The following is a 230686-nucleotide window of genomic DNA, read 5'->3' on the forward strand; positions in this document are numbered from 1 at the left end:
CACCCCGGGCACGGCCGCCGTCATGCGCAGCATCCGCTCGCTCTCGCGCTCCACGACCGCGGCGAAGAAGTCCCGCTTCGTCGGGAAGTAGTGGTACAGCAGCCCGCGGGAGACTCCGGCGATCTCGGCGACCTGCTCGATCCACACGTCGTCGTAGGGACTCTCCGAGAACAGCCGCGCCCCGACCGACAGCAGTTGCTCACGGCGCTCCTCGGTGCTGAGTCTGCGCCGGGCGCGCTCCCCCTGGTTCGCGGGCATGCCCGTCACTTTACTTGACGCCGGTTCAACAAGCGGATCACACTGAGACGCGTTATTGAACCCACGTACAACACGCGCGCGTCACAGTTCACACGGTCCGCTGGTCAAGGGAGATCGCGTCATGGCGGAGACGACGGAGGCCGGGCTGCCGAAGGGGTTCCGGGGTGCCGAGCAGGGCTGGCCCGAGCTGCACCGCATCCCCCATCCGCCGCGCCGGGTGCCGCTGCTCGGCGATGTGCTGGGCGTCGACCGGCGCCGGCCCCTGCAGGACTCCATGCGCTTCGCGCGCGACCTGGGCCCGATCTTCCGGCGCCGGGCCTTCGGGAACGAGTTCGTGTTCCTGTGGGGCTCGCGTCTGGTCGCCGATCTGGCCGACGAGTCCCGGTTCGCCAAGCACGTGGGCCTCGGGGTCGCCAATCTGCGTCCGGTGGCCGGGGACGGGCTGTTCACGGCGTACAACGACGAGCCCAACTGGCAGCTGGCGCACGACGTTCTGGCGCCGGGTTTCAGCCGGGAGGCCATGGAGGGCTACCACGGCATGATGCTGACGGTGGCCGCGCGGCTGACCGGCCACTGGGACCGGGAGCTGGCGGCCGGCCGGGCGGTGGACGTGCCCGGCGACATGACCAAGCTGACCCTGGAGACCATCGCGCGCACCGGGTTCGGACACGACTTCGGGTCCTTCGAGCGGGACCGGCCGCATCCCTTCGTGACGGCGATGGTGGGCACGCTGACCTACGCCCAGCGGCTGAACAGCGTGCCCGTGCCGTTGGCGCCGCTGCTGCTGCGCGGCGCCGCCCGGCGCAACGCGGCCGACATCGCCCATCTGAACCGCACGGTCGACGACCTCGTGGCGGCCCGGCGCCGCTGTGGCGGCGGGGACGGTGACCTGCTGGACCGCATGCTGGAGACGGCCCACCCCGAGACCGGGGAGCGGCTGTCGGCCCAGAACGTCCGCAAGCAGGTGATCACCTTCCTGGTGGCGGGCCACGAGACCACCTCGGGCGCGCTCTCCTTCGCCCTGTACTACCTGGCCCGGCACCCGGAGGTGGCCGCAAGGGCCCGCGCGGAGGTGGACCGCGTCTGGGGCGACACCCCGGAACCCGGGTACGACCAGGTCGCCAAGCTGCGCTACGTCCGCCGGGTGCTGGACGAGTCGCTGCGGTTGTGGCCGACCGCGCCCGCCTACTCCCGGGAGGCCCTCGGAGACACGGTGCTGGCCGGGGAGCATCCGATGCGGCGCGGCGCGTGGGCGCTGGTGCTGCTGCCGATGCTGCACCGGGACCCCGAGGTGTGGGGCGAGGACGCCGAGCGGTTCGACCCGGACCGGTTCGCGGCCACGGCCGTACGGGCCCGGCCCCCGCACACCTTCAAGCCGTTCGGCACCGGCGCACGGGCGTGCATCGGCCGTCAGTTCGCCCTGCACGAGGCGACGCTCGTGCTCGGCCTGCTGCTGCGCCGCTACGACCTGCGGGCCGAGCCGGACTACCGGCTCCGGGTCACCGAACGCCTGACGGTGATACCGGACGGGTTGAGGCTTCGCCTGGAGCGACGCCCCGCGCCCGCCCGGGTGACCGTGACCGTGCCGGACGACGACTCGGGCTCAGTCGCACGCTGCCCAGTGCACGGGGCGGCCGACTGACTCGGGCAGACGGGTCCCGGCGCCGCCCCGGGCCGCGTTCAGCTGCGCCTTCGTCCCGAGCGACGCCCCGCGCCCGCCCCGCTGACCGTGACCGTGCCGGACGACGACTCGGGCTCAGTCGCACGCTGCCCAGTGCACGGGGCGGCCGACCGACTCGGGCAGACGGGTCCCGGCGCCGCCCCGGGCCGCGTTCAGCTGCGGCTGCGTGAGGAAGAAGGCGCCGGTGAGGTCCGCGTCGGTCAGGTCGGCGTCGCGCAGGTCCGCGCCGATCATGTCGGCTCCGCGCAGGTCCGCGCCGGTGAGGTCGGCGGCGATGAGGTAGGCGCCGCGCAGGCTGGCACCGCGCAGGTCGGCGCCCCGCAGCCGGGCCCCCATGAGATCGGCGCCCCGGCGGTCCTTGGCCTTGCCCTTCCTGCCCTGGGTGCCGGCGACACCCGCCCGGGCCAGCTCGCTGGTCCGCAGCAGGAGCACGTTGACCTTCTGCCGGTACGCCGCGACATCCAGCGCGGCCAGCTCCTCGGGTGTCTGCCGGGTGAGCCGTTCCGTCCGCTCCAGGGCCCGGCGCAGATCCGCGTGGATGGGCCGGGCGGCCTCCAGGCCCAGCGCCTCGGTGAGGTACCACAGCAGCTCGTGCAGTTGGCGGACGACCGGGAACACGTCGAACATCCGGCGGGCGTGTTCCTTCGGCCCCGTCCGCCAGTCCCGCCCGCCGAAGGTGAACTGTGAGACCTTCTGCCCGGCGCCGAAGCAGTCGTAGACCGTGCAGCCGGTGAAGCCCTTCTCGCGCAGGTCGGCGTGGATGCCGCAGCGGTGGTCGCTGCCGAGGTTCGCGCAGGCCTTGCCCGCGGGCTTGTCGACGGCGAAGTCCGCGGAGGCGGCGAAGGTCAGGGCGACGCAGCACAGCCCGAAGCACTGGGCGCAGTCACCGTGCAGGTCGGAGCGGTCGGTGGTCTGATCCGGCATGGGATCAAGCGTACTGGCCTGCGGAAATCCGGTCCGGGGCACGTCGGCAGGATCGTGCACGTCCTCGGTGCGATCGGTCCGACGAACGCGCTGCTCACACCCGGCGCTCACGTGCGCGGGAGCCACCGTCGACGGCGTCGCCCCCTCGGTGTACCCGCCGTTGCTTGCGGGTCCCACCCGCTGCTGAACCGTCACCCCTCCAGCACCGGAAGCACACAGCCGGCATCGGTCCAGGCGGCGACGGCCGCCGAGCAGCCGTACTCCAGGTCGTCGGGGTGCGCCACCACGGCCAGGGCCCGCTGCCAGTCGTCGGGCAGGGGCTGGAGCCGGCTGATCTTCGGCTCGCTCATGGCCGCAGACTATGCCGCCGTACCCCTCCCGCAACCCATTTTGCCGACCTCGCCGAACAGGCGTTCGAGTAGGGTCGGCGCCCTGCCGGCTCACACCTCGTCGCGGGTCAGTGCGAGGAGCCGGTCGAGGACCCGGGGCGCCCCGGCGCGCAGGCCGTCGTGTTCGAACTCGTCGGTGACCCAGGTGCGCAGGCCACGGATGGCGTGAGCCATCCGCAGGGAGTGGGCGGTGTCCACGTACATGTCGTCGTGGTAGATCGCCGCGGCGACGGGGACCTCGTTGGCGGCGAGGCGGGCGGCGTCGTACAGGGGTTCCCAGTCGGTGCGGGCGGCGAGCAGTTCGGCGGTCTCGCGCAGGGGCCGCAGGGCCGGGTCGGTGTCGAACATCCAGGGGTGGACCGTCTCGCCCGTGAACAGCACCGGGGCGTCGCCCGCGACCGCCTTGGCCGCGTCGAACTGCGGGAACTCGGCGCGCACTCGCTCGGCGGCCCAGGCGGTGGGACGGGTGTCCTGGCCGTAGATCGCCTCGTGCACGAGGGCGTACAGCGGGTGTGCCGCGTACGACAGCAGGCTCCGGACCTGTTCCTGGAAGGAGTCGGACAGATCGAGGCCGCCGGAAGTGCGGACGAAGGCGTCCTCCAGGAGGTAGTGCAGGCGGTGGCTGCCGTCGCTCGCGCCCAGCATCAGGCCCAGGGACTGGAACGCCTCCACGGTGAGGCGGTGGCCGCCCGGCAGGACGACGTCGTGGGTGAGGAGGTGGTCGGCGATGCGGCGGGCCCGCTCGACGTCCTGGGGGTAACGGGCGTAGTGCGCGGCGACCTTGCGTTCAACACGCGGGTAGGCGGCCCGGTAGACGTCGTCGGCGTGGGCGTCGAGGGAGGGCAGACCGCCCGTGATGACGGCGGTGCGCAGCCCCTCGGGGGCCAGAGAGAGGTACGACACCGTGCAGAATCCGCCGAAGCTCTGGCCGAGCACGGTCCAGGGGGCGCCGCCCGTCACCTCGGGACGGATGGCCTCGCAGTCACGGACGATGGAGTCGGCGCGGAAGTGCGTGAGGTAGTCGGCCTGCTCGGCGGGGCCGCCGCGCAGCGGGAGCGTCTGCCGGGTGGCGGGCGTGGAGCGGCCGGTGCCGCGCTGGTCGAGGAGGAGGACGCGGTGGTCCCGCAGGGCGCGGTCGAGCCACGCCTGTCGTCCGATGAAACGATTCGCCCCGAAGCCGGGGCCGCCCTGCAGATACAGCAACCACGGCAGGTCCTGCCCCGCCTTGTCACTCGCGACGGCCTCACGGGCGTACAGCTCGACGGTCTCGCCGCCCGGGTCGCCGTGGTCGAGGGGCACGGTGAAGTGGCGATCGGTGAGAACGACACCGGGCTGGCGGTAGCTGAGGCTCAACGGGTCTCCCGGGACGGATGGGATGGACGCGTCCCAGTCCAGCACATGGGCGGCCGTGGGCCGAGCCACGGGATCATGGATTGTTACTGAACCTTCGGTCAGCGGGCGGCGAGGCTGGAGCGCCGCACCACCAGTTCCGGCTGGAGCACCACACGCCGGTGCTCATGGGTGCGGGACCCGGCCTCGGTCTCCCCCAGCAGCAGGCCCGCGGCGGACCGAGGTGAGGGGTACCGCCGCCGCCGCGGCGAACTCGATGTCGTCGTATCCGACGATGGCGAGGTCGTCGGGGACGGTGACGCCGGCCGCGTACATGGCCTGCAGCACGCCGAGGGCGAGCAGGTCGTTGGCGCAGAAGACGGCGGTGGGACGGTCGGCCAGGTCGAGGAGACGGGGCCCGCGTCCCAGCGCTGGCGGGAGGCGGAGGTCCGGCTTGCCACGTGGTGAGCCGCCCCCTCCCCTCGGCGGTATCCGCCCATTACCCTTCACTCGTCCGATGACCGAACCAGAGGAGCCGCGATGCGTGTCGCACTGTTCCTGACCTGCGTCAACGACACGCTCTATCCGGACACCGGCCGCGCCGTCGTGAAACTGCTGACCAGGCTGGGCGTGGAGGTCGACTTCCCGATGGCCCAGACGTGTTGCGGGCAGGCCCACTACAACACCGGCTACCGGCATGAGGCCGAGCCGCTGGCCCGGCATTTCTCCGATGTCTTCGGGGAGTACGAGGCGATCGTGACCCCGTCCGGATCGTGCGGGGCGATGGTCCGGGAGCTGTATCCCCGGATGGGCGAACGGGCGCGGGCCGAGGGCCGCGGGGACGCGCTGGCCACCGCCTTGGCGCCGGTGGTGCCCAAGACGTACGAGCTGACGGAGTTCCTGACCGACGTCCTGGGCGTGACGGACGTGGGTGCCTCCTACCCGCACACGGTCACCTACCACCCGACCTGCCACGGCCTGCGTGGCCTCGGGCTCGGCGACCGTCCCCGGCGGCTGCTGCGGGCGGTCAAGGGGCTGGAGCTGGTCGAGCTGCCGGGGGCCGAGGAGTGCTGCGGGTTCGGTGGGACCTTCGCGCTGAAGAACGCCGACGTCTCGGCGGCGATGGGCGCGGACAAGGTGCGCAACGCCGAGTCGACCGGCGCCGAGGTGCTGTGCGCGGCCGACAACTCCTGCCTGATGCACATCGGCGGGACCATGACCCGGCTCGCGGTGGGGATGCGGCCGGTGCACATCGCCGAGATCCTGGCGAGTACGGAGGAGGAAGCCGCGGTATGAGCGGGACGTTCGTCGGGATGCCGGCATTTCCGAAGGCGGCGCACGAGGCGGTCGCCGACCAGACGCTGCGCGGCAATCTCCGCCATGCCACGCACACCATCCGCGCCAAACGGGCCAAGGCGGTCGCCGAGCTGTCCGACTGGGACCGGCTGCGGGAGGCGGGCCGGCGGATCAAGGACCACACCCTGCGCCATCTGGACCGCTACCTCGTGCAGGTGGAGGAAGCGGTCACCGCCGCCGGAGGCACGGTCCACTGGGCGGCCGACGCCGACGAGGCCAACCGGATCGTCGCCGAACTGGTCAAGGCCACCGGCGAGTCGGAGGTCGTCAAGGTCAAGTCCATGACCACCCAGGAGATCGGGCTCAACGAAGCCCTCGAGGCGGAGGGCATCCGGGCGTACGAGACCGATCTCGCCGAGCTGATCGTCCAGTTGGGCAGGGACCGCCCCTCGCACATCCTCGTCCCCGCCATCCACCGCAACCGCGGCGAGATCCGGGACATCTTCCGCAGCGAGATGGGCGAGTGGGGCCGCCCGGCCCCCGAGGGCCTGACCGACACACCCGCCGAACTCGCCGAGGCCGCCCGGCTGCACCTGCGGGAGAAGTTCCTGCGCGCCAAGGTCGGCATCTCCGGCGCCAACTTCATGGTGGCCGAGACCGGCACCCTCGTCGTGGTCGAGTCCGAGGGCAACGGCCGGATGTGCCTCACGCTCCCCGAGACGCTGATCTCGGTCGTCGGCATCGAGAAGATCGTGCCGACCTGGCGGGACCTGGAGGTCTTCCTGCAGACTCTGCCCCGCTCCTCCACCGCCGAACGGATGAACCCCTACACGAGCATGTGGACGGGGACGACGGGCGAGGACGGCCCCGGCACCTTCCACCTGGTCCTGCTCGACAACGGCCGCACGGACGCCCTCGCCGACCAGGTGGGCCGCCAGGCGCTGCGGTGCATCCGCTGCTCTGCCTGCCTCAATGTCTGCCCGGTCTACGAGCGGGCGGGTGGGCACGCGTACGGCTCGGTCTACCCGGGCCCGATCGGCGCGATCCTCACCCCGCAACTGCGGGGCACGGGAAGCGAGATCGACGCCTCGCTTCCCTACGCGTCGAGTCTGTGCGGGGCCTGCTACGAGGTGTGCCCCGTCGCCATCGACATCCCCGAGGTCCTGGTGCACCTGCGCGAGCGGGTCGTGCAGGGCGGTCCGGCGGTCCGGCAGGGCAACAAGGTGGTGCTGAAGCCGGCCAAGGGACATGCGGCCGAACGGGCGGCCATGCGGGCGGCACGCTGGGCCTTCGCGCACCCGGGCGCGTTGCGCACCGGACAGCGCCTGGCCTCCCGCACCCGCCGGCTGCACCCCCGCACCCTGCCGGGTCCGGGCCGGGCATGGAGCGCGACCCGGGACCTGCCGCCGGTGCCCGCGGAACCGTTCCGCGACTGGTGGCAGCGCACGAACGGCGGAAAGGACGGCGTCAAGTGAGCAGCAGGGAGAGAATCCTGGGCCGGGTGCGGCGTGCCCTCGCCGATGTGACGCCGGACGAGCGGCCGTACGAGGAGGCGGTGCCCCGGGACTATCTCCGGGAGCACGGCGGCCGGAGTGCCGAGCAGACCGTGGACCTGCTCGCCGAGAACCTCGCGGAGTACCGGGCGCTCGTGCACCGCTGCGCCGAGGGTGAACTCCCGTACCTGATCGCCCGGTTGCTGGCGGACCGGAAGGCGGGTTCGGTGCTCGTGCCGCCGGGGCTGGAGGAGGGCTGGCTGGCGGAGGCTGCTGTCACCCGGGTCGCCGACCGGACCGACCGTACGGCGCACGATCTGGACCGGGTGGACAGCGTGGTCACGGCCTGCGCGGTGGCGATCGCGGAGACCGGCACGATCGTGCTGGACGGCGGCCCGGACCAGGGCCGCCGCCGGATCAGTCTCGTACCCGACCACCACATCTGCGTGGTACGGGTCCCGGAGCAGGTCGTCTCTTCCGTTCCCCAGGCCCTCGAACGGGTCGACCCCGTGCGCCCGTTGACCTGGATCTCGGGCCCGTCGGCCACCAGTGACATCGAGCTGGACCGGGTCGAGGGGGTGCACGGGCCGCGGACGCTGGAGGTCGTGCTGGTGGGCTGACCGTACGTCAGCCGGGTACGCGCCGTGGTCGCCCGGCAGCCGGGCCGGCCGGTCATCCCTTCGGCCGTTCGGAGGCGAGCAGGCCGGATCGCTCCCGGATAGCGTGAGGGAATGATCCGGTTCGAGCAGGTCACCAAGCGGTATCCGGACGGTACGACGGCCGTCGACGGCCTCTCCTTCGAGGTGTCCGAGGGCGAGCTCGTCACGCTCGTGGGCCCCTCCGGCTGCGGCAAGACGACGACCATGATGATGGTGAACCGGCTCATCGAGCCGACCTCCGGCCGGATCTTCGTGAACGGCGAGGACATCGCCGAGGTCGACCCCGTGCGGCTGCGCCGCCGGATCGGCTACGTCATCCAGCAGGTGGGCCTCTTCCCGCACCGCACGGTGCTGGACAACACGGCGACCGTGCCGGCGCTGCTCGGCTGGAAGCGGTCGAAGGCGCGGGCCCGGGCCGCGGAGCTGCTCGACCTGGTGGGTCTGGACCCGAAGACGTATGGGCCGCGCTATCCGGAGCAGTTGTCGGGCGGCCAGCGGCAGCGGGTGGGTGTGGCCCGGGCGCTCGCGGCCGATCCGCCGGTGCTGCTGATGGACGAACCGTTCGGGGCGGTCGACCCGGTGGTGCGCGAGCAGTTGCAGGACGAGTTCCTGCGCATGCAGACCGCGGTGCGCAAGACGGTGCTGCTGGTCACGCACGACATCGAGGAGGCCGTCCGGCTCGGCGACCGCATCGCCGTGTACGGGCAGGGCCGCATCGAGCAGTTCGACACGCCAGGAGCGGTGCTGGGGGCGCCCGCCACACCGTACGTCGCCGGGTTCGTGGGCGCCGACCGCGGGCTGAAGCGGCTGTCGGTCACCGAGATCCAGCCGGACGATCTCGAGCAGCCGCCGGTGACCCGCACGGACGAGCCCGCCACAGGTGCCGCGGAGCGGCTGCGGGCCGAGGGCGCCCGGTGGGCGGTCGTCCTCGACCGGGACGGCGATCTGCACGGCTGGGTCGGCATCGACGGGCTGGCCGCGGGGGGCGCGGTCGGCGACCTGGCGCACCGGATGACCGCCTGGGTGCCGGTGGGTGCCCCGCTGAGGCAGGCGTTCGGGGTGATGCTCCAGTACGACGCGGGGTGGGTGGCGGTGCTGGACGGGGCGCGCTTCCTGGGTGTGCTGACCCCGGCGAAGCTGCACGAGGCGCTGCGTCGCTCGGTGGACGCCGACGCGCGGGGCGTAGCGCGGGGACAGGTGCCGTTCGACTCGGTGGCGGACGCCTGAGACCGCGGGTCACCGGGGCGTCACTTCAGCAGGCCCTTGTCCTTGAGATAGGTCCGGGCGACGTCGGCGGGCAGCCGCCGCCAGCTGTCGACCTGGCGGTTCATGTCCGCCAGGTCCGCCGTGGTGAGGACGTCGTTGAGCGTGCCCAGGGCCTTCGCCACCCCCGGACTTCCCGCGCGGGAGCGGTTGACGACCGGGACGACGTAGTCGGCGTTCTGCAGGTGCTTGTCGTCGGCGAGCAGCACCAGCCCGAAGGAGTCGAGGGTGGCGTCCGTGGTTGTGGTGAGCACCATCTGGTCCCGGCCGTCCTGCACGGCACGCTTGGCCTGGGTGGTGCCCACGCCCTTCGGGTCGACCCCGGTGATGTCGATGCCGTACACCTTCCTCAGCCCCGGTGCGCAGTACGGCCGTTGCACGCACTCGTCACCGGCGGCGAGCCGTACCCGCAGTTTCGCGGCGCCGAGGTCGCTGAGGGTCCTGAGCCGGTGCTGCCGGGCGTAGGAGGCGCTCACCGCGAAGGCGTTCTGGTCCACCGCGCGGCCGGGCGGGAGGACCGTGAGCCCGCGGGGTGCGGCGAGCCGGCGCAGGGCGTTCATCGTGGCGTCGAGGTCGGGCGAGCCGACCGGGTGCGCGCCGGCGCCGTGGGTCTTGGCGTTCAGCCAGTCGGCGAAGGTGGCCGCGTACTCGGGCACGAGGTCGATCTGGCCGGACTCCAGGGCAGGTTCGTACAGCTCCCGGTTGGCGACCGTGAGGAGGGAGGTGTGGTAACCGGCCTGGTTCAGGAGTTGCGCGTACATCTGGGCGAGCAGGTCGCTCTCGGTGAAGCCGGCCGAGCCGATGGTGAGGTGGTGGCTGTCGCCGGGCGGTGCGGTGACCTCGCCCCGGTTCTCCAGGGAGGGGCCGGTGGAGCAACCGGCGAGGACGAGGAGCGCGCCCACCGTCACCGCGGCACGGCCCTTCATCGGCCGCCCCGGGCCCAGGCCGGTGCCAGGCGTTCGGCGACCTCGAAGACGCCCTCGACGATGAGGGCAAACATGGCGACGAGCAGGGCGCCGGCGACCACCTGGGGAGTGCTGGCCAGGTTGAAGCCCGCCGTGATGATCCGGCCGAGTCCGCCGCCGCCCGCGAGTGCGGCGATGGTGGCGGTGGCGACGAGCTGGACGGCGGCGATCCGCACCCCGTTGAGGACCATCGGGAGCGAAAGGGGCAGTTCCACGCGAAGCAGCATCTGTCGCCCGGTCATCCCCATGCCCCGGGCCGCCCGTACGACACTCCGGTCGACCTCGCGCATGCCGACGTAGGCGTTGGTGAGCAGGGGCGGCACGGCGAACAGCACCAGGGCGACCACCGTGGGCCCCTCGCCCCTCCTGCCGACCGGGGTGAGCAGCAGCAGGACCAGCACCGCGAAGGTGGGGACGGCCCGGCCGACGTTGGAGATGTTGACGGCGAGGGCGCCGCCCCTGCCGAGGTGGCCGAGGACCAGCGCGACCGGCAGCGCAATCAGGCAGCTGATGACGAGGCAGACCACGGTGAGCACCAGGTGCTGCAGCAGCCGGTGCCAGACGCCGTCGCCGCCCGACCAGTGGGCCGGGTCGGTGAGCCAGTCCCAGGCGGCACCGAGGGTGTTCATGCGCGGGCCGCCCTGACCCAGGGGGTGATCAGCCACTGCACGCCCAGCAGGAGCAGGTCGGCGGCGACGGCGATCACCACGCACAGCACGGAGGCGGTGAGCACCTGGGCCTTGAAGTAGGTGTTCATGCCCGCGTAGATCAGGTTTCCCAGGCCGCCGAAGCCGACGATCGCGCCGACCGTGACCAGGGAGACCGCGGAGACGGCCGCGATGCGCAGCCCGGCCAGCGCGGCGGGCAGCGCGAGGGGCAGTTCGACGGTGAGCAGCAGCCGGATCGGGCCGTAACCGAGGCCCCGTGCGGCCTGCCGGGTCTCCTCCGGGACCGCGCGCAGCCCGGCGAGGATGTTCCGCACGAGCAGGGTGAGCGAGTAGAGCACCAACCCGGCGACGACCAGGCCGGCCGAGAGGCCGTAGAGGGGCAGGAGCAGGGAGAACATCGCCAGGGACGGGATGGTGTAGAGGATCGTCGTCATGGCGAGGACGGGGCCGGCCGCCAAGGCCCAGCGGCGGGCCAGCACCGCCAGCGGCAGGGCGAGCGCGAGGCCGATGACGACGGAGGCCGCCGTCAGCTGGAGGTGCTGGACGACCGCGTCGAGCAGGATCTGGCGGCGGGTGCTCAGATAGGCGCCGCAGATCCACTCGTTGCGCGCGAGGCAGTCGTCCGGGGGCGCGGTCACGAATCCATTGCACGGGGCCGGCGAGCCGGTCGGCTCGTTGTACTGGCCCGTCCGGGGCGCTACCGCACTCCGGCCGCGTCCAGCAGTGCCGTCACCGTCGCCGTGGCGAGTCCGTCGTCCAGGCGCTCCACGCGGGCGCCGGCGCGGGCGCTGGCGCCGTCGAAGATCAGCATGAGCTGGCGGGCGAGCAGTTCGGGGTCGTGGGCGCCGCCTTGCTCGGCCTGTCTGCGGAAGTCCTCCTCCATGCGCTCCTTGACGGCGCGGGCGACCTCGCTCGCGGGGTGCTCCAGGTCCTTCAGCTCGACCAGCACGGCGAGGTAGGGGCACCCGCGATAGCCGGGGTCGGCGGAGGCCTTCGCCATCTGCTCGAAGACGTACAGGATCCGCTCGCGAGGCGTGGCGGAGTCCGGCTCGGCGGGCGACAGCTGGGCCTCGTACCAGGGGATCCGCCGCTCCAGGCTCGCGGCCAGCATCTCGCCCTTGCTGTCGAAGAGCTGGTACATCGACCGCTTGGAGACGCCGGCGGTCCGGCACAGCGCCTCGACGCCGACGGAGACGCCCTCGCGGTAGAAGAGCTGGGCGGCCGCGTCGAGCAGCCGGTCCCGGGGGGACGCCTTGTCCTTGGTGGCCATCGGCCGAGGTTACCGCGTCCGGGATGGATGGAAACCGATCGGTATGCGATCCCGGGGAGCCGGGGAAGGCCGTGACAAGGTGACTGAACAAGCGCTTAGATAGGCGATCGGAGCAGACACCGACGCACATCCCGACCCAGCCGGAGGCCCCGTTGTTCTCATCCGTCGACGACGTCTGCGCCCGCCTCGCCGAGGCCGGGTACCTCGCCTCGCCCGCGGTCGCCACGACCGTCTTCCTCGCCGCCCGGCTGGGCAAGCCGCTGCTGGTCGAGGGCCCCGCCGGGGTGGGCAAGACCGAGCTGGCCAAGGCCGTCGCCCAGGTCGCACAGGCACGGCTGGTACGACTGCAGTGCTACGAGGGCGTCGACGAGTCCCGGGCGCTGTACGAGTGGAACCACGCCAAGCAGCTGCTGCGCATCAGCGCGGGCCGCGACGAGAGCTGGGACGAGACCCGCACCGACATCTTCAGCGAGGAGTTCCTGCTCCCCCGCCCGCTGCTCACCGCGATCCGCGGCGACGAGCCGACGGTGCTCCTGATCGACGAGACCGACAAGGCCGACGTGGAGATGGAGGGGCTGCTGCTGGAGGTGCTCAGCGACTTCCAGGTCACGGTCCCCGAGCTGGGCACGATCACCGCCACCCGCCGCCCCTTCGTCGTGCTCACCTCCAACGCCGGACGCGAGCTGTCCGAGGCGCTGCGCCGCCGCTGCCTGTTCCTGCACATCGGCTTCCCCGAGGAGGAGCTGGAACGGCGGATCGTACGGCTGAAGGTGCCGGGGCTCGGCGAGGCACTGGCCGAGTCGGTGGTGCGGGTGGTCGGGGCGCTGCGCGCGATGGACCTGCGGAAGGCGCCCTCGATCGCGGAGAGCGTCGACTGGGCGCGCACCCTGCTGGCCCTGGGCGCCGGCACGCTGGACGAGACGGTCGTACGGGACACCCTGGGCGTGATCCTCAAGCACCAGGAGGACGTGCAGAAGGCCGCGGCCAAGCTCGACCTGGCCGCGCTGTGAGCGGTGTCCACGGGCGGCTCACCGGTCTGGTCGGCGCGCTGCGCGCGCACGGCGTGCGGATCGGCACCGGGGAGACCGTCGACGCGGCCCTCGCGGTGCGGGAGCTGGGGCTCGCCGACCGGGAGCTGCTGAGGGAGGGACTGGCCGCGACGCTGCTGCACGGCGCCGGCCAGCGGACGGTGTTCGACCCGGTCTTCGACCTGTACTTCCCGCGCGGCGTCGGCGCTCCGGACGGCGGGGGCGCGGACCGGGAGGAGCTGCGCGACCGGCTCGCCGACGCGCTGGCCGCCGACGACCGGGCACTGCTGGCCGGGTTGGCGGCGGAGGCCGTCGACGGCTTCGGCGGGTACGGGAGTTCACCGGGGTCGGACGGCTGGTCGGCATACCAGACCCTGGACCGGCTCCGCCCGCAGACCCTGCTGGCCCGGGTGCGGGCCGACGTCCGGGGCCGGGACGGGGGTGCGGGGTTCACGGACCGGCTGCTGGACGACGAGATCCGGCGCCGTATCGAGGTGTTCCGGCGGCTGGTCGCGGCGGAGGCGCGGCGCCGGGTCGCCGAGCGGCGCGGGCGGGACGAGATCGCCCGGCGGGCCGTCGCCCCCACCGCCGACCGGGTGGACTTCCTGTACGCCGGCCGGGACCAGCTCGCCGAGCTGCGCAGGGCCGTGTCGCCGCTCGCGCGCAAGCTGGCGACCCGGCTGGCCGCGCGCCGCCGCCGTGCCGCGCGAGGCACGATCGACCTGCGCCGCACGCTGCGCTCCTCGCTGTCGACGGGCGGGGTGCCGATGCGGCCGGTGCTGCGCAGACGCCGTCCCGCCCGGCCCGAACTGGTGCTGCTGTGCGATGTGTCGGGCTCGGTGTCCGGGTTCTCGGACTTCACGATGCTCCTGGTGCAGGCGCTGCACGACCAGTTCAGCAAGGTCCGGGTGTTCGCCTTCGTCAACCGCCTGGACGAGGTGACCGGGCTGCTCGGTCACGGCCGCGCCGACCCGGACGGGCTCGGCGCCCGGATCCGCGCCGAGGCCATACTCACCGGCTGGCACGGCAGCAGCGACTACGGTGTCTCCCTGGGCGAGTTCACCGAGCGGTACGGCGCCGCGGTCGGCCCTCGGACGACGGTGTTCGTGCTCGGGGACGCCCGGACCAACATGAGCGACCCCAATCTGCCCGCCGTCCGCGAGCTCGCCCGGCGCGCCCGGCGCGTGTACTGGCTGAACCCCGAGCCGCGCGCCCAGTGGGGCACCGGCGACTCGGCGGCGCCCGCCTACGCCGAGCTGGTGGAGATGCACGAGTGCCGCACGGCCCGGCAGCTCGGCGCCCTGGTCGGCCGGCTGCTGCCGGTGTGACGCGGGGCGGCCGGGCGTGGTCGACTGGGCGCCGACCGGCCGCCCTGGGCCCGTCATCCACCCGCACCCGAGGACGTACGACATGAGCCACCCGCCCGTGCAGCTCGCCACCTTCCCCACTCCTGTCGAACCCGCGCCCCGGCTCGCCGCCGCGGTCGGTCTCGGCCCGGAGGACCTGTGGGTCAAGCGGGACGACCTGACCGGTGTGGGCGGCGGCGGGAACAAGATCCGCAAGCTGGAGTGGACCGTGGGCGCGGCGCTGGCCGAGGGCGCGGACACCCTCGTGACCACGGGTGCCCCACAGAGCAACCACGCCCGGCTGACGGCCGCCGCGGCCGCCCGGCTGGGCCTGGCCGCCGTCCTCGTGCTGCGCGGCTCACCGGGTGCGTCGCGTTCCGGGAACCTCGCCTTGGACGGCCTGTTGGGGGCGCGGCTTCTGTGGGCGGGCGAGGTGGACCGGGCCGGACTGGACGCGGCGGCGGCCGAGGTGTGCGCGCGGCTGCGAAAGTCGGGCGCCCGGCCGGCCCTGATCCCGTTCGGCGGGTCCAGCGCTCTGGGCGCGCGCGGCTATGTGCGATGCGCGGACGAGTTGCGCGAGCAGGTGCCGGACCTGCGGACGGCGGTGGTCGCGCTCGGCTCGGGCGGCACCATGGCCGGGCTGGTCGCCGGCCTCGGCTCGGAGTCGGTGCTCGGCGTCGACGTGGGCGCGCTGGCCGATCCGGCCGCCGCGGTGGAGGAGTTCGCGGCGCCGCACACCACCGAGAAGGTCACCGCGGACCGGCTGCGGGTGCGCCGGGACCAGGTGTGCAGCGGATACGCGAAGCTGACCGGTCCGGCGGCGGAGGCCCTCCGGCTGGCCGCCCGCACCGAGGGGATCGTCCTCGACCCCGTCTACACCGGCCGGGCCCTGGCCGGTCTGATCGCCGCGGTCCGCGACGGTGACGTACGGCGGGGCGAGAAGACCGTGTTCGTGCACACCGGCGGGCTGCCCGGCCTGTTCGGCCACGCGGAGGCCGTCGCGTACGCCGAGGAGGGTTCCGTCGTCCACGACGGCTGACGGCATCGGCCGTCCCGAAGGGCCTTCTGGAAGGCCTCGGTGAAGGTGCGGCCGATGGCCATGGCCTCGCCGACCGACTTCGTTCGGCGCGCCCGGACGCGCCACCGGGCCGCACGGTGTGCGGCCCGGTGGCGCGCAGGGACGGACGGCTCGCCGCGTCACGACCCCTTGGCGTACTGGTTCGCCATGGTGCCGGCGAAGTCGTACACCACGACCTGTTCGTCTCCTACCACCCAGGCGTCGTGGCCGGGCGGGCACACGAAGACGTCACCGGGGCCGACTTCGCCCTCGCCGCCGTCGTCCATGCGCAGGTGCATCCGCCCCTGCACCACAAAGCCGTTGTGGTGGACCATGCAGCTCGCGGTGCCCGCGATCGGTGCCACGGACTCCGACCATCGCCAACCCGGTTCGAACGTGCCCACCGCGAAGTCGAGCCCGGTCAGGTGAAGGGCTTCGAGGTGGCCACTGGGGAAGTCGCGCCGTTCATCCGGTTTGTCGACCGTCTTCACTTCCAGCATGACGGTGTCCTCCCTTCCGGCCGCTCACCGCGGCCGGGGTCGGCCTCCGCCCCCCGGTGGCCTCGGACAGCACCGGCGCTGCGGCGGTGGCCGTACCCCACGCGTCCATCGTCGGCCCGGCCTCTCGGGGCCGCCATTCGAGGGAACCGATGCCGCCGAGGGCGTGCCGTGAGCGCCGACGGCCTCGCCGGATGGTATTGACATGCCCATGCTCCCCTTGCAGACTCAGCCACCCGCGCGACCCGCACCGCCGGCGGACCCGCGTCCGCACGCCAACGAACGCCACCGTGACGCCCGTTCACCCCCACGCCCCGAACACACCGCCCCGCACGCCCCACATCGTGCGGAGACAACGTTGTCGACGTGCCCTGAACGGAGGCCCCTCATGGCGACACCCCCCACTCCCGGCTCCCCGGCAGGTCCGGTGAGCACCCTGCTCACGAGACGCGCCCTGCTGCGCACGGCGGCGGGAGCGGCCGCCGCGGTCTGTGCGCTCGGCGGCGCGCCGGCGTCCGCCGCGCCCGGCCCGGCCGATCCCGCGCTCGCCGAGGACGTACGCGCGGAGTTCCTCACCGCGTGGACCGCCTACCGGCGGCTGGCCTGGGGCCGCGACGAACTGCGGCCGGTGAGCGGCACCGGCTCGGAGTTCTTCATCGGTAAAGTGCCGCTGGGACTGACGATCGTGGAGTCGCTGGACACCCTGTTCCTGATGGAGCTGGACGGCGAACTGGATGCCGCCGTCGCCTGGATCAGCCGGAACCTGGACTTCGACCGCGACGCGAGCGTCCACGTCTTCGAGACGATCATCCGGCTGGTCGGCGGGCTCCTCTCCGGCTACCACTGCACCGGCGACACCGTCCTGCTGACGAAGGCCCGCGATCTCGCCGACCGGCTGCTGCCCGCCTTCACCTCGTCGCCGACCGGGGCGCCGTACCGGTACGTCAACCTGCGCACGGGCGCGGTCAGCGGCAGCCGGGTACCGCTCGCGGAGATCGGCAGCAACATCACCGAGTTGGGGTGGCTGTCCCGGCTGACCGGTGACCAGAAATACTTCGACGCGGCGAAGAGGGCGCTGAAGGCCCCGTACGACCGACGCTCGGCGCTGAACCTCGTCGGCACGACGCTGAACGTGGAGACCGGCGCCTGGACCGACACGACCGCACGGGTGGACCCGCCCGTGGACTCGTACTTCGAGTACCTGTGGGACGCCTACCAGTTCTTCGGCGACACCGAGATCCGCGGCTGGTACCGCACGCTGACCTCGGCCGTCCTGCAGCGCCTCGGGGAGACCTACGACGGGCGGCTGTGGTTCCGGTCCGTCGACATGAACAGCGGGGTGCTGACCGGTCACGGCCAGTCCGAACTGACCTCGTTCTACGCCGGGTTGCTCGGACAGGGCGGCAACCTGGCCGAGGGCGAGTCGTACCACTCCTCGTGGGCGGCCGCGCTGGGACGGTTCCGGCTGCCGCCGGAGTCGATCGACTGCACGACGCTCGTGGCCACCAGCAACCAGTACCAACTGCGCCCCGAATACGTGGACTCGGCACTGTTCCTGTGGCTGCTGACCGGCAAGGAGGTCTACCGGGACCGCGCCAGGTGGCTGTGGAACGCGCAGCAGAGCCACTGCAAGGTCGCGAACGGCTACACGGTCGTCGCGGACATGACGACGACGCCCACGACCAAGGGCGACCTGACGCCCGGCTACTGGTTCTCGGAGAACATGAAGTACTTCTACCTGCTGTGGTCGGGTGCGCCGCGCTTCGACTACACCAGCAACTACCTCACCACCGAGGGCAACGTGTTGCGCGGCGCCAACCGGGTCGCGGCGCCCTCGCCGAGCGGCACCTTCCAGCTGCTCAACCGGGCGACCGGGCGGGCCGTGGACGTGAGCGACGCCTCGACCGCCGACGGCGGCGCGGTGATCGGCTGGACCCCGAACTCCGGCGCCAACCAGCACTGGATCACCACCACTTCGGGCGGCCACACCAAGCTGACCAGCCTCAACAGCGGCAAGGTACTGCAGGTGCCGCGCTCCTCCACCGCCGACGGCACCGCCCTGAACCAGTGGGCGCACAACGGCACCCCCACCCAGCAGTGGACCCTCCAGCCGGCCGGCGACGGCTACCAGCGGCTCGTCAACCGCAACAGCGGCAAGGCCCTGGACCTCGACGGCACCGACAACGGCGCGGCGGTGGTGCAGCGGACGGTGAGCGGCGCGACCTCGCAGCAGTGGCGGCTGGTGGCGGTGTGATCGTGACCCGCTCCGCAGGCACACGCCGTGCGCATCGCCCGCGCTCACCTCCGTCCACCGGCCGGCCGGCACGCCCGTGGCTACTCCGGCACGGTGACAGTCACGAGCGCGGTGTCGATCGCGACGGACGACACCATCGATCCGCCGCTACGGCCGCTTCCCGAGCGTGCCGCCGTACTGCTGGGGGGTCGACGCCCCACCGCGCCTGGTGACGCACCTCGGAGCGGTGCACGACGTGGCGGCGCAGCCGGTCGAGCGGGTTCGACGCCTTGTCCCGCGCTGGAGTGGGACGCGGAGGCGGCGCTCTTCGGCGCCGCCACGCACGACATCGGCGAGGCCCTGCACACGGCCGAGCTGTCCGGCCCGGGCGCCCGGCACGAGGAGGCGGGCCGGGACCTGCTGCTGACGTGCGGGGTGGAGCCCGGACTCGCCCGCTTCGCCGGCACGCACGCCTCCTGGACCGCCCCCGGCATCGGTGTGGAGGACCAGCTGGTGAGCCTCGCCGACAAGGTCTGGAAGAACAAGCGCGTCCCGGAGCCGGAGGACCTGGCCGACGCCCGGCCGGCCGGTGCCGACGGGCGGCCGGTGCCGACGGGCGGCCGGTGCCGACGGGCGGCCGGTGCCGACGGGCAGCCGGTGCCGGCGGGCGGCCTGGCAGTGGTTCATGGAACTGGACGAGGTCCTCACGCAGATCGGGGACGGGGGCCACCGCAGGCCGGCGTACCGGGTGTCCCATCCCCCTCGCCCGAAGATGACCAGGTACGCGATCCCTCTGCGACGAGGGCGCCGAGCCACGCCCACTCGATCCCTGACGGGCCCGCGAGTTCCTCGCCCATCCCGACCGCGGCGGGAGTTCATCGGGTGCCGAGCCGCAGGGCGACCGCGATGCCGGGCGCCCGAGTGGACCGGCCCCCGGGTCATGAGCCCGAGGCTTACCAGGTACGCGCTGTCCCCAGCAGGAGTTCGCGGACGCGGGCCACGTCGGGGTTGTCCGAGGCGCCGGGGCGCTGGACGAGGAAACCGGTGTTGATCGGCGGGTCCTCCGGCTCCAGGAGCTCCACGAGCGCACCGGACTCCAGCGGATCCTCGCACAGGTAGCGGGGCAGCACGCCGAACCCCGCGCCCGCGACCACCACCGCCAGCACCCCGCGCAGGTCGGGCACGGTGACGGCGGCGGTGCAGGACAGACGCCGGCCGAAGACGTGCCGCCAGTAGCGGCGGGCGATGGGCAGGTCCTCGGCGTAGGTGATCAGGGGTACGGAGTGCAGGGCGGCAGGTCCCTCGACGGGCAGCCCGCCGCGCAGCCGCTCGGCCCAGACGGGGGCGGCGACCAGGACGAACTCCTCGTCGGCGAGCGGCACCGCCTGGAGCGTGCGGCCGCGCGGGCGGGCGGTGGCGATCACCAGGTCGTGGCGCCCCGCGCGCAGTTCGTCCAGCAGCGGATCGGTCAGGCCGGTGGCCACCCTCAGCCGTACGCCCTCGGCGACGAGCGGAGCCAGCGCGGGCAGGACCTTCGTGCACAGGAACTCGGCGGGGCCGGCGAGGTGTACGGGCTCCGGGCGCGCGCCCTGCAGCGGGTCGGGCCCGGCGACGGCGGCCAGCTCGTCCAGGGGCGCGGCGATCCGGGCGGCCAGCTCGTCGGCCACCGGCGTCGGCGTGACCCCCCGCGGCAGCCGTTCGAACAGCTCCCGGCCGCTCAGCCGTTCCAGCGTGCGCATCTGCGTCGTCACCGTCGGCTGCGACAGGCCCAGCAGGCGGGCGGCGCCGGTGAAGGAGCCGGAGCGGTAGACCGAGAGGAAGGTACGCAGGAGGTTCAGGTCGAGGGAAGGGGTGTCCACGGGGCCGAGTATTCACCGGACAGCCGCCGCCGGCTCCCATAGGAGTTCCAATGTCTGCCATACGAGTCTTCATTGGCTGCCTATGGGCCGGGTCGCCTACGTTCTTCCCACAAGCGCAAGTTCCGGGAGAAGAAGACCCATGTCGAAGATCCTTTTCGTGCTGACCGGTGCCGACCACTGGACGCTCGCCGACGGCACCCCGCACCCCAGCGGCTTCTGGGCCGAGGAGGCCGTGGTCCCGTACCGCGCCTTCAAGGCCGCCGGTCATGAGGTCGTCGTGGCCACGCCGGGTGGTGTGCTGCCCCCGGTCGACCGGGGGAGCCTCGCGGCCGAGGTCAACGGCGGTCAGGAGAGGGCCGACGAGATCGCGCGCGCCCTGGAGGAGATGACCGAGCTGCGGGAGCCGGTGAAGCTGGCGGAGGTCGCCCTCGACGACTTCGCCGCGGTGTTCTACCCCGGCGGGCACGGGCCCATGGAGGACCTGGCCGTGGACGCCGACTCGGGACGGTTGCTGGTCGCGGCCCTCGACTCGGGCAAGCCGCTGGCGGTGGTCTGCCACGGTCCGGCCGCGCTGCTCGCGGCGGTGCGGGCGGACGGCTCGAACGCCTTCGCCGGCCGTCGGGTGGCCGCCTTCACCAACGAGGAGGAGACCCAGGCCGGGCTCGCCGGGCGGGCCAGGTGGCTGCTCCAGGACCGGCTGACCGAGGCGGGCGTCGACGTCCGGGCGGCCGAGCCGTGGGCACCCCACGTGATCGTCGACCGCAACCTGGTCACCGGCCAGAACCCGGCCTCCTCGGCACCGGTGGCGGAGGAGCTGCTGAAGCTGCTGGGCTGACGCTGGGCTGACACGGCGGTGGGAGGCGGCCGTGCCGCGCATGCGGAGAATTGGCCGGCCGTCACCCGACCTCGCCCGGGGTCGGACGTCTGTCGGGGTGGAGGCCTCAGCCGGGCTCTGGACGCCCTCGGCCGACGTCTGGGCGACGCCGCGGCCCGCGAGCCCGCGCACCACGCCCGGCCGCGCGCTCGGCAACGGTGACGGCCTGCCGCTAGGTTGGGCGGCATGAGCAACCTTGACCGAGCGCCCGTGCCGAGTGTGTGCGGCGGTCGCGGATTCGTCGTCGCCGAGCCCGTCCGCGAGCTGCTGAGCCCCCGTCACGTGAGGCTCGGCGAGTCGACCGAGGTGCGCCGGCTGCTGCCGAACCTCGGCCGGCGCATGATCGGCGCCTGGGCGTTCGTCGACCACTACGGCCCCGACGACATTGCCGACGAGCCCGGCATGCAGGTCCCGCCGCATCCGCACATCGGGTTGCAGACGGTCAGCTGGCTGCACGAGGGCGAGGTGCTGCACCGCGACTCCACCGGCAGCCTCCGGACGATCCGGCCCAGGCAGCTGGGCCTGATGACCTCGGGCCGGGCGATCAGCCACTCCGAGGAGAGCCCGAGGCCGCACGCCCGCTTCCTGCACGGCGCGCAGCTGTGGGTCGCGCTGCCCGACGAGCACCGCCACACCGAGCCGAGGTTCGAGTACCACGCCGACCTGCCCACGGTCACCGCACCCGGCCTCACGGCGACCGTGATCCTCGGCGACCTCGACGGTTCGTCCTCATCCGGTACGACGTTCACCCCGATCGTCGGCGCGGACCTCGCGCTCGGCCGGGGCGCCGACGTCCGCCTGCCGCTCGAACCGGACTTCGAGTACGGCGTGCTGGCCATGTCCGGCGAGGTGCACGTGGACGGGGTACCGGTACTGCCGGGTTCGATGCTCTACCTCGGCTGCGGCCGCACCGAACTCCCGCTGCGCGCCGAGTCGGACGCCGGGATCATGCTGCTGGGCGGCGAGCCGTTCGCCGAGGAACTGATCATGTGGTGGAACTTCGTCGGACGCACCCAGGACGAAATCAAACAGGCCCGGGAGGACTGGATGAGCGGGTCGAGATTTGGGGAAGTGAAGGGGTACGACGGGGATCCGTTGCCTGCACCAGAGCTGCCGCCGGTGCCGCTGAAGGCACGGGGTCGGGTGCGCTGAGCTGGGACTATTCCTGGACCGCGTGCTCGAGGCCGAGGGCGACACGGTCAACCGCTACAAGGCGTCCAAGCAGGCCGATGTCCTCATGCTCGGCTACCTGTTCTCGCCCACGGAACTGCACGCTCTGTTCCGGCAATTCGGGTACCACCTGGACGACGAGATCTGGCGCAGCACCGTCGACTACTACCTCCAGCGCGCCAGCCACGGCTCGACCCTCAGCGAACTCGTCCACGGCCTGGTCCTCGCAAGAGCCAGACGTGCCGACGCATGGCAGTACGTCCACGAAGCCCTGGAGGCAGACATCGCCGACATCCAGGGCGGCACCACGGGCGAAGGCATCCACCTCGGCGCCATGGCCGGAACCCTCGACCTGATCCAGCGCGGCCTGACCGGTGGAGACACGCGAGGACGCTCTCTGGCTGGACCCTGTGCCTGTCCCAGCGCTGTCCGAGTACGGATTCTCGCTCCACTATCGCGGTCACTGGGGTGTCGGCGTGCGCCGCCGAAGCGGGCAACTGGAGATCGCCGTACCCGGCTCGGAAGAGTCGGCGATCCGCGTAGTGCTGGCCGACCGAGCTGTGACCATCGCCCCGGGGGAGACGTGCACACTCCTCCTGCCGCAGGACTGACGCTGCGGCGGCCGCCGACTCGGCCCCCCCTTCACTCCAGGGGTCGCTCTCCGATGGCTACGGTCTGGGGCTGCCACGTTGTGCCGAGTGCCGTGGCGGGGAGCCCGACGCACCGGTCTGGAGGGTGATGGCGAGCCAGCACGCCCAACCGATGCGTTGCAGGGCCTCATAGCTGACGGCGCGGTGCAGGAGCGTCGCTGCGATCGCCGGGCCGGGCCGGAGACCGTACAGCACGAGCAGTGCGGAACAGGCTCGTCTCCATGAACGCCTCCTCACGCATCCACAAGGGGGCCGGCCCCGGCCGTCGATTGCGTGGCAGGTGGGACCGCACTCTCTCGGTGACGTCCAGTCGCCTGCCGGTGTCTCGAGGCCCGACATTCCGATCTCCCAGGTAATCGCCTGGCCCGGGATCCTGACACCATGGCTGCACCCGTGAGCCTGGTCACGCCGCTCTCAGCATCTCCTAGGCACGGTCGTGGAGCACAGGCGCGCAGCTGCGCTCGGGAAACCGGCTTCGTTGCCCTGCTCGCTACGGTCGTGGGCCGTAGTAGAGCGGTTGGCACGGAGCTGGGGTCCGGGCTAACGATGTGCTCTGCCCTGCCGTGCCGGCGGTGCCACACCCCCGGCGGTGCCCTCCCCGACGTGGGCAGGCGAAAGCCCGATCCGGTCCTCCACGGCCTGGCCGCGCGACCCGAGCGCAAGGAAGAAGGTGCCCCATGTCCAGCGTCGCCCTGCTCGCCCAACCCGGGCACGGCGCCGTGTCGGCCGCAGCGGTCGGCCGGTTGATGGCCTTCCTGGACTACTTCGCCGGCGTCTTCACCCTGCTCTCGCTGACCGCCGTGGTGACATGCGGGCTCGCGGCCACCGACCGGTTGGTGCTGACGCCCCGGCTGCGGGTGGCCGTGCAGTCCGTGCACCGGGCGAGCGCCGTCGCGGCGCTCGGTTTCCTGGGCACCCACATCGCGGTCAAGGTCGTCGAGCGGCACGCCGCTCCACAGACCGTGGTGGTCCCTTTCACCGGCGGCACCGCCCTCGCGGTGAGCCTGGGCACCATCGCCGCCGACCTACTCGTTCTGATCACGGCCACCGGCGTGCTCCGCGGCCGGTTCGCCGGCCGCCGCCCCTGGCTGTGGCGGGTGTTGCACTCCACGGCGTACGTCTGCTGGCCGGTCTCCCTGGCGCACGGGCTGACGGCGGGGCGCAAGGCACACGCGTGGGTGCTCTGGGGCTACGGCTTGTGCGCGGGCCTGGTGGCGCTCGCACTGATGGTTCGTTCCCTTTCCTACCTGGGCCGCCGCCGGACCTTTCGCAGGCGTCAGCGCGGCGTCAAGGCATATCGGCCCGCCGCCGTCCGCCCGGCCGCGCTGGCCGCCCTGTCCACGCGATCCCCCCGGCCCACGACCGGCGCCCGCCCGATCGCCCGGCCCGCGGCACCGACGACGGCTCGCCGGTCCGCACCGATCGCCGGCGTGCCCAAACAGCCCAAACACGCCATGCGACCAGGGCTCCAGCCGCTCCGCGTCGCCCAGCCCGGGAGCAGCGAATGAAGAATGCCCCGCTGAAGCTGCCCGAGGTGCGCTGGTGGGAACCGGGCCGGCTGACCACCGGCCTGGACCGCCACCAGCGCCTAGACCTCGCCACCCACACTCGTGTCCACCGGCCCCTGCGCCCATTGGACCGGGAAGGTCTGCTCGACCTCGCCGAGGCCGTCGCCCTGTCCGGCCGTGGCGGTGCCGGCTTCCCGTTCGCCCGCAAGGCCCGGGCCGCGCTCGCCACCGCCGACCGCACGGGCGCGTCACCGGTCATCGTGGTGAACGGCGCCGAGGGCGAACCGGCCAGCGCCAAGGACAAGATGCTGCTCGCCCGCGTGCCCCATCTGGTGCTGGACGGCGCCCGCCTGGCCGCGGACGCGTTCGGCGCCGAGGAGATCGTGATCGGTGTCGCCGCGGGCAGCCCGGGAGAGATATCGGTCCCGGCCGCCCTCGCCGAGCGCGAACTTCCCTGCCCGGCCCGGACCGTATCCCTGCCCGAACGCTTCGTCTCCGGCGAATCCGGGGCCCTGATCCGCGGCGTCAACGGTCTGCCGGTTGTACCGGCACCTCTGAAGGCCCGCGCGGCCGGCGGCGCGGCGGGCGGGGTGCGCCGACGTCCGACGCTGCTCTCCAACGCCGAGACCTGGGCCCAACTCGCCGTCGCGGCCCGGCTCGGCGCCGACGCCCACGCATCCGTCGGCACCGCAGACGAACCAGGCACGATACTGCTCACCGTCAACCGGCCAGGCGCCGATCCGCTGGTGGTCGAGGTTCCGATCGGCACTCGGCTCGGCCCGGTACTGAACGCCTGTGGGCTTCAACCGGACGCGGGCGTGCTGGTGGGCGGCTACCACGGCGCCTGGCTACGGCCGTCGGACGCCATCGACGCACCGCTCTCCCGCGCCGGGCTCGCCGCCCTCGGCGGGACCCTTGGCGCGGGCGCGATCGTCGCTCTCCCCGACGACACCTGCCCGCTCGGCGAAACCGCCCAGGTCGCAGCCTGGCTGGCGGTCGAGTCCACCGGCCAGTGCGGACCGTGCAAACGTGGCCTGCCCGAGGCCGCCGAGGCCTTGGCCATGCTGGCCGCCGGTGCCGCCGAGCCCACGGTACTGGAGGACGCCCGGCGTGCCCTCGGTGCGGCCCAGGCCGGTGGCGCCTGCTCGCACCCGGACGGCACGGCCCGCTTCCTGCTCAGCGCGCTGGACGTCTTCGCCGAGGACGTCGACGCCCACCTGTCCGGCCCCGGCTGCGGCCGCCCCGTGCGTGGAGTACTGCCGCTCCCGCCCGCCAAGGGCGCCCGGCTGGAGGTGGACTGGTCCCGCTGCACCGGCCACGGCCTGTGCGCCGTGCTGGCCCCCGACCTCATTCGCCTCGGACCGCACGGCTACCCCACCTCCGCCACGATCCCGGTCGCCCCGTGGCAGGAGCACGGCGCCCGCCGCGCCGTCAACCAGTGCCCGGCCCTGGCCATACGTCTCCAGCATCGCGTGTGACCCCTCCCGTGAAGGCAACCTGCGCCTACCTGCCGCGCGGGGCAGGCGAGGCCGAACTCGCGCTGATGCTGTGCATGGTGAAAAAGCGCGGTTCTGCCAACTGCCCGCCTCTTGGTCAATGTGGTCGATATCGTCGACCGATACCGGCCTATACGTCAGACTGACCGGCGGAGGGGGGACGGGCGCGGCGGCGGTGCGGCGGCGTGCCATCCCGAAGTACGCGCTGCCTTGGGGAAGGCGGTGTCGGGATCAGCAGGGGGATGCGTGACACAGTCGCTGCCGGGCCAACGTCCTGCCCGCGAGCAGGGGTTCACCGGCCGTGCGGGGCTTCCGGTCGTCGTGGTCGGGGCAGGTCCGTACGGTCTGTCGGTGGCCGCGCACCTTCGGGCGGCCGGGATACCGGTCCGCATCTTCGGTGAGGTGATGGGCAGTTGGCGGCATGCCATGGCCACCGGCATGTTCTTGAAATCGACCCCGGACGCGACCGACCTTTCCGCACCGGAGCCTGGTGGGCGCCTGGCGGACTTCCGCCGGATGCACGGCGAGCCGGAGCTGACCGAGCTGACGCCGATCCCGTGCGAGGTGTTCGTGCGGTACGGGATGTGGTTCCAGAAGCGGTACGTCGGCGAGGTGGATCCGGGCCGGGTCGTGACCGTCGAACGGGCCCCCGCAGGTCGAGGGTTCCTCGTCCGGCTGAATGACAGCCGGGAGCTGCTGGCCGCCGCCGTCGTGGTGGCGACCGGCCTGAACGGGCTCGCCGACATCCCTGGGGAATTGCGGCGTCTCGCCCCCGAAGGACCTGGTCCAGCTGCCCTGGTCTCGCACACCAGCCACCACAACGACTTGTCTCCCTACGCCGGTCAGCGCGTCGCCGTGGTCGGCGGTGGCCAGTCCGCCCTGGAGAGCGCCGCGTTGCTGCACGAGGCCGGCGCGGAGGTACAGGTACTGGTGCGGGAACCGCGCGTGCTGTGGGGGATGAAACCGGCTTTGGCCCGGCCCTGGACGCAGCGGGTGGCCAGGCCGGCTTCGCCCCTCGGCACGGGATGGGTCCTGGCCGCGGTCTGCAAAGCCCCGGGAGGAGTACGCAGGTTCCCCGACGCCGCGCGCATGCTGCTGTTCCGCCGCGCGCTGGGACCGTCGGGCGGATGGTGGCTGCGGGACCGGGTCGAGAACATCGTGCCGGTCCGTACGTCCACCCGCGTCACCCGCGCGGAAGCGAAGGGTCCCGGAGTACGCCTGGAACTCGCCGGGCAGGGCGGGGCGGAGGCGACGCTCACCGTGGATCACGTGCTCGCGGCCACCGGCTATCGCCTCGACCTGGACGCGGTTCCGTTCCTGTCGCCCACCGTGCGCGCCACCCTGACCTGCGTCCGCGGCTCGAAGGCGCCCCAGCTGTCCGCATCGCTCGAGTCGTCGGTACCGGGCCTGTATTTCACCGGTTCGCTCGCCGCCCCGATGTTCGGCCCGATGATGCGGTTCGTGGCAGGGACGGAGTTCGCCGCCAGGCGCATCGCCCGGCACGCCGCCCGGCTCTCCGTACCCCGCTGAGCCGACGGCCACGGGAGGGAGACACGCCGTACCCGTTGGGTCGGCGAGGGACGGGGCTCCTCGCGCAGCGTTCATGAGCCGGGCGTCACGACGCCTGTCGGCCGCGAGTTCACGGGCGCATTCTTCGCTGCGCACGCCGTGCATCGGGTCATACTGCGGCGGCTTCACACCCTCCAACGGGTTGTCGGAGAAAAGGCCAAGCCGATGCGCGTCGAGGAGGACAGCGCAGCTTGTCCAGGAACACGCCATGAGCGATCAGCTCGAGCACGGGCTCGTGCCCGTGCCCGTGCCCGTGCAGTACCACCGGGTGCACTCATTGGCCCGTCTCCCGGCCGTGGTGCGGTCCGGGCTGTTGGGGCGGTGCGCCTGCTGGGCTTCCCACGGGCCGGGCGTCGCGGGCACCGGCCCAGTCAGGCGCTCCGCACTGATCCATCGGCGCCGTCGTTGCACCGGTGCCTCGCCGCCCGACGTCGACTTGCATTCGCTCCCCGCGCGAGTAGCGTCGATCAAGGGGTACCCCACCCACGAAGGAGCGCGCGTATGGGCCTGGCACGGTGGATCGGTCAGTGGCCCGTATACCGGCAGCTCACCGGCCCCGACCGGCTTGGCCGGGGCAAGGCGGCCGAGTCCCCGCGCTCGGCAGCTCTCGGACCCCGCACCGACCGCGCGGACCGGGTCGCGGACTCCGTCTGCCCCTATTGCGCCGTGGGCTGCGCGCAGCGCGTCTACGTCAAGGACGACCGGGTCATCCAGATCGAGGGCAACCCGGACAGCCCGATCTCGCGCGGCCGGCTGTGCCCGAAGGGATCCGCCAGCAAACAGCTCGTCACCGGCCCGCAGCGTGAGCAGAAGGTCCGCTACCGTCCGCCGTACGCCACCGAGTGGCAGGACCTCGATCTGGACACGGCCATGGACATGGTGGCCGACCGGGTGCTGGACGCCCGCCGCAGGGGTTGGCAGGACACCGACGACTCCGGGAACACACTCCGCCGCACCATGGGCATCGCCAGTCTGGGCGGCGCGACGCTGGACAATGAAGAGAACTATTTGATCAAAAAGCTGTTCACCGCTCTGGGCGCGCTCCAGATCGAGAACCAGGCGCGTATTTGACACTCCGCCACGGTTCCCGGTCTGGGAGCCTCGTTCGGACGCGGCGGCGCCACCGACTACCAGCAGGACCTGATCAACGCCGACTGCATCATCATCATGGGCTCGAACATGGCCGAGGCCCATCCGGTCGGCTTCCAGTGGGTGATGGAGGCCAAGGCACGCGGCGCCAGGGTCATCCACATCGATCCGCGCTTCACCCGGACCAGCGCACTGGCCGACCAGCACGTCACGCTGCGGGTCGGCAGCGACATCGCGTTCCTCGGCGGCGTCATCAACCACATCCTGTCCAACGACCTGCATTTCAAGGAGTACGTACAGGCGTACACCAACGCGCCGTTCCTGCTGAGCGATCGTTACCAGGACACCGAGGACCTGGACGGACTGTTCAGCGGCTACGACCCGCACACCGCCTCCTACGACCCGTCCAGCTGGATGTACGAGGGCATCGCGGCCGAGGAGCGCCCGGGGAAGCGTCACAAGGAGCAGGCCGCGGCCTACCAGCACGGTGCCGGCGGCCCGGTCGTCGAGGGAGGCGCCGGAGACATCGCCGCCGACCCCACGCTGCAGCACCCACGCTGCGTCTTCCAGGTGCTCAAGCGGCACTTCGCCCGCTACACCCCGGAGATGGTCGAGCGCATCTGCGGGGTGCCCCGGGAACGGTTCCTGGACGTGTGCCGGGCCTGGACGGAGAACTCCGGCCGGGAACGCACCGCCGCGCTGGTGTACAGCGTCGGCTGGACCCAGCACTCCGTCGGCGCCCAGTACATCCGGACCGGTTCGATCATCCAGCTGTTGCTGGGCAACATCGGCCGCCCCGGCGGAGGCATCTACGCCCTGCGCGGGCACGCCAGCATCCAGGGCTCCACGGACATCCCGACCCTGTTCAACCTGCTGCCCGGCTACCTGCCGATGCCGGACACCACCCACGAGAACCTGACCGCCTACCTGGACGGCATTCGCCGCCCCGACCAGAAGGGGTTCTGGGGCAACGCCGACGCCTACATGATCTCCCTGCTCAAGGAGTACTGGGGTGAGGCGGCGACAGCGGAGAACGACTACTGCTTCGACTACCTGCCCCGCATCAACGGTGATCACGGCACCTATCGCACCGCCATGGACATGGTCGACGGGAAGGTCTTCGGCTACTTCCTGCTCGGTCAGAATCCCGCGGTGGGGTCCGCGCACGGCCGCCTCCAGCGCCTCGGCATGGCCAACCTCGACTGGCTCGTCGTCCGCGACCTGACCATGATCGAGAGCGCCACGTTCTGGAAGGACGCCCCCGAGGTGGAGACCGGGGAGATCGTCACCGAGCGCTGCCGCACTGAGGTGTTCTTCTTCCCCGCCGCCTCGCACGTGGAGAAGGCCGGCACCTTCACCCAGACCCAGCGGATGCTGCAGTGGCGGGACAAGGCCGTCGAACCAAGCGGCGACCAGCGGTCGGAGCTGTGGTTCTTCTACCACCTCGGCAGGCGCGTCAAGGACGAACTGGCCGGCTCGACCGACGACCGCGACCGGCCCGTGCTCGACCTTGCCTGGGACTACCGCACCGAGGGCGACGAACCGTCCGCGGCGGACGTGCTGCGCCATATCAACGGCATCGACCTGCGGACCGGCCGGACCGTCGGCGGCTACCCCGACCTCAAGGCCGACGGCAGCACGGCCTGCGGCTGCTGGATCTACAGCGGCGTGTACGCCGACGAGACCAACCAGGCCCGGCGCCGCAAATCCCGCTTCGAGCAGGGACCCTACGATGCCGAGTGGGGCTGGACCTGGCCGCTGAATCGGCGGGTGCTCTACAACCGTGCCTCCGCCGATCCGCAGGGCAGGCCCTGGAGCGAGCGCAAGGCGCTCGTCTGGTGGGACGAGGGCCGCGGGGAGTGGACCGGACACGACACCCCGGACTTCGAGAAGGACAAGCCGCCCCACTACCGGCCTCCCGAGGGCGCATCGGGGCCGCAGGCCCTGAGCGGCGAGGACGCGTTCATCATGATGTCCGACGGGAAGGCGTGGCTGTTCGCGCCCACCGGCCTGGCGGACGGCCCGCTGCCCACCCACTACGAGCCGCACGAGTCGCCCGTGCGCAACCTCCTGTACGGCCAGCAGGCCAACCCCACGAGGAAGGTCTACGGGCGCCGCGACAACCCCTCCAACCCGGCTCCCCCCGAAGCGCACGGGGAGGTGTTCCCTTTCGTGTTCACGGCGTCGCGGCTCACCGAGCACCACACCGCGGGGGGCATGAGCCGCCAACTGCCGTACCTGTCGGAGCTGCAGCCCGAGCTGTTCGTCGAGGTGTCGCCGGAGCTGGCGGCCGAACGCGGCCTGCGCCACCTGGACTGGGCCCACGTGATCACCAGCCGGACAGCGGTGGAGGCCCGCGTCTTCGTCACCGACCGGATGGCGCCACTTCGTGTCGAGGACCGGACCGTCCACCAGGTCTGGATGCCCTACCACTGGGGCAGCGTCGGGCTCACCACCGGCGACGTCGTCAACGACCTGATCGGAGTGGTGGCCGACCCGAACGTGCTGATCCAGGAGAGCAAGGTCCTGACGTGCGACATCCGCCCCGGACGACGGCCCAGGGGGCCCGCCCTCCTCGCATACGTCCAGGACTACCGCCGCCGGGCCGGGATCACCCCGGAAACCGGCACCCGCATCGTGACGACGGGCGGCGACAACAGGCCGACCCACACCGAACCCCACCGGGCGGAGGATTCCCCATGACGGACGAGCACAGTCTGTACGGGCCCCTCGAGGACCCCGCCGCGGACGCCGGCCACCGCGACCACCCGCCCAGGGTCGGCTTCTTCACCGACACCTCCGTGTGCATCGGCTGCAAGGCGTGCGAAGTCGCCTGCAAGGAGTGGAACGACGTCCCGGAGGACGGCCTCGACCTGCTGGGCATGTCCTTCGACAACACCGGCATGCTCGGCGCGAGTTCCTGGCGGCACGTCGCCTTCATCGAGCAGGAACGCCCACTGGGACGACAGGACCCCGGCCTGTCCGACCTGCCCACCGGGCCCTCGGCCACCGAGCACACGGCCGAGGTGGTCGCGGACGCCCTGCGGGACGCGCCCCGGGGCGGTGGCGAACTGGGCACCGAGCCCGTCGATCTGGGCTTCCCCTCCTTCGACCTGCCGGGCGCCGGGAGCGGCGCGGACACCCGTACCGACTTCCGCTGGCTGATGTCCTCCGACGTGTGCAAGCACTGCACCCACGCCGGATGCCTCGACGTCTGCCCCACCGGAGCGCTCTTCCGCACCGAGTTCGGCACCGTGGTGGTGCAGCCCGACATCTGCAACGGCTGCGGCTACTGCGTGTCCGGCTGTCCCTACGGGGTCATCGACCGGCGGCCCGACGACGGCCGGGCCTGGAAGTGCACCCTGTGCTACGACCGCCTGCGCGGCGGCCTCGAGCCCGCCTGTGCCAAGGCCTGCCCGACCGACTCCATTCAGTTCGGGCCGCTCGACGAACTGCGGGAGCGGGCCGACCGGCGACTGGAGCAGTTGCACGAGGCGGGCGTGGGCGAGGCACGGCTGTACGGGCGCGATCCCGAGGACGGAGTGGGCGGCGACGGCGCGTTCTTCCTGCTGCTCGACGAGCCGGAGGTCTACGGGCTGCCGCCGGACCCCGTCGTGCCGACGCGTGACCTGCCGTCCATGTGGAAGCACGCCGCGGTGGCGGCCTCCGCGCTGCTCGCGGCCACCGCCGCCGTCTTCGTCAGGGAGGGTCGCCGATGACCGACGACGACGGACTCCTGCGCGAGCCGCGCAGCGACGCGGGCGCCGCCGACCTGCATGCGCCCACGTTCGGCGCGGGCCGCGACCGACACGACGACCAAGGCGTCGCAGCGGACTCGGAGTTCCGCTCCTATTACGGGCGGCCGGTACTGAAACCGCCGGTGTGGGAGTGGAAGGTGCCGGCCTACCTGTTCACCGGCGGCCTGTCGGCCGGTGCCGCCCTGCTCTCCGCCGGCGCCGACCTGACCGGCCGTCCGGCTCTCTGCCGCGCCGGGCGCCTGGGCGGCTTCGGTGCCCTGCTGGCCAGCAGCTACCTGTTGATCGCAGACCTCGGTCGTCCCGAACGCTTCCACCACATGCTGCGGGTGGCCAAGCCCAGTTCACCGATGTCCGTCGGCACATGGATCCTTGTCGCCTACGGACCCGGCAGCGGCCTGGCCGCCATGACCGAGCTGCTGCCGAGCTCCCTGCGCGCCATGCTGCCCGGCCGCCTGCCGGCTCGGGTCGGCCGCTTGGCAGGTCTGTCCTCGGCCGCGTTCGCCCCCGCTCTGGCGTCCTACACCGCGGTGCTGCTCTCCCAGACGGCTGTGCCGGCCTGGCACGAGGCACGTCGGGAGCTGCCCTTCCTGTTCGCGGGGTCCGCGGCGGCGAGCGGCGCGGGGCTCGGGATGCTGCTGGCCCCCGTGCACGAGGCGGGCCCTGCCCGACAGCTCGCGGCCCTCGGGGCGAGTGCCGAACTCGTCGCCGCCCGGCTGATCGAACGCCGGCCGGGCCTGGAGACCAAGGCCTACAGCAGAGGCCGGGCCCATCGGCTGCGCCGGGCATCCGAATATCTCACCCTCGCCGGTGCCCTGGCCGCCGTCACCGTCGCCCGCCGCAGCCGCCCCGCCGCTGCCGCCGCCGGGCTCGCCCTGCTGGCCGGCAGCGCCCTTCAGCGGTTCGGCACCTTTGACGCGGGCGTCGCCTCGACCAAGGACCCGGCCTACGTCGTGGTTCCCCAACGCGCACGTCTGAACGCCCGTGGCGGGCAGCACCGGCATGGCGACCAGGTCGAATGACGTCGTACCCGAGGGAATGGTTCGGAGCACGAGGGAACTTCCGGAGTGGCCCGGGCGAAGCGCTCGCCCTGTCCACTGACTGGCGCCGACGAGATGGCCCTGAAGGAGGAAACCGGCGAAACCGCCGCCCGCTGGAGCGGGCCTGCTGCGGAATGGCCGTTTACCATCGAGCGCGGAAGGCAAGGCATCCTCGGAATTCCCCACCATCATTCCCCCATCGTCGATCGACCTGGCCGCTCAGGAGGATCTTTCTTCAGGCGGGTGCGAAGTGCCGAAAGGTGAAGGCCGTGAGCGATTCGAATGACACGGGCAGAATCCTTGAGCAGGTGGAGGAGAACGCGGGGAAACGCGGCCCGCAGCCGACTCCAAGCGCCTCGCGGCATGCCGCGGCCGGGTGGGAGGCCGTCCGCAGCACCGAACTCGTCCGCGGGCACGTCGTCCGCGGACGTCGACCCCTGACCAGGTTCCGCCTGGGCCACGCCGAGAGGGACGGCATCCAAAACAGGACCCAAGTCCCCGACGGATTCCAGTACGGGATTTTGACGTCGGCGTCCCGCCGGGCTTCCGCGTCCCGGGGTCCGTCCGCGCGCTCGCCTGCGCACTTCCGCCCGCCGCGCCGGGGCCACCTCGGTGCTCCGCACCCGGCGGACACACCGTACCGGCCGTCTCTGACCTCGTCGGCGGCAGCGCCCTTGGGCATGCGCCGCCCGGCGTGAGCCTTCGCCGCGCGGATACCGGCACCAGCAGCCTGTCCCCAATCCACGGCATGAGAGTCGTCCGCCGCCGTCCGAGCCGGAAAGAAAATGCATGGTGTTGTCTGCCCTTCCAGCAGCCGCCGACCCGCCACAACTCCTCCCCGCGCGTGAGCAGATGGCGTTCACACTGGGCTTCCACATCATTCTGGTGCCCTTCGGCCTCGCATTCACCTTCATGATGTTGGTCTGCCACTACCGGGCGCTGCGCCGCGGTGATCAGCAGGCGCTGGTCCTGGCGCAGCGCTGGTCCAAGGTGGCCGCCGTGCTGTTCGCGGTGGGGGCCGTGTCCGGCACCGTGCTGACGTTCGAGCTGGGGCTGCTTTGGCCTGGGCTCATGGGCAAGTACGGGCCGGCCTTCGGGTTTCCGTTCGCCATCGAGGGTCTCTTCTTCTTCCTCGAAGCAATCTTCGTGGCCATCTACATCTACGGCTGGAAAAGGCTGCCCCCGTGGCCGCACTTCTTCACCGGCGTCGTGGTCACCCTGGCGGGCGTCGGCGGAACGGCCTCCGTCATCGCGGCCAACAGTTGGATGAACCAGCCCGCCGGAATCGCGGTGCGGAACGGGCGTGTGGTGGGCGTGATCCCGTCCCAGGTCTTTTTCAACGGCGCGTTCTGGTGGGAGATGGTGCACATGCTCCTCGCGGCGTACATCGTCGCGGGGTTCATGGTCGCGGGCGTGTACGCGTGGGGCCTGCTCAAGGGACGCCGGGACCACTACCACCGGCTGGGGTTCGCCGTACCGTTCACGGTCGCCGCGATCGCCATGCCGCTGCAGTTCCTCGTCGGGGACACGATCGCCCGCCAGGTGTACGACAGGGAGCCGGCGAAGTTCTCCGCCATCGAACTCCTACCGACCACCGGTGATCACGTCCCGGAGACCCTCGGCGGCATCTTCGTCGACGGCAAGGTGCGCTACGGCATCCAGCTTCCCGACGTGGCCTCGATCCTCGCCGGTTTCACCCCGTCCACCACGATCAAGGGCTTCAATGCGATTCCCGCAGCGGTACGCCCCACGGACTCGGTCGTCAGCATCGTGCATCTCGCCTTCGACGTCATGGTGGCAACCGCATCGCTGCTGCTCCTGCTGGCACTCTGGTTCGCCTGGCTGTGGTGGCGGCGGCGCGAGGTGCCGACCAACCGCTGGTTCCTGCGAAGCTCCGCGGTCTCCGGGCTGGTCGCGCTCGTCTCCCTGGAGAGCGGCTGGGTGGTGACCGAGGTCGGCCGCCAGCCGTGGACTGTCGTGGGACTGCTGCTGACGGAGAACGCCGTCGCCACGCAGGGGAACCTGTGGCCCCTGTTCGCCACGGTTCTCCTGATCTACGCGTGCGTCGCCGTCGGCGCCTTGTACGTCCTGCGCACCTTGCGCCGCCACTGGTCGGAGGAGGGCGCGGAGGCCGCCGTGGTCCCGTACGGCCCCCGGCCGGCGCCGGCGACGAACGGGCGCCCCTTGGGAGGCGATGACGCATGAGCGATTTCATCGCCGTGGTCCTGTTCATCGGGGTGATCGCCTACGCCCTCTTCGGCGGCGCCGACTACGGGGCCGGCTTCTGGGATCTGACAGCCGGCGGCGCCGCGCGGGGACGTCCCGCACGGGAGCTGATCAACGTCTCCATCAGCCCGGTGTGGGAGGCCAACCACACATGGCTGATCTTCTGCTTCGTCACGATCTGGACAGCCTTCCCCCAGGCCTTCACCGCCATGACCACCACTCTGTACATCCCCCTGGGTCTGGCGGCGCTGGGCATCGTGGCCAGGGGCTCAGGCTTCGCCTTCCGGCACGCGCTGGCCCGAGGGCGGGGAGAATGGATCAGCGGTGTCGCCTTCGCCTCTTCGTCGGTGCTGACCCCGTTCTTCTTCGGCACCGTCGCGGGCGGGATCGCCTCCGGTCGCGTCCCCTCAGCCGGACACGGCGACCCGCTGTCCAGCTGGCTCAATCCGACATCCGTTCTCGGCGGCGTCCTCGCGGTCACCGTCTGCGCCTACCTCGCCGCCGTGTTCCTCACCGGACAAGCCCAGCGCCGAGCGGACACCCCCCTGGAGAAGGCGTTCAGCCACCGGGCCTTCGGGGCGGGCATCGTTGCGGGACTGGTGGCGCTCGTGGGCGTGTTCGTACTGCGTGCGGACTCCCCGCGCCTGTTCCAGCAGCTGAGCACGGTGGGTGCACCGCTCCTGGTCGTCTCAGGCCTGTGCGGCCTGGCCGCGCTGCTCCTGCTGCGCAGGGGCAGCCCCCCAGTCGTACGCACCCTGGCGACCATCGCGATCACCACCGTCGTCGGGGGATGGGGAGTGGCTCAGTACCCGTACCTCCTGGGCACCCACCTGACGATCCAGCAGGCGGCGGCTCCGACGGCCACCTTGTGGGTGCTGATCGCGGTGTCCTTTGTCGCGGTTGTCCTGATCGTACCCTCGCTCCTCCTGCTGTACAGCCTGCAACTGCGCCGCAAGCTCGGCTGACGAGGAACTGCCGCCACCGGAACGCCGCGCGCGGCGTCGTCCCGGGGTCACGGTCCGTCGCGGAGGCGGTGAGGTGGTGCGACAGGACCCGTCTCGACCTGCGCGGACACCGCCACCCCTCGAGACGGCGCACGTCGTCACCGCCGATGCCGACCCGGCGCATCACGGAGCCGCTGTATGCGACCTTCCCTGACGATCCCGCCGGACGCGCCGTGGCATCCCTGGCCCAGCGGCTCAGCCGACTGTGGTGGCCAGTGCCTCCTCGGCTTGGCGGACGCGCCACTCCTCGATTCTTTCCTGCTGTCGCCGGGCTCGTTCGAGCAGCGTGTCGAGCCGGGCAGGGTCCAGGCGCTCGTCGGCGGCGCTGAGGCGGCGCAGGACCTGCCACCCGGCCGCCTTTCCCTCAACCCCCAGCCGTAGGGCCTCCAGATCCAGCATGGTGCCGAGCGGGGACGGGCGTAGCAGGTGGCCGTTGGGCTTCAGCCGTCCCAGCTTCTCGCCCGCCCAGCCCGCGCACACCTCGTAGCGGCGAACGGGAACGCCGAGATCCCCCATGATGTCCAGCAGCGCTGCCCGGTCCTGGGCGATTCTCGGCCGCTACGGGCTCGATCGCGACCGAGCGCGGACCCGCAGGCGGCGCGCGCCAGTCGGGTGGCGCGTTCGACCCCGGCGGTGGCGCCGGCGAGGTGGGCGTCCCGGCGAGCTCCTGCCACCAAGAGTCCGGCCGCTGGGCGCCGCAAGGGCGCCGCAGTTCATCGGCGCGTCCGTCACGGCTTGAGGACGACCTTCTCGCATCGGTCCTTCTTGTTCTTGAACAGGTCGTAGCCGGTCGGTGCCTCGGTCAGGGGCAGCCGGTGGGTGATGACCCGGGTGGGGTCGATCTTGCCCTGCTCGATCAGGCCCAGCAGCGGTTTCATGTACTTCTGCACGTGGCACTGTCCGGTCCGCAGGGTCAGGGACCTGTTCATCCAGGCGCCCGCCGGGAACTTGTCGATCAGCCCGCCGTATACGCCGATGACCGACACCACGCCTCCGCTGCGGCAGGACAGGATGGCCTGGCGCAGGGCGTGCGGCCGGTCGGTCTCGGAGCGGACCGCCTGCTTGGCGCGGTCGTAGAGGTGGACGTGGGAGGCACCGTGGGTGGCCTCCATGCCGACCGCGTCGATGCACTTGTCGGGGCCCCGGCCGCCGGTGAGTTCGAGCAGTGCCGACCGTACGTCGGTGTCCGCGAAGTTGATGGTGATGTAGCCCTGGGCGGCGGCCATGTCGAGCCGGTAGGTCTCCTTGTCGATCGCGATGACCTTCTCCGCGCCCAGGACCCGGGCGCTGTCCATGGCGAACTGGCCGACCGGCCCGGCGCCCCAGACGGCGACGACGTCACCTTCCTGGATGTCGCACATGTCGGCGCCCATGTACCCGGTCGGCAGGATGTCGGACAGGAACAGCACCTGCTCGTCGCTGAGATCCGACTCGATCTTCAGGGCGTTGACGTCGGCAAACACCACCCGGGCGTACTCGGCCTGGCCGCCGGCGAAGCCGCCGGTGAGGTGGGAGTAGCCGTAGATGCCGGCGGTGGGGTGGCCGAAGAACTTCTCCGAGATGCCGGCGTTGGGGTTGGTGTTCTCGCAGCACGAGTACAGCTCCGCGCGGCAGGACGCGCAGGCCCCGCATGCAATGGGGAAGGGGACGACGACCCGGTCACCGACGCGCAGTTTGCCATCGCTGATGCCGGGGCCGACCTCGATGACCTCTCCCATGAACTCGTGGCCCATGATGTCGCCCTTTTGCATGGTGGGGACGTAGCCGTCGAGCAGATGGAGATCGGAGCCGCAGATCGCCGTGGAGGTGATCTTCACGATGGCGTCGCGGCTGTTGAGGATCGACGGGTCCGGTACTTCCTGCACCTCGACCGAGTTGCGTCCCGTCCAGCAGTTCGCCTTCATGCCAGGGCCTCCTTCAGTTCGTCCTCGGCCAGCGGTCGGGCCGGGTGCTGCGGGAACTCGCCGCGGGCCCGCTTGCCGCCAGGTGCGCCCTCGGAGCGGACGACCTCGCCGGTCTCCGCGATCTGCTTGAAGCGGCGCAGGTCGTCGTCCAGCCGCTGGTGCGGTTCCGCGCCGAAGTAGCGCGCCGCGGCCTTGCCCAGTGCTCCGCCGGGCAGGTCGTAGCGCAGGGTCACCCGGATCTCCGTGCCCCGGCCGCCGGGGGCGGGCACGAAGCGGACCTCGCCGGAGTTGTCGATGTCGGCACCGTCCACCGACCGCCAGGCGATCAGCCGGCCGGGGACCTCCTGCGTGGTTTCGGCGTCCCATTCGACCGCCTTACCGAACGGCGCGCTGGCCCGCCAGTGACTGGTGCGCGGGCCGGTGACACGCACCTCGTCCAGGTGCGCCATGAAGTCCGGCAGGCGCTCCAGGTCGCTCCAGAGGGCGTAGACCTCGTCCGGGGATCGGATGACGGTGGTGGCCGCGGTCAGTTCCATGGGGGTGCTCCTACGGGTGCGGGTCACGGCCGCGTAGACGTCCGTGGCCGTGATGGCGGTGACCGCGGCGGTCGCGGCGACGGTGCGGCCCAGGCCACGACCGTCGTGATTCTTCAAAGCCCGGGTCAGCATCGTCAGATCCATGAGATCGCCACCGACGCGGCCCCAGAGCCAGGCGGGGTGCGGCCGCCCCAGCAGCCCGGCCGCCGCCGCCAGCTCGCGCACACCCACGGCGGTCGTGGCCGAGCGGTGCCGGAATGCGTCGTCCACGCCCAAGGCCCGGGCGAAGCCCGCCGGGGCGACGACCTGGGGCACACCCAGGAGCGCACTGGCCCAGCCCAGACCACGCACGAGCGGATCGTGTTGGAGGCGGGAGGTGGAGCGGGTGTCTGTCTTCATTTGTGCTCCCTACGTGCGGTGAGGTGAACGGAAGGCGGGTTGCTTGAGCGAGAAGGTGAAGGGCGCATAGCGGACAACGCCGAAGTTTCCGCGTGGCCCGTATTCAATCCTCAGCCGGCGTACCGAACCGGCGCAGCCGTCCCGGTCGCGACGTGGACGTGACGCAAGCCCTGGCCTTGACAGCGTCCTCACCGGCCAAAGCGCTGAGCGATCTCCGTCGGCGCGTCCGGATCCACCAGGAGAGCCACGTCCGTAACGCACTGCATCGACACCCGCATGACCGGACCCTTCTCGTCGGCGGCCCCGGCGATCACCAGTGCCCACCAGGACGCCCCGAGAAAACGCCGGCGCCCCGCGACACGCCGGCCCCAGCCGACAGGTGCAGGCGGTACGGCCGGATGTCCTCGTCCTCCCAGTACAGGGTCCGCTCCGACCATCGGGCCACGATTGCGTGCGCCACCGCGAACTCACGCGCCGCGCCACCCGGCCCGCACCGTACGCCCCGCCACCGGCCAGCCCCGCTTCGGTGTCCGGCCCTGGAGTAGCGGCTCGGTCCGCATCCACTGCGCGTCACTCAACGGCGCACCCGGACCGACGATCCGTCAACGGCGGGCTTGGCCAGGCGGAATGGCCCGCGTCAACCGGCTCTGACTCCCGTTCACTGGCCTCGCTTGAGCGCTCGCTGGTGTGTTCACCACCGCGGCATTCGGTCCTGTGTTCGGCGGTCCAGCGTGCAGGTGGACGCAGTCGTACCCCGTGTCGCTGTTGAGTTTTCCCGGTCTGCGCCCACCGAGCGCGGTCCGCGGTACCCCCTTCACCAACGCGATCAGTCTGGCTGTCGTGCAGGTTCGCCCCACTCGGTGATCAGACGGATTTTGAAGCCGAACTGGTGGGCCCTTTGAGAAGCCGATCTGAGTGACTCCGCCACGGAATGCGAATCTGACGCGCGTGGCGTGAGAACACGAACGTCACCCGAGCCGAGCCGGTCCAAGAGAAGCTGAGCCGACACAGGCAAAACTGAGGAAAGAAGTCGCCAAGCTGGGTACCCGAAGCTGACCATTTCCTCGGGCGCTCCGGCATTCTCGGCGGCCTGGACCAGTTCCTCCCTGCCCGCAGGGAAGGTGACGTCCTGCAGCGCCTCCGGCACGTCCCGTACGCTTGTGAACATGCCTCCTCCTCAGCTGTTGTCCAGGGGCACTTCGTACCGGCTCGTGCTACCCGTGGCGTTGCCGGAAAAAGCGGCCGACGGGGACATCAAAGCATTTCGGGGAATCCAGGGGAGATCACATGCCCGGCAAAATCGAACGTGCCACCCTGCGCGCCGCGGCTCAGGCCGCCGAACATGTCCTGGCGAACGCTGCCGAGCAGGCCGAGCGCCAGTACCCGCAGGACCCGTACGCCCAGCGCGTCGCCGAGGCCGGGATGCTCACCGGTGCGTTGAGGGTCCTGCTGGACGCGGTGCGCCCCTTTACCGAGGAAGGGGAAGAGGACGGGCGGTGACCGGCGCTTTCGGCACCGGCCGCGAGGTTGGCGCCGGCATTTCGTTCACCGTTTCGGGCAGTGCATGCGCGGTACCTGTGAGGGGTTGCAGGATTGGAGACGCCATGGACAGCGACGAGTTCATCCGGCTCGTCAGCCGGCGGGCCCACGTGCCCGAGGAGCAGGCTGGAGAGCTGACCCGGGCCACGATGCTGACCCTGGGCGAGCGGATTACCGGCGGCGAGGCCAGGCACTTGGCCGGCGTCCTGCCCGCCGAGATCGCCCCGCCGCTGATCCACCGGAGGATGCCGCCGAGAAATTCGGCGTTGACGAGTTCGTCCGGCGAGTGAGTGAGCGTGCAGGCCTCGGTGAGACCGTGGCGCGCAGGGGCGTTGCGGCGGTTTTCATGACTCTGGGAGAGGCCGTCCCCGGCGCGGAGTTCCAGGATGTGATGTCGCAACTGCCGAACGAATTCCAGAACATCTAGCTCGGACATCCCGGCGCCCGGAACACGGCTGCGCGCAGCCCATGAGAATCGCTCGCTCGCAAGCGCTTGTTCGACACCCACCTGGCCGTTGGGAGGCTGGAAGAAGCGGTGGCTCGGCATGTGCGCTCTCCGGTTCCCCATTCGAGGGCCCGGCGCACGTGGCCGGCTCTTGGTCCGTGGCCACTTGGGGCATGCTTTGATGCCTGTCGCGGGTTACGGCACGGATTCCAGCGACTCCCCGCCAGTGCCTCGCCGACCGGGGAGCTCATCCGGCAGCTGGCCCCGGCGCCACGGCGTCGACGGTCACCGTGGTCAGGCTGTCGCAACCGCCGCGCGAACGCCTGGGGCTGAGCGGTACTGCGGTGCTCGTCGTCAGCAACGCTGGACCACACCGGGCGGTCCCGCACGGGGTCCGCGGCAAGCGTCGGCAGCATGCGTTCCGGAGTGCCGACGCGACGTCTCACCGCCTTCGCCCTAGGCTCGGATCCGTGAGATGGCTACGGGCGCTGGGAGACTCCATGCGCGCCGGGCTTCGCGTCGAGCGGACGCGGCTCGAACCCCTGGTAGCACTGCGCGCCGCGGCCGGGGTGGCGACGGTGATCGCGCTCGCACTGTGGCTGGTGTCCCCGGCCTACGCCGTCTCCGCGGCGTTCGGCGCGTTCTCGGCCGGCGCCTCCTCCTTCCAGCGGGGTTGGCGCCCGCGCAAGGTGGTCGCGCTGGCCGCCGGATTCGGGCTGGCCATCAGTACGTTTCTGGGCTATCTGGTGGCAGGGCACCTCGTGCTCTTCGTCCCGCTGCTGGCCGCGTGGGCCTTTCTCGCGGGCATGGCCTGGGCGGTCGGACCGAACGCCGGCATCGTCGCAACAGCCACGGTGGGCATCATGCTCGTCACGATCACCCTGCCCACCAGTATCGAACAGACGCTTGAGCACGCCGCGGTGATCGCGTTCGGCGGTGTGGTGCAGGCGACGCTGATCCTGCTGTTTCCCATCCGCAGGTGGGGGGCGCACCGTGACGCGCTCGCCGACGCCCTGGCTGCCGAGGCGGACTACGCCCGACGGTTGCGCCACGACCCGACCGGCCCCTTCGATCCGCAGCCGCTGATGACCGCGCGCAGCGCCGCCACCCTCACCCCGTCGCAGGCACGCCACCGGCCCCGCATCCTGCACGGTCCACGGGGCCTGGCCGAACGCATCCGGCCGACCCTCGCCGCGCTCGCGGACCCCCAGGTCGGGGCCCCGGCGGAGGGCCCTGGGCGGGACCGGGCACGGGAGTTGCTGAGCGCCGCCGCCGACATCCTCGACGCCGCCGCGGCGTCCATCCGCCACGGCACTGCGATCCGGGCTCCCGCCAGAGCGCTCCAGGCTTTGCGCGTCGGCGAGGAGGACGAGGTGCTGGACGGGCCCGCACGCCGCGCGGCCGCCCAGCTGAGCAGGCTGCTGGGTGAGGTGCTGGAGATCGCCGACAGTCGTGACACCCGTGCGCCGCCCGCCGCCGCCGGTGCGGACGGGCAGTCGCTGGTGGAGCCCACGATGTTCCGGCTGGTGCCCGTGGTCGTGCGCGCCATGCGCCGCGAGCTTCGCCCCGACTCCCCCGTGCTGCGGCATGCCGTGCGCCTCGCGGTGGTCGCCTCCCTCGGGTACCTGCTCGGCACGGCGCTGCCCCTGGGCCACGGCTACTGGGTGCCCGTCACGTCCGTGATGGTGCTGCGACCCGACTTCCACGACACCTACGCGCGTGGCGTGGCGCGGTTCGTGGGCACCGTCGTCGGGGTCGGGCTGGCGACCGGAGCCGTGGAAGCGCTCCACCCGGACGCGTCCGTGTCCGGCGGCCTGGCCGTGGGCTCCGCCGCGCTGACGTATCTGTTCATGCGTACCGGATACGCCGTCTCGCAGTGCTTCACAGCGGCATACGTCGTCTTCCTCCTCGGCATGGGCGGCGAGACATGGCAGCAGACGGTACGGGACCGTGTCCTGCTCACCCTGCTCGGCGGTGCGCTGGCGATGCTGGCATACGTCGTCTACCCGGCTTGGGAGACACCTCGGCTGCGGGACCGGCTCGCGGACTGGCTCGACGCGAACGGTCGGTACGCGGCTGCCGTGCTCCGCGCCTTCGCCGAGCCGTCCGGGCAGCGGCGTGCGGACGTGCGGCGGGCACTGCTCGACAGCCGCGCCGCGAACGCCGCGTGGACCGAGGCGTTCACCCGGGCCGGCCGGGAGCCCGTACGGCATCGCGGCCTGACGCACCACGAGGCCGAGGAGGCGCAGGACGCGCTGCGGTCACTCGGCCGGGCCGCCATGCTGCTGGAGAGCCATCTGCCCGACAGCGACGACGCCCGCCCCGTTCCGCAGGCGGCTCGGCTGGCCGACGCCCTGGAGACGGACACCGCGCGCGCAGCGCGGAACCTGCGCGAGGGGCGCGACCTCACATGGGAGCATGTCGCCGGTGTTCTCGACGAGTGGGACACCGATGGAGGCGAGCAGGACCGGATCGTGCGGCGAGGAGCGGAGCTCCTCGCGCAGGCGCTGAACGAGCTGTCGACCGCCGTGAGCCAGACACCGCTCGAGCGGGACGTCGAGCCCGCCCGGCGGGAGCGGCGCGAACACGCGGAGCAGGCCGCCCAGTGACAACTGCCTTGCCGGCGCAGGCGCTTGCTGCCCCCGTCGGTCACCCGTCCCCTCACTGCCGGTGATGTGGTAGGGCACCGGCGAAGCTCGGTCCTGCGGAGAGGGTCCAGTCGATCGTGTCGGACATGACCCGGCTCAGGAGTGGGCCGCTCAAGCGCCTGGTCGGGTCCGGACGAGGCTGGGAGGCCGCCACGCCGGGCCGCAGGCCGGTCGGATCGCCGAAGGTCGGACGGCCCGCGCGGATTCCGGCTGATCGACCCTGTGCGAAGGCCGTAGAGCTGCATGATCCTGAGGCCATGATCGGTCGGCAGGCCGGGCTCTGACGGGCGCGTCGAAACCCTACCGACCAACCGCGCCGTGCAGGCCGTCGCCTCCGTCTCGACGGCGGCGGTGGCGGACAGTGGTCCGGCACCGCCGGCTCGGCGGGGTCTCTCAGGCGGCGGTGGTGCCGCCGCCCGCCGCAGCGCCGCTCTGGGCGGCCTCTTCGCGCGCGCCCTCGCCGGACTCACTGATCTGGACCCGGCGGGGCCTGGCGGCTTCGGCCTTGGGGACGGTGATGCTGAGCACTCCGTCGTGCATGTCGGCCTTGATCTTGTCGGTGTCCAGCTCTCCGGGCAGCCGCAAACGGTACTCGAAGGCTCCGACGCGGCGGGTGCTGCGGCGCAGGACGCCCTTGCGTTCCCGCTCCTTGATCTCTCCGGTGACCACGAGTTCGGGACCGTTGGCCTCGACGTTGATGTCCTTGCTCTTCACACCGGGGAGTTCGATCTCTATGTGGAACGCGTCCTCGGACTCCGACACGTCCGCGAGAGGCGTCCACGCGGCCGCGGGTGCCGCGCCCACCGTCGACTCCAGCAGACCGCTCATCTGGTTGAGCAGTTCGTCGAACTCGACCAGGGGATTGAGAGGGGTGTGTGCCCAGACGACGGGCCGTTCCTGCATTCCGCCACCGCGGTGGCGCCGGACGGGCGTGGCCATCGCCATCGCCTCCTTCTTCCTTCTCGTGATCTCATCGCCCACCATGTGTCATGCGAGCCATGCGGACTCCTTGTGACGTATGTGTGGGGCGACGTCCGAGCCGCCCGCGGGAGCAGGCGTGCCCGTGGTGCCGGGTGCGGCCGAGTGCCCCAGGTGCCGGTGGACGAAGTGGATGGCCATCGCGCCCTCCCCGGCCGCCGAGGCCACCCGCTTCACCGAGCCGCTACGGACGTCCCCGGCCGCGAAGACCCCGGGCAGGCTGGTCTCCAGGGTCATGCAGGAGCGCCCGCGACCGTGCCACACCTCGGGGGAGGCGCAGGCTTCCTGGGCCTCCGGCCCGGTGAGGACGAAGCCGCGGGAGTCGAGGGCGATGGTGCCGGTGAGCCACTCGGTGTGGGGGTCGGCGCCGGTGAAGACGAACAGGCTCCTTACGGCGAGCCGGCGGTGCCGGCCCGTGCGGTTGTCGACCACGTCGAGCTCCTCCAACACCTCCTGGCCGACGGCCTCGGTGACCTCGGTGTGCAGCATGACCTCCACCCGCGAATGGCGCTCGATCTGGTCGACCAGGTAGCGGGACATGTTGGCCTCAAGGCTGGATCCCCGGACCAGCAGGTACACCTTCGGCGCGTACCCGGCGAGGAACAGCACCGCCTGGCCCGCCGAATTGCCGCCGCCGACCACGGCCACCGGGTCGGTGCGACACTGCTGGGCCTCGTAGACGGTCGCCGAATAGTGGACGCTCGTTCCCTCCAGGCGTTCGATGCCGGGCACCTGGAGCCGGCGGTAGCGGGCACCCGTGGCCAGGACGACGGCGCGGGCGGCGATCTCGCTGCCGTCGGCGAACGCCACCACGTAGTGGTCGTCGTCCTTGGGATGGAGACCGGTCACCTCCGCCGGAATGCTGATCCTGGCGCCGAACTTGTCGGCCTGGAGCAGGGCACGTTCGGCGAGTTCGGCGCCGGAGATGCCGGAGGGGAAGCCGAGCAGATTCTCGATGCGGGACGACGTGGCGGCCTGGCCGCCGGTGGCCAACGCCTCCACCACGGTGGTGCTCAGGCCCTCGGAGGCGGCGTACACCGCGGCAGCGAGGCCGGCGGGTCCGGAGCCAACGATGAGGACGTCGCCGTGACGGTTTCCGGCAGTCAGTGACGGCAGACCGATGAGACGGGCCAGTTCGGCGTTGCTGGGGTTGCGCAACAGGGTGGTGTCCCGCCAGATGACGAGCGGTGTCTCCTCCGGGCCGACGCCGAAGCGGCGCAGCAGCTCCTCGGCCTCCTCGTCGGTCTCCAGGTCGAGCCACCGGTGCGGCAACCGGTTGCGGATGGCGAACTCGCGCAGCCGCCTGGTGTCGGGCGAGTAGCGCGAGCCGATGATGCGGAAGCCGGCGCCCTGTCCGACGAGCAGCGCGCGACGGCCCAGACAGGCGCGCAGCACGACGTCCCCGATGGTGGAGTCCTGGGCCACCAGGCGGCGCAGCCGATCCAAGGAGACGACGAGGACCTCGCCCGGCTCCCTGGCGACAGCGGTGTAGAAGGCCACCTGCCCGTGCAGCAGCCCGAGTTCGCCGATGAAGCGACCGGGGCCGTGCACGCGCAGCACGTGCTCCTCGGGAGTGCCGTAGTCCTCGACGACGGCGACGGAACCGCTGAGGACGACGAAGAATGTCTCGCAGCGCTCCCCCTCCCGGATCAGCACGTCGTTCGGAGCCATGCTCCTGCGTTCCCCGTGCTCCGCCAGACGCGCTATCTGGTCCTCCGTAAGGCGCGGATACGCGCCGTAGATGTCCGGGGTCTCCCAGGAGACGGCCTCGTCCGCTGCCTCCGGCACCGGTTCTTCGCCCGGCAGCGACTGGTCGCCGGACATCAGACGAACGCCTCGTGGACGTAGCACCAGCGCCATTCCTCGCCGGCCTCGAACGACTCCACGATCGGATGGCCGTCGGAAGCGGCGTGCCTGCGCGCGTGCTTGTTCGGCGAGGAGTCACAGCAGCCGACGTGCCCGCAGGTCAGGCAGAGCCTCAGGTGGACCCACGGGGAGCCGAGCAGCAGACACTCCTGACATCCTTCTGGAGTCAGCGGCTGGACCGGCCGGACGAGCGCGAGGTGGGGGTCTGCGTGCAGAGTCATCCGGATCACCCTTCCCGGGCCATGATCGACTGTTCCACCCACTGGCGCAGGACGGGGGCGGGCGCCGCCCCGGCCTGCCGGGCGACGGTCCTGCCCTTGTCGAGGACGAGCAGGGTCGGCACCGCCTGTACCTCGAAACGCTGCGACAGCCGCGGGTTCTTGTCTACGTCGACCTTGACGAGTTTGATCCGTCCGGCGAGGTCGGTGGCCACCTGCTCCAGCGCCGGGCTGACCATGCGGCAGGGACCGCACCAGGTGGCCCACAGGTCGACCACGACGGGGACGTCGGCCCGCTCGGCGACCTCGGCGAAGTCGTCGTCGCCCGCGTCCACCATCCACGGTATGGGTTGCTTGCAGTTGCCACACTTGGGGTGCCCCTCCGCGGCCACGGGCACCCGGTTCTTGCGCCCGCAGTTCGGACATGTGACGGTCACCGCCTGCATCGTGCTCATGCCGCCCTCGCTTCCTCCGCCGCCTCGGGCTGGTCGTAGGTGACCACCAGTTCGCCCGCCTGGGCGTCGACCCGGATGGTGGCGCCGTCCTGCACGTCGCCGCGCAGCAGGGCCCGTCCGACGAGAGTTTCGACCTCGTGGGAGATGTAGCGGCGCAGCGGTCGCGCGCCGTACACCGGGTCGTAGCCCTGCTTGGCGATGAACTCCTTTGCACTGCTGGTGAGCTCGACGGCGATGCGGCGCTCGGCGAGCCGGCGGCGCAGCTCGTCGAACTGCAGCTCCACGATCTGCTCGATCTGTGCCTCGCCGAGTGGCTTGAACAGCACGATGTCGTCGACGCGGTTGAGGAACTCCGGGCGGAAGTGGCCGCGCAGCTCGGCCATGACCAGAGCCCGCGCGTCCGGCTTGATCTCGCCCTCGGCGGTGACGCCGTCGAGGAGGTGCTCGGAGCCGATGTTGGACGTCATGATGATCACGGTGTTGCGGAAGTCGACCGTGCGGCCCTGGGAGTCGGTGATCCGGCCGTCGTCGAGGACCTGCAGCAGGGTGTTGAAGACGTCGGTGTGCGCCTTCTCGATCTCGTCGAACAGCACGACCGAGTACGGCTTGCGGCGCACGGCCTCGGTGAGCTGGCCGCCCTCCTCGTAGCCTACGTACCCGGGCGGTGCGCCGACCAGCCGGCTGACGGTGTGCCGCTCCTGGTACTCGCTCATGTCGAGGCGGACCATGTTCTCCTCGGAGTCGAACAGGGCCGCCGCGAGCGTCTTGGCCAGCTCTGTCTTCCCGACGCCGGTGGGGCCGAGGAAGACGAACGAACCGATCGGCCGGCGAGGATCGCGGATGCCGGAGCGGGCCCGGATGATCGCGTCGGCCACGAGCTTGACGGCCTCGTCCTGGCCGATGACGCGCTCGCGCAGGATCTCGTCCAGACGCAGCAGCTTCTCCCGCTCGCCTTCCTGGAGGCGGGCGACGGGGATGCCGGTCCAGGCGGCGACGATCTCGGCGATCTCCTCCTCGGTGACGACCTCCCGCAGCAGCCGGTTCTGGCCCTGCTTCGCGGCCAGTTGCTCCTCCTCTGCCGTCAGCCGGCGCTCCAGTTCCCGGAGTTTGCCGTAGCGGAGTTCGGCGGCACGGTTGAGGTCGTAGTTGCGCTCGGCCTCCTCCGCCTCGTGACGCACCTGCTCCAGTTCCTGGCGCAGTTCCTGCACCCGGCGGATCGCCTGGCGTTCGGCCTCCCACTGGGCGTGTTTGGCGTCGGCCTCGGCCCGCAGGTCGACGAGTTCCTTGCGCAGCTCCTCCAGGCGGGCCCTGCTGGCCGGGTCGGTCTCCTTGGACAGGGCCGCCTCCTCGATCTCCAGGCGGGTCACCCGCCGGGTGATCTCGTCGAGTTCGGCGGGCATGGAGTCGATCTCGGTCCGCAGCCGGGCACACGCCTCGTCGACGAGGTCGATGGCCTTGTCGGGCAGGAAGCGGTCGGTGATGTAGCGGTGCGACAGCGTCGCCGCCGCGACCAGTGCCGTGTCCTGGATCTTGACGCCGTGGAACACCTCCAGGCGTTCGCGCAGGCCGCGCAGGATGGAGATGGTGTCCTCCACGTTCGGCTCATCGACCAGCACCTGCTGGAAGCGGCGTTCGAGCGCGGCGTCCTTCTCGATGTGCTTGCGGTACTCGTCGAGGGTGGTCGCGCCGATCATGTGCAGTTCACCGCGGGCCAGCATGGGCTTGAGCATGTTGCCCGCGTCCATGGCGCCCTCGGCTGCCCCCGCGCCGACGACGGTGTGCAGCTCGTCGACGAAGAGCAGGATCCTGCCCTCGGCCGCCTTGACCTCGCTGAGCACGGCCCGCAGCCGTTCCTCGAACTCACCGCGGTACTTGGCGCCGGCCACCAGTGATCCCATGTCGAGGGCGAACACCGTCTTGTCGCGCAGGCCCTCGGGGACGTCGCCGCGCACGATGCGCTGGGCCAGGCCCTCCACGATGGCGGTCTTGCCGACGCCGGGGTCGCCGATGAGGACGGGGTTGTTCTTGGTCTTGCGGCTGAGGATCTGGGTGACGCGGCGAATCTCCGCGTCACGGCCGATGACGGGGTCCAGCCGTCCGGACCGAGCCTCGAGGACCAGGTCGCGGCCGTACTTCTCCAGCGCCTCGTAGGCCACTTCGGGGTTGGCGGAGGTGACACGCTGGTTGCCGCGGACCTGGGTCAGCGCGCTCAGGAACGAGTCCGTGGTGATGCCGGCCTCTTTGAGCAGTCGCCCGGCCGCGGTCGCCGAGCCCTCCTCGGCCAGGGCGAGCACCAGGTGCTCCACCGACACGTACTCGTCCTTGAGGCGTTTGGCCTCCCGCTCGGCCGTGTCCAGCAGGCGGGACAGGCGCTGGGTGACGAAGACCTGCCCGGGTGCCGCGCCGGGGCCGGTGACCCTGGGACGCCGGGCCAGTTCCTCACGCACGGCAGCCCGCAGTTCCTTGGGTTCGCCGCCCGCCTGTTGCACCAGTCGCGGGACGAGGCCGTTTTCCTGGTCGAGGAGAGCGAGCAGCAGGTGCTCACCGTCGACCTCGGTGTGCCCCATGCGGACGGCCACCGTCTGGGCCTCCTGCAGGGCCTCCTGGGACTTCTGGGTGAGGCGGTTCATGTCCATGGCGGTATGTCACTCCTCGTACCGGCGCGGCGCAGCGCCGCTTCGAGCAGGCTGATGCGGTCCAGCAGATCGAGCACCAGGCCGATGGATGCGTAGTTGAGGCACAACCCGGTGCGCAGCCGCTGGACGCGGGCGAGGGCGGCCGGTGCCGTGGGCTCGAACACCAGCCCTCCGTAGGCGTCCCGCTCGGCCTCGACCAGTCCCAGTGCGACGAACCGACGGATGAGGTCGGGATGGACGCCGGAGCGGCGGGCCACGGTCTGCAGGGAGAGCCTGGGCACCGGCACGAGCGCGTACTGAACACGTACCGACGCGGGGGCTGTCAGCCAAGACGCCTGGCGCGCCTCGACCGGTGGGTCGCTCATCGTGTCCTCCTGGGGTCGAACGAGGAGACGGCGGCGAGCTCCTCGAACAGTTCGCGCTCCCGGTCGCTGAGCTTGGGCGGCACCATGATCCGGAGCTCGGCGTAGAGGTTGCCGTTGGCGCCGCGCGGTCCCGGCATGCCCTCGCCGCGCAGCCGCAGCCGCCGACCACTGGAGGACCCGGCGGGCACGGTCACCTTGGCCGTCGCCCCGCTCGGCGTGGGCACCGGAACCGTGGCGCCCAGCGCCGCCTCCCAGGGGGTGACCGAAAGCTGCACGTACACGTCCCGGCCGTCGAGGCGGAACTGGGGGTGCGGCTGGATTCGCACCCGCAGGTACAGGTCCCCCGCCGAGCCGTCGCCGCTGCCGCGGCCGCCCTCGCCCGCCAGCCGGATGCGTTGCCCGTCGACGACGCCGGGTGGCACGTCCACCTCGTAGCGCCGCTGCGCGGCGGGCCCGGCGAGGGTGACGGTGCGGCGGCCGCCGCGGTAGGCCTCCTCGACGGTGAGCGGCAGTTCGGCCTCCTGGTCGGCACCGGGGACACGCACCCGTCCGGCGCCCCCGAAGAGCGAGCCGAACAGGTCGTCGACGTCGATGCCCTCCGCGCCGAAGCCGCTGGTGGAGTACCGGACCCCGGGGCCGCCCCCGGTGGACCAGCGGAAGCCGCCGCCGGGTCCCGCGCCGGCACCGACCCGCTCCTCCCAGTCCTCGGGAACCTGCCGGAAGTCCTCGCCGAAGCGGTCGTAACGGGCCCGCTGGTCCGGGTCGGACAGGACACTGAAGGCGTCGTTGATCTCCTTGAACCGCTCCTCCGCCGTGGGGTCCTTGTTGACGTCGGGGTGGTACTTGCGGGCCAGCTTGCGGTACGCCCGCTGGATCTCGTCCTTGTCGGCGTTGCGCGGTACCCCGAGAACCTCGTAGAAGTCGCGTGCCATGGCCGGTCACTCCCGCTTGGCGACGGTCACGGCGGCCGGCCTCAGCTGCCGCTCGGCCTCGCCGTAGCCGGGGCGCAGCACCTGCGCCACGGTGTTCGGTTCGGCGTCGGGGTCCTGGACCACGCCGACGACCTCGTGCCGGGAGGGGTCGAACGGGACGCCGGTCTCGGCGTGACGCTCGTAGCCGAGGCGTCCGAGGATCGACACGGCCTGGTCGCGCACGGCGCGGACCCCCTCGACGATCGCCCCGGGGTCGGAGCCCGCGTGGTTCAGGGCGAGTTCGAGGTTGTCGATGACGGGAAGGAAGACCGCGGCCGTACGGGCGCGTTCGACCGCGCGCTCCCGGTCCAGTTCCCGGGCGTGCCGCTTGCGCAGGTTGTCGAGGTCGGCGAGGGCACGCCGCCAGCGGTCTTCGACCTCTTTCAGCGCGGCCGTGTACTCGTCCTCGACACCGGCCGGACCGGTGGCCGCGTCGGGCCCCGGTTCGGCCTCCGTGGTCGGCGGCGCGGGCTCGGGCAGGTCGCCCTGCGGCGGTTGTACGGCGCCTTCGGGCGGCGGGTCGGACGCTCGGTCCTGGGGAGGGATCGGCATGGCGGCTACCTCAGCCCTTGTCGAACTCGGCGTCGACCACGTCTTCGTCGTCGCCGGCCCCGCCCTGCCCGGAGCCGTCCGGCCCGGTGGTGTCCGACGGACCACTCGCCGCCGCGGCTTCGGCCCCGTGGGCGGCGAGCCCGGCGTAGACCTGCTGGAGTTCGGAGATCAGCGGCCTGACCTTGTCCACTCCGGCCTCGTTCTTGACCGCGTCGCGGGCCTCGGACACGAGCATCTCGGCGCGTGCCTTTTCGTGCGCGGGTGCGGCGTCGCCCAGTTCGTTCAGGCGCTTCTCGACCTGGTAGGCGACGGCGTCGAGCTCGTTGCGCGCGTCGACGGCCTCGCGCAGCGCCTGGTCCTGGTTCTGGTTGCGCTCGGCCTCCTGGACCATGCGCTCGACCTCACTGCGGTCGAGGTTGGAGCTCTCGCTGATGGTGATGCCCTGTTCCTTGCCGGTGTCCTTGTCGCGAGCGCTGACGTTGAGGATGCCGTTGGCGTCGATGTCGAAGGTGACCTCGACCTGGGGTTCGCCCCGCGGCGCCGGGCGGATGTCGGTGAGCTGGAAGCGGCCGAGGACCCGGTTGTCGGCGGCCCGCTCGCGCTCGCCCTGGAGGGCCACCACATCGACGGCCGGCTGGTTGTCCTCGGCGGTGGAGAAGGTCTCACTGCGGCGCACCGGGATGGTGGTGTTCCGCTCGATGATCTTCGTCATCACTCCGCCGCGGGTCTCCACGCCCAGCGACAGCGGGGTGACGTCGAGCAGCAGGACGTCCTTGACCTCGCCCTTGAGCACCCCGGCCTGGATCGCGGCGCCCAGGGCCACGACCTCGTCGGGGTTGACGCTCATGTTGGGGTCCTTGCCGCCGGTCAGCCGTCGCACCAGGGCCTGGACGGCGGGGATGCGGGTGGAGCCGCCGACGAGGATGACCTCGTCGATGTCGCTCTCGCTGACCTTGGCGTCTCCCATGGCCTGCTTGACCGGACCGAGGCAGCGCTCCACCAGGTCGCCGGTGATCTGCTCGAAGGTGGACCGCATGATCGTCGTGGTCAGGTGCTTGGGCCCGGAGGCGTCGGCGGTGATGAACGGCAGGCTGACCTGGGTCTGAGTGACGGAGCTGAGCTCGGTCTTGGCCTTTTCCGCCGCCTCGAACAGGCGTTGCAGTGCCTGCGGGTCCTGGCGCAGGTCGATGCCGTTGTCCTTCTGGAATTCGTCCGCGAGGTAGTCGACCAGGCGCCGGTCGAAGTCGTCGCCGCCCAGATGGCTGTCGCCCGCCGTGGAGCGCACCTCGACCACGCCGTCGCCGACGTCGAGGATGCTCACGTCGAAGGTGCCGCCGCCCAGGTCGAAGACGAGGACGGTCTCGTGCTGCTTGTTGTCCATGCCGTAGGCGAGGGCGGCCGCGGTCGGCTCGTTGATGATCCGCAGCACTTCCAGGCCCGCTATCCGGCCGGCGTCACGGGTCGCGGTGCGCTGGGCGTCGTTGAAGTAGGCGGGCACGGTGATGACCGCCTCGGTGACCCGCTCCCCCAGCTGCTTGGAGGCGTCGTCGGCGAGCTTGCGCAGCACCAGGGCGCTGATCTCCTCGGGCGCGTACAGCTTGTCACGCACCTTGAAGCGGGCCTCGCCGTTCTCTCCCGCGACGACGTCGTAGGCGACGGCCTTGGCCTCGTCGGGGACCTCGTCGAAGTGCCGGCCGATGAACCGCTTGGCCGAGTAGATGGTGCCCTTGGGGTTGAGGATGGCCTGGCGCCGGGCCAGCTGGCCCACCAGGCGCTCACCGGTGTCGGTGAAGGCCACCACGGACGGCGTGGTCCGGTGGCCCTCGCTGTTGGGCACGACGGTCGGCTCGCCGCCCTCCCACACGGCGATCACCGAGTTGGTGGTGCCCAGGTCGATGCCCACTGCCTTGGCCATGAGGAGCTCCTTCCGCGGCGGTCGACGTCCGTCGGCGACCGTTCACCCTCCGGGCCCTGTCCGCCCGGCTTCGACACTCGTTCAGCTGGGACGGAGCCGCTGCGCCGGCGGCCGCCGTTCGAGAGGGGCGCTCCCCGTCTTCGCGCCGACCCTGCTGTCCAGCCCGGCGACCCGCCGGACGGCCTCTTCGGCGACCTCCTCGTCCGTGCACGACGTCGCACCGGCTGGGCTGCATGGAGCGGACCGGGACGACGTCCCGGCGGCTCGATCGCTCATCTGTTCGCCCAGGCTCGTGTTCCGACCGATGATCGCCACCTTTTGAACGGGAAAACCCTGGTAGATGAGGTGATCGACGACATATTCGGCTTCCTGGTACCTCAACGAGGCAACGGGCCTGCATGCTCAGGGCCAGCCCTTTCGACGGCGACCGCCGAGCGATCCCTACGGCCCCCACAGTGGCTGTTCGCGCGGTCACCCCGCCTGCGCCCGGCGGGTCGAAAAGTGGCACCGGCGGTCGGTCTGCGAGGACAAGAGACGGGACGAACGATTCGGGTTGGCGGCTCGCAGCGGGGCACTCGGGGCCTAGCATGAGATACGGGGCTCACGGATGTACTTCTTCGAAGCCCGGGGGAGAACGGAGTTATCCCATGGCCGGCCGTCCGGCGCAAGGACTGTCTCTCGGCTTCGACGCTCAGGAAGCGGATACCGCCGTGCCCGCGGACGATCAGCCGCACAGCCCCGGCCGAACGGCCGCCGTGGCCCGGGGCGCAGCGGACCCTCACGGGCTGCTGGCACTGTCCCACGCCCTGTTCGACGGCGCGGACGAGCGCGAGATCCTCAAGGCTGCCCTGGCTCACGTCACTGCCCTCGGGCCGTACCACGCCGAGGCCGGTCTTCTGTCGAACGACGACTCGCTCGTCGGCGCCACCGGATCCGCGGACGGGGTCGAGGTCGAGGTGCAACTGCAGAAGCTGGAGCAGACGGACGGCCCCGTGATCCTTCCCGAGCGACCCTGGTGCTGGGCGTTCGGTCTGCGCAGCTCCGCAGGTGTGCTCGGCCACTTGGTGGTGTCGTCCCGGTTCCCACCCGGGGAGCAGGACCACTTCCTCCTCTCCACGCTCGTGCAGCTCACCGCGGCGGCCCTGTCCCTGGCGAGCGCGCGACGCCGGCAGCGCGACGACGCCCGGGAGCTGAGCATGCTGCGCAGCCAGCGGGCCGCCGTCCTCGGGCAACTGGACGCCCTGCGGACCGAAATCCAGCAGCAGCGGATCGTCCACGAGGCATTCGCCCGTGTCGCTGTCCTCGGGGGCGATGAGGACGCCCTCACCCAGGCGCTGTACGCACTGACCGGTCTTCCGGCACTCGTCGAGGACCGCTTCGGCAACCTGCGGTCCTGGGCGGGCCCAGGCCGTCCGACCCCCTATCCGGTGCCGGTCACCGCCTGTCGGGAGGAGATGCTTCGCGAGGTGGCCCTCGAGACGGGACCGGTCCGGGTCAAGGGCCGGCTGATCGCCCTGGCCCGGCCACGTGGCGAGGTGCTGGGCGTGCTTGCCCTGGTGGACCCCGACGGGACTGCGGACGCCCACACCGTGTTCGCACTGGACCACGCCGTGCGGTCGCTCTCCCTGGAGCTGACGCATCTGCGCAACCTGGCCGAGGTCGAGCTGCGGCTGCATCGCGAGTTGGCCAACGACCTGCTGGAGGGCGCTGACGAGGCGAGCGCGTACGCCAGGTGCGACGCCGTCGGCCACGACCTGCACCGGCCGCACTACGTGATGGTGGTGCACCGCAGGGGCAGGGCGGCGGACGAATCCCTCTCGCGGCCCATCGAGCGGGCGGCGGCAGCCCTGAACCTGCGGCCGCTGACCACCCGGCGCGGGGAGGACTGCGTAGTCCTGCTGACCGAGACGAGACCGAACGGCGACACGCTGCACGCGGCGCTGGAGCGGGAGTCCGGCAGGCGCAGCTGGTCGGTCGGGGTGAGTGCCCGCTGCGACTCCCCCGGCAGCATCCCCCGCTGCTACCAGGAGGCGCTGCGGGCCCTGGAGGTGCGGCAGCACTCCCGTGAACAGGACGGAACGACCTTCTTCGACGACCTGGGGCTCTACCGGATACTGGGGCCCGGGAACGACCTCCACGAGCTGGAGGCCTTCGTCCGTGAGTGGCTCGGGCTGCTCATCGACTACGACAAACGGCACGGCACGGACATGGTGCAGACGCTCGCCCAGTACTTCGACTGCGGTGGCAACTACGACGAGACCGCCGCCGCTCTGACCGTCCACCGCAGCACGCTGCGCTACCGGCTCCAGCGCATCCGCGAGATCGGCGGCCGCGACCTCGCGGACGTGGACACCCGGCTCAATCTGCAGGTGGCGACGCGCGTATGGAAGATCATGCTCGGCGAACCGGGCTGACCGAGGTCTCCCGGGGCGGCACGCGGGCTCGCCGAGCGGACGGGCGCTTTTCGGCTCCCTGGAACCGGAAGCGCTCGTTCCCACCTGGTCAGCCGCGCCAGTTCACCTTGAACACCACCAGAAGCACTACTCCGGCACGTGGCTGGAGCACGAGCAACCCGAAGGGGACAGCGCCGACTTCACCGACCGAGTGTTCCTCGTCCAGGACCACGGACGCTTGCTCACGAACAGGGTCCCGCACAACGTCTGCCGGTCCGGCACCCGCGACCGACCCCCCACCGGCTTCGGACCCGGCTCGGGCGGCAACGGCTCGCTCAGCGCCCGTAGTTCGTCCGACACGACCTACGGCCGCGACTGTCTCTTCCCAGGACCGGACCAGCGAGCGGACAGGCCCCCCAGTCACATGATCAACAACTTCTGTGAGGACCTCCACGTCCTCCCCGCCGAGGCGGGGATGTTCCGGAGTACGGCGCCTACCAGGCGGCCACCACCTAGGCCGTTTGATCGTTGGCCCGGGTGTGCCGTACTGACGCGCCGTGGGCGCGGATCGAGCCGTTACTCCCGGGCCGGACACCGAAGCGGGGTGGCCGGTGGCGCGGGGTGGGGTGCGGGCCGGGGTGGGGCCGGAGCGGGTGTTCGCGGTGGCGCACGCGATCGTGGCCCGGTGGTGGGAGCAGGCCCTGTACTGGGAGGACGAGGGGATCTGGCCGTACCCCCGCGCCTGCCGGCGGGGGCCAGCGTGTCACACGGCGTCGACGTTACCCCGGGGGCATCCTGTGGGCACTTGCGATCGCGGGGGCAGCCGACGAGAAGGGTCCAGCCATGCGGGTGTCGTCTCAGGGCGTTACGGTCGTAGCTCTCCTGGCGGATCCGGACGCGCCCACGGAAATCGCACAACGCATGGCCCGGATACTTCCCGCTCGGCTCGCCGACAGGTCAGGCCAGGGGCGACGGTTCGACGTCGAGGTGGTCAGTGAGCCCTTCACCGCAGGAACGGAGGACCCGCACACCTTGATGCGCCGGATCATGGACCGTGGGAGAGCGGAGAATTGGGACATCGTCGTGGCGCTCACCGACCTTCCGCTGCACTCGCACGGGCGCAAGGTCGTTGTGGATCTGAGTCACGAACACGGCTTGGCGCTGCTGTCTCTTCCTTCACTGGGGGGCTTGCGTCTGCAGACGAGGGCCCGGCGGGCCGTGGAAGAAGCCGTGCTTGGCTTGGCGGGTCCGCGGGCCACCGGGGCTGAAGGACCTGCGCAGAGTCAGTGGCTGTTGGGGCCCTTCGTCAGTCGTCTCGCGCCTATTCACCCGTGCCCGGTCGGTGAGGAGGAGACCGCTGATCTTCGGTACGTCGTCAGCGGGCCGCGCGGTCACCTGAGGGTGCTCCTCGGTATGGTCCGCGCCAACCGGCCGTGGCGGTTGGTGCCGGGCTTGTCGAAAGCCCTGGCGGCCGCACTCGCCACGGGAGCAGTCGCCACCGTGAACTCCACCATCTGGAGCCTGGCCGAGTCCCTGAGCGCGCCGCGCCTCGTGATCGCCACGGTGGGGTCTGTCGCGCTCATGATCGGCTGGTTGATCGTGGACGCGCAGCTGTGGCATCGATCAGCAGAGGTCTCGCGGGAGGCGAGGCAGCGAGCGAGGCTCTACAACACCTCGACGGTCATGACCGTGGGTATCGGGGTGCTCGTCTGCTACGTGGGTTTGATCGTCATCAACTTCGTGTGGGCGCTGTTCCTCCTCAACGACCGAGTGTTCGCCTCCATGACACGAGCCCCGCTGCACGCCACGGAATACTGGACGTTGTCCTGGTTCGTCGCTTCGGTCGCCACGGTGGGCGGCGCGCTGGGATCGGGCTTGGAGAGCGACGAGGCGATCCGGACAGCCGCCTACTCCAAGCGCGAACAGGAACGTCGCCACATGCTCCAAGACGACGACGGTGACCAGCTGGTGACCTGAGTCGGAGATTCGTCGGTGGTGGGTGGTCGTCCGGGTACGAAGATTCCGCTGATCGATCGTGCGTGGTTGTTTCGCGTCGGGGCCGACGGGGACCCGGGCGGCACGCCGCCGGAGCGCCGAAGCGCCACCTGGCGGGCCGGTGGCGGCACCACCCGTTCCACCTGATCCGGGTGAACGGCCCGCAGAGGCATGCCGGAGCCACACACCCCGTCGTACCAACTTCCGAGAGTCAGGCTCTTTGCGCCGCCTCCATCACTGCCGTGCCACGCTCTTGCCGCGGCACCAAGGGAAGTCATCATGAAAGCAGCGGTATATGAAGGACCGCGAACGGTCACGGTGAAGGACGTACCGGACGCGAAGATCGAACACCCCTGCGACATCATCGTCAAGATCACCACCACCAACATCTGCGGTTCGGACCTGCACATGTACGAGGGCCGCACCTCGTTCGAGTCCGGCCGCACCCTGGGACACGAGAACATGGGCCAGGTCGTGGAGGTCGGCTCGGCCGTCCGCAAGGTCCAGGTCGGCGAGTACGTGGTCCTGCCCTTCAACATCGCCTGCGGCTTCTGCAAGCAGTGCGAGCGGGGTTTCACCAACTACTGCCTGACCATGCAGCCGGAACCGGCCCTCGCCGGAGCCGCCTACGGATTCGCCGACATGGGCCCCTACCAGGGCGGCCAGGCGGAACTGCTGCGCGTGCCCTACGGCGACTTCAACGCGCTGCGTCTGGGCGAGGACGCCGCCGAGCGGCAGACCGACTACGTGATGCTCGCGGACATCTTCCCCACCGGCTACCACGCCACCGAGATGGCCCACGTCAAACCGGGCGACCAGACCATCGTCTTCGGGGCCGGTCCCGTCGGGCTGATGGCGACCTACTCCGCCCTCATCAAGGGCGCCGGCCGCGTCTGGACGGCCGACTACCAGCCCGACCGGCTGCGCAAGGCGGAGGAGATCGGAGCCATCCCGATCAACACCGCCGAGCAGAACCCGGCGGAGGTCGTCAAGGAGGCCACCCTCGGTCTGGGCGCCGACAACGGCTGTGAGTGCGTCGGCTACCAGGCACACGACCCCCAGGGACATGAGGACGCCAGCCTCACGCTCAACGGACTGATCGACTCGGTCAGGTTCACGGGCGACATCGGCGTGGTGGGCGTGTTCCTGCCCGAGGACCCCGGCGGTGCCGAGGCCCAGGGGGAGCTGGAGGCGCACGGCAAGGTCCCGATCGACTTCGGCATGATGTGGTTCAAGGGCCAGCACATGGGCACCGGGCAGGCGCCGGTGAAGAGGTACAACCGGGCGCTGCGGGACCTGATCGCCGGAGGGAAGGCAAAGCCGAGCTTCGTCGTCTCCCACGAACTCAGCCTGGACGAGGCCCCCACCGGCTACGAGCACTTCGACGCCCGTGACGAGGGCTGGACCAAGGTGGTCCTGCATCCGAACGGACACGGCAACGGCCACAAGCGGTAAGAGACCTGGGGGCGCCGTCCCGTCCGTTTCCCCGGACCGGTCCGGCCGACGGGTGGCGATCGCCCCGGCTCCGGCCGGGTTGGGCGGGCGGGCGGGCGGGCGGCGAACGCCTCCCCGGACTTCCGCCATGGTCGGTAGTGGCCTCCGTGGCAGCCGGCGCGTCCGGGGCGTCCGCATAGCTGTCACCCCCACCCGTTCCACGGTCGGGTGGGGCGCGATGAAGATTCGTGGAAACCGATCGTGCAGTGACTGTGTGTGCTGGTGGCGCCGCAGGGCCATGTCCGTGCCGGCAGCACCTCGCGTTCTGGCCGTTGGGCGCGGTGGTTCGTACGGGGACGTGGGGGCGCTGAGGCAGGTCTGCCCGCGCCCCACGGAACGCAGGTCAGTCGGCCCGGGCGCGCCGGGCGAACTCCTTGGCCAGGGCGGCTCACAGGGCGGCAGAGCGGGCACGCTCAGACCTGGCCGCAGACCCCGCCGTATCCGGTCCAGGGGCTTCGGGCAGGTGGCCGCAGGCGTCCTCGCCAGGGGGCGTACGTCGATGACGGTGAGTTTGTGCAGCTGGGGCGCGGACCTGGGCGGTGCTGAGCGTCACGGGGATGACGAGGCTGGTCGTGGCAGTTCCGATCCTTGATGGTCGCCGCCGTGCCCAACCGGGACGCGCAGTACCCCCAGGGGTATTTTCGAGGAGTGACGTGGAACTGGAGCTTGAGGGCGCGTCCCTGAGGGCCGTGCTGAACCGGCTGCGGCGTGCGCAGGGCCAGATCTCCGGCGTGATCCGGATGATCGAGGAGGGGCGGGACTGCGAGGACGTCGTCACGCAACTGGCCGCGGCCTCGCGGGCACTCGACCGTGCCGGTTTCGCGATCATCGCCACCGCCCTGCAGCAGTGCGTGGCGGACATCGAGTCCGGCCGCAAGAACGGTGCACGGAGGCGATGCGCGCGCGGCTGGGGAAGCTGTTCCTGTCCCTGGCCTGAGGACGTCCTGGGCGGTCATCACTCGACCGCGTCGACCAAGCAGGACCCCGACCATGGTCAGCAGGCCGACCAGCAAGGCCAACCCGGGCCCGGACAGCGGGATCACGTCGGGCCAGTCACCACCCGTCCCACTCAGCGACACCTCCATGACGGAGTGGCTCCCGTGGGCATGGACCGCCCCGCCCGCTCTGGGTCGCACGCCGCCCACCACTCGGTGGCCTGGTCCGCGGTGCGGTGGAGAGAGGACCGGCCGGTGGCCCTCTCGCGGGCGGGGCGGCTAGGGCTGCGGCGGATAGTCCACCTCCCCGACTCCGATCACCGGCTCGGGGACGCCCGCCAGGACCGACTGGTGTGCAGTCCGCAGCAAGGCCACCCCCTCGACGGAAGGCCTGGGCTCCGCGCCGCGGACAAGCGAGCCTGAGTCACGTCCAGCGCGCCCGACCCGGGCACCGTCCTCGTTCAGCAGGGCAACGCGCCCCCCGGCCCCGTACTCCGCGGTGTCCACCGCGTTGAACTGCACACGGTGCACCGGGCCGGCACCCAGCGGGGACGAAGTCAGCGACCAGACCAGCCCACCGGGATCGGCCCGGCGTCGGCGTACACCTCCAGGTGCTCGGCGCACTCCCGGTCACGTGCGTGTTGAACACTGTCGCGATACAGGACTTACCTGAGTTCGCTACGACCTCAAGCCCTCGCCCACCTTCCCGCTGATCGACACGTTCAAGGAACGGCGCGACGTGTGGGCCCTCAAGCGGTACGTCCTGCAACAGGTGCACTGGCACGGAATGCTGACCGGCCGCCTCTGACCGACCGGCCCGGGCTGCCCCCGACCCGGGCCGGTCTTTTCGTGCTCGGCGAACGCAGCGCGTGGCAGATGACGAACGCCGGCCGACGCACCCGTCCCAGGGGGCACACACGCGCAAAATACCCTGGGGGGTATCGGTGCTATGGTGACGCACATACCCCGGGGGGTAATTTCGGCAGGAAGGAAAGATCTCCGTGTTCTTCATCGACACCATTGGGATCGAGGGCCTCGGCAACCGCAGCTACCTCGCCGGAGGCCGGCAGGCCGCCATAGCCGTCGACCCGCCGCGCGACTTCGACCGGGTGCTGGCGGTGGCCGCGCGCCGCGGCGTTCGGATCTCGCATGTGGTGGAGACTCACCTCCACAACGACTACGTCACGGGCGGTCTGGGGCTGGCCCGGGTGACCGGTGCCGCCTACCTGGTGCCTGCCGGGGCGCGCGTGTCGTTCGCGCGGGTGCCGGTGGCCGACGGCGACACCGTCATCCTCGACGGCGAGCTGGAGCTCCGCGCCGTCGCCACGCCCGGCCACACCCCGCACCACACCTCCTACGTCCTGCAGGAGCGTGGGCAGCCGGTGGCGGCGTTCACCGGGGGATCGCTGCTGATCGGCACGGTGGGCCGGCCGGACCTGGTCGAGCCGCGACTGACCGAGCAGCTGGCCCGCGCTCAGCACTCCTCCGCGCACCGCCTGGCGGCCGAGCTGCCGGACGAGACGTCCGTGCTGCCCACGCACGGCTTCGGCAGCTTCTGCTCCTCGGCGCAGGCCGAGGGCGACGCCACCACCATCGGCAAGGAGAAATCGGTCAACGCGGCGCTGACCATGGACGTCGACTCCTTCGTCGCCCGACTGCTCGCCGAGCTCGACGACATCCCCGCGTACTACACGCACATGGGTCCGGCCAATGCCGCGGGTCCGGCGTCCGTGGACCTGACCCCGCCGGCCGTCGCGGACGCCGAGGAGATCGCCGCCCGGCTCGCGGCCGGCGAGTGGATCGTGGACGTGCGTAACCGGGTCGCGTTCGCCGGGGGCCACGTCGCGGGGTCCTTCAACTTCGAGGCCGACGGCAAGATCGCCACGTACCTGGCCTGGGTGGTCCCGTGGGGCAGACCTGTGACGCTGCTCGCCGAGTCCCCCGACCAACTGGCCGCCGTCCAGCGCGAACTCGTCCGGGTCGGCATCGACCGGCCCGCCGCCGCCGCGACCGGCACACCGCTGGAATGGGTGCCTGCGGGTGACAGCCCCGCCTCCTTCTCCCGCTCCACGTTCGCGGGCCTGGCCGAGCACGGCACGGGCGACATCGTCGTCCTGGACGTGCGGCGCGACTCCGAGCGAGCCGTCGGCTACATCGAGGGCTCCGTCCACATCCCGATCCACCAGCTGCACAAGCGGCTCGCAGAGGTGCCGGCCGGCACCGTCTGGGTGCACTGCGCCGGCGGGATGCGGGCCGGTATCGCCGCCTCGCTGCTGGACGCCGCGGGCCGTGACGTCGTGGCCGTCGACGACGGCTTCGATGCCGCCGAGAGCGCCGGACTGACCGTCGTCACCGGCTGACCCCACCCGTTCGGCCGGCCCCCAGAACTTTCGAGAGGTTGTGTGATGCCCCTTTTCCGTCGTGGCGCCGACCGCGTCACCGTGGACGAGGCCCACCGGCGCACCCAGAGCCCGGACGCTGCGGCCGTCCTGCTGGACGTACGCGAGCGACTCGAGTGGAGGGCCGGGCACGCGCCCGGCGCCGTCCACGCCCCGCTGTCCCGTCTGGCCGCGGGCGAGGCGCTGCCCAGCGTGGCCCAGGCACGGCCCCTGGTGGTGATCTGCCGGAGCGGGCACCGCTCTCAGCAGGCCGCCGAACTGCTGGCCGCACGCGGCTCCGACACCGTCGATGTGAAGGGCGGCATGCAGGCGTGGGCCGCTGCCGGCCACCCGGTCATCGACGAACACGGGAACAACGGCTCGATAGCATGACCGCCCTGATCCTCGCGCTCATCGCCGGTGCCGTCATCGGCCTGGCCCTGGGCGGCCTCGGCGGGGGCGGCAGCGTCCTCGCCGTACCCGCACTGATCTACCTGCTCCATTTCACCCCGGCGGAAGCGACGACGGCCGGCCTGGTCATCGTCATGCTCACATCGGTCACGGCTCTGACCGCCCACGCCCGGGACGGCAACGTCGCCTGGCGCACGGGGCTGCTCTTCGCCACGGCGGGCATCGTCCCCGCGATGCTCGCCGGGGCCGCCTCCGGCCACCTGCCCGACACCATGCTGACCGGCGCCTTCGCCGTCATAGCCGCGCTCGCCGCCCTGCGCATGCTGCGGCCCGCGCGTACCGAGCCGCCCGGCGAGGTGAACCCCGGCAAGGCCGGAGCGGCCGGCGCCGGACTCGGCTTGATCACCGGGTTCCTCGGCGTGGGCGGCGGTTTCCTCGCCGTGCCTGCGCTGGTGAGCGTGCTCGGACTGAGCATGCGCCGGGCGGTCGGCACCAGCCTGTCGGTCATTACGATCAACTCTCTGGCCGCCCTGGGCGCCCGGGCCGGCACCGGCATGCACCTGGACTGGGCGGTCATCGCACCGTTCACCGCGGCGGCGATCCTGGGCGCCTGGGACGGCAAGCGCCTGTCGCGCAGGATCAAGGGCAGGACACTTCAGCGGATCTTCGCCTACGTGCTCCTCGCGGTCGCCGCCTTCATGCTCGTCGATGTGCTCCTCTGACCATGTCGGCGCAGTTCGGACACTCGGGCGGCAGGGTGCCGGGCCAGGGAGGGAAAAGGCCTCTCCGGCCGGCCGCGCACCTGCTCACGGTCCGCTCCGGGTTCCCCACCCTCGTCGGCGTCGGCGAGCACTGCCGCGGGCCGGTCGCGATGACCGCGGATCCCGCGCGGTCGAGCGCGCGGGACACGCCGCCAGTCGGGGGACGGCCTCCTCGCAGTCGCGGGCCTCCTCGCTCATCCGGATCACCCCGGAGATCTGCCCCTGCGCCCGGCGCAGCCGTTTCAGCACCGACCACGACTCCGCACCCGCCGGATCAAATTCCACGACCACTCCTCGCAGACATCCCCGGGGGTAAAGCGCTCCCCCACCAGGGCACCCTCGATACCCAAGGATGACATTCGCCATGACCACCCCCACCACCCTCGACCCCCGCCAGGCCCGCGGCCGCCTGCACGAACCCACCGTCATCGACGTCCGCACCCCCGGCGAGTACGCCGCCGGTCACATCCCGGGCGCCCTCAACATCCCCCTGGACCAACTCGACCGGGCCCTGCCCGACATCCGCACCGCCGCCCGGCGCGGCGAGGTCCTCGTCGTCTGCGCCTCGGGCGCCCGCTCCGAGAACGCGTGCCGGACACTCGCGCAGAACGGCATCCACACCGCCACGCTCGCCGGAGGCACCGGCGCCTGGGCCGCCCAGGGCCATGACCTGCACCGCCCCGAGGGCACCCGGAAGGCGACGTGGGAAGTGGAGCGTCAGGTCCGCCTCGTCGCCGGTTCGGTCGTCCTGCTAGGCCTGGCGCTGGGCGAGGTGGTCCACCCGGCCTTCCGGCTGCTGTCCGCCGGTATCGCCGGCGGTCTGATCTTCTCCGCCGTGACCAACACCTGCGGCATGGCCGCCGTGCTCGCCAAGCTCCCCCACAACCGGCCCCGCCAGGAGACCACCCGGCGGGCGATCGGGATCGTCCAGGACCTGCTGACGCAGTTGCTGGAACCGCTCGGCGGGCGGGACAGCGCACGGGCCCGCGAGCTGACCCGCGACCTCACGGCGCTGCTGGACGCACCCCTGGATCCGGCCGCAGCGAGCACACCCACCAAGTAGTGGAATATTGAATAACCGCCTTCCGTTGTGGCCCGCGGAGGAGGTCACGAGTGGACACTCAACGCACGATCACGTACTTCGACCACGGCAGCCCCGCCGAGCGCTGGGAGCGCGCGCAGCTGTTCTTCGACGCCAAGGACTACGCCGGCGCGGCGCGGGTGCTGGCCGGACTGGTCGAGGAGGTGCCGGAGCAGACCGGACCCCGGCTGCTGCTGGCCCGCGCCTACTACCACTCGGCACAACTGCAGCGCGCGGAGGCCGAGTTGCGGATCGTCGTGGAGCGCGACCCCGTGGAGCACTACGCCCGGCTGATGCTGGGCCGCACGCTGCAGCGGCAGGCACGGCACGACGAGGCGGAACAGCACCTGCGGATCGCCTCGGCGCTCGCGGGTGACTTCCCGCGGGAGTGACCGGCACGCCCAAGGGCCCGGTTCCCTCGAGGAACCCGGCCCTTGGCGCGCTTCAGGCCGACGGACGTACCCCGCACGTGACCACCCAGTGGTTCTTCCCCAGGCGGCGGGCGCGGGAGAACCCCCGGCTCTCGAACCTCGCCAGGGTGCCGTTGTACAGGAAGGACGCCGACACCGAGCCGCCCTCCGTGTCCTGCGGGTAGCTCTCGACGGTGCCTGCGCCGAGCCGGGCGATCCGCGCCGGGCGCCGTCGAGCGCGGCGGACGCCACGCCGTCCGCGTCCAGGGGCCGTACCGCGTACGTCATCGAAGTCCCCCTCCACTTGCCCCCGCCCCCGCCGCCTGCCCGCGTCATGTCCGTCTCCCTCCGGGATGGGCGGGGCGGATCACGCTACTTCACGCCGGCCGTGCTCCCGTAGGTACGGCGCCCGCGCCGGTGCGCGATCTCCCCGAGGGCGACGTCGACGGCGATGAAGGCGGCCAGCGGGATGCCGAGCAGCGGCACGAAGTACCCGAGCACGGCGATCACCGCCAGGGCCGCTACGAGAAGGTACGGCGGCACCTGCGCCCAGCCGCCCCGCGGGACCGGCCTGCCGAAGGCCGAGCCGCGGCCGCGCTGCCACCACATGCGGTAGCCCCACACGATGAGCAGGATCAGGGCGAGCGCGAGCAGGGCGAGGCCGATCTGGTTGACGAGCCCGAAGAGGACGCCGGTGTGCAGGTCGATGCCCCAGCGGGTGAGCTTGGCGAGCACCGGGTGGTCGGCGAACCGCAGTTCGTCGGTGACCTTGCCGGTGGCCGGGTCGACGGCGACGGCGTCCTGCTTCTCGGGCCAGCTGCGCTGGATCTGCTTGACGACGTAGGCGTTGTGCGCGTCGGCGGGCGGGACGATCTCCACGGGGTCGCCGAGGCCCTTCGCGCGTGCCGCCGCGAGCACCTGGTCGAGGCCCACCCCGTGCCCGGCTTCCCCACCGGCGCCGGCCGCCGTGCCGTGGCCCGCGTGCTCACCGCCGGGCGCGGCCGCCGAGACGGACGGCGTCGCCTGGCCGAGTGAGGTGCGCAGTTCATCGATGGTCGCGCCCGCGTACGTCGACCAGGTCAGGCCGGTCGCGGACAGGAACAGGAACCCGGCGGCGGTCCACACGCCGATCGTGCCGTGCAGGCCGAGGGTGCGGTGCCGTCCGCTGGTTCCGCGCACCCTGCGCAGGGCGCGCCGCCGGGAGAACCACAGCACCAGGCCGCCGCCCGTGATCACCCACAGCCAGCTGGCCGCCAGCTCGCTGTAGAGCCGGCCGGTGTCGCCGAGGTGGAGGTCGCGGTGGAGTTCGTCGAGCCAGGTGCGCAGGGGCAGCGCGCCGGTCGAGCCGTACTGTTCCAGGGCCCCGCGCACGTTGCCCGTACAGGGGTCCACGAACACGGCGAGGGTGTGGTCGGGGTCGACGCCCTTGACGCCGGAGAGCAGCACCCTGGTGGTCGTACCGGGTCGGGGGGCGGGCCGTACCGCCGAGACGGTGCCCTCGGGGTGGGCCGTGCGGGCCGCGGCGACCTGGGCGGAGACGGGCAGCTCCCGCTCCCCTACGGGCGCGGTGAGTTCATGGCCGTAGACGATCTTCTCGGCCTGGAAGGAGCCCGCGTACAGCAGCCCCGTGACGGCGGCCGTCAGCAGGAAGGGGGCGACGAGCAGGCCGGCGTAGAAGTGCAGGCGCAGCACGAGGGGACGCAGCGGGGCCCAGAGGCTCGGGGTGGGGGCCGGGGCGGGCGCCTCATCCGTGGTGGGCAAGGGGGCGGTGGGCATCGGTGGGCTTCTCCCGGGGCTCGGGTCCGGAGCGTTGACGGTCCAGTGGTCGGGCCGGGAGGGCACCGAGTTCCCCGGGGTGTTGGTGACCTGTACCACACGGAGTGGTGGGCGGGCATGGCATTCTGACGCGATGGCACCTCCCACTGATCGCGCCGCCCTGGCCGAGCGGGTCGAGGAACTCCTCGCCGCCGGCGGCCCCTTGCCCATCGTCGCGGCCGGCCAACCGGTCCTGCGGCGCGGCGGTGAACCCTACGACGGCCAGCTCGCCCCCGCCCTGCTGGCCCGCTTCGTCGAGGCCCTGCGCGTCACGATGCACGCGGCGCCCGGCGTGGGCCTAGCCGCCCCGCAGGTCGGGATCCCGCTGCGGATCGCGGTCATCGAGGACCCTGCGCCGGTGCCCGAGGAGGTGGCGCTGGCCCGGGGCCGAGTCCCTCAGCCGTTCCGCGTCCTGGTCAACCCCTCGTACGAGCCCGTCGGCAGCGCCCGCGCCGCGTTCTTCGAGGGCTGCCTGAGCGTGCCGGGCTGGCAGGCCGTGGTGGCCCGGCACGCCGAGGTGCGGCTGCGCGGCGAGGACGAGCACGGCCGCGCGCTGGACGAGGTGTTCACCGGCTGGCCGGCCCGTATCGTCCAGCACGAGACGGACCATCTCGACGGCACCCTCTACCTCGACCGCGCGGAACTGCGCTCCCTGTCCACGAACGAGGCGGTGGCGGCGCTGTGGACCCAGCCGACACCGGAGGCGGCGGCCCGGGCCCTCGGCTTCGAACTGCCGTAGAGGCGTGCTCAGTTGTCCCGGTACGCCTCCAGCAACCGCAGCCACACCTCGCTCAGCGTCGGGTACGACGGGACGGCGTGCCACAGGCGGCCGACCGGGACGCGGCCGACGACCGCGACGGTCGCGGAGTGGATCAGTTCGCCGACGCCGGGGCCGACGAAGGTGACACCGCGCAGGACCTCCTCCTCCAGGTCGACCACCATGCGGGCGCGGCCCTTGTAGCCGTCGCCGTACAGGCCGGCCCCGGCGACGGAGGAGAACTCGACGTCGACGGCGCGCACGCGGTGCCCGGCCTGTTCGGCCTCGGCGAGGGAGAGGCCGACCGCGGCAGCCTCCGGGTCGGTGAAGACGACCTGCGGGACGGCGTCGTGGTCGGCGGTGGCCACGTGGGCGCCCCAGGGCTCCTCCCGGAGGGCACCCCCTGCGGCGCGGGCGGCGATGGCGGCGCCGGCGATGCGGGCCTGGTACTTGCCCTGGTGGGTCAGGAGCGCGCGGTGGTTGACGTCGCCGACCGCGTAGAGCCAGTCGGTGCCGGTGACCCGCATGCTGTCGTCGACGTCCAGCCAGGAGCCCGGTTCCAGGCCGATGGTGTCCAGGCCGATGTCGTCGGTGTGCGGGGTCCGGCCGGTGGCGAAGAGGATCTCGTCGGCCTCGATGCGGTCACCGGTGCCGGTGAGGGCCACGACGGTGCCGTTCTCGCGGCTGACGGACTCCACGGAGGTGCCGGTGCGGATGTCGACGCCCGCCTCGGTGAGGGCCTCGGCGACCAGTTCCCCGGCGAACGGCTCCATGCGGTTGAGCAGGCCCTTGCCGCGCACCAGCAGGGTGACCCGCGAGCCCAGGGCCTGCCAGGCGGTGGCCATCTCGGTGGCGACGACACCACCGCCGACCACGATCAGCCGGCCCGGGGCCGCCTTGGCGCTGGTCGCCTCGCGGCTGGTCCAGGGCTTGACGTCGGCCAGACCGGGCAGGTCGGGCAGCTGGGCGCGGGTGCCGGTGCTGACGGCGACGGCGTGCCGGGCGGTCAGGGTGGTCACGGTGCCGTCGGGGCCGGTCACGGTGACCGTGCGGGGGCCGGCGAGGCGGCCGTGGCCGCGGTACAGCTCGGCGCCGACGCCGTCCAGCCAGCCGACCTGGCCGTCGTCCTTCCAATGGGAGGTGTAGGTGTCCCGGCGGGCGAGGACGGCGGGTGTGTCGAGGGGGCCCTGGACCGCCTGGCTCAAGCCGGGCAGGCGCCGGGCGTCCGCCTGGGCGATCACCGGCCTGAGCAGCGCCTTGCTGGGCATGCAGGCCCAGTAGGAGCACTCGCCGCCGACCAGTTCGCTCTCCACGACGGCGGTGGTGAGACCGGCCGCACGGGTGCGGTCGGCGACGTTCTCCCCCACGGGCCCGGCCCCGAGCACCACGACGTCGTACGCGATGGATTCCGTTTCCGTCATGGGGTCAGTCTGGTGGGTGGTTGACGGGAGGGCCACACGGGTACGCGCGCGGGATACAAGCGTGCACGCACGGAACAGGCGCGGAACAGGCACGGAACGGGCACGGAACGGGTTCGGAATAGGCGGCCGGGTCGCCGTGTTTCCGCCGTCGGCACAACCCCCACACCAGGAATGAGGGAATCACGCCATGAGCAACACTATGGAGCTGACCAAGGAGAACTTCGACCAGACGGTCACCGAGAACGAGTTCGTTCTCATCGACTTCTGGGCGTCCTGGTGCGGGCCGTGCCGTCAGTTCGCGCCGGTGTACGAGAAGGCCGCCGAAGAGAACCCGGACCTGGTGTTCGCCAAGGTGGACACGGAGGCCCAGCCGGAGCTGGCCCAGGCCTTCGGCATCCAGTCGATCCCCACGCTGATGATCGTCCGCGACCAGGTCGCGATCTTCGCGCAGCCGGGCGCCCTGCCCGAGGCCGCCCTCACGGACGTCATCGGACAGGCCCGGGAGCTGGACATGGACGAGGTCCGCAAGAGCATCGCCGCCCAGGAGGGCATCGCCCAGTAGTCCTCGGAACGGGTATGGCGCCACGTCGCCGCGTACGGTCGTCCGGCGCAGCGCCGCGAAGGCCTCCGGGTTGCCTCCGAAGCGTGCTCCGGTGCCGGACCCGGCGACGCCGCCCAAGGCGTGCCATGCCACCGCCTCGTCGTTCACCGTCTGGTCTTCGTGGATGCCGCCCGCGGCGGGTTTCGCCCCGCGGGCGGCACTCGTCGCCACCAGCCGGTCCGCCGCAGACCGCGGTGCGCGGATCGGGTTTCAGGACGACGGCGTTGCCGAGTGCGAGGGCGGACGCGACGGAGCGGATGGAGAGGATCAGCGGGGCGCTGAACGGTGAGATGACGCCCACCACGCCGACGGGAACCCGGCGGGTGTACGACAGCCGGGGCGCCTCGCCGGGCAGCGCCTGTCGGGCGGGGCGGGAGGCGAGGGCGGCGGCCTCGGTGTACTCCTGGGCGGCGACATGCAGTTCGAAGTCCGCCTTGCCGGGTACGGATCCGGACTCGCGGACCAGCCACGTGCGCAGTTCGTCGGCGTGCTCGATGCACAACTCCCCTGCCCTGCACAGCACTTGAAACCCACGCCGACGTCGGCGGCCGGGTCAGCTGGACTCGCGCCGCACGAGCGAGGCGCCCAGCACCCTGCGTACCTCGGGCTCCCCGCCGGGGTCGCGCACCGCCCGGTCGACCAGTTCCGCCAGGTCGCGACCGGAGGGCAGTTCGATGTGGACGGTGCTGAGCCGGGGTCGCAGCAGCCGGCCGAGCATCAGGTTGTCGGCGCCGACGACGGCGACGTCCTCCGGGATGCGCACGCCCTCGTCCTGCAGGGCGCGCATCAGCAGCATCGCGTACTCGTCGTTGTACGCGAACACCGCGTCCAGCCCCAACCGGGGCCAGCGTGCGGCGAGTTCGGCAGCGGCCTGCTCCGTGTACGCGAGCGGCAGCGCGGTCACACTCGCGTCCGTGCCGTGCAGGCTCTGGTGCACACCGGCGAGCCGGGGCCGGGAGAAGGCCTCCAGGCCCGGCTCCTCGGGAACGACCACGCCGATACGGCGGCGGCCGCGGGCGTACAGATGGGCGCCCGCGCAGTGGCCCACGGCATCGTGGTCCATCAGCAGGGCGTGCGCGCCCTCGACGCGATCGGGGCCCAGGGTCACCACGGCGCGGGCGCCGGACCGCTTGAGGACCGCGACGCCCTGCGGGCCGAGCCCCGTACCGGGTACCAGGACGGCGACAGGGCGCAACTCCGCCCAGGCGCGGGCGGCTTCGTCACCCTGGAGGCCGACGGTGCCGTACTGGACGACGGTGTACTCGAGGCGGCCGAGGGCCGACTGGAGTTCACTGAGGAAACGGCTGTAGAGGGGGCCGACCGGGATGGTCGGGGCGGGCATCAGGACCATACGGCTGTGCCCGGCCCGCAGGCTGCGGGCGGCCGCGTGGGGCACGTATCCCAGTTCGCGCGCGGCCTCGTGGACACGGCGGCGCGTCGGCTCGCTGATCCGTACGGCGCTGGTGTTGTTGAGGACGTAGGAGACGGTCGCGCGCGAGACGCCGGCCAGCCGGGCCACATCGGCACTCGTGGGGACGGAGTGCGATGCGGGCGCCGCGGACGGGGGCTTGTTCGGTATCTGCACCATGACAGACCGCATCCTGGCAGAGGGATCGGGGCCGGGAGCGACCGGGGCGGCGTCGTTCAGCCCTGGACCATTTCTCCGTCTTGTCGGAGGTCAGGGCCGGCTCTCCGTGAACCGAACGTGTTCGCTCCGAACTTGTTCGTGTCGAACATGTTCGTTACAGTCGGAGCATGACCGCATCCCCCCGCTCCCGTCGCGAACGTCCGGCCAAGCCCGCTCTGACCCGGGAGGGCATCGTCGCCACCGCGGTCGCGATCCTGCGCACAGAGGGCCTGCGCAAGGTGACCATGCGGCGGCTGGCGCAGGAGCTCGACACGGGTCCCGCCTCGCTGTACGTCTACGTCCGCAACACCGACGAGCTGCACGCGGCCGTCCTGGACGAACTGCTCGGCACGGTCGGGCCCGCCCCGGCCGAGGGCACCTGGCGGGAGCGACTGGAGCAGGTGCTCACCGCCTGCACGCGGATGCTCCTGGAGCATCCGAGCCTCGCCCGCTCGGCGCTGACCGCACGGCCGAGCGGCCCGCACTATCTGAACCTGATCGAGACGCTGCTCGCCCTCCTGGACGAGGGCGGGGTGCCGCGCGAGCGGGCGGCGTGGGGGGTCGACCTGCTGCTGCAGCACGTCACCGCGACCGCCGCCGAGCACGCCGGGCAGGAGTCCCCGGGCGACTGGCAGGCGCTGGACCGTGCCCTGCGCGGAGCGTCCAGGGACACCCACCCGCACATCGCGGCCACCGCCGGCGACCTGCTGTCGGGCGCCCCCGAGGCCCGGCTGTCCTGGGCCTTCCAGGCACTGATCAACGGCATCGAGCACACGGCCGTACCCGACCGATCCCTCTCAGCCCCTCAGGAGACCCCATGACCACCCCCCACCACGGCATCGCCGTCATCGGTGCCGGACTGGGCGGGCTCGCGCTCGCCCGGGTGCTGCACGTGCACGGCATCGAGGCGGCGGTGTTCGACCTGGACGCCTCGCCGGCCGCGCGCAGCCAGGGCGGCATGCTCGACATCCACGACGACTCCGGCCAGGAGGCGCTGCGCGCGGCCGGGCTGCACGAGGAATTCCTGGCCCGGGTGCACGCGGGCGGCCAGGCGACGCGCGTCCTCGACCAGCACGGGGCGGTCCGGATGGACGAGCCGGACGTCGGCACCGGCGGGCGCCCCGAGATCGACCGCGGCGAGCTGCGCGACCTGCTGCTGGACTCCCTGCCGCAGGGCACCGTCCGCTGGAACGTGAAGGTGACCGGCGCGCGCCCGCTCGGCGACGGCCGGCACGAGGTGACGCTCGCGGACGGCAGCGCCTTCACCACCGGTCTGCTGGTGGGCGCGGACGGCGCCTGGTCCCGCGTGCGCCCGCTGCTCTCGTCCGCCGAACCGGCCTACACCGGCGTGTCCTTCGTCGAGGCGGACCTGCTGGATGCCGATGCGCGCCACCCGGTGAGCGCCGGGGTGGTCGGCGGCGGCATGCTGTTCGCGCTCGGGGCGGGCCGGGGCTTCCTCGCGCACCGCGAGTCCGACGGCAGCCTCCATGTCTACGCCGCCGTCGAGGCGCCGGAGGACTGGCTGGACGGCATCGACTTCGCGGACACCGAGGCGGCCAAAGCGGCCGTGCTGAAGGAGTTCGACGGCTGGCACGAGAGCCTGACGGCGCTGGTCACGGACGCGGACGGCGCGCTGGTGCCACGGCGGATCCACGCCCTGCCGGTCGGGCACCGCTGGGACCGGGTCCCCGGGGTCACCCTGCTCGGCGACGCCGCGCACCTGATGTCGCCGTTCGCGGGCGAGGGCGCCAACCTCGCGCTGCTCGACGGAGCCGAACTGGGCCTCGCGCTCGCCGCGCTCCCCGGGGACACCGAGGCCGCCCTGGCCGCCTACGAGGCGAGGCTGTTCCCGCGCGGCGAGACGTCCGCCGCCGACTCCGCGCGCAACGGCGCGATGCTGTTCCGCGCCGACGCGCCGCAGGGCCTGCTCGACATGTTCGCCGCCCACGAGGGCTGAACGGCACTCAGCGGGGCCGCTCCGTGCGGGTCACGAGGGCCACGAGGTCGATCCAGGCGGCCTCCAGCCGCTCCATGGGCATGCCGCACTGCCGGGTCAGATGGTGGATCAGGGCGGGGTCGAGGGACGCCATCAGGGTCTGGGAGAGAAGATCGCAGTCGGCGTCCGGCACGATCTGCCGCAGCAGCATCGTGACGTGGGTGCGCAGCGCCCGGACCGCAGGATGCGAGAACCGGCGGTCCGGCTCCGGCTGGGCGGCCAGCTGCAGATCCAGCTGCTCGGCCGAGCGGTACAGCACCGCCACGCCGAACGCCCGCAGCCGCTCCAGGGGCGGTGCCCCCGGGCCCAGCGGCGGCGGTCCGCCGAGAAAGTCTGCCTGCAGCTGCCTGCCCGAGTGGTCGAGCAGCGCCATCAGCAGCCCCGTGCGGTCGCCGAAGCGGCGGAACACCGTCCCCTTGCCGACCTGGGCCGCCGCGGCCACCGCCTCCATCGTCACCCCGGCCACGCCGTGCTCCGCGATCAGCCGGGCGGCCGCCTCCAGCAGCCGGGCCCGGTTGCGGGCCGCGTCGGCGCGCAGGCACGGCTCGTCGGGGCCCGCTCCGACCTCCAGCAACTGGGGGGGTTCGAGGGGCCCCTGAGACTTCGGGAAGGGCGGCAGCGCGCTGGACATGAAGACAGCGTAAAGCATCGGGAACAAAACTGGACCGCGGTCCGGTTAGCCTGATACAAAAGCTAAGCGGACCTCGGTCCGGATGGTAGCAGCGATGTTTCAGCCCCTTTGGAGTCCCACCATGTCTGTCCGCATCCTCGCGCTCGTCGGCAGCCTTCGTGCCGGTTCGCACAACCGCCAGCTCGCCGAGGCGGCCGTCAAGCTCGCCCCCGAGGGTGCCGAGGTCGACCTCTTCGAGGGCCTGGCCGACGTTCCCTTCTACAACGAGGACCTCGACGTCGAGGGCAGCGTCCCGGCCGCCGCCGCCAAGCTGCGTGAGGCCGCCCAGGCCGCCGATGCGTTCCTGCTCTTCTCGCCCGAGTACAACGGCACCATCCCGGCCGTCCTGAAGAACGCCATCGACTGGCTGTCCCGCCCGTACGGCGCCGGCGCCTTCGGCGGCAAGCCCGTCGCCGTGGTCGGCACCGCCTTCGGCCAGTACGGCGGCGTGTGGGCGCAGGACGACACCCGCAAGGCCGTGGGCATCGCCGGCGGCAAGGTGATCGAGGACATCAAGCTGTCCATCCCGGGCTCCGTGACCCGCTTCGCCGAGACCCACCCGGTCGACGACGCCGAGGTCGCCGCCCAGCTGACCGAGGTCGTCGCCCGCCTGCACGGCACCGTGGGCGAGGCCGCGGCCGCCTGAGCCCCAGCCGTCGCGAGAGGGGCCGGAGCCTCACCGAGCTCCGGCCTCTTTCGCGTCCCGCTCAGTCGAGCCCGGCCAGCCGCTCCACCACGGGGGCCGCGAACCGCTCCATCCACTCGGAGGTCCGGGCCAGCCGCGGGGCGAGAATTACGGTGTCGATCCCGAGCTTGGTGTAGCCCTCGATGTCCCGCAGGAAGGCGTCGAGGTCCCCCTCGGTCGCGGACTCGCCCGTGTAGGCGATCGTCTTGCGGATCGTGTCGTAGTCCCGCCCCACGGCCTCGCAGTGTCCGCGCAGCACGTCCAGCTTGTGCCGCAGTTCCTCGGGCGAGGACGGGATGAGGTTGCAGGCGTCGGCGTACCGCGCCACCAGACGCAGTGTCTTCCTCTCTCCCCCGCCGCCGATCATGATCTCGGGGTGCGGCTCGCTCACCGGCGCCGGCACGCACAGCGTCTCGGCGAGCCGGTAGTGGCGGCCCTCGAAGGGGCCGTTGTTGTCCGGGTCCCACATCTGCAGGCAGACCCGCAGAGTCTCCTCCAGCCGCTCGAAGCGCTCGGCGAGCGGCGGGAAAGGCACGCCGAGCCCGTGGTGCTCGCGTTCGTACCAGGCGGCCCCGAGACCGAGCGTGGCCCGGCCGCCGGAAAGCACGTCGAGCGTGGTGGTGATCTTGGCCAGGAGTCCCGGATGGCGGTACGTCACCCCCGTGACCAGGGCGCCGAGCCGCACGGTGGAGGTGTGGGCGGCGAGGAAGCCGAGGGTCGTCCAGGCCTCCAGCATGGGAGCCTCGGCGCCGCCGTTGAACTCCATCTGGAAGTAGTGGTCCATCACCGACAGCCGGCTCACCCCGGCCGCCTCGGCGGCGCCCCCCGCGGCGGCGAGTTCACCGCCGAGCGCGGGACCGCCTCCGGAGTCGTCGAACCGGTTGATGTGCACGCCCACCCGCATGTCCGTCTCCGTTCGTCCGGACGGTCACCGACAGCACGACGCTACGTCTTGGAGCACGCTCGAGGCCAAGCGGACCCCGGCCGCGCACCGGCAGGCTGCGGCGATACCACTGAGCGGGGTACCGGAAAGCCACCAGGGACCGGATCTCCGCTACAGCCGCAGCAGACTCGGACCGCCCCGTCGGCGAGGGTCCGGCCGTTTGCGACCGGCCCGTCGGCGGTCCGGGTTGCCCGGATCTGCGGGACACCCAGGCGACCGCTGACCAACTGGCTCAGATACTCGGGTCGTTGGACAAGGCTGTCACCGTGCCGCCGGATCGTCTGTGGGTGGCGTGCCGTCCGCACCACGAGGGCATTGCCGCTGCTCGACACCGCGCGCATGACGGGCGCCCACCCCGGTGGCAGCCTGGGGTCATGACTGGGTACGCGTCGTCGCTGAGCGCGGTCCGGTGGGCCGGGGGCGGCACGGGCGTGGCCGGTCGCCCGGGCGCGGGCGTGGCCGGTCGCCCCACTTCCGCGGCGGTCCCGCTACGGCACCCCGGAGTAAGACGCCCCCGGTCCGGGCACCCGCCGTGCGGCGGGCACGTTCCGTCATCCGTCGGCCTCCGGGCTCCTCGGGGTATGCGGATCATGGCCGTAGGAGCCGCATACGGTCGCCCGAGCCGCCGTGCCGCGCACGGCGCGGGACGGTGACCCGCAGCGCATGAGTTCAGATGAGGAGAAGCCGTGGCCCCCATCCCGCCCCCGCCCCCGTTCGATCCGGAACTCGCCGCCTCGCTGGAGCTGAGCAAGGACGTGCTCTCGCCGGGGTTCACCCTGGACGAGATCGCCACCGCCCGGCAGGGCGCGGGCATCGAGCTGCTCGGGTTGCTGGACCTCACGATGGGCGGGGCCTTCGAGGTGGAGGACCGTACGGTGCCGGGCCCCGAGGGAGCGCCGGACATCTCCCTCCTCGTCTGCCGCCCCGTGTCCGCCGACCCCGCCACCCCACTGCCGGTGATCTACCACGTCCACGGCGGCGGCATGGTCCTCGGCAACAACCGGGCCGGCGTGGACGGCCCGCTGACCTGGGCGCGCGAACTGGGCGCGGTCGTCGTGTCGGTGGAGTACCGTCTCGCCCCCGAACACCCGCACCCGGCCCCGATCGACGACGTGTACGCCGGTCTCCTGTGGACAGCCGGGCACGCCAAGGAGATCGGCGGCGACCCGGACCGGATCGTCATCGCGGGCGCCAGCGCGGGCGGCGGCCTGACCGCCGCGCTCGCCCTCCTCCTGCGGGACCGCCAGGGTCCGCCGGTCATCGGCCAGCTCCTGCTGTGCCCGATGCTCGACGACCGCAACGACACCGTCTCCAGCCACCAGATGGCGGGCGTCGGCGTCTGGGACCGCACCGCCAACGAGACGGGCTGGACGGCCCTGCTCGGCAAGCGCCGGGGCGGCCCCGACGTCTCCCCCTACGCCGCCCCCGCCCGCGCCCGGGACCTGTCCGGCCTGCCCCCGGCCTTCCTCGACGTCGGCTCGGCGGAGACCTTCCGGGACGAGGTCGTCGACTACGCCTCCCGCATCTGGCAGTCCGGCGGCGTCGCCGAACTCCACGTCTGGCCCGGCGGCTTCCACGGCTTCGACGGCTTCACCCCCCAGGCGTCCCTGTCCCAGGCGGCCCGGGCGGCGCAACTGGACTGGATACGCAGGCTGTTGGCCAGCTGACGCTCAACCACCGCTCTCCGCCGCCTTCTTGATCGCCTCCCGGATGCGGGCGTAGGTGCCGCAGCGACAGATGTTCTCGATGGCGTCGATGTCGGCGTCCGTGGGACGGGGAGTGCTTTTGAGGAGGGCTGCGGCGGCCATGATCTGGCCCGGCTGGCAGAAGCCGCACTGGGCCACGTCGCAGGCCAGCCAGGCCTCTTGGACCGGGTGGAGGGTGTCGCCGTCGGCGAGGCCCTCGATGGTGGTGACGGTGCGGTCCGCGCAGTCGGCGAGCGGGACCACGCAGGGCTGGATCTCGGCGCCGTCCAGGTGGCTGGTGCAGGCGCGGCACACGCCCACTCCGCAGCCGTACTTGGGGCCGGTGACACCGAGGAGGTCGCGCAGGACCCACAGCAGGGGCATGTCGGCGGGGGCCTGTACGGTCACCGGTCTGCCGTTGAGGGTGAAGGAGTACGAACGCATGGGGGCCTTCGGGTCGTCGGTGGAGCGTCGGAGGGGCGGAGCGTCGGAGGGGCGGAGGGTGCGGCGCCGGTCAGAAGGTGAGCGGAAACCGGCGGGGTACGGTGCCGGTCGCGCGGGCGTAGGCGTTGGCGACCGCTCCGGACGCCGCGGGGACGCCGAGCTCGCCGGCGCCGCCCGGCTCCCCGGTCGAGGGCAGGATGTGCGCCTCGAAGGCGAGCGGGGCGTTGCGCTGCCGGGCGTAGCGGAAGTCGGCGAAGCTGCCTTCGCGCACGGCACCCTTGTCGATGTGCAGGCCCGCCTGCAGGACGACGGAGATCCCGTCGGTCGCCGCACCCATCAACTGGGCCTCCAGACCACGGGGGTTGACCGCGAGGCCCACATCGGCGGCCATCACCACCTTGGTCACCCGGGGGTTCTTCGGATCGCTCGCGTCGATCTCGGCGAGGCAGGCCACGCAGGAGCCGTACTCCTCGTGCACGGCGACGCCCTGGGCGAGGCCCTCGGGCATGGCGCGGCCCCAGTGGCCGGCGCTCGCCACCTTGTCGAGCACCGCCCTGACCGCCTTGCTCCGCAGGGTCGTCCGGCGGAAGGCCACCGGGTCCTTGCCGAGACTGCGGGCGATCTCGTCCACGACGATCTCCTCCGCGGTGCGCACGGTCCCGGAGTCCACGGACCGCCATGCGCCGAGCGGCACGGCCAGCTCGATGCCGCCCGAATCGCCGGAGACGCGGCCGAAGTTGTACAGGCCCGTGCCGCTGGGCAGCGGACCGGACCGGGTGGCGATGCCGCCCTGCGCGGACAGTCCCCTGTCGTCGTACGACTCCGAAACCGAGGCCATCACCTGTTCGAAGGCCACCACCCGGCCGCCGGCCACACTGGCCCGGATCCGGTGGTGGCTGGCGGGGCGCATACGGCCGTGCCGGATGTCGTCGCCCCGGCTCCACATCAGCTTCACCGGGCGACGGGCCGCCTTGGAGACCAGCGCCGCCTCGATCGCCGCATCGAAGTTCAGCCGGCGGCCGAACGAGCCACCGGCGCGCACGACATGGACCTGGACCGCCGAGGGCCGCAGGCCGACCGCCTCGGCGACGGCGTCCCGCGCCTCCATCGGGGTCTGGGAGGAGAACCACAGCTCCGCGCGGTCGGCACGGACGTCCGCCACCGCCGTGAGCACCTCCATCGGGGCATGGCCGACGAAGGCGAACGCGAACTCGCCCGAGACCGGGGCCGATCCGTGGGGCGGGGTGCCGAGCCGGGGAACGGCGGCCTTCAGCCGGGCGCGTATCTGTGCGTCCGACAGGGCGGCGAGCGGGCCCGGCGCCCAGGTGAGGCGGAGGGCGTCCCGGGCGCGGAAGGCGTGGTGAAAGGTGTCCGCGACGACGGCGACCCCGCCGGGCAGCCGGACCACCGCGTGGACGCCGGGCAGGGCGCGGGCGGCCCGGTCGTCGACCGAGACGAGCCTGCCCCGGATCGTCGGCGGCCGGGCCACCACCGTGGGCTTCACCCCGGCGACCGCCAGGTCCCCGGCGTACTTCGCCCGTCCGGTGACGATGTCCCGCGCGTCGATCCTGGTCGTCGGCCGGCCGATCACCCGGTGCCGGGACGGCGGCTTGGGCCGGTCCGGGACGTCGGGGCGGTGGATCCGGGAGGCGCTCCGGGTCAGTGAGCCGAAGGTGGCGGTGCGCCCGTCCGGGGCGACGACCATGGTGTCCCGGGTGCGCAGGGACCGGGCGGGCAGGTGCCAGCGGCGGGCGGCGGCGGTCACCAGCCTGGCCCGGGCGGTGGCGGCGAGCTGCCGGGCCGGCCCGTACAGCGAACTCACCGAACTCGACCCACCGGTGTACTGGTTGCCCTTGGTGCGGGCGTCGGCGAGCGGCATGCGGACGTCGGTGAGGCGGGCGTCCAGCTCCTCGGCGATCATCATGGCGACGGCGGTGGTGATGCCCTGTCCGACCTCGGCCCGAGGCAGTCGTACGACGACGTGATTGGCCGCCGTGACCTCCAGGACCAGCATCTCCTCGTCGGTGCCGGTCACCAGGACGCCGGAGCCCGGGTCCGTGCGGACGGGCTCGGCGCCTTCCGCGGGAGAGGGGGTGCAGGCGAGCGGGGCGGCGACCGTCAGGGTGGTCGCGGCCACCGTGTACACGATGAACCTGCGGCGGGACGGCCCTGCGGAGGGCGGGGGCTCGGTGCGGTCCAAACGAGAGCTCCTGTCGGCGCGTGGGGCGGGCAAGGGCATGGCACGGAGGGCGGCGCGTGGCCCGGTACGGCTCACTCGACAGATAGGAGGGGTGCGGTCCCACGCCGGTTGCCTGACGGATCCGTTCCGCTCTCGCCCGGCAGGTTTTCGGTGGGGTGAGGCGACCCCCGGTGTTCGGCGGGAGTGGGGCGGCCCCAGCGTTCGGCGCGAGTGCGGCCACCGCGCGGAGGAGCGCAAGACCGCGGTTCGAACCCGGCTGGACGCCACCTGTGCGAAACCCGTACGGCCCCCACCCTCCAGAGGTTACCGTTCGGTAGACATCGTGCTCCCGGAGGTGCTCCCGCCATGATGCCAGACCGTGCCGCAGGCCTCGCGGAGTCCGTCCGCGCGCTCGCCGACGGGGAGGTGACCTCACGCACGCTGGTGGAGCAGGCCCTGGCCCGGATCGAGGCCACCCAGCCGACCCTGAACGCCTTCCGGGTCGTACGCGCCGAGGCCGCGCTCGCCGAAGCGGACGCCGCCGACCGCGAGTTGGCCGGCGGAGCGCGCCGGCCGCTGCTCGGGGTGCCGGTGGCGGTGAAGGACGACATGGACGTGGCGGGCGAGCCGACCGCGTTCGGCTGCCGCGGCGACTTCCCGCCGGTCGCGCAGGACGGAGAGGCGGTACGCCGGCTGCGGGCGGCCGGGGCCGTGATCATCGGCAAGACGAACACCTGCGAGCTGGGGCAGTGGCCGTTCACGGAGGGCCCCGCGTTCGGGGAGACCCGCAACCCTTGGCACACCGGCCACACCCCGGGCGGCTCCTCGGGGGGCTCGGCTGCGGCGGTGGCCGCCGGTCTGGTCCCGGCCGCGCTCGGCTCGGACGGGGCCGGCTCGGTGCGGATCCCGGCGTCCTGGACCCATCTGATCGGCATCAAGCCACAGCGCGGGCGCATCTCCACCTGGCCGCGCGGCGAGTCCTTCCACGGCATCACGGTCAACGGCACGCTGGCCCGTACGGTCGCCGACGCCGCCCTGCTGCTGGACGCGGCCGGCGGCAACCACGAGCGGGACCCGCACCGGCCGCCCGCGCTCACGGTGTCGGAGGCGGTCGGCCGCGATCCCGGCCGGCTGCGCATCGCGCTGTCCCTGAAGCCGCCGTTCACCGCGGTACCCGCGCGGCTGCGCCCGGAAGTCCGGGACCGGATCCTCGAAGTCGCCGAACGGCTCGCCGCGTCGGGGCACGCCGTCGAGGAGGCCGACCCGCCCTACGGACAGATCGGGCTGACCTTCGTGCCGCGCGCCACCGCCGGCATCGCCGACTGGGTCCGCGAGTCCCCCGACCCCGCACTGCTCGACCCGCGCACCCGGGGCGCGGCCCGGCTGGGCCGGCTGCTCGGCGGGGCCCCGCTGCGGGCGGCCCGGCGCGCCGAGGCCGTCCTGCACCGGCGGATCGGCGCGTTCTTCGAGTCGTACGACGTGGTCCTCGCCCCCACGACGGCCGCTCCCCCGCCCGCGATCGGCGCCCTGTCCCGGCTCGGCGGACTTGCCACCGACCGCGCCATGATCGCCGCCTGCCCGTACGCCTGGCCGTGGAACGTCCTCGGCTGGCCCGGCGTCAACGTGCCCGCCGGCTTCGTCGGCGAAGGCCTCCCAGTGGGCGCCCAACTGCTCGGCCCGGCCAACAGCGAGCCGCTGCTGGTCGCCCTCGCCGCCCAGCTGGAGGCGGAGCTGCGCTGGCACGAGCTGTGGCCGCCGCGGGAGGCGGACATGGACTCGGCGGTGGTGTGAGGGCACACGCCCCTGGCAGCGCGGCGGTCGGCGATTCGCGAGCGGCGGCAGGAGCACGTTGCGCCCGTACGCTGTGACCATGGACGATGCGTCGATGGTCGGGCTCATGGGGCGGGTGACGGGGACGGTCGGGCCCGGGCTGGTCGGCGAGGTGATCGTCCGGGTGCGCGGCGGCGCCGAGCACTTCCTCGCCTACGCGGCCGACAGTACGGCCCGGATCGAGCGGGGCACGGTGGTAATGGTGGTGGAGTACCTGCCACCGAGGACGGTGTACGTCACCGCCGCCTACGACAACTGAGCGCGCTCCGCCGCAGGTGAGGGCGGTACGCGTCAAGATTGCAACAAGGATCCCTCAGCGTCTTCTCCCGGGGCCCCCGCGAGAGCACACTCCCTTCGTTCGGTGCCGAGAGGGCACCATGCAAAGGGGGCGTATGCCGATGGTTGTCGGCGTCGTTGCGGGGGTGGCAGTCGCTGCCGTTCTCGTATTGATCGGTCTGTTCAAGATGATGTGGCGGGTCGCCGAGCCGAACGAGGCGCTCGTCATCTCCGGTTCCAAGCACCGCACCGAGGGCCTTGAGGAGGGCATGGGCTTCCGCATCGTCACGGGGCGCGGCACGCTGGTGCTGCCCGGCGTGCAGGCGGTGCGCAAGCTCTCCCTCGACCTGAACGAGACCGAACTGCACGTGGACTGCGTGACCCACCAGGGCATCCCGCTCAAGGTGCGGGGCGTGGTCATCTTCAAGGTGGGCGACGACTTCGTGTCGATCGCGAACGCGGCCCGCCGTTTCCTGGACCAGCAGAAGATGATGGCGGAGCGGGTGCACAACGTCTTCGCCGGTCATCTCCGGTCGATCGTGGGCGGGTTGACGGTCGAGGACATGATCCGTGACCGGGAGAAGCTGACCGGGCAGACCCGGGCGGCCTGTGGTTCGGAGATGGAGAAGCTCGGCCTGATCGTCGACTCGCTGCAGATCCACGAGATCGAGGACCCGACGGGATACATCCAGAACCTGGCCGCCCCGCACGCGGCGGCCGTGCAGCGGGACGCGCGCATCGCACAGGCGGAGGCGAATCGTCTCGCCACCGAGGCCGAGCAGCAGTCGTTCGCCCGGATGGCGGAGGCCACCAGGGACAGCGAGATCCTCCAGGCCGGCTACCAGGCCGAACGGGACAAGGCGGCGGCGAAGGCCCGGCAGGCCGGTCCGCTCGCCGACGCGGGCGCCCGGCAGGAGGTCGTCGTCCAGGAGACCCGGGTCGCCGAACTGGAGGCGCACCGCAGGGAACAGCAGCTGCAGGCGGACGTCCGCAAGCCCGCCGACGCCCAGGCCTACGAGAAGCGGACGCTGGCCGAGGCCGAGCGCGACGCGCGCATCTCGGCGGCACAGGCCAAGGCGAAGGAGACGGAACTCGCGGCGGCGGCCGAGGCGACCCGGGTGAAGACGGCCGCGGGTGCCGAGGCGGAGGCCACCAGGACGCGAGGTGAGGCCACGGCCTCGGCGACCCGGGCCACCGGTGAGGCGGAGGCCGCTGCCGCGCAGGCCAAGGGCCTGGCCGCGGCCGAGGCGACCAGGGCCAAGGGCCTCGCGGAGGCGGAGGCCCTCAAGGCCCGGGCCGCCGCCCTCGCCGAGAACCAGGAGGCGGTCGTCGCCCAGCAACTCGCCGAGAACTGGCCGGAGATCGTCCAGGCCGGCGCGTCCGCGTTCGGCAACGTGGACAACATGGTGCTGCTCAACGGCGCCGACGGCATGACCGAGTTGTTCGCCAAGGCGCTCACGATGGGCGGCACGGGCCTCGGCCTCGCCCGTCAGCTGCTCGCGTCGATGAATCAGAACGGCCGGACGGCGGAGGACACCGCACCGTCCCTCAACGGGGTGGCGGCTCCTGCCTCGCAGAAGGTTCCGGTGGAGCAGGAGAACTAGGCGGCCGGGCCGGGGCCCGCACCAGGGGGCCCCGGCCCGGCCGTCGTCAGCGGCCGGTCGGTCGCGGCCGGGGTCGGCGCGGGGTCGAGGGTGAGCCCGGCGAACGGGCGCTTCTTCCCTATCCGCTCGGGGTGGGCATGCGGCACGTCCCCCCGTGTGAGAGGCGGCCGTACGGGTCCCTGTGCCGACCAGGTCACGCGCCGAGCAGGCCGGTCCCCAGGACGAGCAGGACCACGACGTTGCCGCCCCCCAGCGCCATGTACCGGAGGTGACAGCGCGAGCGGGGCAGGTCCTCGCCCGCGAGGACGCGATCGGACCTGTGGTTGAGGCGGGGGCGGACGGATCCGCAGGTCCTGTGCGACACCCGCGCACTGGTCGGCGCCCCGCCGGTACCGGCCGGGGTGCTGTGGAAACTGACCGAGAGCGGGCGCCAGTTGGACGCCAACGTCATCCGGCTCGCCCCGGGCGACCGCATCACGTCCCACTGCGAGCCGCACCTGGACGTCCTGCTCCTCATCGTCTCCGGGGACGGCGGGCTCGGCAAGGGCCCCTCGGAGAAGCCCGAGCCGCTCACCGGGGGCACCCTGCTCCGGCTGCCGCACGGCTCCACGCGCAGCATCACCGCCGGCGGGAGCGGCCTCGCCTCCCTCACCGCGCACAGCCGCCGCCCCGGCATGCGGATCCAGTCCCGCGCGAACACCTCACCGGCGCAACCCTGAGCCGGCGGGCGCCCGTTGCGCTCCAAGACCGGACCATTCAGGCCTCTCCGGCAATTCCCGTCGTCCGCCCGGAGGGGGCGGGCGGACATGGCCGGGCAGGCTCTAGGGTGCCTGCGTGAGCACGTACACCGATGAGAACGTCCCGGGCCGTTACGGCCCCCACGCCACCGCCGAGGCCGACCCGCGTGAGGTCGGCACGGTGCGCACCGAGTACTCCCCCGCGCACGACGGCGACCCGGACCCCGGGGAGATCGTCTGGACGTGGGTGCCCTTCGAGGAGAACGACGGCCGTGGCAAGGACCGCCCGGTGCTCGTCGTCGCACGGGAGGCGGCGGGCACCTTCCTCGCCGTCCAGCTGTCCAGCAAGCGGCACGACGGCGACCGGGAGTGGGTGGCGATCGGCAGCGGCCCGTGGGACCGGTCGGGCCGCGACTCGTGGGTGGACGTGGACCGCGTACTGCGGCTGCACGAAACGGGCATGCGCCGTGAGGCGTGCGCGCTCGACCGGATGAGGTTCAGCCTGGTCCGGCAGCGGCTCCACGAGCGGTACGGCTGGACCTGACCGGCACTACCGCGCGACCGGATGCGTGCGCTCCGGGAACGCCCGTACGAAGGCCTCCCGGACCGGCGATCCCTGGGTGCGGTCCAGGATGCCGAACACCACGCGTTCGAACGACCGCGCGAACCGGCCGCCGGGCCCGAGCAGCGCCCGGAAAACCCCCGCGACCTGCGCGGGGTCGTTCCGGAAGACCCCGCAGCCCCAGGCGCCGAGCACGAGCCGCCGGTAGCCCTGGGCGGCGGCGGTCTCCAGGACCCGTTCGGCCCGCCGGGCCAGGGCGGCCGGCAGTTCACCGGCGCGCTCCGGTGCCGTACGCCGTACGACGCCCGCGTTGGGGGCGGCGGCGGTCAGGAAGCCCGCCAGGTACGGCTCCGGCAGCAGCCGGCCCCGGTCGTCGCGGAACACCGGCACGGCAGGGCTGTGGATCACCCGGTCCGTGTAGAACGGGTCACGGTGGGCGCGGTGGTGGTCGTAGAACTCCCGGCCCCGCAGGAGGCAGGTGTACAGCGCCGAGGCGCGGCACAGGGCCTCCTCCTGGGCCTGGGCGCCGTTCAGGTAGCCGCCGCCGGGATTGCGGGCCGAGGCGAAGTTCAGGACGGCGACCGGTGCGTCCGCCGAGCGGCGGGCGGCTTCCAGGCTGCTCTCGCCCGTGACCTCGAAGATCGGCTCCGCGTCCGCTGCCGGGGGCACCTGCACCGGCTCGGGCCCGTACATCCGCGTGCCCGCCCGGGCGGCCTCGATCGCCGCCGCCACGGACACCTGCCGGCCGTCCGCCAGGCGGTACGCGCCCGCCGCCACGATCTGCTCGGTCTCCGTCGCGATTCCGCGCAGACGCGCGCTCATGGCGCCACCCCCGTGGGCGCCACGACCGCGGCCCGCGCGGAATCCCCCGTCGTGCTCATGGACGCATCCTGGGTGATGCTGGTGATGCGGTGCAACGGAGTTTCCCGGCCCCCGGAACGGTCTGGAAACGCGCGAGAAAACGGAGATTACCGATCCCGAACGTCCCGCTGGGCACTCTTGTGCCATTCGGCGCGAGGGTCTTGGGTGGAACGAGTGCCGGCGCGGCCCACCGGTGGCCGGGCCGGTGGCATGGTGGAATCTCAGGAGGATCCCGACATGTCCGACTCAATACGCGATGGTGGTGACTGTACGGAGCACCGCACCGTGGTCACCGAAGCCGAGGTGGAGGCCCTGGTCCGGGGCATCTGCTTCAAGACCGGCCCGCCCCGCACGCTCGGGGTCGAAGTGGAGTGGCTCGTCCACGAGCTGCGGCTGCCGCAGCTCCCGGTGACACCCGAACGACTCGAAGCGGCCTACGCCACCCTGCGGACCGTGCCGCTGCGGTCGCCGCTGACGATCGAACCCGGCGGCCAGCTGGAGCTGAGTTCGCCGCCCGCCGCCTCCCTGATGGAGTGCATAGACACCGTCTCGGCCGACCTGGACATCGTCCGCGCTGTCCTCGCCGAGGACGGCCTCGGGCTCGTCGGCTTCGGCCATGACCCCTGGCACGCACCCCGCCGGTTCCTGCGCGAGCCGCGCTACGACGCCATGGAGACCAGCCTCGACCGCACCGGTACGGCCGGCCGGCACATGATGTGCGCCTCCGCCTCCGTGCAGGTGTGCGTGGACGCCGGCCACGAGGACCCCGGGCCCCTCGGGCACGAGCGGCGCTGGTGGCTGGCCCACCAGCTGGGCGCGGTGCTGGTGGCCGCGTTCGCCAACTCGCCGCTCGTCGGCCGGGAGCCCACGGGATGGATGTCCACCCGGCAGCTGCTGTGGATGGAGATCGGCGCCGGCCGGGCGGGCGCTCCCCCGCCGGACGGGGAGCCACGGGCCGCCTGGGCCCGGCACGTCCTGGACGCCCCGGTGATGTGCGTCCGCCGCGACGGCGGCCCGTGGGACGTTCCCGAGGGCCTGACCTTCCGCGAATGGACCCGCTCGCGGGCGCCCCGGCCGCCCACCCGGGCGGATCTCGACTACCACCTGACCACCCTGTTCCCGCCGGTCCGGCCGCGCGGTCATCTGGAGCTGCGCATGATCGACGCGCAGCCCGGCGACCACGGCTGGATCGTGCCGCTCGCGGTGACTGCGGCGCTGTTCGACGACCCGGAGGCCGCCGACGCCGCGCACCAGGCGGTGAAACCCCTGCTGGAGCGGTCCCTGAACCTGCCCGCCCCGCTCAATCCGCTGTGGATCGACGCGGCCCGGCAGGGGCTCGGCGACCCCGATCTGCGCGAGGCCGCCGTCGCCTGTTTCACCGCGGCGCTGCAGGCGCTGCCCCGGCTCGGCGCCACCCCCGCGGTCGTCGACGCCGTGGCGGCGTACCTGGACCGCTACGTCGTCCGGGGCCGCTGCCCGGCGGACGACCTGCTGGACCGCCTGCGCGGCACGGGCCCCGCATCTCGACCTCGCTCGACCGGGGGCACCCGCACTGCCCACGGGAGGAAGGACATCCGCACATGACCGCGCCCGAGACCGACGTCACGGCCACGGAGCCGGACGCCGAGGCGCTGCGCGAGCGCGCGCTCGCCTCCCTCACCACCGCCCGCTCCCGCACCACGCTGCTGACGAGCTGCGTGGAGGAACCGGACCTCACCGCACAGCACTCCCCGCTGATGTCGCCGCTGGTGTGGGACCTCGCGCACATCGGCAACCAGGAGGAGCTGTGGCTGCTGCGGGCGGTCGGCGGCCGGGAGGCGCTGCGGCCCGAGATCGACGGCCTGTACGACGCCTTCGAACACCCTCGTTCCGAGCGGCCCTCGCTGCCGCTGCTGCCGCCCGCCGAGGCCCGCGGTTACGCGGCCGAGGTGCGCGGCCGGGCGCTGGACCTGCTGGCGGCCGCGGACTTCCACGGCACCCGACTCACCGAGGCCGGGTTCACCTTCGGGATGATCGCGCAGCACGAACAGCAGCACGACGAGACGATGCTGATCACCCATCAGCTGCGCAAGGGCCCGCCGGCCCTGACCGCCCCCGACCCCGAACCGGGCCCGCTGTTCCCCGGCCCGGCCGAAGTCCTCGTTCCCGGCGGTCCGTTCACCATGGGCACCTCCACCGAGCCGTGGGCGCTGGACAACGAGCGCCCGGCGCACCCGGTGGACGTGGCGCCGTTCTGGTTCGACACCGCGCCGGTGACGAACGCGGCCTACCTGGCGTTCATCGAGGACGGCGGCTACGACTCCGAGCGCTGGTGGACACCGGCGGGCTGGGCGCACGTCCGGCAGCACTCCCTCACGGCCCCGCTGTTCTGGCGTCGTGAGGGCAGCCAGTGGCTCAGGCGCCGCTTCGGGGTCACCGAGGTGGTGCCGCCCGACGAGCCGGTGCTGCACGTGTGCTGGTACGAGGCGGACGCCTACGCCCGCTGGGCGGGTCGCCGGCTGCCCACCGAGGCGGAGTGGGAGAAGGCCGCCCGGTACGACCCGGCCACCGGCCGCTCGACCCGCTACCCGTGGGGCGACGCCGACCCGGGGCCGGAGCACGCCAACCTGGGTCAGCGGCACCTCAGGCCCGCTCCCGCCGGCAGCTACCCGGCCGGTGCTTCGCCGCTCGGCGTGCGGCAGTTGATCGGGGACGTGTGGGAGTGGACGGCGAGCGACTTCCTGCCGTACCCGGGGTTCACGGCGTTCCCGTACAAGGAGTACTCGGAAGTGTTCTTCGGCTCCGACCACAAGGTGCTGCGCGGCGGTTCGTTCGCCGTGGACCCGGTGGCCTGCCGGGGCACGTTCCGCAACTGGGACTACCCGATCCGGCGGCAGATCTTCTCCGGGTTCCGCACCGCCCGCTCGGAGTCGGTCTGATGTGCCGTCACCTGGCGTACCTGGGAGCCGAGGAGCCGCTCGGGCGGCTCCTCGTGGAGCCGCCGCACAGCCTGTACCGGCAGTCGTGGGCGCCCCGGCGGCAGCGGTACGGGACGGTCAACGCCGATGGTTTCGGGGTGGGTTGGTACGCTCCGGACGATCCGGCGCCGGCCCGCTACCGGCGGGCCGGGCCGATCTGGGCGGACCTGTCCTTCGCCGACCTGGCCCGGGTCGTGCGCACCGGCGCCGTGCTCGCCGCGGTGCGCGACGCGACCCTCGCGGGCGCGGACGCCGAGGCCGCGGCGGCGCCCTTCGCCGCCGGGCGGTGGCTGTTCAGCCACAACGGCGCCATCGCCGGCTGGCCGGACGCGGCGGCGCCGCTGGTGTCCGCCCTGCCCCCGGTCGACCTGCTGTCGCTGCAGGCGCGCACCGACTCGGCGTTCGTGTGGGCGCTGGTCCTGCACCGGCTGCGCACCGGGGACGACCCCGCCCAGGCCCTCGCTGAAACGGTTCGCCGCCTCGCCGAGGCGGCCCCCGCCTCCCGGCTGAACCTGCTGCTCACCGACGGTGCCACCATCGCCGCCACCGCCTGGGGCGACAGCCTCTGGTACCGCACGGAGCCCGGCCTGACCACGGTCGTCGCCTCCGAGCCCTACGACGACGACCCGCTCTGGCAGGAGGTCCCCGACCGCACCGTGCTCACGGCGAGCCGCGCCGGCGTGCTGCTCGCCCCGCTCGAGGACCCGGCGTCCTCCCCCACTCTCGACTCCGCTCGAGCGGGGGCGCCCCCATCACCGAAGGAGCCCTGTTCGTGAGTCCCCTGCACGTCACCCGCACCCTCCCCGAGGACGCGACGGACGCCGCGCTGCGCGCCGACGTCCTGCACGGCCTCAACGTCAGCCCCAAGTCGCTGCCCCCGAAGTGGTTCTACGACGCCCTGGGCAGCGAGCTGTTCGAGCAGATCACGGAACTGCCCGAGTACTACCCGACGCGGGCCGAACGCGAGATCCTCGCCGCCCGGTCCGGCGAGATCGCCGCGGCCAGCGGCGCCCGCACCCTGATCGAGCTGGGTTCCGGCTCCTCGGAGAAGACCCGCTTCCTGATCGACGCGCTCACCTCGCTGCGGTCGTACGTTGCCGTCGACGTCAGCGAGAGCGCCCTCACCCAGGCCGGGCAGGCGCTCGTCGAGGAGCGGCCCCGGCTCGACGTGCACGCGCTGATCGCCGACTTCACCGCCCCGCTGACCCTGCCCGACACGCCGGGGCCGCGGCTGCTGGCCTTCCTCGGCGGCACGATCGGCAATCTGCTGCCCGCCGAGCGGGAGAAGTTCCTGGCCTCGGTGCGCGCGCTGCTCGCACCCGGTGACGGACTGCTGCTCGGCACGGACCTGGTCAAGGACGAGCGGGCGCTGGTCCGGGCGTACGACGACGCGGCGGGGGTGACGGCCACCTTCAACAAGAACGTCCTGGCCGTCGTGAACCGTGAGCTGGGCGCCGACTTCGACCCCGGAGCCTTCGACCATGTGGCGCTGTGGGACGCGGAGCAGGAGTGGATCGAGATGCGGCTGCGCTCCCGCACCGCGCAGACCGTCAAGGTGCCCGCGCTGGACCTCGCCGTGCACTTCGCGGCGGGCGAGGAACTGCGCACGGAGGTGTCGGCGAAGTTCCACAGGGAGGGAGTGACCGCCGAACTCGCGGCCTCGGGACTGGAGTTGACCCACTGGTGGACGGACGCCGAGAGCCGCTTCGCGCTGTCGCTGAGCGTGCTGCGCTGACTCAGCCCAGCGCTGTGGCCGAGCGTGCTGCGCCGAGTCAGCCCAGGTCGGTGGCGAGGGCTCCGGTGATCCGGCGGGAGGCCCGGCGGGCCTCGGTCGCCGGGTCGGCCCCACCGAGCACCTTGGTCATGTACCCCTTGATCGGGTTGTCGGCCTCGACGACGGCCCACTGAGGGGTGTTGGGGGTCGCCCGGCCGTGTGCGGCGCCCGCCGCCATGGCGGCGACCCCCTCCTCCCCCGCGACCGCGCCCGCCAGAGTGGTCTTGTTGGGCACGTAGTTCATGGTCCGGGCGAGTTCGGTGTCCCACTTGGCGCCGGTGAGGGCCCCGATGACGGCGGTCGCGGCGAACTGGTCGTCGGTGTGCTGCGGGACGACGAGGTCGGAGCCGCCGGTGAAGACCGTACCGGGCCGGGCGGCGGTCTTTCCGGGCACGGGGAAGAAGCCGAGCTTGTCCTTGAGGCCGGGGTTCTGCTGCACGATCGACTGGGCGACCCCCGGTACGGCGATGATCTGCGCGACCTTGCCGCCCGCGAACACCCCCGCCTGGGGCGGATGTTCCTCGTCCGAGTCCACAGGCCCCGCACCCAGCGCCTGGAGCCGCCGGTAGAAGTCCATGCCGCGCAGGGCGGCCGGCGTGTCCAGGGTGCCCCGCCACTCGTAGTCCTTCTCCTCGGCGAGTTCGCCGCCCTCGTCCCAGATGAAGCCGGAGAGCGTGTACCAGTCCTGTCCGGCGAGGTAGATCCCCTGGTCGCCGCCCGAGTTGAGTCTCTCGGTGTCGGCGAGCCACTTGTCGCGGGTCCTCGGCGGGGCGGCGATGCCGGCCCGCTCGAAGAGGTCCTTGCGGTAGACGACGACCCGGTTGGCCGCGTACCAGGGCACGCCGTACTGTTTGCTGCCCTCCTGGCCGGGTTCGGCGAGGCCGCGAAGCCACTGGTCCTTGCCCCAGTCGCGCACCGCCTCCAGCGTCAGGTTGGCGAGCCGGCCGTCGTCGACGTACTGGGGGACCTGGGTGTTGCCCACCTCGATGACGTCGGGGGCGTCCTCGGCGTGGCTCTCGAGCGCCTTGCGGACCTTCTCCACGATGCCGGTCCACTCCTGGATGCGGATGTCGAGGCGCAGGTCCGTGTGGGTGCGCTCGAAGTCCTCGGTGAAGCGCCGCAGAAACCCCTTCGAGGCACTGTCCTTCATCAACCACACGGTCACGGTGTGCCGGTCGTGCCCTCCCGGGAGGAGGCCGCAGGCGCTGACGAGGGAGCCGGTGACACACATGAGGGCGAGCAGACGGCGTCTCACGAGGGGTCCTGTTCTGTCTGGCATGGGCGGTGCGGACAGGGAAGGGGGCCCGACGTGGGGGGACGAGCGGAAGGCTCGTACGGGTGTACCGGATTTTGGTATGGACCAATGCATACGTCAAGCGCTACCCCGGGTATGGGGGCGTCGTCTCGCGCGCCGGGCGCGGATACGGCACGGTGGAGTAGGGCGTGACATTCCGGTCACCACGGACGTGAGGTGCGCCGCGCGCGGCCTCATGGCGAAGAGGAGCACCCGCATGACGAACCACACCTACCGGGTCACCGAGATCGTCGGCACCTCGCACGAGGGCATCGACCAGGCCATCCGCAACGGCATCGCGCGTGCCGGCCAGACCCTGCGGAACCTGGACTGGTTCGAGGTGACCCAGGTCCGCGGTCAGATCGAGAACGGCCGGATCGAGCACTACCAGGTGGGCCTGAAGGTGGGTTTCCGCATCGAGGACGGCGAGTAGGACCTCAGGTCCGCCCCTCGCGTTCCTGCGCGTCCCGCAGTGCTGCGGACTCGGCGGCCCAGCGGGCCCGCACGACCGGGAATCCGGCGCGCTCGGCATCGTCGCACACGAGTTCGTCGTCATCGACGAGAAATCGGACCTCGCGGTCCCGGGCGAGCCGGCGCAGGATCTCCAGCTTGGTGAACCGGGCGGGCCTGCGGTCGGTGTTGCTCCGCATGTGGACGCGTCCCTCGGGCAGCCCCTGGGCGGCGAGCCAGTCCAGCGTGTCGCGGCGGCAGCGCTCGGGCCGCCCGGTGAGGTACACGATCTCGCACTCCCGGGCCGTCTCCAGAGCGAGCGAGACACCCTCGGCGAGCGGCGGATCCGCGGGCGCGGCCGCGAAGAACCCGTTCCAGTCCCGCGGCCTGCCCTCCAGGAAATGCTGCCGGTGGGCGGTGTCGGCAAGGGTGTTGTCGAGGTCGAACACGGCAACCGGACGCTCGCTGCTCTCTGTCACGGGGCCAACTGTAGCCACCCCTGCGTCAACGTCCGGGGGCCGCGGGGCTCATGCTTCTCCCATGTCTTCCGTTCCCCCGTCTTCCGTTCCCCGGGCTCTCCGGGACGCCTCCGCCCGCCCCTGCACCGTCGTCGTCTGCCGGGGCTGCTGCTGCGGCAACCCGGCCAAGTACCCCGGCGCCGATCATCTGGGCGGGTTGGCGCGGTTGCGGGCCGCCGCGGCCGAGGGTGGCTTCGAGGTGTGTACGAGCGACTGTCTGGGGCCGTGCGACCAGGCGAACGTGATGGTGGTGCGCCCCTCGGCCGAGGGGCGGCGGGCGGGCGGCCGGCCGGCGTGGATCGGGTTCGCCCTGGACGACGAGTGCACGGCCGAGGTGGCCGAGTGGGCCCGGGCGGGCGGCCCGGGGTTCGCCGAGCCGCCGCTCGCGCTGGAGTTGCAGATGATCCGGGCCCCCCGGGGCGCCCGGGCCCGGACGGGGCGCTGACGGCCGGCCGGGACGTCCGGCGCCTCGTACCGCCGCGGTCGGCATCTGCCCGAGCGAACCGCCGGTGGCCGCCCGCTGGCGGCTCGTGACGAGGGAATCCCCTGGCCGCCACGGTGTTGAACCCTGCGTGAGTGCAGTGACAGCCCGGACCAGGTTCTCCGTCCTCGACCGCTCCCGCACCCGCGAGGGCCACCCGCCCGCCGAGGCGCTGCGGGACACCGTCGCGCTGGCACGGGAGGCGGAGGCGCTCGGCTACCACCGTTTCTGGGTCTCCGAGCACCACGGCGTGCCCGGCGTCGCCGGATCCGCGCCGACCGTGCTCGCCGCCGCCGTGGCCGCCGCGACCCGCACGATCCGGGTCGGCACCGGCGGGGTCATGCTGCCCAACCACCAACCCCTGGTGGTTGCCGAGCAGTTCGGCGTGCTGGAGTCGCTCTTCCCGGGCCGGATCGACATGGGGCTGGGCCGTTCCGTGGGCTTCACCGGCGGGGTGCGCAAGGCCCTCGGGCGGCACAAGGACGATGCCGAGGACTTCGCGGCGCAGCTCGGCGAGCTGCTCGGCTGGTTCGCCGGCACCTCGCCGACCGGGGTGCGCGCCCGGCCGGCGGAAGGCCTGCGCGTGCCGCCGTTCGTGCTGGCCATGGGTGAGGGCGCGCGGATCGCGGCCCGCGCCGGCCTGCCGATGGTCATCGGCGACCTCAGGAGCCGCGAGCGGATGCTGCGCGGGATCGACCAGTACCGCTCACTGTTCCGCCCCTCCCCGTGGGCGTCCGAGCCGTACGTCGTCATCTCCGGCACGGTCGCGGTCGCCGGAACTCCGCAAGCCGCGCGGCGGCTGCTGGTCCCGGAGGCCTGGGCCATGGCGTACTCGCGGACCCACGGCACCTTCCCGCCGCTGACCCCGGCCGAGGAGATCCAGGACCGCACGATGACCGCGAAGGAACGCGACTTCTACGAGTCCGGTCTCGGCGGTCACATCGCCGGCACCGCGGACCGGGTCGCCCACGAACTGGAGACGGTGCTGAAGGAGACGGGCGCCGACGAGGTCCTGGTCACCACCAGCACCTACGACCGTACGGCGCTGCTGGACTCCTACCGACGTCTCGCCGCGCTCTTCTCGCCGGGTCGCTGAGCGGCCCGGGCTCAGCCCTCGACACCGGCCGACTTGTCCGCGCGGATCACCACGGAGCCGTCCGCCGCGTCCACCGCGGTCGCCCGGGGTGAGTTGGCCGGAGAGCAGCAGGTCTGCGTGGCGGTCGTCCACCTCGCGCTGGATGGTGCGGCGCAGCGGACGGGCGCCGAAGTCGGGCTGGTAGCCGATGTCCGCGAGCAGATCGGCGGCCGCGTCGGTGACCTCGAGGGAGACGTCCTGGGCGTGCAGTCGGTGCCGGGTGTGCTCCAGGAGCAGGTCCGCTGCGCCGGGAGAAGGCCTCGATGGTCTGCTCGACCTCGTCGTCGCGCCCGATCACCGGGTCGAGGCGCCCGTCGCGGGCGTCCTCGGTGAGGACGCGGCCGTACTCGTCCACGGTCGGGGTGCTGCTGGGCTTCTTCCGCTCGGCCGTGCCCTCGGTGGGCAGCCGGGTGGGCTCCCAGCCGCCGTCGCCGAGCGCCTGCCCGGCGGCCGACTCCTGGCTGGCGGCGAGGGCCCGCAGGAGATGGCCGGGGCCGATGCAGGAGGCGCCTTCGGCGCGGGAGATCCGGTAGGCGTCGAGCAGGGCGCGCTTGGCGGACGGGATGAGCGTGGTGGGCTCGGTCCTCTCGCCGCCGCCCGTGGCGCTGTCGAGCTGCTCGCGGAGGCGGTCGGGGTCGGCGCCGACCTCGGTGAGCAGGCGCCGGGTGGACTCGTGCCGGGTGGCGGCGGCCAGCAGGTGCCGGGCGTCGAGCTCCTCGCTGCCCTCGGCGCCGGCCATGTCCCTGGCCTCCGCCACCAGCTCCCGGGCCCGCTCGGAGAGCAGACTGCCGATGTCGACGCGCTGGGGCCGGCGGGCGGCCGCGGCGGCGGTTGCCGGTCCGCCCTCGCCGAAGAACCGGGACATCAGCTCGTCGAACTCCTCGAAGGGGCTGCGTCCGAATCCGAAGCCGGAAGTGTTCATGCGGCAGGCAACCGCATGAACGTGTCGCAGGGTGGGCTCGAGATGCGGATCCCTCCCGGGGCCGGGAGGCTGGGGGGGCAAGCCTCAAGCGACGAGGAGGGCTGTCATGTCCTTCATGGACAAGATCAAGGGGATGCTCAAGGGCCACGAAGGCATGGCCGACAAGGGCATCGACAAGGGCGGCGACTCCGTCGACCAGCGGACCGGGAAGAAGTACCAGTCGCAGGTCGACACCGCCCAGGAGAGGGCGAGGGACGAGTTCGGCACCAGGCCCCAGGACCCGAACAACCCTCCGGGCTAGCAGCGGGCGGGCCGGCCCCGCCGCCGCACGGGCCCCGGGCTGGGATCGCAGGGTTTGTCCCCGCCCCGGCAGGCCCGTACGGTCCTCCAGATGCACAGCTCCCATGATCCGTACGTCCGCGTGCGCGGCGCCCGCGAGCACAACCTCAAGGGCGTCGACGTGGACATCCCGCGGGACGTACTGGCCGTGTTCACCGGCGTGTCCGGCTCGGGCAAGTCGTCCCTGGCGTTCGGCACCGTCTACGCCGAGGCGCAGCGACGCTACTTCGAGTCGGTCGCGCCGTACGCGCGCAGGCTGATCCACCAGGTCGGGGCGCCCAAGGTCGGCGAGATCACCGGGCTGCCGCCCGCCGTCTCGCTGCAGCAGCGCCGCTCGGCCCCCACCTCGCGCTCCTCGGTGGGCACGGTCACCAACCTGTCCAACTCCCTGCGCATGCTGTTCTCGCGGGCCGGCCGGTATCCGCCCGGCGCCGAGCGGCTCGACTCGGACGCGTTCTCCCCCAACACCGCGGCCGGCGCCTGCCCGCAGTGCCACGGCCTCGGCCACGTGCACGGCACCACCGAGGAGTTGCTGGTCCCCGACCCGTCGCTGTCGATCCGCGAGGGTGCGATCGCCGCATGGCCGGGCGCCTGGCAGGGCAAGAACCTGCGCGACATCCTCGACGCGCTCGGGTACGACGTGGACCGGCCCTGGCGCGAACTGCCCGCCGGGCAGCGGGAGTGGATCCTCTTCACCGACGAGCAGCCGGTGGTCACCGTCCATCCGGTCCGGGACGCCGACCGCATCCAACGGCCGTACCAGGGCACGTACATGAGCGCCCGCCGCTACGTGCTGAAGACGTTCTCCGACACCAAGTCCCCCACCCTGCGGGCCAAGGCGGAGCGCTTCCTCACCAGCGCGCCCTGCCGGGTGTGCGGGGGCAGCAGACTGCGGCCGGAGGCGCTGGCGGTCACCGTCGGCGGCCGGACCATCGCCGACCTGGCCGCACTGCCCCTGACCGACCTGGCCGGCCTGCTCGACGGCGCCACGGAGACCGCCCGGATCCTCACGCAGGACCTGAAGTCAAGGATCGCGCCCGTGGTCGAGCTGGGCCTCGGCTATCTCAGCCTGGACCGGGCCACGCCCACCCTGTCGGCAGGCGAGCTGCAGCGGCTGCGGCTCGCCACCCAGTTGCGCTCGGGCCTGTTCGGCGTGGTGTACGTGCTGGACGAGCCGTCGGCCGGGCTGCACCCGGCGGACACCGAGGCCCTGCTCACGGTGCTGGACCGGCTCAAGGCGGCCGGGAACTCGGTGTTCGTGGTCGAGCACCACCTGGAGGTGGTGCGCGGCGCCGACTGGCTGGTGGACGTCGGCCCCGGCGCCGGCGAGCACGGCGGCCGGGTGCTGTACAGCGGCCCGGTGGCCGAGCTGGCCTCGGTCGAGGAGTCGGCCACGGCCCGCTACCTCTTCGACGAGGCCCCGGGGCCGGCGCGGGAGCTCCGTGAGCCGCGCGGATGGCTGGAGGTGGGCCCGGTGAACCGGCACAACCTGCGCGCAGTGACGGCCGCATTCCCGCTCGGCGCGTTCACCGCCGTCACCGGTGTCTCCGGCTCCGGGAAGTCCACGCTCATCGGCGAACTCACCGAGGATCTGGACGGGGTCGGCCGTCTGGTCCGGGTGGACCAGAAGCCGATCGGGCGCACGCCACGCTCCAACCTGGCCACCTACACCGGCCTGTTCGACGTCGTACGGAAGGTGTTCGCCGCCACCGGCGAGGCACGGGAACGCGGGTACGGCGTCGGGCGGTTCTCCTTCAACATGCCGGGAGGGCGCTGCGAGACCTGCCAGGGCGAGGGGTTCGTCAGCGTCGAACTGCTGTTCCTGCCAAGCACCCACGCGCCCTGTCCGGACTGCGGCGGCGCCCGCTACAACCCGGAAACCCTCCGGGTGTCGTACCGGGGACGGAACATCGCCGAAGTGCTCGACCTCACCGTCGAGGACGCTGCGGAGTTCTTCGCGGACACCCCGGCCGCGGCCCGCAGCCTGGGCACGCTGCTGGACGTGGGCCTCGGCTATCTGAGCCTGGGCCGGCCCGCCACCGAGCTGTCCGGCGGGGAGGCCCAGCGGATCAAGCTGGCGAGCGAGCTGCAGCGCGGCCGCCGCGCGCACACCCTCTACCTGCTGGACGAGCCGACGACCGGGCTGCACCCGGCCGACGTCGAGGTGCTGATGGACCGGCTGCACGGTCTCGTCGACGCCGGGCACACGGTCGTCGTGGTCGAGCACGACATGAGCGTGGTCGCGGAGGCGGACTGGGTGATCGACCTGGGGCCGGGCGGCGGCGACCGGGGCGGGCGCATCGTGGCGGCCGGGCCGCCGCAGCGGGTGGCGCGGGCGGAGGGCAGCGCCACGGCGCCCTATCTGGCCCGGGTCATGCCCTGAGCCCGGGAGACCCGCGGGGACAGGGGAGCCCATGGGTGCGGGCCGGCTCGGGCGTGACCGGCTGGGCGGCGCGGGCGAGAGTGCGGCGGTCGGGATGGGTACCGGGCGGTATCACCGGCCGTACGTCCACCTCGGCCACCAGGCCCCGCGCGCGGGCGACCCGCCACAGCGAGGCGAGCAGGGTGTCCTCGCCGACGAACGCGGCCGCGGTGCTCGCCCCTCCCCCGTCCTGCCGGTAGCGCAGCCGGACCGGCTGCACCGGCACGCCCGCGTCCAGCGCGGACTGGAAGACGGCCCGGTGGAAGCGGCCGTGCGCCCGCCCGCACCAGGTGCTGCCCTCGGGAAAGGCGACTACTGCCGCGCCCTGGCTCAGGGCGTGCGCGATCCGGGCGACCGTGTCGGGCAGTGAGCGCAGCCGGTCGCGCTCGATGAACAGCGCCCCGCCCCGCGCGGCCAGCGCGCCCGCCACGGGCCACTGCCGGATCTCGGTCTTGGCGAGCATCCGGGCGGGGCGTACGGCGGCCAGCAGCGGGATGTCCAGCCAGGACACGTGGTTGGCGACCAGCAGCAGCCCGCCGGCCGGTGCGGCGGTGCCGGTGAAGCGGACCTGGACCCCGATGGCCCGCACGATCGTCCGGCACCACCACCCGACCCACTCGGCGGGGATCTTCCCCCGCAGGCGGGGGCACCCCCAGCCGAGCGGGGACAGCATGACCCCGGCCAGCACCAGGACCGCGACCGCGGTGAGCCGCAGCACCGCGCGGGGTGCGGCCGCGGCGGGTGCGGCCGGTTCCACGCAGGCGTTCGGGGTGCAGGGGGCGCTGGGCAGCCAGACGCTCATCAGGCCGGCACGAGGGAGAGGAAGTGCCGCAGATAGCGCGGGTTGACCTGGCGCATCGACAGCAGCACGTACAGGTCGGCGACCCCGAAGTCCGCATCGTGCGCCGGTTCCCCGCACACCCAGGCGCCCAGGCGGAGGTAGCCGCGCAGCAGGGCGGGGAGTTCGGTCCTGGCGGCCGGCGCCCCGGTGTCCGGGGCCCAGGGCAGCAGCGGCCGTACCCGGAACTCCTCCGGAGCCATGTGCTTGTCCCGCACCCGGTCCCAGGTGGCGCTCGCCAGGGTGCCCCCGTCGGCGAGCGGGATGGAGCAGCAGCCGGCCAGCCACTCGTGGCCCCGGTCGACCATGTAGCGGGCTATCCCGGCCCAGATCAGGCCGATGACGGCGCCGTCGCGGTGGTCGGGGTGCACACAGGAGCGGCCGACCTCGACCAGCCCGGGCCGGATCCCGTCGAGCCGGGCCAGGTCGAACTCGCCCTCCGAGTACAGCCGGCCGGCGACCGCGGCCCGCTCGGGCGGCAGCAGCCGGTAGGTGCCGACGACCTGCCCGGTGACGGTGTCGTGCACCAGCAGGTGGTCGCAGTAGGCGTCGAACGGGTCGACGTCGTACCCCGGCTCGGGGGTGGCGAGCAGCGCGCCCATCTCCCCGGCGAAGACGTCGTGCCGCAGCCGCTGCGCGGCACGCACGTCGTCCTCGTCGCGGGCGAGGGTGACGGTGTAGCGGGTGGGTGCCGCGGGCTGCGGAGGACGGTCGAGCGTGGTGACGCCGGTCATGGCTCACTCCATGGTCACGGGCCGGGGTCGGCGGGGGCGGCAGCCCGGCGGTCCGGGCTGCCGCTCCTGTTCTTCCGACGCCGGTTGGCGTGCACGTGACCGAGGGCGGGAGAGCGGGTGTGGGGTTGTTGAACGCCGTGGGCGGCGCAGCGGGAAACCCAGACGGGACCGGGATGAGCACCGATCCCGGTCCCGCCCGTCCGCCTGCCTGTCGGCGAACGTTTCAGTTGTCGCGCTGCTGGTGCGGTGACCGGACAGGTTCACCGGCCTAGCGCTTGCCCGCTTTCCGGGTGGCCCGCAGCCACTCCCTGTTCATGCTGGTGATGGACACGAGGGGGATCCCCTTGGGGCAGGCGGTCGCGCACTCACCGGTCAGCGTGCACCCGCCGAACCCCTCGGCGTCCATCTGCGCCACCATGTCCAGCACCCGGGTCTCCCGCTCGGGCGCGCCCTGGGGCAGCACGTTCAGATGGTTGACCTTGGCGGAGGTGAACAGCATCGCCGCGCCGTTCGGACACGCGGCCACACATGCCCCGCAGCCGATGCACTCCGCGTGCTCGAACGCGAAGTCGGCGTCGGCCTTCGGCACCGGTGTGGCGTGGGCCTCCGGCGCCGATCCGGTCGGGGCGGTGATGTAGCCGCCGGCCTGGATGATCCGGTCGAAGGCGGACCGGTCGACGACCAGGTCCTTGACCACCGGGAAGGCGGCGGCCCGCCACGGCTCGACGTCGATCGTGTCGCCGTCTTTGAAGGACCGCATGTGCAGCTGGCAGGTGGTGGTGCGCTCGGGCCCGTGCGCCTCGCCGTTGATGACGAGGGAACAGGCTCCGCAGATCCCCTCGCGGCAGTCGTGGTCGAAGGCGACCGGCTCCTCGCCGGAGAGGATGAGCTGTTCGTTGAGGACGTCCAGCATCTCCAGGAAGGACATGTCGGACGAGATGCCGTCCACCACGTATGTGGACATCGCGCCGTCGGCGTCGGCGTTCTTCTGCCGCCAGACGCGCAGGGTGAGCTTCATGCGTAGCTCCGCTGGGTGGGGTGGACGTACTCGAAGACCAGGTCTTCCTTGTGCAGGACGGGCGCAGAGCCCGTACCGGTGAACTGCCAGGCGGCCGCGTAGGCGAACGCGTCGTCCTTGCGGGCGGCCTCGCCGTCCGGCGTCTGGGACTCCTCGCGGAAGTGGCCGCCGCAGGACTCGGCGCGGTGCAGCGCGTCGAGGCACATCAGCTCGGCGAGCTCCAGGTAGTCGACGATCCGGTTGGCCTTCTCCAGCGACTGGTTGAACTCCTCGCCGGTGCCGGGCACCTTGATGCGCCGCCAGAACTCCTCCCTGATCTGCGGGATGCGTTCCAGCGCCTTGCGCAGACCGGAGTCGCTGCGGGCCATGCCGCAGAACTCCCACATCAGCTCGCCGAGTTCACGGTGGAAGGAGTCGGGGGTACGGTCGCCGTCGACGGCGAGGAGCAGGTTGAGCCGGTCCTCGGTCTCGGCCAGCACCTCCTGGACCACCGGGTGTTCGGCGGTCACCGGGTCCTGGTGCGGATGGCGCGCCAGGTAGTCGTTGATGGTGGCCGGCAGCACGAAGTAGCCGTCGGCCAGGCCCTGCATCAGTGCGGACGCGCCGAGCCGGTTGGCGCCGTGGTCGGAGAAGTTGGCCTCGCCGATCGCGAACAGGCCCGGGATCGTGGTCTGGAGGTCGTAGTCGACCCACAGGCCGCCCATCGTGTAGTGCACGGCCGGGTAGATCCGCATCGGCACCTCGTACGGATCCTCGTCGGTGATCCGCTGGTACATGTCGAAGAGGTTGCCGTACCTGGCCTCGACCGCCTTGCGCCCCATCCGCTCGATGGCGTCGGCGAAGTCCAGGTAGACGCCCTGACCGCCGGGGCCCACGCCCCTGCCCTCGTCGCAGACGTTCTTCGCGGCGCGCGAGGCGATGTCCCGCGGGACCAGGTTGCCGAAGGAGGGGTAGATGCGCTCCAGGTAGTAGTCGCGCTCGTCCTCGGGGATCCGGTCCGGCGGCCGTTCGTCGCCCTTCGCCTTCGGCACCCAGATCCGGCCGTCGTTGCGCAGCGACTCGCTCATCAGGGTGAGCTTGGACTGGTGGTCGCCGGTGCGCGGGATGCAGGTCGGGTGGATCTGCGTGAAGCAGGGGTTGGCGAAGTAGGCGCCGCGCCGGTGCGCCCGCCAGATGGCGGTGGCGTTGGAGTTCATGGCGTTCGTCGACAGGTAGAAGACGTTGCCGTAGCCGCCGCTCGCCAGGACGACGGCGTCCGCGAAGTACGTGGAGATATTCCCGGTGATCAGGTCCCGGGCCACGATCCCGCGCGCCCGGCCGTCCACCACGATCAGGTCGAGCATCTCGGTGCGCGGGTGCATCTCCACGTTCCCCGCGGCGATCTGCCGGGACAGCGCCTGGTAGGCGCCCAGCAGCAGCTGCTGACCCGTCTGGCCGCGGGCGTAGAAGGTACGGGACACCTGGACGCCGCCGAAGGAGCGGGTGTCGAGGAGGCCGCCGTACTCGCGGGCGAACGGGACGCCCTGCGCCACGCACTGGTCGATGATCTCCACGGAGATCTGCGCGAGCCGGTGCACGTTCGACTCGCGGGCGCGGAAGTCGCCGCCCTTGACGGTGTCGTAGAACAGCCGGTGGATCGAGTCGCCGTCGTTGCGGTAGTTCTTCGCCGCGTTGATGCCGCCCTGCGCGGCGATCGAGTGGGCCCGGCGCGGGGAGTCCTGGTAGCAGAACTGGACGACGTGGTAGCCCTGTTCGGCGAGCGTGGCGCCCGCGGAACCGCCGGCCAGGCCGGTGCCGACCACGATGATCGTGTGCTTGCGGCGGTTGGCGGGGTTGACCAGCTTGGCCTCGAAGCGGCGCTTGTCCCAGCGCTCGTGGACGGGCCCGGCAGGCGCCTTGGTGTCGGCCAGGGGTTCGCCGGTCTCGTAGTCGACGTAGGAAGTCATGGTCAGCTCACCACTCCGGTCATGACGCCCACGGGTATGGCGATGAAGCCGGCCGTGAGCAGCAGCGCGAGGACGTTGGCGACGGTCTTCAGGGCGCGGTCGCGGGCGCGGCTGCCGACGCCGAGGGTCTGCGCGGCGCTCCAGAAGCCGTGCCGGATGTGCAGGCCGAGCGCGAGCATCGCGACGATGTAGATGACGTTGCCGTACCAGGTGGAGAAGGTGTCCACCACGTTCTGGTAGGGGTGGCCCTCCTGGAACCCGCCGGAGTGCACGGTGCCGGTGGTCAGGTCCAGGACGTGCCAGACGATGAACAGGCCGAGGATGATCCCGCCCCAGCGCATGGTCCGCGTGGCGTAACTGGCCCGCGGCTTGCTGTGCACGTACTTGCTGGGCCGGGCGTTGAGGTCGCGACGGCTGAGCTGGTAGGCGGAGGTGGCGTGGGCCACCACGGCCACGACGAGCACGATCCGGATGAGCCAGAGCGTCCACTCGTAGTGCATGAAGGGTTCGCCGACGGTGCGCAGCCAGTGCGCGTAGTGGTTGAACTCGCCGGCCCCGAAGTAGATCTTCAGGTCCCCGATCAGGTGCGCGACCAGGTACAGCAGCATGACCAGGCCGCTGACGGCCATGACCGTCTTCTTGCCGACGGTGCTGTCCCACATCGTGCGCGCCATGGACGGCCGTCGGTCCGTCCGCGTTGCCAGTGCCATGTCTCAGAACGCTAGGGCCGGGGAACCCGATCGGTCCAAGACATGGTCCGGCTCGTTTCCATAGGCAGAGACTATTCTGCAGGTATGCAGTTCCAGCAACTCCAGTACTTCGTGGCCGTCGCCGAGACCCGGCACTTCACCCGGGCCGCGGAGCTGGTCCATGTCGCCCAGCCGTCCCTGTCCCAGCAGATCAAGGCGCTGGAGCGGGAACTGGGCGCCGACCTGTTCCTGCGCGCACGGGGCAACATCACGCTGACCGACGCGGGCGAGGCGCTGCTGCCGCTGGCCCGGCGGATCCTCGCGGACGCGGACACCGCCCGGCACGAGGTGCAGGAGCTGGTGCAGCTGCGGCGGGGACGGGTCCGCCTGGGCGCCACGCCGAGCCTGTGCACCGGCCTGCTGCCGGACGTCCTGCGCGCCTTCCACGACCGCTACCCGGGCATCCAGCTGCTGATCGAGGAGGGCGGGTCGCACGACCTGGTGCGGGAGCTGGCCCGTGGTGCCCTCGACCTCGCGCTGGTCGTCCTGCCGCTGCCGACGCCCGCGCCCGCGCTGACCACGGTGGAGCTGCTGCGGGAGGATCTCGTGGTGGTGTCCTCACCGGAGGCACCGGCGCCCGGGCGGGGCGGCCGGGCGGTCGACATCGGCGATCTCGAGGGCGAGCGCCTGGTGATGTTCCGGCACGGCTATGACCTGCGGGAGCTGACGGTGGCCGCGTGTCGCTCCGCCGGGTTCGAACCGGACTTCGCGGTGGAGGGAGGTGAGATGGACGCGGTGCTGGGGTTCGTGCGGGCGGGGCTGGGCGTGGCCGTCGTACCGCGGATGGTGGCCACTCGGGCCGGGCGGGGCTTGCGGGTGACTGCGCTGGCTCGGCCGGGGTTGCACCGGACCATCGCGCTGGCCCACCGAAGTGACGTCGCCCCGCCTCGCGCGGCGCGGGAGCTGCAGCGGATGCTGCTGGAACGGTGAGGTGCCCGGTGCCCGGGTGCGGCTGCCTGCGTCGCACCGTTGGGGGGGCGGGTGGTTTGTGGTCGCTCGCGCAGTTCCCCGCGCCGCGGCTGCGCCCCCACGCCCCCGCCACTCAGCCCGTCGCGTCCACCAAAGCCAGGTCGTGCAGCCTCTCCGGGGGGCCCGGGCGGGCGTAGTACCAGCCCTGGGCCGTGTCGCAGCCCAGGACGCGGAGCTGTTCCGCCTGGGCGCCGGTCTCCACACCCTCGACGGTGACCGCGAGGTCGAGGCTGTGGGCCAGCGAGACGATGCCCTCGACGATCTTCAGGTCGACGGGGTCGGCCGGGAACTGCTGCATGCCCTGGGTGAAGGAGCGATCCAGTTTGAGGATGCTCACCGGGAGACGGCGCAGGTTGGCGAGGTTGGAGTAGCCGGTGCCGAAGTCGTCCAGGGCGATGTCGACGCCCATCTCGGCCAGCCGGCGCAGGGGTTTGAGGAGGTCGTCGTCCGCGCCGATCAGTGCGGACTCGGTGACTTCCAGGCAGAGGGCGTCCGGGGCGACGCCCGCGCGTTCGAGGATGTCCACCGTGTCCTGGACGAGGCCGGGATGGCTGAGCTGGCACGGGGAGAGGTTGACGTTGATGCGCAGCGGGCCGGCGGTCGTCTGCTCGCCGTGCCGTTCTCGCCATTCGCGGGCCTGCCGGATGGACTCCTCCAGGACCCAGCGGCCGAGCGGAACGATCAGGCCCGTGTGCTCGGCAAGCGGGATGAACCGGTCGGGGCCGAGGACACCGTGCTGCGGGTGCAGCCAGCGGACGAGCGCCTCGGCACCGCGCACGCTGCCGTCGCCGAGGTGGACGAGGGGCTGGTACTCGATGAAGAACTCACCGCGTTCCAGGGCCGTCGGCAGGGCGGTGGTGAGGCCGTGCCGGGTGATCGCGCGGGCGTCGGCCTCCGGGTCGGCGAGTTCGGAGCGGTTGCCGCCCGCCGACTTGGCCCGGTACATGGTGATGTCCGCGCTGCGCAGCACCTCGGCCGCGGTGCGCTCGCCCGCCGGGCCCTCCACGATGCCGAGGCTGCCACGCACCAGCAGGTCACGGCCGTCGATGCTGATGGGCGTGACGAGGGCGCTCATGATGCGCTCGGCGAGTTCGTCGACCTCGCGCTCGGTTCCGGGACCGGTGGTCAGCGCCACGAACTCGTCGCCGCCGAGCCGGGCGACCATCTCACCGGGGGCGGTCGCGCAGGACTGCAGCCGGTCGGCGACCTCCACCAGCAGCCGGTCGCCCGCCGCGTGGCCGAGGCTGTCGTTGATGGTCTTGAACCCGTCCAGGTCCAGGTAGCACAGGCCGAAGCGCTGGCCGGCGCCCGCCCCCAGGGCCTTCTCCAGACGTTCGAAGAACAGGGTGCGGTTGGGCAGGCCGGTCAGCGCGTCGTGCGTGGCCTCGTAGCGCAGCCGCAGATTGAGCAGGCGCCGCTCGGTGGTGTCCTCCATGAGGGCCAGCTGGTACTGCGGCCTGCCGTCGGCGTCACGCAGCAGGGAGACCGTCAGGTTGGTCCACAGGACCGTGCCGTCGGATCGGTTGAAGGCCTTCTCGACGTGGAAGTGCTCCCGCTCGCCGCGGACGAGTTCCTCGTAGAGCTTCCAGGTCTGGGGTGCATCCTCGGGGTGCGTCCACTCCATGACATTGCGGCCGCGCACGGTCTGCTCGGAGCCGCCGAACATGCGCATCAGCGCCTGGTTGACCTGGAGCACGTTTCCGTCCAGGTCCGCGATGCCGATTCCTATGGCCGCGCCCTCGAACACCGCCCGGAAGCGGGCCTCGCTGGCGTGCAGTGCCTGCGCCACCACGCCCTGGGCCTGCAGCGCGGCCTGGGCGATGGCCTCCTGCTCGGCGAGGGTGCGCTCGCGCAGCGCCTGGGCGTATCCGGCGGCCATCGCGTGCTGCAACCGCGAGGAACGCATGCGCAGTTCGTCCTGGGGGCCGTCCTCGCCGCAGTACAGGACCAGGTAGGCGTCGACGCAGTCCAGGGTGCGGGTGAGCGCCTCGGGATCGGTGCAGTGCGCCCCGACCAGTGCGGCGCCGACCGCCCTGGCCTCCTCGGCGTCGAAGCTGCGGGCCCGCAGCAGACCGCTCAACCGGCGTGCGAGCGGGAGCAGTTGTTCCTCGAACTCCGCGCGGGTCGCCGACGTGGAGGTGACCGGGAAGACCGCCCGGCTCCAGATCGTCGTCAGACGGCGCAGTCTGTCCTCCGGCCCGTCCGGCTCCGCGCTCACGCCGTACGCCCCACGCCGGCGAATCCGGAGAAGGCGTACGGATCCTCGTCCTCGGGCGCCGACTCCGGGCGCCAGTGCGGCATCGGCACCAGTCCGGGTTCCACCATGTCGTACCCCTCGAAGAACCGCGCGATCTGCTCGCGCGAGCGCATGATCAGCGGGTTGCGAATGTCCTTGTATACGTCCACCGCGCCCTCGGCCCGCTCCACTGGCAGCGGGATTCCCTCGTACGAGGCATGCGTCAGGATCAGCAGGCTGCCGGGCGCGAGCGCGTCGCGCAGCTCGGCCACCGCAGCGTACGGGTCGTCCGCGTCTTCCACGAAGTGCAGTATGGCAACGAGCAGGAGCGCCACTGGCCGATTCAGGTCGATGAGGCGGTCCAGTTGGGGGCTCGCGAGGATCTCCTGGGGCTTGCACAGGTCCGCGGCGAGCACGTCGACGGCGTCGTTGCCCGCCAGCACCGCCTGGCTGTGCGCCACCGCCACCGGATCGTGGTCGACGTAGACCACCCGGGCGTCCGGTGCGGCGGCCCGGGCCACCTCGTGGACGTTGCCGAACGTCGGGATGCCGGAGCCGATGTCGAGGTACTGGGTGATGCCCTCCCCGGCCGCGAAGCGCACGGCCCGGCGCATGAACGCCCGGTTGGCCTGCATGATCTTCGGCAGGCCCGGCATGAACTCCATGGCCTTGCGGGCCGCCTCCCGGTCGACCTCGAAGTTGTGCGAACCGCCCAGGTAGAAGTCGTAGATACGCGAAACGCTCGGCACCGAGATGTCGATGCTCCGGGGGGCCCAGGCGGGACGCTCCATGTATCTCTCCAAGGCGTGGACGACAGGTGTAGGCGATCCGGTGTTCGAGCTGAGGCTACTGATCGCCCGCCAAAGGAGCGACCCGAAACGGAAATTGACCATCCGTTCCCGGTCACTGCCTGCGGCAAGTGCCCGTGTGACCCCGTTGTGTGACAACTGTCCGGCATGCCACGACAGTCCGCTCGAATCGCCGGTCCACATGACACAACGGTCCGCCCCCTCCGTGCGGTGCGGAGGGGGCGGACCTTCGGTCAGGCGCCGGTGGGCGGGACGATCGACCCTGGGGAGGTGATCTCTACTTGCCCGGCGCGCCGACCGGCTTGCCGTCGGGCGAGACGGCGTACCACGTGCCGCCCACGCCCTGACCGTTGGTGTCACCGGGAGCCTTGTCACCGGAGAAGGTGTAGATCGGCCAGCAGTTGACCGTCATCTGCTTCACCCCGTCGGGCCGGGTGAAGCCCATCAGGCCCTTCTTCTGCACACCCTTGGTGTCCTCGGTCTTGACCGGGGCGACCGCGGGCCACTTCTCCAGGCAGGCACCGGCGCAGTTCGAGACGGACTTCGGCCACGCCTTGTCCTTCAGGAAGCGGTAGACCGTCATGCCGTTCCTGTCGACGACGACGTCGCCCAACTTGGGGTCCTTGCGCACGGACAGACCGGGCAGGGAGGACAGTGCGGCCTTCTTGCCGTTGGGGGCGAGCGCGAACCACTTGCCGCCCACGCCCTGGCCGTTGACGTCACCGGAGTTGACGTCCTTGGCGTAGCGGTAGGCGGGCCAGCCGCCGATGGTCAGCTGCTTGGATCCGTCGGCACGGGTGACCTCGCCGAGCAGGGCCTTGTCGATGCCGGCACCGGCGGTGGCGTCGTCGGCGGGCACCGGCGGCCAGGTGGTGGCGCAGTCGCCGTCACAGTTCGACTTGGGCGGATTGGCGGTGTCCTTGTCGAACCGGTAGAGCGTGAGGCCGGAGCCGTCCGTCAGCACTTTGCCCAGGTCGGGGTTGGCGGCCACGGTCAGCTTGCCCGCGGGGGCGGCCTGGGTCGGGGAGCTGGAGCTCTGGTTGCCGTCGGCGCCGTAGCCATTGCCCGCACCGGTACCCGTACCGGCCACGGTGCCCGAGTTGCCGTAGTCACCCGCCGCGGCCGTGGCCCCCACGTTCTGGGCCGCCGACGCCGGCGTGGTGTTGTTGTCCTGACCGCACGCCGTCGTCAGCGCCAGCACCGAAGCGGCTGTGGCCACCAGTGAGGCGGTCCGCCAGGAGGTCTTCATCGCAACTCTCCAAATCTGCCTGGATATTGCAGCGCCTTGCTGGGCCGCCGCACGGTCATGGGTACGGGGCGAAGGGGTCGGAGTGTTCAATCGGGGCGCGAAATTCTTTCCGGATCCAGTGACGCGTCCGGCGTCCGGGGGCGTACGGGCATAGAAATCGGACCAATTGTGAGATTCCGCTTGTCAAACCACTGATCACGCTTTGTCCTTCCTTCGGGGCAATCCAGGCGCACTGCGGAGTGCGACCACGTTCCGGGGCTCATGATCTCGGTCGTGCATGGACCCGAAGTGACCCGATGCGCGCCCGCGACAAGGGCGTTGGCCCTCCTGACCCTGACCTGGACCCTGGTGGGCTGCCCGGTCGGGACCGCGTCGGCCGACGCCTGCGCCGCCGCCTCGACGGGCCCGGACGGCACGGTGGCGGTGGCCGTGGCGGGAGGCGGCGACCGCTGGCCCATTCCCCCGCCGTGCCCTGAGCCCACCCCGCCACCGCGCCCGCCCACACCTACGCCCACTCCGCCGCCCACTCCGCCGCCCACTCCGCCGCCGAAGCCGACGCCCAGGCCGCGGCCGACGCCCCCGCCGAAGGCCCCGCCGACACCGCGGCCGCCCGCCCGGCCCACCCCGGCGCCACCCGCGCCCCGGCCGGCCCCGCCTCCCCCGCCCGCCCCGGCGCCGAAGCCGAAGCCCACCCCGTCGCCAAAATCCCACCCGCGGCCCTTGGTGACCCCGGTGAGCTACCCGGCGTACCACCCCCGGACCGGCGGCCACCCCGCGCCCTCCCCCACCTCACCGGTCACCTACGTCCTGCTCATCACCGTTCCCGCGATCGTCGCCGTCGCGGCGCTGCGCCCCCGCTGACGCACCGGCCGCTCACTTCTGGAGGCACTGTTGTCGGATTGGCTTGTTCTCGTCCTCGCGATGCTGGGGGCCTGTGCCGTGGTGGTCGTCATCACCCTCGTACGGCACAAGCGGGCTCCGGAGGACGAGGATCCCAGCGAGACCCCGGACGTCATCGAGTACATGACGATGTGGATCGGCGTCGTGTACGCCATCGTCCTGGGCCTGGCCATCGCGGGCGTGTGGGAGGCGCGCAGCTCCGCCCAGGACCATGTACAGGCCGAGGCCCAGGCGTTGCACGAGATCCACGAGCGGGTACGGGTCTATCCGCCCGACGTCCGTGATCGCGTTCGGGACGATGTCAACGCCTATGTCGGACACGTCGTGACCACGGAGTGGAAGGCGATGTCCGAGCACGAGCGGGTCACCGACCGCGGTACCGCGCTGCTGGCGCAGGTCCGCCACGACGTCACGGACTACCAGCCGAAGAACGACTTCGAGGCGCAGGCCTACCAGCCGCTGCTTGACCAGATGGCCGCCGCGGACCAGGCGCGCAACGCGCGCGCCGACTCGACCGGGGCGACGATGCCGGCCGTGGTGTGGTGGGGGCTGCTCGCCGGCGCGGTCATCACCATCGGCATGGTGTTCGCGCTGCAGATCCGGCGCACCCGGCGGGAGCTGGTCCTGGCCGGGCTGTTCTCCGCGACCATCGCCTTCATGCTCTTCCTCATCTGGGACCTCGACGCCCCGTACAGCCGGGGCATCGCGGCGACCGCCGAGCCGTTCCTGAGCCTGTTCCCGGGCGTCAGCGGATAGCCGCCGTACCGGACACGTCCCGCGGCCGCCGGAACGGTCTCCCGCGGGCGGCGCCCGACCGGCCGCGCCCCGTCACAGATCTTCGCCCCGGTTCCCGCGAGGGAGTCGGGGCGAAGGCCTGTTACCTGTGCGCTGTGCTGCGGCGAGCGGGGGAACAAGGATCCGTCAGATCCGATCCTCGTGGCGACGGCGCAGCCAGCAGGCACCGCCGCCGATCATGGCCGAGGCGACCAGTCCGCCGCCGATGGCCATGTCGGTCGGCGTGGCACCGCTGATGCTGCTGCCGCCGAGACCGCCCTGGACGCCGCCGAGCACGGTGAAGGCCGACGGACGGGTCAGGGTGCGGCCGTTGCAGTTGACCGTGATGTCGTAGCGGCCCGGACGGGCGTCACGGTCGACCGAGGCGACGCCTCGGGAGGTGTCGTCGCGCACCGCCGACAGCCGGACGGGCCGGAACGCCCGCGAGGACGCCGTGCCGCCACGGCAGCCGTCCACGGTGATGGTGAGCCGGCCACCGGCGGCGATCACGCTGGGCGAGGCGACGATGTTGCGCGGGTTGCCGTCCCCGCGTCCGTTGCCGAAGTCGTCACCCCTGCCGTTTCCGAAGTCGTTGCCGCGTCCGTTCCCGAAATCGTTGCCGCGTCCGTTCCCGAAGTCGTTGCCGCGTCCGCCGCCGATGTTGCCGCTGATGTGGCCGTTGAAATCTCCGTTGAGGTTGCCGTTGAAATTGGCGTTGCCGTTGCCGGGGAAGTTTCCGTTCCCGGGGAAGTTGCCGTTGGGGAAGTTGCCGTTGGGGAAGTTGCCGTTGGGGAAGTTGCCGTTGCCGGGGAAGATACCGACGCCCGGGCCGACCCCTGTGCTCCCGGTGCCGGAGATGATCCCTGTGTCGTTGGACGGGCCGCCCCCGTTGCCCATGCCGTCCGCGACGGCCACGGGAGCGGCGAGCCCCAGCATGGCGACCGCTGTGCACGCGGCCGCCAGGGCACGTTGGTTTCGCATGTGATCCTCCGCGGGAGGCACCCCGGGTCCCGTACCCGGTCGATCGGCGAGAAAGCGCCTCCCGACAAGACCCTCGGACGCGCGGAACACGCCCGCACGTCGAGAATGCTCCGTCCTGGTGAGCGGACACGCCGAGCGAAAACCACACAATCGGATATTCTCGCAGGTCACAAAGCGTCAGAAAATTCCTTGCGGCTGCAACTCGGATGGCGCACCGAAAGGGTGCCGGACCACCCGTTCGCCCGCCGTCCCGTCGCCCACCGCGCGCGTGGGACTTAGCGTTTTCCCATGCGCAAGGCACGTGGCGAGCGCCGCGTCGAGAGGGGATGGCGAATGTCTGCGTCCGTGCGGTTCGAGCTGGCCGAAGAGGAGGAGCGGCGGAGGAAGCGCGCCCCGTGGGGCGTCATAGCGCTTGTTCTGCTCACCGGTCTGGCGCTCATCCGGAACGGTTCCGGGGAGTTCGACGTCGGGCCGCCGCAGCCCGCGTCGGCGGCGGCCGCGGACAGCCGTGCCGCTCCGGCCACGTCAGCGGCGGCCCTGGCCCCACTGCCGTTCGCGGCGGCCGACCGGGTCCGGATCCCCACGATCCAGGTCGACGCGCCCATCGTGCCGGTCGGCCTGGACGCCAACGGCTGGGTCGGTGCCCCGCCGCCGGAGGACCCCAATCTGGCGGGCTGGTTCACCGGTGCGGTCTCCCCCGGGGAAAAGGGCACCGCGGTCGTCGTCGGCCATGTCGACAACAAGCAGGGGCCCGCGGTGTTCTACGGACTCGGGGCCCTGAAGAAGGGGAACCGGATCGAGGTCCTGCGCAAGGACGGAAAGACCGCGGTGTTCGAGATCTACGGAGTCGAGGTCTTCGCCAAGAGCGATTTCCCCAGCGACCGGGTGTACGGCTCGAAGGGCACGCCGGAACTGCGGGTGATCACCTGCGGGGGCGGTTTCTCGAAGCAGAACGGATACGACGGGAATGTCGTGGTCTTCGCCCGCCTGGTCGCGGTCGACTGAGACGCCGTCACCGGGCGGGCGAAGGCCGCTTCACGCCGTACGGCGGGGCGGCACGGTGAGGTGATAACCGGAGTCGAGCAGATAGGGCAGGTACTCGCGGATCGCGTGGACGCTCTGCGAACGGTCGCCCCCGGCGTCGTGGGAGAGCACCACGACCCCGGGGGCGGCACCACTCTCCACCCGGTCGACGATGGTGCTCGTGCCGGGTGTCTCCCAGTCGGTGGTGTCGACGGTCCAGGCCATCGGCTCCATGCCCATCTCGGCGCCGAGCTGGAAGGCCGCGCGGTTCCAGGCTCCGTAGGGCGCGCGGAACCACTGGGGGCGCTCCCCGTAGGTGTCCTCGATGATGTCGCTGGTCCGCTCCATCTCGGAGCGGATCTCCTTGCGGTTGAGGGTGGTCAGCAGCGGATGCGTCCAGGTGTGGTTGCCGACGACGTGCCCCTCGTCGGCCATCCGGGCCAGCAGCTCCTTGTTGTCGACGACACACTCCCCGCACACGAAGAACATCGCCCGCACGCCGTACTCGGCGAGGGTGTCCAGGATGTGGGGGGTGTAGTCCGGGTTCGGACCGTCGTCGAACGTCAGCATCATCTGCCGGCCGCGTCCGGAGATCTGCAGGATGGGTTCGTGCCGCACCTTGAGCTTGCGGGGCGCGGCGCGCGGCGGGCCGTACCCGGTGAGCGGCTGGAGCCGGAAGGCCGAGGGCCTGAGCACCTGGCGTGCCTGCGGGCCGGCGACGGGCGCGGCGGTGCGGGCCGCTTCGTCGCCGCCCGCCACGATGACGCCCGCGGTGCCCGCGGCTCCCAGAGCGGCGGCACCGGCGAGCAGCATCCGGCGCCGCGTGAACAACTGATCCTTCTGCATGACTCATCAGTCGCCCGCCAAACCGCCGCCCCACCGCACCGCCACCGGTGCGGCGGCGGGAATACACCCGGTCGGCGCAGCGCGGGGCGGGGCGGCACGGATCGGCCGGTCAGGCACCGTCCGGTCCGCCGACCCGAGCCGGAAGACAGCCTTCAGCGACGGCGCACCAGGGGGAACGGCAGGGTTTCCCGGATCGTCAGACCGGTGAGGAACATGACCAGGCGGTCGACGCCGATGCCGAGACCGCCGGTCGGCGGCATCGCGTACTGGAGGGCGTCGAGGAAGTCCTCGTCGAGTTCCATGGCCTCCGGGTCGCCGCCCGCGGCCAGCAGGGACTGTGCGGTGAGCCGGCGGCGCTGTTCGACGGGGTCGGTCAGCTCGGAGTAGGCGGTGCCGAGTTCGATGCCGAAGGCGACGAGGTCCCAGCGTTCGGCGAGCCGCGGGTCGGTGCGGTGCTGCCGGGTGAGCGGGGAGACGTCGGTCGGGAAGTCCTTGTAGAAGGTGGGCAGCCGGGTCCGCTCCTCGACCAGCCGCTCGTACATCTCCAGGGCCACGTCACCGGGGCCGTCGTCGGCGGTGTACGGCACCCCCGTCCGGTCGCACAGCCGGTGCAGCCGCAGGAGTTCGGTGCCCGGGCCGATCTCCTCGCCCAGTACCTCGGAGAGCGCCCCGTACACGGTCTTCACCGGCCACCGCCCGGAGATGTCGTACTCCTGTCCGTCCTTGCGGGCGACCGGGGAGCCGAAGGCGGCGGTCGCGGCGCCCTGGATCAGCTCGCGGGTCAGGTCGAGCATCACGTCGTAGTCGGCGTGCGCCTGGTACGCCTCCAGCATGGTGAACTCGGGGTTGTGCTTGTAGGAGACGCCCTCGTTGCGGAAGGTGCGGCCCATCTCGAAGACCCTCTCCAGACCGCCGACGCACAGCCGCTTCAGGTACAGCTCGGGGGCGATGCGCAGATACAGGTCGAGGTCGTAGGCGTTGATGTGGGTGGTGAAGGGGCGGGCGTTGGCGCCGCCGTGGATCTGCTGGAGCATCGGGGTCTCGACCTCCAGGTAGCCGCGGTCCAGCAGGCCCTGGCGCAGGGCCTGTACGGCGGCGGAGCGGGCGCGGACCACCTGGCGGGCACCGGGGCTGGTGACCAGGTCGAGGTAGCGGCGGCGGACCCTGGCCTCCGGGTCGGCGAGGCCGCGGCGCTTGTCGGGCAGCGGGTGCAGGCACTTGCCGGTCAGCTGCCAGGAGGTGACGAAGACGGTGGGCTCGCCCTTGTCGCTCGGGCCCGCGTGGCCGGTGGCGGTGATGTGGTCGCCGATGTCGGCCGCGGCCCGGAAGCGGTCGAGTGCGGCCCCGGAACCGTCCCGGGTGAGGGCGAGTTGATGGTCCCCGGACCAGTCGCGCAGGACGACGAAGACGATGCCGCCGAAGTCGCGGACCAGCATGACGCGGCCGGCCACGGTGACGTCCTGGCCCGGCGGGACGTCGGCGAGGGCGTGCGTGGGGGCGGGCACGCCGACCGGGTAGGGATCGGTGCCGGTGGCGCGCAGGTGGTCGAGCTTGCGGTGCCGGACGCGGACCTGTTCGGGCAGGCCCGCGTCCGGGACGGCGGGCCCGGCCTCGTCACCTCCGTCGAGGCCCAGCGCCGTCAGGGACGGCAGCCCCGCGGTGGTGGCGGGCCGCTGTCCCGTCTTCGGGTGCCCCTTTCCCCAGAGTTTGCGCAAGGAAGGTACGGAGACGAATCCCTCGGCGATGCCGGAGGCCAGGCCGATCCGGGCGAGTGAGGCGGTCTCGCCGTAGCAGATGAAGCGCGGGTACCACTCCGGGTGGTACTTGGCGTTGGAGCGGTAGAGGGCCTCCAGCTGCCACCACCGGGAGAAGAACAGCAGCAGCCGGCGCCAGAGTCTGAGGACCGGTCCGGCGCCGATGCGGGCGCCTTCCTCGAACACGGACCGGAAGACGGCGAAGTTCAGCGAGATCCCGCGCACCCCCAGTTTCGGGGCGACCGCGCACAGTTCGGCGACCATGAACTCCATCACCCCGTTGGGGGCGGCGCGGTCACGGCGCATCAGGTCCAGGGAGACACCGTCACGGCCCCAGGGCACGAAGGAGAGCAGGGCGAGGAGCCGGCCGTCCTCGCTCAGGGCCTCCACGAGGAGACAGTCACCGTCGGAGGGGTCGCCCAGCCGGTCCAGGGCCATGGAGAAGCCGCGTTCGGTCTCGGTGTCCCGCCAGGCGTCGGCCTTGGTGACGATCTCCTCCATCTCCCGGTCGGTGAGCGCGGCGTGGCGCCGGATGCGGCAGGTGGCGCCGGTGCGGCGGACGCGGTGCACGGCCTGGCGGGTGACGCGCATGTCGCGGCCGTTCAGGTCGAATCCGGGCACGTGCAGGATCGCCTCGTCGCCGAGCTGGAGGGCGCCGAGTCCGGCGCGCGCGTAGGCACGGGCGCCGGACTCGGAGGCGCCCATCACCGCGGGCGCCCAGGCGTGGCGGCGGGCCACGTCCAGCCAGGCGGCGATGGCGTGCGGCCAGGCCTCGGGGTCGCCGACGGGGTCGCCGCTGGCCAGGCACACGCCGGCCTCGACGCGGTAGGTGACGGCGGCCTTGCCGCTGGAGGAGAAGACGACGGCCTTGTCACGCCGGGTGGCGAAGTAGCCGAGCGAGTCCCGGAAGCCGTACGCCTTGAGGAGGGCGCGGATGCGGGCCTCCTCGTCGTCGTGCAGGGCCGCTTCCAGGCGCTGTGAGCGGAAGAGCGTGGCGGCGGCGTTCAGCAGGGCGAGCGCGCCGAGAAGGCCGAGCACGAAGGTGACCTTGCGCGGCGGGCGGCCGTCGAAGGAGCTGTTGGAGACCAGCCCGCCGCACACCCGGTCGGCCGCCCACGCCAGGTGCTGGCTCTGCGGCAGCGTGCCCGGGAAGAGCGAGACCAGCCCCCAGCCGACCACGACGGCCGCGGCGAGTCCGGCCAGCAGCACGCCCAGGGCCCGCCACACGGCACCGCGGCGGGAGGCGGCGTAGAACTCCTTGCGGGCCAGCACCAGCAGGAGCAGCAGCAGGCCGCACAGCACGAGGGACGGCAGCGACGCGACGTACTGGCCGGGGGCCACGCCGAGGACGTCGGCGAGGACCACCAGGCCCAGGTAGACGACGACCAGCCACCAGGCGACCTTTTTCCGGGCGCCGGTGGCGCCGGCCAGCAGGAAAAGGAACACCGCGTAGGCGAGGTTGGCGCTGATCGGCACCAGGAGCAGATCGAGGCTACGGACGACCGGGCGGAGCAGGACGCGCAGCGGAGCGATGAAGGCGAGCAGGGCGCACAGCAGGCCGAGCGCCGCGAAGAGCGTCGCGAAGGCCTCGGGCACCCAGCCGAGGCGTCCGCCGGCAGGCGGGTGTACCGGGCCCGTGGCATCCCCGCGTGCGGCCGGCTCGGCGGTGGCAGTCATGGTTCCGACTCTAGGAAGGGCCCGGTCGGCGCGCCCGTCGAACGGCCCGGGCCTCGGCGGGACGCGTCGGTTCCGATAATGTCGGGCTGTGACGGAGCAGCACGAACAGCGCGCGCACCAGTTCGAGCGGGGTACGGACGGTCCCAAGGTCATCATGGTCGGGGTGGACGGTTCCGACTCCTCGCTGCGCGCCGCCGCGTACGCGGGCGGCCTGGCCCGGCGCCAGCACGCGCTGCTGGCCGTGGTGTACGTGCAGCCGGTGCTCGCGGCCGGGGCGGCACTCGGGGCACCGGTGGCGGAGACGACCGACGAGATCGCCGAGGACCTGGTCACATACATCCGGGAGGCGGCCGAGCGGCTCAAGGGGATATTCGAGGTGCGCTGGGAGTTCCACACCTTCCGCGGCGACCCGTACAACGGGCTGGTGAAGGCGGCCGACGAACTCAAGGCGGACGCGGTGGTGGTGGGCGCCTCGGAGCAGGCCGGGCACCGCATCATCGGTTCGGTGGCGGTCCGGCTGGTGAAGGCGGGGCGGTGGCCGGTGACGGTCGTGCCGTAGCGGGCCCTCGCGGCAGCGGCGGGGTCGCGAGGAGCAGCTTCCGGCCAGGGCGATCGCGGCGCGCGGGCCGGTGAGGCGGTCAGCAGGCCCCACGGCGCGCCAACGGCACGTGCGCCACAGCCAGTGGTCGTGTGTCCACGATGAGGCACGTGGACCTCAGCCGGACCGGCACCGGTCTGTCCGCACTCCCACTGCGGGACCCGGCCCCGTACGTCCCGGTTCGCCGCCCCGCGCGGCCGGCTCGCCGACCGGCTGCCGGGCCGCCCGGAGGCACGCGCGTGGACACCCGCCCGGGCCGTGCGTGGCGTCTTCCGTACGAGACTCCCCTGAGCCATCATGATCCGCCGTCAGCCGTTTGCCATCGGCGAAGAGGTGAGGCGCATGGCCAGGCTCCATCCGGGTGAAGGAATTCTCCGCCGCAAACCCATCGAACACATCGAGGAGACCGAGCTCGGCGAGGGCCCCAGGCTGGACCGGTCGCTCGGGATGTGGCAGCTCACCGCGATCGGCGTGGGCGGCATCATCGGAGCGGGCATCTTCACGCTGGCCGGCACGGTCGCCAACGGAACGGCCGGGCCGGCTGTGGTGGTGTCGTTCCTCATCGCCGGTCTCGCCAGCGCCTGCGCGGCGCTGTCGTACGCCGAGTTCGCGGGCCTGATCCCGAAGGCGGGGTCGGCGTACACGTACGGCTACGCGGTGCTCGGCGAGTTCGCGGGCTGGTTCATCGGCTGGGACCTGCTGCTGGAGTACACGGCGATCGTGGCCGTGGTGGCGATCGGCATCTCCGGCTACTTCGGCTTCCTGGTCCAGGAGATGGGCGCGAAGCTGCCCGCCTGGATGCTGGGGGCGCCCGGCACGGGGCACGGGCACCGCGTCGACCTGTTCGCGGCCGTGCTGTGCCTGCTGATCGCCTGGCTGCTCACCATGGGCATCCGCAGCGCGGCCCGCTTCGAGACCTTCGTGGTCGCCCTGAAGGTGCTGGTGGTGCTGCTGGTGATCGGGGTCGGCCTGTTCCACATCAACACGGCGAACTACCACCCGTTCTTCCCCTTCGGCATCAGCGGGGCGTTCACGGGTGCGGCGACCGTGTTCTTCGCGGTGTTCGGGTACGACGCCATGTCGACCGCGGCCGAGGAGTCGAAGGACGCGCAGCGGCACATGCCCAAGGCCATCATCTACTCGCTGGCCATCTCGATGGTGCTCTACGTCGCGGCCTGCCTGGTGCTGACGGGCATGCAGAACTACAAGGACATCGACCCGGAGAGCGGCTTCTCCTCGGCGTTCAAGTCGGTGGGCCTGAACGGCCTGGCGGACGTGATCGCGGTCGGCGCGATCATCGGCATCCTCACGGTGATGTTCACCTTCATGCTGGGCGTGACGCGTGTCTGGTTCTCGATGTCCCGTGACGGGCTGCTGCCCGCGTGGTTCGCCAAGACGCACCCGACGCGGCACGTGCCGACCCGGGTGACCTGGATCGTCGGGGCGGGGTCGGCCCTCATCGCGGGGTTCGTCCCGATCGGCCAGGCGGCGGAGCTGACCAACATCGGCATCCTGCTGGCGTTCGTGGTGGTGTGCACGGCGGTGATCGTGCTGCGCTACCGGCAGCCGGAGCTGCCGCGCTCCTTCCGCACCCCGTGGATGCCGTTCCTGCCCGCGCTGGGTGTCGTCTTCTCGATCTGGCTGATCACGTTCCTGCAGTGGCAGACCTGGGTGCGGTTCGCGGTGTGGTTCGCGGTCGGCTGCGTGATCTACTTCGGCTACTCCTACCGCCGCTCCGCGCTGGCCGTACGCCCGCCCGCCGAATGATCATTCCGCCATGACCAGACCGTCGGCGGCGGCGCCGCGGCTGAGGACGACGTCCCTGATGCGGTCGCGCACTCCCTCCAGTTCGGCGCCGCCGGCGATCGCCCGCCCCAGGTCGAGGACCCGGCCGGCGTCGAGGTCGTACATCTGCGGGAGGAACTCGGCCTTGGTCACCTGCCAGCGGTCGCCGGGGTGGGCGGGCGCGGTGAAGGTGAACCGTCCGATGGTGGACTCGTTGCCGCGCGAGTCCTGCACGCCCTTGCGGTTGTAGATCTCGCCGGCGATCTGGTCGCCCAAGCCGTAGACCACCCAGGTGCCGTTGACCTTCTCGTAGGCCTGCGGAACGTGGGCGTGGGTGCCGAGGATCAGGTCGACGTCCGGGCGGCCCTTGGTCGTGGAGGCGGTCAGGCGCTGGGCGAGGGCGACCTGCAGCCCGTCCGGGGCCTCCTGCCACTCGGTCCCCCAGCGCACCGAGACGACGACCACGTCGGCGCCCGCCATCCGGGCGGCCCGGGCGTCGGAGATCATCCGGTCCGCGTCGATCAGGTTGACGGCCCAGGGCTGTCCCGCGGGGAGCGGGTGGCCGTCGGTGCCGTAGGTGTACGACAGGTGCGCGACCCTGGCCGGACCGGCCTGGAGCATCGTGACGGAGCGGGCCTCGGCCTCGGTGCGGGCGGTTCCGGCGTGCTGCAGACCGGCCCGGTCCATGGCGTCCAGGGTGCGCCGGACGCCCGGGGCGCCGTCGTCCAGGACGTGGCTGGAGGCGGTGGAGCAGCCGTCGTAGCCGGTCGTGGTGAGGCCGAGGGCGAGCTGTGGCGGTGCCTTGAAGTCCGTGTAGGCGCCGTCGGGACCGTAGACGGTGTCCATGTGACACAGCGCCAGATCGGCACGGCGGACGACGGGTTCGACGCCGGAGAGCATCGGGCGGAAGTCGTATCCGGTGCGGCCGGCGTCGAAGCCCGCCCGCTCGATGACGGAGCCGTGCGGCAACACCTCGCCGGAGGCGACGAGGGTGAAGTCGCGGACGACGGGCGGCGCCGGGCGGCCCGGGCTCGCGGACTCGTGCCGCGCCTGGTTCTGGCAGGCGGCCGCGGCGGCGAGGAGGGCGGTCAGGGCCAGCGCCACCTGGTGTCTGCGTGCGATCATCAGCTCACCCCAGGATCCTCGTATGTGCGGACGTCTTATTTACCGACAAAACCTTGACGGGCATATGGGTATGAATCCTGCTCTTCACGCAAACGACCCAGGCGCCTGAATTAACCCATCCGGTGCCGTCCTCGTGCAGTCGCGGACCGCTCGTGCGACCGTTCGCCGACACGATCGACCGTCCGTCGCAGAGCCGTGCGCTTCCCCTGTCCCGGGGCAGCACCCTGCGCTGCCATACGGCCATGACGGCCGGAACCTCACTTCCCCACGGGACGACGACCGCCGAGCAGGAGCTCGCCGAACTGCAGCGCGAGCACGGCGGCCCACTCTTCGCGCTGCTGCTGAGGCTGAGCGACGGCGACCGCCAGCGCGCCGAGGACCTGGTGCAGGAGACCCTGGTGCGCGCCTGGCAGCACCCCGAGGCCCTGCACGCGGACGACTTCGACTCCGTACGGCCCTGGCTGCTGACCGTGGGCCGACGGCTCGCGATCGACGCCCGGCGGGCCCGCCAGGCGCGGCCTCCCGAGGTCGGCGACGAGGTGCCCGAGAACGCGCGGGTGACCGCCGACCACGCCGAACGGGCCGCCGCGACGCTCGACGTCCGGGAGGCTGTGAAGACACTCACTCCGGAGCACCGTGACGTTCTGATACTCGTGTACTTCCGGGGGGCCAGTGTGGCGGAGGCGGCGCAAACCCTCGGAATTCCACCCGGTACCGTGAAGTCCCGCGCGTACTACGCGCTGCGCGCCCTGCGCCGAGTCCTTCCGGGTTATGCGGCCGACCTGCGGTGAAACCGGGGCCTGGGTCAAACCTCGGTAAAGCGCCTTGCTGTGACCCCCGTTCGGGCAATCAGCTGTCCTCATCCGTGTTCCGGACGGGGGCCGGTGGGATCGGGTCCAGGGGTTCGGGCGACGCGTACGCACCGGAGGAAGGCAGGAAGGGATGCTGCACAGAGGTCACGAGAGCACGGACGGCACCGGCGGTGGTCAACTGGTCGTCCCCATGGCCTGGCTGTACGCCGAGTACATCGCCGACGAGCTGCTGCGCACCGGCGATCTGATGCCACCGACGTCCTTCGAGTTCCGGGCGGGCCGGGACGCGCTGGCGCTGACCGTCTTCCTCTCCGACACCGACGGCGAGCTCTCCGGCATCCGGGTGGTCTCGCAGCTGGAGAACTGGCTGTCGCTGACGGCGTACGACCAGCCGTGGCAGGAGTGGGTGCGCGAGCGGATGGCCGAGCTGGCCGACGAGGAGGCCGCCTCCGGCACGCCGTCGCCGGACCTGGCACTGGCGGCCGAGGCCTGGCGCTGGCTGGAGGAGACCGAGCTGCTCGCGCCCGATCTGGACGCGGTACCGGGCGGCGGTGCGGTGTTCGGCGAGGACGACGGGCCGAAGGTGTGGACCCCGGCCTGGCGGCTCGGACTGCCCCTCGGACATCTGGCCATCCACCTCTTCTGAGAACGGGCCTGCCACACGTTCGGTCCCTTCGAGTCTTTCTGGAAATCCGACCAATCCGCGGGCCCGGGCGCTCCGAATCTCTTGGTCACGATTCTGTGTGTGCCTTGAGTGATTCGGTTGTCCGCTGCGTACGGGTGGGAGCAAGGAGTAACCCCACCCACACCCTTCGGCACGAGGATTCGGCATGAGGTCCCTGGAAAGGCATCGCGACGTCGGCGCGTACGCGCTCGGCGTGCTGGACGAGGCGGAGGCCTTCCGCTTCGAGGACCACCTCATGGAGTGCCCTCAGTGCGCGGCGCAGGTGACCGAATTCGGTCCCGCGGCACGGCAGTTGATGCTGTACCGCCGAGCCACGCCGCGCTTCGTGCACCCCATGGCCCACCCCGGTCCCCGACTGCTGGACCGGCTCCTGGGCGAGCTGGCACACCGGCACCGGGCTCGGCGCCGTCGTTTCCTGTACGGCCTGGCCGCCTCGGTGGTACTGGCGGTGGCCGGACCGGGGGTCATGGTCTACGCCGGGCACGACGAGCCGGCCGCGCGGGTCACCGCGGCCACCGACCCGGGTACCGGGGTGTGGGCGCGGGTCACCACCGAGGACGGTGACAGCGGCAGCCGCATGCGCCTCGAGGTGAAGGACGCCTCCGGCCCCCACACCTGCCGGCTCGTCGTCGTGGGCCGCGACGGCTCCGAGCAGATCGTCAGCGGCTGGTCCGTGACCGCTCACGACACCGGTACGACCATGACGACGGCCGGCTCCACGATGCATCCCGACGAGATCGCCCGCTACGACGTCCGCACCACGGACGGGCAGCGCCTGGTGTCGCTGCCGCCGCGGTAGCCGCGGGAGTCACTTCAGCAGCTTGGACAGTCTGCGGTCCGCGAGGGGTTTGCCGCCGGTCTGGCAGGTGGGGCAGTACTGCAGCGAGGAGTCGCTGAAGGAGACCTCGCGGATGGTGTCGCCACAGACCGGGCAGGGCTCGCCGGTGCGGCCGTGGACGCGCAGGCCACTCTTCTTCTCCGCCTTCAGGTGTCCCGCGGCCAGTCCCCGCGAGCGCTCGACCGCTTCGGTGAGGGTCCGGCGCAGCGCCTCGTACAGCGTCCGGGTCTCCTCGGGGGTCAGGGACGCGGCGAGTTTGAACGGGGACATCTTCGCGGCGTGCAGGATCTCGTCGCTGTAGGCGTTGCCGACGCCCGCGATCAGGCTCTGGTCGCGCAGCGCGCCCTTGATCTGGCGTCGCTCGTCCTTCAGCAGGGCGGCGAAACGGTCCTCGTCGAAGCCGGCGGCGAGCGGGTCGGGGCCGAGGCGGGCGATGCCGGGGACCTCCTGCGGGTCGTGCACGACGTACACCGCGAGGCGCTTTTGGGTGCCGGCCTCGGTGAGGTCGAAGCCCTCGCCCGTCTCCAGCGCCACGCGCAGTGCGAGCGGACCCTTGCCCGGGCGGGGCGGGCCGTCGGGCAGCCGGTCCTTCCACTGGAGCCAGCCCGCGCGGGCCAGGTGGGTCACCAGGTGCAGCCCGCCGCCCGTCTCGAGGTCGAGGAACTTGCCGTACCGGTGCACGGCGGTCACCTCGGCTCCCTCCACGGCGGTGACCGGGGGGTCGTACGTCTTCAGGACGCTGATGGCGACCGGCAGCACCCGCACCACGCGGCGGCCGACCAGGTGCTCGGTGAGGAAGTCCTTCAGCGCTTCTACCTCGGGCAGTTCCGGCATACGTCCAGAGTGCCATCCGGCAGCGACGACGAGCGGCTCCTCAGACCCCGGCCCGTGCCTCTTCCGGCACCTCGAATTCGCACCACACGGCCTTGCCGCCGCCGCGCGCCTCCACGCCCCACACGTCGGTGAGCCGGTCGACGAGGAGCAGTCCGCGGCCGGAGACGCCGTTCTCCCCGGCGTCGCGGCGACGCGGCAGAGCGCTGGAGGAGTCCTCGACCTCGACGCGCAGCCGGCGGCCGGAGCCCTCGAGGACGCGCACGGTGACGATCGCGGAGCCCTCGGTGTGCATCAGCGCGTTGGTGATCAGCTCGTCGGCGACCAGCTCGATCTCGTCGGCCCGGTCCCGGGCGCCCCAGGTCCGGACCGCGGCGCGGATCATGTGCCGGGCCTGGGTGAGGGCCTCGGGGTCGCCGGGTGCCACGTGCTGCTGGAGCCGGCCCCCGGCCCGCGGGGCCTCCCGGGCGCGGCGTCGCAGCAGGAGCAGGGCCACGTCGTCGTCACCCCTCAGCTCCTCTGCCACCTCGATCAGCCGGTCGGCGAGGTCGCGGACGTCGTCCGGACCCTTGTCGACCAGGTCCGTCAGGGTGCGCATCCCGTCGTCGAGGTCGATGCCGGGCTGTTCGACCAGCCCGTCGGTGAACAGCAGCAGGGTGTGGCCGGGGTCGAGTTCGAGGGTGGAGACGGGGTACTCCAGCCGGCCGAACTCGGCGGACAGGCCGAGCGGCAGCCCGCCCTCGACCGGGACCCGGCAGCAGCTGCCGTCGGCGTGCCGGACCAGCGGGTCGATGTGCCCGGCGCGAACCACCTGGACGACCCCGGTGGACAGGTCGGCCTCCGCGTACAGGCAGGTGGCGAAGCGGTCGGTGTCGAGTTCGCGCAGGAAGACGGAGGCGCGGGCCATCACGGTGGCCGGGGTGTGTCCCTCGGCGGCGTAGGCGCGCAGCACGATGCGCAGCTGACCCATCACGGCCGCCGCGTGCGTGTCGTGGCCCTGCACGTCGCCGATGACCGCGCCGACCTTCTCGCCGGGCAGCGGGATCACGTCGTACCAGTCGCCGCCTATGTCCCGGCCGAGGGCCCCGCCGACGGTGGCGGCGCGGTAGCGGACGGCCACGTCGGCGCCGCGGACGCTCGGGATGGTCCGGGGCAGCATCGCCTGCTGCAGCCCCTGGGCGAGGTCCTTCTCCTGCTCGTAGAGCATGGCCCGCTGCAGGCTCTGCGCGATGCTGCTGCCGAGTGCGACGAGCACGTTGCGCTCCTCCGGCGAGAAGCCGCGCCGGTCGCTGTAGAGCAGGCCCATCGCGCCGATGGGGCGGGCCTGGGCGATCAGCGGCAGATAGGCGGCGGAGGTGATGTGCAGGTCGGTGATCTGCCGCCACAGGAGGGGGAAGCGCTCGGCGAAGTCCTCGGGGGACTCGATGAAGCAGGCGCTGAGGGTCCGCACCGCCTCGCTCATCGGGTACGGCTCCTCGATCCGGGTGACACGGGTGCCCGGCACGAAGCTGCCCACGGGGCCCTCGGCGACCAGCCGGATACGGTCGGCCTCGACCAGGCCGAGGACCATGCTGGTGGAACCGAGGAGGGTCAGGCCGTGGCTGTCCTTGACGACGTCGATGACGTCCTGGACGGTGCGGGCGTGGGCGAGGGCGGCCGTGGCGATCTGGACGATGTTGGTCTGCTCGCGCCGGGCGGCGTCCTGGGCGGCCGCGTCCCGGCGCACCACTCGCTCGCCGAGCTCCTCGGTGGCATCCCGGACGATCCCGATGATCCGGCGCGGGCGGCCCGTATCGTCCCGCCGTATGTAGCCCTGGGTGTGGGTCCAGCGCAGGGTGCCGTCGCGGCGCCGGACGCGGAAGTACGCGCCGTAGTTCTCCCGGCCGTCCTTGATGGCCTGGGCCACGAGGGTGTCCAGACGGTGGCCCTCCGCCCTGGGCACCCGGACGGACAGGTTCTCGGGGTGGCCGTCGTATTCCTCGGGGCGCATGTCGAAGATCTCGTGCGCCTGGGCGTCCATGCTGAACAGACCGGTGTCCAGGTCCCAGTCGAAGCTGCCCATGTGGTTGAGCGCCAGGATCGGATCCGGGTGGGCGGGCCAGTCCTCCGGGAGTGACGGGGCACTCGCTCCCCGATCAGCCATGGAGCCACCTTGCCAGGGTTTGTTCGATTCTTCGAGTGGGGCATGGGGCGGCGCGAGGCCGGCGGGGCCGCCGGACACGCCGTCGGCGGAGACCTCCGACGCCTCCTGCGGGAGCGCCGTGCCCGCGTCGGCTCTCGGGCCCGGGCTCTCAGCCTGCCGCGCTCGCCCGCCCCCGACGCCCCGCGCGCCGCCCGGCCGGGCCGGTGTCGCTGCCGGCGGCGGGCGGGAGGCAGTCGTCGGGGCCGGCGGGCGACGGGATCGCACAGCCGGCGGCGAGCCGCTACGCGACGGCCGGGGCGGCACCGCCCGGCGCCCGCCCCGTCTCACCCGAAGAGACGCCCGGGAGACCCTCGTGCGGGCTCTGCTGAGCGGTGCGCGCCGGTTCGGTGTTGCCGGGGAACAGGGTCGCCGGGGCGGGCGCGGGTACGACGCGGTCGTGGTGGACGTCGGGGCCGATCCGGCGTGCGATCCAGGTGCCGGTCGCCGTGTCGAAGAGGGTGATGTCGGTGAGGGCCCGGGGCCCGGGAGTCACCACGATCACCTCGGTGGGCCGGTACCCCGGCCAGGCGGTGCCTCGGGTGCTCGGGGCGCCGGAGAGGGGCTGGGGCGGCGTGAGCGGGTTGCCGCACAGGCAGCGGACGCGTGGCACGCCGCGGGCGTCGACGAGGACGGCGGTGCCGGCCTGCAGAACGGACTGGAAGCCGGTGGCCCGGTGCTCGACGTAGGAGTGGTTGGTGACGCTGGTGTCGGTGCGGAGCACGACCGGGGTCAGTCCGCGCAGGTAGCGGGGCAGGGACGCGCGGGGGACGCCCGCCACCCGGGCGAAGGCGTCGCCCTTGGCGCGGTCGGCGGCCAGGTGGCCGATCTGCCGCTCGACGTCGCAGCCGGCGGCATGCGCGGTGCCGCCGTAGAGGCCCGGGATCGCCCCGGAGAATACGCGCGGCAGATGCGGGGGCGCCGGATCCCGGGCGACGGGCAGCGGTGACTGCGCCGCACGGGTGGCGGGCGCCGTGGTGGCCGTGGGGCCGGTGAAGGGGTCGGGCCCCGGGACCGCTGCGGGCTGCAGGAAGACCACCGACTGCGGGCCGACCGCCTTGACCGTGTCACCGACGCAGCCGGCGACGAGGATCGCCGTCGAGAGCGCCCAGGCCGTGACGAGGGATTCGGCGGGTATCCGTCGGGGTCTTCGCACCGCGTTCTCCCGCAATCATCTCGGCTGCCGATTTGTCTCTCATTGTCTGCTTCGCTCCCTTGCGTTACGCAACTGGAAGGGTGCGGTACACGGAGTGACGGGCCCTTTCCCGCGCCGCTGGGTCTCGCTCGCCCCGCGGCCACAATGGAGGCAGGAGCGCACAGCCGTGGACTGGTTCACCGCACCCGACTACTGGCTGAGCCGGCTGGTCTTCCAGCGGGCTCTGGCCGCTGTGTACCTCATCGCGTTCCTGGTGGCCGCCCTGCAGTTCCGGCCCCTGCTGGGCGAGCGCGGCATGCTGCCGATCCCGCGCTTCGCGGCTCGGGTGCCGTTCAAACGGGCCCCGAGCCTGTTCCAGCTGCACTACTCGGACCGCTCCTTCGCGGTCTGCGCCTGGGCGGGCTGCGCGGTGTCGGCGGCTCTGCTCGCCGGCGCGGACTCCCTGCTGCCGCTGTGGGGCGGCATCCTGCTGTGGCTGGTGCCGTGGGCGCTGTACCTGTCGATCGTCAACGTGGGGCAGACCTGGTACGCGTTCGGCTGGGAGTCGCTGCTGCTCGAGACCGGCTTCCTGGCCTCATTCCTCGGCAACGACGAGGTCGCACCGCCCGTCGTCGTACTGTTCCTGCTGCGCTGGATCCTGTTCCGGGTCGAGTTCGGCGCCGGGCTGATCAAGCTCCGGGGCGACGCGTGCTGGCGGAAGCTGACCTGCCTGTACTACCACCACGAAACACAGCCGATGCCGGGCCCGCTGAGCTGGTTCTTCCACCACCTGCCGAAGCCGCTGCACAAGGCGGAGGTGGCGGCGAACCACTTCACCCAACTGGTCGTGCCCGTCCTGCTCTTCGCTCCCCAGCCGATCGCCTCGGCCGCCGCCGCCCTGATGATCGTCACCCAGCTGTGGCTGGTGCTGTCCGGCAACTTCTCCTGGCTGAACTGGATCACCATCGTCCTGGCCCTGTCCGCGCTCCGGCTGCCCACGACGGCACCGTCCGTGCCCGCGGCACCCCTCTGGTACACGATCATGGTGCTCGCGGTCGCCGCGCTGCTGCTCTTCCTGAGCTACCGACCGGTGGTGAACATGGTCTCCCGGCGCCAGGTCATGAACCGCTCCTTCGATCCGCTGCACCTGGTGAACACGTACGGCGCGTTCGGCAGCGTCAGCCGGGTCCGCTACGAGGTGGTGGTCGAGGGCACGCTGGACGACGTACCGCGGGAGGACTCGGACTGGCGGGAGTACGAGTTCAAGGGCAAGCCCGGCGATCCCCGGCACTGGCCGCGCCAGTTCGCGCCCTACCATCTGCGCCTGGACTGGCTGATGTGGTTCGCCGCCCTGTCTCCCGCCTACGCGGGCGACTGGTTCGGCGGCCTGGTGGAGCGGCTGCTGGAGAACGACCGCGACACCCTGAAGCTGTTGCGCCGCTCCCCCTTCCCGCCGGACACCCCGCCCCGCCACATCCGCGCGCGTCTCTTCCGCTACCGGTACACCACCTGGCGGGAGCTGCGGGAGACGGGGGCGTGCTGGGAGCGGACGTATGTGCGGGAGTATCTGCCGCCGACACGATTGGCGGCGGCTCAGAGGTCGTAGACGCGCCTCGCGGTGCCCTCGTAGACGGCGGTGTGCTCCACCGCGCTGAGGCCCGAGGTCAGCTCCCCCGCGATGTCCCGCACGCCGGCGTAGGGGGCCGCCAGTGTGCACACCGGCCAGTCGGAGCCGAACATCAGGCGGTCGGCGCCGAAGGCCTCCAGGGCGGTGTCCGCGTACGGGCGCAGGTCGTCCGTCGTCCAGGCGGCTGGGTCGGCCTCGGTGACCAGGCCGGAGAGTTTGGCGGCGGTGTTGGGGAGGGCGGCCAGCGCGCGCAGGCCAGCGCATGCCGACCGAGCGCGATCTCGCGGCCCAACTGGGCATCTCCCGCAGCTCGATGCGCGAGGCGATCCGCGCGCTGACGGTCATGGGCGTCCTGGAGGCCCGGCACGGGTCCGGCATCTATGTCACCGCGCTGGAGGCCGGCGACCTGCTGGAGTCGTTCGGCGTGGTCGCCGACCTGTCCCGGGGGCCGCGTCTGGTGGAGCTGCTGGAGGTGCGCCGGATCCTGGAGTCCACGGCGACCGCCCTCGCCGCGGCACGCATCACCGCCGACCAACTCGTCGAGGTGGAGAAGCACTTGGCGGCGATGAACGCCACCGAGGATCCCGAGGAGATCCTCGCCCACGACCTGGCCTTCCACCGCGAGATCGCGTCCGCCGCGGGCAACGAGACGATGGCCGCCATCCTGGAGGGCCTGTCCTCCCGCACCTTCCGGGCCCGCGTCTGGCGCGGCTACCAGGAGGAGGGCGCCTTCACCCGCACCCGCCGCGAACACGCCGCCATCCACCGCGCACTGGCCGCACGCGACCCGGAAGCGGCCCGGGCGGCCGCGGCGGCACACGTGGGCGAGGTGGAGGAGTGGCTGCGGGCCCAGCCGGGGCCCTGACCGGCCCCCTCCTCGGTCAGACTGCCACCGGGGGAAGAGGCGGTTCCGGGCGTCCTCCCTGCGCCTCGGACCACGCACGCAACTCGTTCGCGCCGACCTCCTCGACCACGGTCTGCAGCGCCCGCCGGGCCGCTGCGTCGCGTTCGGTCTCGGGCAGGAGCAGGTAGCGGTCGAGTGCCCGGCGCAGCGACTCCCTCGCCTGCGCGGCCAGCACCCAGCGCGACCCGGCGCCGTACAGCTGGCGCATGCCGGTGAAGAAGACGGCGCCGCCCGCGATCAGCGCGGTCAGCCAGGCGGGAGCGTGCAGACCGGCGGCCACGACCGTCACCGACGTGGTGAGAAGAGCACCCAGCTCGGTGCCGTGATGCAGCTTCCTGGCCCGGTCGACGGCCCGTGCGTAGAACGCCAACTCCCGCTGGGCGAGGGCCAGCAGGGGATCCGGCTCCGCAGCCCAGGAGGTGTCGGGGACCCTTCTTCGTCTCATCGGCACATCATCGTGGCTGTGCCGGCGCCGGGAAAAGCCGGGGCCGGTGGGCAAGGGCGGGTGCGCCGGGCCGCCCTTGCCCACCGCGGGTTCACGCCCGGCGCAGCCGCAGCGTCATCAGTTCGAACGGGCGCAGCCGTACGGCGATCCGGTCGCCGTCCCGCACCGGCGGCTCGCCGTCGTCGGCCGGTCGCTCCAACAGGTCGGTCACGGTGACGTCCCCGACGTCGAAGCCAGCTGTGAGGGTCGCCCGGGCCCGGCCGCCGTGGGCCTCGTGGAAGCGGACCACCACGTCGCCGCTGCCGTCGTCGGCCAGCTTCACGGCGGTGACGACGACCGCCTCGTTGTCCACCGTGACCAGCGGGGACACCTCGCCGGCACCGGTCGTGCACCGCTCGGGCAGGTTGATCCGCCAGCCCTCGCGGACCGCGTCGGCGATCCGCGCGCCGGGGATCAGCGCGTGCCGGAACCGGTGCACGCCCTGGTCGGTCTCGGGGTCGGGGAAGCGCGGGGCGCGCAGGAGGGAGACCCGGACCGTGGTGGTCGTACCGCGGTCGCCGTCGGTGCGCACCGTGCGGGTCACGTCGTGGCCGTAGGTCGAGTCGTTGACGACCGCGACGCCCCAGCCGGGTTCCGCCAGGTGCACGAAGCGGTGGTTGCAGGCCTCGAACTTGGCCGCCTCCCAGGAGGTGTTGGTGTGCGTGGGCCGGTAGAAGTGCCCGAACTGGGTCTCCGACGCGTACCGTTCGGCGTGCAGGTCGAGCGGGAAGGCCAGCTTCAGGAACTTCTCCGTCTCGTGCCAGTCGACCTCCGTGTCCAGCACCAGCCGCCGCTCTCCCGGCGCCAGCGACAGCACCTGGACGACGCGGGACGCGCCGAAGGTCCGTACGATCCGCACCGAGGCGCCGTCCTCGCCCGCCGTCACCGAGTCGGCGTCCGTGAGGTCCGTGACCGTGTTCCGGTAGAACTCGTCCACGTCCCAGGCGTCCCACATGTTCGGGAAGTCGGGGTGCAGCTGCAGGAGGTTGGCGGCGCCGCCCGGGGCGATCGTCTCGCGGTCGGCCTCGATGTCGTGGGCGGAGACGACCAGACCCCGCGCGTCGATCTCGATCCGCAGCAGGCCATTGTCCAGGACGTGTCCGCCGTCCGGGCGCGGCCCGAGCGTCGTCACGCCCTCCGTCCGCGCCACTGCCGCCCCTCCTGCCGGGACGCCGGCGCACGGGTGCGGGGCGGCGTTGAACACCAGGGGCGTCTCCCCCTCGCCCGCCAGCGCCCGTTGGGCGGCCTCGACGATCCCGTGCAGCTCGGCGGCGATCCGCTCGTACGTCGCCCGGGCCTCCCGGTGCACCCAGGCGATGGAGGAGCCGGGCAGGATGTCGTGGAACTGGTGCAGCAGGACCGTCTTCCAGATCCGGTCCAACGCCTCGTAGGGGTAGGGGAAACCGGTGCGCACGGCGGCGGTGGCCGCCCACAGCTCGGCCTCGCGCAGCAAGTGTTCGCTGCGGCGGTTGCCCTGCTTGGTCCTCGCCTGGCTGGTGAGGGTGGCCCGGTGCAGTTCGAGGTACAGCTCGCCGACCCAGACGGGCGGCTCGGGGTATTCGGCCTCGGCCTTCTCGAAGAACGCCCGGGGTGTTTCCCAGGTGACGGTCGCCGAGCCCTCGAGGTCGCGCAGCCGGGCCGCCTTGGCGACCATCTCGCGGGTCGTGCCGCCGCCTCCGTCGCCCCAGCCGGTGGGCGCGAGGGAGTGCCGGGCCCGGCCCTTGTCCTTGAAGTTCCGTGCCGCGTGGGCGATCTCGCTGCCCTTCATCGAGCAGTTGTAGGTGTCGACGGGCGGGAAGTGCGTGAAGATCCGGGTGCCGTCGATGCCCTCCCACCGGAAGGTGTGATGGGGGAACTCGTTCGTCTGCGACCACGAGATCTTCTGCGTCAGCAGCCACTTGGAGCCCGCCGCCCTGATGATCTGCGGCAGTCCGGCGGCGAAGCCGAAGGTGTCGGGCAGCCACGCCTCCTCGTTCTCGATGCCGAACTCGTCGAGGAAGAACCTCTTGCCGTGCACGAACTGGCGGGCCATCGCCTCCGAGCCCGGCATGTTGGTGTCCGACTCCACCCACATCCCGCCGGCCGGCACGAACCGCCCGTCCGCCACGGCCTTCTTCACCCGGGCCCACACCTCGGGCCGGTGCTCCTTCACCCACGCCCACTGCTGCGCCTGGGACATGGCGAAGACGAACTCCGGCTCGTCCTCGATCAGCGCGGTCATGTTGGACGTCGTACGGGCCACCTTGCGCACGGTCTCGCGCAGCGGCCACAGCCACGCCGAGTCGATGTGCGCGTGCCCGACGGCGCTGATGCGGTGGGCGGAGGGCACGGCGGGGGCCGACAGCACGCCGCTGAGCCGCTCCCGGGCGCGGTCGGCCGTGCCGTTCACGTCCTGGAGGTCCACGGCGTCCAGGGCCCGGTCGACCGCGCGCAGGATGTCGTGGCGGCGCGCGGAGTCCACGGGCAGCTCGGCCATCAGCTCGCCCAGCACCTCCAGGTCCAGCACCAGCTGCCACACGGTCTCGTCGAGGACGGCCAGGTCCATGCGGGTGAGCGTGTACTGCGGCTCGTGCCCGGCGGTGTCCTTGTCGCCGAGCGTGGTGGGCCGGAAGGGGTGGTAGTCGAGGATGACCGGGTTGGAGGCGGCCTCGATGTGCAGGCGCACCTCCTCCCCGCCCGCGACGGGCGCGCCGACGCGCACCCACTGGTTGCGGGGGTTGAGGCCCTTCACCGGGGTGCCGTCGGGCCGGTACACCAGGCCCTCGCACTGGAAACCGGGCATGTTCTCGTCGAAGCCCAGGTCGAGCAGGGCCTCCACGGTCCTTCCCGCCCAGGCCTCGGGCACGGTCCCGGTCACCCGGAACCAACTGGTGCCCCACGGAGCGCCCCACCGGGCGCCCACCTCGATCGGCGCGGGCTCGGCCGCCAGTCCCTCGGCGACCGGCACGGGCTCGCCCGGGGCGTGCCAGACGGCGACCTCCAGCGGCACGGACTCGGGGTACACGGCGGGACGGATGCGTTCGTCGAGGACTCGCCGGAGGCGGGCTTCGACCAGGTTGCGGTCGTCATGCATGCGGGGTGCTCCCTGCTGGGTTCCGGGTGATTACCAGGTGTGGGTGACGGTCACGGGAGTCGAGGCGTTGTAGAGCTCCCCCACGGCGCGCAGTTCGAATCGTGCGGGCGCCTCCCCCGGTGCCGGCCGCAGACCGGCGTCGAAGAAGGCGCGCCGGCAGGTGCCGCCGAGGAAGCGGCGGGTGCCGTCGGGCAGGAGCCGGTGGAGCTCAAGTGCCTCCTTGGGGGATGGGGAGTACCTGGTCGGGAGTGACGACTTCGGTGAAGCCGCGCGTGGCGAGGTGTCGGCGACCAGCCGGAAGAAGGCGTCGAAGACGGGGCCGCCGGGGGCACGGCGGGAACGGCGAGCGGGGTCGGCGGAACAAGCGCGCATCGCGGGCCTGCTGCCCGCCGGCCTGCGGGCGTACGTCGAGCGCACGCCCCGATGACGGAGCGGTCGGTTCCGTGATCGGTGCGGCCCGAACTCCGGCCGCGACAGGCCGAGGGACCTCTCGACGCGGCGCAGGGGATCGTGCACAGTTCTCCCTGCGTACCGCCGAGTACGCTCCCGCGCACCACACCGTCCCCTCCCGAGGAGCACCTGTGACCAGCTGGGTCGGCCGGACTGCCGCCGAGATCGCCGCCGCCGTACGCGAGAGGCGGGCCACACCCCGTGAGGTGGTGGCGGAGCACCTGGCGCGGATCGAGCGCCTCGACGGCCGCATCGGCGCGTTCCGCAAGGTGCTGGCCGAGTCCGCGCTCGCCGCGGCCGACCAGGTGGCGGGCCGGACGGATCTGGCCGAACTCCCCCTGGCCGGCGTCCCCGTGGCCGTCAAGGACAACCTCGCGGTCCGCGGTGAGTCCATGCTGGTCGGCTCGGCCGCCACGCCGGACACACCGGCCGAGGACGACCATGTCACCGTGGCCCGGCTGCGTACGGCGGGCGCGGTGGTCGTGGGTCTGACGAACGTGCCCGAGCTGTGTGTCTTCGGCACCACGGAGGGTGCGCATGGAACCGCCCGCAACCCCTGGGACACCTCCCGCACGGCGGGCGGTTCGTCCGGGGGCAGCGCGGCGGCGGTGGCGGCGGGTCTGGTGCCGCTCGCGCTCGGCAACGACGGCATGGGGTCGCTGCGCATCCCGGCGGCCAACTGCGGGCTGGTCACGCTGAAGCCGGGACGCGGAGTGGTTCCGGCGGGGATCGGCAACGGCGACTGGTTCGGCATGGCGGAGAACGGTCCGCTGGCGACGACGGTCGAGGATCTGCGGCTGATGCTGTCGGTCCTCGCGGACGCCGAGTTCGCGACCCCTGAGGAGCGGACCCCGCTCAGGATCGCCGTCGCCCTGCGCAGCCCGCTGGCCGGGGTGAGCGTGAGCGAGCCGTATACGACCGCGGTACGACAGGCGGCCGGAGCCCTGGCCAAGGCCGGGCACCGGGTCCGGCGGGCCGAGCCGCCCTATCCCCTCTCCCTGGGCGTCACCTCGCTCCAGCACTGGACGGCCGGCACGGCGGTGGACGCCGAGGGCCTCGACCCGGCGCGGCTGGTCCGGCGGACCCGGGTGCACGCGGGTGTGGGCCGCCGCTTCGTCCACTCGGTCCGCACCGGTGACCGGCGCGAACGCCTCCGCGCCCGGCTGACCCCCTTCTTCGCCGAGCACGACGTCCTGCTCACCCCGGCCCTCGCCCGCCGCTCCCCCAAGGCCGGCCCCTGGCACGAGCGGGGCTGGCTGCGCAACGTTCTGGCGAACACGGCCTATTCACCCTTCACCCCGCCGTGGAACCTGACGGGCTGGCCGGCGATGTCGGTTCCCTTCGGCACACTCCCCTCCGGCGCCCCCTGCGCCGTACAGCTGGTCGGCCGCCCCGGCACGGAGGAGGGCCTGCTGGCCCTGGCGGAGCAGTTGGAGAGCCGCTACCCCTGGCAGCGGACGGCGCCGCTGGCGGATCAGCGGTAGCGGACCTCACGCCTGTCACGCAGATTCAGACGGTGGGGGTGGTGCCGCCGTCGATGACGTGTTCGGCGCCGACGATGGCCGAGGCGCGGTCGGAGACGAGGAAGGCGACGAGCTCGGCGACCTCCTCGGGCCGGTTGGGACGGCCGAGCGGGATGCCACCCAGGGAGTCCATGAGCCGGCCCAGCGCCGCTTCCTGGGTGACGTCTGCGTCGTGGGCGATCCGGGCGATGAGGTTGTCGGCGGCCGAGGTCTGCACGAAGCCGGGCGAGACGGTGTTGACGCGGACGCCGTGCGGGGCGACTTCGTTGGCGAGGCCCTTGCTGTAGGTGGTCAGGGCGGCCTTGGCGGCGGCGTAGGCCAGAGTTCCGTTCCACAGCGGCATGCGGCGCTGGATCGAGGTGACGTGCACGACCGCGCCCTTGCCCATGGAGATCATGTGCGGCAGAAGCGCGCGGTCCAGACGGACGGCGGCCAGCAGGTTGGTGTTCAGCTCCCTGGCCCAGTCGTCCTCACCGAGCGCTGCGAACCCTCCGGCCGGCGCCTCGGACCCGCCAAGGGTGTTGACCAGGATGTCGACGCCTCCCACCCGGGCGTCCACCTCGGCGGCCACGTGGGCTGCGCCCTGGGCGGTGGACAGGTCGGCGGTGATGAACGCCTCCTCCTCGATGTCGTCGGGGCGGCTGCGGGCGGTGACCAGTACGGTTGCGCCGGCCTGGGCGAGACGTCGGGCGACGGCCGCTCCGATGCCCTTGGTGCCTCCGGTGACCAGAGCACGCCGGCCCTCGAGGGATTCGCTGATGGATGTGGTCACGGTGTGCTCCGTTCCCGGGCGGGGGCGCAGAAGCCACCACTCCCGTCATTTACACGGTCGGCCACCCCCGCGGAGGCGTACGGCCGCCCCGGACAAGCACCGAACGGTCTTGAGCGGGGTCGGGACGCACCGGTCGCAGTTGATCGACCAGGCAACACCTGCTCGCCGCCGGCATCACGCATGCCAGCGGCCGCTGGCCCTGCTCGCATGCTGAGTGGATCTTCGTGAACAGAACACCTAGTCGAGCGCCTTGTACATGATGTGCAGCCCCACCCTGCCGTGGCGGGGATGGTCGTAGGCCTTCGGGACCGTGCCGAGCACGGTGAAGCCGAGGGACTTCCAGAGGGCGACCGCGGGATTGGTCTCCACCACGGCGTTGAAGACCATCGCGTGGTAGCCGTGGGCCCTGGCCTCGGTCAGGATGTGTTCGGCGAGGGCGCGGCCGACGCCCTGGCCGGCGCGGTCGGGGTCGACCATGAAGCCCGCGTTGGCCACGCCCGCGGCGGGGCCGCCGTAGTTCGGGGTGAGGTAGGCCGAGCCCACCACGGCCCCGGTGGGATCCTCGGCCACGTAGACGCGCTTGGCGGGGCTCATCCACAGGGCGCGGGCCGCTTCCTCGGAGGTGTCGGGGTCCCAGGCGTAGGTCTCCGCGGCGGCGACGATCCGGTGCCAGAAAGGCCAGATCCGCGGCCAGTCCTCGGCCGCGGCTTCTCTGATCAGCATGGGCGTGAGTCTGGCACGCCCATGCGTGCGGCGATCGCGACGATCCGGCCCCTCGGGGTCAGTCCACGCTGGGCAGGATATGGGGTTCGGCGAGGTCGTCCTCGTAACCCGCGAGGCGGATCGGGGCGGACCGGGCCCACACGTCCAGGCTGCCGAGTTCTCCGGGCCGGCGGCCCCCTCGCTCCGTGCGTTCCTTGGGGCGCTGTTCGCGATTCGTCTTCTCCGGTGTCACCGCGCACTCCTTATGTGTCGGGCTCACCCTCGGGGCCTTACCGGACAGCCTGCGTTCCGGCTCTCGTCGCCCGCTCGGGTCTGGATGGAAGGCCAGTTCGGACGCGGTGACGCCGGTACCTCATGGCTGAGCAGGTCGTTGTCGACCGGCTCACCCCCGGGACGGACGGTGGGTGTGGGTGGGACCCCTTGCTGCTGTCCGTCCCCCCCAGATTAACCAAATGAGCGGACGTCCGCTCGATAGGGAGTGCAAACAAGGTGTAACTATCGGAAGTCATTCGACCCCCCAATGCCCCTCAATATGCAGCTATTTGTCATAAAGCGCATTACTCGGCCCCAGAGTGAATCACCCACTCGGCCTACATAATCGACCATATATTCGATTATTCCGGGTCCCTCCGCCCGGGCGCCGAGCAGTTCAGGCGCCGTTGGCCGGGCCGCAAACTCGCCATGATCGGGTGTCGTGTGGCAACGGCTGTCTCGCGGGAAGGACTGACGCATGGAGCTGCGCAGCGTCGAGGAGCTGATGGATCTGCTGTACGCCGGCCGGCACCGGCACGCGCTGCGGACCGCCGCGCTGCTGCGCCGCGGCCGTCCCGCCGACAAGGAGCTCCAGGTGGCGGGGCTGGTCCGGGGCATCGGGCCGGTGCTGTGCCCGGGCGACGAGGCGGGGCGGGCCCGCAGCGCGGCCGAGGCGGTGCGTCCACTGCTCGGCGAGCGGGTGTTCCGGCTGGTGCGCGGGGACTCCCACCCCGCCCATCCCGACGACGACGATCTTCTTCGGCTGCGCCAGGCCGACGAGGAGGGCCGCGCCACGGGTTTCGACGCCGGCGTGCTGGAGGACTGGCGCACCGTTCTCGAGCTGGTCGCGGCCCGGAACGCGCGCCTCGGCGCCGTCGACTGAGGACCGCGGTACGGCCCCGGCCCTGTTGCCTGACGGCCCGTCATGAGACGGTACGGCGATGACCTCCTCCTACGGGCTCATGGGCAGGGCCGCCGTCGTCACCGGGGGGACGCGCGGCATCGGGCGTGCCGTCGCCGGGGCGCTCGCCGCGGCCGGCGCGCTGGTGTGCGTGACCGCGCGGGACACGGCGAGGTGCGGCGCGCGGCCGCCGAGCTGGGCGGGATCGGGCTGGCCGGGAACGTGACCGACCCGGGACATCCCGAGGAGCTGACGGAACTCGTGCTGCGCGAGTTCGGGCGGCTGGACGTCCTCGTCAACAACGCGGCGACCAACCAGCCCTACGGACCGCTGATGGAGGCCGGCGCCGAGGCCTGGCGGGAGGCGTTCGCGGTCAACGTGGAGGCGCCGCTGCGGCTGGTGCAGTGCGCCTGGCGGGCGTGGATGCGCGAGCACGGCGGGGCCGTCGTCAACGTGTGCACGGAGGGTGCCGTGCATGTGGGACCCCACGTGGGCGCGTACGGCACCACGAAGGCGGCGCTCCTGCATCTCACCCGGCAGCTCGCGGGCGAACTCGCGCCGCGGGTGCGGGTCAACTCCGTCTCCCCCGGACTCGTCCGCACCGAGATGGCCCGGTTCGTGTGGGAGCCGGGCGAGGCGGAGGTGGCCGCGGGGCTGCCGCTCGGGCGGATCGGCGAGCCGGAGGACGTGGCACGGGCCGTGGTGTGGCTCGCCTCGGACGCGGCGGAGTGGGTGACCGGCGCCGATCTTCTGGTGGACGGCGGAACGCGGGTGCGGGCCGCCTCGGGGACGGGTTCCCATGCCGTGCACGACCGGCTGCGCCGGGTGCCCGAGATCTAGACGGTCACGCGGGTGGCCCCGAAGGGCCGACAGGCCCATGGGGCCTGCTGAGTGGAGTCCAACCACGAAGAACGCGTCACCTGCGCACGGGGCACTCCGGCACGACCATCGAACCGTGGATCACCGCTGGCCCGGCGGGCCACCGGTTCTACGCCGTCCCGCTCACCACTTGCCCGGCGCGTAGTCCTTCAGGAACACGCCGTACACGTCCTCGCCCGCCTCGCCGCGCACCACCGGGTCGTAGACACGCGCCGCTCCGTCGACCAGGTCGAGCGGGGCGTGGAAGCCGGCCTCGGCGAGCCGCAGCTTGTCGTAGTGGGGGCGCTCGTCGGTGATCCAGCCGGTGTCGACCGAGGTCATGAGGATGCCGTCGGTCTGGAACATCTCCTCGGCGCTGGTCCGCGTCACCATGTTCATGGCGGCCTTGGCGGCATTGGTGTTCGGGTGGCCCGCGCCCTTGTAGCCGCGGCCGAAGACGCCTTCCATGGCCGAGACGTTCACGACGTACGCCCGTCCGCTCGTCGCCTTCCTGGCGGCCTCGGCCATGACCGGGCGGAGCTTGCTGATCAGGATGAACGGCGCCGTGTAGTTGCACAGCTGGGTCTCGAGGAGCTCCACCGGAGAGATCTGTTCGATCGTCTGCACCCAGGTGTTGCTCTCGACGACGTCGGGGACCAGGCCGCCCGCGTCGATGGCGGTGCCGTCGAGGTGCCGGGCGACGCTGGCGTTGCCCGCGACCAGGGCGAGGTCGGCGACCTTCTGTGCGTCCAGGCCAGTGGTGCCGACGGGCAGCGCGGCCAGACCGTCGACCGCGCCGGAGTTGAAGGCGCCGATGACGTGGTGGGCGGGGAGCTCACCGGCGGGCAGCGGGGCGCTCTCGCCCTCGACCAGGGCGGCGTAGGCGGAGGGCAGGCGGCGTACGGTCTGTGTGGCGTTGTTGATCAGGATGTCCAGCGGGCCCGCCTCGGCGACCTGATCGGCCAGCGCGACGGCCTGGCCCGGGTCGCGCAGGTCGATGCCGACGACCTCCAGCCGGTGCATCCAGTCCGCCGAGTCGTCCATCGCCTTGAAGCGACGGATGGCGTCCTTGGGGAACCGCGTCGTGATGGTCGTGTGCGCGCCGTCGCGCAGCAGGCGCAGCGCGATGTACATACCGATCTTGGCGCGGCCTCCGGTGAGCAGGGCGTGCTTGCCGGTCAGGTCGGCGCGGGCGTCGCGCTTGGTCCGGTTGAGGCCGGCGCAGTCCGGACAGAGCTGGTGGTAGAAGTAGTCGACTTCCACGTACCGGCCCTTGCACGTGTAGCAGGAGCGCGGGCGCTGGAGTATGCCCGCGATCCGGCCCGGCTCGACCTTGGAGGAGGGCAGGATGCCCTCGGTCTCGTCGTCGATGCGCTCGGCGGAGCCGGTCGCGGTCGCCTCGGTGACCGCGCGGTCGTGCGCGGTCTTGGCGGCCCGCCGCTCCTGGCGGCGGCGCTGCTTGACCGTGCGGTAGATGTGCGAGGTCGCCCGGCGCACGGCGATCGCGTCCGGGTGGTCGACGTCGAGCCGGTCGAGTTCCTCGAGCACGCTCAGGCACACGGCCAGGCGCTCCGGGTCGATACCGGGTCCGTAGACCACCTCGTCCATGGAGGCGTCCGTGGGGACGTCCATGGGTGCCTCCATGGACGCAGACCCGTCCTCTGTCACCGTCATCGCGCTGCCGCTTCCCTGATCACCCGCGCAGCGCTCCGACTCGCGCCCGCCTTCGAACGGGGAATTTTACGGAGCGGCGGGCCCTGTCACCAAACCGCTTGTGCGCGCCCGGCTCCGCCGCGGTCGGCACCCCGGCCGACGCGCCACGACGGACCGACCGTTTCCGCCCGTCCGCCCGACCGCCCGGTGACGGACCGGCCGGCCGCCGCCCCGGCCCGTCCCCGCTCGCCCCGGACCCCCGTCCCGACCGGTTCCCCACGGACCGGCCGGCCGCCGACGGCGAATCCACCCCGCGGGGGGCACCCGCACCCGGCGTCGAGAGCCGCACGGGAAGTGCGGGCGGGAACCCGCGTCCCGGCCGGGGCCGGTCCTCAGACGTCGCAGACGGAGAGGAGTGTCTCCACCTCCTCCGACACCGCCCGGGCGAACACGTCCAGGTCCGGCACCGCCTGCGCGTCGGCGACCAGCCCGTAGTGCACGCGACCGCGATACGTGGAGATCGCGACCGCCAGCGACTGGCCGGGGGCGAGCGGGGCCAGCGGATAGACCTCGGTCAGCTCGTGACCGCCGAGCCTGAGGCCGAGACCGGGCAGCGGCACGCTGGTGACGAGGATGTCGAACCAGAGCCGGGCGGCCTGGCCCACCAGCGGTCCGGCGAGCCGGTGGCCGAGGGCGGGCACGTGGTCGGCGAGCAGGGCGACGGCGCCGGCGCCCCGGTTGGGCCCCGCGTCCTTGTTGCGGACCATCGCGGTGCGGACGGCGTCGAGGCGGCCGAGCGGGTCGGGGTCGTCGACCGGAAGCCGTATCAGGTACCCGGAGAGCCGGTTGCCCTGCGGGTGGGCGGTGCGCGGGCGGCGCCGGGAGACGGGGATGAGGGCGCGGGGCGCCACGCCCTCGCTGCCGTCGCCGCGTTCGTCCAGCCAGCGGCGCAGGGCGCCGGCGACGACGGCGATGAGGACGTCGTTGACGGTGCCGCCGACGCTCTTGCGGACCCGGTGCACGTCGTCGATGTCCACGACGACCCCGGCCGTGCGGCGGGTTCCGCTGGGCGCGGAGGTCAGCGCGGACGAGGGGCGCATGCCGAGGGTGGACCGGGCCAGCGCGGCGCCGATGTCGAGGGCCCGTCCCACGTCCGACAGCGCGCCCTTGACCAGCTCGGGGAACAGCCCGGGCAGTCTGCGCACGTCGGACAGCAGGGTGCGGGGCGGCTCGATGGCGCGCGGGCCGCGCTCGGGCAGGTCGACCGGGTCCAGGACGCCGGCGGCGAGCTTGAGCGCCCGCAGGCCGTCGGCGAGGGCGTGGTGGAACTTGAACAGCACGGCGAAGGAGACGCCGTCCTCGCCGGGCAGCACGTGTGCCTCCCACGGCGGGCGGCCGCGCTCCAGCGAGCGTTCCATGAGCCGGCCCGCGACCGCGTGGAAGTCGGCGGTCGGGGCGTGCAGGCGTACGTGGTTGAGCGGGTCGAAGTCCGGGTCGCTCTCGCGGGTGGCGCCGCCGAAGGCGAGGGGCTGCCAGACGTCCCGGATACGCATGCGCAGGCCGGGCACGGCGGCGGCGCGCGCGGCGAGCAGGTCGGCGGCGTGGGCGCCCGCGGTGGGCGAGTGCGTGGCGAAGACGCCGAGCGCGCCCAGGTGCATCGGGTGCCGTTCGGACTCGATGTTCCAGAAGGCCAGGTCGAGGGGAGCGAGCAGGTCGGAAGTCAAGGGTTGCCTCGCGTCGACGAAGGGGGGATCTGCAGTCAATCTCCGGCAGCCGATTACGGTCAAGTACGATCAGGCTACGCTCAGTTAACGGCAGATTAAGTCCCGCCCCTCCCAGAGGGGTGGGAGACATGAGACTCCTGAGGTCACTTCAGTACCGGTGGTGCCGCCTGGGGTGACGTACCCCACTCGGACGGGCGCGGGCCGACCGTGAACGAGAGCCTGCGCAGGGAGCGCAGCGCGCCGGTCGTCAGATAGGTCCGCGAGTGCGGCGTCCCGTCCGTGCGGACGGCCTGGACGTAGCGGTCGGCGGCCGAGGTGCCGGGCGCGGTGACCGTGAGCCTGCCGCCCGGCCAGAAGCGGCGGTCGAGGGTGAGGTCGACGCGGTCGAAGACCGGGGTGGACAGGCCCCAGGTGTCGTAGCCGGGCTGGATCGGGAAGAGCCCGATCGACGACAGCACGTTCCAGGCGGACATGGTGCCGAGGTCGTCGTTGCCGGTCATGCCGGTGGGACCGTCGGTGAAGAGGGTCAGCGCCGCGTGGACCACGTCCGTGGTCTTCCAGGGCTGGCCGGTGGCGAGGTACGTGTAGGGCGCGGTGAGGTCGGGCTCGTTCATCGGGTTGTACTTGTCGGCGTTGTAGAAGTCGTAGGCGTCCCCGTGCACCCACACCTCGCGGGCGGTCCGCTCGGGGTCCGCCAGCAGCCGGTCGTAGGCGAAGAAGGAGTCCAGGCGGTCGTTGGCCGCGCGCGCACCGCCGATCAGGCCGATCATGCCGGGCAGGTCCTGCGGGACCAGCCACTGGTACTGCCAGGCGGTGCCCTCGTGGAAGCCGGTGCCGCGGGCCGGGTCGGGCGGGCCGGTGAAGGCACCGGAGGCGTCCCGGGCTCGGAAGAAGCCGGTCGACGGGTCGAAGATGGTCCGGTAGTTCCGGGCCCGGGCGGCATAGCGGGCCGCGTCGCCCTCGTGGCCGAGGCCGCGGGCCATCTGGGCGAGCACGGCGTCGGCGAGGGCGTACTCCAGGGTGACGGAGGCGCCGTGGTGGTAGTCGGAGTCGCCCATCTTGGCCAACGGGCGGTCCTTGACGTACGGGGCGAAGCCGTGCGCGATGTACTCGGCGTTGGCCTCCCGGCCGATGCCCGGGTAGCCGGCGGGCGGCACCCCGTCGGCGTTCTTCCGCAGCGCCCGGTAGGCCCGCTCCTCGAACCCCCTGAGCAGGCCCATCTGGTAGGCGGTGGTCAGGAACGGGGTGACCGGGTCGCCGCTCATGACGTTCGTCTCGACCGGCCCGTAGCCCCACTTGGGCAGCCAGCCCCCGTCCTCGTCCACCTTCACCACCGACAGGGCCATGTCGCGGGCCTCGCGCGGCGCGAGCAGGGCGAGGAGCTGGGCCTGGGTGCGGTAGGTGTCCCACAGCGACCAGTTCTGGTAGTACGTGAACCGCTCCGCGCGGTGCACGCGGCGGTCCCAGCCGGTGTAGCGGCCGTCCGCGTCGCTGCCGATGTTGGGCGCGAGGAACGAGCGGTACAGCGACGAGTAGAAGGTGCGGCGCAGGGTCGGGCCACCGCCCCGGACGCGGACGGCGGCGAGCCGCCGCTCCCACTCCTCGCGGGCCCGGTGCCGCACCGCGTCGAAGGACCGGCCGTGTTCGGCGCGCAGGTTGACGGCGGCGCCCCGCGCGTCGACGTACGACAGGGCGGTGGTCGCCTCGACGGTACGGTCCCGCCTCGTGTCGAAACGGACGTAGGCGCCGGCGCGGCCGGTGCGGGCGCCCGGGGTGACCGCCGAGCCGTCCCAGGTGCCGTAGGCGGTGAACGGCCGGCTGAAGCGGGTGATCGTGTAGACGGTGTAGGGACCGGTGTCGCGGCAGAAGCCGTGGCCGGTGATCTCGGTGCGCACGGTGTGGTCGTCGAGGATCTCGACCGCGCTGGTGACCGGCTTGTGCAGGGCCTGGGCCGCGTTCAGCAGGACGTTGGCCCTGTCGGTGGCCGGGAAGGTGTAGCGCTGCACCCCGGTGCGCTTCGTCGCGGTCAGCTCGGCGCGGATGCCGGAGTCGAGGCCGACGCGGTAGTAGCCGGGGCTCGCCTCCTCGTCGGCGTGCGAGAAGCCCGCGGCGTACCGGGCGTAGTCCGTCTGCGTGACGTCGCCCGTGGTGGGCAGCACGGGCAGATCGCCGCCGATCCGGCAGCCGACGCCCGAGAGATGGACCAGGGAGAAGCCGCGGATGCGGTTCTGCGTGTAGTCGTAGCCGGTGCGGTGCCCGGTGTCCGGGGAGAGCTGCACCATGCCGAAGGGCACGGCCGCGCCGGGAAAGGTGTTGCCCTCGTTCTGGCTCCCGATGAAGGGGTTGACCAGATCGGTGAGGTGGCCGTCGGTCCGCTCGGCGGCCCGTGCGGCGGGGGTGGCGATCAGCGCGGACGCTGCCATCACCCCGGCCAGGCACAGCCGCGTGCGCCGGGTCCCTCTCATGTCGGATGACCTCCGAAGGTTCGACATCGTTGCCTGCATCGTGGCGGGCGAACGATGCGAACCCGGGCATTCCGGGAAGGTAATGCCAAACGCGTCGCGCGGGGGCCGTCTGACGGGGTGTCCGTCAGGAGACCCGCTGCCCCTTCCCCAGGGCGATCACGCCGCCCTTGGAGACGGTGTACAGCTCCGCGTCCCGCTCCGGGTTGACGCCGATCGTCGCCCCGGGCGGCACCTCGACGTTCTTGTCCAGAACGGCACCGCGGACGACCGCGCCCCGGCCGATGCGCACGTTGTCGTGCAGCACCGAACCCTGCACGACCGCGCCCGGGTCGACCCGTACGCCGGGCGAGAGCACGGACCGGGTGACCTGACCGCGGATCAGGCAGCCCGCGCTGATGATGGACTCGCTCGCGATGCCGCCCGCGTTGAAGCGGGCCGGGGAGAGCTGGCAGGAGTGGGTGTAGACGGGCCACTGGCGGTTGTAGAGGTTGAAGACGGGGCGCTCGGCGATCAGGTCCATGTGCGCCTCGTAGTAGGCGTCCAGGGTGCCGACGTCCCGCCAGTAGCCCTGGTCCCGGCTGGTCTCGCCGGGCACGTGGTTGTCGCTGAAGTCGTACAGCTGTGCCTGGCCGCGCGCGGTGAGCTGGGGCAGGATCGACCCGCCCATGTCGTGCACCGACTGCTCGTCCTCGGCGTCGCGTTGCAGCGCCTCGATGAGCGCCTTGGTGGTGAAGATGTAGTTGCCCATCGAGGCGAACACGCACTCGGGGTCGTCCGCGAGTCCGGGCGGATCCGCGGGCTTCTCCAGGAAGCGCTCGACGCCGCGGCCGTCCGAACCCGGCGTGATCACGCCGAAGGAGGAGGACTCCGAGCGCGGCACGCGGATGCCGGCCACCGTCACCCCGGCGCCGCCCTCGATGTGCTGCTGGAGCATCTGCCGCGGGTCCATGCGGTAGACGTGGTCGGCGCCGAACACGGCCACGTACTCGGGCTGTTCGTCGTGCACGAGGTTCAGGGACTGCAGGATCGCGTCGGCGCTGCCCAGGTACCAGCGCGGGCCGAGGCGCTGCTGTGCCGGGACCGGGGTGACGTAGTTGCCGAGCAGGCTGGACATCCGCCAGGTGGTGGTGATGTGCCGGTCCAGCGAGTGCGACTTGTACTGGGTCAGCACGCAGATGCGCAGGACGTCGGCGTTGACGAGGTTCGACAGGACGAAGTCGACGAGCCGGTAGGTGCCGCCGAAGGTGACCGCTGGTTTGGCCCGGTCCGCGGTGAGCGGCATCAGCCGCTTGCCCTCCCCGCCCGCCAGTACGATCCCGAGCACCGAAGGCCCACCACGACGCATGGCCGCTCCCCTCACCCTGGTTGAACCATGGATGCCCCGAGGACACGGGACTAAGCCTGCTTGAGGATCTCCTCGTACAGCCCGGCCGTGCGCCGGGCCACCGCGTCCCAGCCGAACTCGCCGACCGCGCGCTCCCGTCCGGCCTCCCCCATCCGCCGGGCCGCGTCCGGATCGCCGAGCACGGAGTCAAGCGCCCGGGCGAGGTTCGCCTCGAAGTCGCCGGCGTCGGCGTCGCCGTCGGCGTCGGCGTCGACCAGGAGACCCGTTCGGCCGTCGTCCACGACCTCGGGGATCCCGCCGACGCGGGAGGCGACGACCGGTGTGCCGCAGGCCATCGCCTCCAGGTTGACGATGCCGAGGGGTTCGTACACCGAGGGGCAGACGAACACGGCCGCGTTCGTGAGAAGTTGGATCACGTCGGCGCGTGGCAGCATCTGCGGGATCCAGAACACGCCCTCGCGGACCCGGCTCAGCTGCTCGTACAGCTCCCGGAACTCGCGGTCGATCTCGGGGGTGTCGGGCGCGCCCGCGCACAGCACCACCTGAGCGCCCGGGTCGACGTCCCGTACCGCGCGCAGCAGATGGGGCACGCCCTTCTGGCGGGTGATCCGGCCGACGAACAGCAGGTACGGGCGGGTCGGGTCGATGCCGTGGCGGGTGAGGGCGTCGGTGCCGTGGTCCGGGCGGTACAGGGTGGTGTCGATGCCGTTGTGCACGACGTGCACCCGCGCCGGGTCCAGTGCCGGGTAGCAGCCGAGGATGTCCTCGCGCATGGCGCCCGACACGGCGATCACCGCGTCCGCGGCCTCGATCGCCGTGCGCTCCGTCCAGCTCGACAGCGCGTACCCGCCGCCCAGTTGCTCGGCCTTCCAGGGGCGCAGGGGCTCCAGCGAGTGGGCGGTCACCACGTGCGGGATGCCGTACAGGAGCTTGGCGAGGTGGCCGGCGAGATTGGCGTACCAGGTGTGGGAATGGACGAGTTCGCGGCCTTCGAGGGCGGCCGCGATGGAGAGGTCCACGGAGAAGGTGCGCAGGGCGTCGTTGGAGCCGTCGAGGGCGGACCAGGGGCGGTGGCGTACGACGCCGACGCCGCGGCCCTCGCCCCAGCAGTGCACCTCGAGGTCCACCAGGGAGCTCAACTCCCTGGCGAGGAACTCCACATGGACACCCGCGCCACCGTACACATCCGGGGGGTACTCCCGGGTCAGCAGTCCCACACGCACCCGACAACCCCCTGGTCTCGTCGGCAGGTTCCCTTCATGGTCACCCAGATGCGGCCGCCGGGGAAGAGCGCGGTGGGCGGGTGAAGCAGCAGTCGCCGCAGACTCCGCCGCCGGGGACCCGGTAGTACAGGCAGCAGCTGCGACGACGGAACGCCGTTCCGGTGCGGGTGCCGGTGGTGCGCAGGAGCGGGTGGGCGAAGAGGTCGTCGGTGAGGGCGCGGGCGCGGTCCGCCACGTCGGTACGGCCGTTGGTGCGTGCCCAGCGGTCCAGTTCGCGGGCCGCGCCGGCGAGCGCCGAGCCGGCGTTGCCCCACAGCAGGCCGGGCGCGACACCGTAACGGGCCCTCAGGGCTTCCCCTAGGGGGTGGAGGTGGCCGTGCAGGACGGTGTCCGCGAGTGTGGCCGAGTCCCCGGAGAGCGGTCGGACCCCGGTCAGCCACAGGTCGTCCGGGGCGGGGGCGGCGCAGTCCCAGCGCAGCAGCCCGGCGCCGAGGTCGGGCGGTCGGCCGTACAGGGCGGCGCACGCCAGGGCCGTGGACCACAGGCGGGCGGCAAGGCCCTGGTGGGCGATGGAGGCGGAAACACGCGGCTCGGAGGTGCGGAGCCGGCGCGCGACCGTGGCCACACGCAACGTCAGCGCATTGCGGTGACCGTCCGATGTCACTGTCTCGTAGGTCTCGGCGAGGGTCGGCAGGGGTGCGGAAGCCCGCCCCGCCGTCGCTGTGGTGGTACTTGTGGTGGTGCGCAGGACGAAGAAGCCGCCGAGCGGGCGGAGAGCGGCGAGATCCGGGTCGGGGTCCACGAGCAGCATCTGTACCAGGCCCGACCGTGGCTCGGGAGCCGGGGTCCCCATCCCCGCTCACCCCCCTTGGGGATGAGCGGGCGGCCGCTGTACTCCATCGGTAGTAGGACCCATTGCGTGCTCAGGTACGACGACGGGAAGAGTCCGGGCGGGCAGAGTGTTGACCATGGAAGCCGACCGTACGCCGCGCCGGGCTCAGAGGTCCTGCCTCACGCGGAGGAACTGCCGATGAGCGCCCTCGCGTTGTCCGTGATCCTGTCGTTCGTGTCCGCTGTCGCGTACGCGGGCGGGGCGATCGTGCAGGAGCAGGTCGCGGTGTCCTCCCCCGGCGGCTCGTACATGCCGCTGCGCCGGGCCGGCTGGTGGGTGGCACTGGGCCTGAACGGGCTCGGCGGCGTGCTGCACGTCGTGGCGCTGGCCTACGGCCCGCTCAGCCTCGTACAGCCGCTGGGCGCGCTGACCATCGTCTTCGCCCTGCCCCTGGCGGCGCTGTTCGTCGGCAGCAGGGCCGGGGCGACCGCCTGGCGGGGCGCCGTCATGGCCACGATGGGCCTCGCCGGCCTGCTGTCCCTGGTCGGCTCCACCGGCACGCACTCCCTCGACGCGGCCCAGCGGGTGGCCGTCGCGCTGGTCACCGGCGGGGCGGTCGTGGCGCTGATGATCGCCGGCCTGGCCGTGCACCGGCACCCGGCCGTGCGCAGCGTGCTGCTGGCCACCGCCTCCGGCATAGCCTTCGGCATGTCGTCGGTGTTCACCAAGACGGTCGCGGTCGACTGGGACAGCGGGATCGGTCTCGGCGATCTGCCCTCCTTCGCGGTGATCGGCGTGTTCGCCACCGCCGGCGTTCTGCTCTCCCAGGCGTCCTACGGGGGCGGCGGCCTGGCCGCACCGCTGGCCACGCTCACCGTGGTCAACCCGGTGCTGGCCGCCGCGGTCGGCATCATGATGTTCGGCGAGACGTTCCGCTACGCCACCACGGGCACCGTGCTCGCCCTGGGCTGCGGTGTGGTGGCCGCGGGCGGCCTGATCCTGCTGACGACGGAGCGGCTCGAGCCCGCCCCGGCTCCGGCGACCGGGTCCGGCGCCGGTGAGCCGCTGGCGGCCCTGCCCCAGCAGCGGACGGCGTCGGCGAACGCCGAAGAGCGGGTCGGGCAGGCCGTGGAAGTGCGGGCCGAACCTGTGCCGACGCGGGCCATGGAGGCGCTGGCCGAACCGGTGCCGACGCGGGCCATGGAAGCGCTGGCCGAACCGGTGCCGGCGGAGGGCGCGGCGGCTGCCGCCTGCGCCCTCCCGGCGGCGTACACCCCGCTGTCCGCGAGCCTCTATGTGCCGTTGCCCGTGCTGGACCGGCACCGCACGCGGATCAGATCCTGACGCCGCCGGCCCGGAGATAGGCGATCGGGTCGATGTCCGAACCGAAGCCCGGGCCCGTCCGCACCTCGAAGTGCAGATGCGGGCCCGTGACGTTTCCGGTGGCCCCGGACCGGCCGATGCGCTGGCCCGCGGACACGCTCTGGCCGACGCGCACGGAGATGGCGGACAGGTGGCCGTACTGGGTGTAGCGCCCGTTCGCGTGCCGGATCACCACCTGGTAGCCGTAGGAGCCTCCCCAGCCAGCGGCGACCACGTGCCCGGCCGCCGCCGCCCGGACGGAGGTGCCGGTCGGCACGAGGAAGTCGACGCCGGTGTGGTAGCCCTTCGACCAGTGCGACCCGGCCACGTGGTACCCGGTGCCGATGGCGGCGTTCACCGGGGCGACGAGCGAGTGGCCGCCGGTGGACGTCGGGTGCTGAGGGGTCTTCCTCCCCGAAGGCGTCCTCGTCTTCTCCGAAGGGGTCTTCCGCTTCGGGGACTTGGGCTTGCTGCCGGTGTGCGTGTCGGACGCCGGGGAGGCGGTGGCGCGCAGGCTGAGTCGCTGGCCCGGCAGGATCAGGTCGGGGTCGGGGCCGATGGCGGCGCGGTTGCCCGCGTACAGCCGTCGCCAGCCGCCCTGGACGTGGTGTTCGCCGGCGATGCCGGAGAGCGTGTCGCCGTGCACCACCGTGTACATCTCGGCCCTGCCGGCGCGGGACTGCGGCGTCGTCTGCGGCTGTACGTCCCGCACCGAGCCGGTCTGCACCGGGCGTGTGGCGGTGCTCTCCGTGTGCACGTCCGGGCCGCCGCCGCCCCGGGTCAGGCCGGCCCGCACCGAGCACACCGGCCAGGCGCCGGGCCCCTGACCGTCCATGACCTTCTCGGCGACGGCGATCTGCTGGTCCCTGGTGGCGAGGTCGGCGCGCGGGGCGTACCGGGTGCCCCCGTACGCCTCCCAGGTGGACTGGGTGAACTGCAGTCCGCCGTAGTAGCCGTTGCCGGTGTTGATGCTCCAGTTGCCGCTGGACTCGCAGGCGGCGACCTTGTTCCAGGTGGACGCGTCGGCCGCGTCGGCGGTGCCGACGGCGACCAGCGGGATCGCGAGGCCGGCGCCGCCCGCCGTGACGGTGAGCGAGGCGCGGTTGATCCTGTTCGGCTGGTACCGGCGATGCCGGCCGCGTACGGCCATGTCCGAAATCCCCTCGGCATGCGTCAGGAGCGGCAAAAGTAAGCGCGGCGAACGGGCCATGACAAGACGGGAAATCAGCCTCTCGACCCGTCCAAGTGGCCGGGAAGGGGCGCTCCTCGACGGGACCGGCCGCGAGCGGCCGCCATGCTGAGGCAACGGGCGTCCTCCGTCCGTAAACAAACGTGGCGGGTCGGATGTGCGCTCGCCGTAGCGGCACGTCAGGATGGGCGCGGGTCCGTACTGACGGGGCCGTAGTCACGAGGCAGTTAGGGAGCAGGCGGTATGAGCACTTCAGCGCAGATCGGCGTCACGGGACTCGCGGTCATGGGCCGCAACCTCGCCCGGAACTTCGCGCGCAACGGCTACGCGGTCGCCGTGCACAACCGTACGGTCTCGCGGACGAAGGCGCTGGTGGAGGAGTTCGGGCACGAGGGCGACTTCATCGGGACCGAGACCGCCGAGGAGTTCGTGGCGGCGCTGGAACGCCCGCGCCGGCTTGTGATCATGGTCAAGGCCGGCGAGCCGACGGACGCGGTGATCGAGGAGTTCGCGCCGCTGCTGGAACCCGGTGACATGATCATCGACGGCGGCAACGCGCACTTCGCCGACACCCGGCGCCGGGAGCGGGAGCTGCGCGAGCGGGGCCTCCACTTCGTCGGCACGGGCATCTCCGGCGGCGAGGAGGGCGCGCTGCACGGGCCGAGCATCATGCCGGGCGGTTCGAAGGAGTCGTACCGGTCCCTCGGCCCGATGCTGGAGAAGATCTCCGCGAAGGCGGCGGACGGCGCGCCCTGTGTGACGCACTGCGGTCCCGATGGTGCCGGGCACTTCGTGAAGATGGTCCACAACGGCATCGAGTACGCCGACATGCAGCTGATCGGCGAGGCCTACCAGCTGCTGCGCGACGTCGCCGGATACTCCCCCGCGCAGATCGCGGACATCTTCCGCACCTGGAACACGGGCCGGCTGGACTCCTATCTGATCGAGATCACGGCCGAGGTCCTGTCCCACGTGGACGAGGCGACGGGCAAGCCGTTCGTGGACGTGGTGGTCGACCAGGCCGAGCAGAAGGGCACCGGCCGCTGGACGGTCCAGATCGCGCTCGACCTCGGCGTCCCGGTCTCCGGCATCGCGGAGGCGGTCTTCGCCCGCTCCCTCTCCGGCCACGCGGGGCTGCGGGAGGCCTCGCGGGGCCTCGCCGGACCGAGGCCGACCCCGCTCGGCGAGGCGGAGGCCGCCGCGTTCGCGGACCGGGTGGAGCAGGCGCTGTACGCGTCCAAGATCGTGTCGTACACCCAGGGCTTCCACGAGCTCGCCGCGGGCAGCGAGGAGTACGGCTGGGACATCGACCTCGGCGCCGTCTCCGCCATCTGGCGCGGGGGCTGCATCATCCGCGCGGCCTTCCTGGACCGCATCCGCGCCGCGTACGACGCCCGGGCCGACCTGCCGAGCCTGCTGTCGGACGAGACGTTCGCCCAGGAGATCGCCGCCGCGCAGGACGACTGGCGCGAGGTGGTGGTCGCGGCGACCCGGCAGGGGGTGCCGACGCCCGGGTTCGCGGCGGCGCTCGCGTACTACGACGCGCTGCGCGCGGAACGCCTGCCGGCGGCTTTGACGCAGGGGCAGCGGGACTTCTTCGGGGCGCACACGTATCGTCGGACGGACCGTGAGGGGTCGTTCCACACGCTGTGGGGTGGGGACCGGTCGGAGGTCTCGGCCTAGGTTTCCGTGCGCCTGGTGGGGCGGGGGAACGGACGCGACCCGCGTACGGGTGCGCCGTGGCGGATCGCGCAGTTCCCCGCGCCCCCGTGAAGGCGTCGCCCCCTCCCCATGTCCTCGGCTTTTCAGCTCGTCAGCTGAAGAGGCGGGCCGGGTTCCGGGTTCGGTGTGGGCTCAGGACCCGGCGGGATCGGGGACGGTGAGGGCTCCGGGGGACCCGGGGCGGGGGGCGTCGGCGGCGGTGTCGGGTCGGGCCCCGGCGGGGGTGGCGAGGGCTCCGGGCCCGGCTCGGGAGTCGGGACCGGCGTGGGGTAGGGGTCGGGTGGCGTCGGCCCCGGGCCCGGGGGCGGTCCCGGCGGGGCGGGGTCGGGGTACGGGTTCGTCATCGGTGTCCTCCGGGCAGTCGCTGGACGTCGCCTCTGGACTACTCCCCCGCCTACCCGAGGGCCGCTCCGCCACTCACCCGAGGGCGGCACGGAACGGGCCCAGGTGGGCGTGCGGGGGTGGCCGACGAGGCCCGCCCCCGCACCGCACTGGTCAGAACCGCCCGGGGTGGGCCCGCAGCCAGTCCTTCGCGACCGCGAGGAGCTCCGGGTCGGCCGGCGGGGCCACGGCGGGGTGACGTTCGGCCCACTTGACGACGTACGGGCACAGCGGAGCCACCGGGATGCCCTCGCGCTCGGCCACGGCGTACAGCTCACGGGCCAGGGAGCCGGCGATGCCCTTGCCCTCGTGGGCGGGCTCCACGACGGTGTGGACCGGGACCAGGGCGCGCGCGGGCGACTCGAGCACGAAGTACTCGATGTGGCCGACGACTTCGCCTTCGGCGACGGCCTCCAGGCGGCCCGCCGCCCGGTCGTCGCGGATTTCGATGTCACTCATGGGCACGCACGCTCCTGGTCGTCGTCCGCCGGTCAGGCCGGTACGGCCTGCGGGCTGCGCTCCTGGTCCGTGCCGGGCACCGGCGCGGACGGGTCGGCACCGAGCTCCACGATCCGGTTGCCGGCGTCGACGTGCACGACCCGGGGCCGGAGCGCCCGTGCCTCGGCGTCGGTCACCTGAGCGTAACTGATGATGATCACCAGGTCTCCGGGGTGCACGAGATGGGCGGCCGCCCCGTTGATCCCGACGACCCCGGATCCGCGCTCGCCCTCGATGACGTACGTCTCCAGGCGGGCGCCGTTGGTGATGTCCACGATGTGCACGAGCTCGCCGGGCAGCAGGTCGGCGGCGTCCAGCAGGTCGGCGTCGATGGTCACCGAGCCCACGTAGTGCAGGTCGGCCTGGGTGACGGTGGCGCGGTGGATCTTGGACTTGAACATGGTACGCAACATCGAGGCACTCCCACAAGTAGGCTCCCTGCCTGCGTTTTTGCAGGTCAAGGGCTGTTTTCACACCCTACAACGAGTCGCACGTCCGGGCAGCTTTCCCCAGGTTTTTCAGGACTCATGCTGACCACTTGCTGACTTTTCTGACGCGCCGTCAAGCGACGGGATGAGGGTTTCGCGCGTCACCGTCCCCCATCGCGACGACGGCACAAGCCTACGCAGCACCCTCTCAGGGGCATTCGTGATGACCGTCACTCGGGCGGTCTGGAGCGCAACCCCCGCAACTACCTGGCCTTTCTCGGACTCGCCGCCGCCCTGTGCTGCTACAAGCAACTCGTCCGCCTCACCACGTAGGACACGGTCTTAGGCATGGGAGCCCCGGACACCAGCTCGGAGCGCCTTCCGCGCGGCCGGACAGAAGCTCGGACACCGTTTTATGGACATGATCCGATGCCGATCCGGCCGGCGCCGCCGTTTACTGATCTTGCTCATCAATCGGTCGATTCATCAACAGGTGCATCCCCCGCCAGTAGGCGGCACAGGGCCAGGTGGCGATGGTGTCGGGGTGGTCATCGCCCAGTACCCGCACCCGGTCGGCGAGGAGCTCGGCGAAGGCGGCCGCTGCTCCGGCAGCATCCCCCGCCTCACCCTGGCACCAGGCGAGATTGTGCCGGGTGGTGAGGGCGGAGGGGTGGTCATCGCCCAGTACCCGCACCCGGTCGGTGAGGAGCTCGGCGAAGGCGGCCGCTGCTCCGGCAGGATCCCCCGCCTGCCCCCGCCAGTAGGCAATATTGCCACGGGCGGTGAGAGTGTCGGGGTGGTCCGGGCCCAACACCCGCACTATGTGCTCCACCAGCTCGGTGTAGGCAGCCGCCGCTCCGGCCGCATCCCCCGCCCTTCCGCGCCAGCGGGCGACAAAGCGCCGGGTGGCGATGGTGTCGGGATGGTGATCGCCCAGTACCCGCACCCGGTCGGTGAGGAGCTCGGCGAAGGCGGCCGCTGCTCCATCCGCATCCCCCGCCTTCCCCCGCCAGTAGGCAATATTGCCACGGGTGGTGAGGGTGGAGGGGTGGTCATCGCCCAGTACCCGCACCCGGTCGGTGAGGAGCTCGGCGAAGGCGGCCGCTGCTCCATCCGCATCCCCCGCCTCACCTCGAAAGCAGGCGAGATTATGCCGGGTGGTGAGAGTGTCGGGGTGATCACCGCCCAGTACCCGCACCTGGTCGGTGAGGAGCTCGGCGAAGGCGGCCACTGCTCCATCCGCATCCCCCGCCTCACCTCGAAAGCAGGCGATATTGCCACGAGTGTTGAGGGTGGCGACGTGCTCATTGCCGAGTACTCGCTCCACGTGCTCCAGCAGCTCGGCGGAGGCGGCCATTGCTCCGGCAGCATCCCCCGCCTTCCATCGCCAGCGCACGAGTTCGCCCCGGACAGCGAAGGTATGAGGGTGCTCATCCCCCAGCACCCGTACCTGGTCGGCGAGGAGTCCGGTAAGGGAATCCGCGGCTCCCGCTGCATCCCCCGCCTCACCTCGAAAGCGGGCGACATTGCTACGGATGCTGAAGGTAAAGACGTGCTCATTGCCGAGCACTCGCTCCATGTGCTCCAGCAGCTCGGCGGAGGCCTCTGCTGCTCCGGCAGCATCCCCCGCCTCTCCCCGCCAGCGCACGAGTTCGCCCCGGACAGCGAGGGTATGGGGGTGATCCGGCCCCAGACGGCCGTGGGCGACACCAGCGATGCGCTGGAAATACTCGACGGCGGCGGCTACTTGGCCGGTCTCGCCCAGGCTGGCGCCGGCGCGGACAAGCACCGCATGGACACCGTCGAACTCGTACAGGACGTCTTCAGCGTGGCCAGTGAGAGCGGCGGCGTTGGCACGCAGGGTTTGGGCGAGGTCGGTGTCGCGTTCGATCTCAGGCCAGGCCGCGACCAGAGCATCGGCGGCGGTGCGTGCGGCCTGATCGTTCTGATGGGGAGTGTGGGTGTCGCGGGTGGCGCGCTGGATGAGTTGGTGGATGCGAACGGTCTGATGGGGGGTGTCCGCTTGATGGTCGATGAGACTGAGCCGGTCCAGTGCCCGCAGGGCGCGTACCGCATCCGAGGGGGAGACGGGTGCCAATTCCGAGGCGGGGCCGCCTGCGGTGCGGTGTGCGGCGAGGTGAGCGCGGGCGGTCTCGCCGGTCAGGACGGGTTGTGGTATGCCGTTGGCGTCGAGCATGGCGGCCAGGTGGAGCATGGGCCGGGCCAGGCCGGCGGGGCGCAGCGCGTCGGCGCGTTCGATGGAAAGGGACCAGGCGGCGGCGAGGGCCGTGGCCTGCTCGTCGGGCAGGGAGTCGGGGGCGAGGTCGGTAAGTTTAGTGGCGCGGTCGGCCAGCAGGTTGCGGTAGGTGACTGCAGTCTCGCCGGAGTCGATGAGATAGGCGGCAGCCTGGGCCAGGGCCAGGGGCAGGTGCCCGAGGTCGTCGGCGAGGGCGGCGAGCTGGTCGGCGGGCTCGGTGCGGCCTTGGGCGTCCAGGGCCTCGGTGAGGTAGGCGGCCGATTCGGCAGGGGTGAACAGGCCGACCTCGATCCGGCGGCGGCCGTCTCCGAACAGGGCGGCGTCGCGGCGGCGGGTGGTGAGCAGTACCCGGCCGTGCGGGCTGGCGGGCGGCCACAGACTGTAGCGGTTGCCGGGGTCGTCCGGGTGGACGATGAGGTCGCTGGGATCGGTGACGTCGTCCAGGACGATCAGCCACCGACACGGCCGTTGCCCGGGTTTGGGGACCAGCCAGGCCAGGAACTGTTTCGCGGCGAGTTCGGGATCGTCGGGGTCGGCCCGGCACAGTTCGACGCCGGCCTGCGCGTATCCGCTCACCACAGGCGACTGGGCACTGGCGGTGACCCAGACCAGGACGTCCAGGCCATCCTCGTTCCAGGCGGTGCGGGCGTAGTCGGCGGCGAGCTGGGTCTTGCCGACCCCGCCCATCCCGGTCAGTACCTGGGACAGCACTGCCGTGCCCCCGCCCTCGACCGCTGCCCGCAGCCGGGCTGCCTCGGCGCGGTGCTGGAAGGACCGTGCGGGCGACGGGATCACACCGACCTGATGCGGCCAGGAGGCCGGCTCCCGCGGCGCCTGCTGCACAGTCAGCGTGTGAACGTAGCCGCTGATGGCGGTTCCGCCGTTGTTGGCCACCGCATCCCCGGTACGAGACAGCCGTACTGAGGCGGGGAACTGAGGTGGGCCGCTTCCCAGGACCGGGCCGCGGTAGCCGGTCACGGCCACCTCATCGCCGGCGGCCTCGGCGTTGCCGGTGTCCGCCACGGTCACTGGCGGCTCGGGCTTGTCCCCTGACGTACCTGATGATGCCTTCGCCACGAGTACGGCCTAGTCCGTGTAGTCGATGCCGGAGACGGATTCGGGGCCGTTTGCCTCTCCCGTCCGTTCGGCCACGGCCGAGCCACGTCCCCGGCCGCCGGGCCGCCGGATGCCGGTGGTGCCACCGCGGCCGGCCTTGCCAGTCCTGACGGCCCTATCTGTGGGTCCGGTAGAGGGCGAGCTCTGAAACAGAGCCCAAACCAAGGCAGCGATACCGACAGCGGCCTGAACGGTGGCCCCGGCCAGCTGTCCCGCCCCAGGACTGTCCAGCAGCCAGATCAGCGGTGTGGACAGAACACCGACCACGGCCAGCACGGTGATCGTGATCTTCCACCCCTGCGACACAACGGCTCCCCCTCGCTCCGACCGCCGCCATATCGTCGACGGTTCACCACCGCGTGTTGTCCGTGCAGCTTCTGATATATCAAGAAACGCGTCTTCTGGGCACCGTGGTTCCGGCACGGTGCCAACTACGCCGTGCGCTGCACTACCGGCGGCTGCGCGGCCGCTGTTTCACGGCCGGCCCTCTGAGCGCGTTCGGCCCGGGCCCGGCGCAGCGCAGCGGCCTCGATGGCTGCGACCTGGCGGCGCCGCTGTGCCCGGGTGGCTTCGATCGCGCTGGGCTGGTCGCTCGGGTCCGGGTCGGGGAAGGCGTGCCAGCTGAGTTCACGCAGGGCGCGGGTCCGCGACTCGATCGCTTCCGCGATGGCTGCGTCTACGTGCCGGTCGGGCCGGGCGGCCTGGTGGGCCGCGAGGGCCTGGTGGTAGCTGTCCCTGGCCATCCAGCGGGTCTTGACAGGGACCTGGGGTTCGGCCGTGCCGTGCGGGGCCGGCGCTGTCATACGGCGTGCGGGTGCTGCCGGTGCCCCATGCCGACGTACGCGAGGGAGCTACCCCCGCGGGAGTGGGGACGACCGCTGCCCTGCTCACCAGTGGGCACGCAACACCGAGCTACCCCCGCGGAAGTGGGGACGACCTTCAAGATGCCCTCGAGCTTGGCCCACGCAATCGAGCTGTCCCCGCGGGGCGTGGGCAGCTCCCTGCACGTCCAGGGGGCAACACGGTGAAGATCGTCCTCGCCGCATGCGCGGGGGTAGCTCCCACCATCATTAAAGATCACGGACGGGGCGTCCGCCGTTCGGCGCCGGCGGGGTGCGGCGTCCGGCGGGGTGCTGATCGTGACCGCCGCCGGGGAGTGGAATCCCCACGGCATCGAGCCAGTCATCCCGATGGCCTCATTGTGGTGATGACGATCACCACTTGGCCGTGCCGGCATTCGACGCGGCTGTGCGACGCTACGGACCGGCAGCCGTACGGAGGCGACCGCCCCGGCTGACCGGCCCGTGGGGTGGTCAGCGGGCCCACCTCCACCGTGCACCGCCTGTTCCCACCGCCTGCGACCAGGCCGCCGGGTCAGCCGGGCATGGGGTGGTGCGCCCCGGCGAACTGCTCCACGACGGCGGCGCAGAAGGCGGGCAGGTCGGCCGGGCCGCGGCTGGTGACCAGCTGCCCGTCGACGACCACCTCCTGGTCGGCGACGACCTCCGCGCCGGCGTTGCGCAGGTCGGTGCGGATGCTGGGCCAGGACGTCAGGCGGCGGCCGCGCACGGCGTCGGCTTCCGCCAGGGTCCACGGGCCGTGGCAGATCGATGCGACCGGTTTCCCGCTGGCCATGAAGTCCTTGACGAACTGCACCGCGTCGCGGTCCATGCGCAGCTGGTCAGGGTTCATGGTGCCGCCGGGCAGGAGCAGGGCGTGGTAGTCGTCGACGGAGGCGTCGGCGACCAGGCGGTCCACGGGGAAGGTTCCGGCCGCGTTGAGGTCGAACTGACGGGCCTGGATCTCGCCGGGGTGGAGCGAGATGATCTCGGTCTTTGCCCCTGCGCCCTGCAGCGCACCGCGCGGCTGGTCGAGTTCCACGCGCTCGACGCCGTCGGTGGCCAGAATCCCCACCCGCATCCCCCGGAGTTCCTGTGTCATGGTATGGCTCCCTTCACGAGTCGCCGGTTGTAGGACGCGAGCGACAGGGACAGCCGGCAGGGCCCGTCCGGATCCCTTTTCCGGACCGGGGACGGCAAGGCCCGGCCGAAGGTGCCCCGAGCGCATGTCTGCGCGGGATCAGTGAAAGCTTTACCTTTCGGATCGTGCGCCTGGTGGCCCACGCACTCGCAGCCGCGGTCGGCCCCGAGGCCGTTGAATGTGCTCGTTCGGCGGTCGAGGGGATTGGCCTTGGAGTCGTCGATCGGGATCGCGCCGACCTGTTCGACGAGGGAGAGGCGGCCTGTTCGACGAGGGAGAGGCGGCCCAGGTGGCGGTCGACGACCAAGACCTTCTCGGCGCTCTCGAACCTCGCCGACAGCGCGGCCATGCAGCCCACCGGGCCGGCTCCGTAGATCATCACGGCATCGCCGGGTCGAACGCAGGCGAGCTCGGTGGCGTGCCGGCCGGTGGGGAAGATGTCGGAGAGCATCACGTAGTCGGTCCGCCGCTCCCTGGCCCCTTCCGGCAGCACCAGGCAGTCGTGGTCGCCGTAGGTAACGCGCAGCAGTGCGGCCCGCCCGCCCGTTGTAGGGGCCCACGTCGGCGAATCCAAAGGCGGCGGCCCCGGTCATCCTCGGATGTGTCGGGACTGGTCGGACGGCACGCGGTGGGGCCCTTCTTGGCCTTTCGACACGCATCGGGGACATCTTTCACGCTCACGGCGCGCGATCCCCCGTAGACGACAGCTTTCATGAGACTTCCCTCGGCGTGTCAGAGCATCGCGAGACGAGACGGACCCTCGAAACGACCTTCCGAGTCACACGCCGTTACGTCTTCCGGCCCCCGTCCGGCATGTCGGTTCAGTCCGGCGACCTGCACCGGGGCGCGACTGCTACAGCAGCCGGTCGAACACCGCGGTCACGCCCTCCCAGTGGCTGGTCTGCGGGTTCTTGAGATCCGGATACATGGTTTTGAACGTCTCGGCGAGCGCGACGCTGAGACCGCCGATGATCTCGGGGTAGCGCTCTTCGGTCTCCTGGGTGGGGGTCCTGTCGAGCGGAGGGTGCGCGGCGAGCTGTTCCAGGATCGGCTTCAGCTCGACCTCCTCGTCGAGCCGCCGGAACCGGTGGATGCTCTCCTGGAGGCCCTTGGTGATCGGTAGGTCGGACGGTTCGACGGTATCCCGGCCGTTGGCCTTGGCCGACGCCTGGCCGACGACCAGGAGGTCGTAGAGCTTGGCGTCGACGAAGTCGCTGTACCGCTTCAGGTCGTTCTTGTCCACGTCGAGGCCTGCGGCGGCGCGGAAGAACCTCTCGAACTTCGGCACACCCATCACGGTCATGCCTCTCGCCTCCTCACCGGGACCCGGACGGCGTCGTTCGCTCCCACCCGCGCCGCCATCGGCTGTTACCGGGCGAGATTGGCAGAGCCCCCCTGCTGAGCGCCTCCTCACCCCAGGCCGAAAAAGGGCACCCGCTCTTCCCCTGGCAGAGCAGCATGAAGTGCGCAGGCATCCCTCGGCCGGACGGACGGCCGTACGGCCGTCCGTCCGCAGGAGGCTGCACGGCGTTGCAACGCCTCGAACGAGAATGGCTGACCGGACGAACGACCAGCTCGGGGTAGCGGGACTGAACCAGGGCACCCCGCCGAGATCGGAACGAGACCGGGCACCTGGCGCAGGGGGCGGGCCGAAGAGCAGGCAGCGGTAGCCGTCCTTCTCCGGATCGCGAGGTGTCTCATGAGACACCGGCGACTGGGCTGCCCCACCTGCCAACAGATCTGGAAGTGTGGCTGACGGACATCGCCCGACAGCTCGCCCGCAGCGAACGCCTCTGTCGCTCTCGACGCCGAACGGGCCGAAAGGGCCGAAAGGGCCGACCGGAACGCGGCGGCGGGAAAGCCGACCGCGCCCACAGGCACGGCCCCCTGACGCACGTCCGGCGGACCGGCGCCGGTGTCCCCGTGCCGTGCGGAGGCCGTCTGCACTCGTGCTCGGAGGTCTATCGAGCCCACCGCTTTTCCTCCCGCCGGGAGCAGGCAGGGTGTGGCCCACATCCAGAGCATAGGAAGGTCAGATATCGCTCGGCCTCTGCTGATGCGCGTGCACCATGACGCGCGTCAGCCCGTCACTCCCACCCGCACGACGCACCCTTCGGTGGCTGCCTCAGGTCCCCGCCAGGGAGCCGCACAGCTTCAGAAAGAGGACGGCTCATGGACTACAACACCTTCCTCGACACCATCACCCGGCGTGCCCCTGTCCCCCCGGAGAAGGCGGAGCCCCTCACCCGCGCCACCCTGGAAACCCTGGCCGAGCGCCTCACCAGGGGTGAGGCGGAGGACCTCGCGTCCGAACTGCTCAAGCCGCTGAAGGAACCGCTGGTCTCTCCCACTCCGGAGGCCGAGCCCTTCGGACTCGACGAGTTCATCAATCGGGTGAGCAGGCGAGCAGGGGTGAGCCCGGACGAGGCCCGAAAGGGCGTACGGGCCGAGCTGAGCACCCTGAAGGACGCGGTCAGTGACGGAGAGTTCCGCCACGTGATGTCCCAGCTGCCCCGGGACTTCGAGGCTCTCGTCGGCGCCCCGGGCTAGGAGGGGCCATGACCGACGAGGTCGGCGCCATCATCGAGGAGTCGGAACCGGCCGTACTCACGGCGGCCACCGTCACGCTGGTCGAGGGGCCGACGTTCTGCGTCTCGGGCACCTCGGGCGACATGGAGGCAGAGGCGCCGCAGGGACTGTTCTTCCGCGACGTGCGGGTCATCTCCGACTGGCAGGTCCGGGTGGACGGCCACTGGCCGCACCACCTCACCGTGCTTTCCCAGGACCCCTACAGCACCACGTTCGTCTCCCGCGTCCCGCCGCACGGCGCGCAGAGCGAACTCCTGCTGGAACGTCGACGCTACGTCGGCGAGGGGATGCGCGAGGATCTGCGGTTGCGCAACCTCAGTACGCGTCCGATGACGGTGCCGGTCTCACTGCGTGTGGGCGCCGACTTCGCCGATGTGTTCGCGGTCAAGGAGAGCCGCGTACGCCTGGTGGGCGAGGTGACGGCCACGCCCACCGGCGAGGCCCTGGAACTCGTGTTGCACTCGGGTGAGTCCCTGCGCGGAGTGCGGGTGGAGAGCAGTGATGCCACCGCGCGGCCGGACGGGCTGGATTTCCTGGCCGAGCTGCCGGCACGCGGCGAATGGCACACCACCGTCCTGGTCCGCCCCAGCGTCGAGGGCGAGGAGGCCGGCACCGTCTTCCGCCCGGGCACGGAGCCCGGCGAGTCCGCGCCGGCGCTCCGCCTGCGCGCCTGGCGCGAGAGCGCCCCGCGCATCACCGACATCGAGGACCCGGAACTGCACAGGACGCTGCGGCGGAGCCTGGAGGACCTGGGCGCGCTGCGCATCTTCGACCCGCGGCACCCCGAGCACACGGCGGTCGCCGCAGGTGCCCCCTGGTTCATGGCCCTGTTCGGCCGCGACTCGCTGCTGTCCTCGTACATGGCACTGCCGCTGGACCAGACCCTGGCACTGGGCACCCTGCAGAACCTGGCCCGCGACCAGGGCCGCAAGGTGGACCCGGACACCGAGGAACAGCCCGGGCGCATCCCATCCCGTGGTCCGGTCAGGTATACAACGCGGTACGTACCGCCGACTACCCGTACCGCGTCCACAAGGGCCGCCACGCCGTCTTCCTCGGCCGACTCGCCGCGGACAAGGGAGTCCACCTGCCAATTACGCAGCCCGCCGGGCGGACATGCCGATCGTCATCGCCGGCGCGTGCAACGACCCGGCGGAGCGCCCCTATGTCGACGCAGAGGTCCGGCCCCGGCTGGACGAGGACGCCCGATGGATCGGCGAAGCCGATCACGCCACCAAACTCGACCTGCTCGCCCACGCCCGGTGCCTTGTCTTCCCCATCTGCTGGGAGGAGCCCTTCGGCATGGTCATGGTGGAGGCCATGGCCTGCGGCACACCAGTCGTCGCCCTGCGCCGCGGCTCAGTACCGGAAATCGTCGATGACGGCGTCACCGGCTTCATCTGCGACCGGCCCGAACAACTGCCCGCCGCGCTTCGCTCCGTCGACCGTCTCTCTCCGCAGGCCTGCCGGGAACGAGTACGCCACCGGTTCGACACCCTGAACATGGCCTGCGCATACCAGACGCTCTACCACCTGCTGGCCTGCGACCGGACCCAACCGGCGACGGCCGCCTCAGGGCGCCGGCCACCGCCACTGACCTGGTGATCTTCCGGCGACGCCGTGCAGGGCACCCGCCGCTTCGGCGGGCGTCCCGGGCCCCTGGAACGACGGGCCCCGCGCGGCGCAGCGCATGGATGTGGACCCGGACACGGCATGAATCACCGGAGGATCGCATGACACAACCGACAGTTCCCTCAGCCGGCGCACCCGTGGACGTCGAAGGCGGGGCGCAGCGGCCGTTCTCCGAGCACGCGGCCATGGCCAGGGCGTATCCCGGCGGCAGAATGACCGTGGGCGCCATTACGCCCCTGGAGGGCTTCGACGGGCCCGTGCCGTCCCTGGCCGGGCACATCGAGCGGATCCAGCAGGCCGAGCGGGCCGGCTTCGCCTCGGTGTGGGTCCGTGACGTACCGCTGCTGGACCCGAGCTTCGGGGACGCCGGGCAGGTCTTCGACCCGTGGGTGTACCTGGGGCAGCTCACCGCCCGCACCACCTCGATCACACTGGGGACCGCCAGCATCGTCATGCCGCTGCGGCATCCACTGCACACCGCCAAGGCGGCTGCCTCGGTGGACCAGCTGTCAGGCGGACGGCTTCTGCTCGGGGTGGCCACCGGTGACCGGCCCGTGGAGTTCCCGGCCTTCGGTCAGGACCTGGGCGGCCGGGCCGAGAGGTTCCGGCAGTCGCTGGAGTACTTCCGTGTCGTCCTCGAGCACCGTTTCCCGCACGTGGAGTCGCCGCTCGGCCGGATGCGCGGCACCGATCTGCTGCCCAAGCCGGTGTACCGGCGGATCCCCGTACTGATGACGGGACGCGGCAGGCAGGACGTCCGGTGGATCGCCGACAACACGGACGGCTGGCTGTACTACACCCCGCCGCTCCAGCAGCAGGCCGAGAACATCGAGCGGTGGCGGGAGCTGACCCAGGGCGACGGCGGTGGGTTCAAGCCGTACGCCCAGGCCACCTATCTGGACCTGACCGAGGACCCGCTGGCCCTGCCCCGGCGCATCCACCAGGGCTTCTCGGTGGGCCGGGTGTCGTTCCTGGCGATGATGCGGGCCTGGCAGGACATCGGCATCGACCAGCTGATGATCAACTTCAAGCACAGCCGCCGCCCGGTCGCCGAAGTGATCGACGAACTGGCCGAGCATGTGCTGCCGCACTTCCCGCCCGGGCGCTCCGGGGCGCGCGGCGAGCACCGGCGGCCCGTGGGGCGGACCGGGCCCTGAGGAAGGACGCCACCCGGCGCCCCTGCCGGCGGGGCCGGGCTCAGTCCGGGACTGCCCCGGACGGCTGCTCCTGCGCGTAGTCGCACGTGCCCTCCGCCCGGAACTGCAGGGCCGCCCTGGTCACCTCCGCGCCGAGGCCGCGCAATTGGTCCGCGACCGCCTGGTCGGTGAGGCGTCCGTCGCCGTCGAAGACCCGGGAGGACCGCGGGACCGCGAACACCAGCGGAACCGCCCAGCCACGCAGCGACCGGACGATGAACTCCATCACGTTGATCGCCTGCAGGCCCTGCACTCCACCGGCGGTCGTCAGCATTCCCACCGGTTTGTTGCTCAGGTAGGGCGGGTCGTGGTCGGCCAGGAGGGCGAGCCAGTCCACCGCGTTCTTGAACGCGCCGCTGACCGACCCGTGGTACGTCGGGCTGCTCCACAGCAGCGCGTCGGCGGCCTGAACGGTGTCCGCAAGCCGGCGGGCGGACGGAGGGATCGCGTGCTCGGACGTGTAGAACGGAAGACCCAGCCGCTTGAGGTCGATCACCTGGGTGTCGGCGCCCGCCTCGGCCGCCCCCTCGACCGCCACACACAATGCGGTGAGGCTGGTCGACGGGGTGCGCAGCGAACCCCCCATTCCGACGACGAGCGGGGGGCGCGTCATCCTGTCAACTCCTTCAGAGCATCTCCAGGGGCGTGGGCCCGCTGGGCGGCGGGAACGCCCCGTCGAGGGCGTCGAACGCCTCGGTGGGAAGGTGGAGGTCCGCCGCACCGCGGTTCTCCCGAACGTGGTCGGGTGATCCGGAACGCGGGATCGCGGCCACCCCCTGTTCCAGTACCCAGGCGAGTGCCACCTGGGCCGGCGTGGCTCCGAGGGCCCGGGCCACGGCACCCAGAGCCTCGACCTTCAGCAGCCGCCCCTGCTCGATCGGCGAGTAGGCCATGACCGTCACCCCGGCCTCGCGGCACCAGGGGAGCAGATCCCACTCGATGCCGCGCCGGGAGACGTTGTACAGCACCTGGTCGACGGCCACGGCGTCGCCACCGGGGAGGGTGGTCAGCTCGACCATGTCGGCGACGTCCAGATTGCTCACGCCCCAGTAACGGATCTTCCCGGCCTCCATCAGATCGGTGAATCCCGCAAGGGTCTCCTCGAGTGGCCACCGTCCCCGCCAGTGCAGCAGATAGAGGTCCAGTCGTTCCGCACGGAGCCGCCGCAGGCTGCCCTCGCAGGCCGCGACGGTGCCTTTCCGGTCGGCGTGGCCGGGCAGCACCTTGCTGACGAGGAAGACCTCCTCCCGGCGTCCCCGGAGGGCCTCCCCGACGAGCTCCTCGGCTGCGCCGTCGCCGTACATCTCCGCCGTGTCGACGACGGTCATGCCCAGGTCCACACCCAGCCGCAGCGCCGCGATCTCCTGTTCACGCCGGGCCGGGTCGTCGCCCAGGTACCAGGTGCCCTGCCCGAGCGCCGCGATCTCCTCACCGGAGGGGAGTGCGATCGTTCTGGCCGATTCCGCAGACATCTCGTGCCTCCCGTCCGCCGCGGATCCGTGTCGCGCGCACCCGCACCGAGTGCCCAGGTCCGCGCCTCCCAGACAACCGGTGTCGCATGCGCCGCAGGGAGGTCAGGAGGGGCGAGCGGACTGCGCCGAGAGCGCGCCGGGACCGGGTGCGCGGTCGCGCAAGGCGACGCCGACCGACACGACGGCGCCGCAGGAGAGGACCGCCGCGAAGCCGATCACCGCGGTCTGCACGGCGAAGTGCCGCAGGGCGATGCTGAACAGGACGGAGGGCAGGCCCATTCCGAGGTACGCGACGACGAAGAACACGGCGAGGACCCCCGCGCGTGAGGCGGGCTCGGCCACGGAAACGGCACGTTCGACGCCTCCCTTGAACAGCAGCCCGGAGCCGGCTCCCGACAGGGACACGGCGACCAGGTAGAGCCAGAGCGCCGGGTGGTAGAGGGCGACGGCGCACAGGATCAGGCCGACCGGGAAGACCACTGCCCCCACGGTCAGGACCCGGGGCAGTGGGAGGCGTCCCAGCACCAGCTGGGCGGCCGCCGCGGAACCGAACATGAGGAAGGCCGCCAGGCCGGCCACGAGGTGCGAGTCGGTGTGCAGGGTGCCGTGGAGCACGCTCGCCCCGAGGGAGGAGATCAGGCCGAGGATCGCGAAGGCGAAGGCGCCCAGCGCGCCGGCCGCGCCGAACGTCCGCCGGCCGCCGGGGCGCAGGACGAACCTGCTGGGCGGTTGGGCCGCGGGCAGCTCCAGGTCCACGGTCTCCGGGGTGCACACCACCAGCGCCAGGCACACTGCCATGGCGAGCGTGAAGATCGCCTGGGTGGTGATCAGGGGCGCGGGAAGCCACTCGGCGGCGGCTCCGGCGACCAGGGGCCCTGAGGCCAGGCCGCCGAGGTTGGCGGCGGTGGCCACGATGCCGGGCAGCACCGAACCCGTCCGTTCCGGACGAGCCTCGTGGTGGAGGTCGTGCAGGTACGTCGTCGCGGTCGAAGCCATCAGCCCCAGTCCGACACCGTTCAGGATCCTGCCCGCGATCAGCCCCGGCAGGTCCCGCCACACGATCAGTACGACCGACGCGACGATGCCGACCAGCAGCGCCGGGACGATGATGCGCCGTCGGCCGAGCCGGTCCGACAGGTGTCCCAGTCCGAGGAAGGCGACCGCTGCGCCCACGACCATCGAGGCGTACGCCACCGTGACCGTGGTCGCGCCGAAGTGGTCCCGGGCCTCGTACAGTGGCCACAGCGGGGTCGGCGCGGTGCCGAAGGCCATCAGCACGGTGAAGGCCACCGCCACGAACCAAAAGCCGGTCGCGTGCGGGACATGGCGTCGGGCGGGGGCGCGGGGCGGCAGGTCGGCGGGAGCCGGTGCTGGGATCCGGTGGGTCGGGTCGCCGGGAGCGTCGGCTGTGGGACGGCTCAGCGGCGTCGGAACGGCAGGCAGGGGTACCCCTCCTCGGGCGGAAGTGGATGGCGCTTTCCATTCTCCTCACCAGCCAGGATCAGTGCCAACGAATGTTTTTGCTGGGCTCGAGCAATGCGAGTGATACTTCTCGTGTGGAGCTACGTCAGCTGGAGCACTTCATCGCAGTCGCCGAGGAGCTGAGTTTCACGCGTGCCGCCCGCCGGCTGCACGTGGTGCAGTCCGGGGTGTCCGCCGCGATCCGCTCCTTGGAGCGCGAGCTCGGCTGCGCGCTGTTCGAGCGCACGTCGCAGCAGGTCCGGCTCACCGGGGCGGGCGCGGCGCTGCTGCCGGAGGCTCGGGCCACCCTGCACGCCGCCCAGGCGGCCCAGGACGCCGTGCGCGCCGCACAGGACACGCTGCGCGGCACGGTGAACGTCGGCGCCATGGCCTCGGTCGAGGTGGTGGACCTGCCGGCGCTCCTCGGGCAGCTGCACGCGCGGCATCCAGCGATCGACGTCCGGCTGCGGCTGGCGACGACCGGCTCGGCGGGACTGGCGCACGCGCTGCTCCGCGGGGATCTGGACGTGGCCTTCCTGTCACTGCCCGAGCACAAGCCCGCCGGGATCGACGCACGGGAGCTGGCCACCGTGCCACTCGTCCTGGTGGTGAGCGTCGCCCACCCGCTCGCGCAGCGGGGGGAGGTAGCACTTGCGGACCTCGCGGGGGAGCCCTTCGTGGACTTCCCGCCGGGCTACGGCAACCGCGAGGTGGTCGACCGGGCGTTCGCGGCGGCGGGCGTCGTACGCCGGGTGGCACTGGAAGTGCCCGACATCGACATGGGGGCGGCACTGGTCCGGCACGGTCTGGGCATCGCCTTCCTGCCCGCGTTCGCCGTTGCCCGCACCCCCGGCCTGCACGTCCTGGACGTCCTGGACGTCCACGGCACCATGCTCCGCTGGAGCATGCATCTCGGCACGTCGTCGACCCGGCGGCCCAGCTCGGCCCTGCGGGCGCTGCTCGACCTGGTCGACCTCCACGTCATCGCCCTGTGACGCCCGGCCCGCGGGCCCCGGCGTCATTCGTCGGTGGTGTGCGGCCCCCTGCGTCCGCCTCGCTCCTGCCGCGACATCTGCCGCAGCATCCGCTGACGCTCACGCTGCCGTCGTCCATAGGTGGCCTCGGACACCTCCTCGTCCCCTTCGAGGCCGGTGCCGAAGGCCCCGCCGATCATCGCGATGGCGGTGATGAACCAAGCCAGGAAGAGGTAGTCGCCGACGCCGACCTGCCGTCCGATGAACTTGCCCAGGACGGACGCGTCCAGCAGCAGGAAGGAGACGGCGACCAGAGTCGCGAACAGGGCCGTGCCCAGCACCACCACCGCGAGCGCGATGGTGACCAGGGTGACCAGGTTGTAGGGGTACAGGGGGTGGTGTCGTGCCGGGAGGTGGGCGCCGCGCTCCCAGAGGTGGTGGTCGACGATGATCCACAGGGTGAGCGCGACGGCGGACACAGTGGTGATGACGGCATGCTGCACGGCGCCGAGTTCGGTGGCGAGGTTCCAGGCGGCGGTGTTGATGAACAGGACCGTAGCCGTGGCGAACACGCCCGCCAGGGCCCGGGAGAGGGAGCCGAACAGCCGCCAGGGGCGGTTGGCGTACACCATGCCGGCGACGAGTCGGATATGGCCGCGCAGGCCGGGCACGACGTAACGCTGGGGCTGCTCGGAGCCGGGACGGGTGTCCGGTACCGGTTCGCGCGGCGGGCGGCCGATCACCTCCGGGTGCCTGGGCGTCTCCTCGTGCGCGACCAGCTCTCGGACAACATCCACGACGGCCTGCCGCACCCGGCGCCGAAGGCGGCGGACCCCAAGGGCGGGAAGGGAGATGAGCGCGGCCCGGAGCGCGGTGTCGACCTCGACGCTGATCGGGTAGAGCCGGGCCCGCCGCGGAAGGTCGGTGAGAAAGATCGCCACGTCCCATTCGGCACCGTCCAGGTGGCTTCTGACGGCCTCGGCGACGTCGGAGACATCGGCCTGCTCGCTCGCGCTGAGCGGGGCGGTCATCGTGTCGACCTGCCATCCGACCCGAGCACGGACTGCCCGGCGAAGATGGTCGGGCAACCGGGGGGCGAGAGCCCGGGCGATCTCCGACGGCAGGCCGGGGTCGGCCACCAGCACGACGCGCACGGTTCTGCCGGAGGACGTCTCGGGCACGTCAGCCGTCATGACCACACCTTCGGGTGCGCCTCACGCCACGGCGGCCGCGAGGGACCCGCGGTCCGCGGGTGTCACCCACCGTGCCGTCCGTCCCCGGCGCACGCGCAGCGTCCGGGCCGCTGCCGCCGTGGCGCGGTCGGCGTGTCGACGGATCCGGGGTCACCCGGCGGATTCGAGGGCCTGGGAGAAGTCCGTTCCGAGCTGCGACATCAGGTCGTTGAACTCCTTCTCGCTGATCGCCTCCCGGAGCACGGCCAGTACGGTCCGCACACCCCGGTCGGCTTCCTCCTCCTTGAGCATGGTGCGTTCGGCCACGCGCCGCACGCTGTCGTAGTGCCCGAAGCGCTCGATGCGGTCCGTGGTTCCCCGGCGCACCGCCTCCGCGAGGCCCTCGGGGAGCTCGGTGATCAGGTCTCTGGCCTCCCCCGGGCTCAGCCGGTGGGCCAGCGTCTCGAGCGTGGCCCAGGTCAGGTCCGCCGCCTCCTGCCGGCCCAGTCCGGTGCGTTCGGCGATGGTACGGACGAATTCGTTCCCATCCATGCGTCGTACCCCTTCGCTGCTGTGTTGCGACGAACGGCGCCACCCCCCTGCAAGCCTGCCACGCCGACCCGGCCCGCGCCCGTGCACGGACGGCGGTGACCACGACCACCCACAGCTTGACGCCTCCGTGCACCGTGGTGTGCAGGGCCTCGCCGGGCAGGGCGCGAGCAGCGCGTCTACATGATCTATTCCAAGGGGTCAGTGGTCATAAGGCGGTCAGTGAGCGCAGGACGGGCTGTCCTGTGTGGTCGTTGGCCAACCGGGTGACTCGCCGGAGCAGGTCGGCGGGCTTGCACGGCCGCTTGTCGTAGCCGGACTGCTTGGGCAGCTACGGAAAGAGATGCCGCAGGTGGGAACGGAGCCGTCGGCCTCGGAGGTGAAGCCGATCATGGCCTGCATCGGATCGGCCGGTGAAAAGAAAGGCAGTGGCCGGACCGGGCACCCGACAGCGCCCCGGTCCTCCGACATCCGCAGACGGGGAGGGCACGGTAGCCGTCCGGCAATGCGGACACCGTCCGCCCAGCCACCGAGCCGCCCACGGTGTTCTGGGCGAACGGTCCGCTGCCGCCGTATCCCGTGCTCGCGCCTTTTGGGCCGGACCGGGCCTCTGGGGACCGACCCGCCCCACCCGGCCACTGAGCAGGGCACCCGGCCCTTGCCCGCAGGCGGGCAACCGCTGTCGCCGCTCGTCAGGGGTCCACGGCAGGCCGAGCCACCGCAGAGACATCAGCAGGTGTGAGCAGGTCCGGGCGGGGAAACCCGAGGTGCCCCGCCCCAAGGGAGGCGCCGCCATGGACGCCAATGTCACTGCCCAGGGAAGCCCCATCGCCACGGTCAATCCGTACACCGGTGAAAGGGTTCGGGAGTTCCCGGCCCTGAGCGCGGAGGACGTAGGGCGCGCGATCGACGCGGCGCACCGTAGCTTTCCGGACTGGCGTGCCCGGTCAACGGCCGACCGTGGGGCCCTCGTGCAACGCGCCGGCCGACTCATGAGGGAGCGCAAGGAGGAACTGGCGCGGCTGCTGACCCTTGAGGTCGGCAAGCTGATCAACTCGAGCCGTGCGGAGGTCGACCTCGCCTCCGACATCCTCACCTATTACGGCGAGCACGGCCCCGAGCTGCTGGAAGAGCAACCCCTGCCGGTGCCCGAGGGCACGGCCCTGCTGGTGAACGAGCCCCTCGGCGTCCTGCTCGGTGTGATGCCCTGGAACTTCCCGCTGTACCAGGTGGTCCGATTCGCGGGTCCGAACCTCGTCCTCGGCAACACGATCCTGCTCAAGCACGCGAGCAGTTGCCCCCAGTCCGCACTGGCACTCGAGCAGCTCTTCACGGATGCGGGTGTGCCGACCGGGGTCTATACCAACCTCTTCGTGCGGGGAAAGGACGCCGGGAAGATCATCGACGACTCTCGTGTGCAGGGAGCGTCACTGACCGGAAGCGAGCGGGCGGGCATGAGCCTGGGCGAGATCGCCGGCCGCAATGTCAAGAAGTCCGTTCTCGAGCTGGGCGGCAGTGATCCCTTCGTCGTGCTGGACGGTCACAACCTCGAGCGCACCGTGTACGCCGCGTTCCTCGGCCGGATGGGCAACACCGGGCAGTGCTGCGTGGCGGCCAAGCGCTTCATCGCCCTTGCCGACGTCTACGACGCCTTCCTCGCCGGGCTGCGTGACCGGATGAGCGAGGTGCGACCGGGAGATCCGGCCGACCCCGCCACCACGCTCGGTCCGCTGTCCTCCGAGGCCGCGGCCGAACTCCTGATGGAGCAGGTCCGTGACGCGGTGGACAAGGGAGCCACGGTGGTGCTGGGCGGCGGGCGGCCCGACCTGCCGGGCGCCTTCGTCGAACCGACCGTCCTCACCGACGTCACACCGGACATGCGGGCCTACCGGGAAGAACTCTTCGGCCCCGTCGCCACGGTCTACCGGGTCGCCGACGAGGACGAGGCCGTGGCATTGGCCAACACCTCCCCCTACGGCCTGGGAGGCGCGGTCTTCGCCGCCGACCCGGAACGTGCTCGCGGTGTCGCGGACCGGCTGGAGGCGGGCATGGTGTGGATCAACCACCCGACCGCGTCCCGACCGGAGCTGCCCTTCGGCGGCATCAAGCGCTCCGGCTACGGGCGCGAACTCGGCGACGTGGGCATCCTGGAATTCGCGAACCGCAAGCTCGTGCGCTACGTGGACGCCGACGCCCCGATCGAAGAGGTGCTGGGCTGACCTACGAGCCGGTCGACCGCGCTCGGCGGATGCCGACCGTCAGAGGCTGAAGCGCTCCTTGCCGAGGAAGGGACAGCTCGATCTCGAACAGCACCGAGGGCGCGGGCCCGGCCGTGTCGTCGCCCGCGTGACGCATCCTCGCGATAACCGCCGCTATCTGGCACAACGACCACACAGGACAGCCCGTCCTACTTGCCGAGAGAGTTCCTCGCCCGCCGCCCGAGTGATGCGCACCCCCGGGCCTGGGTTCAGACGTCGCGCTGCAGCAGCCGTACGGGCATGAGGCCGGCGTACTCGCGGTCGGCGGCCGCATCGGCGCGGTCCTCCTGCGCCCGGGCGCGGTGGTCGTCGGCGAGCTCGGGCTCGGCGCCGGTCAGCGAATCGCCGTCCGGTCCGTCCTGAGCAGGCCGCTCCTCGGAGCCCTCCGTCCCACCGCCAAAAAATCTTGGCCGTCATGTCAAGAATCCGGGGGCCGGGCGGCTGTGGGGGTGTGTACGGCCGCTGCTTCACGGTGAGGCGCTCGAGGCCGCAGACTGGGGGTGTTTTTGGTGGGGATGACCAGCGCGGGCGTCGCCGTGTACCTGGTGCTGTTGTTCGCGCCGGGGCTGAACAGCGTGCTCAACAGCATCGCGTTCCGCATCCGAGCCGCGGGGAAGGCCGAACTCGTGCGCGCAGGGCGAGAGCCGGGCGTCCGCACGCGCCGCGGGCGCAAGGGGAAGCGGGGGCGGCATGGATGAACAGCAAAGGGCCCAGCGTGCCGAGGTGCTCGCGGCCCTGGTCGCCGAACGGCACGGGCAGATGGTCGGCTGCGCCCGCAAGCGGCTGCGTAACTTAGGGGTTCCGCCGTCGTGGGCGGATCCCGAAGACGTCGTGCACAACGCCCTCACGAGCGTGCTGGCCTGCCCGGAACCGATCGAGCGGCTGCGCCCGTACGTCTTCAGGGCCGTCAAGAACGAGGTCTGGCACGCGGCGCGGCGCTACCGCGGCGGCCAGGGGTACGCATCTCTGGACGCGGACGTGCAGCTGGAGACGGCCGCTGGCGTCGCCGACCCATGCGCTGCGGCCGACCTGCGCCTGGACCTCGACGCGGCGCTCACCGCCCTGCCGCCCCAGCAACGCAAGTCGGTGTGGTGCAACAAGGCGCTGGGCCTGACCCAGGCGGAGACGGCCAAGGTGATGGGGGCGGCGCCGGGGACCGTCGCCACCCACGTCTCCCGCGCGGTCGTCGCACTGCGGGTGACTCTCGGGGCTCTTCTGGGGGTGGTGCTCGCCGTCTTTACCGCGGCGTGGGTGCGGACCGGCACACTGCCCATCGACCCCGCCGCGGGCGGTGATCTGGCGGCGCGGATGGAAAATTGGGTGGCTCGCTGGGGGTGGCCGGAGACCGTTGTGGCGGTCATGGTTGGCGTACCGCTGACGTGGTTGGCCTCTACGTCGCTGTACCCACGGTTCTTGGCGATGATGAGTCGGCTCCGCGACAGGCGGGCCGCCGAGGAGTCGTCGGTGGTCTGGCACGGCGAGGACTGGACCGTGCGGCATGTGGCGGGCGCCGAGGGCAAGACGTACCGCTGCCCCGGCTGCGACCAGGTGATCCCCTCCGGCGTCCCGCATGTGGTGGCAACGCTCACGCACAACGCTGGGGACGATCGGCGGCACTGGCACAAGGCGTGCTGGAACGCGAAGGACCGCCACAGCGCGCGGGCGAGGCGGTGACGGACTACTCCGGCAGCGGACGGCTGGAGTTGAACCAGGGCGTGATCTTCCGGTGGTTACCGGAGGGCGGAGCGGTGTCCGGGCCGCTCCGGCACTCCCTGGTGTTGTGCCGGGCCGCACGTCAGGTCCGGTGCACCGGCCGGATGCCGCGGCGGTGCCAGCCGACGCAGCGCCTTCGAAGCTCGGTCGACCGCCGGCGCCTGGTGCTCAGCCACATGCGCTCGTCGCCGTCCCCGCGCGGACCAGTGCGTCACGATTGCTTCGTGGTCGGCCATCCACAAACGATACAAAGGCTATATGAGGGAAATTCCGGATCAATCCGGTCGCGATATGCCTGATGCGTCCATGAGGACTCATCGGCCCGGTCGCCCCCGTCGGCGGGGAGCGGCGTGGCGGTCCGGCTCGCTGCTGAACGTGCACAGCCTCGCCGGCCAGGTCTTTCTGCTCGAGCTGGCCGTCGTGATGCTGCTCGTCGCCGCCGCCCTGGTGGCACTCGTGGTGCAGGCCCGACGCGACGTCACGGCGGACGCCCGCCACCGGACGCTCACCGCGGCGCAGACATTCGCGAACTCCCCGGGGATCGTTGCGGCACTGAACAGCGCGAACCCGACCGCTGTGCTGCAGCCGCACGCCGAGGCGGCCCGGAAGGCCGCAGGCGTCAACGCCATCATCGTGTACCGGCTGAACGGGATCACCCTCACCCACAGTGACCGGCATCAGATCGGGAAACGCGTCATCGGGCCGTACGCGGCGGCGGCGACCGGCAAGCCGTTCACGAGCACCTTCAAGGGCTCACTGGGGCTCTCCGTGATCTCGGCGGCCCCTGTGAGGGGTCCTGACGGCTCGGTCGTCGCCGTCGTCGCCGTACCCGTCACCGTCGAGAAGGTGCAGCAAAGGCTGAACACGCAGCTGCCGTTCCTGTTCGGCGGCGCCGCCACGGCCCTCGTCGTCGCCGCCGGCGGGTCGGGCCTGGTGAGCCGACGGTTGCGGCGGCAGACCCATGGCCTGGGGCCGGCCGAGATGACCCGGATGTACGAGCACCACGACGCGGTGCTGCACGCGGTGCGGGAAGGAGTGCTGATCGTCGGCGGTGACGGTCGGCTGCTGCTGGCCAACGACGAGGCACGACGGCTTCTGGACCTGCCGGCGGAGGCGGAGCGGCGACACATCACCGATCTGGGGCTGGATGAGGACCTCGCCGGGCTGCTGGCCTCCGACCGCCCCGCCACCGACGAGGTGTACCTCGCGGCCGACCGGCTGCTCGCGGTCAGCAAGCGGCCCACCGCACCTCACGGACCGGCCGGCAGCGTGGTGACGCTCCGGGACACCACCGAGCTACGGGCCCTCTCCGGCCGGGCGGAGGTGGCGCGCGAACGGTTGAAGTGGCTCTACGACGCCGGGCTGCGGATCGGCACCACGCTCGATGTGAAGCGCACGGCCGAGGAACTGGCCGAGGTGACGGCGCCCCGGTTCGCCGACATCGTCACCGTCGACCTGCTGGACCCGGTCCTGCGCGGCGAGGAGTCCTCCGGTGCGACCGCCGGGACCACCGAATTGCGCCGCAGCGCCGTCGCCGGTCTCGGCCCGGACCATCCCCTCCACCCGGTCCGCGACCTGGTTCGGTTCGTCCCGGCCCACCCCGTCTCCACGGCGATGGCCGAGGGCGAGCCTGTCCTGGTCGGGGACCTGAGCGCCTCCTACGGCTGGCGGGCCGAGCAACCCGGACGTGCCCGGCGGATCCTCGATCACGGCATCCACTCCCTGCTCGTGGTTCCCTTGCAGGCCCGCGGCGTGGTGCTGGGAGTGGTGAACTTCTGGCGCGCACAGGGGTCCGGGCCGTTCGAGGACGAGGACGTGTCCTTCGCCGAGGAGCTGGCCGCCCGGGCAGCGGTGTGCATCGACAACGCCCGCCGCTACACCCGCGAACACGCCATGGCCGTCACCCTGCAGCACAGCCTGCTGCCACGCGCGCTGCCCGAGCAGTCCGCCCTCGACGTGGCCTACCGCTACCTGCCGGCCCAGGCCGGGGTGGGCGGGGACTGGTTCGACGTCATCCCGCTGTCCGGGGCCCGGGTGGCACTGGTCGTAGGCGATGTCGTCGGCCACGGTCTGCACGCCGCGGCGACCATGGGCCGGCTGCGCACCGCCGTGCACAACTTCGCCGGCCTGGACATGCCGGTGGAGGAGCTGGTGGGGCAGCTGGACGAGCTGGTGGCGCAGATCGACGCCGAGGAGGCCGCCGCAGGGGACGGACAGGGGATGATCACCGGGGCGACCTGCCAGTACGCCGTCTACGACCCCACCTCCGGGCGGCTGGCCATCGCCACCGCCGGCCATCCGGGACCGGCGGTGGTCCGGCCCGACGGGACCGTCGACTTCCCCCGGCTGCCCGTCTCGCCGCCACTGGGTCTCGGAGCCGGCCTGCCTGTCGAGACCGCCGAGCTCACCGTGGCCGAGGGTTCCCGACTGGTGCTCTACACCGACGGACTGATCGAGGACCGCACCCGAGACCTGGACGCCGGTCTGGAGGCCCTCCGCGATGCTCTGACAGGGGCGGATCTCCCGCCGGAGGCCACCTGCGCGGCGGTGATGGAGGCCATGCTGTCCGACCGGCCCAGGGATGACATCGCGCTGCTGGTGGCGCGCACGTGCCGACTCGGACCGGAGCAGGTCGCCGAGTGGGACGTGCCGCGTGACCCCGCGGCAGTGGCCCCGGTGCGCGCCGCCTGCGCCCGTCTGCTGACGGAGTGGGGGCTGGAGCAGGTCGGCTTCACCGCCGAACTCGTCCTCAGCGAGCTGATCACCAACGCCATCCGCTACGGCGCCGAGCCCATCGCCGTCCGGCTGCTCCGCACGGACCCGATCAGCAGCCCCGCCGCGGGCACCCTGATCATCGAGGTCTCCGACGGCAGCAGCACCTCGCCGCGGCTGCGCCGGGCGAAGGTCACCGACGAAGGCGGCCGCGGACTCTTCCTGGTCGCCCGCTTCACCGAGCGCTGGGGGACCCGCTACACGCCCACCGGCAAAGTCATCTGGGCCGAACAGTCCCTGCACCACGGCGCCACGCCGGAGGCGGAAGGAATCGACGAGATCCTGCTCGGCCAATGGGACGACACGGCCATGTGAGTGAGCGGGTACGTCCCCCTTTCCTACGGCCTCACGCACGCCTTTCCCACGGCCTCACGCCCGCCGCGTGCCGACGTGGGTGCGGCTGGGGCCCGGGGCGTACGAAAGCCGTTCAGCCGGGGAAAGACGCTGATCGCAGGCTCCCCGGGCACCGTCCCGCCATCGAGGCGGCCGGGTATCCTGATCTCGATGACCACTTCATCGGCGCAGTGGACCCCACCGACCCGGGAGGCGCTGCGGAAGGTCCGCCACTCCGGGCCCAGTGGTGCTTGCGGCAGATGCTCGAGGTGACCAGCTCTTCCCCACGCCCGGGAGCAGTCGTGACTACACCGTGTGCCCGAGCAGCGGCGGTCTTCGGCTGCTTCGCTCTCGTGGCGCTGGGCCTGAGCGCTTGCGAGAACACGCCGCCCGCCGGAGTCGCGAAGCCCTCAGTGGCGACGTCCGCCGAGAACGCGGGCGGCATGCGCGCACTGATCACCGCAGCGAAACGGGAGGGCACGCTCAGAGCGATCGCGCTGCCGCGTGACTGGGCCAACTACGGCGGTCTGATCAACGGCTTCGAGCGGAAGTACGGGATCAAGGTCACGGTCGAGGACCCGCTGGGCCACAGCGAGGACGAGATCGACACCCTCAGGAGGATGGGGAACCGGCCAACAGCACCCGACGTCATCGACGTGGGCGACACGTTCGCGCGGAAAGCGGCGGCGCAGAATCTGCTCGCGCCGTACCAAGTAGCCCCTTACGATTCGATCCCCGTTGGTCAGAAGGACTCGAACGCCCGCTGGTACAACAACTACGGGGGCTACATCTCCATCGGCTGCGACGCCAACCGGGTCAAGCCCTGTCCGGATACCTTCGCCGATCTGCTGAAGCCCGGTTACCAGGGCAAGGTCGCACTCGAAGGCGACCCGCCGCGGTCGGCGACCGCCTTCGACAGCGTCTACGCGGCCGCGCTGGCGAACGGCGGGTCGTTCGACAACATCCAGCCCGGTCTCGACTTCTTCACCGAGCTCAAGAGGACAGGGAACTTCAACCCCCTCAATTCCACCGCGGCAACGGTCGAGAACGGCCTGACCCCCACCAGCATCAACTGGGATTACATCAACCTCGACTACGCGGACCTGCTCCACGACAAGGGCGTGAACTGGCAGGTCGCGATCCCCTTCGACGGCAGCTTCGCCCAGTATTTCGCGCTGGCGATCAACAAGAACGCCCCGCACCCGGCGGCTGCCCGCCTGTGGCAGGAGTACCTCTTCAGCCCGGAGGGCCAGAACCTCCGGCTGCGCGCCTATGCCCGCCCGGTGCTCATGGACGCCATGAGACAGGACGGCACCCTCGACAAGGCCGCCGCTGCACGACTGCCGACGGTTGAGGGAACACCGCAGTTCCCGACGGACGCGCAACTGCAGAAGGCGCGGGAGTCGGTCCGCCAGGGCTGGGCGAAAGCCGTCTCCGGCTAGGCCGTTTCTGAAGGCTCTAGGTGGACTGGGTGGCGGGCGAAGTGGCAGACGTTGGTCGTGCGACGCCGGTCGCTCAACTCACCACCGCAGCCGCCGACCTGCAGCCCGCACCCGTAGCTGCAGTCCGGATGCGCCTTGCGGCGGCGGTCCAGCTCCCAGGCGTCCATGGGCAGGATGACCGGGTGATCGGAGTTCTTGTGGCCGATCCGGCCGTCTGCACGAGACGGTGGTCGAGCATGGAATCCCACAACGGGACGCCGGGGCCACTGATCATCCGCCGGAGAACGAGTGACGCGGAATACCGTCAGTATGCGATTCATGAACTGGGTTCGCAGGAAACCTTCACGGACATCACCGGTCTGACTGTCCACCGGCTCGCACGACGCATAGGCTCGCGTCGCATACGTCGACGGCCGGGGAGGGGACCGCGATGCGGAAGGGCAGTGCCGAGTACGAGCAGGCGTTGGACGCCATGGTCGGGATTCTGCGCGCTCGGGCGGGCTTCTTCCGGCCGGCCCGCTGTGCTCCTTACCACCGTCCCGGTGTCGACGCCGAGTTGGGTCAATGAGTTGAAGGAATCGGCGAGGATCTGCACCGGCCGGTGAGGCCTCCTGCTCCGGCTCGCCAGATCGGGCCGTGGACCACGGCTTGCCCGTCGTGGACCGGGCTGCCCTGCCCCGGCGAGTTCGCCACGGGGGTCGTGGGCGGTGAGCGCCTGCGAATGGCGCACGGGAGACCGGAACAGGACGGCGCCCCCCACCGACTCCCGTCAAGGCATCCCGCTCCGATCACTCGTCATTTCATGACGGCCTGTTCCGGGCCGCTCTTCAGTTCAAGGAAGTACTCGTGAGCGCAATCGGTTCCGGCGGAAGAGTCCAGCCGGCTCGTCCCGGCGACCCCTCCCGCATAGGCCCCTACCGCATCATCGGCCGTCTCGGCGCGGGCGGTATGGGCACGGTCCACGCCGGAGTCACCTCCGACGGAACGCGCGTGGCGGTCAAGGTGATCCATGCCGAGCAGGCCCAGGAGCCGGAGTTCAGGGCTCGTTTCCGACGCGAGGTGGAACTGTCCGCCCGCGTCACCGGACCACACCTGGTCCCACTGCTCGCCGCCGATCCTGACGCGCCGACCCCGTGGCTGGCCACCGCCTACGTGCCAGGGCCGACGCTGAACGAGCACGTGCTCGCTCACGGGCCGCTCGCGGAGGGAAGCTTGTACGCCTTCGCGGCCGCCACGGCACAGGCGCTGGCTACGATTCACGCCGTGGGAGTGGTGCACCGTGATGTGAAACCGCAGAACGTCCTGCTCACGCCCACCGGCCCCCGTGTGCTGGATTTCGGCATCGCGCACGCCGCCGACGGCACCAGCGTGACCCGGACCGGAGTCATGACCGGCACCCCCGGCTGGATCAGTCCCGAGCAGTACCGTCAGGGCAGCGCGGGGCCGGCGGGCGACATGTTCGCGTGGGGCGCGCTCGTGGCCTACGCGGGCACCGGCCGGTTGCCCTTCGGGGCCGGCGCACCCGATGTGGTGGCCTTCCGCGTGATGTCGGGCGAGGCCGACCTGGACGGCATCCCCGCACCGCTGCGCCGGATCGTGGAAAACGCGCTGGCCCAGGCGCCGGGTGACCGCCCCTCAGCCGCCGAGGCCGCCCAGGAGTGCGCGGTGCAGCTGGCCTCTCAGGCCACCCAGGTGGCGGGAGCCGGCGCGGTGCCGGCGACGGCCATGAACATGATCACGGCCCTCTGGGAGGTGCCGCCCGCGCACGATTCCGCATGGCAGTTGCCCTCGGGCGGGAGCCGTTCGAAGAGGCGACTGGCCGGTGCCTTCGTCCTCGCGGCAGGCCTCATCGGCGGTCTGGCCGGAGGAGTGGCGGCGCTGCTGCCCGGCGACACCGGGGGCGGCCGTCATGCACCGTCGTCCGCGGCCTCGGCGTCACCGCTGTCCTCGGCCGGATCCGGGCAGCCTTCGGCGAGCACCGCGAAGGGCAGTGAAGCGGCGAAGCAGCAGGTCGGGAGCGGCGGTTCGGCGAGTGTGGCGAGCTGGAACCAGGCCCGAACGGCACAGGGCGCGGGCGAGCACGACGTGGCGCGCGCGGTCCTGCACGACGAGGGCGTGGAGGCGCAGGACCTCGGCAGCGGCGCCGACTTCACCCCGGAGACCGTGCGGTTCCACGCGTCGCGCCGGGAGGTCTACCTCTCGTACCGGCTGACCTCCGACGAACAGGGGACGATGTACGCGGAGACGGAGATCGCCAAGTCGATGTGCCTGACGCTGCGGGACGTCGTGCTCCGCCTGCACCCGGACCTGCCGTACCGCACGTACGTCATGGTGAAGGAGCAACAGGGCCAGGTTCCCCAAGTGACGTGGCAGGACGACTTCGTCACCAACACCGCCTGCCGGTCGGCCGCCGACGACGGCACCGGGCAGGACACGGACGGCACGCAGGACTGGCAACCGGACGAGAACGGCCTGGGGCAGGCGATGATCCCCAGTACCGACAGCGCGGAGATCCGGGTCGCCGACGGCGCCGCCAGGAAGATCATCGCGGGAACCAACGGGATGCGTCGGACACTCGGCACCGACCGGGTGCTCGGCAACGCGCAGATCAAGGTCGGCTTCGACCCCGCCAACTCGGTGATGTACGTCTGGTCGGAGTACGCGCGGTGGAACGAGAAGCAGGTCGACTCCTGGGCTGCCCTGGCCGCCGGCGAGGCATGCCGGGCGCTCGTGAGCGAACGGGAGAGCGCGGGAAGCGCCTGGCCGTACTACCGCTATGCCGTGGCGGAGATCGGCGGGTCCCATTACATGATGATCCGTTGGGACACGGCCACCACGCGGGCCGACTGCCCGGCCTGAGTGACGGATCCGGGCCGTGGCCGAGGTTGACCCTCGACCTTGTCGAGGGCTCAGAGTCCTGGGTGTGGAGAACGAGATGCGCAGCATCGGGGAGATGGCCCGGGACGGCGGACTGAGCGTGAGCGCGCTCCGGTTCTACGACCGTGCCGGTGTGCTGGTCCCCGCCTGGGTGGACCCGGTCAGCGGCTACCGCTGGTACGAGCCCGAGCAACTGGAGGAGGCGCGCTTGCTGGCCCGGCTGCGCCGGGCCGGCATGCCCCTGGCGGACATCCGGCTCGTCCTGGCCAGCTGGGCCGGCGCGGACACGAATCTGGTGCGCGGTCTCCTTCAGGCGCACCTGCGCCGTCTCGAACTGGGGCTGTCCGACGCCCGCAGCGAGTTCTCCACGCTCCGAGCACTACTCGACCGCAGGGAGAACCAGATGACTTCGCTCAGTGCCGCCATCGTTCGGCTGTCCGTCCCCGCAGCGGAGCTTGCCGCCGCGCTGGACGCGGTCCGCTTCGCCGCCGGTTCCGACGCCGAGCTGCCGGTGCTCGGCGGGATCCTGTTCGACATCGAGGGCGAAGGACTGCGCCTCGTGGCCACCGACCGCTACCGGATGGCCGTCGCGCAGGCACGGACAACCGGGCACGGCGGGTCTCGGACGCAGGTCGTCGTGCCCCTTCCGCTCGCCGACGCGATGCGGGCGCTGCTGACCGGCGAGGAGCTCGTCCAACTGGTGGTGGACGGTGACCGCGTGACGCTGGAGAGCGGGGATCGCCAGGCGGCCGGCCAGAGCCTCGGCCACGAGTTCCCCGACTACCGCCGCCTCGTCCACCTCCCGGCCGGTCGCCGGGCCCACGTCGACACGGCGTCCTTCCGCCAGGCGCTGGAGACCGGTCCGGTCCGCGTGAGCCAGACCCGTAAACAGGACGGCGAGACCTGTGACCTCAGTGTGCTCAGGGTGACCGAGAACGGGACCGTGATCGTGTGCGACGACGGTGACGACGACCAGAACAACGTCGCCGTCAACCGCGAGTTCCTGCTGGACGCACTCACAGCCGGGGCCAGGGACGAGCTGCTCCTGGAGCTGGGCGCGCCCACGGCACCGCTCGCCGTCCGCCGACCCGACGACGAGGGCGCCTTCTCGATCCTGATGCCGGTCCGCTCCGAGAACTGACCTCCGTCCGGGTCGGGTTGGTCCTCGTCCACGGCCGCCTGTCCCGGGCCCCGCGTCGGCGTCACGGCACCTCGTACCGAACGAGTGCCCTCGCGAAGGGCTCACCGCTGCGCCGGGCGTACGTCATCCGCTCGCGGACCTCGCTCAGGGTGCGGGGACGGTACCCGGGTCCGCCGCAGCAGCTCTTGTGGAAACGGACGCCCGCGTGCAGCAGCACGGACAGCGTCCGCCAGGCCGCGGTGTCCCGGCGGCGGGGTGCGGCGAAGGCGGAGCCCACGTGAATCAGCGGCTGCGCGCAGCGGGGGCAGATTCGCTGCCTGTCCCTGTCGTAGGGCTGCTTGTAGGAGGCCCGGCAGGGCAGGCAGACGTAGGAGGTCTTCGCGTGCGGCATGTCAGCAGGGTAGGCGGGGACTGCGCGGAACTCGAAGGGATTTCGGTGCCGGCCCCGGCCGAGGGGGCGAGGGATACCCGTCGCCTCCGGCCCGCGTATCCGGTCTCGGCGTCTTCCCGCGTGGGCTGCTCGTCTTGGGCGATGACGCGGGATCCCGTTCCGCTGACGCCGTACCGGGGCCCTCACCCAAGATCCTCCATGAGCAGATCGAGCGCCGCCTCCTCGTGCAGGGCGATTCCCAGGGTGTTCATGGCGGGGGCCAATTCCGGGTCCCACCCGGCCTCGGCCGGCGTTCCGGTGAGGGCGATCTGCGGTGTGCCGAGCACCTGTGTGCGTGTCGCCAGGTATTCGTAGTCGGCCGCTCGCATACGCCACGGCTCGGCTCGGTACCGCTGCATGATCCGGTTGGCCAGCGTGATGCCGGGCCAGTCGAAGTCACCGTGGTACGCGAACGTGCAGCCGGACGCCGCGAGCGCGTCCAGGAGTGCGAGAACGACCGTCGTCGCGCTCCCCGAGGTACAGACCAGGGGCGCCGTACGGCCGCTGTCGGCCGCGGCCTCGACCACGCGAGGGTTCTCGCAGACGTGGACTCGGGTGCCGGGCGGCATCTTCAGGTGCAGCGTCCGCAGTTCGCGCAAGGTCAGGTGGGCTTCCATGTGGTGGTCGGCGCGCTCGCGCAGGGCCGCCTCCCGCCAGGTGCCACCGGTGGGACGAAGGCCGTAGGCGAGCACCGTGCTGGAGACCTCGTCCGGGGTGACCGAGGCCATGCGCCACAGGGCCCGGCGCGTCGGCGCGTCGGCGGGGAGCTCGACACCGCGCGCCAGCGCGATGCCGCGCAGGACCAGCCGGGACAGCAGCGTGCCGTCGTCCAGGCCATGGGCCGAGCCGGTGGCACGGGTGGCCAGTTCACCGCGGCCCCAGGAGGCCGGGGTGGGGTCCGGGTCCGTGCCGGGGAAGAGCGTCGCCAGGATCTGCACGGCCTGGGTGATGACGATGGTCGCGGTGTGCTGGTCCTGGCGGGCGAGTATGCCGCCGCGCCGTATCTCCTCCAGCCACTGTCCCGTCCAGGGCTGGGCCGACAGCGATGTGGCTTCCACTTCGGTCTGAGCCGTCGACCACACAAGGGCTCGTTCGGCCGCCGCCGCGTCGCGGGCCGCCCGGCGGTCGGTCAGGGGTGGGCCCAGTTGCCCCAGCGTCGAGGCCAGGCCCCGGCCCACCGCGCTGGTACGCAGGCGGGCGTCCAGGTCCGGCAGGCGGATCGTGGCGGTGGGGCCGTTGACCGGTTTGGCCAGGAGGAGGGAGAGGGCTTCGCGCTCCTGCGCGTCCAGGCGCTCGAGTCTGATGGCCCCGGCTGGTTGCAGACCGTTGCGTTCGAGCCGGGTCCGTGCCGCCGTCCAGAGGCGGGTGAGGCCCGGCCGGGTGAGAAACGCGAGGGCGTCGGCGTCCGGGGAGTGTGCGCCGGCCCGTTCGGGCACCGTCATACCGGCATCAGCCTCCGCTGACGCCCGTTCCACGTGTAGTGGAGCGTGGCCACGCCCCGCACATGCGGATCGCGCAGGCACTCGTAGATGTGGAGGGACGGTACGTCGGGCCAGTTGCCGATCAGCCGCTCGCTGGTGAGGACGAAGTCGAGGTCCAGGTCGACCAGAATGCGGCCGAGGCGGGCATGTGTGGGCTCGTCCACTTTGGCGAACGCGTCGTCGAGGAGGATCAGGCGGGGTGCATGCGGGGCGGCGTCGGCGAGGCTGGTGAAGTGTGCCGCCGCCGCGGCGAAGAGGACCAGGTAGGAGAGGACCCGCTGTTCGCCCTGGCTCAGGCCCGTGCGGCCGGAGAGCTTGCGGCGGCTGCCCGGTGCCGCGTCGTTCACCACCCAGGGAGTGAAGGTGAACCAGTCGCGGTAGTCCAGGGCGGCGCGCAGGTGGGCCGCGTAACCGGCGGCCGGGTCGGCGCGGCGGGCGTCCTCGATACGACGCTGGAGGACGTCGCGGAGTCGCTCCGACTGCTCACGGGTGCGCAGACCGGAGGGGCTGCGCAGGAGGTCGACGGCCGCCTTGACGTCCGCTTCCACACCGTCGGCCAGTTTCCAGTCGAGGGTGACGCCCAGGCCGTGTGACGTACGGACCGTGTCGAGGGTGGTGTTGAGGGCGGCCACCAGGGCGCCGGCGGCCAGCACCTGCGAGGACAGGTGGTCGCCCAGCTCTCCTGTCAGGAAGCGCTGGAAGACCTCGCGTTCGCGCTCCGTCAGACGGTCACGTGCCTCGGTGGCCTCGGCCGCGATGCGCTCGCCGACCACGGCGATGTCGTGCGGACCGTGGTCGTCGACGAGCCGGCACAGCTTGATGCCGTCATGCTCCTCCATCGTCGCGTCGTAGCCTCCGGAGAGCTGGTCGCGCAGTTCGGTGTGGCGGTTGAGGAGAGTGGTGTCCGAGATGTCACGGCGTTCGGCATCCAGACCGCGGCGCACGCCGTCGACCAGCAGGCGCAGCGCCGCGATGCGCTCCCGCACGTCGTGGTGGAGGGGGTCCGCAGACTTCAGGGCCCCTTCGTCCTCGTCGGCGTCGAAACCCGCTCCCCTCAGCACGCCCGGCAGCGCAAGGGCCGCACGCAGTCTCCTGCCGCAGGCCAACACCTCGCTCTCCTGAGCGGCGAGTGTCTCGCGCCGCACCCTCTCGTCCTCTTCCGCCCGCACCCGCAGGTCGTGCACGTCAGCCAGGTCCCTGCGGGTGCGCGGAAGTTGGCGTCCCACGGCGTCCAGGCGGCGCTTCGCCTCGGCCTCGCGGGCGAGGATCTCCTGCTCCGTGGCACCAAGGGCCTCCTCCAGAGCCCGAACGGTACGGCGGGCGGCCTCCAGACGCCCGAGCGGCTCGGCGTAGTCCGCCTCGGCCTCCTGGCGGGCCGACTCGGCACGCTCGTAGTCCGTGCGGCCGCCGCGGTGGCCGTCGGCCGCGGACAGGACCACGCGCACCCGCCGCCGCAGCTGCTGCGTACCCTGCCCGAGGCGGTCCAGGGCACGACGGACCGTTTCCAGTGCGGCCGGGTCCGCCGGGAGGTCCTGGGCACTCGCCGTCGCCTCGGTCTCGCGCCGGGCGGCGACCGCGCGGGCACGTGCCTGCTGAGCCTCCCGGGCGGCCGTGGATGCCTGCGAGGCGAGGGACTCGGCGGTGCGCTCGGCCTCGGCCGTACGGGCCCACGCATCCGTCAGCCCACGTGCAGGGGGTGGGCGGCGCAGGGTGTCGCCGATCCGGTCGCGGTGCTCGGTGAGGACCCGCAGACTGTGCCTGCGTTCCGCCAACTCCCCCTCCACGTCGGACAGTTGGCGATCGAGGTCCGCCAGCGCCCGGCGGCGTGTCTCCGCACGCACCTCCGCGCCCACGTACTCGGCGGCCTGCTTGGCGTGGCGGCCGTGGGCGATGCCGAGCCGCCAGGAGCCGTCGGTACCGATCGCGGTGTGCGGCTCCGCCTCTGCCGTTACCAGGGTGTGGGTATCGCTGGTGAAGGTCCCTCCTTCGGTCAGAGCCACCGCCCCGAGCACGCGCTCGACCTGCTCCGCCGTCACTCCACTGTCCGGGGCGGCGACAGGCCGCAGTACCCGGGCGAGCGACGCCCCGGCCACGGGCGCTCGTGGAACCAGGAGGGTGTCCCGCGTGGCAGGGTCCAGGACGGTGCCGTCGGCGTGCACCCAGGCATCGAGCAGACCGCTCGCCTCCAGCGCGGCTTCCAGCCCTGCCTGCGCGTCCGGCTCCAGGTCGTGGGCGAAGCGCACCAGGCGGTAGAGGGGCGCTCCGGTGCCCGGTGTCCGGGAAGCCGTGCGGTGGGACGGGGGCGGGGGCTCGGGGTCGGTGCGGCGTTCCCATTCGTCGCGCCGGTGCCTGAGGCGGCCCTGAGCGGCCTCCAGTTCACGGACGGCAAGGGAGAGATCGTCGCGCTCCGCGCCCAGTTCCGCCAGCCACGGGTCGACGGCCGACCGGGCCGCTTCGACCACCTCGTCGGGGGCCTGCGCGGGCAGCGGGCCGTCTGCCGGATCCTGCGTGACCAGGGCGAGTACGGCGTCCATCGGCACTCCGGTGGACTTCCGCAGCTGCTCGCTCCAGGCTCTGGCCGCAAGGGCGTACGCCGCTGCCTCCCGCACGGTTTCCTGTCGACGCTGCTCGGCTCGGGCGCGCGCGTGGTCCGCCTGTTCCTCCAGGCGCTCATGCGCGGCGTCGGCGTCGGCCGCCTCCCGCTGGGCCTCGTTCGACCGCTCGATGAGGGCGCCCAGTTCGGTGACGAACCGGGAGCGGTTCCTGACCACCGGCTGGGTGGCGTCAAGTCTGGCGTCCCAGGCGTGCAGCGCGGTCGTGCAGGTCTCTGTGTCGACCGCCAGCACCTCACTGTGCCGTACCAGGTGGAAGTCGCCTTCCGGCGCGGTCAGTTCGGCCGTGGTGGCGGGCGCCACCGGCGCGACGGGTGTCGCCACGGGCTCCCCCAGGTGCACGGGGTCGATCCCGGACCGCTCGGCGTGCCGCACCAACTCGCCGTATGCAGTGCTCAGTTCGACGATCTCTTCACCGAGCCGCCCGGCCTCGGCGGTCAGCCGCCGGCCTGCCTCCTCCTGGTTGCTGTGCGCCTGGCGGACGGCCTTGAAGGCGGTGGCGGCCGCGCTGTGCAGGGCGGTGACAGTGGCGCGTTTCTCCCCGAGTTGCCTCAGGCTGCGGTATCCGGCGCTGTCGTGCAGCGCGGCCAGGTCCGTCTCGGCGGCACTCGACTCGCCTTCGAGGGCTTCGCGGCGGGCATCGAGCTCCTGCTCGCGCTCGCGGAGCCCCTCCGCCTTTCGCGCCGCGTCACCTGCGGATTTGCGGTACTCCGTCAGCTGCTCGAGCTCATCGCTCGCCTGGTCCGTGCGGCGGCGCAGCGCCCCGTGCAGATAGCCTCGGTAGCCGGTGAGGAAGGTGCGCAGCGCCCGGTCGGTGCGTTCGAGGCGGCCAAGGTAGGCCCTCACGGCGTCCAGGTCGTCGAGGCTGCGGGCCACCTTCTCCACGACCTCGTCGTCGAGCGCGGGCAGGGTCTCGGCGAGGACCGGGACCAGTCCGCCGGAGTCGATGCGGTCACCGATGGTGGGACGGCGCAGCCGGTGCATCAGGTGCATCAGGTTGCGGTAGCGCGCGGGGTCGGTGAGGCCGAACAGTTCGCGGGCGACCCTGGCCCGGTGCTCGACGGCGCGGTCGGTGACGTTCTCCGGACCGATGAGCGACTTCAGCTGGTCGACGGGGAGTGGCTGCCCGGCGGGGGCGAGGTCGAGGCCCTCGCCGACCCGCAGGCGTGTGGTGAAGAAGAACGGCTTCGCCGTCTTGGTCGACTGGGACGCTCGGATGGCCGCGCCGATGGTCAGATGGTGGCCGTTCCCCTCTTCGTCCGTCCGCGCGAACTCCAGCCACAGGTGGCCCAGCCGGTTGGTCTGCTCGAAGCCGTCGAGCATCAGCCAGGCCAGGGTGGTGCGCCCGGTTCCTGTGGCGTCCAGCGCGCGGGCGTCGCCGTCGAGGAGGTAGGGCAGCAGCATCTCCAGGGCCTTGGACTTGCCGGCGCCGTTCTTGCCGCGCAGCAGCAGGCGCCCCTCGCCGAAGGCGAACTCCTGCTCGTCGTACTGCCAGACGTTGCGGATGCCCGCGCGGTGCAGTCGGTAGCGGTGCGGGACCGGCAGGCGGTTCATCGGGGCGACTCCTCGGAGACGTCGTCCGCTGGGGACGGGTCGGTACGGGGCCTGACCGCCACCGTGGTGGCGTACCGGGCGGCTGCGGCGAGCAGGATCCAGCCACCGTCCGTACGGCCCTGGCCGCGCGCCTGAGCGACGTCGGTGACGGAGCGGCCGTCGGCCACCGTCTGCTCGTATCCCTCGGGCAGGCCTTGGCCCTCCGCGCGCACGGGTCCGGCGGGAGCCATCAGACGCATCCGGACGAGGAGGTCGAGCACGGCCGCGAGGAATCCGCCCCGGTCCTCCAGGTGGCCGCGCTGCCAGTTGCTGCGCCTGCCGTACTCCTCGATCAGTTCGTCGAGCAGGTCGGGCAGCAGCCCTCCGGGGACGGGTACGCCGATGACCAGCCGTCCGCCGACGGCCGGATGGCCCGGGTCCTCGGGACGCAACCGGTCGACCAGCCGCTCCACGAGGAGCAGCGCGGCTTGAGCCACCGTTCCGGTGCCCGGCAGGTGAAGGTCGGTGAGTTCGTCATCGGTGTCGACCAGGGCGATGCCCTCGGCGCGGATCTCGGCCTCCAGTCCGAGCAGTTCGGAGAACGCCAGCGCCTCGCGGCGCTGCCGCATACGCAGCCATTCGCGCTCGGCGTCCGTGAGGTCGTCGAGGTGGACGACAGGGGTTTCGACGAGACGCCTGCGGACGTACGTACGTGGCCCTCCGAAGCCGGGATCGGCGGCCCGGCGCACGAGGTCGGCGCCGTCGCGGCTCTGGGCGAGCGGGCCGGCGACGACGACTCGCGCGATCTCGCGGTCCACGGTCAGCAGCGCCTCCCCGGCCCGTTCCTCGGCGACGGCCGCCACACGGCCCTCGGTCTCCACCAAAACGCCCCAGTCGACGAGTTGCCGCAGCGCGGCCGCGAGGGTGCGCCGCTCGGCCTGCCGCCCGGTGTCGGCGATCTCGATGCCGGCGTCGACGGCCGCGGCCCGCAGGTCGGCGACAAGCTGGGAGAGCAGGAGCTGTTCCGGGGCGGTGACGAGGACCGACAGCGCGAGGGCCAGGTAGGCGTACGTCCGCGGGCTGAACGGCGTTCCGGTCGACGGCCGTTCCAGACGGTGGCCCGAGCCCGGGCCGAGGCCCGCCTTGAACAGCCGTGCGTACGAGGCCTCCACCAGCAGGCGGTAACCGAACACCTGCTGGAAGCGCTGGGCCAGCCAGTCGGCGTGCCGCCGGATCAGCGGGAAGGCGTCGCTGTGCGGTCCGGTGCTGGTGACCAGGGGGTGGGCCAGCAGGAGTCGGGCGGCGGTGCGGCGCTCGGCCGCGAGTGCGACGTCGTGCGCGGAGGGCAGGGACATCAGGCACTCACCTCCCCGGCCTCGGGCATCGGCTCCCCCGTCACGGGCATGGACGCACTCTCGACGGCCACGGTGAGATCGTCCGCCGTCAGGTCGCCGTCCACGGACCGCAGGACCGTGGGCCGGCCGGGTGTGCGCCACGCGGTCAGGCGGATGCCGAGGTCCGCGTCGTCCGCCTGCGCGCCGTCGAGCAGGAAGTCGCGGGCGTCCTTGTGCAGCTGGGCGTTGCCGAGGGCGGTCGTGAGGAGTTCCAGCAGCAGTCGCATGGCCGGGGCGCTGAGGCGCACCTGGTCGAACCTGCCCGAGGCGCTGCGCAGTTCGTCGGCCGCCGCCTGCCGGGCCTCGGCCTGCTGCCGCGCCTGTTCCACGAGGCGGCGCTTGTGTTCGGAATGGTCCTCCGCCGCCGCGGCACGGCCGCGCTGAGCCCTGCTGCCGCGCTCGCGCAGCGCCACCGGCACGTCCACCACGGGTCCGGTCCACCAGCTCACGTACGCCGGCACGGACCGGTCGGGGTCCGGTGCCACCCCCAGGTGCCGCGCTCCGTAGAGCCCGAAGGCGGCGACCGCCAGGTCGTGGGCCTCTTCCGGCTCCGCGGCGTCGAACCAGGCCGCGAGCCGCAGCAGGTCCTTGCGCCGGGACATCTCACCGGAGGCCGAACGCAGCATCCGCTTGGCATTGGCGAGCAGCGACTGCAGGGCGCGCAGGGTGGCGTCCCGGAGCTGATCCACCTGGCTGGAGTGCCCTCCGGTGACGGTGAACCACTCGCGCAGCCCCTCCCAGTCCGCCAGGTCCCGTCCGCGGCTGCGCTGCACCCGCGTCTCGGGCCACCCGTCGGCGACCGCTCCGATGCCCGCCGCGTGCGCGTCGATACGGGCAAGCAGAGCGGGTAGGTGCGGCCGTACGGCGTCCAGGTGAGCCGCGATGCGCGGGGCCCGGAAGGAAACGTCCTCGGTGATGGCCTCCACGTAGTCGAGCAGCAGTTCCTTGAACCCCTGGTACTCGGCCGAGTCGAGGTCGTAGCGTGCCAGCACCTGGCCCAGATAGGCGTAGAAGTCCCGGACGGACTCGGCGAATCCGGCGAACTGCACGAACAGCGTGCTGATCCGCTCCAACGCCTGCTGCGGATCGGCACCGCCCGGCGCCGCGGCCATGGTGGCGATCTCGCCCAGGCCGCGGTCGACGAGGGCCAGCAGCTCGCTGCTGACCTCGCGTGCCGCGTCCGCCCCGGCCAGTACCTCGTCCGCGTCCCGCTGCACGCGTTCCCCCAGCTTCGACAGCTGGTAGCGGGACCGCGAGCGCTGGTACTCGGCGATGCTCGTCGCTTTGACGGTGTGCGTGCTGCGCAGCAGATTGCCCCAGCGCACGAGCTCTTCGAGCCTGCGGGTGAGCGTGTCCGGGTCCAGCGCAGCCCCCGGACCGTCCTGCTCGGCCAGTCTGGCGAGGAGCTCGGGTACGGACAGGTCGGCGAGCAGCGTGGCGCAGAACACCCGCATCACCGCGACGTACTCCAGGCGCTCGGGCGCGCTGAGGTACGCATACGCGCTCAGCCGCTGCCAGGCCTCGGCACCGGCTTCCTCCCCGTGTGGGGTTTTCCCTTCGTTCCCCTCCATGCCGTCGAGCCTACGGACCGACACTGACACTCCGGAGGAATGTTGCGGAAAACCAGCCGCTCACACGGCCCATCCCAACGCACCGCCGCCTTGGCCGAAGCGCACAAGCTCCCGGTCGTGGGAGACCGCTCCAGTACCACTGGATGGTTGGGCCGACGTGCGGCCAGGCTCGATGCCCTTGGCGATGCCCGACAAGTGCCCCGGCCGGCCCGTAGGGCGTGGCCGGGGTGCTCGGGGTGGGGGTGGCGGCTCAGCCGTCCCATGTCCAGTCGGCGACCTCGGGCAGATCCGTTCCATGCTCACGGATCCAGACGTGGTGGCGCTGCCGGGCGTCCTCCATCCGCTGGCGTACGGCCGCCGCGCGGACCGCGAGGCCCGGAACGCGGTCGATGACGTCCATGACGAGGCGGTAGCGGTCCAGGTCGTTGCGAACGACCATGTCGAACGGCGTGGTCGTGGTGCCGATCTCCTTGTATCCGCGCACGTGCAGGTGGCGGTGACCGGTACGGCGGTAGGCCAGACGGTGGATCAGCCAGGGGTAGCCGTGATAGGCGAAGAGGACCGGCTTGTCCACGGTGAACAGCCCGTCGTACTCGAAGTCGCTCATGCCGTGCGGGTGTTGATCGCTCGGCATGAGCCGGGCGATGTCGACGACATTGACCACACGCACGGCCAGTTCGGGCAGGTACTGACGCAGCAACTGGGCTGCGGCGAGAACCTCCTGCGTGGGCACGTCGCCCGCGCAGGCGAGCACCGCATCCGGTTCGCGCGTGCCGTCCTCGGTGCCGGCCCACTCCCAGATGCCGGCGCCGCGGGCACAGTGGACCTTGGCCTCCTGCATCGTCAGCCAGTCGAAGCACGGCTGTTTGCCGGCGACGACGACGTTGACGTAGTCGCGGCTGCGCAGCACATGGTCGGCCACCGACAGCAGGGTGTTGGCGTCCGGCGGGAAGTACACCCGCACGGCCTCCGGGCTCTTGTTCATGATGTGGTCGACGAAGCCGGGGTCCTGGTGGGAGAAGCCGTTGTGGTCCTGCCGCCACACGTGGGAGGTCAGCAGGTAGTTGAGGGAGGCGATGGGAGCGCGCCAGGGCAGACGGCGGGTGGTGCGCAGCCATTTGATGTGCTGGTTGACCATCGAGTCGACGATGTGCACGAACGCCTCGTAGCAGGAGAACAGCCCGTGCCGGCCGGTGAGGAGGTAGCCCTCCAGCCACCCTTGGCAGGTGTGCTCCGAGAGGATCTCCATCACGCGGCCGTGCGGGTCGAGGTGTTCGTCGACCGGGAGGGTGGCCGCCTGCCACGCCTTGCCGCTGGCGGCGTAGACCGCCTGCAGCCGGTTCGAGGCGGTCTCGTCGGGGCCCACGAGCCGGAAGTCCCGGCGGTCGGCCGTGGCCGCCATGACGTCCTCGAGCATGTCGCCGAGGACGCGGGTGGGTTCATGCAGGGTGGCGCCGTGTTTGTCCACCTCGACGGCGTACCGCTCCAGCGGCGGCAGAGGCAGGTCGCGCACCAGGAGGCCGCCGTTGGCGTGCGGGGTGGCACCGAGCCGACGGGCCCCTTCGGGAATCCGGGCCAGCACCTGCGCGCGCGGGGCACCGTGTTCGTCGAACAGCTCCTCGGGGCGGTACGAGCGCAGCCACTGCTCCAGCTGCCGCAGGTGCTCGGGGTTGTCCCGGACGGCGGCCAGCGGGACCTGGTGGGCGCGCCAGGTGCCCTCCACGGGCAGTCCGTCGACTTCTGCCGGTCCGGTCCAGCCCTTCGGGGTGCGCAGCACGATGACCGGCCAGCGGGGCCGGTCGGTGACACCGTCCTCGCGGGCGGCGCGCTGGATCGCCGTGATGCGGTCGAGAGCGGTGTCCATCGCCCCGGCCATCATGTGGTGGACGGCCGTGGGATCGTCACCGGTGACGTGGATCGGGTCGTGGCCGTAGCCACGCAGCAGCTCGTCCAGTTCGGCCTCGGGGATCCGGGCCAGCACGGTCGGGTTGGCGATCTTGTAGCCGTTCAGGTGCAGGATCGGCAGCACGGCACCGTCATGGACGGGGTCGAGAAACTTGTTCGAGTGCCAGGAGGCGGCCAGCGGCCCGGTCTCCGCCTCCCCGTCGCCGATCACACAAGCGACCAGCAGGTCCGGGTTGTCGAGGGCGGCGCCGTACGCGTGGGACAGGGAGTAGCCCAGTTCACCGCCCTCGTGGATCGAGCCCGGAGTCTCGGGCGCGACATGACTGGGTACTCCGCCCGGGAAGGAGAACTGCCGGAACAGCCGTGCCATGCCCTCCGCGTCCCGGGTGACGTCCGGATAGGTCTCGGTGTACGAGCCCTCCAGCCACGAGTTCGCCAGCACGGCCGGACCGCCGTGGCCGGGCCCCCAGATGCACAGGGCTTTCAGGGCGCGGGCCTTGATGACGCGGTTGAGGTGCGTGTGCACCAGGTTCAGGCCGGGCGAGGTGCCCCAGTGGCCCAGTAGCCGCGGCTTGACGTGCTCGGGGCGCAGCGGTTCGGTCAGCAGAGGGTTGGCCATGAGGTAGATCTGGCCGACGGACAGATAGTTCGCGGCGCGCCAGTGGGCGTCCAGCGACCTCAGCTCTTCCTCTTCCAGCCGGGCGGGCGCCTGCTGCGTGTCGACGGACATTGGGGGTTCCCTTCCGTGTCGAGGCAGCGGCGTGTCATGCGGGCCGGCCTCCGTACCATCCACCTTCCACCGACGCGCGGGTACCCGACAGGGCCGTTCGGGCCACCCGACCGGGCGAGCCGACCCCATCGACGCCACACGAGGTACCTGCGCGGTCCGGTCCCGCCGCCGCCCTGACGGCGCGTGACCGTCCGGGCATGATCTCCACTACGCGGGAGCAGGGAACCCGATGCTCTCCACCTCCGGGAGCAGGGAACCCGCCTCCCCGTTCCGCCGCTCGGTCACCACCGCGGCCCGCCCGGTGACGACGACGCTCCAGCCGGACCGTGCTGCCATGTCGACCGCGTCCGCCTCGAAGGCGACGACCGCACCATCGACCGCGCGGGCCAACTCGGATGCCGCCGACGTGCGCGGCAGCACCGCTTCCTCGGTGTCCAGGCGGCAGTTGACCGGCACCACGGCGGGCAGGGCCGGGCGTTGTGCAGACCCCGCGGCCCACGGGTGCTGTGGCCGGCAGGCGCAGGCACTCGGCATGGCCGAGTTCACGGAAACCGTCGTTCTGGTACCTGGGGCAGCCCTCACTCGACCAGTGCAGGCGGTCTTCTGTCCATGTGAGCCCGGCCCCGGCGGCGGGTGAGTGCCACCGGCCCTACCCGGCCCGGAGAGCGGCCCAGGGAAGGGTGCCGGCTCCCCCGGACCGAGCCGACGACGACCGCTACCACCAGTTGAAGGGATGCCCAGCTGCTCTGGATCCTGAAGGCTGACAAAGCGGTTGCGTTGTGCACCGCGATGCCGGGGGCCGTGAACACGTCACTTGTGCTTTCCGGTTACATCGGTTGACCCTCATCCACGTGAGCGGTGGCCGAAAGGATCCTCCGACAAACATTCGTGAATACTCAGAAACCGGCATTCGCCAGTCACACTGTGCACGGAAATGTGAGTGGCCCCATACGCGAAGTACTTGTCATCCCTGGTGGCGACATACTTCGCAGACTGCCAGGCGAAATAGAAGAATTCACCTTTCTTGGCCCTGTATTCATCCTCCCCGAACAGGGCAACCTCATTCTCCCAGCCGACACTTTTCTCCCGAAGGAAATCCGCCGCCAGCCGCTCAGCTTGCTCCATTGTATACATCAGTTCGTCCTCATCAGTTTGAATGACTTGTAGGCCATAGGGTCCACGAATCCCGTCTGGACATCAGCGAAAAGTACGCGGCCTTGGTGATTCACGATATGGAATACGTGGCCCGCATCGTTCGTCCAAGGTCTCGCCGCAACTATACCGCGAGAACCATCACTAGAATTCCGAATATGGTCGACCATGTCCCAGAAATCCGTGTCCTTGAAGGCCCCTCCATACACGCTTTCCAGTCGATCGAGGGATTGAACCTCGATATTTCCGGGCACGGGCGTCACTCCCTCGCCGCGAAGATATCGTTCAAACGCGTCGACGGTGTAGGTACAGTTCGTCATCCCTCCCTCGGGATTGAACTGCTTTGCCAGGTCGGCAAGGTTGGGCGTCTCATACGGCTTGGGCGGAATCGGTGACTTCTGTGGGGCGAGGCCGAGAGGGTCGCAGGAAACCGAAGGGCGGTCCACATAGCCGACCGGGTTGGCCGCCGGAGCGAGACCGAGGGGGTCCTGGCTGACATACTGACCCACTTCGGGGTCGTAATACCTGAGATAATTGTAATTCAGGCCCGTCTCGGTGTCGAAATACTGTCCCGGAAAACGGAGCGGCGTGTAAGCTTGGCTTTCCACCGACCAGGACAGTTTTCCCCAGTTTGTAGCTCGGGACCGCCAGGCAATTTCTCCGGACTCGTCGATCAGCTCACAGGGAGTGCCGGAGAGGTCGGACACGATGGCGAAGAACCGAGCGTCCACCTCTTCCTGCGAGGCCAGGGCCATGGTCCTGCGCTCGCTCTGAGCAACCGCTTCGGCGCCATGAAGATGCCACGTCAGGGTCGCCGAGTCACTCGAGTCGCCCCAGCTGGTCGTCTGCTCGCACAGCGAGACACCGTCCCAGGTGAAGTCCACCTGCTCCAGTACGTCGACGCCGCTCTCCGCAATGCGCTGCTTGCTGATGCGTCTGCCCAGGCCGTCGTATCGATACCGCCACACCGTGCCGTCGGGGGTGACAACCTGGGTGAGTCGGTCCTCCGCATCCCAGCTGTACCGCCACGTGTCCGGTTTGCGGGAAAGCCGGGTCTTCTGGCGCAGTACCACACGTCCGGCCGCGTCGTGCTCATAGCGGATCCGGCCGGCACGCACGAGGTCGGCGCCCCGGTAAGCGCGCTCGCCGCAGCCATCGTCTCCGAATTGACGCCCGGGCCAGTCAGCCGCCACCTGGTTACCGAGCGCGTCGTAGGAGTAGGACTCCGCCCACCCCTCTCCCCTTACCCGGGTCGTCCTTCCTGCCAGGTCCAGTTCGTACTGCCGAACGCCATTCAGTTGGTCATGGACCTTGGTCAGGCTGCCATCCGCGCGGTACTCGTAGGTCCTCGACTGGATACGCCCGCGAGAGTGGTCCACCGCTTGAGAGATCAGTCGGTTCATTTCATCGAACGACCGAGAAATGCTCAAGGACTCACCGAACCGACGGCCGATTTCGCGACCACCCCCGTCATACTCCAGCGTGATGGCATGACCGTCCGCCGTGAGCTGGTAGGGCTGTCCCACGGAATCGAAATCCCAGACACTCTCGGCGCCCGCCGGCGTCGTGCGTCCCGTGAGTCTGCCGAACTCATCATATCGGTAGGCTACTTCCCGACCGTTGATCCGCTCGGAGATCAGGCGCCCGTGCCGGTCGCGAAGGAGGGTCAGGTTGGCATGGGCATTTGCTGCCTGGGCGATCCGGTCGGTGAAGTCGTAGGTGTACGTCATCACCTCCCCGTCGACACTCTTGCGAACGACTTGGCCGAGTTCGTTGTGCTCGAAGGAGACGACCTGCCCGAGTGCATTCGTGCGGGAGATCAAGTCACCGGCTGCGTTGTAAGAGTACCGATTGATCCGGCCGCCGAAGTCGGTTTCAGTGACCGGACGCCCCACCAGGTCATACTCGTACGTCCAGGTCAGCCCATGGGGGTTGGTCACCGTGGTCAGGCGGAGTTCGTTGTCGTACTGAAACTCGTAACGTGAGCCGTCGGGCTCGATGCGTGCCGTCAGCAGATCGAACTGGGAATACTCGAAACGGGTGACTCCGCCGATCGTGTTCGTGTGAGTAAGGCAGTTCCCCTCACCGTCGTACGTCCACGTTTCTTCCGTTCCATCCGGATTCAGTCGGCGCGTGATTTTACCCTCGACGGACCATTCCATTTCACCGGTCGTGCCCAAGGGGTCCGTGATGGATATGACGCGGCCGAGGGCGTCTCGCTCGTAGCGCACGACGCCGCCCGTGTGGTCACGTACCTCGACGGGCAAGCCTGCCGAATCGCAGCGTACTTCCGTCACCCGGCCGTGCTGATCGCACAGCGTGGACAGATGTCCGGACTCATCGTATGTGAAAGAGGTCTTGCCGCCTGCTGAATCGGCAACCAGCGTCCGGTTCCCGCGGTCGTCGAACTCCTGTCGGACCACGCTGCCGTCAGGGCGTACCACCCGAGTGAGCAGGCCCCGCTCGTCGTAGGAGAGTACCGTTCGCCGACCGTCCGGACGGGTGATTTCCGTCGGGTTTCCCAGGTCGTCGTACCGGTAGAACGTCGTACGGCCGAGGGCATCGGTCTCGGACAGCAGACGATTGAATCGGTCGCGGGTGAAGCGCCTGGTGTTCCCCGCAGGGTCGACGATGGCGGCAACCTGCTGCAGGTCGTTGACGAAGTACTGACGTACCGCGCCCTCTCCGTTGACCGCCGTCGTGGTGCGCAGCCCGGTTTCCGGGTCTCTTTCCCCGTAGGACAACCGGAGGCTCATGTGTCCTTCGGTGCCGCCCTGTGCGATGCAACGGTCCCTGTCGTCGTACTCGTAGTCGTACGAATACCCGTTGGTGTCCGTCCACGACGTGACCCGGCCCGCCTCGTCGTACGTGAACCTGAGCGGCAGCCCGGACGAATTGACGACCTCGGTGAGGTCTCCCTGTGTATAGCCGTACCGGACCAACGGCAGGTCGGATCCGTCCACGCCCCCGTCGACCAGGTTCAGGCCGGTGATCAGCCCGTCGGCACTGTCGATCGACAGATGGTGCCCGGTGCTGAGGACAACCGCCGAGGGAACTCCCGCGCCGTCGTACTCGAAGGTGATCCAGTTGCCGTTGCGGTCATCGATCTGTACCAGCTCGGCCAGTTCTTCGTTCCGGTCGGTGAAATGCCATACCCGCCGAGTCTGCGGATCCGTGACGGTGTACCCGTCCGCCTCGCGGCTCAGGGGCCAACGCGGGCCGTGTGTCGGCATGACGGGCAGGCCGGGTGCCGGGTGCGGGTAGAAGAGCCGCATCCCGTCCTCGTGGAGGAAACTGATGCCGGCGGACGTGATGTCCAGTCGCTGATCGACTGTGCTCGCCCACGAAGGGCCGAACCAACGCCCGTACGTGTAGCCCGACTCCACCCGGCGTTTGAAGGCGAACGGCAGCGCACCAGGGAACGTCACGTCCGTCTGGGCCAGGTACATCTTGCCGGTGGCCAGGTTGATCGGGTCCGTGCCTGCGGATTCCACTTCGCCCGGAGCCTGGCTCTCGGCCGCACCTGGTGTCTCGGCGACACCGCCCTCTGCCGCAGCCGCCTCCGCGCCGTCGGCCGCGAGCATTCCGCCCTCGCCCGCTTCAGCGGCGGCTCCCGCGCCGTCCGACGCCACGGCCAAGGCAGCTTGCGGCAGCAGTTCACCGCCGAACTGGAACGGGTCCGACTTGAACGACTTCCAGGCCGTTTGGAGGGCACGATCGGGATGCGTGGCCATGGAGACCACACCTCCGAGCAGTTGCACCTTGTTCTGCAGGAAGGCGGCCGGATGCGTGAGGTTGTACGGGTCCATGGGGTCGAGACTGCGGGCGAAGTTCACGATGCCCGCGGTCCCCTTGACGGCACCGGCGAGGAAATGCGCCGAGTCGACGTACTGGGCTTCCGCGAGATCCAGGCCGTCCAGCTTCAACTGCTGGACGGCCGAAGGCTCTTTCGGAGCATGCTGGAGCGCGGCCTTGAGCTTGGTCTCCGTCTCGCCGGCGATCTTGTTGCGCTGTCGCCGGGCAGCGTCGAGAATGTCTTGCGCCTCCTGCATCGCGTGCTCGCCGGGGTCCTTCTCGGAAGGCCGCGGCCCGGGGTCGTCGCTGCCCAAGTCCACCTTGAGTTTGTACGACTCGACCTGCTTGCTGTGGGCGTCGGAGGCGGACTTGCCCTGCTTGTACAGGCGGATCGCTTCCCTCGCCTGCCCCTGGGCCCATTCGACGGTGTCGGCCAAGCCGTTCAGTGCCGCGGCAGCATCGAGGCAGGCCGCCCCGGCCTGCAGCCACTTGGTGGGATGCAGAGCGAACTTCTCGCGGAAGGTGTCCGCTGCCTCGCCCTTCCATCCCCCCGAGTCCACGGCCTTCATGCCCGCCCCGACCTCCTCGAAGGCCGTGGCGAACACGAGCAGGTGTTTGGCCTTGTCACGGATCGTCGACGGCTTGCCGTGGATCAGATCGGTCGGTTCGACATCCGGTCCGAGTTCCCGCTCGGCAACGTGCGCACCGAGATAAGAAGCGACCCGGTCGCCCCCGTGCCGCACCTTCTGGGCCGCGCCGTGCGCGCCGATCTCGTCGAGTGCGTCGCCGGTGAGGTCGGCTCCCTCATCGACCAGATGCCCCGTGTCACGCTTGGCGTGGTCGAAGAGCTTCTTGCCCCCGCTCAGCATCTCGCCGCCGAGCTTGCCCCACCCCGACATCAGCCCTGCCCCTCCTGCTTCAGGCCGAGCGATGTGTTCACCGCAGCGTTGTAGTCGTCCTGGTCCATGCCGGCGAGTGTCGGTGCGAGCTCCACGCCGGGAACCGTCTCCGCGGTCGCCACGTCACGTCCCATTCCCTTGAGGACCTGTTCCGAGGCAGTGGCACTGTCGCGAAAGGACTTCTCGCTGTAGTCCGGATGCAGCCAGGCCGGCTCGGCCAGTTGACTCCAACTTTGGCTCTCGACCTGTTGCTCGGAGGCGTACGGATTGCCTTCGAGGGAATTGAGGCCGACCTTGAACGAGTTCTTCACGAGATGGTCCGTCTGATACAGCGTTCCCGCCGAGAGGCCGACCGCCGCCGCGAACGCGTTTCCCTCGTCGGCCAGGGCTCTCACACCCCATTGCCAGCGCTCGCAGAACGAGTGGAAGACGGCGCCGACAGACTCGCCGCCGATCGTCATACCGTCCATCTCCAGGTCGTCGAAGCCGCGCCCGGCGCCCGACCAGCCCACCTTGTCGGTAAAGCCCAGCTTCCCCAACTCGCCGAGCGCCTTGTTGATCCCGTCGGCGATCAGCGCCAGCCCGACGACCCGCAGGTCCGCCTCTCCACCGGGCCCCGCGCCGGAGTGACCCTGTTCCGCACCGGCACCGCCGCCTCCACCCGACATCGCCTCCATTACGCCCCCTCCTCCATGCGACCGATTTGCGCGGCAATGGATTCCGGGCCGTCCACCGCGACGTTCTCCGGTACCACCCCCGCCACCGGCGGCAGCACCAGTCCCTGTTCACCGTCCGCGGCGTTCACCAACACCCCGCACGGCACCCCTGACTCGGCCACCGTCGGTACGGCCGCGTCCAGCAGAGCGGCACCCCACACGCTTCGGTACCGCCATTCCCGTCCCCCATCCCCTCGGGCCACCGCGTATCGTGCCAACGCTGCCTCCCCGGTGAACGCGAGGATCCAACGCACTCCGCCCATATCCACCGTCAAGGGGGCTTCCTCGCCGCTCGGGCCTGGCAACGTGCCCAGCGGCACAAGCACCTGGGACCGCCGGAACTCGCCCAACCGGGAAAGAAATCGATGTCGACGAGCCTGCACCTGGGCGGCAGCCTGGTCGGGGGCCGGCTCGACGTGAGGCTGGGCGGGCGCTGCCCGGTCCGCCGGGACCTCTACCGAAGCAACGGCTGCAGACGGTCCAGGACCGTTGGCGGGCGCTCGGACAGAGTCGGTCTCCACCACTACGGCCTCACGGTCCGGCGGACGCTGCGCGGTGCCCGTCGCCGTGCTCCCGGTGCGAATCACTGTTTGATCGGCAATGTCCGTCAATCGTGAGCGTGGCGATGTCGGCACAACTCCGCTTTCTGTCGCCTCGTTGGGGTTCCCCTGCCGCTCGGCACGCCGCACTGCCTCGGTGCAGCCGTCAGCACCCGGCTCTTCTCCCGGCTCGTCCACCATCAAGTCCCCGCCCCAGGGCGGCCTTTCAACCCCGCTCAGTGATCAAACTTCAGTATGTTCACAAGGTGCAATCAGCAGTTGCAACCACCTACCTGCCAAGCGCGGTCAAAGGAATCCCCAAGGTCGGCGGACAGTGCCGGGTGGGCCCTTCGGTCGCGCAGCCGGTTGGGTGGAGCGGCGGGGAGGGTGACGACCTCGGATGTGCCATCGCTTCAGCGGGCAGCGCCCAGTGGCGACGCCGGCTCGGCGGCGTCGCCCTGGTTCCTGTCATGTTCGCCGCCTCACACCGGCGACAGGCGGTGGGAGTCTGGTTACAGCGCGCGTTCCAGACGGTCTGTCATCAGCTTGACGAAGCGGGCCGGTTCCTTCGGCTGACCGCCTTCGGCGAGTACCGCCAGGCCGTGCAGGAGATCTGCGGTTTCGGCGAGTTCGGTGCGGTCCTCGCGCTCCTTGTACGCCTGGTTGAGGGCCTTCACCAGCTGGTGGTCCGGGTTGAGCTCCAGGATCCGCTTGGCGGGGGACACCTCCTGGCCCATGGCGCGGTACATCTGCTCCAGAGCCGGGGTCAGGTCGTGTGCGTCGGAGACGACGCAGGCCGGGGAGACGGTCAGGCGGGAGGACAGACGCACCTCCTTGATGTCCTCGTCCAGCTGCTCCTTCATCCAGCCGAGGAGCCCGGCGTACTCCTCCGTCTGCTTCTTCCGTTCGTCGTCAGGGGTGTCGGCGTCCTCGGTGTCGAGGTCGATCCGGCCCTTGGCTACGGACCGCAGCTTCTTGCCCTCGTACTCGCCGACGGCGTCGGCCCACACCTCGTCGACGGAGTCGGTGAGCAACAGCACCTCGATGCCCCGGTCCCGGAACGCCTCCATGTGCGGGGAGTTCTCGATGCTCTGCCTGGACTCGCCGGTCAGGTAGTAGATGTCCTCCTGCCCGTCCTTCATCCGCTCCACATAACTCTTGAGCGTCGTCTGCTCGGTGTCGTGGTGCGTGCTCGCGAACGACGCGACGGCGAGGATGGCGTCACGGTTCTCCGAGTCGGTGACCAGGCCCTCCTTCAGGACCGTGCCGAACTCCCGCCAGAACGTGGCGTAGCGGTCCGGCTGCTTGGTCATCATGTCCTTGACCGTGGACAGGACCTTCTTCGTCAGGCGTCGCCGCATCATCTCGATGTGGCGGTCCTGCTGGAGGATCTCGCGGGACACGTTGAGCGAGAGGTCCGCAGCGTCGACGACGCCCTTGACGAACCGAAGGTACGGCGGCAGCAGCGCCTCGCAGTCCTCCATGATGAGCACGCGCTTGACGTACAGCTGCACGCCCCGCTTGTAGTCACGGGTGAACAGGTCGTAGGGGGCGTGAGCCGGCAGGAACAGCAGGGCCTGGTACTCGAAGGTGCCCTCCGCCTGGAGCCGGATCGTCTCCAGCGGGTCGCGCCAGTCGTGGCCGACGTGCTTGTACAGCTCGTGGTACTCGTCGTCGGACACCTCGTCGCGCGGCCGGGCCCACAGGGCCTTCATGGAATTGAGCGTCTCGGGCTCGGGCGCCTCGTCGCTCTCGTCGGCCGCGGCAGCTCCCTCGGGCGTCATCCGGATGGGCCAGGTGATGAAGTCCGAGTACCGCTTGATGATTTCCCGGATCTTCCACGGGGAGGTGTAGTCGTGGAGCTGGTTCTCCGGGTCGGCGGGCTTGAGGTGGAGCGTGACCGAGGTGCCCTGCGGCGCGTCGTCGACCGTCTCCAGCGTGTACGTGCCCTCGCCGCGTGAGGTCCAGCGGGTGCCCTGGCTCTCACCGGCGTGCCGGGTCAGCAGCGTCACCTCGTCCGCCACCATGAAGCCGGAATAGAACCCGACGCCGAACTGGCCGATGAGCCCTTCCACCCCGGCCCCGTCCTTGGCCTCCCGCAGCTCCTGGAGGAACTTGGCGGTGCCCGAGTTGGCGATCGTGCCGATGAGCTGTCCGACCTCGTCGTACGACATACCGATGCCGTTGTCCCGCACTGTCAGAGTGCGGGCGTCCTTGTCGATGTCGATGTCGATGTGCGGATCGGACACGTCGGCGTCGAGCGAGTCGTGGCGCAGCTTCTCCAGGCGCAGCTTGTCCAGCGCGTCGGAGGCATTGGAGACGAGCTCACGCAGGAAGACATCCTTGTTCGAGTAGACCGAGTGGATCATCAGCTGCAGCAGCTGACGGGCCTCCACCTGAAACTCAAACGTTTCGGTCGGCATGTTCGCGAATACCTCGCAGGTCCTGTCGTGGGAACTGGTGACAGCCACTCTAAAACACCACATCAGGACAGTTACAGAAGGTGAGGGATGACGGCAGCTCGCGGGAGGGGCGCTGCGGGCTCGGGCCCCGCCCGGAGACGGGCTCCGCGATCACGTGCCCTCGCCGCTCCCGGCGATCGCGCCAGGCGCAGTCGCCCCTCCCCCGCGCAAGGACCCGTTCTGCGCGTGCGACGGTCACAACTGCTCGACGAAGTACGGTTCGACAGTCATCCAGCCATTGCCCGAAGCGCCGTTCAGCCGGCCGGTGGAGTTCTTCGCGGCACACCTCGATGTGGAGGACAATCCGTGGGGCGATCGTGTCTGGGCTGACGTCATCGAGCCGGCACCCGGACTCCAGCACTGAGGTCCGCTGCACCACAAGGGCACCAGATCGAGCGGGGCACAGCGGGGAACCACGGTGAGTGCAGCGGTGCCAGGCGTGGGCCTCTCGCTCTCACGCGATGCGGCGGAGCCAGTCCTCCACTCGCTCGCCCACCTCGCCGACCGTGGTGACGTCGCCGTGCCCCGGGCACACCACCGTCTCGGGGGGCAGGGTGACGAGGCGCTCGCGGATCGACTGGATCATCGCCTGGAAGTCGGAGTCCTCCGGCCCGATGGTTCCAGGGCCGCGCGAGAACAGCATGTCCCCGGTGAAGACGCGGCGCAGCGCCGGATCGTACAGACTTACGGATCCCGGCGTATGTCCCGGAGTATGACGCACCGTCAGGGTGGTTCCGGCGACGTCGATCACCCGGCCGTCGACGAGTTCCTCGTCGGGGACACGGCTGGGAAAGCTACGGCGCCACAGCTCCAGGTCGTCCGGGTGCAGCATGATCGGAGCGCCGGTGCGGTCCGACAGAGCCGCCGCCGCGTCGACGTGTCCGTTGTGTGCGTGGGTGCACGCGATCGCCACCACGCGGCGGTCGCCGAGCGCCGTGGCGATGACGTCCGGCTCGTGTGCGGCGTCGACCACCATCGCCTGCTCGTCGTCACCGATGATCCACACGTTGTTCTCCATCGGCGTGGTGTCGGCGTCCGGCCCGGCCACGACACCGGTCGTCACCACGCACTCGACCCGCGCGGTCACGACATCACCGCCGGGAGCGCTCGGCTGCGGGCAGTCACCCGCGCTCTGGGGTCCTTCGCCTGCCGTTCCATGGAACAGCCCCTTTCCGGATGAGGCCCTCTACTCCAGTGGACCCCGCCGGGCATGCAGCAGCAACCGGCAGGTCTTCCCCTACCGGGGCGTATGCGCTGACCTGCAGGAACTCAGGGCCCGTCCGCGACACGGCGGGATCGATGCCGGCCCTGCCCAGTGGCCGAGGCGACAGGTATGGGTTTGACTGGATCTGTTGGTGATCACGCCGGCGGACGGCCTGACGACGACTGGGGCAGGGTCGCATGGAGTACGACCCATTCCTGGCGAAGGCAGCCGAGCGGGCGGGCGTCTCCCTCGACGTTGCGGAGACCTTCACACGCGCCACCTTTGAGGTACTCGCCGACCGGATCAGCGGGGGAGAGGCCCAGGACCTCGCGGAGCCGCTGCCGGAGCCGCTGAAGAGCTGGCTGCGCACGGACGAGGAGATCGCGAAGGGCTACGGGGCCCACTCGTTCGTCCGGCGTGTGGCGGACCGCGCGGAAGTGCCCCGCCAGCTCGCGGAGGCCGGGATCCGCGCAGTCCTGGCCACCCTGAGGGAAGCGGTCGGCGACCAGGAGTTCCGCGACGCGACCGCCCAACTGCCCAGGGAGTACGACATCCTGCTGTCCACACCCGCGGGCCCGGCCGGCGCCGGGTAGCGACCGTTTCATCACGCGCCGTTGCCGCGATCGGTTGTCAGCGACTGTCGACACCGGCTCACCTCGGACGGACCGGAGTCGGCCTTGCGGGCGTGGCCCCCAGTGAGGCCGGCCGCCAGCATGGACAATTGCCACATGCGTTACCTCAACGGGACGGGGCGGCTCGCGCTCTTCACCGGCACGGAAACGATGACCGCTCGGACCGTGGACGTGGACGCCCGGGACGAGGCAACGGGCCTGCCCCTCGTCGTCGATCCCCAGCGCGGTCCCCGCGGCCGGTCACGGACCACACGGACTTCTCCCACCTGGAGCGAGCCGACCAGATAGTGGCCGCCATACCCGAAGGGGGTTGGCGTGCGTACTGGAAGGGCGAGGGACCCAGTAACGGACCGCTGACAGAGCAGGTGCTCGCATGGCTGGTCACCGCCAAGGGACGTGCCCCCCGGTTACCGTCGACACGCACGGGCACGTGGACGATGCTGAGAGCGCCGATCGCCTCATCCGCCTGGAGAGGAGTGAAGCAGCCCCCACCGGGTCCGTGTCCGACTGCGCGACAACGCCGACGGACAACGGCGAACGAGCCCGGACGCGTGCGAACCATCGACGCAGGTGAGGAGCACACCAACCCCAGGCACAACCCCACCCAAGTTGGTTCGGGGCGAAGAGGTCGTGGGTTCAAGTCTCGCGACCCCGAAGGAGACGTACCGGCTCAGGACAGTGGGACGGCTGGTCTACGAAGTGGGCAGCTCTCCAGCAGTGTCTCCACCGTCAGGGTTCCCGCCAGCGTGCCCGTCAGCCACTCCGCGAAGTCCACGCCCTGGGGTCAGCACTCGCCTTCGTGGTTGCACCACATGGCGCCGGCAGGATCGCGGAAGTCGACCAGCGACCAGATAGTGCAGCCCCGGTCGTAGATCAGCACCAGGCCGGCCGGGAGGTTACATCCTGGGAAGTGGTGTACGGGCTCCCACCCGATCCGGGCGTTTGGCCCGGCGTCGGAGTGAGTGGTCGGAGACCGCCTCGCGCCTGATGTGTCCCTCGGTCATGGCGCTCAGGGTGGATGCGGTGAGCCCACTGGTCAACTGGTTGGACCGGTTTCTGCGGTGCCCGTCGGCTGGAGGACCGACGGCTGAGCGTGCGTCGGGGCCGCCACGTGCGGCGGCATCCGGGTGGCGAGCCGGTGGATCACCCGACACGATGGTCCCCGATGTACGTGCCACAACAAGCCGACAGGGGTTGCTCCGTCGCGGTCACCGTCTGACCAGGGGGAACGTCGTGCACGCCTGCGGACCTCAGGAGGTGATCACGTGAAGGTTCGCTGCAGGCCGCGGGCCGAATCGCGGGGGTGGGCGAGGTGGCGGCCGCGGGTGATCGTGACATTGATCGTGCTGGTTCTCCTCCTGACGGCGGCGCACCTGGCCTTGTTCGGCCTCGATGACTTCATGCATGCCCTGGCCTTCTCCGGTCGTATCACCGGTGCCCTCCTCGTCGTGGCCTCGATCACCACCTTCTTGGGCGCCGCCGCGGTCCTGGACTACGCGTTCGGGGGCTGCTTCCCCCACTCCGGACTGGTTGCGCTGATCGGCACGGTCGCGGCATTGGTGACCAACGCCATGCTCACGCTGGAGGCAGCCAGGGACGGTGATTCCACGTACTGGACGGTGGGGTGGGGCCTGCTCACGGTGGCTTCCGCGTGGGCCGTCTACGCGGTATGGCGAACATCGGTCCAGGTCCCCGCTCCGAAGCGCGTGGCCGCTGCGGTGATCGTCTCCACGGCTGTCGCGCTCGGCAATTTCGGATATCAGCACCTCTACCAGCCGTACCAACGCGGAGGCAGGCCTCTCATCACGCTCAACGTGGGGAAGGCCATGGTGAGTCAGGACCGCAAGACATTCGCCGTTCCGGTCGACATCAAAATCGAAAACCACAACGACGTGGGCTTCTACGTGCTCGGCGCCGAGTTCCACGCCATGGGGGAACGGGTGCCGCTGACCGCGAAGGACCGGCTTCGCATGCAGTGGCGTACGGACGCCCAGCAGCAACGTGAATTCCGGGAGAGAAGTCCTCTCGCCCGTAGGGAGGTCCACGCGCCCGGCCAGATGGTGATGGCGCAGCCGTGGATGGATGCCGGCGACTGGCTCGAGGCAAGCGACAGTTTTGTCACGCGAACGGTTGTACAACTGCCCCTCAATACGCAGTACGACCGTTTGGCGTTCTACGCGACCGCGAGCTTTGGGCGCAAGGACCGGCTCGGGCTCGATCACTTCGAATTGCCCAGATACTCATGGCGTGACGGCAAGGCTCCCGAGTGGGCGAAGCCGGATGACGTCGACTGCGTCATCTACCGAAGCAGGGTGCACGAAAACAACGCGATCGACAATCATACAAGGGACCCCCGGTACTTGAGCGTCTACTGGCGGTTCAGCGCCCATGGCGCAGGCGTCACGTACACCGTCGCGCGAAAGGGAGAGGAAAACCTCCAACTCGACCCGGACCACACGCACGAGATGTTGAGCCGCTACGGCATCGTCGATGCCGGAGCAGGCCCGATCGAACAGACGCTGTGGGACATCAAGCGCCAGCGATGACGGCCCTGCCCGCGCCCCCCACGCCTGAGCGCCGGCCCAATCCCTCCAGCCACACCACCAACGCGAGCGAGCTGTTCATACGGTCCCAGGCGTATGAGTCCCCCATGCCGAGCTGCGCCTCTCTCACCGCCCGGCACAGGGTCTCGATGTCGAACATCTCCTCGATCAGGGGATGCCGAGCGGAGCGGCACAGGTCGATGAGTTCGTCGCCGTGTGTCCGCAAGCCGCGGGCGTAGAGCTCGTTGAAGGGGACCTTGACCGTTCGGGCGTGGATCCCGGCTGGGAGCAGGTCTGCCATGGCCTCACGGAGAACCGCCTTCGGGCGACCCGGACGGAACGTCGCTTCCGCGGGCAGGCGGCGCATCGTGGCGACGACCTCCGGGTCGAGGAAGGGGTGCGAGAGGAAGAATCCGTCCTGGCTCGCGCGGTGCCAGGACAGCGGATCGGGAGCGGCGAGGTAGTTGGCCACGTCGTAGAGCGACTGTTCCGGCTCGGGCCCGAACATGAAGCGGCTCTCCGCGATGCTGGCCCGACGGTAGCCGTGTGCCCGCCCGAACTCGGGCCGCAGCCATCGGGGGCGGCCGAAGCTGCCGAGGCCGCCGAGCACCGTTCGGCCGCGGGTGAGTGCGGTGATCCGTTCGGACGCCAGCGGAAGAGCCGGCTGTACGACGTAGGCGTGGAGGATCTCGCGCAGGCCCCGCTCGCTGCCCGCGGCCCAGGCACGCGCCTGCTTCGTCAGCTGCCGGAGCCGTCCCGTACGGGCCAGCCTGTGCAGGTGGTACGGGTTGGCGTCCGCGATCGGATCGGCACCGCAACCGGTCAGGAGGGTGTCACAGCCCAGTTGCGCCGCAGCGGCGTGAAGTCGGGCCCAGAACGGGGCGCGGAAGGCGTGTGGATGAGGCTCGTCCGGGTCTCCCGCGTGGTGCTGGAAGTCGTCGAAGTCGGAGACGTCGTCGACGTCCACGACCAGCAGGCGGGCTGCTGGTGCTTGCCGGCGGATCTCCTCCATCGCCTCGGCCAGGTACGGACGTTCCGCGGCCAGCTCTCCGCCGGCGAAGCGCCCGGCGACCAGGACGAGGTCCCCGGCGGCCGGCTGGCGTGCGGCGAGCAGCGCGATGCTGGTGGAGTCGGTGCCGCCGGAGACATGGCATGCCGTTGTCCTGCCCATGCGGCGGCCGACAGCGTTCTCCAGCGCGAGGCGCAGGGCCTTCGCTGCCTCGCCGGGGTGGGGTCCGTCGGCTGCCGGTACCGGCGGGGCGTGGACCGCGCGGAGGCGTCGCCGCGTCCGGCCGCGCAGCTGCCCCGTGACCGAGAGCTCCACCACCTCGCCGCCGAGGACGCGGTGTACTCCGGCGAAAGGGGTGAGTTCCGTGTGGGGTTGGGCCATGTTGCCGGTCAAGTACCGGCAGAGGTAACGGCGTTCCAGCTCGGCGGCGCTACCGAGGCCGCGCGCCGAGGTGCTCACGGCGGTGACCCGGCCGGCGGACTGCCTGTAGAACAGGGGGATGCGCGCGTGTTCGTCCCGCATCAGCAGGATGCGGTCGCCGCACACCAGGATCGCCGCGTAGTCGCCGGTCGGCAGAGGTGGCGCGGCTCCCGGTCGGCCGAGGTCTTCGAGGAGGCTGCGCGCGCCGGCGGTGCGGTCGCGGACGGAGCCGACCCAGCCGACGACGGCCGCGGTGCCGGTTCGAGAGGAAACCGTCGTCACGAGTCCCTGCCGTGTCATGGCCTCGGCCGTCCAGAGCCTCGGTGCGCCCCCGGCCCATGCGAGGCGGAGCGCTTCCATGTCACTGTCCTCCGCAGCCGATCGAGAGAACCGGCGTGAAGGCATGCCCCCTCGGATCGGCGTCGGGGATGCACAGACCTGCCGAGGAGGTCCAGGCGTGCAGGGCGAACGGGTGCTCGCGCACACCGACGTGGAGCACGGCCTTCAGGCCGCGCCGCCGCAGCAGGACGAACGCCGTCACGGCCTCGGCCTTGCAGTCGTCGTTGACGAACCAGCTTCTGCGGCTGTGGGACTGCACCGCTCGTTTCAGCTGGGCGACGTCCTCCGCGGTGGGGAGGTCCGTACGGGCGTAATCCGGGGCCGCGAGGGACAGAAGCCGAAGGACGCGGCCGAATCCCAGGGTCCGGATCAGCAGGTGCACCCCCCGCAGCCAGAGCCCGACTTCGGCGTCCGAGTGCTCTTTCCGCCGGGTCGTCGCGCATCCGGCGCGCAGGAGACCGGTGACGAGTTCGGCGCGTTCCTCGGAGCCTTCGTCGGCGAACTTCCGCAGATCCGTCGCCGTCATTCCGAGAAAACGCGTCCGTCTCCAGTCCGCGATCAGCGCTCCGCCGGACATTTCGGTGACACGGCAGTGCGGGGAAAGGATCCGCGTCATGGCTGCCAGGGCATCGGTGTCCTCTGCCACCGCGCATCCTCCAGTGTTCCGCCGGAACGGTTCAGGACTGGTATCCGTGACCGTCGTAGTGGCCGCCGCTGAATCCCCGGATCAGGCGGCCGTTACCGAGTAGGACAAGGCCGAGCGGCATGCGACGCCGCAGCATTCGGAAAAACATCGTTTACCTCCAGAATCAGGCAGCATCGGTCAAGTCCGAACATGTCCAGGCTACTCTGCCCCGAATACCTCGCAACCGGACTTCCCCACGGCCCTCTTGAAATCCCGCGCGGGTGACCAGTCGTCAGGTGTCCGGCCCCGGCCTACCGGGACCGTGGCGGTCTCACCCAGCCGAGGGACCGTTCCACGGCCCGCTGCCAGTTCTCGTATTCCCCTTCCCGCCGATCGGGGTCCATGTCGGGGAGCCATTGGCCGGCCCGGTGCCAGTTGCGGCGCAGGCCTTCCAGGTCGGGCCAGTAGCCGGCGGCGAGTCCGGCCGCGTAGGCCGCGCCGAGGGAGACCGTCTCGGCGACCATGGGGCGCACCACGGGCACGTCGATCACATCGGCCACGAACTGCATGAGCAGGTTGTCCGCCGTCATGCCGCCGTCCACCTTGAGTTCTCTGAGGGCGACGGAGGAGTCGGCGTTCATGGCGTCGACGACCTCGCGCGTCTGCCAGCCGGTGGCCTCCAGGACGGCACGCGCCAGGTGTCCCTTCGTGATGTACGAGGTGAGGCCGACGATGACGCCCCGCGCGTCGCTGCGCCAGCGGGGTGCGAACAGACCCGAGAAGGCGGGGACGATGTAGCAACCGCCGTTGTCCTCGACCGTGCGCGCGAGGGTCTCGATCTCCGGAGCGCTGCTGATCAGTCCCAGGCGGTCACGGAACCACTGGACGAGTGCGCCGGTGACGGCGATGGAGCCCTCCAGGGCGTAGACCGGTTTCTGGTCCCCGATCTTGTAGGCGACGGTCGTGAGGAGTCCGTGCCGGGAGCGCACGACATCGGTACCGGTATTGAGCAGCAGGAAGCTGCCGGTTCCGTACGTGCACTTCGCCTCGCCCGGGGAGAAGCAGGTCTGGCCGAAGAGGGCGGCCTGCTGGTCGCCGAGGGCGGCCGTGATGCTGACGCCGGGGAGCACTGCGCGGGCCTCGCCGTACGTCTCGGCGGACGGCCTGATCTCGGGCAGCATGGAGCGGGGCACGCCGAAGAACGCCAGCAGGTCCTCGTCCCAGGCGAGCGTACGGATGTTCATCAGCATCGTGCGACTGGCGTTGGTGGCGTCGGTGATGTGCAGGCCACCGTCGGCGCCTCCGGTGAGGTTCCAGACCAGCCAGCTCTCCATGGTTCCGAACAGCACCTCACCGTCCTTCACACGCTGTTCCAGACCCTTGACGTTGTCGAACAGCCAGCGGATCCGCAGAGCCGAGAAATAGGTCGAGGGCGGCAGGCCGCACCGCTCCAGGAAGAACTCCTTCCCGGGCCGCCGGCCGAGCTCCTCGACGAGTGGGGCCGTGCGGGTGTCCTGCCAGACGATCGCCCTGTCCAGCGGGGCGCCCGTCCGCCGGTCCCAGAGCACCGTCGTCTCCCGCTGGTTGGCCAGGCCGATCGCGGCGACCTCGCCCCGGTCGACACCGGCGGCGGACAGGGACTCGGGCACGACGCGTTTCAGGTTGTGCCATATCTCGACGGCGTCGTGCTCGACCCATCCGGGCCTGGGAAAGTGCTGGTGGTGCTCCCGCTGCGCGACCGACACCAGCCGCCCGCGATGGTCGAACAGAATGCATCGGGTGGAGTTGGTGCCCTGATCGATGGACATTACGTACCGTTCAGCCATGATCGGGTCTGCCTTCCGACGGTCGGGTGCGGCGGGCCGGGCCTACCAGCGGCCGGCGCCCAGGTCTCTGGAGATCGCCCGCGCGGCCTCCCGGAGCAGGGTGATCAGACTCGGGCGCGGGTGGCCCTGACCGTCACAGATCCGCTCGACGGGACCGGACAGCCCGATGGCGCCGACGACGAGGCCGCCGTGCCCCCGGATCGGGGCGGCGAGCCCGGCCTCACCCATGCTCATTTCCTGGATCTCGGCGGCCCAGCCGAGTTCCCGGACCTCGGCGAGGGCCCGGGTGAGCTGCTCGGCGACGACCAGGGTGTGCCGGGTGTACGCCTCCAGTCCCGCCTCCTCGGCCGACTCGACGGACGCGGTCCCGTAGGCCAGCAGTACCTTGCCGAGCGAGGAGGCGTGCAGGGGCAGCAGCGAGCCCACGTCCAGGGTCTGGAGCGTGTCGTCCGGCCTGAACACGTGGTGGACGACGAGCACCCTGTCCTCCAGCGGGGTCCCCAGCCGGACCGCTTCCCCGCTGCGGGCGGCCAGGGCATCGGCCCAGTTCAGGGAGCGCGACCGCAGCTCGTTGACGTCCAGGTAGCTCGTGCCCAGGTGCAGCAGGGCGGCCCCGAGCTGGTACTTCCCGGTCGCCGCGTCCTGCTCCACGAAGTCCACGTGCTGGAGGGTGCGCAGAATGCCGTGGGCGGTCCCTTTCGCCAGCCCGAGCGAGGCCGCGACCTCGCCGAGCCCGAGTCGGCGGGGCCCGCCGGCGAGCAGACGCAGGATCGCCGCCGCCCGCTCGATCGACTGGACTGGGCCGGCCATGAAGCGAGCGTATTACCGCCGCGGACGATGCGCTCCGCGGGCAGGTGGGCGCCGCTCCGGCAGGCGGGCGGGCGTCGGCGTTCGGTAATGCCGACCAAGGTTCATTGACCCGCCCGGTTTGTCTCCATAACGTTCTTCGAGGCCCGCCACACGCGCTGCGGCACGGCGCCCGGCCAACTGAGCACACGCGAGGAGAGAACATGGCGGCACAGCTCGATACGCTGCTTCCCGAGGCCTGCGAACACGTGTGGCTGATGCCGCCCGTTCCCTGCGCCGTCTCGGACGTACGCCACGGTGTGGGGGCGGTGCTCGCCGACTGGGACGTGTCCCCGGAGATCGTCGAGGACTCCCTGCTCGTGGTGTCGGAGCTGCTGACCAACGCGGTCATTCACGCCCTGCCACCCGCCGTGCTGCGACTGTCGTGGGTCCGGGGCGACGGCACCCGCACCCTGCGCGTCGAGGTCAGCGACGCGGGACCCGCCCTGCCGGCGGGACAGTCCGGGGTGGGGATCGACCCGGACGAGCACGGCCGGGGCGAGGAGATCGTCCACGCCCTGGCGACTCGTCACGGCATACGCGTCCATCCCGGTGGGATCACCCGGTGGGCCGACCTCGTCGCGAAGTGATACGCGGCTGTCGTCGGCGGGCCGGTCAGGCCGCCTCGGCCAGCGGCCACCAGTCCACCCTCGGCGCACGCGGGCCGTCGACGATCTCCGCGACGCTGATCTCGCCCTCCTCGTAGAAGGTCAGGTATGCGACGGTGGCGAGCTCGTCGCGGAGAGCGGAGAGCGGAGAGCGGAGAGCGGAGAGCGGACGCGGCTGAGCAGCGACTGTGCCCGGCCGGTCACGTGCAGCGACTTCAGTTTGTGGCCCAGGACGAAGCCGCCGTCGTCCAGTTTGCTCACGTATCGGTCGTGGACCAGGGTGCGCAGCAGGTGATAGGCGGTGGCCAGGGGCAGGCCCGCTCCCGTGCCGGCTGCTTGGCCGGCGCGCCGTTGTCGTGTGCGCTCACCGCCTCCAGCAGGCGAAAGGCCCGCTGCACGGAGGTGATGAGCGTGGGACCGACGTCAACGCCCATGTGACAAGCGTGCGCCGGGGGCCGGGCACGGGCAAGGCCGACGGCGACCGCACCCGGATGCCGGACCGCGGGCGGAGTTCAGGCTGCGGGTGCGGCTGCGACCACGCGCCGCCCGGTGACGTCAGACGTCGTGCCCCTGTTCGGCCAGCCACCGGTGGACGCTCTCCTTGTCCGCCGGGGTGATGCGGACAGGGCCCCGGACGTCCGGCCCCTCCTCCTCGTTGAATCCGGTGTCCGTGATCCGGGCGGTCACCCACAGGGCCAGATCCTGCGCGGCCTGGGGTGACAGCGTTCCGCTCTCCCAGCTCTCGCGGGCCCGGCGGGCGGCGTCGGCGTCATGGCGTTCCGTCTCGCGCAGCCAGACGGGCACGAGCCGCTCGACCACCTGCCGGTCGGCCCGGGACGAGACCTGCTGTCGCTCGTGTGCGCTCATGCCGGCCGAGTTCCCGCGGCGCGCCCGCCCTACCGCGATCTGGCCCGGGGCTCGGCGCGCAGCCGGGCGGCGGAAGGACCGCTCCGGCCTGCAGGGAGGTGTGCGCAGGAGGGCGACGGCGTGGTCGGTGACGGCGCCGGGTTCGGTGTTCGGGCTGATTGCTCTTCGGCCCGTTCAGGTCACGGGAGGGATGCCCGGGCGGAACTTCGGGACGCGTACGGTGATCTTCGTGCCGGCGCCGACGCCGGTCTCGATGACGAGGCCGTGGTCGTCGCCGTACACCTGGCGCAGTCGCATGTCCACGTTGCTCAGGCCGATCCCGGTGGACGGGCCGCCGCGGCCGCGCAGGATGTCGCGCAGTCGCTGCGGGTCCATGCCGACGCCGTTGTCCTCGATGACGACCCGGGCCTCGGTGCCCTCGTCCTCCGCGATGATCGTGATGCGGCCGCGGTCCACGGACTCCTCCAGACCGTGTTTGAGCGCGTTCTCGACGAGGGGCTGCAGGCAGAGGAACGGCAGGGCGACCGGCAGCACCTCGGGGGCGATGCGCAGGGTCACTGCGAGGCGCCTGCCGAAGCGGGCGCGCGCGAGTTCGAGGTACTGCTCGATGGAGCGCAGTTCCTGGGCCAGGGTGGTGAAGTCGCCGCCCCGGCGGAAGGAGTAGCGGGTGAAGTCGGCGAACTCCAGCAGGAGTTCACGGGCCCGCTCGGGGTCGGTGCGGACGAACGAGGCGATGCTCGCCAGGGAGTTGTAGATGAAGTGCGGGGAGATCTGGGCGCGCAGGGCCCGGATCTCGGCCTCGATCACGCCGGAGCGGGCGCGGTCGAGGTCGGCGAGTTCGAGCTGCACGGAGACCCAGCGGGCCACCTCGGCGGCGGCCCGGACCATGACGGCGGACTCCGCGTCGCCGAACGCGGCGAGTGTGCCGGGGGCCCGGCCGTCGGCGCTGAGCGGTGCCATGACCCCCCAGCGGACCGGGCAGGTGTCGTTGCCGCAGGTCAGGGCGAAGGTCTGGGTGCGGCCGGTGCGCAGCACACGGGCGAGTTGCGCCTCGGCCTCGGCACGGTGGTGGTCTCCGACGCCGTCCCAGGCGAGTACGGACTCCTGGTCGGTGAGGGCGAGGGCGACCGTGCCGAGCAGGGGGCGCAGCCGCCGGGCGGCCTTGCGGGCGGTGTCGGGGGTGAGGCCCGCGCGCAGCGGCGGTGCGGCGAGCGAGGCCGTGTGCAGGGTGTGGAAGGTGGCCCGTTCGACGGGGGTGCCGGGGCCGGCCGGGTTCTCCTGCTGCCGGCGGGCGCCGGCGTGGCCGAGAGCGGCGCCGAGGGCGAACAGCGCGAGAGCGGCGAGGGCCAGGGCGACCGTGCCCAGTGCGGTCATACGGCCGGTTCCGGGTCGGTGTCGGGCAGGCCGGCCCGCCCGGTCACTGCCTCGGGGAGATGGAGCCGGGCCATGGTGGCCGCGGCGCTCGCGGGCACGCGGTCGCGGGTGGTGAGGGAGATCAGCACCATGGCGGCGAACCCGACCGGTACGGACCAGACGGCGGGCCAGGCCAGCAGGGTGTGCAGCGGGCCGGAGCGGGCCCCGCCGGCGATGGTCACCGTCACCGCGGTGAGCGCCGAGCCGCCGCCGAGGAGCAGTCCGGCGACCGCGCCGGGCGGGGTGAGACCGCGCCACCAGATGCCGAGGACGAGGAGCGGGCAGAACGAGGAGGCGGACACGGCGAAGGCGAGGCCGACCGCGTCAGCCACGGGCAGGTCGCTGACGACGGCATTGGCCGCGGTGGGCACCGCGATCGCCGGCAGCGTCGCCAGGCGGAAGTGCCGGATGCCGAGGGTCGGCAGTACGTCCTGGGCGAGCACGCCGGCCACGGACATGGTGAGTCCGGAGACGGTGGACAGGAACGCCGCGCAGGCGCCGCCCGCGACGAGGGCACCGAGCAGGTCGCCGCCGACTCCGCCGATCAGCCTCTGAGGGAGGACCAGGACCGCCGCATCGGTGTCGCCGGTCAGCAGCAGGTCGGGCGCGTAGAGCCGGCCGAGCACACCGTAGAGGGGGATCAGCAGGTAGAAGGCGCCGAGCAGGCCGAGGACGGCGACGGTGGTGCGGCGGGCGGCACGGCCGTCGGGGTTGGTGTAGAAGCGCACGACGACATGCGGGAGGCCCATGGTGCCGAGGAAGGTGGCGAGGATCACCCCGTAGGTGGAGTACAGGCCGTGCTGTGCGCGGCCGGCCGACAGCGGGTTCGCCCAGCTCGACGGGACCGCGTGAGCGCCTCCTTCGGCGGGCAGGGGCACGCGGGCGCCGGGCGGGAAGCGCAGGGTGGTGTCGGGCCCGATCCGGTGGGTGCCCGCGTCGAGGGTGAGCGGACCGCCGTCCATGGCCTGTCCGTCGACGGTTCCGGTCACGGTGACGCGTACCGGCTCGTGGACGCCGAGGGTCAGCGTGCTGTCGGCGCGCACCTGGGTGGAGCGCTGGAAGACAGGCCGTTCGTCCCAGGACGGGGCCGGGGTGTGGTCCGCGCGCCAGGCCAGCAGCAGGAACACGGCGGGCACCAGCAGGGCGGTGAGTTTCAGCCAGTACTGGAACGCCTGGACGAAGGTGATGCTGCGCATGCCTCCGGCGGCCACCGCCGCGGTCACCACGGTGGCGACGACCAGGCCGCCGGACCAGCTGGGCGCGCCGGTGAGCAGCCGGAGGGTCAGTCCGGCGCCGCGCAGCTGGGGCAGCAGATAGAGCCAGCCGACGCCGACGACGAGCACGCTCGCGATCCGCCGGACGGCCCTGGACTCCAGGCGTGCCTCGGCGAAGTCCGGCAGGGTGTAGGCGCCGGAGCGGCGCAGCGGGGCGGCGACGAAGGCCAGCAGGACCAGGAACCCGGCGGTGTAGCCGATGGGGAACCACAGCATGTCGGGGCCCCGGGCGAGGACGAGTCCGGCGACGCCGAGGAAGGACGCGGCGGACAGGTACTCGCCGCTGACGGCGAACGCGTTGAGCCGCGGCGGGACGCTGCGCGAGGCGACGTAGAAGTCGGAGGTGGTCCGGGAGATGCGCAGGCCCAGCGCGCCGACGAGCACCGTGGCGAGGACCACGGCCGACACGCCGGCGATTGCGTACGTCTGGTTCAACGCGCGGTCACGTCGCCCTCGTTGCGCTCGGCGCGGCGGACGTACCAGGCTCCTGCGCACAGCAGGGCCGGATAGGGCGCCACGCCCAGTACGAGCCAGACGGCGAACGGGACGCCCGGCCGGGTGCCGGCGAGCGGAAGTACCCGCAGCAGCACGGGGAGCAGGCCGAGCGAGGTCGCGAGCAGGGCCGTCGCCGTGAGACCCGCCCGTATCTGACGGCGCATCAGTGCGGTGACGGCGGTGTCGTCGGCCGGGGCCGCGGGGTTGCGCTCGGGCGCGGCCGCCGGGCGGGGCCGGGGACGGCCGGCGCGCTCGGTTCGGGGCCGTCCGGTGACCACCTCTCTGCGAGGGACGGATTCCGCACCCATGACGCACTCCCCGACGCCGCGGTGATCACCTGTGTTGCGGCGAGTGTACGCAGCGCGCGATCGGTGAGGTAGACGGTGGACGAGGTTCGGCACAGGGTCGCCACAGCCGTGCTGCCTCGCGTCCTGGCGGCTGCCGGGTCACCGCGCCCCGCCGACCGCGCCCTGGGCCCGCCGCGCCAGCAGATCGCGCAGCTCCCGGGCGTTGCGCCGGCTCACGGCGAGGATCCGGTCGCCGATCCTGACGGTCAGCATGCCGCCCTCCAGCCGTAGTTCCTCGATGCGGCCGAGGGCCACGAGACGGCTGCGGTGGATGCGTACGAACCCGCGGGGGCGCCACTGCTCCTCCAGGGTGGACAGCGGGATCCGCACCAGATGGCTGCCGTGCGGAGTGTGCAGGCGGGCGTAGTCGCCCTGCGCCTCGACGTAGGTGATGTCGGCGATGGGCACGAACCGTGTCACTCCGCCCAGTTCCACGGGGACCTGGTCGCCGAGTGCGCCGGCCGGGCCCTGTCCGGCCCGGGTCAGCTCGGCGACGCGCCGTACCGCTTCCGCGAAGCGCTCCTTGCGGAGGGGCTTGAGCAGGTAGTCCACGGCCTTGAGGTCGAACGCCCGGAGTGCGAAGTCCTCGTGGGCGGTGACGAAGACGACCGGCGGCGGGACGGCGAAGCCGCCGAGCAGCTCCGCCAGGTCGAGGCCGCCCAGTCCGGGCATGTTGATGTCGAGGAAGACGACGTCGACGGCCTCGGGGGCGTCCGGTCCGGCTTTCGCGGCCCGTTCGAGCAGGCGCAGTGCCTCGGTGGCGTCCAGGGCGGGCAGGACGGTGCCGATCCGCGGGTCCTCGCCCAGGAGGTACAGCAGCTCTTCCAGCGCGGGTTCCTCGTCGTCCACCGCCAGTGCGCGCAACATCACCCGCGTCTCCTCGTCTCCGCTTCCGTACGAACACCGACACCCACGCGAGGAGCATCCTCGGCCCGAGGGCCGCCCCCGTCGAGACGTCGCTCAGTCCGGCAGCCGCATCCGTACCCTCTCCCCCGGCCCGACCCGTACCACCCGGTCCGGCAGCCGGAGGTCGATGGGGGTGCTGCCGGAGGACGTCGGCATGGTGGCCTCCAGCAGGCCAGAGCGCAGGCGCAGATGCACGCCCCAGTGGCCCCGGTAGCGCAACGAGAAGCCGTAGGAGGAGAGTTCCGGAAGGGGGACGGGGTCGAGCCAGAGCATGCCCTCGCGGGTCTCCAGGCCGGTGAGGCAGCGCTGGACGAGGTCGAGGGTGCCGGCCATGGCGCCGAGGTGGATGCCCTCACCGGTGGTGCCGCCCTGCACGTCGGCGATGTCGCCGCGCAGGGCCTCCTGGACGAATCCCCAGGCGTCGGTGCGGCGGGCGCGGGCCAGGATCCAGCCGTGGACCACGCCGCTGAGGGTGGAGCCGTGCGTGGTGCGGTGCAGGTAGTGGTCGACCGTCGCCGACCACGTGTCCTCGTCGAGGCGGTGGCCCAACTGGGCGAACAGCGCCTGCAGTTCGGCCGGTGAGAACAGGTAGCCGAGCATCAGGACGTCGGCCTGCTTGGACGCCTTGTAGCGGTTGACGGTGTCGCCCTCCGCCTCCAGGATCCGGTCCAGGCGCCGGATGTCGCCGTACCGCGCGCGGTAGCCGTGCCAGTCCAGCTCGGCGAGGTCGCCGTAGCCGTCGAACTGGCTGATCACTCCGTCGTGGAAGGGCACGTGCAGGGTGCGCGAGACCTCCTCCCAGCGGGCGAGTTCGTCCTGCTCCAGGCCGGTGCCCTCGACGAGTTCGCGCCGGCGCGGCTCGGGCAGGGCGCGCAGCAGGTCCAGCGTGCGGCTGAGCACCCAGGCGGCGGTGACGTTGGTGTACGCGTTGTCGTCCAGGCCGGGCTCGGGCGCGCCGGGGTAGCCGTCGTGGTACTCGTCGGGGCCGACCACGCCGCGGATGCGGTGCCGGCCCAGGTGCTCGTCGTAGCGGGCCGAGTCGGCCCAGAAGCGGGCGATCAGGAGCAGCATCTCTGCGCCCTCGGTGTACAGGAAGTCGGTGTCGCCGCTGGCCTCGCAGTACTGCCACACGTTGTACGCCACCGCCGAGCCGACGTGCCGCTGCAGCCGGGAGTGGTCGGGCAGCCAATGCCCCGAGCGGGGGTTGACGTGCAGTTCCTGGGTCTCCTCGCGGCCGTCGCTGCCGCTCTGCCACGGGTACAGGGCGCCGCGCAGGCCGGCCTCGCGGGCCGCGTGGCAGGCCGCGTCCAGGCGGCGGTGGCGGTAGTGGAGCAGGGCGCGGGAGACCTCGGGCAGATGGAGGTTGAGGTAGGGCAGGACGAACAGCTCGTCCCAGAAGACGTGCCCCCGGTACGCCTCGCCGTGCAGTCCGCGCGCGGGCACACCGACGTCGAGGTCGGTCGTGTGCGGGGAGAGGGTCTGCAGCATGTGGAAGAGGTGCAGGCGCAGGATGCGGCCCGGGTCGCCGGGGATGTCGAGTTCGGCCCGCCGCCACAGCTGCTCCCAGGCCGTGGAGTGCGACTCCAGCAGGTCGTCGAAGGCGGGCGCGGCGGTGACCCGGTCGACGGCCGCGCGCAGCGGGTCGCTGATGGCGGGGTCGTGGGAGGTGTGCAGGGCGACGGTCTTGTCGACGGTGACCGTACGGCCGGGTGTCAGGGAGAGCCGCAGGCGCTGTACGGCCCGCCGCGCCTCGTGCGCGTCCGCCACCGGGACGTCGGCGGCCAGCCGGGAGGCGAGCCCGATGACGATGTCCGAGGTACGGGTACGGCAGCGCAGCCACATGGTGCCGGGCGCGGCGCCGCCCGCCTCGGCATGGGTGAGGTGACGGTCGTCCAGGTCCCGGTAGCGGGCCACGCCGGAGTTGGTGACGCTCCCGTCGAGCGCGGCCTCGACGTCCAGCTCGGCGGTGCAGCCCTCGGCGGTGAAGTCGGTGCGCAGGGCGGCGAGGTACGGGTCGGCCATGTGGACGAGGCGGAGCTGGCGGACGAGGAGCGTGCCGCCGTTGCCCAGCCGGTAGCGGGTACGGCGCTCCAGCACACCGGGGTCCAGGTGGAGGGCCAGGTGGTGCTCGCTCACCGGGGCGGTGTCGGGGGTGAGCCAGTCCCGCCCGGCGGGTCGGAAGCGCAGCGGCAGCCAGTTGGGGAGGTTGACCATGTCCTCGTTCTCGACCCGGCGCCCGGCGATGTCGGAGGTGAGGCGGTTGTAGCAGCCCGCCGCGTAGGTGCCGGGGTAGTGCACGGCGTCGGCGGCGCACTCGGGCAGTGCTCCGCGGGTGGCGAAGCGGCCGTTGCCCATGGTGCACAGGGACTCCCGCAGGCGTTCCTCCGCGGGGTCGTAGCCGTCGTACTCCCACAGCAGACCCGTCACCGCGGCAGGCCCCCTTTCGCGCGTCTCCGTGGGATCGTCACCTCTCGGACAGCAGGCGGGTGAGGATCCGGTCCGGGGTGAGCGGCAGTTCACGGAAGCGGATCCCGGTGGCGTGGTGGACGGCGTTGCCGAGGGCTGCGGCGGTGCCGACGATGCCGATCTCGCCGATGCCCTTGCTGCCCATGGGGTTGAGGTGGGGGTCGTCCTCCTCGATCCAGTCCGCCTCGATGTCGGGGACGTCGGCGTGTGCGGGCACGTGGTAGGAGGCGAGGTCGGCCTCGGTGAAGTCGCCGAACGGGCTGTCCATCGTGCTGCCCTCGGTCAGGGCCATGCCCAGGCCCATGGTCATGGCGCCGACGAACTGGGAGCGTGCGGTGCGGGGGTTGAGGATGCGTCCGGCGGCGTAGACGCCGAGCAGCCGGCGGACCCGGACCTCGCCGGTGACGGTGTCGACGGCGACCTCGGCGAAGTGGGCGCCGAAGGCGTGCCGGGCGTAGGGGCTGTCGGCGTCGGCCCGCCCGGTGGTGTCGGCGCGGACGGTGAGCCCCTCGGCGGGCAGCGGTCCGGAGTGGGCGGCGAGGCGGGACGCGAGTTCGGTGCAGGCATCGTGCACGGCCCAGCCCCAGGACGCGGTGCCGGAGGAGTCGCCCGCCAGCGGGGCCGGGGGCAGGTCGCTGCGGCCCACCTCGGTGCGGACCCGGTCCAGGGGCGCGTCCAGCGCGTCGGCGGCCACCTGGGCGAGCACGGTACGGGCGCCGGTGCCGATGTCGGCCGCGTTCAGCCGGACGACGAACGTGCCGTCGGGCAGCGCCTGCGCGGTGGCGGTGGACGGCGCGACCAGGACGGGGTAGGTCGCCGCGGCCACGCCGGTGCCGAGCAGCAGCGGGCCCTCGGCGTGGGTGCCCGGGCGCGGGTCGCGGGTGTCCCAGTCGAAGCGGCGGGCGCCCTCACGCAGGCAGGCGATGACGTTCCTGCTGCTGAACGGCTTGCCGCTGGCCGGCTCGTGCTCCGGTTCGTTGCGGATCCGCAGCTCCACGGGATCCAGGCCGAGCGCGTCGGCGAGTTCGTCCATGGCGGACTCCAGCGCGTACATGCCGGGGGCCACGCCGGGGGCGCGCATCCAGGACGGGCTCGGGACGTCCAGCGGCACCACACGGTGGGAGCTGCGCAGGTGCGGGGCGGCGTACATGACGCGGGCGGGCCTCCCGGCCTGCTCCACGAACTCCCTGACATGGGAGATGTGCGTGGTCACCTCGTGCAGCAGGGTGGTGAGGCGGCCGTCCGCCGTGGCGCCGAGGCGCAGCCGGTGCAGGGTGGGGGCGCGGTGGCCGACGACGGTGGGCAGGTGGCGGCGCGGGTAGGCCAGGGTGACGGGACGGCCGGTGCGGCGTGCGGCCATGACGGCGAGGACGACGTCGGGGCGCGGGGTGCCCTTGGAGCCGAAGCCGCCGCCGACGTGTTCGGCGACGACCGTGATCCGGTCCTCGGGCAGTTCGAACAGCTCGGCGAGCACGGAGCGGACGGTCGTACCGCCCTGGCTGGAGGTGTACACCGTGAGCCGGTCGCCGTCCCAGACCGCGGTGGTCGCGTGCGGCTCCATGGGGTGGTTGTGCAGGGGCGGGACCCGGTAGTCGACGTCCACGCGGACGCCGGCGGCCGCGAAGGCGCCCTCGGGGTCGCCGTGTTGGAACTGGCCCGGCTGCCCGCCGGCCTCCTCCAGCACGTAGGCGTCCGGGTGGTCCGGGCGGAGGTCGACGTCGTGGTCCTCGGTGGCGTAGGTGACGCGGACCGCTCGGGCGGCGGCGCGGGCGGTCTCCGGGGTCTCGGCGACCGCCAGGGCGACGCACCAGCCCCGGTGGGGCACGCGCGGGCTCTGCAGGACGGCGAGGGTGCCGTCGTCCGTCGCGGCGAGGCGGGGGGCGTCGCCGGGTGTGAGGACGGCGAGGACGCCGGGCAGGGCGAGGGCGGCCGTGGTGTCCACGCCGGTGACGCGGCCGCGGGCCACCGCGGCGGGCACGGGCCATGCGTGGGCTCGCCCGGGCAGGGGGTGCTCGGCGGCGTAGCGGGCGGCACCGGTGACCTTCAGCCGCCCTTCGCGACGTTCGGCGGGAGCGCCCAGCGCACCGCTGCCGACGGGCGAGTCGCCCTGGTACTGATGGGCGGCCGGGTCGTCCTGGGGCACCGGCCGGACGGGGGGCGGCTCGGTGCGTGAGGCGGCGTCCGCGCGGAGCGGCCCGGTGCGGTCCGCCGGGGCCTCGTGCGGGAGTTCGCCGCCGGCCGGCGGATGGTGCCGGGGCAGCCCGGTGCGTGCCATGGGGTCGTCGCGCGGAAGACCGGTTCCAGCCATCGGATCGTCCCGGGGAAGCCCGGTGCGTGCCATGGGGTCGTCGTGCGGAAGAGCGGTCCCAGCCATCGGATCGTCCCCGGGAGGGTCACTGCGGCCCATGGCGTCGTCCTCGGGCGGACCGGTACGGGTCACCCGGTCCTCCCCGGGCAGACCGCTGCGGCCTGCGGAGTCGTCTCCCGGCGCACCACCACAGATCACGGGGTCGTCCCCCGGCAGCCCGCCACGGGCCACCGGATCCTCCCCCGGCAAACCACCACGGACCACCGGGCCCTCCCCCGGCAAACCACCACGGACCACCGGATCCTCCCGGGGTTGGCCACCGCGGGTCGGTGGATCCTCCTGTGACGGGCCGATGTGGGGCATCGGGGGCCTCCTTGGGCGGGCCGGGTCCTGGTGCTCAGACCGTCGCGGGTGTCGGGGCGAGACGGTTCAGGACGTCCAGAGCGAGGTTGCGGGCGAGGGGCACCTTGTAGGCGTTGTCGCGCAGGGGCTCGGCGCGCTCGAGTTCGAGGGCGACGGCGCCTTCGAAGGCGGCCGGGGTGGCGGCGGCCCCCAGCAGGGCCGTCTCCGCGTGCTGGGCCCGCCAGGGCTTGTGGGCGAGGCCGCCGAAGGCGAGCCCCACCCGGTCCACGACCCCGTCCGCGATCCGGAGCACGACGGCCACGGAAGCCAGCGCGAAGGCGTACGACGCCCGGTCGCGGGCCTTGCGGTAGGCGGACGGGACACCGGCTCCGGCGGCCGGGAGCAGCACACCGGTGATCAGCTCGCCGGGGCGGATCTCGGTGTCCCGCTCCGGGTGCACGCCGGGCAGCCGGTGGAAGTCGGCGACCGGGAGGGTGCGCCTGCCCTCGGTGCCGTACAGCTCGACGCGGGCGTCGAGGGCGGTCAGCGCCACGGCCATGTCGGAGGGGTTGGTCGCGATGCAGTGCGGGGAGTGGCCGAGGACGGCGTGGTCGCGGTGGACTCCGTCGCGGGCGCCGCAGCCGCTGCCCGGCTCCCTCTTGTTGCAGGGCTTGTCCAGGTCCTGGAAGTAGGGGCAGCGGGTGCGCTGCAGCAGGTTGCCGCCGGTCGTGGCCGCGTTGCGCAACTGGCCGGAGGCGCCCGCGAGGATGGCCTGGGACAGCACCGGGTAGCGGTCGCGGACCAGCGGATGGGCCGCGAGGTCGCTGTTGCGGACGGTCGCGCCGACGCGCAGGGCGCCGTCGGGCAGCTCCTCGACCCGGTCCAGCGGCAGCCGGCCGACGTCGATGAGGACGCTGGGGCTCTCCACCCCGAGCTTCATCAGGTCGACCAGGTTGGTGCCGCCGGCGAGGTAGCGGGCGCCCGCATGGGCGGCGAAGGCCTCAACGGCCTCCTCGACGCTGCTGGGCCTGAGGTATCCGAAGTCCTTCACCGGATCACGTCCTCCACTGCCTCGACGATGCGCGGGTAGGCCCCGCAGCGGCACAGGTTGCCGCTGAGCCGCTCGCGGATCTCGGGCCGGTCCAGCGGCACGGGCCGGCCGGAGGGGGCGGCGGGATCGGTGACGTGGGAGGGGTGGCCGGCCGCGGCCTCGGCGAGCATGCCGACGGCGGAGCAGATCTGGCCCGGGGTGCAGTAGCCGCACTGGAAGGCGTCGCGGTCGAGGAAGGCCCGCTGGAGCGGGTGCGGCTCCTCGCCGTCGCCGCCGAGGCCCTCGATGGTCGTGACGTCGCTGCCGTCGAGGGTGACGGCGAGCAGCAGGCAGCTGTCGACGCGGCGCCCGTCGACCAGGACGGTGCAGGCCCCGCACTGACCGTGGTCGCAGCCCTTCTTGGACCCGGTGAGATCGAGGTCCTCGCGGAGCAGGTCCAGCAGGACCCGCCGGTGGTCGACGAGCAGGGTGTGGGGTTTCCCGTTCACCCGGAGCGTGATCTCCGAGCGCGGGCCGAGCTGGTTTTCGCTGGTCATGGCAAGAGGGCCTTCCGGACGGGCCGTGGTGCCGTGCACACCGCGTATCCAGGCTGCGGCGCCTCACACGTCTCAGCCGGCGCCGGTGGCCTCGCCCGCCCTGGTCATCCGGTCCGTGACGTCCACTGTGTCCTTGGCGGGCGGGGCGGTGACCTCCGCCTCGGTGCCGAAGTCCTTGAAGCGCAGCACGGTCGTGCTGGTCATCTCAGCGTCTTCGTGCCCCGGGGTCCGCTGCTTGAGCGGGTGCAGGGTCAGCCGGACGCTCTCCTGGCGCATCCGGCCCTGTTCGTCCAGCCACAGGTCCACCGGCAGCGAGGACTTCCCGAGCTGCCGCCTCAGTTCCTGCTCCTGCCCGGCGTTGCCCTGGGCCAGGGCGGACACGGGCACCGTCACCCGGTAGTGGGTCGTGCGGGTGCCGTCGAGGGTCTGCGCGGCGACCCGGGTGACGTGCTCGGAGCCGACGCTCTTGAGGTACCGCACCGGTTCCGCCGGGTCGCTCACCTGGGACCGCGCGGCGGAGCCCTTCCGGGCCAGCCGGGCGAGGTCGATCTTCATCCAGGTCTTGCCGTCCGGAACGGCTCCGCGCTGGGCGCCGGACGGCTTCTGGTACACGGCCCCGTCGACGACCCGCTGCTCGATCGTGGTGCCCTGCGAGGTCAGGCTCAGCCGGCTGGCGCCGTCCTTCAGGTCGGCGACCCCGCTGCCGTGCCCGGTGAGTGCCTGTCCGTCGGCGACGACCTTGCTGGTGACGGTCATCCTCGCGGTGCCGGCGGCCACGGTCCTGCGGTAGGCGTCGTGGACGGCGCGGGCGGGCGGGGTCGCGCTCGGTCCGCTCCGCGCGTCCCCGCCCTTTCCGGAGCCGTCCTCGTTGCCGCACCCGGTCAGTGCGGCAGCGAGGACGAGCGCGACGACGGCACTTCCGGTCTGCGTTTTCGGCACGGTGGGGGCTCCTCCCGGGTCGGGTCGCGGCACTCGCGCTTGACCCGGTCCCGGTTTCCCCGTCCGCCGCCGGTCACGCCTCAGGGGTACCGGACGAGATTCGCCACGTTCGTGGCCGAATTGGAGGGCCCCGCCGTGTTGTTGACGACGTGACCGATGGTGCCGGTGCCGCCCGGCGAGACGGTGACCATGCTGGTGAAGCGGACGCCGGAGGTATTCGGTGCCTCGATGGCGTGCGCGGCGGTGACGGCGGGGTTGACGTTGAAGCAGCAGTAGCTGCCCAGGCCGTAGGCCTCATTGCCGGTGACCTGCCGCGCAGGTGCATGCGCCGGTACGGCGCCGCCTGCGAGACCGCCCAACGGCCGCTGCCGCCGCCGGGATTGACGGAGAGGTTCTCGGGGCCGCGCCAGAAGTTCTGCGTGGCGTTGCCCTGGAACCAGTCCGCCTCGGCGTGCACCGCGCCGGTGACGGAGACGGCATCGGGGGTCAGGCCGAGGCCGAGGACCTGTGTGCAGAAGCCGACGTTGACGTCGGCGCTGTAGGTACCGGGCTTGAACAGGACGGCGTAGCGCTGGGACGGTCGCGGTTGGCGGACCAGAAGGTGAGCCGGGCCAGGTGGGGTGGTTAAAGGTGCGGACCACTGGCGTCAAGAGGGGCGGGCCTTGCCGTCGAGCCGGCCTCCGGACCGCTGCCGGCAGCAGCACCCTTCGACTGCTCCAGGCTCGGGAAGAGGCACCACACCGAGGGCCGCCCGGGTGATTGTTCTGACGACCGGTCCACCGGAAAACGCCTCTTCCCGGTGAATCGCCATACTGTCCCAATGCGGATGCAGCAGAAGATTCCCGCCTTGATCCACCAAACTTGGAAAGACTCCGACGTACCTCCGGAATGGGAGGCCTGGGCCGACTCCTGGCGTCGGCGCCATCCCGGCTGGGGGTACCGCTTGTGGACCGACGCGGACAATCGCGCATTCCTTCAGGAGCACTATCCGTGGTTCCTGCCCGTCTACGACGGCTATCCAGAAGCGATCATGCGGGCGGACGCGATTCGCTATTTCCTGCTCGACCATTTCGGCGGGCTCTACGTCGACCTGGACTTCGAGTGCCTCAGCCCCGTCGACGACCTCCTTGACGGGCGCGAACTCGTCCTCGGCTGCGAACCGGAGGCGCACACACGGCTGCTGCTCGCCCGCCGGAGCGGACTCCGCCGCATCGTCGGCAACGCGTTCATCGCGTCACGGCCGGGCCACCCCTTCTGGGCATACGTGCACCGCCAGTTGGTGGGCTCCCACAAGTCGTCCAGTGCGCTGGACGCCACGGGCCCCTTCTTCCTCACCAGAGCGGTCGAAAGCGTCCCGGATCCCGCCTCGATCACGGTCCTCGGTCCGGAGGTGCTCTATCCCGAGGTGAGCCCGTACGCCGCAGAACTGTTCGGCCCTCAGAAGGCCGACCACGAACGCGCCTACGCCGTGCACCACTGGTCCGGCAGCTGGGTGGCGGACACCCCCGCGGGCCCACGGCCCTCCGCCGGCAAACGGTTCCCGTTCTGGACGAGCCAGGAGATGCACCCCCTCGCCGACGGCATGCTCAGCCTTGACGCGCAGCGCCGCCGCTGGGCCTCGGGCGCGCCCGCGCCGACGGTGTCATGCCTGATGGTGACCAAGGATCGCTCGTCGACGGCCCGTCGCGCGATCAGGTGCTTCCGCGCGCAGACCTACCCGAACCTGGAACTGGTCGTCGTCGAGGACGGCACGGACGACGCACTCGAACGGCACGTCCGCGAGCTGGGCGACCCGCGGATCCGCCACCATCGACTCCCCCCGGAGCGGCGGCCGTTGGGCGAGCTGCGCAATGAGGCGGTGGACCGGGCGACCGGACCCTACGTATGCCAGTGGGACGACGACGACCTGTACGACCCGGAGCGGGTCGAGACACAGATGGCGGCGATTCTCGCACTGGGAGCCGACGCCTGCTTCCTCGCCCGTGAACGGCTGTGGTGGCCCGCTCGGCGCAAGCTCGCGATCTCCTGCGCGCGCGTCTGGGAAGGGTCGATGGTGTGCGCCAAGGATCGGCTGCCGCGCTACCCGGCACTGCGTCGGGGTGAGGACACGCCGGTGGCGGAAGGGGTGGTCCGCGGCTGCCGGGTGGTGTCGGTCGACGCGCCCGAGCTGTACACCTATGTGTGTCACGGCAGCAATACGTTCGACGACTCCCATTTCGCCGAGCACTTCGACGTGGCGACCGAGATCTGGGCCGAACCCGGCGCCTACGCCGAGCGATTGCAGGCCCTGGCGACCCGGCTGCCGATCGAGCCGAAGGACATCGCCCACGCCGAGACGGGTCCCGCCGTGGCCCGCGCCCAAGGACCGCAGACGGCCGTGGAGCCGGCCCCGGGCCCGGCGAGCGAGCGGCCACGGGTGCTGGTGCTCACCCCCGTCAAGGACGCGGCCGCGTTCCTGCCCCGCTATCTGGAGAACCTTCATGCCCTGGACTACCCGCGCGAGGCGATCTCCCTGGGCCTGCTGGAGGGCGACAGCAGGGACACGACGCGGGAAGTGCTCCAACAGGTCCTGCCCGGCCTCGAGTCAGAGTACCGGCGGGTCACCCTGGTGCACCGCGACTTCGGCCTTCAGTTGGAGGGCCCCCGCTGGGAGGCGGGCGTGCAGCGCCGACGCCGGTCGGTGCTGGCCAGGGCCCGCAACCATTTGCTCTCGCGGGCCCTTGCCGACGAGGAGTGGGTGCTGTGGCTGGATGTCGACGTCACCGACTGTCCGGCCGACCTGATCCAGCGTCTCCTCGGAGCGCGCAAGGACATCGTCGTCCCGCACTGTGCCACCACGGCGGGCGGACCCACCTACGACCTCAACACGTTCGTGCTTCACCGCAGCGCCGGCACGCTCAACTGGTCCCGATGGCTGCGCGACGGCATCCTGCAGCCCCCCAGAGGGTTCGGCCGGACCTACCTCGACGAGCTGCGTGGAAAGGGGCTGGTCCGCGTCGACTCCGTGGGTGGCACGGCACTGCTGGTCCGCGCCGACCTCCACCGTGACGGCCTGACCTTCCCGTGCTTCCCGTACCACCAGCTCATCGAGACCGAGGGCCTGGCCGCGATGGCCCGGGACATGGGCACCGCCTGCTGGGCCCTGCCCGACCTCGAAGTGCTGCATCCGCACCACGTCCCGGAGCCGGCAGGCGTCGGGGCCGCGTCCCCGTCCTGACCTCCCGGCCGGTGCACCCCGCTCGGCCGACTCGGGCCGGCGCTGACGCGTCACCCGTAGAATCCAGCACTTGGAGTAATCGTTTTGACGCGGAAAGTAAGCAAATCCTACGGTGGCGCCACTGCCCCGGTCACGGAACGTACCGGCCTTGCAGGGCAGCTCCCTACCCTCGACAGAGAGGCACCACCGTGAAAGCCCGTGTCATGTCCTCGCTGGCCCTCCCCGCCGCACTGGCAACCGCCGGACTGCTGAACGGCGCGGAGACGGCCTACGCCGCGGCCCTCGCCTCGGACTCGCTCCCCACGTCGGCGACCCACGCGGACCAGGCGATGGGCGACGTCACCGCCACCTCGGGGTCCGCATATCCCTGCACGCCCATCGGCAACATGACCATCAGCGACTACGTCCACTGCTGCACGCCCATCGGCAACCTGACCATCACCGGCTACCACCACTGCTGCGCGCCCGTCGCCAACCTCACGTTCTGCGACTACGGACACCACGGGCACCTGTACCCCTTCGACATCTACCCCTTCGAGGGTTAGGAGCGGCGACCGCGCTCCACCACGAGCGG

The 230686-nt window shown here is 71.6% G+C and carries 176 protein-coding genes and 23 pseudogenes (1 of these 199 only partly in view); 89 read left to right on the forward strand and 110 right to left on the reverse strand.

The features are described from left to right. Window positions 1-258, reverse strand: the start of a protein-coding gene (locus ACFZDC_RS02355) for a TetR family transcriptional regulator (RefSeq protein WP_391319474.1). It extends 348 nt beyond the left edge of the window; 258 of the gene's 606 nt are visible here — the first part of the coding sequence; the start codon lies at window positions 256-258; its stop codon lies beyond the left edge, outside the window. Window positions 259-379: 121 nt separating this feature from the next. Here ACFZDC_RS02355 and ACFZDC_RS02360 point away from each other — a divergent pair, with 121 nt between their 5' ends. Next, window positions 380-1900 carry a cytochrome P450 gene (locus ACFZDC_RS02360; protein ID WP_391319475.1) on the forward strand — a complete coding sequence of 507 codons (1521 nt, stop codon included), beginning with the start codon at window positions 380-382 and terminating at the stop codon, window positions 1898-1900. Between the two features lie 114 nt (window positions 1901-2014). Here the strand turns inward: ACFZDC_RS02360 and ACFZDC_RS02365 are convergent, their stop codons facing one another. The 4 genes and pseudogenes from ACFZDC_RS02365 to ACFZDC_RS02380 form a co-directional block, all read right to left on the reverse strand. Continuing rightward, window positions 2015-2863, reverse strand: a complete 849-nt coding sequence (locus tag ACFZDC_RS02365) for a pentapeptide repeat-containing protein (protein WP_391319476.1) — start codon at window positions 2861-2863, stop codon at window positions 2015-2017. Between the two features lie 218 nt (window positions 2864-3081). Beyond that, window positions 3082-3213: pseudogene (locus ACFZDC_RS02370) on the reverse strand (PIG-L family deacetylase); the annotation flags it as partial. A 90-nt stretch (window positions 3214-3303) separates the two neighbouring features. Further along, window positions 3304-4605, reverse strand: coding sequence for an alpha/beta fold hydrolase (locus ACFZDC_RS02375; protein WP_391319717.1), 1302 nt, complete (start codon window positions 4603-4605; stop codon window positions 3304-3306). Between the two features lie 98 nt (window positions 4606-4703). Continuing rightward, window positions 4704-5184, reverse strand: a pseudogene (locus ACFZDC_RS02380) (substrate-binding domain-containing protein); the annotation flags it as partial. Between ACFZDC_RS02380 and ACFZDC_RS02385 the strand changes: the two are divergent. From ACFZDC_RS02385 to ACFZDC_RS02400, 4 genes are all read left to right on the forward strand, one after another. Further along, entirely contained in the window at window positions 5122-5877 is a 756-nt protein-coding gene (locus tag ACFZDC_RS02385; protein WP_391319477.1) for a heterodisulfide reductase-related iron-sulfur binding cluster, read from the forward strand. The pseudogene ACFZDC_RS02380 and the gene ACFZDC_RS02385 overlap by 63 nt on opposite strands. Next, window positions 5874-7352 carry a LutB/LldF family L-lactate oxidation iron-sulfur protein gene (locus tag ACFZDC_RS02390; RefSeq protein WP_391319478.1) on the forward strand — a complete coding sequence of 493 codons (1479 nt, stop codon included), beginning with the start codon at window positions 5874-5876 and terminating at the stop codon, window positions 7350-7352. The genes ACFZDC_RS02385 and ACFZDC_RS02390 overlap by 4 nt, the downstream gene beginning before the upstream one ends. Then, window positions 7349-7990: an LUD domain-containing protein gene (locus tag ACFZDC_RS02395; RefSeq protein ID WP_391319479.1), complete on the forward strand. Its 642-nt coding sequence runs from the start codon at window positions 7349-7351 to the stop codon at window positions 7988-7990. Before ACFZDC_RS02390 ends, ACFZDC_RS02395 begins: the two co-directional genes overlap by 4 nt. A 111-nt stretch (window positions 7991-8101) precedes the next feature. Then, window positions 8102-9256, forward strand: coding sequence for a betaine/proline/choline family ABC transporter ATP-binding protein (locus tag ACFZDC_RS02400; RefSeq protein WP_391319480.1), 1155 nt, complete (start codon window positions 8102-8104; stop codon window positions 9254-9256). A 20-nt stretch (window positions 9257-9276) separates the two neighbouring features. Here ACFZDC_RS02400 and ACFZDC_RS02405 read toward each other — a convergent pair whose 3' ends face one another. Genes ACFZDC_RS02405 through ACFZDC_RS02420 form a run of 4 tightly spaced genes read right to left on the reverse strand, consistent with a single transcriptional unit; the run spans window position 9277 to window position 12195 of the window. Next, a complete protein-coding gene (locus ACFZDC_RS02405; protein ID WP_391319481.1) occupies window positions 9277-10218 on the reverse strand; it encodes a glycine betaine ABC transporter substrate-binding protein in 942 nt (313 codons plus the stop codon). Then, window positions 10215-10886, reverse strand: coding sequence for an ABC transporter permease subunit (locus tag ACFZDC_RS02410; protein ID WP_391319482.1), 672 nt, complete (start codon window positions 10884-10886; stop codon window positions 10215-10217). Before ACFZDC_RS02410 ends, ACFZDC_RS02405 begins: the two co-directional genes overlap by 4 nt. Next, complete coding sequence (locus ACFZDC_RS02415; protein WP_391319483.1) at window positions 10883-11563, reverse strand: ABC transporter permease subunit; 681 nt, start codon at window positions 11561-11563, stop codon at window positions 10883-10885. Before ACFZDC_RS02415 ends, ACFZDC_RS02410 begins: the two co-directional genes overlap by 4 nt. Before the next feature lie 59 nt (window positions 11564-11622). Continuing rightward, window positions 11623-12195: a TetR family transcriptional regulator gene (locus tag ACFZDC_RS02420; RefSeq protein WP_391319484.1), complete on the reverse strand. Its 573-nt coding sequence runs from the start codon at window positions 12193-12195 to the stop codon at window positions 11623-11625. Between the two features lie 152 nt (window positions 12196-12347). Between ACFZDC_RS02420 and ACFZDC_RS02425 the strand changes: the two genes are divergently transcribed. From ACFZDC_RS02425 to ACFZDC_RS02435, 3 genes are all read left to right on the forward strand, one after another. Next, complete coding sequence (locus tag ACFZDC_RS02425) at window positions 12348-13205, forward strand: AAA family ATPase (RefSeq protein WP_391319485.1); 858 nt, start codon at window positions 12348-12350, stop codon at window positions 13203-13205. After that, window positions 13202-14551, forward strand: coding sequence for a VWA domain-containing protein (locus ACFZDC_RS02430; RefSeq protein ID WP_391319486.1), 1350 nt, complete (start codon window positions 13202-13204; stop codon window positions 14549-14551). Before ACFZDC_RS02425 ends, ACFZDC_RS02430 begins: the two co-directional genes overlap by 4 nt. A gap of 82 nt (window positions 14552-14633) precedes the next feature. Continuing rightward, a complete protein-coding gene (locus ACFZDC_RS02435; RefSeq protein WP_391319487.1) occupies window positions 14634-15608 on the forward strand; it encodes a pyridoxal-phosphate dependent enzyme in 975 nt (324 codons plus the stop codon). Window positions 15609-15766: 158 nt separating this feature from the next. Here the strand turns inward: ACFZDC_RS02435 and ACFZDC_RS02440 are convergent, their stop codons facing one another. Then, window positions 15767-16126 (reverse strand): cupin domain-containing protein, encoded by a 360-nt coding sequence (locus ACFZDC_RS02440; protein ID WP_391319488.1) that lies wholly within the window; start codon window positions 16124-16126, stop codon window positions 15767-15769. 385 nt (window positions 16127-16511) lie between these two features. Between ACFZDC_RS02440 and ACFZDC_RS02445 the strand changes: the two genes are divergently transcribed. Then, window positions 16512-18377, forward strand: a complete 1866-nt coding sequence (locus ACFZDC_RS02445; protein ID WP_391319489.1) for a glycoside hydrolase family 47 protein — start codon at window positions 16512-16514, stop codon at window positions 18375-18377. 932 nt (window positions 18378-19309) lie between these two features. Here the strand turns inward: ACFZDC_RS02445 and ACFZDC_RS02450 are convergent. Continuing rightward, a complete protein-coding gene (locus ACFZDC_RS02450) occupies window positions 19310-20215 on the reverse strand; it encodes a LysR substrate-binding domain-containing protein (protein ID WP_391319490.1) in 906 nt (301 codons plus the stop codon). Window positions 20216-20354: 139 nt separating this feature from the next. On the opposite strand from ACFZDC_RS02450, the gene ACFZDC_RS02455 reads away from it, so the two are divergent. From ACFZDC_RS02455 to ACFZDC_RS02505, 11 genes and pseudogenes are all read left to right on the forward strand, one after another. Next, window positions 20355-21050: a DJ-1/PfpI family protein gene (locus ACFZDC_RS02455; protein ID WP_391319491.1), complete on the forward strand. Its 696-nt coding sequence runs from the start codon at window positions 20355-20357 to the stop codon at window positions 21048-21050. A 225-nt stretch (window positions 21051-21275) separates the two neighbouring features. Further along, the gene (locus ACFZDC_RS02460) at window positions 21276-22241 is read left to right on the forward strand and encodes a pirin family protein (RefSeq protein WP_391319492.1); all 966 of its coding nucleotides are present in this window, start codon (window positions 21276-21278) and stop codon (window positions 22239-22241) included. A 13-nt stretch (window positions 22242-22254) separates the two neighbouring features. Further along, window positions 22255-22870: pseudogene (locus ACFZDC_RS02465) on the forward strand (glycosyl hydrolase family 65 protein); the annotation flags it as partial. 716 nt (window positions 22871-23586) lie between these two features. Further along, window positions 23587-24417, forward strand: coding sequence for a hypothetical protein (locus tag ACFZDC_RS02470; RefSeq protein ID WP_391319493.1), 831 nt, complete (start codon window positions 23587-23589; stop codon window positions 24415-24417). After that, window positions 24414-25895, forward strand: coding sequence for an NADH-ubiquinone oxidoreductase-F iron-sulfur binding region domain-containing protein (locus ACFZDC_RS02475; protein ID WP_391319494.1), 1482 nt, complete (start codon window positions 24414-24416; stop codon window positions 25893-25895). The genes ACFZDC_RS02470 and ACFZDC_RS02475 overlap by 4 nt, the downstream gene beginning before the upstream one ends. Before the next feature lie 339 nt (window positions 25896-26234). Continuing rightward, window positions 26235-27443, forward strand: a complete 1209-nt coding sequence (locus ACFZDC_RS02480) for an FAD-dependent oxidoreductase (protein WP_391319718.1) — start codon at window positions 26235-26237, stop codon at window positions 27441-27443. 540 nt (window positions 27444-27983) lie between these two features. Continuing rightward, complete coding sequence (gene fdh / locus ACFZDC_RS02485) at window positions 27984-31274, forward strand: formate dehydrogenase (protein WP_391319495.1); 3291 nt, start codon at window positions 27984-27986, stop codon at window positions 31272-31274. Further along, window positions 31271-32290 (forward strand): 4Fe-4S dicluster domain-containing protein, encoded by a 1020-nt coding sequence (locus ACFZDC_RS02490; protein WP_391319496.1) that lies wholly within the window; start codon window positions 31271-31273, stop codon window positions 32288-32290. Before fdh ends, ACFZDC_RS02490 begins: the two co-directional genes overlap by 4 nt. Beyond that, window positions 32287-33348: an NrfD/PsrC family molybdoenzyme membrane anchor subunit gene (nrfD, locus tag ACFZDC_RS02495; protein ID WP_391319497.1), complete on the forward strand. Its 1062-nt coding sequence runs from the start codon at window positions 32287-32289 to the stop codon at window positions 33346-33348. The genes ACFZDC_RS02490 and nrfD overlap by 4 nt, the downstream gene beginning before the upstream one ends. A gap of 807 nt (window positions 33349-34155) precedes the next feature. Continuing rightward, window positions 34156-35571, forward strand: a complete 1416-nt coding sequence (locus ACFZDC_RS02500; protein ID WP_391319498.1) for a cytochrome ubiquinol oxidase subunit I — start codon at window positions 34156-34158, stop codon at window positions 35569-35571. Further along, on the forward strand, window positions 35568-36557 hold the full coding sequence (locus ACFZDC_RS02505; RefSeq protein ID WP_391319499.1) for a cytochrome d ubiquinol oxidase subunit II: 990 nt from the start codon (window positions 35568-35570) through the stop codon (window positions 36555-36557). The genes ACFZDC_RS02500 and ACFZDC_RS02505 overlap by 4 nt, the downstream gene beginning before the upstream one ends. A gap of 234 nt (window positions 36558-36791) precedes the next feature. Here ACFZDC_RS02505 and ACFZDC_RS02510 read toward each other — a convergent pair. The 4 genes and pseudogenes from ACFZDC_RS02510 to ACFZDC_RS02525 all read right to left on the reverse strand — a co-directional run bounded on the left by ACFZDC_RS02510 (window position 36792) and on the right by ACFZDC_RS02525 (window position 40603). Next, window positions 36792-37297, reverse strand: a pseudogene (locus ACFZDC_RS02510) (hypothetical protein). 27 nt (window positions 37298-37324) lie between these two features. After that, a complete protein-coding gene (locus ACFZDC_RS02515; RefSeq protein WP_391319500.1) occupies window positions 37325-38500 on the reverse strand; it encodes an alcohol dehydrogenase catalytic domain-containing protein in 1176 nt (391 codons plus the stop codon). Next, window positions 38497-39435, reverse strand: a complete 939-nt coding sequence (locus tag ACFZDC_RS02520; RefSeq protein ID WP_391319501.1) for an SRPBCC family protein — start codon at window positions 39433-39435, stop codon at window positions 38497-38499. The genes ACFZDC_RS02515 and ACFZDC_RS02520 overlap by 4 nt, the downstream gene beginning before the upstream one ends. Before the next feature lie 826 nt (window positions 39436-40261). Continuing rightward, window positions 40262-40603 carry a DUF2795 domain-containing protein gene (locus ACFZDC_RS02525; RefSeq protein ID WP_391319502.1) on the reverse strand — a complete coding sequence of 114 codons (342 nt, stop codon included), beginning with the start codon at window positions 40601-40603 and terminating at the stop codon, window positions 40262-40264. Window positions 40604-40722: 119 nt separating this feature from the next. Here ACFZDC_RS02525 and ACFZDC_RS02530 point away from each other — a divergent pair, with 119 nt between their 5' ends. From ACFZDC_RS02530 to ACFZDC_RS02540, 3 genes and pseudogenes are all read left to right on the forward strand, one after another. Continuing rightward, on the forward strand, window positions 40723-40935 hold the full coding sequence (locus ACFZDC_RS02530; protein WP_391319503.1) for a hypothetical protein: 213 nt from the start codon (window positions 40723-40725) through the stop codon (window positions 40933-40935). A gap of 104 nt (window positions 40936-41039) precedes the next feature. Further along, window positions 41040-41401, forward strand: a pseudogene (locus ACFZDC_RS02535) (DUF2267 domain-containing protein). Between the two features lie 488 nt (window positions 41402-41889). Beyond that, complete coding sequence (locus ACFZDC_RS02540) at window positions 41890-44028, forward strand: FUSC family protein (RefSeq protein WP_391319504.1); 2139 nt, start codon at window positions 41890-41892, stop codon at window positions 44026-44028. Between the two features lie 432 nt (window positions 44029-44460). Here ACFZDC_RS02540 and ACFZDC_RS02545 read toward each other — a convergent pair whose 3' ends face one another. From ACFZDC_RS02545 to dnaK, 9 genes are read right to left on the reverse strand one after another with little or no spacing between them, the layout of a single operon-like run. After that, window positions 44461-45006, reverse strand: a complete 546-nt coding sequence (locus tag ACFZDC_RS02545; protein ID WP_391319505.1) for an Hsp20 family protein — start codon at window positions 45004-45006, stop codon at window positions 44461-44463. A 48-nt stretch (window positions 45007-45054) separates the two neighbouring features. Further along, a complete protein-coding gene (locus ACFZDC_RS02550; protein ID WP_391319506.1) occupies window positions 45055-46869 on the reverse strand; it encodes an FAD-dependent oxidoreductase in 1815 nt (604 codons plus the stop codon). Further along, complete coding sequence (locus ACFZDC_RS02555) at window positions 46869-47132, reverse strand: UBP-type zinc finger domain-containing protein (RefSeq protein WP_391319507.1); 264 nt, start codon at window positions 47130-47132, stop codon at window positions 46869-46871. Before ACFZDC_RS02555 ends, ACFZDC_RS02550 begins: the two co-directional genes overlap by 1 nt. Window positions 47133-47137: 5 nt before the next feature. Further along, the gene (trxA, locus tag ACFZDC_RS02560) at window positions 47138-47584 is read right to left on the reverse strand and encodes a thioredoxin (RefSeq protein ID WP_391319508.1); all 447 of its coding nucleotides are present in this window, start codon (window positions 47582-47584) and stop codon (window positions 47138-47140) included. Then, a complete protein-coding gene (gene clpB, locus ACFZDC_RS02565; RefSeq protein WP_391319509.1) occupies window positions 47581-50220 on the reverse strand; it encodes an ATP-dependent chaperone ClpB in 2640 nt (879 codons plus the stop codon). Before clpB ends, trxA (ACFZDC_RS02560) begins: the two co-directional genes overlap by 4 nt. Beyond that, window positions 50211-50585, reverse strand: coding sequence for a chaperone modulator CbpM (locus tag ACFZDC_RS02570; RefSeq protein ID WP_391319510.1), 375 nt, complete (start codon window positions 50583-50585; stop codon window positions 50211-50213). Before ACFZDC_RS02570 ends, clpB begins: the two co-directional genes overlap by 10 nt. Continuing rightward, complete coding sequence (locus ACFZDC_RS02575; protein WP_391319511.1) at window positions 50582-51517, reverse strand: DnaJ C-terminal domain-containing protein; 936 nt, start codon at window positions 51515-51517, stop codon at window positions 50582-50584. Before ACFZDC_RS02575 ends, ACFZDC_RS02570 begins: the two co-directional genes overlap by 4 nt. A gap of 6 nt (window positions 51518-51523) precedes the next feature. Continuing rightward, entirely contained in the window at window positions 51524-52108 is a 585-nt protein-coding gene (locus ACFZDC_RS02580; RefSeq protein WP_391319512.1) for a nucleotide exchange factor GrpE, read from the reverse strand. A gap of 10 nt (window positions 52109-52118) precedes the next feature. Then, entirely contained in the window at window positions 52119-54023 is a 1905-nt protein-coding gene (gene dnaK / locus ACFZDC_RS02585; RefSeq protein ID WP_391319513.1) for a molecular chaperone DnaK, read from the reverse strand. Window positions 54024-54670: 647 nt separating this feature from the next. Here dnaK and ACFZDC_RS02590 point away from each other — a divergent pair. The 7 genes and pseudogenes from ACFZDC_RS02590 (at window position 54671) to ACFZDC_RS02620 (ending at window position 64351) form a co-directional block, all read left to right on the forward strand. Then, on the forward strand, window positions 54671-56437 hold the full coding sequence (locus ACFZDC_RS02590) for a helix-turn-helix domain-containing protein (protein ID WP_391319514.1): 1767 nt from the start codon (window positions 54671-54673) through the stop codon (window positions 56435-56437). Window positions 56438-57259: 822 nt separating this feature from the next. Further along, entirely contained in the window at window positions 57260-58393 is a 1134-nt protein-coding gene (locus tag ACFZDC_RS02595; protein WP_391319515.1) for a hypothetical protein, read from the forward strand. A gap of 297 nt (window positions 58394-58690) precedes the next feature. Then, entirely contained in the window at window positions 58691-59866 is a 1176-nt protein-coding gene (locus tag ACFZDC_RS02600; RefSeq protein ID WP_391319516.1) for an alcohol dehydrogenase catalytic domain-containing protein, read from the forward strand. 692 nt (window positions 59867-60558) lie between these two features. Next, window positions 60559-60842: pseudogene (locus ACFZDC_RS02605) on the forward strand (metal-sensitive transcriptional regulator). 999 nt (window positions 60843-61841) lie between these two features. After that, entirely contained in the window at window positions 61842-63200 is a 1359-nt protein-coding gene (locus ACFZDC_RS02610; protein ID WP_391319517.1) for a rhodanese-like domain-containing protein, read from the forward strand. Between the two features lie 45 nt (window positions 63201-63245). Beyond that, complete coding sequence (locus ACFZDC_RS02615; protein ID WP_391319518.1) at window positions 63246-63611, forward strand: rhodanese-like domain-containing protein; 366 nt, start codon at window positions 63246-63248, stop codon at window positions 63609-63611. Beyond that, a complete protein-coding gene (locus ACFZDC_RS02620; protein ID WP_391319519.1) occupies window positions 63608-64351 on the forward strand; it encodes a TSUP family transporter in 744 nt (247 codons plus the stop codon). Before ACFZDC_RS02615 ends, ACFZDC_RS02620 begins: the two co-directional genes overlap by 4 nt. Before the next feature lie 41 nt (window positions 64352-64392). On the opposite strand, the pseudogene ACFZDC_RS02625 reads toward ACFZDC_RS02620, so the two are convergent. Then, window positions 64393-64675 (reverse strand): annotated as a pseudogene (locus tag ACFZDC_RS02625) (metal-sensitive transcriptional regulator); the annotation flags it as partial. A 79-nt stretch (window positions 64676-64754) separates the two neighbouring features. On the opposite strand from ACFZDC_RS02625, the pseudogene ACFZDC_RS02630 reads away from it, so the two are divergent. After that, window positions 64755-65285 (forward strand): annotated as a pseudogene (locus ACFZDC_RS02630) (rhodanese-like domain-containing protein); the annotation flags it as partial. A gap of 218 nt (window positions 65286-65503) precedes the next feature. Then, window positions 65504-65863 carry a tetratricopeptide repeat protein gene (locus ACFZDC_RS02635; RefSeq protein WP_391319520.1) on the forward strand — a complete coding sequence of 120 codons (360 nt, stop codon included), beginning with the start codon at window positions 65504-65506 and terminating at the stop codon, window positions 65861-65863. Between the two features lie 52 nt (window positions 65864-65915). Here the strand turns inward: ACFZDC_RS02635 and ACFZDC_RS02640 are convergent, their stop codons facing one another. Continuing rightward, window positions 65916-66185 (reverse strand): hypothetical protein, encoded by a 270-nt coding sequence (locus ACFZDC_RS02640; RefSeq protein ID WP_391319521.1) that lies wholly within the window; start codon window positions 66183-66185, stop codon window positions 65916-65918. A gap of 68 nt (window positions 66186-66253) precedes the next feature. Further along, entirely contained in the window at window positions 66254-67657 is a 1404-nt protein-coding gene (locus ACFZDC_RS02645; protein WP_391319522.1) for a PepSY domain-containing protein, read from the reverse strand. Window positions 67658-67790: 133 nt separating this feature from the next. Between ACFZDC_RS02645 and ACFZDC_RS02650 the strand changes: the two genes are divergently transcribed. Further along, window positions 67791-68435, forward strand: coding sequence for a peptide deformylase (locus ACFZDC_RS02650; RefSeq protein ID WP_391319523.1), 645 nt, complete (start codon window positions 67791-67793; stop codon window positions 68433-68435). Window positions 68436-68443: 8 nt separating this feature from the next. Here ACFZDC_RS02650 and ACFZDC_RS02655 read toward each other — a convergent pair whose 3' ends face one another. After that, window positions 68444-69874: an FAD-dependent oxidoreductase gene (locus tag ACFZDC_RS02655; RefSeq protein ID WP_391319524.1), complete on the reverse strand. Its 1431-nt coding sequence runs from the start codon at window positions 69872-69874 to the stop codon at window positions 68444-68446. A 187-nt stretch (window positions 69875-70061) separates the two neighbouring features. Here ACFZDC_RS02655 and trxA (ACFZDC_RS02660) point away from each other — a divergent pair, with 187 nt between their 5' ends. After that, window positions 70062-70436 carry a thioredoxin gene (trxA, locus tag ACFZDC_RS02660; RefSeq protein WP_391319525.1) on the forward strand — a complete coding sequence of 125 codons (375 nt, stop codon included), beginning with the start codon at window positions 70062-70064 and terminating at the stop codon, window positions 70434-70436. A 217-nt stretch (window positions 70437-70653) separates the two neighbouring features. Here trxA (ACFZDC_RS02660) and ACFZDC_RS02665 read toward each other — a convergent pair. Both ACFZDC_RS02665 and ACFZDC_RS02670 read right to left on the reverse strand, forming a co-directional pair. Then, window positions 70654-70998: pseudogene (locus ACFZDC_RS02665) on the reverse strand (aldehyde dehydrogenase family protein); the annotation flags it as partial. Between the two features lie 30 nt (window positions 70999-71028). Beyond that, the gene (locus ACFZDC_RS02670; protein WP_391319526.1) at window positions 71029-72075 is read right to left on the reverse strand and encodes a substrate-binding domain-containing protein; all 1047 of its coding nucleotides are present in this window, start codon (window positions 72073-72075) and stop codon (window positions 71029-71031) included. A 155-nt stretch (window positions 72076-72230) separates the two neighbouring features. Between ACFZDC_RS02670 and ACFZDC_RS02675 the strand changes: the two genes are divergently transcribed. After that, window positions 72231-72923 carry a TetR/AcrR family transcriptional regulator C-terminal domain-containing protein gene (locus ACFZDC_RS02675; protein WP_391319527.1) on the forward strand — a complete coding sequence of 231 codons (693 nt, stop codon included), beginning with the start codon at window positions 72231-72233 and terminating at the stop codon, window positions 72921-72923. After that, window positions 72920-74059 (forward strand): FAD-dependent monooxygenase, encoded by a 1140-nt coding sequence (locus ACFZDC_RS02680; RefSeq protein ID WP_391319528.1) that lies wholly within the window; start codon window positions 72920-72922, stop codon window positions 74057-74059. Before ACFZDC_RS02675 ends, ACFZDC_RS02680 begins: the two co-directional genes overlap by 4 nt. A 7-nt stretch (window positions 74060-74066) precedes the next feature. Here ACFZDC_RS02680 and ACFZDC_RS02685 read toward each other — a convergent pair whose 3' ends face one another. Beyond that, entirely contained in the window at window positions 74067-74747 is a 681-nt protein-coding gene (locus ACFZDC_RS02685) for a TetR family transcriptional regulator (protein ID WP_391319529.1), read from the reverse strand. A 103-nt stretch (window positions 74748-74850) separates the two neighbouring features. On the opposite strand from ACFZDC_RS02685, the gene ACFZDC_RS02690 reads away from it, so the two are divergent. Continuing rightward, complete coding sequence (locus tag ACFZDC_RS02690) at window positions 74851-75414, forward strand: NAD(P)H-dependent oxidoreductase (RefSeq protein WP_391319530.1); 564 nt, start codon at window positions 74851-74853, stop codon at window positions 75412-75414. Between the two features lie 61 nt (window positions 75415-75475). Here ACFZDC_RS02690 and ACFZDC_RS02695 read toward each other — a convergent pair whose 3' ends face one another. Next, window positions 75476-76357, reverse strand: coding sequence for a TIGR03560 family F420-dependent LLM class oxidoreductase (locus ACFZDC_RS02695; RefSeq protein WP_391319531.1), 882 nt, complete (start codon window positions 76355-76357; stop codon window positions 75476-75478). Between the two features lie 725 nt (window positions 76358-77082). Between ACFZDC_RS02695 and ACFZDC_RS02700 the strand changes: the two genes are divergently transcribed. Further along, window positions 77083-78063 carry an alpha/beta hydrolase fold domain-containing protein gene (locus ACFZDC_RS02700; RefSeq protein ID WP_391319532.1) on the forward strand — a complete coding sequence of 327 codons (981 nt, stop codon included), beginning with the start codon at window positions 77083-77085 and terminating at the stop codon, window positions 78061-78063. A 3-nt stretch (window positions 78064-78066) separates the two neighbouring features. Here ACFZDC_RS02700 and ACFZDC_RS02705 read toward each other — a convergent pair whose 3' ends face one another. Then, the gene (locus ACFZDC_RS02705) at window positions 78067-78525 is read right to left on the reverse strand and encodes a 2Fe-2S iron-sulfur cluster-binding protein (RefSeq protein ID WP_391319533.1); all 459 of its coding nucleotides are present in this window, start codon (window positions 78523-78525) and stop codon (window positions 78067-78069) included. Between the two features lie 70 nt (window positions 78526-78595). Beyond that, window positions 78596-80674 carry a molybdopterin cofactor-binding domain-containing protein gene (locus ACFZDC_RS02710; RefSeq protein WP_391319720.1) on the reverse strand — a complete coding sequence of 693 codons (2079 nt, stop codon included), beginning with the start codon at window positions 80672-80674 and terminating at the stop codon, window positions 78596-78598. A 396-nt stretch (window positions 80675-81070) separates the two neighbouring features. On the opposite strand from ACFZDC_RS02710, the gene ACFZDC_RS02715 reads away from it, so the two are divergent. The 3 genes from ACFZDC_RS02715 to ACFZDC_RS02725 all read left to right on the forward strand — a co-directional run bounded on the left by ACFZDC_RS02715 (window position 81071) and on the right by ACFZDC_RS02725 (window position 84414). Continuing rightward, window positions 81071-82495: an amidase gene (locus ACFZDC_RS02715; protein WP_391319534.1), complete on the forward strand. Its 1425-nt coding sequence runs from the start codon at window positions 81071-81073 to the stop codon at window positions 82493-82495. A 79-nt stretch (window positions 82496-82574) separates the two neighbouring features. Then, entirely contained in the window at window positions 82575-82793 is a 219-nt protein-coding gene (locus tag ACFZDC_RS02720) for a hypothetical protein (RefSeq protein WP_391319535.1), read from the forward strand. A gap of 133 nt (window positions 82794-82926) precedes the next feature. Then, complete coding sequence (locus ACFZDC_RS02725; protein ID WP_391319536.1) at window positions 82927-84414, forward strand: SPFH domain-containing protein; 1488 nt, start codon at window positions 82927-82929, stop codon at window positions 84412-84414. Here the strand turns inward: ACFZDC_RS02725 and ACFZDC_RS02730 are convergent. Then, window positions 84411-84560, reverse strand: coding sequence for a hypothetical protein (locus ACFZDC_RS02730; RefSeq protein ID WP_391319537.1), 150 nt, complete (start codon window positions 84558-84560; stop codon window positions 84411-84413). The genes ACFZDC_RS02725 and ACFZDC_RS02730 overlap by 4 nt on opposite strands. Before the next feature lie 177 nt (window positions 84561-84737). Between ACFZDC_RS02730 and ACFZDC_RS02735 the strand changes: the two genes are divergently transcribed. Both ACFZDC_RS02735 and ACFZDC_RS02740 read left to right on the forward strand, forming a co-directional pair. Next, window positions 84738-85133, forward strand: coding sequence for a hypothetical protein (locus ACFZDC_RS02735; protein WP_391319538.1), 396 nt, complete (start codon window positions 84738-84740; stop codon window positions 85131-85133). A 115-nt stretch (window positions 85134-85248) separates the two neighbouring features. Then, a complete protein-coding gene (locus tag ACFZDC_RS02740; RefSeq protein WP_391319539.1) occupies window positions 85249-85695 on the forward strand; it encodes a type II toxin-antitoxin system PemK/MazF family toxin in 447 nt (148 codons plus the stop codon). A 6-nt stretch (window positions 85696-85701) separates the two neighbouring features. On the opposite strand, the gene ACFZDC_RS02745 is transcribed toward ACFZDC_RS02740, so the two are convergent. Next, window positions 85702-86535 carry a TIGR02452 family protein gene (locus ACFZDC_RS02745; RefSeq protein ID WP_391319540.1) on the reverse strand — a complete coding sequence of 278 codons (834 nt, stop codon included), beginning with the start codon at window positions 86533-86535 and terminating at the stop codon, window positions 85702-85704. Window positions 86536-86811: 276 nt separating this feature from the next. Between ACFZDC_RS02745 and egtA the strand changes: the two genes are divergently transcribed. The 4 genes from egtA to egtD are packed head-to-tail and all read left to right on the forward strand — an operon-like array spanning window position 86812 to window position 91266. Continuing rightward, on the forward strand, window positions 86812-88158 hold the full coding sequence (gene egtA / locus ACFZDC_RS02750) for an ergothioneine biosynthesis glutamate--cysteine ligase EgtA (RefSeq protein ID WP_391319541.1): 1347 nt from the start codon (window positions 86812-86814) through the stop codon (window positions 88156-88158). Then, complete coding sequence (gene egtB / locus ACFZDC_RS02755; RefSeq protein ID WP_391319542.1) at window positions 88155-89492, forward strand: ergothioneine biosynthesis protein EgtB; 1338 nt, start codon at window positions 88155-88157, stop codon at window positions 89490-89492. The genes egtA and egtB overlap by 4 nt, the downstream gene beginning before the upstream one ends. Then, complete coding sequence (egtC, locus tag ACFZDC_RS02760) at window positions 89492-90307, forward strand: ergothioneine biosynthesis protein EgtC (protein WP_391319543.1); 816 nt, start codon at window positions 89492-89494, stop codon at window positions 90305-90307. The genes egtB and egtC overlap by 1 nt, the downstream gene beginning before the upstream one ends. Beyond that, window positions 90304-91266, forward strand: coding sequence for an L-histidine N(alpha)-methyltransferase (gene egtD / locus ACFZDC_RS02765; protein WP_391319544.1), 963 nt, complete (start codon window positions 90304-90306; stop codon window positions 91264-91266). The genes egtC and egtD overlap by 4 nt, the downstream gene beginning before the upstream one ends. A gap of 37 nt (window positions 91267-91303) precedes the next feature. Here egtD and ACFZDC_RS02770 read toward each other — a convergent pair whose 3' ends face one another. After that, on the reverse strand, window positions 91304-92560 hold the full coding sequence (locus ACFZDC_RS02770) for an extracellular solute-binding protein (RefSeq protein ID WP_391319545.1): 1257 nt from the start codon (window positions 92558-92560) through the stop codon (window positions 91304-91306). A gap of 256 nt (window positions 92561-92816) precedes the next feature. Here ACFZDC_RS02770 and ACFZDC_RS02775 point away from each other — a divergent pair, with 256 nt between their 5' ends. Further along, a complete protein-coding gene (locus ACFZDC_RS02775; protein ID WP_391319546.1) occupies window positions 92817-93032 on the forward strand; it encodes a dodecin in 216 nt (71 codons plus the stop codon). A gap of 4 nt (window positions 93033-93036) precedes the next feature. On the opposite strand, the gene ACFZDC_RS02780 is transcribed toward ACFZDC_RS02775, so the two are convergent. Continuing rightward, window positions 93037-93528, reverse strand: a complete 492-nt coding sequence (locus ACFZDC_RS02780; protein WP_391319547.1) for a hypothetical protein — start codon at window positions 93526-93528, stop codon at window positions 93037-93039. A 61-nt stretch (window positions 93529-93589) separates the two neighbouring features. Here ACFZDC_RS02780 and ACFZDC_RS02785 point away from each other — a divergent pair, with 61 nt between their 5' ends. Continuing rightward, window positions 93590-94012, forward strand: coding sequence for a (2Fe-2S) ferredoxin domain-containing protein (locus tag ACFZDC_RS02785; RefSeq protein WP_391319548.1), 423 nt, complete (start codon window positions 93590-93592; stop codon window positions 94010-94012). Window positions 94013-94139: 127 nt separating this feature from the next. After that, window positions 94140-95144, forward strand: coding sequence for an MsnO8 family LLM class oxidoreductase (locus ACFZDC_RS02790; RefSeq protein WP_391319549.1), 1005 nt, complete (start codon window positions 94140-94142; stop codon window positions 95142-95144). 138 nt (window positions 95145-95282) lie between these two features. On the opposite strand, the pseudogene ACFZDC_RS02795 reads toward ACFZDC_RS02790, so the two are convergent. Together ACFZDC_RS02795 and ACFZDC_RS02800 are read right to left on the reverse strand one after the other, a co-directional pair. Continuing rightward, window positions 95283-95420, reverse strand: a pseudogene (locus tag ACFZDC_RS02795) (hypothetical protein); the annotation flags it as partial. Window positions 95421-95625: 205 nt separating this feature from the next. Beyond that, window positions 95626-96105 (reverse strand): annotated as a pseudogene (locus tag ACFZDC_RS02800) (Clp protease N-terminal domain-containing protein); the annotation flags it as partial. Between the two features lie 106 nt (window positions 96106-96211). On the opposite strand from ACFZDC_RS02800, the gene ACFZDC_RS02805 reads away from it, so the two are divergent. After that, window positions 96212-96406 carry an Rv0909 family putative TA system antitoxin gene (locus tag ACFZDC_RS02805; RefSeq protein WP_391319550.1) on the forward strand — a complete coding sequence of 65 codons (195 nt, stop codon included), beginning with the start codon at window positions 96212-96214 and terminating at the stop codon, window positions 96404-96406. A gap of 90 nt (window positions 96407-96496) precedes the next feature. Beyond that, window positions 96497-98827, forward strand: coding sequence for an ATP-binding cassette domain-containing protein (locus ACFZDC_RS02810; protein WP_391319551.1), 2331 nt, complete (start codon window positions 96497-96499; stop codon window positions 98825-98827). Here the strand turns inward: ACFZDC_RS02810 and ACFZDC_RS02815 are convergent. The 5 genes from ACFZDC_RS02815 to ACFZDC_RS02835 form a co-directional block, all read right to left on the reverse strand. Continuing rightward, window positions 98817-99668: a 1-acyl-sn-glycerol-3-phosphate acyltransferase gene (locus tag ACFZDC_RS02815; RefSeq protein WP_391319552.1), complete on the reverse strand. Its 852-nt coding sequence runs from the start codon at window positions 99666-99668 to the stop codon at window positions 98817-98819. The genes ACFZDC_RS02810 and ACFZDC_RS02815 overlap by 11 nt on opposite strands. Beyond that, window positions 99668-100438 (reverse strand): GNAT family N-acyltransferase, encoded by a 771-nt coding sequence (locus ACFZDC_RS02820; RefSeq protein ID WP_391319553.1) that lies wholly within the window; start codon window positions 100436-100438, stop codon window positions 99668-99670. Before ACFZDC_RS02820 ends, ACFZDC_RS02815 begins: the two co-directional genes overlap by 1 nt. 268 nt (window positions 100439-100706) lie before the next feature. After that, a complete protein-coding gene (locus ACFZDC_RS02825; RefSeq protein WP_391319554.1) occupies window positions 100707-101456 on the reverse strand; it encodes a succinate dehydrogenase/fumarate reductase iron-sulfur subunit in 750 nt (249 codons plus the stop codon). Then, window positions 101453-103402 (reverse strand): fumarate reductase/succinate dehydrogenase flavoprotein subunit, encoded by a 1950-nt coding sequence (locus ACFZDC_RS02830; RefSeq protein ID WP_391319555.1) that lies wholly within the window; start codon window positions 103400-103402, stop codon window positions 101453-101455. Before ACFZDC_RS02830 ends, ACFZDC_RS02825 begins: the two co-directional genes overlap by 4 nt. 2 nt (window positions 103403-103404) lie before the next feature. Further along, the gene (locus ACFZDC_RS02835; RefSeq protein ID WP_391319722.1) at window positions 103405-104076 is read right to left on the reverse strand and encodes a succinate dehydrogenase; all 672 of its coding nucleotides are present in this window, start codon (window positions 104074-104076) and stop codon (window positions 103405-103407) included. Window positions 104077-104196: 120 nt separating this feature from the next. On the opposite strand from ACFZDC_RS02835, the gene ACFZDC_RS02840 reads away from it, so the two are divergent. Beyond that, window positions 104197-105081: a LysR substrate-binding domain-containing protein gene (locus ACFZDC_RS02840; RefSeq protein WP_391319556.1), complete on the forward strand. Its 885-nt coding sequence runs from the start codon at window positions 104197-104199 to the stop codon at window positions 105079-105081. A gap of 112 nt (window positions 105082-105193) precedes the next feature. Here the strand turns inward: ACFZDC_RS02840 and ACFZDC_RS02845 are convergent, their stop codons facing one another. The 3 genes from ACFZDC_RS02845 to ACFZDC_RS02855 form a co-directional block, all read right to left on the reverse strand. Then, window positions 105194-107338 carry an EAL domain-containing protein gene (locus ACFZDC_RS02845; protein ID WP_391319557.1) on the reverse strand — a complete coding sequence of 715 codons (2145 nt, stop codon included), beginning with the start codon at window positions 107336-107338 and terminating at the stop codon, window positions 105194-105196. Then, window positions 107335-108147: an SAM-dependent methyltransferase gene (locus tag ACFZDC_RS02850; protein ID WP_391319558.1), complete on the reverse strand. Its 813-nt coding sequence runs from the start codon at window positions 108145-108147 to the stop codon at window positions 107335-107337. Before ACFZDC_RS02850 ends, ACFZDC_RS02845 begins: the two co-directional genes overlap by 4 nt. Before the next feature lie 295 nt (window positions 108148-108442). Next, window positions 108443-109414 carry an SCO0930 family lipoprotein gene (locus ACFZDC_RS02855; RefSeq protein ID WP_391319559.1) on the reverse strand — a complete coding sequence of 324 codons (972 nt, stop codon included), beginning with the start codon at window positions 109412-109414 and terminating at the stop codon, window positions 108443-108445. A 732-nt stretch (window positions 109415-110146) separates the two neighbouring features. Between ACFZDC_RS02855 and ACFZDC_RS02860 the strand changes: the two genes are divergently transcribed. Continuing rightward, window positions 110147-110275: a hypothetical protein gene (locus ACFZDC_RS02860; RefSeq protein ID WP_391319560.1), complete on the forward strand. Its 129-nt coding sequence runs from the start codon at window positions 110147-110149 to the stop codon at window positions 110273-110275. A gap of 30 nt (window positions 110276-110305) precedes the next feature. Continuing rightward, window positions 110306-111070 carry a hypothetical protein gene (locus ACFZDC_RS02865; RefSeq protein ID WP_391319561.1) on the forward strand — a complete coding sequence of 255 codons (765 nt, stop codon included), beginning with the start codon at window positions 110306-110308 and terminating at the stop codon, window positions 111068-111070. Window positions 111071-111235: 165 nt separating this feature from the next. Here the strand turns inward: ACFZDC_RS02865 and ACFZDC_RS02870 are convergent. Further along, a pseudogene (locus tag ACFZDC_RS02870) lies at window positions 111236-111628 on the reverse strand (hypothetical protein); the annotation flags it as partial. A 774-nt stretch (window positions 111629-112402) separates the two neighbouring features. On the opposite strand from ACFZDC_RS02870, the gene ACFZDC_RS02875 reads away from it, so the two are divergent. Next, window positions 112403-113074, forward strand: a complete 672-nt coding sequence (locus tag ACFZDC_RS02875) for a class F sortase (protein ID WP_391319724.1) — start codon at window positions 112403-112405, stop codon at window positions 113072-113074. 30 nt (window positions 113075-113104) lie between these two features. On the opposite strand, the gene ACFZDC_RS02880 is transcribed toward ACFZDC_RS02875, so the two are convergent. Further along, the gene (locus ACFZDC_RS02880) at window positions 113105-113938 is read right to left on the reverse strand and encodes a polysaccharide deacetylase family protein (RefSeq protein WP_391319562.1); all 834 of its coding nucleotides are present in this window, start codon (window positions 113936-113938) and stop codon (window positions 113105-113107) included. 152 nt (window positions 113939-114090) lie between these two features. Continuing rightward, a complete protein-coding gene (gene lysX, locus ACFZDC_RS02885) occupies window positions 114091-117369 on the reverse strand; it encodes a bifunctional lysylphosphatidylglycerol synthetase/lysine--tRNA ligase LysX (RefSeq protein ID WP_391319563.1) in 3279 nt (1092 codons plus the stop codon). 154 nt (window positions 117370-117523) lie between these two features. Here lysX and ACFZDC_RS02890 point away from each other — a divergent pair, with 154 nt between their 5' ends. Next, on the forward strand, window positions 117524-117928 hold the full coding sequence (locus ACFZDC_RS02890) for a universal stress protein (protein WP_391319725.1): 405 nt from the start codon (window positions 117524-117526) through the stop codon (window positions 117926-117928). Between the two features lie 381 nt (window positions 117929-118309). Further along, on the forward strand, window positions 118310-119734 hold the full coding sequence (locus tag ACFZDC_RS02895) for an amino acid permease (RefSeq protein ID WP_391319564.1): 1425 nt from the start codon (window positions 118310-118312) through the stop codon (window positions 119732-119734). Here the strand turns inward: ACFZDC_RS02895 and ACFZDC_RS02900 are convergent, their stop codons facing one another. Next, entirely contained in the window at window positions 119735-120877 is a 1143-nt protein-coding gene (locus tag ACFZDC_RS02900) for a CapA family protein (protein ID WP_391319565.1), read from the reverse strand. 242 nt (window positions 120878-121119) lie between these two features. Here ACFZDC_RS02900 and ACFZDC_RS02905 point away from each other — a divergent pair, with 242 nt between their 5' ends. The 3 genes from ACFZDC_RS02905 (at window position 121120) to ACFZDC_RS02915 (ending at window position 123173) form a co-directional block, all read left to right on the forward strand. Beyond that, window positions 121120-121668: a sigma-70 family RNA polymerase sigma factor gene (locus ACFZDC_RS02905; protein WP_391319566.1), complete on the forward strand. Its 549-nt coding sequence runs from the start codon at window positions 121120-121122 to the stop codon at window positions 121666-121668. A gap of 151 nt (window positions 121669-121819) precedes the next feature. Beyond that, window positions 121820-122335: a hypothetical protein gene (locus ACFZDC_RS02910; RefSeq protein ID WP_391319567.1), complete on the forward strand. Its 516-nt coding sequence runs from the start codon at window positions 121820-121822 to the stop codon at window positions 122333-122335. Between the two features lie 184 nt (window positions 122336-122519). Further along, on the forward strand, window positions 122520-123173 hold the full coding sequence (locus ACFZDC_RS02915) for a zf-HC2 domain-containing protein (protein ID WP_391319568.1): 654 nt from the start codon (window positions 122520-122522) through the stop codon (window positions 123171-123173). Window positions 123174-123182: 9 nt separating this feature from the next. On the opposite strand, the gene ACFZDC_RS02920 is transcribed toward ACFZDC_RS02915, so the two are convergent. From ACFZDC_RS02920 to ACFZDC_RS02930, 3 genes are all read right to left on the reverse strand, one after another. Next, window positions 123183-124046, reverse strand: a complete 864-nt coding sequence (locus ACFZDC_RS02920; RefSeq protein ID WP_391319569.1) for a DNA-formamidopyrimidine glycosylase family protein — start codon at window positions 124044-124046, stop codon at window positions 123183-123185. Window positions 124047-124086: 40 nt separating this feature from the next. Then, a complete protein-coding gene (locus ACFZDC_RS02925) occupies window positions 124087-126186 on the reverse strand; it encodes a SpoIIE family protein phosphatase (RefSeq protein ID WP_391319570.1) in 2100 nt (699 codons plus the stop codon). Window positions 126187-126466: 280 nt separating this feature from the next. Then, window positions 126467-127378, reverse strand: a complete 912-nt coding sequence (locus ACFZDC_RS02930) for a DUF6777 domain-containing protein (protein WP_391319571.1) — start codon at window positions 127376-127378, stop codon at window positions 126467-126469. A gap of 166 nt (window positions 127379-127544) precedes the next feature. Here ACFZDC_RS02930 and ACFZDC_RS02935 point away from each other — a divergent pair, with 166 nt between their 5' ends. Then, window positions 127545-128963, forward strand: a complete 1419-nt coding sequence (locus ACFZDC_RS02935; protein ID WP_391319572.1) for a lipase maturation factor family protein — start codon at window positions 127545-127547, stop codon at window positions 128961-128963. On the opposite strand, the pseudogene ACFZDC_RS02940 reads toward ACFZDC_RS02935, so the two are convergent. Further along, window positions 128951-129244, reverse strand: a pseudogene (locus ACFZDC_RS02940) (amidohydrolase family protein); the annotation flags it as partial. The gene ACFZDC_RS02935 and the pseudogene ACFZDC_RS02940 sit on opposite strands and share 13 nt — an antisense overlap. Between ACFZDC_RS02940 and ACFZDC_RS02945 the strand changes: the two are divergent. Beyond that, a pseudogene (locus ACFZDC_RS02945) lies at window positions 129238-129849 on the forward strand (FadR/GntR family transcriptional regulator); the annotation flags it as partial. The pseudogenes ACFZDC_RS02940 and ACFZDC_RS02945 overlap by 7 nt on opposite strands. 16 nt (window positions 129850-129865) lie before the next feature. Here ACFZDC_RS02945 and ACFZDC_RS02950 read toward each other — a convergent pair. The 3 genes and pseudogenes from ACFZDC_RS02950 to ACFZDC_RS02960 all read right to left on the reverse strand — a co-directional run. After that, window positions 129866-130333: a DUF4231 domain-containing protein gene (locus tag ACFZDC_RS02950; RefSeq protein ID WP_391319573.1), complete on the reverse strand. Its 468-nt coding sequence runs from the start codon at window positions 130331-130333 to the stop codon at window positions 129866-129868. A 91-nt stretch (window positions 130334-130424) separates the two neighbouring features. Further along, on the reverse strand, window positions 130425-133445 hold the full coding sequence (locus ACFZDC_RS02955; protein ID WP_391319574.1) for a glycoside hydrolase family 38 C-terminal domain-containing protein: 3021 nt from the start codon (window positions 133443-133445) through the stop codon (window positions 130425-130427). A 30-nt stretch (window positions 133446-133475) separates the two neighbouring features. After that, window positions 133476-133655: pseudogene (locus ACFZDC_RS02960) on the reverse strand (hypothetical protein); the annotation flags it as partial. A 371-nt stretch (window positions 133656-134026) separates the two neighbouring features. Here ACFZDC_RS02960 and ACFZDC_RS02965 point away from each other — a divergent pair. Next, on the forward strand, window positions 134027-135379 hold the full coding sequence (locus ACFZDC_RS02965) for an amidase family protein (protein WP_391319575.1): 1353 nt from the start codon (window positions 134027-134029) through the stop codon (window positions 135377-135379). Window positions 135380-135404: 25 nt separating this feature from the next. Here ACFZDC_RS02965 and ACFZDC_RS02970 read toward each other — a convergent pair whose 3' ends face one another. From ACFZDC_RS02970 to ACFZDC_RS02980, 3 genes are all read right to left on the reverse strand, one after another. Then, window positions 135405-136190: an oxidoreductase gene (locus ACFZDC_RS02970; protein WP_391319576.1), complete on the reverse strand. Its 786-nt coding sequence runs from the start codon at window positions 136188-136190 to the stop codon at window positions 135405-135407. Window positions 136191-136427: 237 nt separating this feature from the next. Further along, on the reverse strand, window positions 136428-136913 hold the full coding sequence (locus tag ACFZDC_RS02975) for a GNAT family N-acetyltransferase (protein WP_391319577.1): 486 nt from the start codon (window positions 136911-136913) through the stop codon (window positions 136428-136430). Window positions 136914-136971: 58 nt separating this feature from the next. Beyond that, on the reverse strand, window positions 136972-137145 hold the full coding sequence (locus ACFZDC_RS02980) for a hypothetical protein (RefSeq protein WP_133918774.1): 174 nt from the start codon (window positions 137143-137145) through the stop codon (window positions 136972-136974). Window positions 137146-137643: 498 nt separating this feature from the next. On the opposite strand from ACFZDC_RS02980, the gene ACFZDC_RS02985 reads away from it, so the two are divergent. Both ACFZDC_RS02985 and ACFZDC_RS02990 read left to right on the forward strand, forming a co-directional pair. Then, on the forward strand, window positions 137644-138048 hold the full coding sequence (locus ACFZDC_RS02985; RefSeq protein ID WP_391319578.1) for a hypothetical protein: 405 nt from the start codon (window positions 137644-137646) through the stop codon (window positions 138046-138048). A 58-nt stretch (window positions 138049-138106) separates the two neighbouring features. Next, a pseudogene (locus ACFZDC_RS02990) lies at window positions 138107-138906 on the forward strand (SDR family oxidoreductase). Between the two features lie 162 nt (window positions 138907-139068). Here the strand turns inward: ACFZDC_RS02990 and ACFZDC_RS02995 are convergent. The 6 genes from ACFZDC_RS02995 to ACFZDC_RS03020 all read right to left on the reverse strand — a co-directional run bounded on the left by ACFZDC_RS02995 (window position 139069) and on the right by ACFZDC_RS03020 (window position 148187). Continuing rightward, window positions 139069-140598 carry an SDR family NAD(P)-dependent oxidoreductase gene (locus ACFZDC_RS02995; protein WP_391319579.1) on the reverse strand — a complete coding sequence of 510 codons (1530 nt, stop codon included), beginning with the start codon at window positions 140596-140598 and terminating at the stop codon, window positions 139069-139071. A 371-nt stretch (window positions 140599-140969) separates the two neighbouring features. Next, a complete protein-coding gene (locus tag ACFZDC_RS03000) occupies window positions 140970-142301 on the reverse strand; it encodes a wax ester/triacylglycerol synthase family O-acyltransferase (RefSeq protein WP_391319580.1) in 1332 nt (443 codons plus the stop codon). Window positions 142302-142444: 143 nt separating this feature from the next. Further along, window positions 142445-144766 carry a GH92 family glycosyl hydrolase gene (locus ACFZDC_RS03005; RefSeq protein ID WP_391319581.1) on the reverse strand — a complete coding sequence of 774 codons (2322 nt, stop codon included), beginning with the start codon at window positions 144764-144766 and terminating at the stop codon, window positions 142445-142447. Between the two features lie 124 nt (window positions 144767-144890). Further along, complete coding sequence (glgC, locus tag ACFZDC_RS03010; RefSeq protein WP_391319582.1) at window positions 144891-146111, reverse strand: glucose-1-phosphate adenylyltransferase; 1221 nt, start codon at window positions 146109-146111, stop codon at window positions 144891-144893. 50 nt (window positions 146112-146161) lie between these two features. Then, window positions 146162-147334 (reverse strand): glycogen synthase, encoded by a 1173-nt coding sequence (gene glgA, locus ACFZDC_RS03015; RefSeq protein WP_391319583.1) that lies wholly within the window; start codon window positions 147332-147334, stop codon window positions 146162-146164. Window positions 147335-147374: 40 nt separating this feature from the next. Further along, complete coding sequence (locus ACFZDC_RS03020; protein WP_391319584.1) at window positions 147375-148187, reverse strand: (2Fe-2S)-binding protein; 813 nt, start codon at window positions 148185-148187, stop codon at window positions 147375-147377. 177 nt (window positions 148188-148364) lie between these two features. On the opposite strand from ACFZDC_RS03020, the gene ACFZDC_RS03025 reads away from it, so the two are divergent. Continuing rightward, the gene (locus ACFZDC_RS03025; RefSeq protein ID WP_391319585.1) at window positions 148365-149510 is read left to right on the forward strand and encodes a DMT family transporter; all 1146 of its coding nucleotides are present in this window, start codon (window positions 148365-148367) and stop codon (window positions 149508-149510) included. Here ACFZDC_RS03025 and ACFZDC_RS03030 read toward each other — a convergent pair. Further along, entirely contained in the window at window positions 149500-150678 is a 1179-nt protein-coding gene (locus tag ACFZDC_RS03030; RefSeq protein WP_391319586.1) for a transglycosylase family protein, read from the reverse strand. The two genes, ACFZDC_RS03025 and ACFZDC_RS03030, sit on opposite strands and share 11 nt — an antisense overlap. Window positions 150679-150960: 282 nt before the next feature. Between ACFZDC_RS03030 and gndA the strand changes: the two genes are divergently transcribed. Then, window positions 150961-152400, forward strand: a complete 1440-nt coding sequence (gene gndA / locus ACFZDC_RS03035) for an NADP-dependent phosphogluconate dehydrogenase (RefSeq protein WP_391319587.1) — start codon at window positions 150961-150963, stop codon at window positions 152398-152400. Window positions 152401-152934: 534 nt separating this feature from the next. Here the strand turns inward: gndA and ACFZDC_RS03040 are convergent. After that, window positions 152935-153279 (reverse strand): GNAT family N-acetyltransferase, encoded by a 345-nt coding sequence (locus tag ACFZDC_RS03040; protein ID WP_391319588.1) that lies wholly within the window; start codon window positions 153277-153279, stop codon window positions 152935-152937. Window positions 153280-153311: 32 nt separating this feature from the next. Continuing rightward, the gene (panD, locus tag ACFZDC_RS03045) at window positions 153312-153731 is read right to left on the reverse strand and encodes an aspartate 1-decarboxylase (RefSeq protein WP_391319589.1); all 420 of its coding nucleotides are present in this window, start codon (window positions 153729-153731) and stop codon (window positions 153312-153314) included. Between the two features lie 243 nt (window positions 153732-153974). Between panD and ACFZDC_RS03050 the strand changes: the two are divergent. Next, window positions 153975-154079: pseudogene (locus ACFZDC_RS03050) on the forward strand (IS5/IS1182 family transposase); the annotation flags it as partial. A gap of 121 nt (window positions 154080-154200) precedes the next feature. Here ACFZDC_RS03050 and ACFZDC_RS03055 read toward each other — a convergent pair. The 4 genes from ACFZDC_RS03055 to ACFZDC_RS03070 form a co-directional block, all read right to left on the reverse strand. Further along, window positions 154201-157032 (reverse strand): tetratricopeptide repeat protein, encoded by a 2832-nt coding sequence (locus tag ACFZDC_RS03055; RefSeq protein ID WP_391319590.1) that lies wholly within the window; start codon window positions 157030-157032, stop codon window positions 154201-154203. A 518-nt stretch (window positions 157033-157550) separates the two neighbouring features. Further along, window positions 157551-157922: a hypothetical protein gene (locus ACFZDC_RS03060; RefSeq protein WP_391319591.1), complete on the reverse strand. Its 372-nt coding sequence runs from the start codon at window positions 157920-157922 to the stop codon at window positions 157551-157553. Window positions 157923-158493: 571 nt separating this feature from the next. After that, window positions 158494-159060, reverse strand: a complete 567-nt coding sequence (locus ACFZDC_RS03065) for a DJ-1/PfpI/YhbO family deglycase/protease (protein ID WP_391319592.1) — start codon at window positions 159058-159060, stop codon at window positions 158494-158496. 892 nt (window positions 159061-159952) lie between these two features. After that, window positions 159953-160402, reverse strand: a complete 450-nt coding sequence (locus ACFZDC_RS03070; protein ID WP_391319593.1) for a DUF1931 family protein — start codon at window positions 160400-160402, stop codon at window positions 159953-159955. An 869-nt stretch (window positions 160403-161271) separates the two neighbouring features. Between ACFZDC_RS03070 and ACFZDC_RS03075 the strand changes: the two genes are divergently transcribed. The 4 genes and pseudogenes from ACFZDC_RS03075 (at window position 161272) to ACFZDC_RS03090 (ending at window position 164477) form a co-directional block, all read left to right on the forward strand. Beyond that, entirely contained in the window at window positions 161272-161649 is a 378-nt protein-coding gene (locus tag ACFZDC_RS03075; RefSeq protein ID WP_391319594.1) for a DUF2267 domain-containing protein, read from the forward strand. Between the two features lie 8 nt (window positions 161650-161657). Then, window positions 161658-162251: pseudogene (locus ACFZDC_RS03080) on the forward strand (glycogen debranching N-terminal domain-containing protein); the annotation flags it as partial. 553 nt (window positions 162252-162804) lie between these two features. After that, window positions 162805-163293, forward strand: coding sequence for a glycosyltransferase (locus ACFZDC_RS03085; RefSeq protein WP_391319595.1), 489 nt, complete (start codon window positions 162805-162807; stop codon window positions 163291-163293). A 128-nt stretch (window positions 163294-163421) separates the two neighbouring features. Beyond that, window positions 163422-164477, forward strand: coding sequence for a TIGR03571 family LLM class oxidoreductase (locus ACFZDC_RS03090; RefSeq protein ID WP_391319596.1), 1056 nt, complete (start codon window positions 163422-163424; stop codon window positions 164475-164477). Between the two features lie 40 nt (window positions 164478-164517). Here the strand turns inward: ACFZDC_RS03090 and ACFZDC_RS03095 are convergent, their stop codons facing one another. The 3 genes from ACFZDC_RS03095 to ACFZDC_RS03105 all read right to left on the reverse strand — a co-directional run bounded on the left by ACFZDC_RS03095 (window position 164518) and on the right by ACFZDC_RS03105 (window position 167284). Beyond that, on the reverse strand, window positions 164518-165129 hold the full coding sequence (locus ACFZDC_RS03095) for an NAD(P)H-dependent oxidoreductase (RefSeq protein ID WP_391319597.1): 612 nt from the start codon (window positions 165127-165129) through the stop codon (window positions 164518-164520). 13 nt (window positions 165130-165142) lie between these two features. After that, the gene (locus ACFZDC_RS03100; protein WP_391319598.1) at window positions 165143-165988 is read right to left on the reverse strand and encodes an aldo/keto reductase; all 846 of its coding nucleotides are present in this window, start codon (window positions 165986-165988) and stop codon (window positions 165143-165145) included. Between the two features lie 102 nt (window positions 165989-166090). Further along, a complete protein-coding gene (locus tag ACFZDC_RS03105) occupies window positions 166091-167284 on the reverse strand; it encodes an MFS transporter (protein ID WP_391319599.1) in 1194 nt (397 codons plus the stop codon). Between the two features lie 260 nt (window positions 167285-167544). On the opposite strand from ACFZDC_RS03105, the gene ACFZDC_RS03110 reads away from it, so the two are divergent. Then, the gene (locus ACFZDC_RS03110; protein ID WP_391319600.1) at window positions 167545-168444 is read left to right on the forward strand and encodes a LysR substrate-binding domain-containing protein; all 900 of its coding nucleotides are present in this window, start codon (window positions 167545-167547) and stop codon (window positions 168442-168444) included. Window positions 168445-168467: 23 nt separating this feature from the next. On the opposite strand, the gene ACFZDC_RS03115 is transcribed toward ACFZDC_RS03110, so the two are convergent. Continuing rightward, window positions 168468-169616 carry a hypothetical protein gene (locus tag ACFZDC_RS03115; RefSeq protein ID WP_391319601.1) on the reverse strand — a complete coding sequence of 383 codons (1149 nt, stop codon included), beginning with the start codon at window positions 169614-169616 and terminating at the stop codon, window positions 168468-168470. Between the two features lie 150 nt (window positions 169617-169766). Beyond that, entirely contained in the window at window positions 169767-170147 is a 381-nt protein-coding gene (locus tag ACFZDC_RS03120) for a DUF2267 domain-containing protein (RefSeq protein WP_391319602.1), read from the reverse strand. Window positions 170148-170938: 791 nt separating this feature from the next. Here ACFZDC_RS03120 and ACFZDC_RS03125 point away from each other — a divergent pair. From ACFZDC_RS03125 to ACFZDC_RS03165, 9 genes and pseudogenes are all read left to right on the forward strand, one after another. Then, a complete protein-coding gene (locus ACFZDC_RS03125) occupies window positions 170939-172363 on the forward strand; it encodes an aldehyde dehydrogenase family protein (RefSeq protein WP_391319603.1) in 1425 nt (474 codons plus the stop codon). Window positions 172364-172917: 554 nt separating this feature from the next. Beyond that, window positions 172918-173100, forward strand: coding sequence for a hypothetical protein (locus ACFZDC_RS03130; RefSeq protein WP_391319727.1), 183 nt, complete (start codon window positions 172918-172920; stop codon window positions 173098-173100). A gap of 61 nt (window positions 173101-173161) precedes the next feature. Further along, window positions 173162-173584: pseudogene (locus ACFZDC_RS03135) on the forward strand (RNA polymerase sigma factor); the annotation flags it as partial. Window positions 173585-173857: 273 nt separating this feature from the next. Then, a pseudogene (locus tag ACFZDC_RS03140) lies at window positions 173858-174076 on the forward strand (ATP/GTP-binding protein); the annotation flags it as partial. 345 nt (window positions 174077-174421) lie between these two features. After that, window positions 174422-177202: a SpoIIE family protein phosphatase gene (locus tag ACFZDC_RS03145; RefSeq protein ID WP_391319604.1), complete on the forward strand. Its 2781-nt coding sequence runs from the start codon at window positions 174422-174424 to the stop codon at window positions 177200-177202. A gap of 320 nt (window positions 177203-177522) precedes the next feature. Further along, window positions 177523-178662 carry an extracellular solute-binding protein gene (locus tag ACFZDC_RS03150; protein ID WP_391319605.1) on the forward strand — a complete coding sequence of 380 codons (1140 nt, stop codon included), beginning with the start codon at window positions 177523-177525 and terminating at the stop codon, window positions 178660-178662. 430 nt (window positions 178663-179092) lie between these two features. Continuing rightward, window positions 179093-179230 (forward strand): hypothetical protein, encoded by a 138-nt coding sequence (locus ACFZDC_RS03155; RefSeq protein ID WP_391319606.1) that lies wholly within the window; start codon window positions 179093-179095, stop codon window positions 179228-179230. Window positions 179231-179508: 278 nt separating this feature from the next. Then, window positions 179509-181521, forward strand: a complete 2013-nt coding sequence (locus tag ACFZDC_RS03160; RefSeq protein WP_391319607.1) for a protein kinase — start codon at window positions 179509-179511, stop codon at window positions 181519-181521. 76 nt (window positions 181522-181597) lie between these two features. Continuing rightward, window positions 181598-182680 carry a MerR family transcriptional regulator gene (locus tag ACFZDC_RS03165; RefSeq protein WP_391319608.1) on the forward strand — a complete coding sequence of 361 codons (1083 nt, stop codon included), beginning with the start codon at window positions 181598-181600 and terminating at the stop codon, window positions 182678-182680. A 61-nt stretch (window positions 182681-182741) separates the two neighbouring features. On the opposite strand, the gene ACFZDC_RS03170 is transcribed toward ACFZDC_RS03165, so the two are convergent. From ACFZDC_RS03170 to ACFZDC_RS03230, 13 genes and pseudogenes are all read right to left on the reverse strand, one after another. Then, window positions 182742-183071, reverse strand: coding sequence for a deoxyxylulose-5-phosphate synthase (locus tag ACFZDC_RS03170; RefSeq protein ID WP_391319609.1), 330 nt, complete (start codon window positions 183069-183071; stop codon window positions 182742-182744). Window positions 183072-183253: 182 nt separating this feature from the next. After that, the gene (locus ACFZDC_RS03175; RefSeq protein ID WP_391319610.1) at window positions 183254-184552 is read right to left on the reverse strand and encodes a TIGR02679 family protein; all 1299 of its coding nucleotides are present in this window, start codon (window positions 184550-184552) and stop codon (window positions 183254-183256) included. Continuing rightward, a complete protein-coding gene (locus tag ACFZDC_RS03180; RefSeq protein WP_391319611.1) occupies window positions 184549-188757 on the reverse strand; it encodes a TIGR02680 family protein in 4209 nt (1402 codons plus the stop codon). The genes ACFZDC_RS03175 and ACFZDC_RS03180 overlap by 4 nt, the downstream gene beginning before the upstream one ends. Beyond that, window positions 188754-190091: a TIGR02678 family protein gene (locus ACFZDC_RS03185; protein WP_391319612.1), complete on the reverse strand. Its 1338-nt coding sequence runs from the start codon at window positions 190089-190091 to the stop codon at window positions 188754-188756. The genes ACFZDC_RS03180 and ACFZDC_RS03185 overlap by 4 nt, the downstream gene beginning before the upstream one ends. Beyond that, window positions 190091-191701, reverse strand: a complete 1611-nt coding sequence (locus tag ACFZDC_RS03190; RefSeq protein ID WP_391319613.1) for a TIGR02677 family protein — start codon at window positions 191699-191701, stop codon at window positions 190091-190093. The genes ACFZDC_RS03185 and ACFZDC_RS03190 overlap by 1 nt, the downstream gene beginning before the upstream one ends. A gap of 250 nt (window positions 191702-191951) precedes the next feature. After that, window positions 191952-194336 (reverse strand): phosphoketolase, encoded by a 2385-nt coding sequence (locus ACFZDC_RS03195; protein ID WP_391319614.1) that lies wholly within the window; start codon window positions 194334-194336, stop codon window positions 191952-191954. Window positions 194337-194612: 276 nt separating this feature from the next. Beyond that, a pseudogene (locus tag ACFZDC_RS03200) lies at window positions 194613-194931 on the reverse strand (pyridoxamine 5'-phosphate oxidase family protein); the annotation flags it as partial. Between the two features lie 248 nt (window positions 194932-195179). Next, entirely contained in the window at window positions 195180-195470 is a 291-nt protein-coding gene (locus ACFZDC_RS03205) for a hypothetical protein (protein WP_391319615.1), read from the reverse strand. Continuing rightward, window positions 195470-200182, reverse strand: a complete 4713-nt coding sequence (locus ACFZDC_RS03210; RefSeq protein ID WP_391319616.1) for a putative T7SS-secreted protein — start codon at window positions 200180-200182, stop codon at window positions 195470-195472. The genes ACFZDC_RS03205 and ACFZDC_RS03210 overlap by 1 nt, the downstream gene beginning before the upstream one ends. Continuing rightward, window positions 200182-200859: a hypothetical protein gene (locus tag ACFZDC_RS03215; RefSeq protein WP_391319617.1), complete on the reverse strand. Its 678-nt coding sequence runs from the start codon at window positions 200857-200859 to the stop codon at window positions 200182-200184. The genes ACFZDC_RS03210 and ACFZDC_RS03215 overlap by 1 nt, the downstream gene beginning before the upstream one ends. Then, window positions 200859-201059, reverse strand: a complete 201-nt coding sequence (locus ACFZDC_RS03220; protein WP_391319618.1) for a hypothetical protein — start codon at window positions 201057-201059, stop codon at window positions 200859-200861. Before ACFZDC_RS03220 ends, ACFZDC_RS03215 begins: the two co-directional genes overlap by 1 nt. Window positions 201060-201949: 890 nt before the next feature. Further along, window positions 201950-203860, reverse strand: a complete 1911-nt coding sequence (gene htpG, locus ACFZDC_RS03225) for a molecular chaperone HtpG (RefSeq protein WP_391319619.1) — start codon at window positions 203858-203860, stop codon at window positions 201950-201952. Between the two features lie 493 nt (window positions 203861-204353). After that, on the reverse strand, window positions 204354-204986 hold the full coding sequence (locus ACFZDC_RS03230; RefSeq protein WP_391319620.1) for an MBL fold metallo-hydrolase: 633 nt from the start codon (window positions 204984-204986) through the stop codon (window positions 204354-204356). Between the two features lie 314 nt (window positions 204987-205300). Here ACFZDC_RS03230 and ACFZDC_RS03235 point away from each other — a divergent pair, with 314 nt between their 5' ends. The 3 genes from ACFZDC_RS03235 (at window position 205301) to ACFZDC_RS03245 (ending at window position 208281) form a co-directional block, all read left to right on the forward strand. Further along, the gene (locus ACFZDC_RS03235) at window positions 205301-205696 is read left to right on the forward strand and encodes a DUF2267 domain-containing protein (RefSeq protein ID WP_391319621.1); all 396 of its coding nucleotides are present in this window, start codon (window positions 205301-205303) and stop codon (window positions 205694-205696) included. Window positions 205697-205831: 135 nt separating this feature from the next. Further along, on the forward strand, window positions 205832-206023 hold the full coding sequence (locus ACFZDC_RS03240; protein WP_391319622.1) for a hypothetical protein: 192 nt from the start codon (window positions 205832-205834) through the stop codon (window positions 206021-206023). Between the two features lie 1037 nt (window positions 206024-207060). After that, entirely contained in the window at window positions 207061-208281 is a 1221-nt protein-coding gene (locus ACFZDC_RS03245; protein WP_391319623.1) for a hypothetical protein, read from the forward strand. Here ACFZDC_RS03245 and ACFZDC_RS03250 read toward each other — a convergent pair. The 4 genes from ACFZDC_RS03250 to ACFZDC_RS03265 form a co-directional block, all read right to left on the reverse strand. Beyond that, entirely contained in the window at window positions 208265-210067 is a 1803-nt protein-coding gene (locus ACFZDC_RS03250; RefSeq protein ID WP_391319624.1) for an asparagine synthase-related protein, read from the reverse strand. The genes ACFZDC_RS03245 and ACFZDC_RS03250 overlap by 17 nt on opposite strands. A 1-nt stretch (window position 210068) precedes the next feature. Beyond that, on the reverse strand, window positions 210069-210692 hold the full coding sequence (locus ACFZDC_RS03255; protein ID WP_391319625.1) for a lasso peptide biosynthesis B2 protein: 624 nt from the start codon (window positions 210690-210692) through the stop codon (window positions 210069-210071). A 290-nt stretch (window positions 210693-210982) separates the two neighbouring features. Further along, entirely contained in the window at window positions 210983-212497 is a 1515-nt protein-coding gene (gene glpK, locus ACFZDC_RS03260) for a glycerol kinase GlpK (protein WP_391319626.1), read from the reverse strand. A gap of 42 nt (window positions 212498-212539) precedes the next feature. Then, window positions 212540-213307: an IclR family transcriptional regulator C-terminal domain-containing protein gene (locus ACFZDC_RS03265; protein WP_391319627.1), complete on the reverse strand. Its 768-nt coding sequence runs from the start codon at window positions 213305-213307 to the stop codon at window positions 212540-212542. 200 nt (window positions 213308-213507) lie between these two features. Between ACFZDC_RS03265 and ACFZDC_RS03270 the strand changes: the two genes are divergently transcribed. Further along, window positions 213508-213933, forward strand: a complete 426-nt coding sequence (locus ACFZDC_RS03270) for an ATP-binding protein (RefSeq protein WP_391319628.1) — start codon at window positions 213508-213510, stop codon at window positions 213931-213933. A gap of 46 nt (window positions 213934-213979) precedes the next feature. Here the strand turns inward: ACFZDC_RS03270 and ACFZDC_RS03275 are convergent. From ACFZDC_RS03275 to ACFZDC_RS03335, 13 genes and pseudogenes are all read right to left on the reverse strand, one after another. Next, window positions 213980-214385 (reverse strand): annotated as a pseudogene (locus tag ACFZDC_RS03275) (helix-turn-helix domain-containing protein); the annotation flags it as partial. Between the two features lie 121 nt (window positions 214386-214506). Then, window positions 214507-214818 (reverse strand): hypothetical protein, encoded by a 312-nt coding sequence (locus ACFZDC_RS03280; protein ID WP_391319629.1) that lies wholly within the window; start codon window positions 214816-214818, stop codon window positions 214507-214509. A 174-nt stretch (window positions 214819-214992) separates the two neighbouring features. Then, entirely contained in the window at window positions 214993-216192 is a 1200-nt protein-coding gene (locus ACFZDC_RS03285) for a histidine kinase (protein WP_391319630.1), read from the reverse strand. Beyond that, window positions 216189-217940, reverse strand: coding sequence for a cation acetate symporter (locus ACFZDC_RS03290; RefSeq protein ID WP_391319631.1), 1752 nt, complete (start codon window positions 217938-217940; stop codon window positions 216189-216191). The genes ACFZDC_RS03285 and ACFZDC_RS03290 overlap by 4 nt, the downstream gene beginning before the upstream one ends. Further along, on the reverse strand, window positions 217937-218308 hold the full coding sequence (locus tag ACFZDC_RS03295) for a hypothetical protein (protein WP_391319632.1): 372 nt from the start codon (window positions 218306-218308) through the stop codon (window positions 217937-217939). Before ACFZDC_RS03295 ends, ACFZDC_RS03290 begins: the two co-directional genes overlap by 4 nt. A 138-nt stretch (window positions 218309-218446) precedes the next feature. Further along, window positions 218447-219214, reverse strand: coding sequence for a LytTR family transcriptional regulator DNA-binding domain-containing protein (locus tag ACFZDC_RS03300; protein WP_391319633.1), 768 nt, complete (start codon window positions 219212-219214; stop codon window positions 218447-218449). A 93-nt stretch (window positions 219215-219307) separates the two neighbouring features. Further along, on the reverse strand, window positions 219308-221680 hold the full coding sequence (locus tag ACFZDC_RS03305) for a glycosyl hydrolase family 65 protein (protein ID WP_391319634.1): 2373 nt from the start codon (window positions 221678-221680) through the stop codon (window positions 219308-219310). Between the two features lie 37 nt (window positions 221681-221717). After that, a complete protein-coding gene (locus ACFZDC_RS03310; protein ID WP_391319635.1) occupies window positions 221718-224258 on the reverse strand; it encodes a molybdopterin cofactor-binding domain-containing protein in 2541 nt (846 codons plus the stop codon). Between the two features lie 166 nt (window positions 224259-224424). Then, a complete protein-coding gene (locus tag ACFZDC_RS03315; RefSeq protein ID WP_391319636.1) occupies window positions 224425-225420 on the reverse strand; it encodes an FAD binding domain-containing protein in 996 nt (331 codons plus the stop codon). After that, on the reverse strand, window positions 225417-225956 hold the full coding sequence (locus tag ACFZDC_RS03320) for a 2Fe-2S iron-sulfur cluster-binding protein (protein WP_391319637.1): 540 nt from the start codon (window positions 225954-225956) through the stop codon (window positions 225417-225419). Before ACFZDC_RS03320 ends, ACFZDC_RS03315 begins: the two co-directional genes overlap by 4 nt. Window positions 225957-226028: 72 nt before the next feature. Continuing rightward, window positions 226029-226895 (reverse strand): hypothetical protein, encoded by an 867-nt coding sequence (locus tag ACFZDC_RS03325; protein WP_391319638.1) that lies wholly within the window; start codon window positions 226893-226895, stop codon window positions 226029-226031. An 80-nt stretch (window positions 226896-226975) separates the two neighbouring features. Then, window positions 226976-227254 (reverse strand): hypothetical protein, encoded by a 279-nt coding sequence (locus ACFZDC_RS03330; protein WP_391319639.1) that lies wholly within the window; start codon window positions 227252-227254, stop codon window positions 226976-226978. After that, window positions 227206-227472: pseudogene (locus ACFZDC_RS03335) on the reverse strand (coagulation factor 5/8 type domain-containing protein); the annotation flags it as partial. The gene ACFZDC_RS03330 and the pseudogene ACFZDC_RS03335, both read right to left, overlap by 49 nt. Window positions 227473-227721: 249 nt before the next feature. Between ACFZDC_RS03335 and ACFZDC_RS03340 the strand changes: the two are divergent. After that, window positions 227722-230112 (forward strand): glycosyltransferase, encoded by a 2391-nt coding sequence (locus ACFZDC_RS03340; RefSeq protein WP_391319640.1) that lies wholly within the window; start codon window positions 227722-227724, stop codon window positions 230110-230112. Between the two features lie 188 nt (window positions 230113-230300). Next, window positions 230301-230657, forward strand: a complete 357-nt coding sequence (locus ACFZDC_RS03345; RefSeq protein WP_391319641.1) for a hypothetical protein — start codon at window positions 230301-230303, stop codon at window positions 230655-230657. Window positions 230658-230686 lie beyond the last annotated feature (29 nt).

The sequence above is a fragment of the Streptomyces sp. NPDC007905 genome (assembly GCF_042959345.1).
Lineage (GTDB): Bacteria > Actinomycetota > Actinomycetes > Streptomycetales > Streptomycetaceae > Streptomyces.

Excerpts from the sequence above, each read along its gene's own strand:
- ACFZDC_RS02360 (WP_391319475.1), top strand. The coding sequence starts at position 380 with ATGGCGGAGACGACGGAGGCCGGGCTGCCGAAGGGGTTCCGGGGTGCC.
- ACFZDC_RS02365 (WP_391319476.1), bottom strand. The coding sequence starts at position 2,863 with ATGCCGGATCAGACCACCGACCGCTCCGACCTGCACGGTGACTGCGCC.
- ACFZDC_RS02385 (WP_391319477.1), top strand. The coding sequence starts at position 5,122 with ATGCGTGTCGCACTGTTCCTGACCTGCGTCAACGACACGCTCTATCCG.
- ACFZDC_RS02390 (WP_391319478.1), top strand. The coding sequence starts at position 5,874 with ATGAGCGGGACGTTCGTCGGGATGCCGGCATTTCCGAAGGCGGCGCAC.
- ACFZDC_RS02400 (WP_391319480.1), top strand. The coding sequence starts at position 8,102 with ATGATCCGGTTCGAGCAGGTCACCAAGCGGTATCCGGACGGTACGACG.
- ACFZDC_RS02405 (WP_391319481.1), bottom strand. The coding sequence starts at position 10,218 with ATGAAGGGCCGTGCCGCGGTGACGGTGGGCGCGCTCCTCGTCCTCGCC.
- ACFZDC_RS02410 (WP_391319482.1), bottom strand. The coding sequence starts at position 10,886 with ATGAACACCCTCGGTGCCGCCTGGGACTGGCTCACCGACCCGGCCCAC.
- ACFZDC_RS02420 (WP_391319484.1), bottom strand. The coding sequence starts at position 12,195 with ATGGCCACCAAGGACAAGGCGTCCCCCCGGGACCGGCTGCTCGACGCG.
- ACFZDC_RS02435 (WP_391319487.1), top strand. The coding sequence starts at position 14,634 with ATGAGCCACCCGCCCGTGCAGCTCGCCACCTTCCCCACTCCTGTCGAA.
- ACFZDC_RS02440 (WP_391319488.1), bottom strand. The coding sequence starts at position 16,126 with ATGCTGGAAGTGAAGACGGTCGACAAACCGGATGAACGGCGCGACTTC.
- ACFZDC_RS02445 (WP_391319489.1), top strand. The coding sequence starts at position 16,512 with ATGGCGACACCCCCCACTCCCGGCTCCCCGGCAGGTCCGGTGAGCACC.
- ACFZDC_RS02455 (WP_391319491.1), top strand. The coding sequence starts at position 20,355 with ATGTCGAAGATCCTTTTCGTGCTGACCGGTGCCGACCACTGGACGCTC.
- ACFZDC_RS02460 (WP_391319492.1), top strand. The coding sequence starts at position 21,276 with ATGAGCAACCTTGACCGAGCGCCCGTGCCGAGTGTGTGCGGCGGTCGC.
- ACFZDC_RS02470 (WP_391319493.1), top strand. The coding sequence starts at position 23,587 with ATGTCCAGCGTCGCCCTGCTCGCCCAACCCGGGCACGGCGCCGTGTCG.
- ACFZDC_RS02475 (WP_391319494.1), top strand. The coding sequence starts at position 24,414 with ATGAAGAATGCCCCGCTGAAGCTGCCCGAGGTGCGCTGGTGGGAACCG.
- ACFZDC_RS02490 (WP_391319496.1), top strand. The coding sequence starts at position 31,271 with ATGACGGACGAGCACAGTCTGTACGGGCCCCTCGAGGACCCCGCCGCG.
- nrfD (WP_391319497.1), top strand. The coding sequence starts at position 32,287 with ATGACCGACGACGACGGACTCCTGCGCGAGCCGCGCAGCGACGCGGGC.
- ACFZDC_RS02500 (WP_391319498.1), top strand. The coding sequence starts at position 34,156 with ATGGTGTTGTCTGCCCTTCCAGCAGCCGCCGACCCGCCACAACTCCTC.
- ACFZDC_RS02505 (WP_391319499.1), top strand. The coding sequence starts at position 35,568 with ATGAGCGATTTCATCGCCGTGGTCCTGTTCATCGGGGTGATCGCCTAC.
- ACFZDC_RS02515 (WP_391319500.1), bottom strand. The coding sequence starts at position 38,500 with ATGAAGGCGAACTGCTGGACGGGACGCAACTCGGTCGAGGTGCAGGAA.
- ACFZDC_RS02520 (WP_391319501.1), bottom strand. The coding sequence starts at position 39,435 with ATGAAGACAGACACCCGCTCCACCTCCCGCCTCCAACACGATCCGCTC.
- ACFZDC_RS02525 (WP_391319502.1), bottom strand. The coding sequence starts at position 40,603 with ATGTTCACAAGCGTACGGGACGTGCCGGAGGCGCTGCAGGACGTCACC.
- ACFZDC_RS02530 (WP_391319503.1), top strand. The coding sequence starts at position 40,723 with ATGCCCGGCAAAATCGAACGTGCCACCCTGCGCGCCGCGGCTCAGGCC.
- ACFZDC_RS02545 (WP_391319505.1), bottom strand. The coding sequence starts at position 45,006 with ATGGCCACGCCCGTCCGGCGCCACCGCGGTGGCGGAATGCAGGAACGG.
- ACFZDC_RS02550 (WP_391319506.1), bottom strand. The coding sequence starts at position 46,869 with ATGTCCGGCGACCAGTCGCTGCCGGGCGAAGAACCGGTGCCGGAGGCA.
- ACFZDC_RS02555 (WP_391319507.1), bottom strand. The coding sequence starts at position 47,132 with ATGACTCTGCACGCAGACCCCCACCTCGCGCTCGTCCGGCCGGTCCAG.
- trxA (WP_391319508.1), bottom strand. The coding sequence starts at position 47,584 with ATGAGCACGATGCAGGCGGTGACCGTCACATGTCCGAACTGCGGGCGC.
- clpB (WP_391319509.1), bottom strand. The coding sequence starts at position 50,220 with ATGGACATGAACCGCCTCACCCAGAAGTCCCAGGAGGCCCTGCAGGAG.
- ACFZDC_RS02570 (WP_391319510.1), bottom strand. The coding sequence starts at position 50,585 with ATGAGCGACCCACCGGTCGAGGCGCGCCAGGCGTCTTGGCTGACAGCC.
- ACFZDC_RS02575 (WP_391319511.1), bottom strand. The coding sequence starts at position 51,517 with ATGGCACGCGACTTCTACGAGGTTCTCGGGGTACCGCGCAACGCCGAC.
- ACFZDC_RS02580 (WP_391319512.1), bottom strand. The coding sequence starts at position 52,108 with ATGCCGATCCCTCCCCAGGACCGAGCGTCCGACCCGCCGCCCGAAGGC.
- dnaK (WP_391319513.1), bottom strand. The coding sequence starts at position 54,023 with ATGGCCAAGGCAGTGGGCATCGACCTGGGCACCACCAACTCGGTGATC.
- ACFZDC_RS02590 (WP_391319514.1), top strand. The coding sequence starts at position 54,671 with ATGGCCGGCCGTCCGGCGCAAGGACTGTCTCTCGGCTTCGACGCTCAG.
- ACFZDC_RS02595 (WP_391319515.1), top strand. The coding sequence starts at position 57,260 with ATGCGGGTGTCGTCTCAGGGCGTTACGGTCGTAGCTCTCCTGGCGGAT.
- ACFZDC_RS02600 (WP_391319516.1), top strand. The coding sequence starts at position 58,691 with ATGAAAGCAGCGGTATATGAAGGACCGCGAACGGTCACGGTGAAGGAC.
- ACFZDC_RS02615 (WP_391319518.1), top strand. The coding sequence starts at position 63,246 with ATGCCCCTTTTCCGTCGTGGCGCCGACCGCGTCACCGTGGACGAGGCC.
- ACFZDC_RS02620 (WP_391319519.1), top strand. The coding sequence starts at position 63,608 with ATGACCGCCCTGATCCTCGCGCTCATCGCCGGTGCCGTCATCGGCCTG.
- ACFZDC_RS02645 (WP_391319522.1), bottom strand. The coding sequence starts at position 67,657 with ATGCCCACCGCCCCCTTGCCCACCACGGATGAGGCGCCCGCCCCGGCC.
- ACFZDC_RS02650 (WP_391319523.1), top strand. The coding sequence starts at position 67,791 with ATGGCACCTCCCACTGATCGCGCCGCCCTGGCCGAGCGGGTCGAGGAA.
- ACFZDC_RS02655 (WP_391319524.1), bottom strand. The coding sequence starts at position 69,874 with ATGACGGAAACGGAATCCATCGCGTACGACGTCGTGGTGCTCGGGGCC.
- trxA (WP_391319525.1), top strand. The coding sequence starts at position 70,062 with ATGAGCAACACTATGGAGCTGACCAAGGAGAACTTCGACCAGACGGTC.
- ACFZDC_RS02670 (WP_391319526.1), bottom strand. The coding sequence starts at position 72,075 with ATGCGGTCTGTCATGGTGCAGATACCGAACAAGCCCCCGTCCGCGGCG.
- ACFZDC_RS02675 (WP_391319527.1), top strand. The coding sequence starts at position 72,231 with ATGACCGCATCCCCCCGCTCCCGTCGCGAACGTCCGGCCAAGCCCGCT.
- ACFZDC_RS02680 (WP_391319528.1), top strand. The coding sequence starts at position 72,920 with ATGACCACCCCCCACCACGGCATCGCCGTCATCGGTGCCGGACTGGGC.
- ACFZDC_RS02685 (WP_391319529.1), bottom strand. The coding sequence starts at position 74,747 with ATGCTTTACGCTGTCTTCATGTCCAGCGCGCTGCCGCCCTTCCCGAAG.
- ACFZDC_RS02690 (WP_391319530.1), top strand. The coding sequence starts at position 74,851 with ATGTCTGTCCGCATCCTCGCGCTCGTCGGCAGCCTTCGTGCCGGTTCG.
- ACFZDC_RS02695 (WP_391319531.1), bottom strand. The coding sequence starts at position 76,357 with ATGCGGGTGGGCGTGCACATCAACCGGTTCGACGACTCCGGAGGCGGT.
- ACFZDC_RS02705 (WP_391319533.1), bottom strand. The coding sequence starts at position 78,525 with ATGCGTTCGTACTCCTTCACCCTCAACGGCAGACCGGTGACCGTACAG.
- ACFZDC_RS02715 (WP_391319534.1), top strand. The coding sequence starts at position 81,071 with ATGATGCCAGACCGTGCCGCAGGCCTCGCGGAGTCCGTCCGCGCGCTC.
- ACFZDC_RS02720 (WP_391319535.1), top strand. The coding sequence starts at position 82,575 with ATGGACGATGCGTCGATGGTCGGGCTCATGGGGCGGGTGACGGGGACG.
- ACFZDC_RS02725 (WP_391319536.1), top strand. The coding sequence starts at position 82,927 with ATGCCGATGGTTGTCGGCGTCGTTGCGGGGGTGGCAGTCGCTGCCGTT.
- ACFZDC_RS02745 (WP_391319540.1), bottom strand. The coding sequence starts at position 86,535 with ATGAGCGCGCGTCTGCGCGGAATCGCGACGGAGACCGAGCAGATCGTG.
- egtA (WP_391319541.1), top strand. The coding sequence starts at position 86,812 with ATGTCCGACTCAATACGCGATGGTGGTGACTGTACGGAGCACCGCACC.
- egtB (WP_391319542.1), top strand. The coding sequence starts at position 88,155 with ATGACCGCGCCCGAGACCGACGTCACGGCCACGGAGCCGGACGCCGAG.
- egtC (WP_391319543.1), top strand. The coding sequence starts at position 89,492 with ATGTGCCGTCACCTGGCGTACCTGGGAGCCGAGGAGCCGCTCGGGCGG.
- ACFZDC_RS02775 (WP_391319546.1), top strand. The coding sequence starts at position 92,817 with ATGACGAACCACACCTACCGGGTCACCGAGATCGTCGGCACCTCGCAC.
- ACFZDC_RS02785 (WP_391319548.1), top strand. The coding sequence starts at position 93,590 with ATGTCTTCCGTTCCCCCGTCTTCCGTTCCCCGGGCTCTCCGGGACGCC.
- ACFZDC_RS02805 (WP_391319550.1), top strand. The coding sequence starts at position 96,212 with ATGTCCTTCATGGACAAGATCAAGGGGATGCTCAAGGGCCACGAAGGC.
- ACFZDC_RS02810 (WP_391319551.1), top strand. The coding sequence starts at position 96,497 with ATGCACAGCTCCCATGATCCGTACGTCCGCGTGCGCGGCGCCCGCGAG.
- ACFZDC_RS02815 (WP_391319552.1), bottom strand. The coding sequence starts at position 99,668 with ATGAGCGTCTGGCTGCCCAGCGCCCCCTGCACCCCGAACGCCTGCGTG.
- ACFZDC_RS02820 (WP_391319553.1), bottom strand. The coding sequence starts at position 100,438 with ATGACCGGCGTCACCACGCTCGACCGTCCTCCGCAGCCCGCGGCACCC.
- ACFZDC_RS02825 (WP_391319554.1), bottom strand. The coding sequence starts at position 101,456 with ATGAAGCTCACCCTGCGCGTCTGGCGGCAGAAGAACGCCGACGCCGAC.
- ACFZDC_RS02830 (WP_391319555.1), bottom strand. The coding sequence starts at position 103,402 with ATGACTTCCTACGTCGACTACGAGACCGGCGAACCCCTGGCCGACACC.
- ACFZDC_RS02835 (WP_391319722.1), bottom strand. The coding sequence starts at position 104,076 with ATGGCGCGCACGATGTGGGACAGCACCGTCGGCAAGAAGACGGTCATG.
- ACFZDC_RS02840 (WP_391319556.1), top strand. The coding sequence starts at position 104,197 with ATGCAGTTCCAGCAACTCCAGTACTTCGTGGCCGTCGCCGAGACCCGG.
- ACFZDC_RS02850 (WP_391319558.1), bottom strand. The coding sequence starts at position 108,147 with ATGGAGCGTCCCGCCTGGGCCCCCCGGAGCATCGACATCTCGGTGCCG.
- ACFZDC_RS02855 (WP_391319559.1), bottom strand. The coding sequence starts at position 109,414 with ATGAAGACCTCCTGGCGGACCGCCTCACTGGTGGCCACAGCCGCTTCG.
- ACFZDC_RS02875 (WP_391319724.1), top strand. The coding sequence starts at position 112,403 with ATGTCTGCGTCCGTGCGGTTCGAGCTGGCCGAAGAGGAGGAGCGGCGG.
- ACFZDC_RS02880 (WP_391319562.1), bottom strand. The coding sequence starts at position 113,938 with ATGCAGAAGGATCAGTTGTTCACGCGGCGCCGGATGCTGCTCGCCGGT.
- lysX (WP_391319563.1), bottom strand. The coding sequence starts at position 117,369 with ATGACTGCCACCGCCGAGCCGGCCGCACGCGGGGATGCCACGGGCCCG.
- ACFZDC_RS02890 (WP_391319725.1), top strand. The coding sequence starts at position 117,524 with ATGGTCGGGGTGGACGGTTCCGACTCCTCGCTGCGCGCCGCCGCGTAC.
- ACFZDC_RS02895 (WP_391319564.1), top strand. The coding sequence starts at position 118,310 with ATGGCCAGGCTCCATCCGGGTGAAGGAATTCTCCGCCGCAAACCCATC.
- ACFZDC_RS02900 (WP_391319565.1), bottom strand. The coding sequence starts at position 120,877 with ATGATCGCACGCAGACACCAGGTGGCGCTGGCCCTGACCGCCCTCCTC.
- ACFZDC_RS02905 (WP_391319566.1), top strand. The coding sequence starts at position 121,120 with ATGACGGCCGGAACCTCACTTCCCCACGGGACGACGACCGCCGAGCAG.
- ACFZDC_RS02910 (WP_391319567.1), top strand. The coding sequence starts at position 121,820 with ATGCTGCACAGAGGTCACGAGAGCACGGACGGCACCGGCGGTGGTCAA.
- ACFZDC_RS02915 (WP_391319568.1), top strand. The coding sequence starts at position 122,520 with ATGAGGTCCCTGGAAAGGCATCGCGACGTCGGCGCGTACGCGCTCGGC.
- ACFZDC_RS02920 (WP_391319569.1), bottom strand. The coding sequence starts at position 124,046 with ATGCCGGAACTGCCCGAGGTAGAAGCGCTGAAGGACTTCCTCACCGAG.
- ACFZDC_RS02925 (WP_391319570.1), bottom strand. The coding sequence starts at position 126,186 with ATGGCTGATCGGGGAGCGAGTGCCCCGTCACTCCCGGAGGACTGGCCC.
- ACFZDC_RS02950 (WP_391319573.1), bottom strand. The coding sequence starts at position 130,333 with ATGAGACGAAGAAGGGTCCCCGACACCTCCTGGGCTGCGGAGCCGGAT.
- ACFZDC_RS02955 (WP_391319574.1), bottom strand. The coding sequence starts at position 133,445 with ATGCATGACGACCGCAACCTGGTCGAAGCCCGCCTCCGGCGAGTCCTC.
- ACFZDC_RS02975 (WP_391319577.1), bottom strand. The coding sequence starts at position 136,913 with ATGCTGATCAGAGAAGCCGCGGCCGAGGACTGGCCGCGGATCTGGCCT.
- ACFZDC_RS02985 (WP_391319578.1), top strand. The coding sequence starts at position 137,644 with ATGGAGCTGCGCAGCGTCGAGGAGCTGATGGATCTGCTGTACGCCGGC.
- ACFZDC_RS02995 (WP_391319579.1), bottom strand. The coding sequence starts at position 140,598 with ATGACGGTGACAGAGGACGGGTCTGCGTCCATGGAGGCACCCATGGAC.
- ACFZDC_RS03005 (WP_391319581.1), bottom strand. The coding sequence starts at position 144,766 with ATGAGAGGGACCCGGCGCACGCGGCTGTGCCTGGCCGGGGTGATGGCA.
- glgC (WP_391319582.1), bottom strand. The coding sequence starts at position 146,111 with ATGCGTCGTGGTGGGCCTTCGGTGCTCGGGATCGTACTGGCGGGCGGG.
- ACFZDC_RS03020 (WP_391319584.1), bottom strand. The coding sequence starts at position 148,187 with ATGGGGACCCCGGCTCCCGAGCCACGGTCGGGCCTGGTACAGATGCTG.
- ACFZDC_RS03025 (WP_391319585.1), top strand. The coding sequence starts at position 148,365 with ATGAGCGCCCTCGCGTTGTCCGTGATCCTGTCGTTCGTGTCCGCTGTC.
- ACFZDC_RS03030 (WP_391319586.1), bottom strand. The coding sequence starts at position 150,678 with ATGGCCGTACGCGGCCGGCATCGCCGGTACCAGCCGAACAGGATCAAC.
- gndA (WP_391319587.1), top strand. The coding sequence starts at position 150,961 with ATGAGCACTTCAGCGCAGATCGGCGTCACGGGACTCGCGGTCATGGGC.
- ACFZDC_RS03040 (WP_391319588.1), bottom strand. The coding sequence starts at position 153,279 with ATGAGTGACATCGAAATCCGCGACGACCGGGCGGCGGGCCGCCTGGAG.
- panD (WP_391319589.1), bottom strand. The coding sequence starts at position 153,731 with ATGTTGCGTACCATGTTCAAGTCCAAGATCCACCGCGCCACCGTCACC.
- ACFZDC_RS03060 (WP_391319591.1), bottom strand. The coding sequence starts at position 157,922 with ATGACAGCGCCGGCCCCGCACGGCACGGCCGAACCCCAGGTCCCTGTC.
- ACFZDC_RS03065 (WP_391319592.1), bottom strand. The coding sequence starts at position 159,060 with ATGACACAGGAACTCCGGGGGATGCGGGTGGGGATTCTGGCCACCGAC.
- ACFZDC_RS03070 (WP_391319593.1), bottom strand. The coding sequence starts at position 160,402 with ATGACCGTGATGGGTGTGCCGAAGTTCGAGAGGTTCTTCCGCGCCGCC.
- ACFZDC_RS03075 (WP_391319594.1), top strand. The coding sequence starts at position 161,272 with ATGGACTACAACACCTTCCTCGACACCATCACCCGGCGTGCCCCTGTC.
- ACFZDC_RS03085 (WP_391319595.1), top strand. The coding sequence starts at position 162,805 with ATGCCGATCGTCATCGCCGGCGCGTGCAACGACCCGGCGGAGCGCCCC.
- ACFZDC_RS03090 (WP_391319596.1), top strand. The coding sequence starts at position 163,422 with ATGACACAACCGACAGTTCCCTCAGCCGGCGCACCCGTGGACGTCGAA.
- ACFZDC_RS03095 (WP_391319597.1), bottom strand. The coding sequence starts at position 165,129 with ATGACGCGCCCCCCGCTCGTCGTCGGAATGGGGGGTTCGCTGCGCACC.
- ACFZDC_RS03100 (WP_391319598.1), bottom strand. The coding sequence starts at position 165,988 with ATGTCTGCGGAATCGGCCAGAACGATCGCACTCCCCTCCGGTGAGGAG.
- ACFZDC_RS03115 (WP_391319601.1), bottom strand. The coding sequence starts at position 169,616 with ATGACGGCTGACGTGCCCGAGACGTCCTCCGGCAGAACCGTGCGCGTC.
- ACFZDC_RS03120 (WP_391319602.1), bottom strand. The coding sequence starts at position 170,147 with ATGGATGGGAACGAATTCGTCCGTACCATCGCCGAACGCACCGGACTG.
- ACFZDC_RS03125 (WP_391319603.1), top strand. The coding sequence starts at position 170,939 with ATGGACGCCAATGTCACTGCCCAGGGAAGCCCCATCGCCACGGTCAAT.
- ACFZDC_RS03130 (WP_391319727.1), top strand. The coding sequence starts at position 172,918 with ATGACCAGCGCGGGCGTCGCCGTGTACCTGGTGCTGTTGTTCGCGCCG.
- ACFZDC_RS03145 (WP_391319604.1), top strand. The coding sequence starts at position 174,422 with ATGAGGACTCATCGGCCCGGTCGCCCCCGTCGGCGGGGAGCGGCGTGG.
- ACFZDC_RS03155 (WP_391319606.1), top strand. The coding sequence starts at position 179,093 with ATGCGGAAGGGCAGTGCCGAGTACGAGCAGGCGTTGGACGCCATGGTC.
- ACFZDC_RS03165 (WP_391319608.1), top strand. The coding sequence starts at position 181,598 with ATGCGCAGCATCGGGGAGATGGCCCGGGACGGCGGACTGAGCGTGAGC.
- ACFZDC_RS03170 (WP_391319609.1), bottom strand. The coding sequence starts at position 183,071 with ATGCCGCACGCGAAGACCTCCTACGTCTGCCTGCCCTGCCGGGCCTCC.
- ACFZDC_RS03175 (WP_391319610.1), bottom strand. The coding sequence starts at position 184,552 with ATGACGGTGCCCGAACGGGCCGGCGCACACTCCCCGGACGCCGACGCC.
- ACFZDC_RS03180 (WP_391319611.1), bottom strand. The coding sequence starts at position 188,757 with ATGAACCGCCTGCCGGTCCCGCACCGCTACCGACTGCACCGCGCGGGC.
- ACFZDC_RS03185 (WP_391319612.1), bottom strand. The coding sequence starts at position 190,091 with ATGTCCCTGCCCTCCGCGCACGACGTCGCACTCGCGGCCGAGCGCCGC.
- ACFZDC_RS03190 (WP_391319613.1), bottom strand. The coding sequence starts at position 191,701 with ATGGAGGGGAACGAAGGGAAAACCCCACACGGGGAGGAAGCCGGTGCC.
- ACFZDC_RS03195 (WP_391319614.1), bottom strand. The coding sequence starts at position 194,336 with ATGTCCGTCGACACGCAGCAGGCGCCCGCCCGGCTGGAAGAGGAAGAG.
- ACFZDC_RS03205 (WP_391319615.1), bottom strand. The coding sequence starts at position 195,470 with ATGTATACAATGGAGCAAGCTGAGCGGCTGGCGGCGGATTTCCTTCGG.
- ACFZDC_RS03210 (WP_391319616.1), bottom strand. The coding sequence starts at position 200,182 with ATGTCGGGGTGGGGCAAGCTCGGCGGCGAGATGCTGAGCGGGGGCAAG.
- ACFZDC_RS03215 (WP_391319617.1), bottom strand. The coding sequence starts at position 200,859 with ATGGAGGCGATGTCGGGTGGAGGCGGCGGTGCCGGTGCGGAACAGGGT.
- htpG (WP_391319619.1), bottom strand. The coding sequence starts at position 203,860 with ATGCCGACCGAAACGTTTGAGTTTCAGGTGGAGGCCCGTCAGCTGCTG.
- ACFZDC_RS03235 (WP_391319621.1), top strand. The coding sequence starts at position 205,301 with ATGGAGTACGACCCATTCCTGGCGAAGGCAGCCGAGCGGGCGGGCGTC.
- ACFZDC_RS03240 (WP_391319622.1), top strand. The coding sequence starts at position 205,832 with ATGCGTTACCTCAACGGGACGGGGCGGCTCGCGCTCTTCACCGGCACG.
- ACFZDC_RS03250 (WP_391319624.1), bottom strand. The coding sequence starts at position 210,067 with ATGGAAGCGCTCCGCCTCGCATGGGCCGGGGGCGCACCGAGGCTCTGG.
- glpK (WP_391319626.1), bottom strand. The coding sequence starts at position 212,497 with ATGGCTGAACGGTACGTAATGTCCATCGATCAGGGCACCAACTCCACC.
- ACFZDC_RS03265 (WP_391319627.1), bottom strand. The coding sequence starts at position 213,307 with ATGGCCGGCCCAGTCCAGTCGATCGAGCGGGCGGCGGCGATCCTGCGT.
- ACFZDC_RS03270 (WP_391319628.1), top strand. The coding sequence starts at position 213,508 with ATGGCGGCACAGCTCGATACGCTGCTTCCCGAGGCCTGCGAACACGTG.
- ACFZDC_RS03280 (WP_391319629.1), bottom strand. The coding sequence starts at position 214,818 with ATGAGCGCACACGAGCGACAGCAGGTCTCGTCCCGGGCCGACCGGCAG.
- ACFZDC_RS03285 (WP_391319630.1), bottom strand. The coding sequence starts at position 216,192 with ATGACCGCACTGGGCACGGTCGCCCTGGCCCTCGCCGCTCTCGCGCTG.
- ACFZDC_RS03295 (WP_391319632.1), bottom strand. The coding sequence starts at position 218,308 with ATGGGTGCGGAATCCGTCCCTCGCAGAGAGGTGGTCACCGGACGGCCC.
- ACFZDC_RS03300 (WP_391319633.1), bottom strand. The coding sequence starts at position 219,214 with ATGTTGCGCGCACTGGCGGTGGACGACGAGGAACCCGCGCTGGAAGAG.
- ACFZDC_RS03320 (WP_391319637.1), bottom strand. The coding sequence starts at position 225,956 with ATGACCAGCGAAAACCAGCTCGGCCCGCGCTCGGAGATCACGCTCCGG.
- ACFZDC_RS03340 (WP_391319640.1), top strand. The coding sequence starts at position 227,722 with ATGCAGCAGAAGATTCCCGCCTTGATCCACCAAACTTGGAAAGACTCC.